190 protein-coding genes, 3 rRNA genes and 2 pseudogenes (2 of these 195 cut by a window edge) are annotated in these 230686 nt (G+C 46.9%); 111 read left to right on the top strand and 84 right to left on the bottom strand.

Annotation, left to right across the window (positions count from 1 at the left end):
- Together OX890_RS21065 and OX890_RS21060 are read left to right on the top strand one after the other, a co-directional pair.
- On the top strand, nucleotides 1–505 hold the 3' portion of the coding sequence (locus tag OX890_RS21065) for an HAD-IA family hydrolase (RefSeq protein ID WP_126492957.1). It extends 227 nt beyond the left edge of the window; only the last 505 of its 732 coding nucleotides appear in the window; its start codon lies off the left edge, out of view; its stop codon occupies nucleotides 503–505.
- A gap of 123 nt (nucleotides 506–628) precedes the next feature.
- The gene (locus OX890_RS21060) at nucleotides 629–1207 is read left to right on the top strand and encodes a HupE/UreJ family protein (RefSeq protein WP_107946349.1); all 579 of its coding nucleotides are present in this window, start codon (nucleotides 629–631) and stop codon (nucleotides 1205–1207) included.
- A gap of 17 nt (nucleotides 1208–1224) precedes the next feature.
- On the opposite strand, the gene OX890_RS21055 is transcribed toward OX890_RS21060, so the two are convergent.
- The 6 genes from OX890_RS21055 to prmA all read right to left on the bottom strand — a co-directional run bounded on the left by OX890_RS21055 (nucleotide 1225) and on the right by prmA (nucleotide 8579).
- A complete protein-coding gene (locus OX890_RS21055) occupies nucleotides 1225–1728 on the bottom strand; it encodes an AlbA family DNA-binding domain-containing protein (protein ID WP_006083417.1) in 504 nt (167 codons plus the stop codon).
- 133 nt (nucleotides 1729–1861) lie between these two features.
- A complete protein-coding gene (gene ric, locus OX890_RS21050; protein ID WP_107946350.1) occupies nucleotides 1862–2671 on the bottom strand; it encodes an iron-sulfur cluster repair di-iron protein in 810 nt (269 codons plus the stop codon).
- Nucleotides 2672–2898: 227 nt separating this feature from the next.
- The gene (locus tag OX890_RS21045; RefSeq protein ID WP_268649882.1) at nucleotides 2899–5889 is read right to left on the bottom strand and encodes a UvrD-helicase domain-containing protein; all 2991 of its coding nucleotides are present in this window, start codon (nucleotides 5887–5889) and stop codon (nucleotides 2899–2901) included.
- A gap of 343 nt (nucleotides 5890–6232) precedes the next feature.
- Complete coding sequence (gene fis, locus OX890_RS21040; RefSeq protein ID WP_006083371.1) at nucleotides 6233–6538, bottom strand: DNA-binding transcriptional regulator Fis; 306 nt, start codon at nucleotides 6536–6538, stop codon at nucleotides 6233–6235.
- Nucleotides 6539–6554: 16 nt separating this feature from the next.
- Nucleotides 6555–7523 carry a tRNA dihydrouridine synthase DusB gene (dusB, locus tag OX890_RS21035; RefSeq protein WP_106649201.1) on the bottom strand — a complete coding sequence of 323 codons (969 nt, stop codon included), beginning with the start codon at nucleotides 7521–7523 and terminating at the stop codon, nucleotides 6555–6557.
- Between the two features lie 174 nt (nucleotides 7524–7697).
- Nucleotides 7698–8579: a 50S ribosomal protein L11 methyltransferase gene (prmA, locus tag OX890_RS21030; RefSeq protein WP_106649202.1), complete on the bottom strand. Its 882-nt coding sequence runs from the start codon at nucleotides 8577–8579 to the stop codon at nucleotides 7698–7700.
- Nucleotides 8580–8964: 385 nt separating this feature from the next.
- Here prmA and OX890_RS21025 point away from each other — a divergent pair, with 385 nt between their 5' ends.
- The 4 genes from OX890_RS21025 (at nucleotide 8965) to OX890_RS21010 (ending at nucleotide 13377) form a co-directional block, all read left to right on the top strand.
- Complete coding sequence (locus OX890_RS21025) at nucleotides 8965–9687, top strand: fumarate reductase cytochrome b subunit (RefSeq protein ID WP_220591303.1); 723 nt, start codon at nucleotides 8965–8967, stop codon at nucleotides 9685–9687.
- Between the two features lie 172 nt (nucleotides 9688–9859).
- Nucleotides 9860–10531, top strand: a complete 672-nt coding sequence (locus OX890_RS21020) for a fumarate reductase cytochrome b subunit (protein WP_268649881.1) — start codon at nucleotides 9860–9862, stop codon at nucleotides 10529–10531.
- A gap of 108 nt (nucleotides 10532–10639) precedes the next feature.
- Nucleotides 10640–12646: a fumarate reductase flavoprotein subunit gene (locus OX890_RS21015; protein ID WP_259579549.1), complete on the top strand. Its 2007-nt coding sequence runs from the start codon at nucleotides 10640–10642 to the stop codon at nucleotides 12644–12646.
- Nucleotides 12646–13377, top strand: a complete 732-nt coding sequence (locus OX890_RS21010; protein ID WP_126492949.1) for a fumarate reductase iron-sulfur subunit — start codon at nucleotides 12646–12648, stop codon at nucleotides 13375–13377. Before OX890_RS21015 ends, OX890_RS21010 begins: the two co-directional genes overlap by 1 nt.
- 49 nt (nucleotides 13378–13426) lie before the next feature.
- Here the strand turns inward: OX890_RS21010 and OX890_RS21005 are convergent, their stop codons facing one another.
- Complete coding sequence (locus OX890_RS21005) at nucleotides 13427–13711, bottom strand: putative quinol monooxygenase (RefSeq protein ID WP_006084381.1); 285 nt, start codon at nucleotides 13709–13711, stop codon at nucleotides 13427–13429.
- The gene (locus OX890_RS21000; protein WP_071940680.1) at nucleotides 13708–14730 is read right to left on the bottom strand and encodes a zinc-binding alcohol dehydrogenase family protein; all 1023 of its coding nucleotides are present in this window, start codon (nucleotides 14728–14730) and stop codon (nucleotides 13708–13710) included. Before OX890_RS21000 ends, OX890_RS21005 begins: the two co-directional genes overlap by 4 nt.
- Before the next feature lie 134 nt (nucleotides 14731–14864).
- On the opposite strand from OX890_RS21000, the gene OX890_RS20995 reads away from it, so the two are divergent.
- Nucleotides 14865–15791: a LysR family transcriptional regulator gene (locus OX890_RS20995; RefSeq protein ID WP_011848013.1), complete on the top strand. Its 927-nt coding sequence runs from the start codon at nucleotides 14865–14867 to the stop codon at nucleotides 15789–15791.
- Nucleotides 15792–15844: 53 nt separating this feature from the next.
- Here OX890_RS20995 and rho read toward each other — a convergent pair whose 3' ends face one another.
- Complete coding sequence (rho, locus tag OX890_RS20990; protein WP_006083361.1) at nucleotides 15845–17110, bottom strand: transcription termination factor Rho; 1266 nt, start codon at nucleotides 17108–17110, stop codon at nucleotides 15845–15847.
- Nucleotides 17111–17319: 209 nt separating this feature from the next.
- Nucleotides 17320–17646 carry a thioredoxin TrxA gene (trxA, locus tag OX890_RS20985; RefSeq protein ID WP_006083360.1) on the bottom strand — a complete coding sequence of 109 codons (327 nt, stop codon included), beginning with the start codon at nucleotides 17644–17646 and terminating at the stop codon, nucleotides 17320–17322.
- A gap of 152 nt (nucleotides 17647–17798) precedes the next feature.
- Here trxA and rhlB point away from each other — a divergent pair, with 152 nt between their 5' ends.
- Nucleotides 17799–19115, top strand: coding sequence for an ATP-dependent RNA helicase RhlB (gene rhlB / locus OX890_RS20980; protein ID WP_006084377.1), 1317 nt, complete (start codon nucleotides 17799–17801; stop codon nucleotides 19113–19115).
- Entirely contained in the window at nucleotides 19116–20042 is a 927-nt protein-coding gene (locus tag OX890_RS20975; protein ID WP_011848012.1) for a Ppx/GppA phosphatase family protein, read from the top strand. It begins immediately after the preceding gene.
- A 64-nt stretch (nucleotides 20043–20106) separates the two neighbouring features.
- On the opposite strand, the gene OX890_RS20970 is transcribed toward OX890_RS20975, so the two are convergent.
- The 10 genes from OX890_RS20970 to nadC form a co-directional block, all read right to left on the bottom strand.
- The gene (locus OX890_RS20970; RefSeq protein WP_006084374.1) at nucleotides 20107–20643 is read right to left on the bottom strand and encodes a thioredoxin family protein; all 537 of its coding nucleotides are present in this window, start codon (nucleotides 20641–20643) and stop codon (nucleotides 20107–20109) included.
- Between the two features lie 230 nt (nucleotides 20644–20873).
- Nucleotides 20874–21266, bottom strand: a complete 393-nt coding sequence (mutT, locus tag OX890_RS20965; RefSeq protein ID WP_071940677.1) for an 8-oxo-dGTP diphosphatase MutT — start codon at nucleotides 21264–21266, stop codon at nucleotides 20874–20876.
- A 76-nt stretch (nucleotides 21267–21342) separates the two neighbouring features.
- Nucleotides 21343–21552 (bottom strand): DNA gyrase inhibitor YacG, encoded by a 210-nt coding sequence (yacG, locus tag OX890_RS20960; protein ID WP_011848010.1) that lies wholly within the window; start codon nucleotides 21550–21552, stop codon nucleotides 21343–21345.
- A 73-nt stretch (nucleotides 21553–21625) separates the two neighbouring features.
- Nucleotides 21626–22360 (bottom strand): cell division protein ZapD, encoded by a 735-nt coding sequence (zapD, locus tag OX890_RS20955; protein ID WP_268649880.1) that lies wholly within the window; start codon nucleotides 22358–22360, stop codon nucleotides 21626–21628.
- Nucleotides 22353–22970, bottom strand: coding sequence for a dephospho-CoA kinase (gene coaE, locus OX890_RS20950; RefSeq protein WP_012588715.1), 618 nt, complete (start codon nucleotides 22968–22970; stop codon nucleotides 22353–22355). The genes zapD and coaE overlap by 8 nt, the downstream gene beginning before the upstream one ends.
- 39 nt (nucleotides 22971–23009) lie before the next feature.
- Entirely contained in the window at nucleotides 23010–23936 is a 927-nt protein-coding gene (locus OX890_RS20945) for a prepilin peptidase (RefSeq protein WP_268649879.1), read from the bottom strand.
- A 41-nt stretch (nucleotides 23937–23977) separates the two neighbouring features.
- Nucleotides 23978–25249: a type II secretion system F family protein gene (locus OX890_RS20940; protein ID WP_268649878.1), complete on the bottom strand. Its 1272-nt coding sequence runs from the start codon at nucleotides 25247–25249 to the stop codon at nucleotides 23978–23980.
- Nucleotides 25250–25383: 134 nt separating this feature from the next.
- A complete protein-coding gene (pilB, locus tag OX890_RS20935) occupies nucleotides 25384–27096 on the bottom strand; it encodes a type IV-A pilus assembly ATPase PilB (RefSeq protein WP_268649877.1) in 1713 nt (570 codons plus the stop codon).
- A gap of 86 nt (nucleotides 27097–27182) precedes the next feature.
- Nucleotides 27183–27569 (bottom strand): prepilin-type N-terminal cleavage/methylation domain-containing protein, encoded by a 387-nt coding sequence (locus OX890_RS20930; RefSeq protein ID WP_268649876.1) that lies wholly within the window; start codon nucleotides 27567–27569, stop codon nucleotides 27183–27185.
- A gap of 725 nt (nucleotides 27570–28294) precedes the next feature.
- Nucleotides 28295–29176 (bottom strand): carboxylating nicotinate-nucleotide diphosphorylase, encoded by an 882-nt coding sequence (gene nadC, locus OX890_RS20925; RefSeq protein ID WP_268649875.1) that lies wholly within the window; start codon nucleotides 29174–29176, stop codon nucleotides 28295–28297.
- A 271-nt stretch (nucleotides 29177–29447) separates the two neighbouring features.
- Here nadC and ampD point away from each other — a divergent pair, with 271 nt between their 5' ends.
- The 9 genes from ampD to OX890_RS20880 all read left to right on the top strand — a co-directional run bounded on the left by ampD (nucleotide 29448) and on the right by OX890_RS20880 (nucleotide 47631).
- Complete coding sequence (ampD, locus tag OX890_RS20920) at nucleotides 29448–30011, top strand: 1,6-anhydro-N-acetylmuramyl-L-alanine amidase AmpD (RefSeq protein WP_268649874.1); 564 nt, start codon at nucleotides 29448–29450, stop codon at nucleotides 30009–30011.
- Nucleotides 30012–30080: 69 nt separating this feature from the next.
- Complete coding sequence (ampE, locus tag OX890_RS20915) at nucleotides 30081–30932, top strand: beta-lactamase regulator AmpE (protein WP_006083346.1); 852 nt, start codon at nucleotides 30081–30083, stop codon at nucleotides 30930–30932.
- 239 nt (nucleotides 30933–31171) lie between these two features.
- Nucleotides 31172–31924 carry a pyruvate dehydrogenase complex transcriptional repressor PdhR gene (pdhR, locus tag OX890_RS20910; protein ID WP_006083345.1) on the top strand — a complete coding sequence of 251 codons (753 nt, stop codon included), beginning with the start codon at nucleotides 31172–31174 and terminating at the stop codon, nucleotides 31922–31924.
- 81 nt (nucleotides 31925–32005) lie between these two features.
- A complete protein-coding gene (gene aceE, locus OX890_RS20905; protein ID WP_006083344.1) occupies nucleotides 32006–34672 on the top strand; it encodes a pyruvate dehydrogenase (acetyl-transferring), homodimeric type in 2667 nt (888 codons plus the stop codon).
- Between the two features lie 12 nt (nucleotides 34673–34684).
- Entirely contained in the window at nucleotides 34685–36667 is a 1983-nt protein-coding gene (gene aceF / locus OX890_RS20900; protein WP_268649873.1) for a dihydrolipoyllysine-residue acetyltransferase, read from the top strand.
- 147 nt (nucleotides 36668–36814) lie between these two features.
- Nucleotides 36815–38242 carry a dihydrolipoyl dehydrogenase gene (lpdA, locus tag OX890_RS20895; protein WP_006084361.1) on the top strand — a complete coding sequence of 476 codons (1428 nt, stop codon included), beginning with the start codon at nucleotides 36815–36817 and terminating at the stop codon, nucleotides 38240–38242.
- 139 nt (nucleotides 38243–38381) lie between these two features.
- Nucleotides 38382–42854 carry an EAL domain-containing protein gene (locus OX890_RS20890; RefSeq protein ID WP_268649872.1) on the top strand — a complete coding sequence of 1491 codons (4473 nt, stop codon included), beginning with the start codon at nucleotides 38382–38384 and terminating at the stop codon, nucleotides 42852–42854.
- A gap of 298 nt (nucleotides 42855–43152) precedes the next feature.
- A complete protein-coding gene (locus tag OX890_RS20885) occupies nucleotides 43153–45369 on the top strand; it encodes a patatin-like phospholipase family protein (protein ID WP_268649870.1) in 2217 nt (738 codons plus the stop codon).
- A gap of 219 nt (nucleotides 45370–45588) precedes the next feature.
- Nucleotides 45589–47631 carry a M13 family metallopeptidase gene (locus OX890_RS20880; RefSeq protein ID WP_268649869.1) on the top strand — a complete coding sequence of 681 codons (2043 nt, stop codon included), beginning with the start codon at nucleotides 45589–45591 and terminating at the stop codon, nucleotides 47629–47631.
- Between the two features lie 79 nt (nucleotides 47632–47710).
- On the opposite strand, the gene OX890_RS20875 is transcribed toward OX890_RS20880, so the two are convergent.
- Nucleotides 47711–48064, bottom strand: coding sequence for a DUF2845 domain-containing protein (locus OX890_RS20875; protein ID WP_006084354.1), 354 nt, complete (start codon nucleotides 48062–48064; stop codon nucleotides 47711–47713).
- Nucleotides 48065–48179: 115 nt separating this feature from the next.
- Entirely contained in the window at nucleotides 48180–48839 is a 660-nt protein-coding gene (gene hxpB / locus OX890_RS20870) for a hexitol phosphatase HxpB (RefSeq protein WP_268649868.1), read from the bottom strand.
- A 434-nt stretch (nucleotides 48840–49273) separates the two neighbouring features.
- On the opposite strand from hxpB, the gene acnB reads away from it, so the two are divergent.
- The 4 genes from acnB (at nucleotide 49274) to rrf (ending at nucleotide 57933) form a co-directional block, all read left to right on the top strand.
- Nucleotides 49274–51871: a bifunctional aconitate hydratase 2/2-methylisocitrate dehydratase gene (gene acnB / locus OX890_RS20865; protein ID WP_006084352.1), complete on the top strand. Its 2598-nt coding sequence runs from the start codon at nucleotides 49274–49276 to the stop codon at nucleotides 51869–51871.
- Nucleotides 51872–52761: 890 nt separating this feature from the next.
- Nucleotides 52762–54306, top strand: a 16S ribosomal RNA gene (locus tag OX890_RS20860).
- A gap of 416 nt (nucleotides 54307–54722) precedes the next feature.
- Nucleotides 54723–57627: ribosomal RNA gene (locus tag OX890_RS20855) — 23S ribosomal RNA — on the top strand.
- Between the two features lie 190 nt (nucleotides 57628–57817).
- Nucleotides 57818–57933: ribosomal RNA gene (gene rrf / locus OX890_RS20850) — 5S ribosomal RNA — on the top strand.
- Together the 16S, 23S and 5S rRNA genes form the textbook arrangement of a ribosomal RNA operon.
- Before the next feature lie 183 nt (nucleotides 57934–58116).
- Here the strand turns inward: rrf and OX890_RS20845 are convergent.
- A protein-coding gene (locus tag OX890_RS20845) for an IS3-like element ISSba5 family transposase (RefSeq protein WP_086012240.1) occupies nucleotides 58117–59294 on the bottom strand; the annotation gives its coding sequence in 2 pieces (ribosomal slippage) (nucleotides 58117–59036 and nucleotides 59036–59294; 1179 coding nt in all).
- 75 nt (nucleotides 59295–59369) lie between these two features.
- Here OX890_RS20845 and OX890_RS20840 point away from each other — a divergent pair.
- Nucleotides 59370–60204, top strand: a pseudogene (locus tag OX890_RS20840) (IS630 family transposase); the annotation flags it as partial.
- A gap of 462 nt (nucleotides 60205–60666) precedes the next feature.
- On the opposite strand, the gene OX890_RS20835 reads toward OX890_RS20840, so the two are convergent.
- The gene (locus OX890_RS20835; RefSeq protein ID WP_006079903.1) at nucleotides 60667–61146 is read right to left on the bottom strand and encodes an Rsd/AlgQ family anti-sigma factor; all 480 of its coding nucleotides are present in this window, start codon (nucleotides 61144–61146) and stop codon (nucleotides 60667–60669) included.
- A 457-nt stretch (nucleotides 61147–61603) separates the two neighbouring features.
- Here OX890_RS20835 and hemE point away from each other — a divergent pair, with 457 nt between their 5' ends.
- From hemE to OX890_RS20820, 3 genes are all read left to right on the top strand, one after another.
- The gene (gene hemE, locus OX890_RS20830) at nucleotides 61604–62668 is read left to right on the top strand and encodes a uroporphyrinogen decarboxylase (protein WP_063884476.1); all 1065 of its coding nucleotides are present in this window, start codon (nucleotides 61604–61606) and stop codon (nucleotides 62666–62668) included.
- A 416-nt stretch (nucleotides 62669–63084) separates the two neighbouring features.
- A complete protein-coding gene (locus OX890_RS20825) occupies nucleotides 63085–65664 on the top strand; it encodes a putative bifunctional diguanylate cyclase/phosphodiesterase (protein WP_268649867.1) in 2580 nt (859 codons plus the stop codon).
- A 75-nt stretch (nucleotides 65665–65739) separates the two neighbouring features.
- Nucleotides 65740–66543, top strand: a complete 804-nt coding sequence (locus tag OX890_RS20820; protein WP_268649866.1) for an SDR family oxidoreductase — start codon at nucleotides 65740–65742, stop codon at nucleotides 66541–66543.
- A gap of 18 nt (nucleotides 66544–66561) precedes the next feature.
- Here the strand turns inward: OX890_RS20820 and OX890_RS20815 are convergent, their stop codons facing one another.
- From OX890_RS20815 to purH, 3 genes are all read right to left on the bottom strand, one after another.
- Nucleotides 66562–66789 (bottom strand): hypothetical protein, encoded by a 228-nt coding sequence (locus OX890_RS20815; RefSeq protein ID WP_006079908.1) that lies wholly within the window; start codon nucleotides 66787–66789, stop codon nucleotides 66562–66564.
- Between the two features lie 263 nt (nucleotides 66790–67052).
- Entirely contained in the window at nucleotides 67053–68351 is a 1299-nt protein-coding gene (purD, locus tag OX890_RS20810; protein WP_006084345.1) for a phosphoribosylamine--glycine ligase, read from the bottom strand.
- A gap of 131 nt (nucleotides 68352–68482) precedes the next feature.
- Nucleotides 68483–70081, bottom strand: a complete 1599-nt coding sequence (purH, locus tag OX890_RS20805; protein WP_012090362.1) for a bifunctional phosphoribosylaminoimidazolecarboxamide formyltransferase/IMP cyclohydrolase — start codon at nucleotides 70079–70081, stop codon at nucleotides 68483–68485.
- A gap of 352 nt (nucleotides 70082–70433) precedes the next feature.
- On the opposite strand from purH, the gene zntR reads away from it, so the two are divergent.
- Entirely contained in the window at nucleotides 70434–70964 is a 531-nt protein-coding gene (zntR, locus tag OX890_RS20800) for a Zn(2+)-responsive transcriptional regulator (protein ID WP_268649865.1), read from the top strand.
- A 2-nt stretch (nucleotides 70965–70966) separates the two neighbouring features.
- Nucleotides 70967–72484: an SO_0444 family Cu/Zn efflux transporter gene (locus OX890_RS20795; protein WP_268649864.1), complete on the top strand. Its 1518-nt coding sequence runs from the start codon at nucleotides 70967–70969 to the stop codon at nucleotides 72482–72484.
- Between the two features lie 114 nt (nucleotides 72485–72598).
- Here OX890_RS20795 and OX890_RS20790 read toward each other — a convergent pair whose 3' ends face one another.
- The 3 genes from OX890_RS20790 to OX890_RS20780 all read right to left on the bottom strand — a co-directional run bounded on the left by OX890_RS20790 (nucleotide 72599) and on the right by OX890_RS20780 (nucleotide 75978).
- Nucleotides 72599–73486 carry a prohibitin family protein gene (locus tag OX890_RS20790; RefSeq protein WP_006079914.1) on the bottom strand — a complete coding sequence of 296 codons (888 nt, stop codon included), beginning with the start codon at nucleotides 73484–73486 and terminating at the stop codon, nucleotides 72599–72601.
- Between the two features lie 290 nt (nucleotides 73487–73776).
- Nucleotides 73777–74478, bottom strand: coding sequence for a pseudouridine synthase (locus OX890_RS20785; protein ID WP_268649862.1), 702 nt, complete (start codon nucleotides 74476–74478; stop codon nucleotides 73777–73779).
- 333 nt (nucleotides 74479–74811) lie between these two features.
- On the bottom strand, nucleotides 74812–75978 hold the full coding sequence (locus tag OX890_RS20780; protein ID WP_268649860.1) for an MFS transporter: 1167 nt from the start codon (nucleotides 75976–75978) through the stop codon (nucleotides 74812–74814).
- Nucleotides 75979–76588: 610 nt separating this feature from the next.
- On the opposite strand from OX890_RS20780, the gene OX890_RS20775 reads away from it, so the two are divergent.
- Nucleotides 76589–77989, top strand: a complete 1401-nt coding sequence (locus tag OX890_RS20775) for a DASS family sodium-coupled anion symporter (protein ID WP_268649859.1) — start codon at nucleotides 76589–76591, stop codon at nucleotides 77987–77989.
- Nucleotides 77990–78070: 81 nt separating this feature from the next.
- Here OX890_RS20775 and trxC read toward each other — a convergent pair whose 3' ends face one another.
- Nucleotides 78071–78493: a thioredoxin TrxC gene (gene trxC / locus OX890_RS20770; RefSeq protein ID WP_268650635.1), complete on the bottom strand. Its 423-nt coding sequence runs from the start codon at nucleotides 78491–78493 to the stop codon at nucleotides 78071–78073.
- A 238-nt stretch (nucleotides 78494–78731) separates the two neighbouring features.
- Between trxC and OX890_RS20765 the strand changes: the two genes are divergently transcribed.
- Together OX890_RS20765 and OX890_RS20760 are read left to right on the top strand one after the other, a co-directional pair.
- The gene (locus OX890_RS20765) at nucleotides 78732–79067 is read left to right on the top strand and encodes an FKBP-type peptidyl-prolyl cis-trans isomerase (RefSeq protein ID WP_011845636.1); all 336 of its coding nucleotides are present in this window, start codon (nucleotides 78732–78734) and stop codon (nucleotides 79065–79067) included.
- Nucleotides 79068–79086: 19 nt separating this feature from the next.
- Nucleotides 79087–80064 (top strand): sensor domain-containing diguanylate cyclase, encoded by a 978-nt coding sequence (locus OX890_RS20760; protein ID WP_268649858.1) that lies wholly within the window; start codon nucleotides 79087–79089, stop codon nucleotides 80062–80064.
- A gap of 83 nt (nucleotides 80065–80147) precedes the next feature.
- Here the strand turns inward: OX890_RS20760 and OX890_RS20755 are convergent, their stop codons facing one another.
- The 4 genes from OX890_RS20755 to OX890_RS20740 all read right to left on the bottom strand — a co-directional run bounded on the left by OX890_RS20755 (nucleotide 80148) and on the right by OX890_RS20740 (nucleotide 85782).
- Entirely contained in the window at nucleotides 80148–80492 is a 345-nt protein-coding gene (locus OX890_RS20755; protein ID WP_268649857.1) for a cytochrome c3 family protein, read from the bottom strand.
- A gap of 69 nt (nucleotides 80493–80561) precedes the next feature.
- Nucleotides 80562–82229 carry an FAD-dependent oxidoreductase gene (locus tag OX890_RS20750; protein ID WP_268649856.1) on the bottom strand — a complete coding sequence of 556 codons (1668 nt, stop codon included), beginning with the start codon at nucleotides 82227–82229 and terminating at the stop codon, nucleotides 80562–80564.
- A gap of 435 nt (nucleotides 82230–82664) precedes the next feature.
- Nucleotides 82665–84401 carry a tannase/feruloyl esterase family alpha/beta hydrolase gene (locus OX890_RS20745; RefSeq protein WP_268649855.1) on the bottom strand — a complete coding sequence of 579 codons (1737 nt, stop codon included), beginning with the start codon at nucleotides 84399–84401 and terminating at the stop codon, nucleotides 82665–82667.
- Between the two features lie 142 nt (nucleotides 84402–84543).
- Nucleotides 84544–85782 (bottom strand): OprD family outer membrane porin, encoded by a 1239-nt coding sequence (locus OX890_RS20740; protein WP_220777103.1) that lies wholly within the window; start codon nucleotides 85780–85782, stop codon nucleotides 84544–84546.
- Between the two features lie 277 nt (nucleotides 85783–86059).
- On the opposite strand from OX890_RS20740, the gene OX890_RS20735 reads away from it, so the two are divergent.
- On the top strand, nucleotides 86060–86779 hold the full coding sequence (locus OX890_RS20735; RefSeq protein WP_107949449.1) for a FadR/GntR family transcriptional regulator: 720 nt from the start codon (nucleotides 86060–86062) through the stop codon (nucleotides 86777–86779).
- A 92-nt stretch (nucleotides 86780–86871) separates the two neighbouring features.
- On the opposite strand, the gene OX890_RS20730 is transcribed toward OX890_RS20735, so the two are convergent.
- The 5 genes from OX890_RS20730 to OX890_RS20710 all read right to left on the bottom strand — a co-directional run bounded on the left by OX890_RS20730 (nucleotide 86872) and on the right by OX890_RS20710 (nucleotide 92750).
- Nucleotides 86872–87276, bottom strand: coding sequence for a DUF1850 domain-containing protein (locus OX890_RS20730; RefSeq protein WP_268649854.1), 405 nt, complete (start codon nucleotides 87274–87276; stop codon nucleotides 86872–86874).
- 42 nt (nucleotides 87277–87318) lie between these two features.
- Complete coding sequence (locus OX890_RS20725) at nucleotides 87319–89352, bottom strand: TRAP transporter permease (protein WP_220777100.1); 2034 nt, start codon at nucleotides 89350–89352, stop codon at nucleotides 87319–87321.
- Nucleotides 89353–89555: 203 nt separating this feature from the next.
- On the bottom strand, nucleotides 89556–90512 hold the full coding sequence (locus OX890_RS20720) for a TAXI family TRAP transporter solute-binding subunit (protein ID WP_006079923.1): 957 nt from the start codon (nucleotides 90510–90512) through the stop codon (nucleotides 89556–89558).
- 279 nt (nucleotides 90513–90791) lie between these two features.
- Nucleotides 90792–90914 carry a hypothetical protein gene (locus tag OX890_RS20715; protein WP_006079924.1) on the bottom strand — a complete coding sequence of 41 codons (123 nt, stop codon included), beginning with the start codon at nucleotides 90912–90914 and terminating at the stop codon, nucleotides 90792–90794.
- A 327-nt stretch (nucleotides 90915–91241) separates the two neighbouring features.
- Complete coding sequence (locus OX890_RS20710) at nucleotides 91242–92750, bottom strand: helicase HerA-like domain-containing protein (protein WP_268649853.1); 1509 nt, start codon at nucleotides 92748–92750, stop codon at nucleotides 91242–91244.
- 238 nt (nucleotides 92751–92988) lie between these two features.
- Between OX890_RS20710 and OX890_RS20705 the strand changes: the two genes are divergently transcribed.
- From OX890_RS20705 to OX890_RS20690, 4 genes are all read left to right on the top strand, one after another.
- Entirely contained in the window at nucleotides 92989–93219 is a 231-nt protein-coding gene (locus tag OX890_RS20705) for a hypothetical protein (protein ID WP_006084328.1), read from the top strand.
- Between the two features lie 20 nt (nucleotides 93220–93239).
- Nucleotides 93240–93665, top strand: a complete 426-nt coding sequence (locus tag OX890_RS20700) for a hypothetical protein (protein WP_006084327.1) — start codon at nucleotides 93240–93242, stop codon at nucleotides 93663–93665.
- A gap of 141 nt (nucleotides 93666–93806) precedes the next feature.
- The gene (gene ypfJ / locus OX890_RS20695) at nucleotides 93807–94685 is read left to right on the top strand and encodes a KPN_02809 family neutral zinc metallopeptidase (protein WP_268649852.1); all 879 of its coding nucleotides are present in this window, start codon (nucleotides 93807–93809) and stop codon (nucleotides 94683–94685) included.
- A gap of 51 nt (nucleotides 94686–94736) precedes the next feature.
- On the top strand, nucleotides 94737–95183 hold the full coding sequence (locus tag OX890_RS20690; protein ID WP_268649851.1) for an NUDIX hydrolase: 447 nt from the start codon (nucleotides 94737–94739) through the stop codon (nucleotides 95181–95183).
- 25 nt (nucleotides 95184–95208) lie between these two features.
- Here OX890_RS20690 and OX890_RS20685 read toward each other — a convergent pair whose 3' ends face one another.
- Both OX890_RS20685 and OX890_RS20680 read right to left on the bottom strand, forming a co-directional pair.
- Nucleotides 95209–96408, bottom strand: coding sequence for a class I SAM-dependent methyltransferase (locus OX890_RS20685; RefSeq protein WP_268649850.1), 1200 nt, complete (start codon nucleotides 96406–96408; stop codon nucleotides 95209–95211).
- 219 nt (nucleotides 96409–96627) lie between these two features.
- Nucleotides 96628–98628, bottom strand: a complete 2001-nt coding sequence (locus OX890_RS20680; RefSeq protein WP_268649849.1) for a hypothetical protein — start codon at nucleotides 98626–98628, stop codon at nucleotides 96628–96630.
- A 443-nt stretch (nucleotides 98629–99071) separates the two neighbouring features.
- On the opposite strand from OX890_RS20680, the gene OX890_RS20675 reads away from it, so the two are divergent.
- The 3 genes from OX890_RS20675 (at nucleotide 99072) to ubiA (ending at nucleotide 103814) form a co-directional block, all read left to right on the top strand.
- Entirely contained in the window at nucleotides 99072–100085 is a 1014-nt protein-coding gene (locus OX890_RS20675) for an IS110 family transposase (protein WP_107946627.1), read from the top strand.
- Nucleotides 100086–100646: 561 nt separating this feature from the next.
- The gene (uvrD, locus tag OX890_RS20670) at nucleotides 100647–102815 is read left to right on the top strand and encodes a DNA helicase II (protein ID WP_268649848.1); all 2169 of its coding nucleotides are present in this window, start codon (nucleotides 100647–100649) and stop codon (nucleotides 102813–102815) included.
- 138 nt (nucleotides 102816–102953) lie between these two features.
- Entirely contained in the window at nucleotides 102954–103814 is an 861-nt protein-coding gene (gene ubiA / locus OX890_RS20665; RefSeq protein ID WP_268649847.1) for a 4-hydroxybenzoate octaprenyltransferase, read from the top strand.
- On the opposite strand, the gene torT is transcribed toward ubiA, so the two are convergent.
- Nucleotides 103811–104893, bottom strand: a complete 1083-nt coding sequence (gene torT / locus OX890_RS20660; RefSeq protein WP_268649846.1) for a TMAO reductase system periplasmic protein TorT — start codon at nucleotides 104891–104893, stop codon at nucleotides 103811–103813. The two genes, ubiA and torT, sit on opposite strands and share 4 nt — an antisense overlap.
- Nucleotides 104894–105226: 333 nt before the next feature.
- Here torT and OX890_RS20655 point away from each other — a divergent pair, with 333 nt between their 5' ends.
- The 5 genes from OX890_RS20655 to OX890_RS20635 all read left to right on the top strand — a co-directional run bounded on the left by OX890_RS20655 (nucleotide 105227) and on the right by OX890_RS20635 (nucleotide 110457).
- The gene (locus OX890_RS20655; protein WP_268649845.1) at nucleotides 105227–105622 is read left to right on the top strand and encodes a VOC family protein; all 396 of its coding nucleotides are present in this window, start codon (nucleotides 105227–105229) and stop codon (nucleotides 105620–105622) included.
- 34 nt (nucleotides 105623–105656) lie between these two features.
- Nucleotides 105657–106706, top strand: a complete 1050-nt coding sequence (locus OX890_RS20650; protein WP_268649844.1) for an NAD(P)H-dependent flavin oxidoreductase — start codon at nucleotides 105657–105659, stop codon at nucleotides 106704–106706.
- 132 nt (nucleotides 106707–106838) lie between these two features.
- On the top strand, nucleotides 106839–108041 hold the full coding sequence (locus OX890_RS20645) for a hypothetical protein (RefSeq protein ID WP_115333777.1): 1203 nt from the start codon (nucleotides 106839–106841) through the stop codon (nucleotides 108039–108041).
- A gap of 330 nt (nucleotides 108042–108371) precedes the next feature.
- A complete protein-coding gene (locus OX890_RS20640; RefSeq protein WP_268649843.1) occupies nucleotides 108372–109289 on the top strand; it encodes a TlpA family protein disulfide reductase in 918 nt (305 codons plus the stop codon).
- Between the two features lie 85 nt (nucleotides 109290–109374).
- Nucleotides 109375–110457, top strand: coding sequence for an AI-2E family transporter (locus OX890_RS20635; protein WP_268650634.1), 1083 nt, complete (start codon nucleotides 109375–109377; stop codon nucleotides 110455–110457).
- A 3-nt stretch (nucleotides 110458–110460) separates the two neighbouring features.
- On the opposite strand, the gene OX890_RS20630 is transcribed toward OX890_RS20635, so the two are convergent.
- The 5 genes from OX890_RS20630 to OX890_RS20610 form a co-directional block, all read right to left on the bottom strand.
- A complete protein-coding gene (locus OX890_RS20630; RefSeq protein ID WP_115333779.1) occupies nucleotides 110461–110757 on the bottom strand; it encodes a helix-hairpin-helix domain-containing protein in 297 nt (98 codons plus the stop codon).
- A gap of 123 nt (nucleotides 110758–110880) precedes the next feature.
- Nucleotides 110881–111459 (bottom strand): nucleoside triphosphate pyrophosphohydrolase family protein, encoded by a 579-nt coding sequence (locus OX890_RS20625; RefSeq protein WP_268649842.1) that lies wholly within the window; start codon nucleotides 111457–111459, stop codon nucleotides 110881–110883.
- Nucleotides 111460–111653: 194 nt separating this feature from the next.
- The gene (locus tag OX890_RS20620) at nucleotides 111654–112238 is read right to left on the bottom strand and encodes a TlpA family protein disulfide reductase (protein WP_012090334.1); all 585 of its coding nucleotides are present in this window, start codon (nucleotides 112236–112238) and stop codon (nucleotides 111654–111656) included.
- A 35-nt stretch (nucleotides 112239–112273) separates the two neighbouring features.
- The gene (locus tag OX890_RS20615; RefSeq protein ID WP_268649841.1) at nucleotides 112274–112687 is read right to left on the bottom strand and encodes a cytochrome c-type biogenesis protein; all 414 of its coding nucleotides are present in this window, start codon (nucleotides 112685–112687) and stop codon (nucleotides 112274–112276) included.
- A complete protein-coding gene (locus tag OX890_RS20610) occupies nucleotides 112687–114759 on the bottom strand; it encodes a heme lyase CcmF/NrfE family subunit (RefSeq protein ID WP_268649840.1) in 2073 nt (690 codons plus the stop codon). Before OX890_RS20610 ends, OX890_RS20615 begins: the two co-directional genes overlap by 1 nt.
- A 510-nt stretch (nucleotides 114760–115269) precedes the next feature.
- Between OX890_RS20610 and sirA the strand changes: the two genes are divergently transcribed.
- The 12 genes from sirA (at nucleotide 115270) to OX890_RS20550 (ending at nucleotide 128932) form a co-directional block, all read left to right on the top strand.
- Complete coding sequence (gene sirA / locus OX890_RS20605; RefSeq protein ID WP_012090331.1) at nucleotides 115270–117399, top strand: dissimilatory sulfite reductase SirA; 2130 nt, start codon at nucleotides 115270–115272, stop codon at nucleotides 117397–117399.
- A 58-nt stretch (nucleotides 117400–117457) separates the two neighbouring features.
- On the top strand, nucleotides 117458–117901 hold the full coding sequence (locus OX890_RS20600) for a rhodanese-like domain-containing protein (RefSeq protein WP_012090330.1): 444 nt from the start codon (nucleotides 117458–117460) through the stop codon (nucleotides 117899–117901).
- Between the two features lie 93 nt (nucleotides 117902–117994).
- Nucleotides 117995–118774 carry an FKBP-type peptidyl-prolyl cis-trans isomerase gene (locus OX890_RS20595; RefSeq protein ID WP_012090329.1) on the top strand — a complete coding sequence of 260 codons (780 nt, stop codon included), beginning with the start codon at nucleotides 117995–117997 and terminating at the stop codon, nucleotides 118772–118774.
- 77 nt (nucleotides 118775–118851) lie between these two features.
- Entirely contained in the window at nucleotides 118852–119526 is a 675-nt protein-coding gene (locus tag OX890_RS20590; protein ID WP_268649839.1) for a tetratricopeptide repeat protein, read from the top strand.
- 86 nt (nucleotides 119527–119612) lie between these two features.
- Nucleotides 119613–120320, top strand: a complete 708-nt coding sequence (locus OX890_RS20585) for a 4Fe-4S dicluster domain-containing protein (RefSeq protein WP_012090327.1) — start codon at nucleotides 119613–119615, stop codon at nucleotides 120318–120320.
- Nucleotides 120321–120322: 2 nt separating this feature from the next.
- Entirely contained in the window at nucleotides 120323–121270 is a 948-nt protein-coding gene (gene nrfD, locus OX890_RS20580; RefSeq protein ID WP_268649838.1) for an NrfD/PsrC family molybdoenzyme membrane anchor subunit, read from the top strand.
- A gap of 116 nt (nucleotides 121271–121386) precedes the next feature.
- Nucleotides 121387–121878, top strand: a complete 492-nt coding sequence (locus OX890_RS20575) for a nitrous oxide reductase accessory protein NosL (protein ID WP_012090325.1) — start codon at nucleotides 121387–121389, stop codon at nucleotides 121876–121878.
- Between the two features lie 10 nt (nucleotides 121879–121888).
- Entirely contained in the window at nucleotides 121889–123175 is a 1287-nt protein-coding gene (gene nosD, locus OX890_RS20570; protein ID WP_063883671.1) for a nitrous oxide reductase family maturation protein NosD, read from the top strand.
- Complete coding sequence (locus OX890_RS20565; protein ID WP_012090323.1) at nucleotides 123172–124209, top strand: ABC transporter ATP-binding protein; 1038 nt, start codon at nucleotides 123172–123174, stop codon at nucleotides 124207–124209. Before nosD ends, OX890_RS20565 begins: the two co-directional genes overlap by 4 nt.
- Nucleotides 124206–125081: an ABC transporter permease gene (locus tag OX890_RS20560; RefSeq protein ID WP_261271767.1), complete on the top strand. Its 876-nt coding sequence runs from the start codon at nucleotides 124206–124208 to the stop codon at nucleotides 125079–125081. Before OX890_RS20565 ends, OX890_RS20560 begins: the two co-directional genes overlap by 4 nt.
- A 219-nt stretch (nucleotides 125082–125300) precedes the next feature.
- On the top strand, nucleotides 125301–126584 hold the full coding sequence (locus tag OX890_RS20555) for a winged helix-turn-helix domain-containing protein (RefSeq protein WP_268649837.1): 1284 nt from the start codon (nucleotides 125301–125303) through the stop codon (nucleotides 126582–126584).
- Nucleotides 126585–126817: 233 nt separating this feature from the next.
- Nucleotides 126818–128932 (top strand): M13 family metallopeptidase, encoded by a 2115-nt coding sequence (locus tag OX890_RS20550; RefSeq protein ID WP_268649836.1) that lies wholly within the window; start codon nucleotides 126818–126820, stop codon nucleotides 128930–128932.
- Between the two features lie 51 nt (nucleotides 128933–128983).
- Here OX890_RS20550 and OX890_RS20545 read toward each other — a convergent pair whose 3' ends face one another.
- On the bottom strand, nucleotides 128984–131377 hold the full coding sequence (locus OX890_RS20545; RefSeq protein WP_268649835.1) for a fatty acid cis/trans isomerase: 2394 nt from the start codon (nucleotides 131375–131377) through the stop codon (nucleotides 128984–128986).
- A 262-nt stretch (nucleotides 131378–131639) separates the two neighbouring features.
- Here OX890_RS20545 and OX890_RS20540 point away from each other — a divergent pair, with 262 nt between their 5' ends.
- The 5 genes from OX890_RS20540 to OX890_RS20520 all read left to right on the top strand — a co-directional run bounded on the left by OX890_RS20540 (nucleotide 131640) and on the right by OX890_RS20520 (nucleotide 137319).
- Entirely contained in the window at nucleotides 131640–132269 is a 630-nt protein-coding gene (locus OX890_RS20540) for a flavin reductase family protein (protein ID WP_006079942.1), read from the top strand.
- Between the two features lie 716 nt (nucleotides 132270–132985).
- Nucleotides 132986–133579, top strand: a complete 594-nt coding sequence (locus OX890_RS20535; protein WP_268649834.1) for a hypothetical protein — start codon at nucleotides 132986–132988, stop codon at nucleotides 133577–133579.
- 27 nt (nucleotides 133580–133606) lie between these two features.
- A complete protein-coding gene (locus OX890_RS20530) occupies nucleotides 133607–134509 on the top strand; it encodes an FRG domain-containing protein (protein WP_268649833.1) in 903 nt (300 codons plus the stop codon).
- Nucleotides 134510–134731: 222 nt separating this feature from the next.
- The gene (locus OX890_RS20525; RefSeq protein WP_115333859.1) at nucleotides 134732–135748 is read left to right on the top strand and encodes an IS110-like element ISSba19 family transposase; all 1017 of its coding nucleotides are present in this window, start codon (nucleotides 134732–134734) and stop codon (nucleotides 135746–135748) included.
- Between the two features lie 1040 nt (nucleotides 135749–136788).
- Nucleotides 136789–137319: a hypothetical protein gene (locus tag OX890_RS20520; RefSeq protein ID WP_259563874.1), complete on the top strand. Its 531-nt coding sequence runs from the start codon at nucleotides 136789–136791 to the stop codon at nucleotides 137317–137319.
- A 160-nt stretch (nucleotides 137320–137479) separates the two neighbouring features.
- On the opposite strand, the gene fre is transcribed toward OX890_RS20520, so the two are convergent.
- Both fre and ubiD read right to left on the bottom strand, forming a co-directional pair.
- Nucleotides 137480–138190 carry an NAD(P)H-flavin reductase gene (fre, locus tag OX890_RS20515; RefSeq protein ID WP_107403489.1) on the bottom strand — a complete coding sequence of 237 codons (711 nt, stop codon included), beginning with the start codon at nucleotides 138188–138190 and terminating at the stop codon, nucleotides 137480–137482.
- 114 nt (nucleotides 138191–138304) lie between these two features.
- Complete coding sequence (gene ubiD / locus OX890_RS20510; RefSeq protein WP_268649832.1) at nucleotides 138305–139786, bottom strand: 4-hydroxy-3-polyprenylbenzoate decarboxylase; 1482 nt, start codon at nucleotides 139784–139786, stop codon at nucleotides 138305–138307.
- A 159-nt stretch (nucleotides 139787–139945) separates the two neighbouring features.
- Between ubiD and OX890_RS20505 the strand changes: the two genes are divergently transcribed.
- Nucleotides 139946–140767: a hypothetical protein gene (locus tag OX890_RS20505; RefSeq protein ID WP_268649831.1), complete on the top strand. Its 822-nt coding sequence runs from the start codon at nucleotides 139946–139948 to the stop codon at nucleotides 140765–140767.
- Between the two features lie 130 nt (nucleotides 140768–140897).
- Nucleotides 140898–142133 (top strand): MFS transporter, encoded by a 1236-nt coding sequence (locus OX890_RS20500; protein WP_226058295.1) that lies wholly within the window; start codon nucleotides 140898–140900, stop codon nucleotides 142131–142133.
- An 88-nt stretch (nucleotides 142134–142221) separates the two neighbouring features.
- Here OX890_RS20500 and OX890_RS20495 read toward each other — a convergent pair whose 3' ends face one another.
- From OX890_RS20495 to arfB, 4 genes are all read right to left on the bottom strand, one after another.
- Entirely contained in the window at nucleotides 142222–142899 is a 678-nt protein-coding gene (locus OX890_RS20495; RefSeq protein WP_107950347.1) for an SDR family NAD(P)-dependent oxidoreductase, read from the bottom strand.
- Between the two features lie 81 nt (nucleotides 142900–142980).
- Nucleotides 142981–143430, bottom strand: a complete 450-nt coding sequence (gene accB, locus OX890_RS20490; protein ID WP_006084275.1) for an acetyl-CoA carboxylase biotin carboxyl carrier protein — start codon at nucleotides 143428–143430, stop codon at nucleotides 142981–142983.
- 35 nt (nucleotides 143431–143465) lie between these two features.
- Complete coding sequence (gene aroQ / locus OX890_RS20485; RefSeq protein WP_259528009.1) at nucleotides 143466–143906, bottom strand: type II 3-dehydroquinate dehydratase; 441 nt, start codon at nucleotides 143904–143906, stop codon at nucleotides 143466–143468.
- A 249-nt stretch (nucleotides 143907–144155) separates the two neighbouring features.
- Nucleotides 144156–144587: an alternative ribosome rescue aminoacyl-tRNA hydrolase ArfB gene (gene arfB, locus OX890_RS20480; RefSeq protein WP_259565544.1), complete on the bottom strand. Its 432-nt coding sequence runs from the start codon at nucleotides 144585–144587 to the stop codon at nucleotides 144156–144158.
- A gap of 136 nt (nucleotides 144588–144723) precedes the next feature.
- On the opposite strand from arfB, the gene OX890_RS20475 reads away from it, so the two are divergent.
- The 7 genes from OX890_RS20475 (at nucleotide 144724) to OX890_RS20445 (ending at nucleotide 152808) form a co-directional block, all read left to right on the top strand.
- Nucleotides 144724–145089 carry an STAS/SEC14 domain-containing protein gene (locus OX890_RS20475; protein ID WP_011845671.1) on the top strand — a complete coding sequence of 122 codons (366 nt, stop codon included), beginning with the start codon at nucleotides 144724–144726 and terminating at the stop codon, nucleotides 145087–145089.
- Between the two features lie 36 nt (nucleotides 145090–145125).
- Entirely contained in the window at nucleotides 145126–145335 is a 210-nt protein-coding gene (locus tag OX890_RS20470) for a DUF3012 domain-containing protein (protein ID WP_006079957.1), read from the top strand.
- A 181-nt stretch (nucleotides 145336–145516) separates the two neighbouring features.
- Nucleotides 145517–145969, top strand: coding sequence for a hypothetical protein (locus OX890_RS20465; RefSeq protein ID WP_107949392.1), 453 nt, complete (start codon nucleotides 145517–145519; stop codon nucleotides 145967–145969).
- Between the two features lie 371 nt (nucleotides 145970–146340).
- Nucleotides 146341–147798 carry a TolC family protein gene (locus tag OX890_RS20460; protein ID WP_268649830.1) on the top strand — a complete coding sequence of 486 codons (1458 nt, stop codon included), beginning with the start codon at nucleotides 146341–146343 and terminating at the stop codon, nucleotides 147796–147798.
- A gap of 10 nt (nucleotides 147799–147808) precedes the next feature.
- Complete coding sequence (locus OX890_RS20455; RefSeq protein ID WP_268649828.1) at nucleotides 147809–149131, top strand: efflux RND transporter periplasmic adaptor subunit; 1323 nt, start codon at nucleotides 147809–147811, stop codon at nucleotides 149129–149131.
- A 30-nt stretch (nucleotides 149132–149161) separates the two neighbouring features.
- On the top strand, nucleotides 149162–152365 hold the full coding sequence (locus tag OX890_RS20450; protein WP_268649827.1) for an efflux RND transporter permease subunit: 3204 nt from the start codon (nucleotides 149162–149164) through the stop codon (nucleotides 152363–152365).
- A gap of 119 nt (nucleotides 152366–152484) precedes the next feature.
- Nucleotides 152485–152808 carry an antibiotic biosynthesis monooxygenase family protein gene (locus OX890_RS20445; RefSeq protein WP_006084266.1) on the top strand — a complete coding sequence of 108 codons (324 nt, stop codon included), beginning with the start codon at nucleotides 152485–152487 and terminating at the stop codon, nucleotides 152806–152808.
- A gap of 92 nt (nucleotides 152809–152900) precedes the next feature.
- Here OX890_RS20445 and mscL read toward each other — a convergent pair whose 3' ends face one another.
- A complete protein-coding gene (gene mscL / locus OX890_RS20440) occupies nucleotides 152901–153311 on the bottom strand; it encodes a large-conductance mechanosensitive channel protein MscL (RefSeq protein WP_006084265.1) in 411 nt (136 codons plus the stop codon).
- 217 nt (nucleotides 153312–153528) lie between these two features.
- Nucleotides 153529–154473 (bottom strand): LysR family transcriptional regulator, encoded by a 945-nt coding sequence (locus OX890_RS20435; protein WP_006084264.1) that lies wholly within the window; start codon nucleotides 154471–154473, stop codon nucleotides 153529–153531.
- A gap of 94 nt (nucleotides 154474–154567) precedes the next feature.
- On the opposite strand from OX890_RS20435, the gene OX890_RS20430 reads away from it, so the two are divergent.
- The 7 genes and pseudogenes from OX890_RS20430 (at nucleotide 154568) to OX890_RS20400 (ending at nucleotide 161477) form a co-directional block, all read left to right on the top strand.
- Nucleotides 154568–155626: an HlyD family secretion protein gene (locus tag OX890_RS20430; protein WP_107403513.1), complete on the top strand. Its 1059-nt coding sequence runs from the start codon at nucleotides 154568–154570 to the stop codon at nucleotides 155624–155626.
- Between the two features lies 1 nt (nucleotide 155627).
- Complete coding sequence (locus OX890_RS20425) at nucleotides 155628–157256, top strand: DHA2 family efflux MFS transporter permease subunit (protein ID WP_226058285.1); 1629 nt, start codon at nucleotides 155628–155630, stop codon at nucleotides 157254–157256.
- 163 nt (nucleotides 157257–157419) lie between these two features.
- Entirely contained in the window at nucleotides 157420–157875 is a 456-nt protein-coding gene (locus OX890_RS20420) for a GNAT family N-acetyltransferase (protein WP_268650633.1), read from the top strand.
- Between the two features lie 99 nt (nucleotides 157876–157974).
- Complete coding sequence (locus OX890_RS20415; protein ID WP_226058284.1) at nucleotides 157975–158301, top strand: putative quinol monooxygenase; 327 nt, start codon at nucleotides 157975–157977, stop codon at nucleotides 158299–158301.
- A 516-nt stretch (nucleotides 158302–158817) separates the two neighbouring features.
- Nucleotides 158818–159249: pseudogene (locus OX890_RS20410) on the top strand (radical SAM protein); the annotation flags it as partial.
- A gap of 433 nt (nucleotides 159250–159682) precedes the next feature.
- Nucleotides 159683–160378, top strand: a complete 696-nt coding sequence (locus OX890_RS20405) for a cysteine hydrolase family protein (protein WP_259482827.1) — start codon at nucleotides 159683–159685, stop codon at nucleotides 160376–160378.
- A gap of 91 nt (nucleotides 160379–160469) precedes the next feature.
- The gene (locus OX890_RS20400) at nucleotides 160470–161477 is read left to right on the top strand and encodes a GlxA family transcriptional regulator (RefSeq protein WP_259563865.1); all 1008 of its coding nucleotides are present in this window, start codon (nucleotides 160470–160472) and stop codon (nucleotides 161475–161477) included.
- A 246-nt stretch (nucleotides 161478–161723) separates the two neighbouring features.
- Here the strand turns inward: OX890_RS20400 and OX890_RS20395 are convergent, their stop codons facing one another.
- Entirely contained in the window at nucleotides 161724–162590 is an 867-nt protein-coding gene (locus OX890_RS20395; protein WP_268649826.1) for a LysR family transcriptional regulator, read from the bottom strand.
- Nucleotides 162591–162689: 99 nt separating this feature from the next.
- Here OX890_RS20395 and OX890_RS20390 point away from each other — a divergent pair, with 99 nt between their 5' ends.
- The 9 genes from OX890_RS20390 (at nucleotide 162690) to OX890_RS20350 (ending at nucleotide 172186) form a co-directional block, all read left to right on the top strand.
- The gene (locus tag OX890_RS20390; protein WP_259585392.1) at nucleotides 162690–163301 is read left to right on the top strand and encodes a LysE family translocator; all 612 of its coding nucleotides are present in this window, start codon (nucleotides 162690–162692) and stop codon (nucleotides 163299–163301) included.
- 501 nt (nucleotides 163302–163802) lie between these two features.
- Complete coding sequence (locus OX890_RS20385) at nucleotides 163803–164147, top strand: metalloregulator ArsR/SmtB family transcription factor (RefSeq protein ID WP_259585394.1); 345 nt, start codon at nucleotides 163803–163805, stop codon at nucleotides 164145–164147.
- 169 nt (nucleotides 164148–164316) lie between these two features.
- Complete coding sequence (locus OX890_RS20380) at nucleotides 164317–165312, top strand: permease (RefSeq protein WP_268649825.1); 996 nt, start codon at nucleotides 164317–164319, stop codon at nucleotides 165310–165312.
- Between the two features lie 9 nt (nucleotides 165313–165321).
- Nucleotides 165322–165558 carry a thioredoxin family protein gene (locus tag OX890_RS20375; RefSeq protein ID WP_006079976.1) on the top strand — a complete coding sequence of 79 codons (237 nt, stop codon included), beginning with the start codon at nucleotides 165322–165324 and terminating at the stop codon, nucleotides 165556–165558.
- A 214-nt stretch (nucleotides 165559–165772) separates the two neighbouring features.
- Nucleotides 165773–166786, top strand: coding sequence for an ArsJ-associated glyceraldehyde-3-phosphate dehydrogenase (locus OX890_RS20370; RefSeq protein WP_006079977.1), 1014 nt, complete (start codon nucleotides 165773–165775; stop codon nucleotides 166784–166786).
- A gap of 10 nt (nucleotides 166787–166796) precedes the next feature.
- The gene (arsJ, locus tag OX890_RS20365) at nucleotides 166797–168065 is read left to right on the top strand and encodes an organoarsenical effux MFS transporter ArsJ (protein WP_268649824.1); all 1269 of its coding nucleotides are present in this window, start codon (nucleotides 166797–166799) and stop codon (nucleotides 168063–168065) included.
- A 6-nt stretch (nucleotides 168066–168071) separates the two neighbouring features.
- A complete protein-coding gene (locus OX890_RS20360; RefSeq protein ID WP_268649823.1) occupies nucleotides 168072–168959 on the top strand; it encodes a DUF2927 domain-containing protein in 888 nt (295 codons plus the stop codon).
- A gap of 117 nt (nucleotides 168960–169076) precedes the next feature.
- The gene (locus OX890_RS20355; RefSeq protein ID WP_268649822.1) at nucleotides 169077–170519 is read left to right on the top strand and encodes an MBL fold metallo-hydrolase RNA specificity domain-containing protein; all 1443 of its coding nucleotides are present in this window, start codon (nucleotides 169077–169079) and stop codon (nucleotides 170517–170519) included.
- 290 nt (nucleotides 170520–170809) lie between these two features.
- Nucleotides 170810–172186 (top strand): alanine/glycine:cation symporter family protein, encoded by a 1377-nt coding sequence (locus tag OX890_RS20350; RefSeq protein WP_006079981.1) that lies wholly within the window; start codon nucleotides 170810–170812, stop codon nucleotides 172184–172186.
- A gap of 87 nt (nucleotides 172187–172273) precedes the next feature.
- On the opposite strand, the gene OX890_RS20345 is transcribed toward OX890_RS20350, so the two are convergent.
- Nucleotides 172274–173629, bottom strand: a complete 1356-nt coding sequence (locus OX890_RS20345) for a flavohemoglobin expression-modulating QEGLA motif protein (protein ID WP_006084248.1) — start codon at nucleotides 173627–173629, stop codon at nucleotides 172274–172276.
- Between the two features lie 278 nt (nucleotides 173630–173907).
- Here OX890_RS20345 and OX890_RS20340 point away from each other — a divergent pair, with 278 nt between their 5' ends.
- On the top strand, nucleotides 173908–174870 hold the full coding sequence (locus OX890_RS20340; protein ID WP_268649821.1) for a PDC sensor domain-containing protein: 963 nt from the start codon (nucleotides 173908–173910) through the stop codon (nucleotides 174868–174870).
- 182 nt (nucleotides 174871–175052) lie between these two features.
- On the opposite strand, the gene OX890_RS20335 is transcribed toward OX890_RS20340, so the two are convergent.
- Nucleotides 175053–175229, bottom strand: coding sequence for a PA3496 family putative envelope integrity protein (locus OX890_RS20335; protein WP_006079984.1), 177 nt, complete (start codon nucleotides 175227–175229; stop codon nucleotides 175053–175055).
- A gap of 324 nt (nucleotides 175230–175553) precedes the next feature.
- On the opposite strand from OX890_RS20335, the gene OX890_RS20330 reads away from it, so the two are divergent.
- From OX890_RS20330 to rimK, 4 genes are all read left to right on the top strand, one after another.
- Complete coding sequence (locus OX890_RS20330) at nucleotides 175554–177707, top strand: CHASE domain-containing sensor histidine kinase (protein WP_126492814.1); 2154 nt, start codon at nucleotides 175554–175556, stop codon at nucleotides 177705–177707.
- Nucleotides 177704–178138 carry a response regulator gene (locus OX890_RS20325; protein ID WP_006079986.1) on the top strand — a complete coding sequence of 145 codons (435 nt, stop codon included), beginning with the start codon at nucleotides 177704–177706 and terminating at the stop codon, nucleotides 178136–178138. The genes OX890_RS20330 and OX890_RS20325 overlap by 4 nt, the downstream gene beginning before the upstream one ends.
- Before the next feature lie 9 nt (nucleotides 178139–178147).
- Nucleotides 178148–179881 carry a putative bifunctional diguanylate cyclase/phosphodiesterase gene (locus OX890_RS20320; protein ID WP_268649820.1) on the top strand — a complete coding sequence of 578 codons (1734 nt, stop codon included), beginning with the start codon at nucleotides 178148–178150 and terminating at the stop codon, nucleotides 179879–179881.
- A 161-nt stretch (nucleotides 179882–180042) separates the two neighbouring features.
- The gene (rimK, locus tag OX890_RS20315; RefSeq protein WP_006079988.1) at nucleotides 180043–180948 is read left to right on the top strand and encodes a 30S ribosomal protein S6--L-glutamate ligase; all 906 of its coding nucleotides are present in this window, start codon (nucleotides 180043–180045) and stop codon (nucleotides 180946–180948) included.
- A gap of 86 nt (nucleotides 180949–181034) precedes the next feature.
- Here the strand turns inward: rimK and OX890_RS20310 are convergent, their stop codons facing one another.
- From OX890_RS20310 to OX890_RS20295, 4 genes are all read right to left on the bottom strand, one after another.
- Nucleotides 181035–181727: a TorF family putative porin gene (locus tag OX890_RS20310; protein ID WP_006079989.1), complete on the bottom strand. Its 693-nt coding sequence runs from the start codon at nucleotides 181725–181727 to the stop codon at nucleotides 181035–181037.
- 290 nt (nucleotides 181728–182017) lie between these two features.
- Nucleotides 182018–182290 carry an HU family DNA-binding protein gene (locus OX890_RS20305; protein ID WP_006079990.1) on the bottom strand — a complete coding sequence of 91 codons (273 nt, stop codon included), beginning with the start codon at nucleotides 182288–182290 and terminating at the stop codon, nucleotides 182018–182020.
- A 159-nt stretch (nucleotides 182291–182449) separates the two neighbouring features.
- Nucleotides 182450–183247, bottom strand: a complete 798-nt coding sequence (locus OX890_RS20300) for a response regulator (RefSeq protein ID WP_126492811.1) — start codon at nucleotides 183245–183247, stop codon at nucleotides 182450–182452.
- An 83-nt stretch (nucleotides 183248–183330) separates the two neighbouring features.
- Nucleotides 183331–183711 carry a hypothetical protein gene (locus tag OX890_RS20295; RefSeq protein ID WP_126492810.1) on the bottom strand — a complete coding sequence of 127 codons (381 nt, stop codon included), beginning with the start codon at nucleotides 183709–183711 and terminating at the stop codon, nucleotides 183331–183333.
- Nucleotides 183712–183838: 127 nt separating this feature from the next.
- On the opposite strand from OX890_RS20295, the gene OX890_RS20290 reads away from it, so the two are divergent.
- Nucleotides 183839–184348, top strand: coding sequence for a DUF4240 domain-containing protein (locus OX890_RS20290; RefSeq protein WP_006079993.1), 510 nt, complete (start codon nucleotides 183839–183841; stop codon nucleotides 184346–184348).
- A gap of 13 nt (nucleotides 184349–184361) precedes the next feature.
- On the opposite strand, the gene OX890_RS20285 is transcribed toward OX890_RS20290, so the two are convergent.
- Entirely contained in the window at nucleotides 184362–184676 is a 315-nt protein-coding gene (locus OX890_RS20285; RefSeq protein WP_126492809.1) for a hypothetical protein, read from the bottom strand.
- 135 nt (nucleotides 184677–184811) lie between these two features.
- Nucleotides 184812–185120 (bottom strand): hypothetical protein, encoded by a 309-nt coding sequence (locus tag OX890_RS20280; RefSeq protein WP_012090285.1) that lies wholly within the window; start codon nucleotides 185118–185120, stop codon nucleotides 184812–184814.
- A 277-nt stretch (nucleotides 185121–185397) separates the two neighbouring features.
- Between OX890_RS20280 and OX890_RS20275 the strand changes: the two genes are divergently transcribed.
- On the top strand, nucleotides 185398–185922 hold the full coding sequence (locus OX890_RS20275; RefSeq protein ID WP_012090284.1) for a DUF3016 domain-containing protein: 525 nt from the start codon (nucleotides 185398–185400) through the stop codon (nucleotides 185920–185922).
- Between the two features lie 45 nt (nucleotides 185923–185967).
- Here the strand turns inward: OX890_RS20275 and OX890_RS20270 are convergent, their stop codons facing one another.
- Nucleotides 185968–187725 carry a GGDEF domain-containing protein gene (locus OX890_RS20270; RefSeq protein ID WP_107403547.1) on the bottom strand — a complete coding sequence of 586 codons (1758 nt, stop codon included), beginning with the start codon at nucleotides 187723–187725 and terminating at the stop codon, nucleotides 185968–185970.
- 160 nt (nucleotides 187726–187885) lie between these two features.
- Entirely contained in the window at nucleotides 187886–188194 is a 309-nt protein-coding gene (locus tag OX890_RS20265; RefSeq protein ID WP_006079998.1) for a hypothetical protein, read from the bottom strand.
- 48 nt (nucleotides 188195–188242) lie between these two features.
- On the opposite strand from OX890_RS20265, the gene OX890_RS20260 reads away from it, so the two are divergent.
- Nucleotides 188243–189145 carry a TraB/GumN family protein gene (locus OX890_RS20260; RefSeq protein WP_126492808.1) on the top strand — a complete coding sequence of 301 codons (903 nt, stop codon included), beginning with the start codon at nucleotides 188243–188245 and terminating at the stop codon, nucleotides 189143–189145.
- 34 nt (nucleotides 189146–189179) lie between these two features.
- Here the strand turns inward: OX890_RS20260 and OX890_RS20255 are convergent, their stop codons facing one another.
- Nucleotides 189180–189953, bottom strand: a complete 774-nt coding sequence (locus tag OX890_RS20255; protein WP_126492807.1) for a methyltransferase domain-containing protein — start codon at nucleotides 189951–189953, stop codon at nucleotides 189180–189182.
- Nucleotides 189954–190368: 415 nt separating this feature from the next.
- Here OX890_RS20255 and OX890_RS20250 point away from each other — a divergent pair, with 415 nt between their 5' ends.
- Nucleotides 190369–191199 carry a MaoC/PaaZ C-terminal domain-containing protein gene (locus tag OX890_RS20250; protein WP_011845701.1) on the top strand — a complete coding sequence of 277 codons (831 nt, stop codon included), beginning with the start codon at nucleotides 190369–190371 and terminating at the stop codon, nucleotides 191197–191199.
- A gap of 80 nt (nucleotides 191200–191279) precedes the next feature.
- Here OX890_RS20250 and OX890_RS20245 read toward each other — a convergent pair whose 3' ends face one another.
- Complete coding sequence (locus tag OX890_RS20245; RefSeq protein WP_268649819.1) at nucleotides 191280–192170, bottom strand: aldo/keto reductase; 891 nt, start codon at nucleotides 192168–192170, stop codon at nucleotides 191280–191282.
- A 204-nt stretch (nucleotides 192171–192374) separates the two neighbouring features.
- Here OX890_RS20245 and OX890_RS20240 point away from each other — a divergent pair, with 204 nt between their 5' ends.
- Nucleotides 192375–194147 (top strand): formate--tetrahydrofolate ligase, encoded by a 1773-nt coding sequence (locus OX890_RS20240; protein ID WP_268649818.1) that lies wholly within the window; start codon nucleotides 192375–192377, stop codon nucleotides 194145–194147.
- 151 nt (nucleotides 194148–194298) lie between these two features.
- Here OX890_RS20240 and OX890_RS20235 read toward each other — a convergent pair whose 3' ends face one another.
- Entirely contained in the window at nucleotides 194299–195948 is a 1650-nt protein-coding gene (locus OX890_RS20235; protein WP_126492804.1) for a mechanosensitive ion channel domain-containing protein, read from the bottom strand.
- Nucleotides 195949–196193: 245 nt separating this feature from the next.
- On the opposite strand from OX890_RS20235, the gene OX890_RS20230 reads away from it, so the two are divergent.
- On the top strand, nucleotides 196194–196523 hold the full coding sequence (locus OX890_RS20230; RefSeq protein WP_006084232.1) for a hypothetical protein: 330 nt from the start codon (nucleotides 196194–196196) through the stop codon (nucleotides 196521–196523).
- 120 nt (nucleotides 196524–196643) lie between these two features.
- Here OX890_RS20230 and OX890_RS20225 read toward each other — a convergent pair whose 3' ends face one another.
- Nucleotides 196644–196769: a hypothetical protein gene (locus OX890_RS20225; RefSeq protein WP_086010635.1), complete on the bottom strand. Its 126-nt coding sequence runs from the start codon at nucleotides 196767–196769 to the stop codon at nucleotides 196644–196646.
- Nucleotides 196770–197059: 290 nt separating this feature from the next.
- Between OX890_RS20225 and OX890_RS20220 the strand changes: the two genes are divergently transcribed.
- The 6 genes from OX890_RS20220 (at nucleotide 197060) to rraB (ending at nucleotide 201667) form a co-directional block, all read left to right on the top strand.
- The gene (locus OX890_RS20220) at nucleotides 197060–197350 is read left to right on the top strand and encodes a hypothetical protein (protein WP_006084230.1); all 291 of its coding nucleotides are present in this window, start codon (nucleotides 197060–197062) and stop codon (nucleotides 197348–197350) included.
- A gap of 82 nt (nucleotides 197351–197432) precedes the next feature.
- Nucleotides 197433–198617 (top strand): membrane protein, encoded by a 1185-nt coding sequence (locus OX890_RS20215; protein WP_006084229.1) that lies wholly within the window; start codon nucleotides 197433–197435, stop codon nucleotides 198615–198617.
- Nucleotides 198601–199509 (top strand): metal ABC transporter solute-binding protein, Zn/Mn family, encoded by a 909-nt coding sequence (locus OX890_RS20210; protein ID WP_172599620.1) that lies wholly within the window; start codon nucleotides 198601–198603, stop codon nucleotides 199507–199509. The genes OX890_RS20215 and OX890_RS20210 overlap by 17 nt, the downstream gene beginning before the upstream one ends.
- A 4-nt stretch (nucleotides 199510–199513) precedes the next feature.
- Nucleotides 199514–200314, top strand: a complete 801-nt coding sequence (locus OX890_RS20205; RefSeq protein WP_006084227.1) for a metal ABC transporter permease — start codon at nucleotides 199514–199516, stop codon at nucleotides 200312–200314.
- A 161-nt stretch (nucleotides 200315–200475) separates the two neighbouring features.
- The gene (locus OX890_RS20200) at nucleotides 200476–201219 is read left to right on the top strand and encodes a 1-acylglycerol-3-phosphate O-acyltransferase (RefSeq protein WP_006080014.1); all 744 of its coding nucleotides are present in this window, start codon (nucleotides 200476–200478) and stop codon (nucleotides 201217–201219) included.
- A gap of 40 nt (nucleotides 201220–201259) precedes the next feature.
- Entirely contained in the window at nucleotides 201260–201667 is a 408-nt protein-coding gene (gene rraB, locus OX890_RS20195) for a ribonuclease E inhibitor RraB (RefSeq protein WP_107949328.1), read from the top strand.
- A gap of 79 nt (nucleotides 201668–201746) precedes the next feature.
- Here the strand turns inward: rraB and OX890_RS20190 are convergent, their stop codons facing one another.
- Together OX890_RS20190 and OX890_RS20185 are read right to left on the bottom strand one after the other, a co-directional pair.
- Entirely contained in the window at nucleotides 201747–202733 is a 987-nt protein-coding gene (locus OX890_RS20190; protein ID WP_006080017.1) for a sensor domain-containing diguanylate cyclase, read from the bottom strand.
- An 18-nt stretch (nucleotides 202734–202751) separates the two neighbouring features.
- Nucleotides 202752–203747 carry a response regulator gene (locus OX890_RS20185; RefSeq protein WP_006080020.1) on the bottom strand — a complete coding sequence of 332 codons (996 nt, stop codon included), beginning with the start codon at nucleotides 203745–203747 and terminating at the stop codon, nucleotides 202752–202754.
- Nucleotides 203748–204289: 542 nt separating this feature from the next.
- On the opposite strand from OX890_RS20185, the gene OX890_RS20180 reads away from it, so the two are divergent.
- Nucleotides 204290–205096: a crotonase/enoyl-CoA hydratase family protein gene (locus OX890_RS20180; RefSeq protein ID WP_126492803.1), complete on the top strand. Its 807-nt coding sequence runs from the start codon at nucleotides 204290–204292 to the stop codon at nucleotides 205094–205096.
- A 35-nt stretch (nucleotides 205097–205131) separates the two neighbouring features.
- Here OX890_RS20180 and OX890_RS20175 read toward each other — a convergent pair whose 3' ends face one another.
- Nucleotides 205132–206028: a DUF3530 family protein gene (locus OX890_RS20175; protein WP_126493539.1), complete on the bottom strand. Its 897-nt coding sequence runs from the start codon at nucleotides 206026–206028 to the stop codon at nucleotides 205132–205134.
- Nucleotides 206029–206285: 257 nt separating this feature from the next.
- Entirely contained in the window at nucleotides 206286–209192 is a 2907-nt protein-coding gene (rapA, locus tag OX890_RS20170; RefSeq protein WP_268649817.1) for an RNA polymerase-associated protein RapA, read from the bottom strand.
- Between the two features lie 406 nt (nucleotides 209193–209598).
- On the opposite strand from rapA, the gene OX890_RS20165 reads away from it, so the two are divergent.
- From OX890_RS20165 to OX890_RS20155, 3 genes are all read left to right on the top strand, one after another.
- Nucleotides 209599–210993: a PhoH family protein gene (locus tag OX890_RS20165; protein WP_006080025.1), complete on the top strand. Its 1395-nt coding sequence runs from the start codon at nucleotides 209599–209601 to the stop codon at nucleotides 210991–210993.
- A gap of 215 nt (nucleotides 210994–211208) precedes the next feature.
- Nucleotides 211209–214925 carry a response regulator gene (locus OX890_RS20160; RefSeq protein ID WP_107403579.1) on the top strand — a complete coding sequence of 1239 codons (3717 nt, stop codon included), beginning with the start codon at nucleotides 211209–211211 and terminating at the stop codon, nucleotides 214923–214925.
- Between the two features lie 137 nt (nucleotides 214926–215062).
- Nucleotides 215063–217471, top strand: a complete 2409-nt coding sequence (locus OX890_RS20155) for a zinc-dependent metalloprotease (RefSeq protein WP_268649816.1) — start codon at nucleotides 215063–215065, stop codon at nucleotides 217469–217471.
- Nucleotides 217472–217491: 20 nt separating this feature from the next.
- Here the strand turns inward: OX890_RS20155 and OX890_RS20150 are convergent, their stop codons facing one another.
- Entirely contained in the window at nucleotides 217492–219300 is a 1809-nt protein-coding gene (locus OX890_RS20150; RefSeq protein ID WP_268649815.1) for a protein kinase domain-containing protein, read from the bottom strand.
- Nucleotides 219301–219549: 249 nt separating this feature from the next.
- Here OX890_RS20150 and OX890_RS20145 point away from each other — a divergent pair, with 249 nt between their 5' ends.
- Both OX890_RS20145 and OX890_RS20140 read left to right on the top strand, forming a co-directional pair.
- Nucleotides 219550–219891 (top strand): hypothetical protein, encoded by a 342-nt coding sequence (locus tag OX890_RS20145; protein ID WP_006080029.1) that lies wholly within the window; start codon nucleotides 219550–219552, stop codon nucleotides 219889–219891.
- 102 nt (nucleotides 219892–219993) lie between these two features.
- The gene (locus OX890_RS20140; RefSeq protein ID WP_126492800.1) at nucleotides 219994–220650 is read left to right on the top strand and encodes a thiopurine S-methyltransferase; all 657 of its coding nucleotides are present in this window, start codon (nucleotides 219994–219996) and stop codon (nucleotides 220648–220650) included.
- Between the two features lie 269 nt (nucleotides 220651–220919).
- On the opposite strand, the gene OX890_RS20135 is transcribed toward OX890_RS20140, so the two are convergent.
- Nucleotides 220920–221111 (bottom strand): bacterioferritin-associated ferredoxin, encoded by a 192-nt coding sequence (locus OX890_RS20135; RefSeq protein WP_006080031.1) that lies wholly within the window; start codon nucleotides 221109–221111, stop codon nucleotides 220920–220922.
- 261 nt (nucleotides 221112–221372) lie between these two features.
- Between OX890_RS20135 and OX890_RS20130 the strand changes: the two genes are divergently transcribed.
- On the top strand, nucleotides 221373–222947 hold the full coding sequence (locus OX890_RS20130; RefSeq protein WP_126492799.1) for a methyl-accepting chemotaxis protein: 1575 nt from the start codon (nucleotides 221373–221375) through the stop codon (nucleotides 222945–222947).
- A 124-nt stretch (nucleotides 222948–223071) separates the two neighbouring features.
- Here the strand turns inward: OX890_RS20130 and OX890_RS20125 are convergent, their stop codons facing one another.
- Nucleotides 223072–224007: a D-2-hydroxyacid dehydrogenase gene (locus tag OX890_RS20125; RefSeq protein WP_126492798.1), complete on the bottom strand. Its 936-nt coding sequence runs from the start codon at nucleotides 224005–224007 to the stop codon at nucleotides 223072–223074.
- A 94-nt stretch (nucleotides 224008–224101) separates the two neighbouring features.
- Between OX890_RS20125 and OX890_RS20120 the strand changes: the two genes are divergently transcribed.
- Complete coding sequence (locus OX890_RS20120; RefSeq protein ID WP_172599619.1) at nucleotides 224102–224434, top strand: DUF3392 domain-containing protein; 333 nt, start codon at nucleotides 224102–224104, stop codon at nucleotides 224432–224434.
- 20 nt (nucleotides 224435–224454) lie between these two features.
- Here OX890_RS20120 and OX890_RS20115 read toward each other — a convergent pair whose 3' ends face one another.
- The 5 genes from OX890_RS20115 to rsgA all read right to left on the bottom strand — a co-directional run.
- On the bottom strand, nucleotides 224455–225177 hold the full coding sequence (locus OX890_RS20115; RefSeq protein WP_126492796.1) for a glycerophosphodiester phosphodiesterase: 723 nt from the start codon (nucleotides 225175–225177) through the stop codon (nucleotides 224455–224457).
- A gap of 14 nt (nucleotides 225178–225191) precedes the next feature.
- A complete protein-coding gene (locus OX890_RS20110; protein WP_037392785.1) occupies nucleotides 225192–228395 on the bottom strand; it encodes a mechanosensitive ion channel domain-containing protein in 3204 nt (1067 codons plus the stop codon).
- Nucleotides 228396–228463: 68 nt separating this feature from the next.
- Nucleotides 228464–229345, bottom strand: a complete 882-nt coding sequence (locus OX890_RS20105) for a DMT family transporter (RefSeq protein WP_126492795.1) — start codon at nucleotides 229343–229345, stop codon at nucleotides 228464–228466.
- A 6-nt stretch (nucleotides 229346–229351) separates the two neighbouring features.
- The gene (asd, locus tag OX890_RS20100) at nucleotides 229352–230230 is read right to left on the bottom strand and encodes an archaetidylserine decarboxylase (protein WP_011845719.1); all 879 of its coding nucleotides are present in this window, start codon (nucleotides 230228–230230) and stop codon (nucleotides 229352–229354) included.
- Nucleotides 230231–230292: 62 nt separating this feature from the next.
- Nucleotides 230293–230686, bottom strand: the 3' end of a protein-coding gene (gene rsgA, locus OX890_RS20095) for a small ribosomal subunit biogenesis GTPase RsgA (protein WP_006080042.1). 671 nt of this gene lie beyond the right edge of the window; only the last 394 of its 1065 coding nucleotides appear in the window; the start codon falls outside the window, past its right edge; it ends in the stop codon at nucleotides 230293–230295.

The following is a 230686-nucleotide window of genomic DNA, read 5'->3' as shown; positions in this document are numbered from 1 at the left end:
TTTGGCAACGCTTCGCCAAGGGCTAATACAGCTAGGGTATTCGGCCGTTGAAGCCGAACGCGGCGCTGAGCAAGGATTAGCGTGTTTTTATTTTTATCGCAGCCATTTTCAAGTATCTGACGAAGTGCTCCTGTTACTCAAACGCTTATCGCAACATTTTAGATTAATCGGCATCACCAATGGCAATGTGGATGCCGAGCGAATTGGTTTAGGCGATGCCTTCGAGTTTGTGTTGCATCCAGGCAATGGCGTGCATATGAAACCCGCCAAAGACATGTTCGAATTGGCCTGCTCGCGATTAAATATTGCACCGCAGCATTTACTGCATGTTGGCGACAGTATGAATGCCGACGTTCGTGGTGCGCGGTTGGCTGGGTGCCAGTCTGTGTGGTTGAATCCGAGTTTTGGCCGAGTCGATTCCTTACCTATTGCGGCCTTGTTACCCCATTTAGAAATTAATGCTCTCGATGCGTTAATCAAAGTGCTGGCTATCGACGTAAACTAACTCTGTGGGCAGCGTTGAATCTGCCTCTTTGCTAATCCAGAGTGATTGAGATCAAGGTTTGTTCCCAAAATTTGCACTAGAGTGAAGCCTAATATTACTGAAGTCACTGACTAAGGCTGTGTTATGGCGCGTATCGGGTTGTTATTACTGCTCACTTTATGTTGGATAGCGCCGGTATCGGCCCATGAGATCCATTCGGGTGGCGGTTTCATGTCAGGTTTTAATCATCCGGTTTTGGGATTTGATCACTTGCTCGCTATGTTGAGTGTGGGCATGTTGAGCACCCAGCTCGGTGGCCGCGCGATTTGGACAGTGCCCCTCGCTTTTGTTGTCTTTATGTTAGTGGGCGGGATTTTAGGTTTATACGCCATTGCCGTTCCCTTCGTTGAAATCGGCATCGCCCTCTCGGTATTGTTACTCGGTCTTGCCATCGCTTTTGATCGTCAAATTCCACAGTTATTCGCCATGGCATTTGTTGGCGTATTTGCGATTTTCCACGGGCATGCCCACGGCGCCGAAATGCCAGCATTGGCAAGCCCGGTTTTGTATGCCCTAGGATTTTTATTTGGCACTGCGGTCATCCATTTAGGCGGCGTAATGATAGGCCTTGGAATGCAGCGGATGACAGGACAACGTAACCTAATGCGTGTCACGGGCGCAGCGATTGCTGCCATGGGCGGTTATTTGTTAGCTGGATTTTGACGTAATAACATGTCGGATTAACGCGCCTTGAGCTGCTTCATGCAAAGATGGGCGCGGCGTAACAGTAGATTGACCTGCCGACGGCTCGCATGCATGTCGGCATCTCCCACCCTAAAATAACTCCCAGTGTAAGGATCGCCGCCGACATAGATAGGTTTGAGCTGCTCTGGCGCCAGCGGTACACGGATGCGAATCAGCTTTTTATTCATAATTTCAATAATCTGCACATCTGAAATCGCCAAAATATTATGGCTAGTACGGCTAGGATTATCGAGTATCTCCCAAAACTCTTGTAAAACAGGAAGCGGATTGGGAATGCCTTGAATGCTGAAATGGCCACGTTCTTCGCGTACGCCTAGGATGATCTCGCCACCCAAGGTGTTAGCAAAGGAGCTATAAGTAGCCCAAATATCTTCGGGTAATTGACCTTGGCCGTCGCGGCCACCGGCGAGTTTAAACTCTACTTGTGCCGATTCGTGTAAATCGGCAATATCATCGAGTGCAAATGATTGAAATGTCATGGCAGCTTATCCGTCAGCGACACATGACTTGTTGTAGCACGTCAACAATTGAAAGGCCAGACCTAGGTCCAGCCTTAAAATTCTGCAGATGATCCGAAATTTAAGGGACATCACAGCAGCAACATTTAATCGATTATTGAGCGAGACCTAATGCCTTAGGAAATAGAATATTGTTTTCTAAGTGAATATGCTGATGTAAATCAGCCTCAAATTCCGCTAGCGTGGCATAACACACACGCCACGTAGTGCAAGCATGTTCCGGTGGCGTGAAGTCGTTCGTGAGCTCGTGTAATTTTTGCAAGATCAAACCGACTTCTTCATGTTCGTGCTGCATCGCATTGATGGGATTACCAATATGGCCAAAGCAAGTTTCAATGTGCTCTGCTTGACTTAAACCGCGTATCGCCGGAAACAGTATTTTCTCTTCTTTCATTAAATGCGGCATCAGGTCTTCTACTAAAGCACGTACCCAACCCGCAAAGGGAACTATTTCGGCATAGTGCTCACCGTGGGCGCGGACCATCTTCTCGGAGTATTCGACCAATAACGGTGCTTTTTCGCGCACGTATTGATGGTGCGTTGATTCTATATATTCAATAAGTAGATCTAAGGGTAATTGATTCAATTCATCTTCTTTGCTGCCAGTCAGTGTTACCGCATTCAGCGCAGCAACCACTTTTGCGGGATCTATTTCTGCACGCTCGCAGGCGATCGACAGCGGTTTACCGCCGCCACAACAGAAATCGATACCAAATTGGCTGAACACATGGGCGCGGCGAAAATCTTCGGCAACTAACTCACCGACTTTTCTTTCCAGCCAGTGGTTATCCTGAGCGCTCTCACTAAGCGGAAAACCTTGACCAAGTTGTGCATCATGGCGAGGTTGAGAATCCACTCCATGACCAGTGGCTTGTGCATCTTTTGGGGTAGAAGTAGCAGACATGAATAGCTCCAAAGCAGCAATAAATTTACATTCATATTATTTGCAGCTTTAATGCGTAGCAACTAAACCCGACTAAAATACTCAGGATTTGCTGATGATGTCACAGTTAACTGAATAAAATATCTCTTAAGGAGTAGGTGGCCGCCTTAGCTTGGAGTTGCAAATTGGCTCTCGTAACCTTGAAATACAGATTGACGAAAATGCCAAAGTGTTTCGCTTTTTATCACTTAATTTGGTAGCGATAACTTGGCCTTGTTTAGTGTATTCGTACAACTGGGTAGGTTTTGCCCGCGGTAATTGCGACAGGCCCAAAAGGGGCCGAATTGACCATCCTTCAACAGCATATCGCCGCCGCAGAGGTTACAAAGCGGTGATATATGTCCACAAGCCTCATTTAGGCACACCTTAAAGCCTGCAAAATGGTTACGCGTCATTGGGCTAGCGCAGAGTTTGCAGCCTTGCTCCTTGTGATCGCACAAGGGAAAGTGTGAGCAAGAATAAAACGATTTAAAATTTCCCGTTCTAGGCTTAAGCGTTCCCGTGCTGCAACGCACGCATTTTACTTCTTTAAATAACCTTTGTACTAAAGAGGTGCTGAACTCATCTTGTTCAATTGGGTAGTTTTTTGTAAGCAGTTCAGTGACGAAAGGACTCACATCTGTCATATCGGCAATCACATAGGCGCGGTGTTTTGCCCGCGTTAATGCGACATAAAATAGTCGGCGTTCTTCTGCAAATTCAAACGCTTCCGTTTTTGGTAAAAATGCATCTAGTATCGGAGGAGTGACTTTCATTGAAGGGAAGCCATGCATTCCCGTCTTCATCCCCATGATCACCACATAATCGGCCTCTTTCCCTTTCGAAGCATGAAAAGATTGGCACTCAATCTTCATGTTGGGGTACTTAGTTTTAAGTTGGTTAACTTGGGTTTTATCGGGTAACTGAAACCAGAAACGTGCCAGCAAATAGACGTTCGGTAAGCTGCTAAGTTTGTCACTTCCGGCGTTTATCCTTGCATTTATCGCCGTTAATGCTTGTTTCAATGCATTTGGGCTTGGCTCATCTTTACTGGGCGGTTCGTTTTCTCCGCGGCGTAATATTGAAACCGCGGGGGAGGCGACCTGAGTGAGGGAGCGAATATCCTTGCTCAATTGCGTGGGATTCTGGGTAACAAACTGAGTGGCGACTTGCCCAATACTACTGTTAAACCTAAAAGTCAGATCTAAGTCGCTTTGGGCTGTTGGGCCAAAATAGTGAGTAAAATGCGTAGTTAAACTCACATCTGCGCCGCTAAAGCGATAAATCGCCTGCCAGTCATCCCCGACACAAAATAAAGACGCCTGCGCTTTAGAATGGAGCGCACAGGAATCCCTCAAGGCACGCACTAAGCGGGCACGTGGTTCTGAAATATCTTGGAACTCATCCACCATAATGAAACGCCACGGGCTAATAAATTGCCCGCGTTGTAGATACGTCAGCGCTTTGCCAATCATGTCCTCAAAATCAATGTCGCCATTTATTGCTAAATGTTGCTCATAGCGCGTGATTATGGGCTCAAGCAGTTCGAATGCCTTACGGGTCTGCTGAGCATCGGCGGCGCGGGCAAATACCCCCTCAAGGCCATGTTCATCAAGGCAAGCTGCTTTATACAGCCCAATCAGCTGACTAAACATTTTTGCCAATTCAGTCACGCGGCCTAGTTCATGCAGGGTGGCGAGTATGGCTTCATCGGGTAAAGGGGCGTATTGCACTTTAAAGACCTGTAAAGCTTGCTCAAGCTTACCGACTAACGACCCGTTTTTATGTTGGTAATAAAATAGTTCAACACACTTAGTACCATGTTGTTTATGTAGTTGGCGTTTCCATGCCATCGATTCCAAGTACTTTTGGTTGTCGATATAAGGGGCGGTATGCTGGTGTTCATCAATACCATAGTATTCAAGATAAACTTGGTATTCAGGCAGATAGAAATCGGGTTGATACTGACGAAAATCAATACTGCGCACATCATGCTCATACTTAGTTTCATAAACATATTCGATGCCATTGCTAAATAGCCAGTTGGCAATGTAGAGCTCACCAAAGCTTTTGACTCGCTCACCTTTAAGGGTGCGAATATCGTTATCATTCAAGTATTGAAAATACTCGCCTTCCACATCGAACTCGAACGGGCTTTTTTCAACATAATAGAAACGGCTGAAGTACTCGAAAAGTTGTTTACGGTAAGCCTCATCTTCAATCAAAGTCTCAAGGGTGTTGTGCACCCACAGCGCTTTGGCTTTGTCATCCTCTGCCCAAGGGGACAAACTGGGTTTAGCGCGCTCAACATCGGCGATAATTTTTAAGCCTAAACTGTGGAAAGTACTCGCCTTGATATCCTCAGTGCCAAGCTTGTTTTTAATCCGCTCATCCATCTCGTCAGCCGCTTGACGGCCATAGGCTAACAGCAGTATTTCATCGGGTTTTGCTTGACCACTCTTAAGCAAATATCCTGCTCGCCCGACCATCACACTGGTCTTGCCCGTGCCTGCACCTGCCAATAGCAAGTTATTATTATCATCGATAATACAAGCTCGGCGCTGTTTTTCGGTTAAGGGGTTAGATTCTACCTGCTCAAAATAGTCGGCAAATTTAACAAGCTGAGACTGAACGTAATCTTCGCGCAACTGCTTTACATCGGCGCGGGTCCAGTGGTGGATTTGCTTAAGCCTCGCTAACACAGAGCGTAAATGTGTCGCTAATGGCAGGTTTTCACACCAAGGGAACCAACGCTGATATTCGCGCGCGACTCTGGCTTGTATCATTTCTAAACGTGATTCACGTAAATAAGTGTGTGCCAGTATTTTATCGACTTTCGCCACTAACTCAGCAATGCGCGCCCCATTAGCATTCGCCCAAAGCAGTGCGATTTCGTTGCCAAATTGATGCTGCGCAAAATAGCTTAGAAACGGCAGTTGATAGGCTTTACCAGATACAGTGAAACTGAGCAAGTATCCGAGCGGACTCAAGGTAAAAACCGGCGGGGAGTCGAGCTGCTGCCAAGTAAAATGTTCGTCAGCGGCAACTTCATTAGCGCTGCGAGAGTGAGCAAAAAAGCCGCCTTTAGTGCGATTAATGCTAATACCACTGGCGCTGAGTTTTACCGCATCAGCTTTGCCAATAAAGAAATGGCCAAACCAACTGTGCTTGATATCTTGTTCAGAGTGAGTCAATGACAATGTAAAACCTACGGCTAAAAAGTTTTAGAATTAACAGGCTGATTTTTAAATGCATTATAACTTAAAACCTGATAGCTCGTGTCAAGGTTGTGCTATGGGTCGGTATGGATTGTCTATTGATTTTGGTCACCAGACGCAGCCAAGCTCATAGTGTTGGTGAATGATGTCTTAGTTGGCGTGTGAGGCGTGGCAAACCAAGCATGATGGTGACTGTGTAACTATGTGTATAAGAAGGACGCACATTAGAAAGGCGTACATTAGAAAACCGTGTATCAGAAAGCAAAAAAGCCTGAATCTCTTCAGGCTTTTTCTTTTCTCAATACAACAGCTTAATCCTTGCGGATTAGTTCATGCCGTATTTTTTCAATTTTTTACGCAGAGTACCACGGTTGATACCTAGCATGTTTGCTGCGCGGGTTTGGTTGCCACGAGTGTGTTGCATGATGATGTCAAGCAGAGGCGCTTCAACTTCGCTTAGCACCATTTCATAAACTTCTTGTGCTTCCTGACCGTCCAACTGTGCGAAGAAGTTAGTTACGGCACGCTTTACTGCGTCACGTAATAACTGGGGCTTGATAGTGCCGTTTGCGGTTTCGATTTTGCCAACGGTAAGCTGGTGAACTTCTGTGTTAGTTGTCTGATCAAACATTCTATTCTGCTCTTTATTAATTCTGTACTAATTCATCAAAATAACATTCCACGAGGGAATACTGTTCTGCAGCGGTTTCCAGCCGATTAAAGTCAGCCCTAAATTGGCGCTGAGCTTCTTGGTCTAGGTACCATCCCATATGTTTTCTGGCGAAGCGGATACCCTTGTATTCACCATACAAATCATACAGTTTGGTGAGGTGTTCCAGCATCACTTGACGCTGTTCGGCAACCTCAATGGGCGCTAGCTTATTACCCGTTTCCAAGTAGTGCTGGATTTCTCTGAAAATCCAAGGCCGTCCTTGAGCACCCCGTCCTATCATCAAGGCATCGGCACCGGTGTATTCCAGCACAAAGCGGGCTTTCTCCGGACTGTCGATATCCCCATTAGCGACGACAGGAATCGAGACATTCTGTTTGATTGCTTTGATCGTGTCGTACTCAGCGTCGCCTCTGTACATACATTGTCTCGTGCGGCCGTGAACGGCGAGCGAGGCGATGCCACAATCCTCTGCAATCTGGGCGATTTGAACACCATTCTTGTGTTCTGGCTCCCAGCCGGTGCGAATCTTTAACGTGACAGGCACATTCACTGCGGCGACCACGGCTTGTAAAATCTCTTTTACCAGCGGCGGGTTTTGCATCAGCGCTGAGCCAGCCAGCTTTTTATTCACTTTTTTCGCGGGGCAACCCATATTGATATCAATGATGTGAGCGCCTTGTTCAACATTGAACAACGCGGCTTGCGCCATTAAATCAGGATCGGCTCCTGCAATTTGCACTGAGCGGATGCCTTCCTCGCCAGAATGCGTCATGCGCTGGCGGCTTTTATCTGTATCCCAAACCTCAGGATTGGATGAAAGCATCTCGGAAACCGCTAGGGCTGCGCCATAACGAAGACAAAGATTACGGAAAGCTTGATCGGTGACACCTGCCATTGGTGCCACGATCAGCTGATTGTTCAGTTGATAGGGTCCAATCTGCATTTTATGTTTCACCTTAGCTCTTCAAAGGGGCGCTATAGTAGCCCTTTTTGTTGGCCGTGAAAAGGTCAATAAATGACCTAGAGGTAATTTTTTTTCTTGACTTTTAATCGGCGAGAAGTCAGAGGCTAAATAGTTGGAAGCCAGCGGTGGCGCATGTTGCGCCACCCTTTAGCGCTATTTACGCTTGCCTGTCAAGCGGCTCCAATCTTCTTTGTGAGCCGCTGCGTCCATATCGAACCATTGGCTATAAAAGTCAGAGATTTCTTGGGCTTGTTCTTTGAGGAGACCGGAAAGGGCAAGTTTGCCACCGGTTTTTACGCGTTCTGCGATCAAAGGCGCTAATTCACGCAGTGGGCCGGCAAGAATGTTGGCGACCAGTACGTCGGCTTTGAGATCGGCGGGTTGATCTTCTGGTAAGTACAAGGCTAGCTTGTCGGCGACATCATTGCGCTCGGCATTAGCACGTGAAGCGTCGATGGCTTGATAGTCGATATCGATACCTGTGACGTTTTTCGCGCCCAGTTTCAGTGCGGCTACGGCTAAGATGCCAGAGCCACAGCCAAAATCAATTACTTCTTCATTGCTTAAATCTAAGCTGTCTAACCATTCTAAACACAGTGCAGTCGTAGGGTGAGTGCCTGTGCCGAAGGCAAGACCGGGATCGAGGATCACATTGACTGCAGTTGGATCGGGGATCTCGCGCCAGCTTGGGCAGATCCACAGACGCGTGCCGAATTGGATGGGGTGGAAGTTATCCATCCATTCGCGTACCCAGTCTTTATCTTCAATTTGTTCGACTTTATGGCTGAAGTGCTCACCGAGAAAAGGCAAGGTTTTCAGCATGGCGATGGTCGGTGTCAGATCGGTTTCTGCATCGAATAAGGCAACGACAACGGTATCGCGCCACAGTGGGGTTTCGCCCAGTTTAGGTTCAAAAATAGGGGTGTCTTTACCGTCTTCAAAGGTGATAGAGACTGAGCCTTCTTCCATGAGCAAGTCGCTGATGGTTTCAGCGTCATCGCTATTGGTGTTGATTCGGAGTTGGATCCAAGGCATGGGGGCATCCTGTGGCTGAGTGTGCAAACGCTAAGGGTTCAAAATATCGCGCTATTGTAAACCATGGCTTAAGGTTCTGCGACTGACTATCGTGGCATAGCGTTTTTGTCTGCGTAGACAAGGTGTTAGCGAACGCGCATTGATTGGTATTAAAAAACGAATTGTCAGTTTTATTATTTGACATAACACTATGAAAAGTATTGGTTAATTGGTTTTACCTTTGTTTGGTTTTGATACGTTTTTTGTGATCATCTTCTAAGAGTTTAACTCCGTCAGGTGAGTTGGCTCACGCTTTAAATCTGTGATGCTGAAGCCGGATCTGCGTTACTGCTATGGTGTAGTTTGCCAAGAGGTGCCAACGACAAACGACATAGGTGAATCCAAGATGACAAGCATAACTCGAGTTCACAATAGGGTGAGTACATCGCAAGGTCATCCTTGGTCAGCAAAGGCTGATAGGCTACAGAGTGCGACTGGGATTATGCTCGGCGGCTTTTTATTGCTGCATATGCATTTTGAGTCGAGCATTTTGCTGGGTAAAGAGGCTTTTTACCATGTAGTGCAGTTGCTTGAAGGTGGCATGTTCAGCAGCACAGGACATGGTTTCCCTATAGTTACTAAAGTGTTTTCGGTGTTTATGTTATTGGTGGTGATAGTGCATGCGGCGGTGGCACTGCGGCGTTTTCCTGCGCAGCTCGGGCAATGGCGCGCCCTGCGCTTGCACATGGGTAGCATCAACCACAAGGATACCCATGCGTGGTTTTGGCAACTGATCACCGGCTTTATCTTATTTTTCCTCGTCCCAGTTCACCTCTTCACTATGATTTTGAATCCTGAAATTGGCCCGCATTTATCGGCTGAGCGGGTGTATCACGATAATGCTTGGTTGCTGTATGTGCTGTTGCTGCCTGCTGTGGTTGTGCACGCCATGATTGGCCTGTATCGCGTCGCGGTAAAGTGGGGCATAACCACCAAACGCTCAGGCCTGCGAAAATTCGCCAAGGTGCTGATTATTTACTTGCTATGCCTTGGTACTGCGAGCCTAGTTTCATATCTATTTATCGGCAGTGAGCTGGGTATTCCTGTACAGCCTTTCGTGCCTGAGTAGGTTTTGAGCCGGCAGCAGGATTTTGTTTCACTGCTATTATTTAAGCATTAGGTTAATTATTCAGCACTCAATTGATCTGGCTCACGTTTTCGTGTGGATATGTGAGCGATATTAATTTGCACTAAGACTTAATGAGATTGGCTCGATAAGGTCAACGGTATGAGGCGAGAGGGTGGCGATCAAACTAACTATTAAAAAATGGAGTGCTTGGCTGGATTTAAGTCAGAGCTTGTCTGGCGTCATCCTCGCGGTTTTTCTGTGGACCCACTTAGTCTTAGTGTCATCGATTTTACTGGGTAGCGATGCCATGAATTGGGTAGCGCGCACTATGGAGCTGAGCTTTCTTTCTGATGATGGCCACGGTTATCCCTGGGTGGTGACGGGTATTGCAATGGGTATCGCGGTTCTTGCGTTAGTGCATGTGTTAGTTGCGCTGCAAAAGTTACCCATGAGTTTGCGCCAGCAAAGGGCATTGCGGCAGCAAATGCAAGTGATCAACCACAGTGATACGCGTCTATGGCGTTGGCAAGCTATTACCGGTGTAGTGATTTTACTGCTGTTGCCAGTACATCTGTGGCTTATTGGCTCGGCTCCCGAAACCATCGGCCCCCAAGGGAGCGCCGACCGTATTTGGAACCAAGGGGTGTGGATGGTTTATCTGCCTTTGTTGCTTACTGTGGAGTTACATGCGGCGATTGGTATTTACCGTGTGGCTTTGAAATGGGGCGCGGCGCGGGATCTCAATAGCCGCAGTCGATTACGTAAGATCAAAACCATAGTGAGCGTGCTATTTATCACAGTAGGCATAGCTTCACTGCTGGCATTTTTACCCCATGCGAGTTAATTCCACCGGCAATTAATGAATAAGTCAATCAATGAATAAGTTAATCGTGAATAGAATGTCGAACATCGCAAACTACATAAGAATAAATGACCCGATTAAGGAGCAGGCGTGAAACTGATTTATACCGATTCATTAGTGGTAGGTGCCGGACTTGCTGGCTTAAGGGTCGCCATCGCGTCAAAAGAGCGTGGACTCGATACCTTAGTTCTGTCACTCATTCCTGCAAAACGTTCCCACTCTGCAGCTGCCCAAGGCGGCATGCAGGCGAGCTTAGGCAATGCAGTAAAGGGTATGGGCGATGATGAAGACGTGCATTTTCAAGATACGGTAAAAGGTTCCGATTGGGGCTGCGATCAAGATGTCGCGCGGATGTTTGCTCACTGTGCACCTAAGGCGGTGCGTGAATTGGCTACGTGGGGCGTACCTTGGTCGAGGGTGAGTGCTGGCCCAAGAGATGTGATCGTTAACGCGCAAAAAGTGACGCTGCATGAGGCGCAGGAAGCCCATGGACTGATTAACGCCCGTGACTTTGGCGGCACAAAAAAATGGCGCACTTGCTACACGGCCGATGGTACGGGTCATTCGCTGTTATACGCTATGGATAACAAAGCGATTTCTATGGATATTCCCGTCCATGAACGTATCGAAGCGTTGGCACTGATTCACGATGGTAAACGTTGCCATGGGGTGATCGCCCGCTGTTTGATAACCGGTGAACTCAGGGCCTATGTGGCTAAGTCCACCACTATTGCCACTGGCGGATATGGCCGCATTTATGAAGTGTCGACCAATGCGATCATCTGCGAAGGTATTGGTCAAGCACTCGCGTTAGAAACGGGCGTGGCAAGGCTTGGCAATATGGAAGCGGTACAATTCCATCCCACTGCTATCGTTCCCGTGGGTATTTTAACCACGGAAGGTTGCCGTGGTGATGGCGGCTTATTGCGCGATAAAGACGGTTACCGCTTTATGCCAGACTATGAGCCCGATAAAAAAGAGTTGGCATCGCGGGATGTGGTATCGCGCCGCATGACAGAACACATACGGAAAGGGAAGGGCGTTGATAGCCCCTATGGGCCGCATCTGTGGCTGGATATCACTCTGTTAGGTCGCAAACATATCGAAACCAACCTGCGTGAAGTGCAGGAAATTTGTGAAAACTTCCTCGGTATCGATCCCGCAAAAGATTGGATCCCGGTACGGCCAACGCAGCATTATTCCATGGGCGGCATTCGAACCAATGCCACGGGTGAAAGCCCGCAGCTCAAAGGCTTGTTTAGCGTCGGCGAAGCGGCGTGTTGGGACATGCATGGTTTTAACCGTTTAGGCGGTAATTCGCTGGCCGAGACCGTGGTTGGCGGCATGATTATTGGTAAATATGTCGCCGATTTTTGTGAGAACAATAGCCTAGAGATAGACACTCAGCTTGCTGAACGGTTTATGCAGCAAGTGCAGAGTGAAATAGATTTGCTGATCGAAGGTGATGGCCACGAGAGCGCCTTTGCCCTCAAACGTGAAATGCAGCGCATCATGATGGATTATGTGGGGATTTTCCGTAATGGCCCCGAGCTTGATAAGGCTGTTGCCGAGCTTAAAGTGTTGCTGGAACGTTCGCGTAAACTCGGACTTAAGTGTAAAAAGCGTCACGCCAATCCTGAGCTGGTCGAAGCCCTGCGGGTCAAGCGTATGCTAAAAGTGGCGCTGACTGTGGCCTGCGGCGCAGCGGCACGAACAGAGAGCCGTGGTGCCCATGCTCGAGAAGATTATCCACAGCGCAATGATCGCGATTGGCTAAATCGTACCTTAGCCAGTTGGCCGGATCCCGATGCGCTCGAACCTGTGCTTAATTACGAAGCGCTGGATGTAATGAAGATGGAACTCCCGCCGGGTTATCGTGGTTATGGCATCAACAACGCCATAGTGCATCCCGATACCGAAAAGCGTGAGCAGCAGATTGTCGAAATTTTAGCTGAGCTAGGTGACGATGCTGACCGTTATCAACGCCAGCGGGCGCTTATGCCCTTTGAATTACCCGAAAGCTTACAACCCAATAATGAACGTTTGAGTGATACCTTAAAAAGCCCGTCCGCCAATGCGTTAGGAGAAAAATCATAATGAGCCAAGGTCGTCAGTTAACCTTTAATATCTTTCGTTATGATCCGCAGGAGCCAAACGATAAGCCCAAAATGGTGCGATATCAGCTCACTGAAACGCCGGGTATGACGGTCTTTATCGCCCTTAATAAACTTAGGGAAGAACAAGATACCTCGATGCAGTTCGACTTTGTTTGTCGTGCGGGCATTTGTGGCAGTTGCGCTATGGTGATTAACGGTTTCCCGACGTTAGCGTGTCGTACCTTAACCGCCAAATATCCTAAGGGCGAAGTCACCTTAATGCCGCTGCCAGGCTTTGAGTTGATTGGCGACCTATCAGTCAATACCGGTAAGTTTATGCGGGAATTGGCCGAACGCTTAAAGCTGTGGTTACACCCTAAGGCCAATGACATCAGCGTGCATCGCCTCGAAGATCCAATGGATCCAGACGAAGCTGCGCGCCTGTATGAGCTAGAGCGCTGCGTTGAGTGCGGCGTGTGTGTTTCAGCTTGTGCGACCAAACAAATGCGTGAAACCTTTGTCGGCGCCGTAGGTATGATGAAAATTGCCCGTTTCGAGATGGATAGCCGTGACGCTCGTACTGCCGAGGATTTTTACCATGTGATTGGTAATCAGGATGGGGTGTTTGGTTGTATGACTTTACTCGGCTGCCAAGACAACTGTCCTAAGGATTTGCCACACATGCAGCAAATCGCCTATTTACGCCGCAAGATGGCCATGACTTTGATTTAATTCATTATGAAAAATGAAAAGCGCCAACTCGCTTGGCGCTTTTTATTGATTAACAGGCGTAGCTTTTATGGATGTCAGCTCGACTGATTAAGTCTGCCGTTTGGGCGACAAATGCTTGGAAATGCGCACTCGCCATATGCTCATCCAATGCCGCTTGGGATTGCCAAATTTCGTACATCCAGAAGATATTTTCATCATCCAATGAGTGGTGCAGTTTGTATTCGATGCAGCCAGCCTCGGTATGCGTGTCGGTCACGAGTTGCTTGAGTATCTTAAATAGCGCGTCGCTTTGGCCTTGATTCGCTATGATTTGGGCAAATACCGTTATTTTCATTGGTTAAAACCTTCCAAAACAATTTTACCTATGGCTTTGCCTGACTCAATCTGAGTGTGGGCCTTGATTAAGTTCTGCGCATTAATTGTGCCGTAGTGCTCGCCGAACGTACTCTGTAACTCACCTGTATCGATAAGTGCGCTTAAGCGATTGAGTAAGTGATGTTGGGCTATCATATCTTCGGTTTGATACAGGCTGCGGGTAAACATCAGCTCCCAATGCAGTGACAGGCTCTTACGCTTGAGTTTCATCACATCTAATGGCCCCTTAGGATCATCGATTAACGCCAGTTTCCCTTGTGGCTTAAGCACTTGTACGATCTCATCGAAGTGTTGATCGGTTTGGGTCAAGCTAATCACATGGGTCACATCAGCAATGCCAATATTGGCAAGTTCGCCCGAGAGTGATTGAGTGTGGTCTATGACCGCATCGGCGCCGAGTTTTTGCACCCAAGCGGTGGATTCTGGGCGAGAGGCCGTGCCTATCACCTCTGCCCCTGTGAGTTTTACCGCCAGCTGAGTGATGATAGAGCCAACGCCACCTGCCGCGCCGATAATTAAAATACGGGCGTCAGTTGCCGAACCATCTTGGGGCAAACCTAAGCGGTCGAATAGAACCTCCCATGCTGTAATTCCGGTTAAGGGTAATGCCGCCGCTTGGGCATAAGTTAAACTCTTAGGTTTATGGCCGACAATTCGCTCATCAACCAATTGATATTCGGCATAACTGCCGCTGCGGCTAATGTCGCCCGCGTACCACACTTCATCACCGACGTTGAAAAGACTGACGTTTTCGCCAACTGCTTTGACGACGCCGACGGCATCCCAGCCGATGATCTTATATTCGCCCGCAGGTGCAGAGCTGGATGCGCGGATTTTAGTGTCGACCGGATTGACGGAAATGGCTTTAACTTCCACCAAGAGGTCAAAACCTGTCGCCGTCGGTTCGGCTAACGTGATGTCTTCTAATGCATTGGGTGCTGTGATTGCACCTGCAGTTTGGTAACCAATGGCTTTCATGTCTATTCCTCTGGGTGTACTGGCTGGAGTCTACTTGTTTGAGTGTACTTGTATCGTGTGGCCATTGTGTGGAATATTAGCCAAGAGATAAACAGGGTAAAGTTTGTAATTTTTTCAAAGGATTTTTGATAATCATGTTGATTAATGATTTAGCTTTGTTCGTGCGGGTCGCCGATTGTGGCAATATTTCTGCCGCTGCGGCCGAGATGGATATCTCCGCCGCTTCTGCCAGTGCTGCAATAAAACGGCTTGAGAAACAGCTCGATACTAGCTTATTTATCCGCACGACACGCAGCTTACGTTTGACTGTGCAAGGTGAACGTTATCTTATTCATTGCCGACGTGCGCTAAGCGATTTAGCGCTTGGCGAACAGGCTATCGCCAGTGATAAAGGTAAAATATCCGGCACCTTAAGCCTGTCGGTTTCTTCAGACTTTGGCCGTAATCTGTTTGTGCCTTGGCTCGACGAGTTCTTGCTCGATTTCCCACAATTGCAAGTGCGCTTGCATCTTGGCGATAATATCAGCAGCTTTTATCACGATAAAATTGATGTCGCGGTGCGTTACGGCAAACCGCAGGACTCAAACCAAGTGGCATTTCCGCTCTGCAGTGTTGATCGTGTCTTGTGCGCCTCACCTGAATATCTGGCCGAGTTTGGTGTGCCAGATTCATTAGAACAGCTGATAGAGCATAATTGCTTGTTTTATAAGTTAGATGAGCGAACCCACGATCAATGGCAATTTAGGCGCGACGGCCAAGAATATAAAGTGCGTGTCACGGGCAACCGTAGTGCTAACGATGCGGAAATAGCTCGTCGCTGGGCTGTGGCAGGTAAAGGATTGGTATTTAAGTCGAGTCTAGATCTGGCCGATGACTTAATTTCAGGGCGGTTAGTACGATTGTTGCCTGAGTATCAAGGTGAGCCAGTCGATTTGTACTTAGTGTGCCCAGGACGCGAGCATGTGACGCCTGTTGTCTTGTTGCTGCGGGAAATGCTGCGGCAGCGCACACAGGCTTTGAGTAAAAGCTTAGGTCAAATACTGGCAGTAAAAAAATCTTAGGATTTAAGAAACAAAAAAGCCGCATGATGCGGCTTTTTAGCGACTCGCGAAGATTAAGACTTAGCGCGTTTCATGGCGGTAAAGAATTCTTCGTTAGTCTTGGTCATAGCCAATTTGTCGATTAAGAATTCCATTGCGCTGACTTCATCCATAGGATTTAAAATCTTACGCAGGATCCACATTTTTTGCAGTTCTTCTTGAGTCGTGAGTTTTTCTTCACGACGCGTACCACTACGGTTGAAGTCAATGGCTGGGAACACACGCTTTTCAGCCGCTTTACGTGACAGATGCAGCTCTTGGTTACCTGTACCTTTAAATTCTTCGTAGATCACTTCGTCCATCTTAGAACCTGTATCAACCAAAGCAGTGGCGATAATGGTCAAGCTGCCGCCGTGTTCGATGTTACGTGCCGCACCGAAGAAGCGTTTTGGACGGTGCAGGGCGTTCGCATCCACACCACCGGTTAACACTTTGCCCGATGACGGGATAACAGTGTTATAGGCACGGGCTAGACGAGTAATAGAATCGAGTAGAATAACCACGTCTTTCTTGTGCTCAACCAAGCGTTTGGCTTTTTCAATCACCATTTCGGCAACTTGAACGTGACGGCTGGCTGGCTCATCGAAGGTTGATGCGATAACTTCGCCTTTAACGAGGCGTTGCATCTCAGTTACTTCTTCTGGGCGTTCGTCGATCAGCAATACCATCAACACCACTTCTGGGTTGTTGTAACTGATGCTCTGAGCAATACCTTGAAGTAATAGCGTTTTACCGGCTTTTGGTGGTGCAACGATCAAACCACGTTGACCTTTACCAATCGGTGAGCATAAATCCAGAATACGTGCGGTAATATCTTCAGTTGAGCCGTTGCCACGCTCCATACGCATACGTTCTTCTGCATGGAGTGGGGTTAAGTTTTCAAAGAGGATTTTATTACGGGAGTTTTCTGGTTTATCGAAGTTAACTTCGTTTACTTTCAATAGGGCAAAATAACGCTCGCCTTCTTTCGGTGGGCGAATTTTACCAAAAATGGTATCACCCGTTCGCATGTTAAAGCGGCGAATTTGGCTTGGTGAGACATAGATGTCATCTGGACCAGCTAAATAAGAACCGTCTGAGCTGCGTAAGAAGCCGAAACCGTCTTGGAGTATTTCTAATACCCCACCACCGAAAATGTCTTCTCCACTTTTTGCGTGGGCTTTAAGGATTGAGAAAATAATGTCCTGCTTGCGAGCGCGGGCCATATTTTCGAGCTTCATATTTTCAGCTAGCGAGACTAGGTCAGAAATCGGCGTGTCTTTTAATTCAGTTAAGTTCATTTTGGGGGTCTTGTGTTACGCGACAAAGCTTACCGCGATCAATCAGTAAGGATGTAATTCAGGATAGTGATTGACGAGCGAGAAGAGGTTATTAGAAAGAATCTGGTTATTAAAGTAGCACTAACAAAGCGGGGCGTCCAGAAATTTAGGGAAATTCCGGCACAATTAATTTATAGCTTGTGCCGGAGGTCACTCATTACCACATCAAATTAGATTTGCGCGTCGATAAACTCTTTTAATTGCGTTTTTGATAGTGCGCCAACTTTAGTTGCGGCTAATTCGCCGTTCTTGAATAACAGTAAAGTTGGGATGCCACGAACGCCATATTTCGCTGGAGAAACATTGTTTTGGTCAACGTTTAATTTAGCGATAGTCACGCGGCCTGCATATTCTTCAGACACATCGTCTAAAATTGGAGCGATCATTTTACAAGGACCACACCACTCGGCCCAGAAGTCTACCAATACTGGCAAATCAGACTTTAATACGTCGTTTTCGAAGCTGTCGTCACTCAGGTATATAATTTTATCGCTCATGATGTTCTCCAGTTTGGGTGCCATTGCTGGTTTGTTAATGGCTTACCATGTATATTGGGGCTGAAAAATAGCTTTTCAAGTTACCTTTTTACAATGTGGCTATTTCAAACGATCGAGTATCTTATTGCAACCTCAACAGGTAAGCTTGCGCTATGAGCGAAACACATCTATCTACCCAAAGGTTTGCCGACCTACCTCTACATCCTGAGGTTAAACAGGCCCTTGCCGAAAATGGCTTCGAATTTTGTACGCCGATCCAGGCGTTATCACTGCCTGTATTACTTCAATCAAAAGATATCGCTGGTCAAGCACAAACGGGCACTGGCAAGACAATGGCCTTTTTGGTCGCCACTTTTAATCACTTATTATCGACTCCCGTACCTGAAGGTCGACTGATTAATCAGCCCCGCGCCATCATTATGGCTCCGACTCGCGAACTGGCGATTCAGATTGCTAAAGATGCGATTTTACTCGCTAAACACACTCACTTAAAGGTGGGTATTGTTTATGGCGGCGAAAGTTACGATGTACAGCGCAAAGTATTAGATCAAGGTGTTGATATCTTGATTGGTACTACGGGTCGAATTATTGACTACGTTCGCCAAGGCATTATCGGTCTGAACTCGATTCAGGCTGTGGTATTAGATGAAGCCGATCGTATGTTCGATCTTGGTTTTATCAAAGATATCCGCTTCTTGTTTAGACGTATGCCTGAGGCAAATCAACGTCTTAATATGCTATTTTCGGCAACCTTGTCGATGAAAGTGCAAGAGCTGGCTTACGATCATATGAACGAGCCAGTTAAAGTCGAAATCGCCCCTGAAGAAAAAACCTCCAAAAACATCAAAGAAGAAATCTTCTATCCTTCGCAAGAAGAGAAGATGCGTTTGCTGTTGACCTTGATTGAAGAAGATTGGCCAGAAAAAGCCATCGTTTTCTCTAACACTAAGCACAGTTGTGAAACGCTTTGGTCTTGGCTTGAAGGTGACGGACATCGCGTGGGTTTGTTAACGGGTGATGTGCCACAGAAAAAACGTATTCGTATTCTTGAGCAGTTTACCAGTGGCCAATTAGATATATTGGTTGCTACCGATGTGGCGGCTCGCGGTTTACATATTTCTGACGTTTCACACGTGTATAACTATGATTTACCTGATGATTGCGAAGACTATGTACACCGAATCGGTCGTACGGGTCGTGCGGGTAATAAGGGCATGTCGATAAGCTTTGCCTGTGAAGAGTACGCGTTGAACTTGCCAGCAATCGAAAGCTATATTAATCATTCGATTCCAGTGAGTAATTACGACAGTGAAGCTTTATTGGCCGATATTCCAACGCCAGCGAAGATCCACCGTAAACATCCGAGCGGCACTCGAAACTTGCGTGATCGTTCTGGGGCAAGTCGTCCAGGTGCGCAACGCAGTGGTGCTCGCCCTCCTCGTCATGATAGGACACGTAGACATTCGTAAATGCCAACACCCGCTTATGCCGCTATAACATTAGGCTCAAACAGTTTTAATATGCTGATCGCCAAAACTCGTGGTGGTCAGCCGCATATTATTGCGAAATATAAACGCAAGGTGAGGCTCGCCGAAGGTATAGGCGACGATGGTAACTTAAGCCATGACGTGATGCAGCGCGGCCTCGACTGTTTGAGTATGTTTGCCCAAATGTTGGTGCAACATAAGATTGAAGCAAATCATGTCGCTGTGATTGCTACCGCAACCCTTCGCAGTATCAGCAATGCCGATGAGTTTAATCGGCGTGCATTGCCACTCCTTGGTCATCCAATTGAAATCATCTCAGGCATGCGTGAAGCTGAGCTTATCTATCAAGGTATGGTGGCAACCACCTGTGGTCAAGGGCGCCGTTTAGTGATAGATATCGGCGGGGCGAGCACTGAGTTTATTATCGGTGATGGGCATCAAGTGTTGTTCAAAACCAGTTTGCCCTTTGGTAGCGTGACTTATAATCGCCAATTTTTTAGTAGCTTGCCGCTGCAACAGTTAGATTTCGATGATGCCAAGCAGCAAGTGCTAACCGCATTAGCTGAGCATAGACAAACACTGCGCGATCTAGGCTGGCATTGTGTTGTTGGCGCCTCTGGTGCGGTGCAATCTGTGGTTGAAGTCCTGCTTCACCGTGGCTTATCTGAAACGATAACGCTCGATGTGCTCACTCAGCTGAAGGCTGAAATTCTCGCACAAGAAGACATTGGCTTAACGGGGATCGCTGGGCTTTGTAGCGAGCGGGCACCGACTTTTGCAGCGGGTGTCGCTATTTTATTGGCTTTGTTTGAGTTGCTGGGGATAGAGCATTTAGCCTTATCTGGCGGTGCATTACGTGAAGGTGTTTTAGTGATGCTCGCGCAGCGAATTATTGACGAAGCGAGCTAAGCTTTGTCTGAATGGATAAAAACCAAAGGCCGCTATGCGGCCTTTATTGTTTGTACTGCGTCACTTATTTCAATAAATCGGCGAGATCTTTTTCTAAGGAAACGGTTGGGCGCTCTACGATACGGCCAACTTCTTTACCTTGCTGCAGCACAATAAAGGTTGGAATACGGGTAAAGTCGTATTTGGCAGCTAAGCCCTCGGGATCTTTCTTCGTCCGGTCGACACCAATATAGGTCACTTTGATATTGGGATTGGCGACTTCTTCCATGATACGGATAAAGCGCGGTGTTTCACGGTGACAATCTGGACACCAAGTACCAATGATCACAATAATTTCAGTTGGTTCGGTGACGCTTTTAAGTGGAGTGATTGCCGCAGTGTCAACCTGGTAGCTTTTATACCCTTCGGCAAACTCATTGAGATCTGTGACTAAATGTTGTGCTTCGACTATGCCAGTTAAAATCACTTCTTGTTTCTCCTCGCTGCAGGTCGCAATTAAGCCCTGTTGTTGTTCTTCAAATCCACAGCCACCATTGGCTAGTACCTGACAACTAAAAAATAAGGCAGTAGTGGCTAGGAATGCCTTAACGTTATTGTGCATGATGCGCCCTTAAAATCGAAGAGAAAGAATGAAGCTTGATTCAAACATTATTCTTGATGCGATTAAAGCGGATCATTGATTTGCTGCAAGCTAGATCACGCATTGCTAATATCTATAAGCTTAACGATCACAGGATTGCATGGTTTGCGGAGTTAAGACATTGAAATAGTTCATCCCCGAATTGCGATTCGGGGATAGAGCGCGTTGATATAATGAGGTAAATGGCTCGATTACTGAGCGAGAATTTTTTCTAGAATAGGCTTGTTAGCTTCGGGGAAGTCGTAATTAATTAAATCGGCTTTAGTGACCCAAGCGATAAGCTGACCTTCGAGGCCTTGAGCTGTGCCGTTAAACTCTGCGACTGAATGGATATCGAGTAGTACTTGTTTATCGGGATAATCGAAACTCAGCGCCATAAATGGCTGACTATCGGTGACATCGAGTGCAACTTCCTCTTTGAGTTCACGGATCAGTGCTTGAGTGACCGTTTCGCCCGCCTCAACTTTGCCGCCAGGAAATTCCCATTTCCCACCTTGATGTAAATGATCTGGGCGTTTTGCTAATAGAATTTCACCGGCCGAGTTAGTAATAATGCCTACGGCAACATGGATGCGTTTAGTCATAATATTTATCTATTGAGTAGAGAGTTGGGCAAATTAATCGCTGTGATGGCGTAAGCTGAGCAGCTAGCGCTTCGCATTATTCTTTAAAAAAGTCGCCTTCATCGAGATCGAATTCATCAAATGCTTCGGGATCAAATTCGGCCTTCACTGGGATGACATGCTTTTCTGACGCCCAATCGCCGAGGTCGATGAGCTTACAGCGCTCGCTGCAAAAAGGTTTAAATGCAGATTGTGGAACCCACTCGACAGGGGCTTTGCAGATAGGGCATTTAACGGTCAATGGCATAATTGTTCTCTTGGTTAACGGCGATACAGCTGCCGCCAATACTAATGTCTTTCAGGCCATTAGTGTAAAGGCTTCATGCACAGGTAGCCAGTAAGAAATCAATCGAACGGTCGGAGTGGCGTTGTTGCTCAAACTGCACAAAATGGATGGCAAAACGGTTTTTATGGCCGCTAATCGTAGGATAACAACCGTGGGAGGCATCGACTTTGACTCGCACCAAAGCAAGTGCTTGAGCACTATCACCCTGATAAAAGCCAGCATGAGCAACGGCATTGTCGTAATGGGCTGTACTGCGGGTAAGTTGGAGCAATAGGGTGATGGGGGTGAGCAAAGGTTCGAAGTGTGCTATCCAAGTGCGGTAGTCTTGTTGTTTTTCTTCCCAAGGTTTAGCTAGCCAATAATGCAGTTGCGGCAGATCGAAGTTACAGCAGGCGCCCGGCATGCCAAAGCGTTGTCGTAGCGCGGAAATAAATCTGTCTTGTTTTAGTTGGCTGCCGAAGCGTTCTGGTTTTTGCAACGATTCGCGGGCTTGGGTGAGGGCGTTTATATAAAGGTCGATTTGCTGGTGGTCGACGTGATCTAATTCTTGCCATTTGCTGAGTTGCAGCAAGTGCCGTTCAATGTCTTTTAATACTTCATTACGATAATCACAGCGTTCGGACAATTCACAGAGGGAAAACAGCGGATAAAAACATCTATGTTGGTGGTCATGACTTAGGTTACTTTGCAGCTGTTTATCGAGGTATTCGAGCCGCAAGTAGCTGCGAATTTTCTCGTTTAGGGGCTGTTCGTAAACTAATTCAGTCATGGGCGTTATCAGTACCAGAAAGTTGTAAATATCGCTGGTGCAATGCTAGCACCTCTCGTTTTAAGGTTGATATCTCTCCTTGATTATCAATAATGTCGTCGGCTCTGGCGAGTTTTTCGCTGCGACTACATTGGCTACTAATGATGTTATTAACTTGAGATGCATCAACATTGTCACGTTTTACGGTGCGATTTATTTGCAACTCAGGTGAAATATCCACCACTAAAGTCCGATTGACTAACCTATCTAACCCGTTCTCAAATAGCAAGGGCACGACCATAATTACATAGGCAGAGGTCGCTTTTTCTACCTGCGCTAGCATTTCTTGGCGGATCATGGGGTGTAATAGTTGGTTTAGCCATTCGCGCTCTTCAGGATGGCTAAATATCCGCTGCCGCAACTTGGCGCGATCGAGTTCACCCTCTGGTGTTAATATCTCAGCACCAAAATGAGTTACGATCGCTTCCAGTCCTTTTGAACCCGGAGCGACAACTTCGCGGGCAACGATATCTGCGTCGACTAAGGCAACCCCTTCGGCGGCGAACAAATTGGCAACAGTCGTTTTACCGCTGCCGATGCCGCCAGTAAGGCCAACGACAAACTTTGACATAACATACTCCGGATAGCTCTGTGCTTAATTTTCTTGCTCTTACAGTGTCGATAGGTACCAATCGACAATCTGCTGTCCAAATAGCAAGGCTATCCAGCCAGCGGCAGCAATATAAGGGCCAAATGGGATTGGATTCCCTTGTTTCAGGCGTTTACTAACAATCATAGTAATGCCAACGACTGCGCCAACGAGGGACGAAAGTAAAATCACCAGCGGCAGCATTTGCCAGCCAAGCCAAGCACCGAACACGGCGAGTAATTTAAAGTCGCCATAACCCATGCCTTCCTTGCCGGTGAGGATTTTAAACAACCAGAAAATGGACCATAGACTCAAATAGCCTGCCGCCGCGCCGATAATGGCATCGGTTGGGCTCGCAAAGGTATGATTTAGGTTGATTATCAAGCCTAGCCAAAGCAATGGTAGCGTCATTTGGTCGGGGAGCAACATCTCATCAAGATCGATACCCGTCAGTGCTACAAGCACAAAGGTGAGTATGCTCGCAAAAACAAACTGCCAGCTTGGACCAAAATGCCAAGCTAAAGTCGCGATAAGTAGCCCTGTGATGAATTCAATTATTGGGTAGCGGGCGGAAATGGGTGCGTGACAGGCGGCGCATTTTCCCTTGAGCATTAACCAGCCTAATAGGGGTAAATTATGCCAAGGCTTAATCGCCGTTTTACATTTAGGGCAGGCTGAGCCCGGTACGATAAGATTATATTTTTCGGGGAAGCTATCTATAGGTTTATTGAGTTGGTCTATCCCTATTTTTTTGACTATGTCTTCGTGGTATTCCTGCAAATACTGATTGCATTCTTGCTGCCACTCCCGTTTCATCATCACAGGAAATCTGTGGATCACCACGTTTAAAAAACTACCAATGGTAGCGGCAAAAATAAAGCTTAAAGCAATAAAGAGCCAAGGACTCTGGTTTAGAGACTGGCCCAAAATGGAGATGAATTCTGACATTTAATGTTCTTATATCTATGTGTAAATATGAGGTGTGATAACTAGCCGCCTACAATATTACCCATTTGGAAAATAGGTAGATACATAGCAACGATTAACCCGCCGACGACAGTACCGATTACGACCATCATAATCGGTTCTATCAGGCTTGATAAGCCATCAACCGCATCATCTACTTGCATTTCGTAAATGGTTGAGACTTTATTGAGCATGTTATCTAGTGAGCCGGATTCTTCGCCTATCATCACCATTTGCACTAACATGTCGGGGAAAAGCCCTGTCGTCTGCATTGCCACATTCATCTGCATCCCCGCCATGACTTCTTGACGAATTTTTAAAATGGCTTTGCGGTATACCGCATTACCCGATGCGCCTGCGGCGGATTCTAGACCATCAATCAACGGTACACCCGCGGCGAAGGTAGTAGCTAAAGTCCGGGCGAATCGAGCCATGGCTCCTTTGTGTAAAATCGGCCCAATAGCTGGGATTTTAAGTACAGCTTCATCAACTCTATCACGTAAAATTTGGGAGTTTCTGTGGGCTCGAACGAACAAAAATACTCCGCCTACAATGGCAGCTAAAAAGATATACCAAGAGGATTGTAAACCGCGGGAAATGTGAAGCACTAATTGGGTAAAGGCGGGCAGTTCAGCACCAAAGCCTTTGAAGATGTCTTCAAACTGTGGGACGACAAAGAGTAATAATAAGGTTGTTACTAATATCGCGACGATGACAACAGCGGCTGGATAGAACATAGCCTTCTTAATTTTTGATTTGAGTGCTTCCGTTTTTTCTCTGTAGGTAGCAACGCGATCAAAAACCAAATCGAGTGAACCTGAGTGTTCACCTGCTGCAACTAGGTCAACATATAGCTCATCGAAGTAGCGTCTATGGGGACGCATTGCATCAGATAAAGGAATGCCAGATTGAATTTCGCTGAGGATATTTCCTAATAGTTCCCTCATCTTAGCTTTTTCGTGACCACGGCCGAGTAGCTCAATAGTGGTCACTAAAGGTACGCCCGCCGCTAGCATAGTCGCAACTTGGCGGGTCATCATGGCAATATCCATAGGGGTGATTTTCGGATCACCTAACTTAAATAGCGCAGAGGACTGCTTACGAACGCTCTTAGGGTTAACTCCTTGGGATTTTAACTGACTACGGATTTCGGCGGCAGTTGCGCCTCTGAGTTCACCTGCAGTCTTCTTACCGTCGCGATTTAGGCCTTTCCATTCAAAGGTATAAATTTTTAGTTGGCTCTTTTGCTCGGCTTTCTTGCCGCGAGACTTTCTTACTGTCGTTGCCGTAGCCATAAATTATTCCTGTAAAATAATCCGTTTTTCAATAGCCAATTAGTAGAAAGCTGCATCTACGAAATTATGCGAGCTTTAAAATTGAAGTTTGCACTGCACTATATTTTTTAAAGTTTAGATGAGAAATGCTAGGATTAGCCAAAACTTGTGACGCGATTGACTTCTGCAATGCTAGTGACACCGTGAATCACTTTCAATAACCCGGATTGTCGTAAATCTCGCATTCCTTGCGCTTTAGCTTGGGAGGCTATTTGCAATGAGTTACCACCCTCCATGATAGTGCGGGCAATTTCATCGGACATTTTCATTACTTCATAAATGCCAACCCGTCCTTTGTAGCCCGCAGAGCAGTGCTCGCAGCCAATAGGTTTAAAGGTGGTAAAGCCTTGAGTAATTTGTGCTTGGGCAAAGCCTAGGCGCAGTAATTCATGTTCTGGTATCACTTCAGCCTGTTTACATTCTGGGCAGAGGCGACGGGCTAAGCGTTGGGCAATAATCAGATTCACAGAGCTGGCTATGTTGTAGCCTGGAACACCCATATTGATTAAACGGGTTAAGGTTTCGGCTGCCGAGTTAGTATGCAAGGTTGATAAGACTAAGTGACCCGTTTGCGCCGCTTTTATAGCAATTTCGGCGGTTTCAAGATCGCGGATTTCCCCGACCATAACCACATCGGGGTCTTGGCGTAGAAATGAACGTAAAGCGGACGCGAAGGTTAACCCTGCTTTTAAATTAATATGAACCTGATTCACGCCCTCAAGGTTAATCTCAACCGGATCTTCAGCGGTGGAAATATTACGCTCTTCGGTATTGAGAATATTTAACCCAGTGTAAAGGGAGACGGTCTTACCTGAACCGGTTGGACCCGTCACTAAAATCATCCCTTGGGGTTTTGCCAGCATCTCAAGGTAGAGTTTTTCTTGGTCGGGCTCGTAGCCGAGTTTTTCGATGCCTAGTTGTGCTGAGGACGAGTCCAAAATCCGCATTACAATCTTTTCACCCCACAGGGTCGGCAGAGTGCTAACCCGAAAGTCGATAGATTTAGTGCGGGAAAGCTTCATCTTAATTCGACCATCTTGTGGCACGCGCCGTTCGGCGATATCGAGTTTTGACATCACTTTTAAGCGTGCAGAAAGACGACCAGCCAGACTAATCGGCGGTTCAGAGACTTCGTGCAGAATACCATCTATACGGAAACGTATACGGTAGCGTTTCTCATAGGGCTCAAAATGTAAATCCGATGCACCCTTGCGGATGGCATCGGTTAAAATTTTATTGATATAAATAACGATGGGTGCATCGTCGCTACTCTCGCCAGTAGGCTCTTCATTACGTCTATCTGTGTCGGTAATTTCTATCGCTGCCAGCGCTGCTTCATCCATGCCGCCTAAATCGAGACCGCTGATATCTTCTTCGAGGATTTTCTCCAGCGCTTTTGCAAGCTTATCTTCCTCTACTAGAATCGCTTCGGCATGCAGGCCTGCACTAAATTGGAAATCTTCGAGGGCGGCAATATTGGTTGGGTCGGATGTGCCTATATAGAGGCGATTCCCCCGTTTAAATAGCGGTAAGCAGCGGTGCTTCTCAATCAGCTTTTTATTCAGAAATTCTTCAGGAATGGAAGCAATATCAAATTCATTAAGATCGAGTAGTGGGGTGCCGTATTCTTCATAGCACAGTTCAGCAATAGCACGTGCTGAAACAAGTTTACTTTGAACTAAAGTACTGACTAACGCTTGCTTATTTTGACGGGATTTTGTGATGGCGTTAGCCATTTGCTCTTCATTTAGCAGACCTTTACGGATAAATAGGGTGGATAAACCTAGATGAAGACCTGAAGTGGGCATTTAAAAAAATTCCAAAACTATTCTGGAGCCTAATTAAAAAATAAAAGGAGTTAGCAATTACTAACTCCTTTTATAACTGAGTTAGCTTATGGTGCTGGTGTTACTGCTGAGCAACTTACTGTTGAAAAGTTACAGTTTACTGTTCCAGCGCTATCTTTTGCTGTAAACACGACTGCTGTAGCAGTATCTAAGCCCGCTAGTGTCGTCGGTAGAGCTGCTGGAGCTTCAGTACATGCTGAAAAAGCGTAAGGTGGTACAGTCGTACCAGCTATCAGTGAAGCTGCTCTTGCTTTAGTGTGCGCGGAGGCTTCACCTAAACATGAATTAAGCTTACCTTTTGTTACATACTCTTTATAAGCAGGCAGTGCGATAGCTGCCAAAATGCCGATAATGGCAACGACGATCATTAGTTCGATCAGAGTAAAACCCTGAGCTTTTTTATTTAATGCTTTGTTTAAATTCATGGCCTTCATTTTTCTCTCCAGCTAACTATTTAGTGACTTACTGTGGTTGAATAGAGTGTTTAACCTAAACGCTGTTTTACCCTATAAATTGTGTTATCTCGACAAACTTTATTACTCATTCATGTTAATAAAATCACTTTTATGATCTATGTAACATTAACAGTACACCGATGATCTTGAATGACCCATGTGTAATGACTCATGCTGATTTATTCCAACATTGCTAAGTTATTACAAAAGTGAGCACTTGTTTGAATAAATCCTTTCGGTAACCGCACCTTAGGCTAATGTCCCTCAAAATGTGCTCCTCAAAAACGCAAATTAGAGTTTTTTGACAGACATTCCAGTGCTGACCTTAGGTGAGGTTGACCAAACGGCCATCTCGCCTTTGTAAAAGTTAGTACAAAGTTAAGATAAAGGAAACAAAAATTAAGTATAAAGTACTAATAAAGTATCGTTTTTGTATAAGAAGCAGGTTTGGTGGTATGTTGGGTTATAACAATTTTTTGACATTGGTAGTTTAGCTGGCACCTAAACTGACCTAGTCAAATTGCTGGCATGCTAGCGTGATGAGTCTGGGGGCTTGATGGTGATGATGCGGATGTATAGTGACAAGCATAACTTAGGGGCTAGCCTAGTGGAACTCAGAAGAAATGTATCGCTTTATAATAGGTGAAAGTGAAACGTTCTGAGGTGCTTTCAGCGAACGTTTCACCCTCTAGTGAGCGAGTGCTTTAAGCTTTCAATCTAAGCGACAAGTCTAGGGCGCGCATATGCTTAGTGAGTGCGCCAACTGAGATATAGTCGACACCGGTTTTAGCGAATTCGGCTAAGGTGTCTAAGGTGACATTGCCGGAGACTTCAAGCTTAGCGCCGGCGCCTTTCGCTTTATATTGATTGTTCATTTCAACCGCTTCGACCATTTTAGTGATATCGAAGTTATCTAACATGATGATATCTGTGCCAGAGTCGAGTGCTAAGGCGAGTTCTTCGAGTGATTCCACTTCGACTTCAACGGGTTTGTTCGGGTACAAGCTGCGGGCGGTATCTACGGCTTGGCGAATGCCACCACAGGCCATAATGTGGTTTTCTTTAATCAAAAATGCATCATATAAGCCAATGCGATGGTTTTTGCCGCCGCCGCAGGTGACGGCATATTTTTGTGCCGTGCGCAGACCTGGAATGGTTTTGCGAGTATCTAATAGGCGAGTGTGCGTGCCCACCAGTTTATCGACATAATGCTTAGTTAAGGTCGCAACGCCAGACAGGGTTTGGATAAAATTCATTGCCGTGCGTTCGCCAGTGAGAATAGCGCGCGCTGGTCCCGAGAGTTCACACAGTAACTGGTTGGGTAATACTAGATCGCCATCATCCACATGCCAATGCAGTGCGACTTCCCCACCGAGTTGATTAAAAACCTGCTCTGCCCATGCTTTACCGCAAAAAACGCCTTCTTCACGGGTGATTAAAGTGGCTTCAGCGTACTTATCGGCGGGGATCAACATGGCAGTGATATCGCCATAGGCTATGGCTTTAGTGTGTTCGTTGATTTCGATGCCGCCTAAGTCTTCACTAAGGGCGGATTTTACTGATTGGCGAATATCGTTTTCTAACATGAGCGGGGTCCTTGCATTCTTTAATTACTGACGACCTACTTGCATCTTAGGTTAAGATTACCACGGCCTTAGGTCTCACGGAACAGCTTGGAAGATTGTGCTGCAGAGACTCAGCCTCTGGCTTATTTGAGTTGGGAGTGAATGGCTTGCTCCATGATCTCAATATTAAAAGATTATGAAGTCAGTCAGTTCTGTGTGCTGGGTTTCTTCTTTGCTTGGCTGAATACTGTTAGAGTAACTCAGTTTATGTGGCATAGAGGATAAGCTCATAATGCGGTTTGAATTGGGTTGGTGTGAGGGTGCAAGGCGTTGTGAGTCACCACATTTTAATCAACGTCCCTTGGGTGAAGTGAGTTTGTTGGTGATCCACAATATTAGCCTGCCAGCAGGTTGCTTTGGATTACCTTATATTGATCAATTATTTCAAGGGTGCTTAGATACCAATGCCGATGCCAGTTTTGCACAGCTGCAGGGCTTGGAAGTATCGGCGCACTTTTTGATCCGCCGCAATGGCGAGCGTGTGCAGTACGTAAGTTGTAACGATAGGGCTTGGCATGCAGGGGTGTCTTGTTATGGCGAGAGAGAGAATTGTAATGATTTCTCCATTGGTATTGAGCTGGAAGGCACAGATACTGAGCCTTACACGCCTGAGCAATATCAGTCACTGACAGCGTTGACGCAAGCACTGTTGGCTGAGTATCCATCGCTGAGTACCGAACGAATTGTGGGTCATTGTGATATTGCGCCAATGCGCAAAACAGACCCTGGGCAAAGTTTTGATTGGGAAAGATATTTAGGGAAGCTAAAGGAATATACTCAGGCGTTGCGCTCTTAGGTTTTTGGATTTTAGACGTATTTCACACAAACCTAGACTATTTATGGACAAATTATAGAGGTACAGCCCATGGCATTATTTTCACTCTTGGTCGCCATTTTAGTGGAGCGACTTAAATTTCTTCCTTCATCATGGCAATTTGATCGTTTACTGCAATCCTACCAAACGACGTTTTTTGGTGATAAAGCCTCACTGACGAGCGTTATGATGGCGCTGGCGTTAGTGCTGCCAGCCTTGTTGGTGTATGTATTGTCTTGGTTAGTGGCGGGGATGTTTTGGGGCTTATTAAGTTTAGCGCTATGGATTGTCGTAGCGGTGGTTTGTTTTAACCATCAGAAACAGCGTGATATTTTCAAGAAATATATGCAAGCGGCTTGTCGTTCTGACGTCCAAGCTTGTTACCATTATGCCGCTGAGCTCGATTGTAGCGAGTGTTTGGATGCGGTATCCGAGAAAGACCTTGGCGCCAAAGTGGGTCAAAGTGTCGCTTGGATTAACTATCGTTATTACGGCGCCGTTGCTTTGTTCTTCATTTTTCTGGGGCCAGTCGGTGCTGTGTTGTATTGCACTGTACGTTTTTATGCCGAAGAAAATGCCCGTAAATCCCTTGAGCTGCCATTAGTCAACGAAGTGATTAGCGTGTTGGATTGGTTACCTAGCCGCATCTTTGCCTTTGGTTATGCGTTAAGTGGCCAATTTAGCGAAGGGTTAGCTGCGTGGCGCCATCATGGTTTGACCATAAATACCAGTGCTCGCACTGTCGTTGTTGAGACGGCATTAGCAGCGCAACCTTTACCTGAGGTCGCAAGTGCACCTATATGTGTACAGTCAACCTTAGCATTATTAGTACTGAGTAAGCGCAACTTTACACTTATCGTCGCGGTACTATCACTGCTGACCATTTTTGGATTGGTGAGTTAAGCAATATCAGCGTCACAGCGATAGCTGAATTTGGCAGTCTGAGCTGAGATAGCTCAGCACTGTCAAATGGTCTGACCCCATAGACATTTTTTTCCGCTATGCTCTCTCTTCGTGAGTGCTTTCGATCGAGATCGCTTTTAAGGAGTGATCTTCAATCTGGACATCAAAACGCTGATTTGATAAAGTGCGCTCACTCAAAAAAATTGGTAAGACCAATTTACAACGGAGCTGAGCGCCTGATGGCCTATAGTAAAATTAATCAGCCAAAAATTTCTGATGTGATTATGGCTCAATTAGAGCAGATGATCTTAGAGGGCAGTTTGCAGCCCGGTCAGAAGTTACCGCCTGAACGCGAACTGGCGATCCAGTTTGAAGTGTCTCGACCTTCTTTGCGTGAAGCTATCCAAAAGCTTGAGGCAAAAGGACTGTTAATGCGCCGCCAAGGCGGTGGTACTTATGTCAAAGAGCAACTCTGGCAGAGTCTTGCCGATCCTATCGTTGAACTTATGAATTCTGATCCAGAGAGTCAATACGACTTGCTGGAGTTCCGTCATGCTACCGAAGGTATGATGGCTTATTTTGCGGCGCTGCGTGGTACTGACGCCGATATGCAAAATATCAAACGTATGATCCTCGAGGTGGAAGCCGCCACCGATATCGAAAAACAAGCCGCCGCCATTGTGCGCTTTTATCGTGCCGTTGCCGAAGCGTCACATAACGTGGCTATGTTACACCTCGTTCTCAGTTTAACCCCTGTGCTGCATCAAAATGTGGCGCAAAACTTGGAGCTTTTAAGCCGCCGCGAAGAAGCTTCTACTATGGCTAACGATCACAGACGGGCCTTGCTCGCTGCCATCGTTCGTCGTGATCCCGAAGCCGCCAGAGAAGCCTCGAATGAACACTTAAGTTACATCGAAGAGGTGATGTTATCTGTGCGGGAAGAAGATAGCCGGTTGCAGCGAAGCTTGCGCCGTTTAAAGAGTGGCGCTTAAGTTCTGTAGTTTAGCTGCCTGCTAAATCGGAATATGCCGCAAACACCATTCATTATCATGTATATAGAGAAGGACAGTGTCATGTCTGAAGATATGCTACAAGACGTAGATCCATTAGAGACTCAGGAATGGGTTGATGCCCTGCAAGCCGTGTTGGAACAGGAAGGCCCAGAGCGCGCGCATTTTTTACTAGAGAAGCTGATCGATAAAGCGCGTCGTAATGGCACTCACTTGCCTTACAATGCCACAACGGCTTACTTGAACACTATCCCAGCGGGTCAAGAGCCTCACATGCCTGGCAACCAAGAGATGGAACGTCGCATTCGCGCCATCATCCGTTGGAACGCTTTGGCTATGGTTCTGCGTGGTTCTAAGAAAGATTTAGAGTTGGGCGGCCATATCTCAAGTTTCGCTTCAAGCGCGACTATCTATGACGTATGTTTTAACCACTTCTTCCGTGCACCGAATGAGAAAGACGGTGGCGATCTCGTGTATTTCCAAGGCCATATCGCCCCTGGTATTTATGCGCGTTCATTCCTAGAAGGTCGTTTAAGCGAAGAGCAACTGGCTAACTTCCGTCAAGAAGTGGATGGCAAGGGTCTGTCTTCATACCCACATCCAAAACTGATGCCGGATTACTGGCAATTCCCAACGGTTTCTATGGGCTTAGGTCCAATCCAAGCCATCTATCAAGCCCGTTTCCTGAAATATCTGACTGACCGCGGTCTGAAAGATTGTTCAGCACAAACTGTTTACTGTTTCTTAGGTGACGGTGAGTGTGACGAGCCAGAAGCCTTAGGTGCGATCGGTTTAGCAGCCCGTGAAGAATTAGATAACTTAGTCTTCATTGTTAACTGTAACTTACAGCGTCTTGACGGCCCTGTACGTGGTAACGGTAAGATCATCCAAGAACTTGAAGGCGAATTCCGCGGCGCAGGCTGGGAAGTCGTGAAAGTGATTTGGGGTCGTTACTGGGATCCATTATTGGCCCGTGACACCAGTGGTAAACTGCTGCAGTTAATGGAAGAAACCGTTGACGGTGAATACCAAAACTGTAAAGCCAAAGGTGGCGCTTATACACGCGAACACTTCTTTGGTAAGTATCCTGAAACGGCCGAAATGGTTGCGAACATGTCAGATGATGACATTTGGCGCTTAAACCGTGGCGGTCATGATCCAGTTAAAGTTTACGCTGCACTAGAACATGCACAAAAAACCAAAGGCCGTCCAACAGTTATCCTAGCGAAAACCGTTAAAGGTTACGGCTTAGGTGATGCGGGTGAAGGTAAAAACATCGCTCACAACGTGAAGAAGATGGGCGTTGAGTCTATCCGTTACTTCCGCGATCGTTTCAATATCCCGATCCCTGATGACCAGTTAGAAGATCTGCCTTTCTATCATCCAGGTCCAGATTCTGAAGAAGTGAAGTACATGATGAGCCGTCGTGAAGCGCTGCATGGTAGCGTGCCACAACGTCGTCAAAAGTTCACTGAAGAGATGGAAGTGCCGTCACTGAAGATTTTCGATTCGATTTTACAGGGCTCAAACGGCCGTGAAATTTCATCGACTATGGCGTTCGTTCGCGTGCTGACAGCATTGCTGAAAGACAAGAAAATTGGCAAAAACATTGTGCCAATTATTCCTGACGAAGCCCGTACTTTCGGTATGGAAGGTCTGTTCCGTCAAGTGGGTATTTATGCTCACGAAGGCCAAAAATACGTACCGCAAGACTCTGACCAAGTGGCTTACTATCGTGAAGATAAAACCGGTCAAGTATTGCAAGAAGGGATTAACGAACTCGGTGCTATGTCTTCATGGGTATCGGCAGCGACGAGCTACTCAGTCAACGATACACCTATGATCCCGTTCTATATCTACTACTCAATGTTCGGTTTCCAACGTATTGGTGACATGGCTTGGGCTGCGGGTGACATGCGTGCTCGTGGTTTCTTAGTCGGTGGTACTTCAGGTCGTACAACGCTTAACGGCGAAGGTTTACAGCATCAAGATGGTCACAGCCACGTTTTGGCGAACACTATCCCTAACTGTATTTCTTACGATCCAACCTACGGCTACGAAATTGCCGTTGTGGTACAAGATGGTATCCGTCGTATGTATGGCGAGAATCAAGAAGATATCTTCTACTACTTGACCACAATGAACGAAAACTATGAGCAACCAGCCATGCCAGAAGGCGCGGAAGTGGGCATAGTGAAAGGTATCTATAAGTTAGAAACGGTTGCGGGCTCAGGTAAAGGCAAAGTTCAGTTAATGAGCTGTGGCACTATCCTTGAACAAACCCGTAAAGCGGCGCAAGCACTGGCAAAAGACTTCGGTATTACTGCCGACGTATTTAGCGTAACTAGCTTCAACGAATTGACTCGCGATGGTCAAGCCGCTGAACGTTGGAACATGCTGCACCCAACCGAAACGCCAAAACAAGCCTATATCAGCCAAGTGATTTCAAGTGATGCACCTGCAATCGTCGCGACTGACTATATGAAGATTTACGGCGAACAGTTACGTGCTTATATTCCTACCGATTACAAAGTGTTAGGTACTGACGGTTTCGGTCGTTCAGACAGCCGCGAGAATCTACGTCACCACTTCGAAGTGGACGCTAAGTTCATCGTTATTGCGGCACTGAAATCACTGGTTGATCGCAAAGAGCTGCCTGTCGATGTGTTAGCAAAAGCCATTAAAGAATATGGTATCGACGCTGACAAGATCAATCCACAGTACGCGTAAGAGGCAATAAAAATGGCTGAATTAAAAGAAGTTTTTGTTCCTGATATCGGCGGCGATGAAGTGCAAGTGATCGAAATTTGTGTGGCTGTGGGTGATACCCTAGCGGCAGAAGAATCGATTCTTACCGTCGAAAGCGACAAGGCGACTATGGATATTCCAGCGCCTTTCGCCGGTGTTTTAGCCGAATTGAAAGTGGCTGTGGGCGATAAAGTATCTGAAGGTACTTTGATTGCTATGATGCAAGCGGCGGGCGCGGCAGCTGCCGCTCCGGCTCCAGTTGCAGCACCCGCTCAGGCGGCACCGGCATCTGCACCAGTTCAAGCGGCTCCAGCCCCTGCGGCGGGCGCAACCAAAGTGGTTGAAGTGACTGTACCTGATATCGGTGGCGACACTGATGTGTCGGTTATCGAAGTCCTGGTTGCTGTTGGTGACAAGATTGAAGTTGATAGCGGTTTAATTACCCTAGAAACAGACAAAGCGACCATGGACGTACCATCACCTTTCGCGGGTGTGGTTAAAGACGTTAAAGTCGCAGTTGGCGATAAAGTGTCGCAAGGCTCTTTAGTCATCATGCTTGAAGTGGGCGGCGCTGCACCTGCAGCCGAGCCAACTGTTGCTGCTCAAGCGGCTCCTGCCGCTACGGTAGCGCCAGTGGCCGCAGCACCTGTTGCACCTGCGGCAAGCGTGGTTGCGGTAAAAGAAATTCAAGTGCCGGATATTGGCGATGCCAGCAATGTCGATGTGATCGAAGTGCTCGTGTCTGTCGGTGATGAAATTACTGCAGACCAAGGTTTGATTACCCTTGAAACTGACAAAGCCACCATGGAAGTGCCTGCGCCATTCGCCGGTAAACTGCTGTCTTTGACTGTTAAAGTGGGTGACAAGGTTTCTCAAGGTAGCGTTATTGCGACGATTGAAACTGTGACTGCAGGTGCAGCTCCTGCACCTGTTGCTCAAGCGGCAGCTCCTGCTCCAGTGAGCGCGGCGCCCGTTGCAGCCCCAACACCTGCAAGCCGTCCTCCAGTACCACACCACCCTAGCGCAGGTACCCCTGTGTCTACCGGTGCGGTACATGCGTCTCCTGCGGTACGTCGTTTAGCCCGTGAATTTGGTGTCGACTTGACTCAAGTTGCTGGTACTGGCCGTAAAGGTCGCATTATGAAAGAAGACGTTCAGGCGTATGTGAAATACGAACTGTCTCGTCCGAAAGCGACTGCGGCAACCTCTGTTGGTTCAGGTAACGGCGGCGGTCTGCAAGTGATTGCAGCACCTAAAGTTGATTTCAGTAAGTTTGGTGAAGTGGAAGAGATTCCATTAAGCCGTATCCAGAAGATTTCTGGCCCTAACTTACACCGCAACTGGGTAACTATTCCGCACGTGACTCAGTTCGATGAAGCTGATATCACTGAAATGGAAGAGTTCCGTAAGCAGCAAAACGATGTAGCGGCGAAGAAGAAAGCCGATTACAAGATCACGCCTTTAGTGTTTATGCTAAAAGCTGTGGCTAAAACGTTGCAACAGTTCCCAGTGTTCAACTCAAGCTTAAGTAGCGATGGCGAATCACTGATCCAGAAGAAGTATTTCCACATCGGTGTGGCGGTTGATACGCCAAACGGTTTGGTTGTGCCAGTCGTGCGTGACGTGGATAAGAAAGGCATTATCGAGTTATCTCGTGAACTGGCTGATATCTCTATCCGTGCCCGTGATGGCAAGCTGAAATCTGCTGACATGCAAGGTAGCTGTTTTACCATTTCAAGTTTAGGTGGCATTGGCGGTACAGCGTTTACGCCTATCGTTAACTACCCAGACGTGGCGATTTTAGGTGTGTCTAAATCTGAAATTAAGCCTAAGTGGAATGGTAAAGAGTTCGAACCTAAATTGATGTTGCCACTGTCGCTGTCATACGATCACCGTGTGATCGATGGTGCTATGGCTGCACGCTTTAGTGTGACGCTGTCAGGAATTCTGTCCGATATTCGTACTTTGGTTCTGTAAGCATATAAGGCTGCTCATCTTGAGCGGCCTTTTGTTTATTGTGATCAGTATCAAACACAGGTTAAAATGCGCCCACCTTACGCGCTGGCGCATTTTCGGTTGGCAGGATAGCTCCTCCAACGGATTGAATGAGAATTAGAGGAAAACATGAGTAACGAAATCAAAACTCAGGTAGTGGTATTAGGTGCAGGTCCTGCAGGTTATTCTGCGGCTTTCCGTGCAGCGGACTTAGGTCTAGAAACCATTATCGTTGAACGTTTTAGCACTTTAGGCGGCGTGTGTCTTAACGTGGGTTGTATCCCATCTAAAGCCCTATTACATGTTGCTAAAGTTATCGAAGAAGCCAAAGCCGTTGCTGCTCACGGTGTGGTTTTCGGCGAGCCAACTATCGATTTAGATAAGTTACGTGGCTTTAAAGAAAAAGTTATTGGCCAATTAACTGGCGGATTGGGCGGTATGTCCAAAATGCGTAAAGTTAACGTGGTTAACGGTTTTGGTAAATTCACTGGCCCTAACACGCTAGAAGTGACTGCTGAAGATGGCACTGTCAAAGTGGTTCAATTCGAGCAAGCGATCATTGCTGCGGGTTCTCGCCCAATCAAACTGCCATTCATTCCGCATGAAGATCCACGTATTTGGGATTCGACTGACGCATTAGAACTGAAAGAAGTTCCAGGCAAGTTGTTAGTAATGGGCGGCGGTATTATCGGCCTAGAAATGGGTACTGTGTACGCTTCTTTAGGCAGCGAGATCGACGTGGTTGAAATGTTCGACCAAGTGATCCCAGCGGCTGATAAAGACGTTGTTCGCGTATTCACTAAGCAAATCAAGAAGAAATTCAACCTGATCCTTGAAACTAAAGTCACAGCGGTAGAAGCCCGTGAAGACGGTATCTATGTTTCTATGGAAGGTAAGAGCGCACCAACTGAAGCAGTCCGTTACGATGCCGTATTGGTAGCAATTGGCCGTGCACCTAATGGCAAGTCGTTAGATGCTGAAAAAGCAGGTGTTAACGTTGATGAGCGTGGCTTTATCAAGGTTGATAAGCAACTGCGTACTAACGTACCGCACATCTATGCAATTGGTGACATCGTTGGTCAACCTATGTTGGCTCACAAAGGCGTGCACGAAGGCCACGTAGCGGCTGAAGTTATCGCTGGCATGAAACATTACTTCGATCCAAAAGTGATCCCATCAATTGCTTACACTGACCCAGAAGTCGCTTGGGTTGGTTTAACTGAGAAAGAAGCGAAAGAGCAAGGTATTGCTTACGAAACCGCAACTTTCCCATGGGCAGCAAGCGGCCGCGCTATCGCATCTGATGCGAGTGAAGGCATGACTAAACTGATTTTCGACAAAGACACTCATCGCGTAATCGGTGGTGCGATTGTTGGTGTTAACGGCGGCGAGCTGTTAGGCGAAATCGGTTTAGCGATTGAAATGGGTTGTGATGCTGAAGATTTAGCATTAACCATTCACGCTCACCCAACACTGCACGAATCAGTGGGCTTAGCGGCTGAAATGTACGAAGGTTCTATTACTGATTTGCCAAACCCAAAGGCAAAGAAAAAGTAATTTAGCTGTCGATTAAAAAAGCGCTCATTTGAGCGCTTTTTTATTGCCTGTATTTTTTTGTAACTTTTATGTAAACAAGCGGATGAATTGATAGGATTGAGCTGCTACAGTACAACTATGGTATGAAGTAAGCCGTCACATGCAAACAAAAATAATTAGAACAATTCTGACATGTTTCATCCTTTCATTGACTTGCGTCCACTCGGCTTGGGCGGGCGGTTTTGTGCAGCGAGTTTTTACTGATAGGGACGGTTTAGCGGTCACCAGTATCCGAGGCCTGGCCTTAGATGATTACGGTTTTGTATGGGCCGCGACTGAGCAGGGCTTGTATCGAGTCAGTAATTCTAAGGTGCGGCGTATCGATAAAATCGGCACAGAATCGCGACTTTCAGATGACTTTTTAACCTCAGTAGTAAACATTGACCGTGACAAGTTATTGGTTAGCACTAACGCCGCAATTTACCTCTACGATATTGTACAAAATCAATTTACCGCGTTTGGTTCTCCCTATTTATTCCCGCAGTTTCCCGGTGGTGCGCTGGTCTCGGCAGCCCGAAAGAATAGTAAAACATGGCGATTGTTAATTGATAATGGCCAGATTTATGAATTCTCCCCTTCAAAGTCCGAACTGCGCCTCATTACTCAGTTGCCAGTTAATCGCGATCTTCCTTGGCGCAAATTGCTGGTCATGCCTAACGGTCAAATGCTGGTCGCGGGAACCTTGCAATTAGAGTTGCTGGAGCAAAATGGCGAGCGAGTGTTCCAATACTTTTGGACCGAATCTATGGGCAGTATTCTCGATATGTTAGAGGATTCTCAGCATAGGATCTGGATTGCGACCGGACGCGGCGTTTATGAATTAGATCAAATTTCTAGGCAAATTATCCCCGTGCCAGAATTGCCCGATTGGAGCACAGTGATCATTGAGGATGCTAAAGGGGATCTGTGGTTTTCTAGTCGTATCGGCTTATTGAAATGGTCGCCCGAAACGCGGCAGATTGAAAACTATCAAAAAGAGTTGAAGGCTGAGGCCAACATGGAAACGCTGAAAGCCATGTTGTTTGATGATGCTGGCTTGATGTGGGTCGGAGGCTCAGGCGATGGATTGGCTTTATTGGCGTCACAGCCTGATTTCATCCTCGATACTTATACTGGCGATGAACCCTATCAACTGAGCGATGCCATGACTTGGTCAGTACATGCCAGTGATGAAGGGGTTTGGTTAGGTTCTTCCAGTTTAGATTTTATTGCAAAAGGCAGTAGCAAAGCGTTTAACGTGCCAATTGAGGGATTTAATCCCCATGAAAGTATTTACGATATCAGTGCGTTTGAGGGGCATTATTTACTGTTATCGACGACCAGCGGCCTCTTTGTTGTCGATAAAGACACTTTGCAAGGCAGTAGCTTTTCTAAATGGACTCACGGCAATGATGATTTTAAAAATAAGCTTATTTATAAAACCTATCGTGACCCCAAACTGAAAGGACGTGTTTGGATTGCGACGACAACAGGGCTGTATTTTTGGGAAATGGGACTGTACGAACCTCAGCCCTTTGATATTGATAAGTCATCGAACAAGTTTGACGGCCCTAAGCGCCCCGTGATCCGCACTATTTATCGCACCTCCGACGGTCGTTTGTGGGTGGGCGGTAAAAAAGTCTTTGGTTACATCGACAGCCAAAATGAGTTTCATGATCAGCGGCAGTTGTTTAATGCTTTTGCTGCACAACCCACGGTCAGTCACATTGAAGAAATGTCACCTGGGGTGATCTGGTTTGGCTCCTATGAAAAAGGTTTATTTGAATACCATCAGCAAACGGGATCGTTAATTTCATTGACCTCCGAGTGGCAATTAAATTGTAGTTCAGTGTTTTTTATTCAAAAAACGCCCAAGTCTAATCTTGTGGGCTGCTCGGATTCTTTGGTGCGACAGGATATCCAAACGGGCGAGATTGCCATGTTTAATCAACTCGATGGTTTAATTTCCGATGAGATGAACGAAGGCGCCTATTTTTACTCACCTAAAACAGGCTTTTACTTAGGCACGCCCGAGGGCGTGATGCGACTTGATGTCGATAGGCTGGCCAATCGCATTACCGATGACCATGTGATGCTTGAATCTGTCTCTGTGTACTATAACAACACGACCGAAGTGTCCCTGTTGCCGCGTAACCTGATGACCATAAAACCCGAAGCCAATATGGTCAGTTTTCAAATAACTAACTTAGATTATCTCGATGATTCGCCCATCCAATTTAAATACCGATTACGTTATCAAGATGAAGAGAGTAATTATGTGCTGCTTCAGGGGGAGTCGCAGATTAACCTCGCAGGTTTAGCTGCGGGTGGTTATGTTTTAGATATTTTGAGTCAGGTCAATGGAATATGGTCCGATAAACCTTTTACCTATCCCTTTTATGTTGAGCAGCATTGGTGGTTATCCCAAGGTTTTAAAGGCATTTTACTGCTGTTATTTTCTATTATTGCCTTAAGTCTTGCTTGGTATCGGCAACGCCAGATCAATACCTTTAAGCAGATGAATCTGGCATTAACTGAGAGTGATGACAGGCTAAGGCAATCTTTGCGCGGTAGTGACTCGGATCTCTGGGAATGGCATAAAAATACTCAAGCATTTCATCTTGATAATCGCGGTGCCGTTCTCGGTACCCATGCCAATGAGATTGTTGTGAGCTTAGCAGAGTTGCCTGTGCATCCACAGGATAGGGAAAAAGCGCTCGCTCAGTGGGATAGTATGATATCGGGGGAGATAGATAGATTCGAAGCCGAATATCGTTATCAGCGCAAGGACGGTAATTGGGGCTGGTTAAGGGTAAGAGGGCGGCCCGTTGCCCGTAATAAGCACTCCAATGAGATTGAGCGGGTCGCAGGGATTTATAGTGATATTACCGTGCAACGCCAGTTAGAAGATGAAGTGAATTTACTGGCAAAAGCGTTTGGTAACACATCTGAAGGTGTACTGATTTTAGATGTCGAAGGTAGTATTCGCGTGGCGAATTACGCGGCACAGCAAATTATCGGCATCGATTCTGCTGACTTAGTAGGCCAATCCTTTACCCAATTTGTACAGATGAATGACGGTTTGGCATCGGAAATTAAGCAACTCCTCAGTGATAGCCAGTCTTGGACGGGCGAGCGTGAGTTAATTAACGCCAGTCAGCAACCTTGTCCTGTGTGGCTAAACGTATCTGTGATGCAAAGTGCCAACGGGAAAGTGACCCATTATGTGGTGGTATTCTCGGATATTACCGAACGTAAACAAACCGAAGCCGATTTACGCCGCCTAGCCAATTACGATGTACTTACGGGATTGCCAAACCGCTCCTTATTTTCTAGTCGCCTATTACAGTCGATTCAGGCCGCGCAGCAAACGGGCGAGAAATTGGCGCTATTGTTCTTGGATCTCGATAGATTTAAGCATGTTAATGACTCCTATGGTCATAGCATGGGCGATGCCTTACTGGTCGAAGCCTCAAGCCGACTACAATCCTGTATTGCTAGCGAGCATATGCTCTGCCGCTTTGGCGGCGATGAATTTGTTATTTTACTCAGAAATGCCAACAGCATTGATGAGATAAACCACATTGCCGAGCGGCTGCTGGAACAAATTGTGGCGCCTTTTAAGTTATATGGCCGTGAGTTTTATATTTCGACCAGTATTGGCATCAGTATTTGGCCCGATGATGCGGTTCAGCCTGAAGCCTTTATCAAGAATGCCGATCTCGCTATGTACCACGCCAAAGAAGAAGGGCGGGGGAATTTCCAATATTATTCCTCTGAGCGTAATGCCCAAGCCCTCTATCATTTACGGCTTGAGGCCGATTTACGTAAAGCGATAGAGCGGCAAGAGTTCGAGCTTTATTACCAGCCGCAGATTGATATTTTACGTAACGATAAGCTCATTGGAATGGAAGCATTAATTCGCTGGAAACATCCGTTGGACGGCTTTATTCGTCCCGATATTTTCATCAAAGTCGCCGAGGCCTGCGGTTTAATTGTCGATATTGACCGCTGGGTATTAAGGCAGGCCTGTGTGCAGGGAGCCCATTGGGCGAAACGTTATGGCGCTACCTTTAAGTTGTCGGTTAATATTTCGGCGGTGCATTTCAGGCAGCCCGATTTTATTGAAGACATACAAAGAATTCTGCATGAAACCCAAATGCCGACAGCGTCTTTAGGCTTAGAAATCACTGAAGGCGTATTGATGAAAGAGCTGCACGTCGCTAAAGATCATCTCTCGCGATTGAAATCCTTGGGGATTGAAGTTGCCATTGATGACTTTGGGACAGGCTATTCTTCTCTGGCTTATTTACGCCATTTTGAGGTGAACACCTTAAAAATCGATCGCTCCTTCTTGATTGATATCGCCACCAATAAGGCCGATCAGGCGATTGTGAGCAGTATTATTGAATTAGCCCGTAACCTTAAATTAAATGTGGTTGCCGAAGGGATTGAGACGGTTGAGCAGTTAGAGCAAGTATTTAGCCGCGGCTGTTATATTATTCAAGGGTATTATTTTGCTAAGCCTATGTGCGTGGCTGATTTTGAACGCTATTTAGAAACAGATAACAGAATCGTTGCTATTGAGCATTAAGCTAGACCATATAACCTATTATCGGCTCGTTTATGTTTGATCATGCGTCCTTGATATTTGTGCTGATTATTGGCGGTAATCAGCAAGATATAAACTTACGGCCTGAGATTTAAATGACAAAATATTCAGCCACGATTGATATTTTGTTTCGTCATTTATTCAATTAAACTGCATCTGTTTGTGTAAATAGTACACAGCCTTATCACTAGTCGGTCCAGATAAAATATGACTGACGGTTAAATCGATAAGTTTGGTAATATAACTCGGATTTTTATCCCATAAAAAAAGTAACCTCACCATGATGCGTCAACTACTCGCTTCTATTATTTTGTGTTTGTGCATGACTCCGTCGATGGCGGCAGAGCGCCTTAAAATTGGTGTCGTACTCAGTGGCGGCGGCGCTAAAGGCGCTGCCCATGTGGGGGTGCTCAAAATATTAGAAGAACATAACATCCCGGTCGATTACATCGCGGGCACCAGTATCGGTGCCTATGTCGCAGGCATGTACTCCTTGGGTTACAGCGCCAGCGAAGTCGAAGCGATCATGATGGGTGTTGATTGGGACAGTGGCTACTCGGATACTATCCCGCGTAATATTTTGAGTTATAGGGATAAACAGTTACGCGATCGCTACAACATTCCGCTGAACATTGGTTATAACGAAGGCCAAGTGAGGGCGCCAAGTGGGTTGCTGCGTGGTCAGACTATGTCGCAACTTCTGCGTCAGTCTACCGATCTAGTACAGCAATTTGGTAATTTCGATGATTTAGCCATTCCCTACCGTGCAGTGGCGACCGATTTAGAAACCAGCTTACCTGTGGTGATCAGTCACGGCAGTATGGTCAAAGCCATGCAAGCCTCTGCGACAGTTCCCGGTGCGCTGCAGCCGGCTCAAATTGACGGTAAGTTATTGGTCGATGGCGGTATTGCCAACAATATGCCTGTCGATGTCGTTAAGGCCATGGGCGCCGATATTATTATTGCCGTCGATATTGGTTCACCTCTGGTCAAAAAAGATAAATTAGACAGCACTATTGCCGTGCTCGATCAGCTCTCCAACTTTTTGACCAATGCCAGCACCGAAAAACAAAAACTGCTGCTGACTGATAAGGATGTGTTGATCCGTCCCGCGATCGACGCCTTGAGCACTACAGATTTCACTATCATGCCCTTGGCATTAACCCTCGGCAAAGAAGCCGCTAATGGACAGCTTGATAAGCTGAGCAGCATGAGCGTGAGCCCTGAGGAATATGCCGCCTATGTCGAGGCCAAAAAAGCCAAAGGTAAGTTGTTAATGGCGGATGTGCGTCATTCTGTTAATGAAATTGTCTTCGATAACCAATCTAAGGTGAGTCTGAATCTCTTAACGGAAACTTTGAACATTAAACCTGGCCAAGCTGTGTCTAAGGACGAGCTGAATGAGGCGTTAAAGCGTATTTATTCCCTCAATAAGTTTGAGCGTGTCGATGCTGAGTTTGTCGAGGGTGAAGACGGCCGTGTACTGACTGTGACCACTAAAGCTAAGTCTTGGGGGCCAAATTATTTCCAACTGGGCTTTAACTGGGAGGATGATTTTAACTCTGAATCTGCCATCAGTTTTGACATGGCCTATACCATGACGGATTTGACCTTCAATGGCGGCGAGTGGCGCAATGAAATCAAACTCGGTATGGAAAAGTTGTTTGCGACTGAGTTCTATCAGCCATTAGACAGAGACCAACAATTCTTTAGCCGCGCCCGTTATCAATACGATACCCGTAATTGGGACTTATACGATAACAACAATCGTCTGCTCACATTTGACAAGAAAACCCACACCATAGAACTGGGTATCGGCTACAACTATACATCACAGGGCATGATTGAGCTGGGTTTAGTGGCGGAGAAGGGCGCGATAATTAATGATGCCTGGCTGTTACGGGACTTGGATTTTAGCTCCTATGGAGCTTACTTTAGATTCGGCTACGACAGCTTAGACAGTATTAGTTTCCCGACATCGGGTAATCGCGTGACCTTAAACGTCTATGTACGCAATGAAGATTTCGATGACATTATCGACGATAACCAAAACCAATACAGTGTGCAGATAGGGGCCGACTGGAAGGGCGCCTTGAGTGTCGGCAATCATGCTTTTGTGGGTAAGGCATCGATTTCAACCAACGATAATGATGGGATGAATACGCTGCATCTATCTGAGCTGGGTGGATTTTTAAATCTATCTGGCTACCATAAAGACTCACTGACAGGGGCGCATAAAGTCTTTGGCGCCTTTGTTTATCAATATGATCTCGGGCGTGATGCGCTCGGAATGACAGATTATCCTTTGTATCTAGGTTGGAGTTTGGAAGCGGGGAATGTCTGGGATGAGCGCTCTGAAGTCACTCTCACTGATTTGATTTATGCATCGAGTCTCTACATTGGTACTGATACTTCCATGGGACCTGCGGCAATCGGCTTTGGGATCACAGATCTTGGCGATAAGTCCTTCTATTTATTTGTGGGTAAAAACTTCTAGCGAGTGATGCATGTGAAGATCTTAAGGGCATGACTGAGGTTGTGCCCTTATTTTTTGTGCGATGAAAATCCTAAACGGTCTTGATGGCATAGTGCCTGAATCGGTTCGCGCGTCGCTAAAGTGTCATATCCTTTTACAAAATCTTGCTACTGTGGGGCGTGCCAAGATGCTAAGGTTTTGCGGGAAAAATAATAACTCTTAAGGAAGCTGGGGAAAACAATGAAGAAGATAAGCACACTGGCACTGGGTATCGCCCTGAGTTTAGGTTTAGCCGCTTGTAGTACTGAGCCTAAAACTGAAGTCGCCGCGGTTTCTGGCATTGAATTGCAAAACTTTGATGCCTCAGTTCGCCATCAAGACGATTTCTATTACAGCGTTAACGGTAAATGGTTGGCGAATACGCCTATTCCTGCCGACAAGTCTAACTACGGCGCATTTTCAGTGCTGTACGATCAAAGCCAAGATGCATTGAAAAAGATCATCGACGAAGCGGCCGCTAAAAAGAATCCAGCGGCAGGCTCGAATGAGCAAAAAATTGGTGATTTCAACGCCAGTTTTATGAATACCGATTTACTTGAAACCTTAGGTGTTACACCATTAAACCCTTTGCTGGCCGATATTGCTGCCGCCAAAACACACGCTGATTTACCAGCCGTTATGGGTAAATTGCTGACGACCGGCTCTGGTATTCCCTTTGGTTTTTACGTCAATAACGACGCCAAAAACTCAACTCAGTACGCCGTGTATCTAAGCCAGTCGGGCCTTACGTTGCCGGACCGTGATTATTACCTGAAAGATGATCCTAAGTTTGCAGCTAATCGCCAAGCCATGGCTAAGTATGTGACAGACATACTGACCGAAGCGGGTTACAAGGATGCTAAACGCGCGGCTAAAAACGTTGCCGATATTGAAATGATGATCGCCAAAAGTCAGTGGAGCCGAGTGGAATCTCGCGACGCCAATAAGGCTTACAACAAGTTAGATCGCGCTGAACTGCAAAAGTTAACGGGTCAATTTGATTTCAATGCCTTCGCGTCCAGCGCAGGTTTAGGCGACAAAGTCACTGACATCATAGTGCGCCAGCCCTCTTACTTCGAAAAACTTGGTGCAGGTTTCGAGACCTTTCCGGTATCGGCTTGGCAGGACTATCTCGCGTTCCATCTAGTAGATAGCTACGCCGAGTTACTGAGCAAAAACTTTGTTGATTTGAACTTCGCCTTTAAGAGCAAAACCTTAATGGGTATCGAAGAGCAACAACCACGCTGGAAAAAAGCGGTTGATGGCGCCGACCAAGTGATTGGTGAGTTAGTGGGCGAAGAGTACGTTAAGCAATACTTCAAGCCAGAAGCTAAAGCGCGTATGGAAACTATGATCAAAAACTTGATCATAGGTTTCGAGGTCAGCATCAATGAACTTGAGTGGATGACGCCAGAAACCAAAGTCGCCGCCCAAGAAAAACTGGCTAAGTTTACCTATAAAATCGGTTATCCAGATAAGTGGAAAGATTACTCAGGTTTAGATATCAAGGCTGACGAGTTAGTCGGTAACTACATGCGTTACGCACAGTTTGAATATCAAGACATGATCAACAAGCTTGGCAAGCCAATCGATCGTACCGAATGGGGCATGACACCACAAACGGTAAACGCTTATTATAGCCCAGTGAAAAACGAAATCGTATTCCCTGCTGCGATTCTGCAACCGCCATTCTTCAATATGGATGCCGATGATGCGGTGAACTACGGTGGTATCGGAGCTGTGATCGGCCATGAAATCAGCCATGGTTTTGATGACCAAGGCGCTAAGTACGATGGCGACGGTAACCTGCGTGACTGGTGGTCAGATAAAGACCGCGAAGAGTTCCAAAAACGCGGTAAACAACTGTCAGCGCAATACTCAGGTTATGAAGCACTGCCCGGCAAGTTTGTTAACGGTGATTTGACCTTAGGGGAAAACATCGGCGACTTAGGGGGTTTAACCGTAGCGGCACGCTCGTATCTAATGAGCCTTAATGGCAAACCCGCGCCAGTGCTTGATGGATTAACGGGCGAGCAACGCTTCTTTGTGGGTTGGTCGCAAGTATGGCGTCGTAACTACCGTGATGAAGAGCTGAGCCGTCGCTTGCTGACAGATCCGCATTCACCGAGTCACTACCGCGCTATGGGGACGCCGCGTAACGTGGAAGCCTTCTATAAAGCCTTCGAGATGAAAGAAGGCGATAAAATGTATTTAACACCAGATGAACGTGTAAAGATTTGGTAATACATTCAGTTGATTGAAACAAGAAAGCCAGACAATGTCTGGCTTTTTTATTGACGACAATAATCTAGGATGCTGCTGATTAATGTCCGTAACCTAAGGATTCGATTTTAGTGACTTTATTGTCCGTGGCATAAAGCCGGCGCATTAAGCGTGTCGGTCCAAAGTCATAGGTCCATTCTTGATACTCAGTCGGCAACTTGCTGGGATCGATCACTCGGTCGCCGTCTGAGTTGAGATAAGTCGCTGGTAAACTAAATTCGCGAATATCACTGGGCGAACCGCACTTCTCCAGCACAGTCGTTAAGGTATCGCCAGTGTTGACCACTTGTTGCTTGCAGTGCATAGCACCACCCGCATTAGCGGACAAGCTGACGGACATGAGTATTAAGCCCATGGGTAATAATACGGGTGATAATAAAGACAGGTACTTCATTGGCTCCACTCTCGTACATACATCATTCTGCTATTCCTCCACACTGCAAAGACTCATTATCCATATAGCTAAAACTAAGCTTATCCGCCCTGCAGCGGCTAGACGTGTTATGGCGTTATTGAGCTAAGAGTGTCGGCAAGGCCAATAAGTTCTCAGCCTGATGGTGGGCGATAACCCACTTAGCTTCGCCTCTTTGCTCTGGTGCGGGGATCGCAAGCGTTTGCATATTGGCCGCTCGGGCGGCAATTAAGCCGTTAAAGGAATCTTCGATCGCAAGACAATAGCGGGGATCGACATCTAACGCCTTAGCGCAATTCAAATATACTTCAGGGTGGGGTTTACCGTAGGTGAGACCTTCAGCCGATTGCACCGCCATAAATTTATCGCTGAGTCCTAACTTAGAGAGCACCGCCTCGATAATAGTGTAAAACGAGGAGGTGGCTAAGCCGATTTTAAGACCCAGTGCTTGGCAGTGATCAATCGCTTCGTGAACGCCCAGCATAGCTTCGCCGCTAATCAGAATTTCACTCGCGACCTTATCAACAATCGCTTGGCTGATCTTGGCATTGTCGTAGTGAGGCCAAGGAGCCTTGTGGTACCAATAATCGACGCACTGATCGATACGTAAACCTGTGGTTTGTTGAATCGTTTCTATGGTCACGGGCACGCCAAGTGCGGATAACACTTCATACTCGACCTGCTGCCATAGGGGTTCTGAATCGATTAAAACGCCATCCATATCAAAAATAACGGCTTGAATGCTAAGGGATGTCATTGGTACTCCGATGGACTGGGGAAATAACTGAGATATGCAGTAAATTAAGCCTGAGTGTAAGTTCTCGCACTGCATCTTAAAAGCCAAAATGCCGCAAGATGAGAAAAATTTACACATATTTTATCTAGGGCGCTGAAAATTGCCTGTTCGATTTAAAATTAATGAAACATTGTTAACTATTTGTAGTTTATGGTTTTTTGTCTGTTTTCAAACTATTGTCTAATTTCACTTGTTTTAATATTCCCGTAAGTTGGCATTCGCCGCCGGATTTAGTCCTTATTTCGCTTTTTGCCGAGTGTGACCTGATTCATACTTTTGCAAAGCTGTAGTATACTGCAGGCCGGAAATACGGGTCGATCATGTCGGACTGTCAGCTTCAATTAAGAAGACGTGCAGTTTCGTTGTTAGAGCGCCAAACAAAGAGGAATGTTGCCGTGCTAGAAGCATATCGTAAACACGTCGCAGAACGTGCTGCAGAGGGCGTAGTCCCTAAGCCATTAGATGCACATCAAGTGGCTGAACTGGTTAAGTTAGTTCAAAACCCACCCGCAGGTGAAGAGGCTTTCGTTCTCGACCTGCTTGAAAATCGAATTCCCCCAGGTGTTGATGAAGCCGCTTATGTTAAGGCTGCTTTCTTAGATGCGGTTGCCAAAGGCACTGAAAAATCACCTATTTTGTCTGCTGAGCGTGCTACTGAGTTATTAGGCACTATGCAAGGCGGCTACAACATCGAACCTCTGATCGCGCAGCTGGATAACCCAGCGTTAGCACCTTTAGCCGTTAAAGCCTTATCTCACACTCTGCTGATGTTTGATTCTTTCCACGATGTGGTTGAGAAGATGGAAGCAGGCAATGAGTTTGCTAAGCAAGTGGTTGAAGCGTGGGCGAATGCAGATTGGTACTTAAACCGTCCAAAACTGGCCGACAAAGTCACTCTGACAGTATTTAAAGTCTCTGGTGAAACCAACACCGATGACTTGTCACCAGCACCCGATGCTTGGTCACGTCCAGATATTCCATTACACGCGTTAGCTATGCTGAAAAACGCCCGTGATGGTATCGAGCCTGACGTTGCTGGCGCCGTTGGCCCAGTGAAAAAAATCGAAGCGTTAAAAGCGCAAGGTTTCCCACTAGTCTATGTGGGCGATGTTGTGGGTACGGGTTCATCACGTAAATCAGCGACTAACTCAGTACTGTGGTTTATGGGCGATGACATTCCATTTGTACCCAACAAGCGCGCTGGCGGTTTCTGCCTTGGCGGTAAAATTGCACCGATTTTCTTCAACACTATGGAAGATGCGGGCGCACTGCCAATCGAGCTTGACGTAAACAAAATGGAAATGGGCGATGTGATTGACATCTACCCATACGCCGGTGTGGTTAAGCGTCACGACAGCGACGAAGTGATTTCAGAATTCAGCTTAAAAACTGAAGTGCTGTTAGACGAAGTTCGTGCTGGTGGTCGTATTCCACTGATCATCGGTCGTGGTTTAACTGACAAAGCCCGTGAAGTATTAGGTTTAGGCGTATCTGACGTATTCGTGCGTTCACAAGACGTGGCTGATACGGGTAAAGGTTATACGCTTGCACAGAAAATGGTTGGTAAAGCATGCGGCGTAGCTGGCGTGCGTCCTGGCCAATACTGCGAACCTAAGATGACCTCTGTTGGTTCACAAGATACTACAGGTCCTATGACCCGTGACGAGCTGAAAGATTTAGCTTGCTTAGGTTTCAGTGCTGATTTGACTATGCAGTCATTCTGTCACACTGCGGCTTATCCAAAGCCTGTTGATGTGAACACACATCATACTCTGCCTGACTTCATTATGAATCGCGGCGGTGTATCACTGCGTCCTGGCGATGGTGTTATCCACTCATGGTTAAACCGTATGCTGCTGCCAGATACCGTTGGTACGGGTGGTGACTCACATACGCGTTTCCCAATCGGTATTTCATTCCCAGCAGGTTCTGGCTTAGTGGCGTTTGCTGCGGCGACTGGCGTTATGCCGCTCGACATGCCTGAATCAGTATTAGTGCGCTTCAAGGGCAAAATGCAACCCGGCATCACACTGCGTGATCTGGTACATGCTATCCCATTAAAAGCCATTGAACTGGGCATGCTGACCGTTGAGAAGAAAGGTAAAGTCAATATCTTCTCTGGTCGCGTACTGGAAATCGAAGGTCTTGAAACCTTGAAAGTTGAACAAGCTTTCGAACTGTCTGATGCTTCAGCTGAGCGCTCTGCTGCCGGTTGTACTATCAAGTTAGACAAAGAACCTATCATCGAATACCTGAACTCAAACATCATCATGCTGAAGTGGATGATCGCTGAAGGTTACGGCGATCGTCGTACGATTGAACGTCGTATCAAAGGCATGGAAGAGTGGTTAGCGAATCCTGAACTGATGAGCGCCGATAAAGATGCTGAGTACGCAGCAGTGATCGAAATCGATTTAAACGACATCAAAGAGCCAATCCTGTGTGCGCCGAACGATCCTGATGATGCAGTTCTACTGTCATCTGTTGCGCAAACTAAGATTGACGAAGTGTTCGTCGGTTCTTGTATGACCAACATTGGTCACTTCCGCGCAACCGGTAAGATGTTAGATAAGTTTGCTAAAACCCTGCCAACTCGTCTGTGGATTGCACCACCGACTAAGATGGACAGAGATCAGCTGACTGAAGAAGGCTACTACGCGATTTTCGGTCGTGTAGGCGCGCGCATCGAGATCCCAGGCTGTTCACTGTGTATGGGTAACCAAGCACGTGTAGCTGAAGGTGCAACTGTCGTATCGACTTCTACCCGTAACTTCCCTAACCGTTTAGGTACAGGCGCTAACGTTTACTTAGCCTCTGCTGAACTGGCTGCGGTTGCTGCACTGTTAGGTCGTCTGCCGTCACCTGAAGAATATCAAGAATACGCAAAAGAGTTAGACGCCACTGCGGCTGACACTTACCGTTACTTGAACTTCGACCAAATCGAGTCTTATACACAAAAGGCATCGGAAGTGATCTTCCAAACTACTGTGTAATCGATTGCCGTTAAGGTAGCTTGATGTACAAAAGCCAGCGCAAGCTGGCTTTTTTGTAGGTCAGTTTCTCCTCCACATATATATGTACAAATAACCCCTTTAAATAGTGATGTCTCGGCTCTCCCATATAACAGGCTCGGTTTTCATAAATGGCTAACATTGTTATTAGGCAATTAACTAAGGCGTGATCCTAATAAGTATCAGGCTTCACCTCGCTTAATCTTCCTTTTGAAAGACTAAATTCTTCTACTTACATACTTATCTACAAATCATCTAATGGCTTTTTGAGAAGGATAATGTCGAGCAAAGGCATTATCTTGACTGAATTGTGGATAACTTTGGGGGTAAGTGGTGGGTATGATGTGATTAGCTTGAAGGATATGAATTAACTGCAAATTTCCTTAAAATAGGGGTTGCACACTTTCTCAATCTCCCTATAATGCGCATCCACTGACACGGCAGACAGCGAAAGCAAGCTGGCGAGTTAGATTGAATTGAATGGCTTACTCTCTGTTGAGAATGGCACTTAATTCAATCGCAGCAAGAAGTTGAAAAAACTCCTTGACGCGAAACGGGAAATGCGTAGAATACGCAGCCCTAGCCAACTGGAAGCGTTCGGCGCTCAGTGTGGTACTCACGTCCTCTTACGGATATTGAGTTGCTCTTTAACAAGATAAAACAAGAAATCTGTGTGGACACTCACAGGTGTTGAGTTAATCGAAACTGCTTAACCTTCGGGTTGGCAGTCAAAAATTTAAATCAATGTAACAATGAGTGTTCATAGCAATATGTACAGTTTGTTTTAGCCCTTCTTTTATAAGGAGTGCGAAAAACAAAAAAATCAGAATTCATTGAGCCGCTGAAGTCGCAAGACCGAAGCAACAAAACTTTAATTGAAGAGTTTGATCATGGCTCAGATTGAACGCTGGCGGCAGGCCTAACACATGCAAGTCGAGCGGCAGCGGGAAGATAGCTTGCTATCTTTGCCGGCGAGCGGCGGACGGGTGAGTAATGCCTAGGGATCTGCCCAGTCGAGGGGGATAACAGTTGGAAACGACTGCTAATACCGCATACGCCCTACGGGGGAAAGGAGGGGACCTTCGGGCCTTCCGCGATTGGATGAACCTAGGTGGGATTAGCTAGTTGGTGAGGTAATGGCTCACCAAGGCGACGATCCCTAGCTGTTCTGAGAGGATGATCAGCCACACTGGGACTGAGACACGGCCCAGACTCCTACGGGAGGCAGCAGTGGGGAATATTGCACAATGGGGGAAACCCTGATGCAGCCATGCCGCGTGTGTGAAGAAGGCCTTCGGGTTGTAAAGCACTTTCAGTAGGGAGGAAAGGTAGCAGCTTAATACGCTGTTGCTGTGACGTTACCTACAGAAGAAGGACCGGCTAACTCCGTGCCAGCAGCCGCGGTAATACGGAGGGTCCGAGCGTTAATCGGAATTACTGGGCGTAAAGCGTGCGCAGGCGGTTTGTTAAGCGAGATGTGAAAGCCCCGGGCTCAACCTGGGAATTGCATTTCGAACTGGCGAACTAGAGTCTTGTAGAGGGGGGTAGAATTCCAGGTGTAGCGGTGAAATGCGTAGAGATCTGGAGGAATACCGGTGGCGAAGGCGGCCCCCTGGACAAAGACTGACGCTCAGGCACGAAAGCGTGGGGAGCAAACAGGATTAGATACCCTGGTAGTCCACGCCGTAAACGATGTCTACTCGGAGTTTGGTGTCTTGAACACTGGGCTCTCAAGCTAACGCATTAAGTAGACCGCCTGGGGAGTACGGCCGCAAGGTTAAAACTCAAATGAATTGACGGGGGCCCGCACAAGCGGTGGAGCATGTGGTTTAATTCGATGCAACGCGAAGAACCTTACCTACTCTTGACATCCACGGAATTCGCTAGAGATAGCTTAGTGCCTTCGGGAACCGTGAGACAGGTGCTGCATGGCTGTCGTCAGCTCGTGTTGTGAAATGTTGGGTTAAGTCCCGCAACGAGCGCAACCCCTATCCTTATTTGCCAGCACGTAATGGTGGGAACTCTAGGGAGACTGCCGGTGATAAACCGGAGGAAGGTGGGGACGACGTCAAGTCATCATGGCCCTTACGAGTAGGGCTACACACGTGCTACAATGGCGAGTACAGAGGGTTGCAAAGCCGCGAGGTGGAGCTAATCTCACAAAGCTCGTCGTAGTCCGGATTGGAGTCTGCAACTCGACTCCATGAAGTCGGAATCGCTAGTAATCGTGGATCAGAATGCCACGGTGAATACGTTCCCGGGCCTTGTACACACCGCCCGTCACACCATGGGAGTGGGCTGCAAAAGAAGTGGGTAGCTTAACCTTCGGGGGGGCGCTCACCACTTTGTGGTTCATGACTGGGGTGAAGTCGTAACAAGGTAGCCCTAGGGGAACCTGGGGCTGGATCACCTCCTTACCTATACGACTAACTTAATGTTTGGTCGAAAAATGCTCCTGCATTTTCGACATTCGGTACATCCGTGTACCTTTTGAGTGTTCACACAGATTGCTTGTTTATCTTCTCTTAGGAGAAGTCAGAGCTGAATGCGCCGCGAGCCGGTACGCATTGTTCTTTAACAATTTGGAAAGCTGATAGTATTTAACGTGATGATGTCTGTCGTCATGTTACTTACAAACCGATGTAAACGTGGAAACGTTTGCATCATGAGTTCTCAAACACTTTATTAAGTGTCTTGAATATTCAAAAGTAAATTATTCTTAGTTGAATAGTTTACGTCTAAGGCGCGTCCACTTCTTTGGTCAGAAGTGAGACAAGTAAAACCAAGCTGGTCGCAATACGACTCAGATGAGTGAAACTCATTTGGGTTGTATGGTTAAGCGACTAAGCGTATACGGTGGATGCCTTGGCAGTCAGAGGCGATGAAGGACGTAGTAACTTGCGAAAAGCGTTGGCGAGCTAGTAACAAGCATTTGAGCTAACGATGTCCGAATGGGGGAACCCAGCAGCATAAGCTGTTATCGCAACATGAATACATAGTGTTGCGAGGCGAACCCGGGGAACTGAAACATCTAAGTACCCGGAGGAAAAGAAATCAACCGAGATTCCCCTAGTAGCGGCGAGCGAACGGGGATTAGCCCTTAAGTCAGTGGGGTGTTAGTGGAATGTGTTGGAAAGCACAGCGGCACAGGGTGATAGCCCCGTACATGAAAACTAACCATTGATGAAAACGAGTAAGGCGGGACACGTGACATCCTGTTTGAATATGGGGGGACCATCCTCCAAGGCTAAATACTCCTGACTGACCGATAGTGAACCAGTACCGTGAGGGAAAGGCGAAAAGAACCCCTGTGAGGGGAGTGAAATAGAACCTGAAACCGTATACGTACAAGCAGTGGGAGCGGTTCTTGAGACCGTGACTGCGTACCTTTTGTATAATGGGTCAGCGACTTACATTTTGTAGCGAGGTTAAGCGAATAGCGGAGCCGTAGGGAAACCGAGTGTTAACTGCGCGTTTAGTTGCAAGGTGTAGACCCGAAACCCGGTGATCTAGCCATGGGCAGGTTGAAGGTTGAGTAACATCAACTGGAGGACCGAACCGACTAATGTTGAAAAATTAGCGGATGACTTGTGGCTGGGGGTGAAAGGCCAATCAAACCGGGAGATATCTGGTTCTCCTCGAAAGCTATTTAGGTAGCGCCTCGAGCGAATACCATTGGGGGTAGAGCACTGTTAAGGCTAGGGGGTCATCCCGACTTACCAACCCTTTGCAAACTCCGAATACCAATGAGTACTACTCGGGAGACAGACGGCGGGTGCTAACGTCCGTCGTCAAAAGGGAAACAACCCAGACCGTCAGCTAAGGTCCCAAAGTACTAGCTAAGTGGGAAACGATGTGGGAAGGCTTAGACAGCTAGGATGTTGGCTTAGAAGCAGCCATCATTTAAAGAAAGCGTAATAGCTCACTAGTCGAGTCGGCCTGCGCGGAAGATGTAACGGGGCTAAGCTAGTCACCGAAGCTACGGGTGCATTTCATTAGAGATGCGCGGTAGAGGAGCGTTCTGTAAGCCGTTGAAGGTGAAGGGGTAACCCACGCTGGAGGTATCAGAAGTGCGAATGCTGACATGAGTAACGATAAAGGGGGTGAAAAACCCCCTCGCCGAAAGACCAAGGGTTCCTGTCCAACGTTAATCGGGGCAGGGTGAGTCGACCCCTAAGGTGAGGCCGAAAGGCGTAATCGATGGGAAACAGATTAATATTTCTGTACTTCCGCTAACTGCGATGGAGAGACGGAGAAGGCTAGGCTAGCGCGGCGTTGGTAGTCCGCGTTTAAGGTGGTAGGTTGATTTCTTAGGCAAATCCGGGGAATCGCACTTTAGTGTGCAGACTGAGAGCTGATGACGAGGTCCTAAGGGACTGAAGTAGTTGATGCCATGCTTCCAGGAAAATCTTCTAAGCTTCAGGTTAGTGGGAATCGTACCCCAAACCGACACAGGTGGTCGGGTAGAGAATACCAAGGCGCTTGAGAGAACTCGGCTGAAGGAACTAGGCAAAATGGTACCGTAACTTCGGGAGAAGGTACGCTCTTGTTGGTGATGAGACTTGCTCTCTAAGCTGACGGGAGTCGCAGATACCAGGTGGCTGCAACTGTTTATCAAAAACACAGCACTGTGCAAACTCGCAAGAGGAAGTATACGGTGTGACGCCTGCCCGGTGCCGGAAGGTTAATTGATTGGGTTATCGCAAGAGAAGCTCATGATCGAAGCCCCGGTAAACGGCGGCCGTAACTATAACGGTCCTAAGGTAGCGAAATTCCTTGTCGGGTAAGTTCCGACCTGCACGAATGGCGTAATGATGGCCACGCTGTCTCCAGCCGAGACTCAGTGAAGTTGAAATTGCGGTGAAGATGCCGTATACCCGCGGCTAGACGGAAAGACCCCGTGAACCTTTACTATAGCTTGGCACTGAACATTGAACCTACATGTGTAGGATAGGTGGGAGACTTTGAAGTTGTGACGCTAGTCATGATGGAGTCGTCCTTGAAATACCACCCTTGTAGTTTTGATGTTCTAACCTAGGTCCCTTATCGGGATTAGGGACAGTGCCTGGTGGGTAGTTTGACTGGGGCGGTCTCCTCCCAAAGAGTAACGGAGGAGCACGAAGGTTGGCTAAGTACGGTCGGACATCGTACGGTTAGTGCAATGGCATAAGCCAGCTTAACTGCGAGACATACACGTCGAGCAGGTACGAAAGTAGGTCATAGTGATCCGGTGGTTCTGAATGGAAGGGCCATCGCTCAACGGATAAAAGGTACTCCGGGGATAACAGGCTGATACCGCCCAAGAGTTCATATCGACGGCGGTGTTTGGCACCTCGATGTCGGCTCATCACATCCTGGGGCTGAAGTCGGTCCCAAGGGTATGGCTGTTCGCCATTTAAAGTGGTACGCGAGCTGGGTTCAGAACGTCGTGAGACAGTTCGGTCCCTATCTGCCGTGGGCGTTGGATGATTGAAGGGAGCTGCTCCTAGTACGAGAGGACCGGAGTGGACGAACCGCTGGTGTTCGGGTTGTCATGCCAATGGCATTGCCCGGTAGCTACGTTCGGAATCGATAACCGCTGAAAGCATCTAAGCGGGAAGCGAGCCCTAAGATGAGTCATCCCTAGGAATTTAATTCCTCTAAAGAGCCGTTCGAGACTAGGACGTTGATAGGCATGGTGTGTAAGCGTTGTGAGGCGTTGAGCTAACATGTACTAATGACTCGAGAGGCTTAACCATACAACCCAGATGGGTTTTACTGAAAATGTTCCAGACATTTTCTAGCACTTCCTCCATCCATGGAGGTCGTACGAAAAGCCTTAGACAGAATATCGACACTTGATGAAGTGCGAACTCAAACAAAGCAAATCAGCTTTCCGAATTATTATTAGCGTGAGCCAGAGATGGACACGGTAATAAACAGAATTTGCTTGGTGACAATAGCCTTGTGGAACCACCTGATCCCATCCCGAACTCAGAAGTGAAACGCAAACGCGCCGATGGTAGTGTGGGGTCTCCCCATGTGAGAGTAGGTCATCGCCAAGCGCCTAATTATCTCGTAGAGATGTAACGAAGCCAGCTGAATAAGCTGGCTTTTTTGCGTCTGCAATTTGTAAAATTCAGCCTGTACTCCATCTCGTACCGCGATCGCAAGCATGCTCAAGGTCAGTAGAACCAGTGTCAATCTATGGATATCCACCTATTTAGCTCAAGGTTTGAGTGTAGTGGTCAAGTAAAATTGGCCACGGTTTTAGAGTCATTCCAATATAAACGTTCTGACTCATTTGGCGTTAACCCACCATTATATTGATGGGGTCTGGTCTCACTGTAATATCCAGTGATGTAATTTGTGATCTCTTTATCTGCTTCTGTAAAATTCCCATAACCACTGGCGGGTATCCACTCAGATTTCAAACTTCTAAAGAAACGCTCCATTGGTGCGTTATCCCAACAATTCCCGCGGCGACTCATACTTTGCTCAATCTGAAGACGCCATATTAATTGTCTGAATTTCAAGCTTGTGTAATGTGAACCTTGATCGCTGTGATAAATCACATTCTCAGGTTTCCCCCTTAACTCAAATGCCATTTTCAAGGCTTTACAGGTCAGCTCGCTGTCAGGTGATAATGACAAAGCCCACCCAACAGGTTTACGGGAAAACAGGTCTAGAACAACCGCTAAATATGCCCAACGATTACCGACCCAAACATACGTCACATCGCCACACCACACTTGATCTGGTTGAGTTACGGCAAACTGTCGATTAAGCGTATTCGGGATCGCTACATGCTCTTGTGCAGCTTTCCTATAAGAATGTTTAGGCTGCTGACAGCTCAATAACCCAAGCTTTTTCATTAGATTACGGGCTCGATAACGACTGAGACAGATCCCTTTGTTAGTCACTAATTGCGCTATCGTTCGAGCACCGGCAGAGCCATGACTAATACGATGCGCGGCCTTCACTTCACTGCATAAAATTGTAAAATCAGCATCGATATGTTCTTTTCTTTTTAGCCAATATTTATAGCTACTTCGATGCACTTTGAATGCATTACAAATTGTGAGAATAGAGTGGCTCTGCTTGAGTGCGCTGATCAGCGTAAATTGTTCATCGAGTCTGACATCAAGAGAGCGGTAGCCTTTTTTAGGATTAGATTATGCTCCTCAAGACGCGCTATTTGTTTCTTCAGTTCACGGATTTCAATTTGTTCTGGGGTAATCGGAGATGCTTTTGGTGTGCCACCCTGGCGTTCTAGTTTTAACTGTCTCACCCATTTATCCATAGTGGACTTACCTACGTTCATCGCCTTTGCAGCTTCGATGATGCTATGGTTTTTATCGAGGACTAATTGGGCTGCTTCAAGTTTGAATTCAGCACTAAATGTTTTTCTGGTTGTCGATCTCATGTGTTCACCTAAGGTCATCTATGAGGCAATAATATCACCTCTATTTAGGTGGCCAAAATTAGTGTGCCACTACAGAGTGGTCTAGACGATACGCCCAATCCGGGTCTTCCTGCGACATTATCCACAGAACAACAAGCTAAGCTCAAAATGTTCGTGCAGCACCAAAGCCTATCTGAACAAGGTGGTAGGTTGATGGTCAAGGATGTCGGCCATGTTATCCAGACTGAATTTGGCGTGACGTTCAAGCAAGCGAATATCTACCGTTTGCTACATCAACTCGGCTTTTCATGGATTACCACTCGCTCTCGCCACACCAAACAATCTGAAGCCGTATAAGAGGCTTTTAAAAAACTTCCTGATGGCAACGATCCTTAACACGCCTGGGCATGTTAAGGATCGCATTGGTGTTTGGTTTCAAGATGAAGCCCGATTTGGCCAACAGAATACAATCACCCGTATTTGGGTGAAGAAAGGCACTCGTCCACGGGCAGTCAAACAGTAACAATTTGAATCTGCGTATTTATATGGTGCAGTGTGTCCGGCAACAGGGGCGACACAAGCGATTATTGCTCCTCATGCCAATCGCGAATATATGTACGAGCATTTAAAGCTGATCTCAACCGCAACACCATTCGGACGCCACGCACTGGTCATCATGGACGGCGCAGGCTGGCATCAACAGGATTTGACCGATGACTTTGATAATCTCACCCTCCTCAAGTTGCCTCCTTATTCACCGGAGTTGAATCCAATAGAGCATGTATGGCAATGGCTGCGTCAAAATGTGTTAGCCAATCGTTGTTTTAGTGGCTATGGCGACATTGTCGAGCTGTGTTCTCGCGCATGGAATATCTTCATTGAGAAGAAAGTAAGAGTGAAAGAATTGTGTACTAGACAATGGGCAATCTGAATAATTAATGTAGTTGCTATAAGTCTTCGATAAACATGTTTTATACACACGTTGTCATGATGTGCTCCATATCGGCATAACTGGAATATTTACTGAAAGGGATTTTGTTCGGTCAGGTATAAGAACGGTGACGAGTTATTGAGATCTTGTGCTTAGGGGGCATAGCGCCGCGGATGCTCATTGTATCTTTCTGTATTACCAGCTTATGTAGCTAATTACAGAGCTGCCTTAGCCATCTACTCACTAGGTGGTGTCACGCTTAACAGAGGCATATAGCGTACTCATGTGATCATTAGCTGACATATAGGTATTCTATGTTTAATTATTTGAGCAAGCATTTCACCGCTGACAGATTGTGAGTCATCAATCGTGAGTTTGTGTGGGTATTTTACGGCTGTTATAAGTATTGGCGACAAGATAAGCGCACAGGATACAACAAAGTGCGCTTGAATTGATTGAGGCTTACTGGGTGTGTTCTGAATGCTTACGGTGGAGTACTTCGAGTAGTTCATCTTCGAGCTCGAAGCGAGTTTCCATGTTATGGGCAAGCTCAGATAAATCTTTATCGAGTTGATATAAAACGAGATCGTCTTGGGTTTCCGCATATTTATCGTTGAAGTCTAATGCCGCATTCGTGGTTGGAGTGATCTTTGGCAATACTTGTTGCGCGAGCGTTTTGCTCGATTCGCCATACTCACTACAGGCATTAACGACTCTGTCATAGACTTCAAAATGGCCTTCAGACACATAGTCGACTAATAAGTCACAGAAAGATTTAACGTGTTCGAACGAGGGCAGCGATTTTTCTGATTTACCGTAAGGCGGAAGTCCGGCAATTTGGCAGTAATGCACTAACAGTTTTCGACGGTTTTTTAGCCATTGATCAATAAGCTTATTTGAACCGCCCCATTTCTGTTCTGCTTTTTCGAGTTCTCTCAGCATGATGCATTCCATTTAAGTGCCAGCACATAACTCTAATGTAGGGACAAGTCGCTAATCGATCAACTCTTTTCATGCGAATTTGCGTGAATGACGAAATGGACAAACCAGCTGTTTTGCATCAAAAAATGCAAATAAAAAGCCCAACGATAGAAACCTATCGTTGGGCGAGTAAAGTTTATAGCAGGCTCGATGCGACGAGCTTCTTGATTGTTCTTGCTAGCGCAGACTTTTTATACCAAAGGCTGGGAACCGGCGCAACTTTTTTCTGTCTGAGTGTGACTTCGTTACGAATAAATGAGCAGTATGTTATCTGGATAACATTTTCCGGTTTATGTGGTCAAATCGACGCCAGCGATGGGGAATAGCTCACATAAATTAGCACATAAAGGTTACATTATTCGCGTAAATGCTAAACTACCGACCCAGCGGATCTCAATAAGACTAGGAACCAAGCCCAATGGCAGAATTAAAGAATGATCGTTATTTACGCGCCCTACTAAAAGAGCCAGTCGATGTGACCCCTGTGTGGATGATGCGTCAAGCTGGCCGTTATCTTCCTGAATATAAAGCCACGCGCGCACAAGCGGGTGACTTTATGTCTTTGTGTAAAAACCACGAGCTTGCCTGTGAAGTCACGCTGCAACCTTTACGCCGATATGATCTTGATGCGGCGATTTTGTTTTCCGATATTTTAACTGTGCCTGATGCTATGGGTTTAGGTTTGTATTTTGAGGCGGGTGAAGGCCCACGTTTCGAGCGCCCTACAGACACTATCGATGCGATCAAAAAGCTCTCAATTCCAGATCCAGAAGATGAGCTGGGTTATGTGATGAAAGCCGTTAGCACTATTCGCCGTGAACTGAATGGCGCAGTGCCGTTAATTGGCTTTTCTGGTTCACCTTGGACCCTAGCGACTTATATGGTTGAAGGCGGCTCGAGCAAAACTTTCGAAAAAATTAAGAAGATGGCTTACGCTGAGCCAATGGCATTACACATGCTGTTAGATAAATTAGCCGATTCAGTGATCTTATACCTGAATGCTCAAGTGGCTAATGGTGCACAATCACTAATGATTTTTGACTCATGGGGCGGCGCGTTATCACACTCTGCTTACCGTGAGTTTTCTTTGCGTTATATGCAGAAGATTGTCGATGGTCTGACACGTTTTGCCGATGGCCGCAAAGTGCCAGTGACGCTGTTCACTAAAGGTGGTGGTTTGTGGTTAGAAGCGATGGCAGAAACTGGCTGTGATGCGTTAGGTTTGGATTGGACGGTAGACATTGCCGATGCCCGTCGCCGTGTAGGCCATAAAGTTGCATTGCAAGGCAACATGGACCCTTCAATGTTATATGCACCTATTCCACGTATTGAAGAAGAAGTGGGCCATATCCTAGCGGGTTATGGTGAGGGTACTGGTCATGTATTTAACTTAGGTCATGGCATCCATCAGCATGTCGATCCAGAGCATGCTGGCGCCTTTATCAAGGCGGTTCATGCGCAATCAAAGCAATACCATAAGTAATTTTTGGTTTGCGAAACAGGCCCGCTTGCGGGCCTGTTTTATTTCTGACATTTGGGTTTGAAAGCGTTGGAGCTTCTGGCGAAGGTATCTTTATGGATGAGCGTATGTGGTGGTTTCTATCGTCTGCGAGCTTAATGAGTCTTACATTTTGATAACAACTTGGGCACCCTGTATTCACATTCTGATTATGTGTGAATTATCTTGATAAAAAGTAAAATTCATAATCGTTTATTTTATAAATTTTATTTTTAAATCAAAGGTATAAAATTGATTTGATTGCATGAAAATGTCTACTTTAGCAACGACTAAAGCTAAGCGATGTTTAATACTATTCGCAAATGAGATATGTTGCATGGCGCAGTGAAGGATTATGCAAGGCCGTCAATCAATTTAGTCATAACAAGCCGTGGTAAGAGATGCACATTGGCAAGAAAATAATGGTATTTATTGCAGGCTTTTGTCTCCCTGCGGTGGTAATTGTCTCCTATTGTCTTGGGTGTTGGTACGACCATCGCGTCGAGCTATTGCGCCAAGACAGTGCTAACCGTGAGCTTGCTAATATCCAACAGCAGTTTCAAATTGATGTCGATCGCTTAACCTTTCTCACGAATATCTACGCTTTACCTTTGTCGCAGTTAGATGAAGAGCAACTTAAGAAACTAGAATCCTCGTGGCACGACAGTTCTATGTCGGCTAACATCAGTTGGTATATTTTACGCCAAGGCGAGCTGCACACTTTTTTCCCCAATGCACATCCTTTTGCCTCTGATAAGCTGCAGGAAATCGCCAGCGCTATCATCAATGCTAATAAACCCAGTGTGGCAGGCGCTTATTTGATTGGTGAGCAGACTTATGTCATCACCGCCGTGGCTTCTGCGCCTAATGAGTCTGTGCTGCTAGTGCGCCAGTTGACCAACAATGACTTACTAGAGTATGCGCAGGCCTTATTGGTGACTAAAGTGACTATGAGTCATTCTAACGCTGTCACGGCAAGTGTTGAGGGCGTTCATAGTGACACCATTGAAATACCCAGCCTGTTAAAAGAAAAACCTGTTTACCTGCAAGTGCAGTTCTCCGAGGGCCCGTTCCAAGAGGTTAAGTTTAAGCTCGATTGGGTATCGCTCGGATTTATTCTATTTGGCGTATTTATCGTTGGCCTTGGCTATATTTGGCTGCGCTCTGGTTTACTCAAACCCTTTAAAAACTTGATGCGGCAATTGGCGCTGGTCGATCCTATGTCCAGTGTCTATCAACCTGTCACCAGTGAGGGTAATGAGGAATTAGAAGTGCTTGCCAGCCGCGTTAATAGCTTGCTGGCCAGAATTTATCAGCAGAAAGAGCGCGCGAAAATCACCTTAGAATCTATTGCAGAGGCGGTGATTTTAACCGACGTCGATGCCAAAGTGATTTATATGAATCCGCGGGCCGAGTCGCTTCTGGATGTCGCCAGTTGTTATGCCCTAGATCAGAGCCTTGCGAGCCTGTTAAAGGCTGGCGATCAGTTGAATCAGGCGGTCTTCACTTGTATTCGTCTTGGCGAGTCATCACCACAGGTCGAGAAAATCAAGTTATTGACCGCTACACCGCGGATTATGGAACGTAGCATTAGTAATTTACGTAATCACGATAAAGTTATTGTCGGCACTGTCGTGGTATTGCGGGATATCACTCAAGAAGAGTTACTTAAGCGCCAACTCCAAAAAAGAGCCAATTTCGACAGCATTACTGGGCTGCTAAATCGTCAGGCGTTTGATGAACAGCTTCCTCAATTTGCCGCCTCAGCTAAAACCATCGCGGTTTGTTATCTCGATTTAGAGCAATTCAAGTTGATTAACGACAGCTGTGGCCATACTGCAGGCGATCGTATGCTCGCTATGGTGGCTAAGGCTATGCAGGCTTGTCTTGGGCCACAGGAGCTGTTGGCGCGCCTTGGTGGCGATGAGTTCGGTTTAGTGATTTGTAATCGCAGTGCTTTATCTGTGGCGCAATTACTCAAACAAATGATCGCACAAGTCTCGCTGCAAGTGCTGAATGACAAAAACTGTAACTATAAAGTCGGCCTCAGCATAGGTGTCGCCTTTGGTCGTGCGCCCTATATTGATGCCCAAGAATTATTGAAAGACGCGGACATTGCATGTATAGCCGCTAAAGCTAAGGGCGCCAATCAAATTCATTTTTACGATGATAAAGATAAAGAGCTCACTTACCAGAGAAATGCGCCTAAGTGGGCGGTACGTATCGCGCAGGCGATTGAAGAAAACGAGCTAATTCTGTATTACCAACCGATCCGTGGGTTAGGCAGTGGTCCGCAGCGACAACGCATGGAAATCCTGCTGCGAATTCAAGAACCCTGTGGCCGTATTTTGGCGCCTGCGCAGTTTATTGCCGCGGCTGAACGCTTTAAGCTGATGCCTGACATAGATAAAGAAGTGATCCGCAAAGCCTTTTTATGGTTATCTTTGCACCCGGTGCTTTGGCCTGATCACTGTATTTCGATCAACCTTTCGGGCAATAGTTTAGGCGCCGAAGGTATGGTGGAATATATCGCCCAGCAGCAGCATATTTTTGATATTCCAAGTCAATGTATTTGCTTTGAAATTACTGAAACCACCGCGATCCAAAATCGCAATCGTGGTATGGAAATGTTGAAGCAGTTACGTAAGCTCGGTTTCTCGTTTGCCTTGGATGATTTTGGCAGTGGTTTCGCCTCTTACGGCTATCTGCGTGAATTACCTGTCGATTATGTCAAAATCGATGGCTGTTTTATTAAGAATCTTGCCGTGAACGCCAAAGACTACGCCATCGTTAAATCGATTCAAGATGTATGTCGCGTCATGGGGATCGAGACCGTGGCCGAGTTTGTTGAAAATCAGGATATTATCGACAGATTATTGAGCATCGGCATTAACTACGCGCAAGGTTATGCAATAGGGCGCCCACAACCCTTAGCTAATTATCGTGAACAATATGAGATGAGGCTTGCACAACGCGCGTGAAGGATTGCGCTTTTAGCGTGATTATGCCAATTTAGCCAAAGGCATAATTAACATAGCAATAACAAAGGAATGACTATGGATGGACTCACTGGCAAGGTCGTGATCATCACGGGTGCCTCAGAAGGTATTGGTCGGGCACTCGCTGTGGCAATGGCGCGAATGGGCTGCCAGCTCGTGATCAGTGCGCGCAATGAAACACGTCTCTCCTCACTCGCCTTAGAAATCGCTAATTATGGTTTACCTCCCTTTGTATTCGCTGCCGATGTTTCTCGTGCTGAACAGTGCGAAGCCTTAATTGAAGCCACGGTCGCGCATTACGGACATCTCGATATTTTAATTAATAATGCCGGCATGACCATGTGGTCACGGTTCGATGAGCTTACTCAACTGTCTGTACTTGAAGACATTATGCGGGTGAATTATCTTGGGCCTGCGTATTTGACCCATGCCGCTTTACCCCATTTAAAGGCCAGTAAGGGCCAAGTGGTCGTTGTGGCCTCCGTCGCTGGATTAACAGGCGTACCCACTCGTAGCGGTTATGCTGCATCTAAACATGCCGTGATTGGCTTTTTCGATTCACTGCGGATTGAGCTCGCGGACGATAATGTGGCGGTGACGGTAATTTGCCCCGATTTTGTGGTGTCACAAATTCACAAACGCGCCCTTGATGGTGCGGGTAATCCTTTAGGCAAGTCACCGATGCAAGAAGCTAAGATACTGACGGCCGAGCAATGCGCCAATATGATGTTACCTGTGATTGCGACTCGAGGCCGACAACTTATCACTTCACTTCGCGGTCGTTTGGGGCGTTGGCTTAAGCTTATCGCGCCAGGTTTAATCGACAAAATTGCCCGCAGGGCAATCGCCTCCGGGCACTAGAATCTTTGCCACTACAAGCTATTTACCACTCTTATTGAGATGCTTAATGATTGACTGTTCAGCCTCGCTTTGCGTTGCTTTTTCTCCTTGTTTGTCGATAGTGGCAGTGGCCATATGACCTGTCATATCCTCTGCAATATGAAACCAATCTGGATGCCAGTAAAAACTCTTTCCTTCTAGCGTTCCCCAGTTATGCACACCTGATTTTTCGCCTTGATAAATAAGATCTTTTATCGAATAGCCCATATATTTACCTCATTAATTTCATGATTGTTAAAAATATAAGAAGTTAAATGGTGCACGTCATCTGAGCCTAGGTATGTGCTTTAGGTCACATTCTTATGGTAAAAATTAACCTTTATCGAGCTAGGCCTATTGGTCGACGATAGTTGTTATAGTAAGTAATCAATCGCTACAATCGCTAAGATAATAAGGATTACATTTCAATTCCGCAGAAATTCAGGCACAAAAAAACCGGCTTCTGGCCGGTTTTTTAACGCGCCTAGCAATTAGTCTTGCTGTTCACGTGCAATCGCGCGGTAGCCAATATCGGTACGGAAATACACATCATCCCAGTGGATTTCATCAACCAATTTATAGGCGGCTTTTTGCGCTTCGGTCACTGTGTTACCCAGTGCAGTGGCGCAGAGTACGCGACCGCCGTTGGTGACTACGTGGCCGTCTTTCATCTCAGTGCCCGCATGGAACACTTTGCCATTGTTATCACCAAGGCTGAGACCGTCAATCACATCAAACTTGCGATACTCATCTGGGTAACCGCCAGCGGCTAATACCACGCCCACGGCTGCGCGCTCGTCGTATTCTGCTGTCACTTTATCTAACTCGCCACGGGTGGCGGCTAAACACAGTTCCACTAAGTCTGACTTTAACCGCATCATGATTGGCTGAGTTTCTGGATCGCCGAAGCGGCAGTTGTACTCAAGCACTTTGGCGCTGCCATCGGGAGAAATCATCAAGCCAGCATATAAAAAGCCTGTGTAGACATTGCCTTCTGCCGCCATGCCATCAACCGTTGGGCGAATCACGTTTGCCACAGTCCAATCGTGTACCGCTTGAGTCACTACAGGAGCAGGCGAGTAAGCACCCATGCCGCCCGTGTTTGGACCATAGTCGCCGTTATCGCGGGCTTTATGATCTTGGCTGGTCGCCATTGGCAGAATGTTTTTGCCATCGACCATTACGATGAAGCTGGCTTCTTCGCCTTTAAGGAATTCTTCAATGACCACGCGTGAACCCGCATCGCCAAACTTGTTACCAGCGAGCATGTCATCAATCGCAGCATCGGCTTCAGCTTGGTCTTGGGCGATAATCACGCCTTTACCTGCGGCTAAACCGTCGGCTTTGATGACCACTGGATAACCTGTTGTGGCCGTTAATTCACGCACGAAGGCTTTAGCGTCGCTGATTTCAGTGCAGTTTTTGTAACCCGCAGTTGGAATATTGTGACGGGCTAAAAAGTCCTTAGTGAAGGCTTTTGAACCTTCGAGCTGAGCTGCCGCCTTAGTTGGGCCAAAAATCGGTAAACCTGCGGCGTTGAATGCATCAACTACGCCCATCACTAATGGCGCTTCTGGGCCGACTATAGTCAGTTCAATTTTGTTGGTTTTTGCAAAATCGAGCAGAGCAGGAATGTCAGTGGCGCTGATCGCCAGATTTTCAACATTAGGTTCTAGGGCTGTGCCCGCATTGCCTGGCGCAACATAGACAGTTTCAACTTGAGCCGATTGTGCAGCTTTCCACGCTAGGGCATGTTCGCGACCGCCGCCACCAATAACTAATACTTTCATGTTAAGTCATCCCTTAGAGTTTTATGTTCTGTGTAGGCACACTGTGGCACTAAACCAGAGTGCGGTAAAACAAAGAGTGGTAAAACAAAAAAGCAGCCAGTACTGATTGAGTGCTGGCTGCTTAGTGGCGATTAGTGACGGAAGTGGCGCATGCCCGTCATCACCATGGCCATGCCGTGCTCGTCTGCTGCGGCGATGATTTCTGCATCGCGCATTGAGCCACCGGGTTGGATGATGCAGCTAATGCCCGCAGCCGCTGCGGCATCGATACCGTCACGGAAGGGGAAGAAAGCATCGGATGCCATTACAGAGTTCACTACTTCTAAACCTTCGTCGGCGGCTTTGATGCCAGCGATTTTAGCGCTGTAAACGCGGCTCATTTGGCCTGCGCCGACACCGATAGTCATGCCGTCTTTGGCATAAACGATGGCGTTAGATTTAACGAATTTCGCCACTTTCCAGCAGAACATTAAGTCTTTCAGTTCGCTTGCAGTTGGTTGACGTTTAGAAACCACTTTGATGTCTTCTAAACCTACCATGCCTTGGTCGCGATCTTGTACTAACAAGCCGCCATTAACGCGTTTGTAGTCTAAGGTTTGGGTCTTAGTGTTCCACTGACCACATTCCAATAAACGCACGTTGGTCTTTTTCGCCACCACATCGCGTGCCGCTTGGCTGACGCTTGGGGCGATAATCACTTCAACGAATTGACGCTCAACGATAGCGCTCGCCGTCGCAGCATCTAACTCGCCGTTGAAGGCGATAATGCCACCGAAGGCTGATGTTGGATCAGTTTGATAAGCGCGGTTATAGGCATCGAGCAAGTCTTTACCTAAGGCCACACCACATGGGTTAGCGTGTTTAACGATAACGCAGGCGGGTTCCAAGAATTCTTTTACGCACTCAAGAGCGGCGTCGGTATCAGCAATGTTGTTGTAAGACAATGCTTTGCCTTGCAACTGAATTGCCGTCGCCACAGAGGCTTCATCAATTTTCGTGTCGACATAGAAAGCCGCCGCTTGATGGCTGTTTTCACCATAGCGTAAGTCTTGCTTCTTCACTAATTGCGTATTGAACGTGCGTGGGAACTTAGAGTCAGCAAAGCATTCGTCCGTGCTGTGTGCAGGAACCATAGTACCGAAGTAGTTGGCGATCATGCCATCGTAACCTGCGGTGTGCTCAAAGGCCGCAATCGCTAAGTCGAAACGCGTCGCATGGGTCGTGCTGCCATTGTTAGCCGTCATTTCTGCCAGTACGCGTGAGTAATCGGCGGCATTAACGACTATGGTGACGTCTTTGTGGTTTTTTGCCGCTGCGCGCACCATAGTTGGGCCGCCAATATCGATATTTTCGATAGCGTCTTCTAAGGTACAACCGGCTTTAGCCACAGTTTCAGCGAAAGGATAAAGGTTAACCGCAACCAGATCGATGGCATTGATATTGTTGTCGGCCATAACGCTTTCATCAAGACCGCGGCGCGCCAAAATGCCGCCGTGCACTTTAGGGTGCAGCGTCTTAACGCGACCGTCCATGATCTCAGGGTGTCCTGTGTAATCAGATACTTCGATAACAGGCACGCCGTTATCCGCTAACAGGCGAGCGGTGCCGCCAGTTGATAACAGCTCCACACCTTGGGCGTGAAGTGCTTTGGCGAACTCGAGAATTCCGGTTTTATCTGAAACGCTTAACAGCGCGCGACGAATGGGTCTGGCATTATTTGCAGCAGTCATTTGGGTACAGGGTCCAGTTATTTTAGTTTCAAGGATCTTTCGGAAAACAGAACAGCCTTAGCGCTGCACCGCTTTCCAAAAGTCCCTTGGTCCTATTTTTACTTTATTAGCTAACTTTTTATCCCTTCATCACGGCGCGCGTATTCTAACGTAAAACTGCATTTACGGGTGTTTTTTCTGCGTGATTTCACAATATTCATATCAGAACAAAGTGACGTGACTCGGCCGACTTTATGTAAAGTATGAATTACCCCTTGACCTTAGAGTAGGCTCCAAGGTTTATACTCGCATTATTGAGTTGTATGCTGGAAACTCCCCCTGAGTTGGGCGCGATTTCGCAAAGGATGAAGACATGTATCGTATTGGTGAACTGGCGGATTTGTGTGAGGTGAAAGCCGACACGTTGAGATTCTACGAGAAGCACGGTCTGCTCGCGCCGTCGAGCCGTACCGAGTCAGGCTATCGAGTGTATACCGAGGCCGATGCCGCGCGACTGCGTTTTATCTTACGGGCGAAGGCCGTGGGTTTTACCCTCAATGAAATCAGTGAATTGCTTTCAATCGAACTTGATAAATCTAATCGCGTCTGCGCCGATGTGAAGGGTATGGTCGATATTAAATTGGCCCAAGTGCAGGCCAAAATCGCCGAGCTGAATCATTTTCAAACCAGTTTACAAAGTCTGTCCGATGCCTGTTGTGGCGGGCCGCGCAGCGCCGAACATTGCTCGATTTTAGAGGCGTTGGAATCCAGTACTGAGCGGGTACGCGTTGAGCATCATTCTCACGATGGAAATCAGCACGAAACGCATCAGCACAAAGCACATCAAAATGAGTCGCACCAGCATACTCACAGCAAAACAATCCATGATGAGTCAGGGAATTAATTATGTTACTGAAGAATTTTATCGATCTGTTTTTAGACTCGGCGCCTTGGTTATTATTGGGCCTGATCCTGGCTGGGCTATTAAAAGTATTCGTACCAATGGTGTGGATGCAAAAGCAGCTCGGCGGTCACGGTTTTAAAACTGTGGTGAAGGCGGCGTTGCTCGGTGCACCTTTACCTTTGTGTTCTTGTGGCGTGATTCCTGCGGCGGTAGGGTTACGCCGTTCAGGAGCCTCTAAAGCGGCAACTACCTCCTTTTTAGTGTCGACGCCAGAAACAGGCGTCGATTCAATCGCCGTTTCCTACGTGTTACTCGGCCCCTTTATGGCGATCGTCAGACCGATTGCTGCGATTACCAGTGCGATTGTGGCTGGCTTACTCGTTGGCCGCGATGACGACGATGGCAAGCCTGCGGTTAAATCAGAGTCTAAGTCAGCTAGCGACGCACCCGTGGCGGCCTGCTGTGCGTCGAAATCGGCGACTCAGTCCCAAGCTATTAAAGCTGAACCGGTTAAAAGCTGTTGCTCATCAACTAAAGAGCCAACTTTAGCGCCTGTTAAAGCGGCTGCATCCTGCTGCAGCACTGAAAGTCATAGTGAGCAGAAGACTGAGCCTAAGAGTGCGATCAAAATGACGCCTGTGGCTGCAACGTCTAGCTTAATGACCACCGCGCCGAGCTTAATGACGGCTCATGGCGGCAGTGTTGCGAACGTCGGTGTGATAAAAGCTGAGAAAACAGCTTCATGCTGCGCTAGTAAAGCAGCTGAATCTGTCACCCCTGAGAAAATCCTTGTGGTAAAAAAGGGCGCCTGTTGCGGCACTTCAAACAAAGCCGAGTCTGAAACACATGATCACAGTGCCCATGCCCATGATTCTCAAACCCAAGCTGAAGCGGATAGCTGCTGCGCCTCGACCCAAGATATGGCGACTGAGTTAAAGTCGCAATCCGTATTAAGCCGTGTCGGTATTGGTCTTAAATATGCGGCAACGGATTTAGTGCGTGACACTACCTTGTGGCTGCTGGTGGGTTTATTCTTCGCAGCACTGGTACAAACCTATGTTCCCGCAGACTTTTTGGCGCAATGGGGCGACGGTATCTTAGCCATGTTAGTGATGGTGTTGGTCTCTGTGCCTATGTATATCTGCGCGACGGCATCGACACCGATTGCTGCCGGATTATTGCTGGCGGGTGTGTCACCGGGGGCCGTTTTAGTGTTTATGATGGCTGGCCCTGCGACTAATATCGCCACCTTAGGTGTGGTTGCTAAAGAGTTAGGTAAACGTGCGTTGTGGGGATACCTGGGCGGCGTGATTGGCGTGGCCTTAGTCGCGGGCATATTGGTCAATTATCTGGTGGATAGCTTTGGCTTTGTGGTGATGCCACAGATTGGTGAGCAGCACCAAATGTTACCTCAGTGGCTAGTGGCAACCTCTGGCATAGTGCTGGCGTTACTCATGGCAAAAGTAGTGTTTGAAAAAATTCCTCGAAGCTGGATCCGCCGCAACGATTGCTGTTCTTAATCGGCTCATATTCCGCTCAGTAATTATCGAGCGAATAACGAAAAATCCCAGTGTTAGGGCTAACACTGGGATTTTTATTGTCGATTTATGCTTTTGCTCGGGCTAAACCTAAGCTTAGTTGCCTTTTTTTACATCGATAAAGGGCAGGGTGCCTGTCGGCAGCATGGTCGTCGGTAGTTTGCCGTCCCACTTTTCCGCTTTGGTTAATTCAACTAAGTTTTGATTTTGTGCCAGCGCTTCGGCGCGGCTCTTAATCGCAGAGGCTTCTGCATCACCTTTGATACGAATACTTTCGGCTTCAGCCTTGGCGCGGGCCAATTGCGAGTCGGCCTGTGCTTGCGCTTGGGTGACGGCGATTTGCGCGCTGACGCGTTCTTTTTCTAGATTCTGCAGTTGAGTCTGCACTTCGACTTCGGCGCGCATTCTGTCTTCGACGGATTTTTCATAGGCGTTGGAAAAGTCGATATTCTCAATCTGCACTGAGTTGATTTCCACCGGACCTTTGATCGAGTTAGTGATCGCGCTGGTCACATCAATACCGAATTTGATCCGCTCTTGCACCACTGAAATCGCCGTGTATTTACCGAAGATGTTTTCAACCTGAGTCGGCACTTGCCTGTCGAGCAGGCGCGTGACCATGGCATCGATACTTTTGAAGTTAGCATACACTTCTTCGACGCGGTCTGGCGGTACGCTAAACGTCACCGATGCGTTAAGTGTCGCGGGTTGTTGATCGCGGCTATAGGCTTGCAGCGAGGTATAACTGGTGGTGTGCGTTTGGGTTGAAATCTTCACCACAGTGTCTATCAGTGGGATTTTAAACCCGAGCCCAGGTTCTGCAGTTCCGATAACTTTACCGTTACGCAGCAGTACGCCACGTTCACCTTGGTCAACCGTATACCAACTGCCAAATAAAGAAATAAAGAGGATTAACAGAATAACGATGGGAATAATCTTGCTGAGGCCGATTGAGCTCGGTAGATTGAGTTCATTTTTAATCATTTAGCTTCCTTTGCTGGTAACAGTATCGATAAAGCGTGAGTCAGGATTGGTGCTCGATTAGCCTTCAAAAAGGCGGCTAAGTGAGCTGTGTTTTAAAAAGCAATGTAACTGAATGGTGAAGTGGTGGCAACAATTCGATAACTAGGTATGTGGCAAGATCTGTGATGTATTCGCAGCGCCTTAGTGATGGAATTCAGTAACCAGCTCAAGGCTGTTTGTAGGTATGACATAGTAGGAATGATTGAATGAACAACACTGAAATGATCGCTGGAAATTTTTTTTATAACAGCTTAGGCAGTGAAGGAGGCTATCTCGGCTAAGGTTAACTCGCGCCATTCTCCGACGTCCACATCTAAGGTAACTGCACCAATTTGTGCCCTGTGCAGGGCAATCACTTTATTGCCCACGGCGGCGAACATCCTTTTGACTTGATGAAACTTGCCTTCAGTGAGTGTCAGTAGCACGGTTTTGTCATCCACTTGCTGCAGTGTTGCCGGTAGAGTGAGGGCGGTTTCGCCCTGTAATTGCAGCCCTGCGGCAAACGTTGCGGCTATGGCTGCAGTTGCTTCGCTCTCGAGTGGATCTCGCAGTTGGACACGATAGACTTTTTCGCACTGATATTGAGGCGAGATAATATTAAACGACCAGCGGCCATCGTCTGTGAGTAGCACTAAGCCCGTGGTATCGGCATCTAAGCGGCCAACGATGTGTAGGTCAAATGCACGCTCAATATCGAGCAGATGAAACAGCGAAGGGTAGGCGCCATCTACATTCGAACACAAGGTATCGGCGGGTTTGTGCAACATGAAATAGCGGGATGGACGTGGCACTAGCGGCTTTTCATTCAGGCAGACGGCATTATTTTCATGCACTTGCATCGCGCAGTCTGTCGCGATAGCGCCATTGATTGTGACTGAGCCGCTAAGAATGGCGACACTTACGGCATCACGATCAAGATCTGTGCTTTTACAGAGGAATTTATCGAGGCGCATAGTGAAAGATCTCAGGCTGAGCAGTGAGCACGGGTGTTCGAGTAAGCAGCATTATCGCGACTTAGGAAGGATAAGCAACTGCTCTGTATAAATGTTAAAACTAAGCGTGTTGATTTTATTATATTTTCTAGCTTAATGACCTTTGATAATCATCTTGCAGCTCTATTTGTGTTGATTTTAGCGCAGGTGTTTCTATTTGAGCCACTCGATGAACATGCGGTTCATTAAGTGGCGGCTTATTGAGTGCCTGCCTATTAAGTGCCTGTCTATTAAGTCGCTTCCAATTAAGTAGCTGTCTATTAAGTAGCAGTGCAAGGTGTTTTATGGGGCCTGTTAAGGCGAAGAAAAACTGGGCTTAGTGTTAATAAGCAATTGAGCAAAAATGTAAATACTGCTCAGAATACAGCATATGCCTAAATAAATGAGTAAGCCGAACTCCGTTTGGCCAAAGCTGCTGGCAACTAATGGCCCTATCACTGACCCCACCGAATAGCTCAGCAGCATCACTTGCGCCACTGAAACCATTTGGCTAGCAGGCAAGTTGTCACAAGCCAGACTGATTGCAATCGGGTAAAGGGCAAAAGCGCTGGCGCCAAGTAATAGAAATCCAATAATCAGCGTCATACTTGAATGCTGACTGAGTAGCAATAATGCCGCGACGCCCAGTAGGCTAAAGCTCACTATCAAGCCACTTTTGTTAAATATAGGAGATAAATAACTGACTAAAGGCTGTACTAGCATGCCACCCACTATGATGAGGGCCATAAATTGTCCTGTTTGCTGATCAAGCCCCATATCCAGTGCCACATAAATGGGCAGTAAACCATAGATAGGGCCGAGCAATAATCCAGAGACTAAGCATCCCATAATGGCAGGCTGACTTAGGTTTTTTAGCGCAGACAATGACATTGACTGTTGTTCGCTTATCTGAGGTTGACCGCGTTTTACCAATAACGCAGGTAAACTTGCCGCGGCTAATAATCCCATAACCACTAGGTAAGGTAGATTGCCCTTTGTACCTAAATAATCTATGGCTAATTGTCCTATGGCAGTACCGCCATAAAGCGCTGTCATGTAAAGCCCAAGCCGCTTAGCGCGTTGCTTTTGGGTATCGGCCATTAATAGCCATGATTCAACCACCACAAAAATCCCTGCAACCGCAAATCCCGCGACGAGTCGAGAAGCTAACCAGACGCCACTTTTGGGGATTAATATCATAGCGACAACGCTGCAAAGTAGGATATTCAAAAAAAGGATAAAGGCTTTACTGTGACCGATACGGGAAACAATGGGAGCAATACAAGGCGCTCCGAGCAGCAAACCTAAATAAAAAATACTGGCAAGTAATGGGGCAAGTGAAGTGCTGAGTTCGAAAAAAGTGAGTGACAGTGGGATTAAGCTCATCAAGTAGCCAGATGCCAAAGCAAACAAACTTAACCCTGCGACGGGGACGAAAAGACTGGGCTTTTGAGCCGACTGAGTTAAGGCAATTTTTTCCACGGGCGGTTCCGAAAACAGACAAATATTATACGCTAGGCAGGGTTGCGGTCGCGACTTTAGGCTGGATCGCTGACAGGGTAAAGTGAGTTAGATTGACTGTGGTGGTGAATAATATTTGTGTTTATTATTCATGTAGATATTGGGTTTTCTATGTTGCTTTGTTGCAATAGGTTTGTGTTGAACGCGTGGTTTCACTGCATTGCTGTTTTAGTGCCCGTTCAACGAGAGCTATTTTCGATTTAGCGCCAAACACATTCAATTTAGTACCAAATTTGGAGGCTCATACCGAATCCTGCAAATAATAAGAAGGTATGATGAACTGGCTGTTTATCACCTTGGTAGAAAGCATAGCGTGATCTATATCGCAGTTTTAAACATTAATAAAATTACAGCATGGGTAAGGTTTTGTTCGATCTTTGCTCGTTTGAAAATTAAAAACAAAGGTGTCGATCAGAATTTGGTGATTATTGTCGCGGATCGGCTATTTCTGCGCGCTGCCTCAGCAATAAATGTTGTTGCTGGGTGATAAAATTACAAAATAAACCGCTTTGCCAAGTGTGATCTATGCCCTAAATTTGCGTCAAAATAAAATGGTATTAAGGTTGTAACCATGTCATCAACAGATCCAAGTACTGTTCCACCTCACAAAGCTCCCGTCAGCGAGGGGCTCGATAAAAAGAAAATGCTGATCCTAGCGGCGGATATTGTGCTGTTATTTGCACTCTATTACGGCTTACCCTTTGAACAAGGGGTGAATACGGGTCTGGCGATTCTGGTTTTCGCTGGCATTCTTTGGTTGACCGAAGCGATCCACATCAGTATCACTGCGATTCTCGTGCCTATACTCGCGGTATTCTTTGGGGTGTTTGAAACCAAGGAAGCAATGAGTAGCTTTGCTAATCCCATCATTTATTTATTCTTCGGTGGCTTCGTTCTGGCTGCGGCCTTGCACCATCAAAAGATTGATACCTTAATCGCACAAAAGCTGTTGTTAGCCTCTAAGGGCAAACTCAGTATCGCTTGCTTTATGCTGTTTGGGGTAACTGCGCTGCTTTCTATGTGGATCAGTAATACCGCCACCACGGCGATGATGTTGCCATTGGCACTCGGGATTTTGCAGCAACTAGACCGCGAAAAATATCACAGTACTTATGTGTTTTTACTGCTCGGGATTGCCTATTCGGCCAACATAGGCGGTATCGGTACTTTAGTGGGCAGTCCACCGAATGCGATTGCTGCGGCGCAAGTTGGCTTGAGTTTTAGTGACTGGCTCAAGTTTGGTATTCCGACCGTTATCCTCATGTTGCCGTTAATGTTGATTGCCTTGTATTGGTATTTTAAGCCGGATCTTTCTGCCAAGTTCGATGTGCAACTTGAAGCGCAGAAGCTGACGTTCCAAGGTAAATTCACCCTGTTTATCTTCCTCGCGACAGTATGTTGCTGGATTTTCAGTGTGCCATTAGCCAAGGCATTAGGTGGCATCACTCAGTTCGATACCATAGTAGCGTTAGGCGCGGTTGTTTTGCTCGCGGGCTTAGGCTTAGTCGGTTGGAAGAAGATTGAATCGACCACAGATTGGGGCGTACTAATACTGTTTGGCGGCGGTTTAACGCTAAGCGCAGTGCTGAAAACCACAGGTACTAGCGTGTTTTTAGCCCACTGGATGACAGATATTTTCGGCAGTACGCACATGTCGTTGTTCGTCTTTGCAGTGATTGCCTTTGTGGTGATGCTGACCGAGTTTGCCAGTAACACCGCCAGCGCCGCACTGTTAGTGCCTGTATTTGCTGCAATTGCCGAGGCGTTAGGCGTATCGCCTGTGATGTTATCTGTGCTGATTGGTATTGCCGCATCCTGCGCCTTTATGCTGCCAGTGGCGACGCCGCCCAATGCGATCGTTTATGGTTCTGGCCATATCAAGCAATCGGAAATGGTGCGAGTAGGTATGATCATCAACTTTATCAGCATGATAGTGCTAGGCATTATCGCCCATGTTTTTTGGGATATCTGATGTCAGTAGATTGAGACCCACGTAAAACAAAATACCCAGCTAGTCTGGGTATTTTTATGGGTGCGAAAAAGTTATCTGCGGTTAACTATGGCTTTTTAACCATTGATTTAAGGCTGACTGAGGTAAAGCGCCCGCTTGCTGTGCGAGTATTTTCCCTTGCTTGAAAATCATAAGAGTGGGAATCGAGCGAATATTAAATTGCGCCGCGAGGGCTTGCTGTTCTTCTGTGTTGATTTTACCGAAGCGAAATTGCGGCTCCCACGTCTTAGCCGCCGCGGAAAATACCGGGGCAAAACTTTTACAGGGGCCACACCAGCTGGCCCAAAAATCAACGACTAGGAGAAGCTCAGATTTATTAGCATGGTTGGCAAAGTTTGCGCTAGTGAGTTCAATCGGCGCAGCCGTAAATACATTGAGCTTACATTTACCGCAAGTGGGTTGCTGGTTTACACGCTCATCGGGAACGCGGTTTAACGTATCGCAATGGGGGCAGGCAATAATCATGGCAAAGCTCCAAAATAAAACGTCTATACGGCTAATATATTGGGCTAACGGACGGTTATTTAAAGGCTGAGTGATGATTATCTCGCCCATGGTGACCTTATTATCAAAGATAAAGCAGTGAACCGAGCCGCAGAAATGTGGCAATAGCGCCGACAAGCGTGGTCGTCGGTGATAAAATCCTGCACAAAGTTGAATATCGCGCAATTTATTAAGTACGAAAAGAAAAGAGAGTGAAGAAATGACTGAGTTAGAAGTAATCGATCTGCAAGTGGGCGAAGGAAAAGAAGCGGTAAAAGGCGCGCTGATCACCACCCAATACCGTGGTTTTTTGCAGGATGGCACCCAATTCGATTCATCCTATGATCGCGGTCAGGCGTTTCAATGTGTAATTGGCACTGGCCGTGTGATTAAAGGCTGGGACCAAGGCATTATGGGGATGAAAGTCGGTGGCAAACGTAAGTTGTTAGTGCCAGCTCATTTAGCCTATGGCGAGCGCCAAGTGGGCGCGCATATTAAACCCAATTCGGATTTGACCTTCGAAATTGAGCTATTAGAAGTGCTGACCCGAGACTAATTAAGGAAAAATATTTTTCGTGGCATCGGATACGGCAGCAGAACACATCAAACAGCTTCAGGCTGAAATTGCTCAACTCAAACGCGAAAACGCCCAGTTAACGGCGTTGAATCGTCGTGCCGAAGAAAAACTGTTTGCCGCCCTCGATGGCAATGGTTTGTGTCTGTGGGAACAGCATATTCCAAGCGGGAATTTAACCATATTCAATATGCGCTGGGGCGAAATGCTCGGTTTTAGTCCTGAAGAATTAGCCGCCCACGTTGATATCTGGAAAAGTAAATTACACCCAGAAGATAAAGAATGGGTGATCAAAGCCTTTGAAGATCATGTCAGTGGCAAGTCCGATTACTATCAGGCAGTACACAGAATGCTGCATAAAGATGGCAGCGTTACTTGGGTGTCTGACCGTGGGCGCATTGTTGAGCGTTTTGCCGATGGCACGCCGCTGCGGATGATGGGCAGTCATATCGATATCACCCAAGAAAAACGCTACGAACTTGATCTGGCACTGTTAGCGCACAGCGATCCCCTCACTAACTTAATGAATCGCCAAGCCATAGCCAAAGCGTTCGATGAGTGTTTGCAACCAGAGATGCGCGGTGCATTATTTTTTATCGATCTTGATGGTTTTAAAGCCTTAAATGACCGCCACGGCCATAAGTTTGGCGACCATTTGTTGATGCATGTGGCGCATACTCTGGTGTGTCATGCTGGTGAATTGGCGAAGATCGCAAGGTTAGGGGGAGATGAATTCGTGATCTTACTGCCGTCCTCCGAGACTGAATCTTTAGCTAAGCTTGCCCAGTCCTTACTCGATGTTTATCGGCAGGGCTTTGTGCTTGAAGGTTGTGACGTGGAGATAGGCCTGAGTATCGGTATCGATATTTTTAGCTCCGGTGATAGTTTTACCGAAAGCTGCGATCGCGCGGATGCCGCAATGTACCGAGTGAAACACCAAGGAAAGCATGGGTATTGCTTCTATCAGCCGTCCAAATAAAAAACCACCTCGCGGTGGTTTTTTGTCCTAAATAGCCATCCCAAATTATAGGAGCAGCTATTTAGCGTGTTTGATCCGCCGACTTATGGTGTCACTAGGTCAAATCGTGGATGACAGCTTATACATAAATTTTCAGATTTTTGGTGTACATGATGACATTTCGCACAGTCTGTCTCAGTCGCGAAGTGACGGTTGTTATGGGGGTTAACTGGCTTCACATCTGCTGTTTTGGCCGCTAACTTTTCTGTGTTATGACATTGCACACACTTAAGCATAGGTACAGCTTGACGATCTTCTTTGCCATGGCAACTGGCACATTTAATCCCTTTTGCTGCATGGGTTTGATCGAGTAGAACAGTGTCTTTTGCTAACGCGTTGCCAGCGAAAATACTCAAGACAAGAGAAAGCATAATTGTTAAGTTCTTCATTGTGTTATTCCATTGTTCATTTAACTGGATGCCCAAATATGAAGCCTCCATTTTTGATGACTTTGCGCGCTATAGTTTGGCGACGTATTTGCCGGCTAAGTAACCGAAGGTATAGCAACGGCCTAGAGACAAACCGAATACGGTCAATGGGTAGTCAACGCCACCATAGAAGCCCGCGCCAAGGTTGCCGATAATGAATAAACCCGGAATTTCCTTACCATCGGCATCGAGTACTTGGTGATTTTCGTTAACGAGAATACCGGAGCAGATAGTCGAAATACGCATGCGACGGTGAATGCCGTAGAATGGTGGCTTGAGTACTGGCACCATCTTGCTTCTCGGTTTTCCGAAGTCCTCATCCTTACCTTTTTTGCATAACTCGTTGTAACGGTTGACGTTAGCAACAAAGGTTTTTGGATCGCATTCCAGTTTTACCGCCAACTCTTCTAAGGTGTTAGCAGAATAGGTATTGATCAAAGAAGGGTAGACGCCCTTTTTCTCGCCTGGCTCTTCAGGCATGTAGACTTTTAGTTCTTCAGGAGAATAGAGGTGGCCAGGCCAATCTTTGGCTTGTGTCATATAGTCTGAATCAAATACTTGGGAGTAATGACCAGCGTTCTGCTCATCTTTCAAGTAGTTATTCATCAAAGACATCTCGACTTTTTCATTCACAAAGCGCTCACCTTTACGGTTTACGGCTAGGAATGGCATGTCGCACATTGAGGCTGGACCTGCATCGAAGTCATGGAGCATTTTTGTGTGGCCAACGGGCTCGATCACGCCACCCGCCCAATAGGCCATAGCAAAACCATCACCGGTGCGGTCCATCTGCTTACGTTCAAAGTTTTTCAGTTCAGGGATGAAGAAATCACACATGGCTTTGTTATTTTGGTAGTCACCGGAAGACAGGATGACCCCTTTCTTAGCCATATATTTGTGGTACTTACCATCACGAGTCTGGGCAATAACCCCAATCACTTTTCCTGACTCATCTTGGATTAACTGTTGTGCTGGCGTGTTAAAGAAGAATTTCACCCCGGCTTTTTCGGCTGTTTTAGCTAATGCACGAATGGCATCGCCAGTGGTGTAGGGTTTAGGACCGCAGAACGAGGTCACAAAATTTAGACGATCACCTTCATCAGCAATACCGCGAATACCATGTTGCGGTTTAGTTCCTTGGTCAACAATCTGACCGCCACCTTGCTTAACGCGGTCAATAACCCAATTTACAGCTTCACCGGAGTTGTAGGCCCATTGTCTTAGTAAACCTGGGTGTGAGCGGTGGGCGTTGTCCGCCATCAAACGGCTCACTAAGGATTCGATTGCCGATTTGTCGCTGTTTTTTAGATCAATACCTGAGCCTGTGTTGCCTTGGGATACGGGAATGGCTTGCTTTTGCAAACAAGCAACGCTTGCGCCGCTTTCTCTGGCGGAGAGAGCCGCAGGCACGCCCGATGCACCCGCACCGACAACAACAACATCAAAGGTTTGGGTTGTCGCAATATCTTTATCAGCAATAGGTTTTGGCTTAGGCAGAAAACCTAAGGTTGCGCCACCAATCTCACCATATTCAGTGCCAACTTGAATCGGTGCAGCGCTAGCAGAACCCATACCAAGACTTGCGAAGGCTAAGCCACTGCTGCCTACCGCGGCTCGCGTCAGGAAAGTTCTTCGAGATATACCATTTTGCAGGACGCTAGCAGTGTATTGATCAATTTCTTTCGATTCTTTACTCATTTAATACTCCTTTGGCCCTCATTGCTAAAGAGGTTCCCCTATAGCAACGACACTGGATCTATGTATAACCACATATGTTTGCTTGCTTTAAAAACGTAAAATGCAGTTGTGCGAAAGTGATTAAATTTCACCTCATTAACAACATACCTTTAAATGTATGACATATGACAGTAAATCAAAAGAGGTATTAATTACATCTTTGCAGTGCTTCACAAAATGCTGGCGTTTTGAGCGATGAATGTGATTATTCTTTTTAAAAACAATCTAATATAGGACTTATTGAATGAATAAGTTTGGCGGCGCGGGAAATATGAGCGTCTGATTTTATGCATGTTTAAGTAGTTAACAAATAGGGACTATTTATAAATAAACATGATTTTAGGTAGACCACCTCAACAATATTGAGGTGGCCTTTGGGCTTTAATACCCTAGGGATTATTTAGGTGATACACAGGTAAAATTGGCAGCATCTTCAACATTACCTATACCATTGTATTTTGCGAATTGCGGGTATGGACAGAGGACCCGAGTTCTGTTTTTTGACCAATCACTGGGTAATTCGGCATTTTCAGGGCGCACTGAAGCCGTGATATTTTGGGGTTCGACTCCTTTTTCAACCCAGTCAACCAATGCGCGGATCATGTTAAATTTATCTGTGGTAGGGCCGCTGCCACAATGATTCATCCCAGGGATAAGGAATAAGCGGGCGAAGGTTTCTGCGTGCCCAGCATTGGCCTCGGCTAATTCGTTATACCAGTTCACTGTATCATTGGCTGAAAATACGGGGTCAGATGTTCCATGGAACAACATCATCTTAGCGCCGCGATTTTTTATGGCCGAAAGATCCGTTGGCTGGGGTGGTGTCATAAAGTCTATACCCGATTCGGAGTAAATCGAATCCGTGGCATAGATCCGTTGGACATCCTCATCCATGCTAAATGATTGCACAAATTCCAAACTGGATTGTTCAGTTGCACCATTAAAGGGGGTTGGTGGCGAACTAAAAATAAAACCAACGGCACCGGGGTCTCGATTGAGCGCCATATTATATTCCCAAGAAGCCCAACCAGATGCGCCGATACCCGCATCGTATGGGAAGTCAGTGTAAATGGCTTCACCTGTTTTGCTGTTATGGGGGCCAGCCATAATATTGCCGAGTACCTGCTTTTGCTCTGCGGTTAAGCAGGTATTATCTCTGCCGTTTGTACAGGTTGGAACATCACGTTCAAGGTCAAATGACCTTTGGCAGGAATAGGTGTCGGCAATCATGCCATCGCTGATGCCGTCAAGGGCATCGCACTGCTCGAGGACTTTCTGAGAAACGAGGGAGAATTCTTCAGGTGTAATGGCGGTCTGTAGTGTGGCTAAAATATCAGGACCATCAAATTCAACGAGCTTTGAATATTCTTGAACACCATACATTTGCGCTACTGCAGCTTTGGGTAGGTTAAATCCGGGGTTGCCTACCAGAAAGCCATCGTACATATCGGCAAAACGACTGGCCGCGACCATAGTGTGTCTACCACCGTTAGAGCAACCGGCAAAGTATGACCTATCAGGTTGTTTACCATATACTTTTTCTATTAAACCTTTCGCCATTGGCGTTAACTCGGCCACAGCATTGTAACCATAGTCAAGCCTTGCTTGAGGATCTAAACCAAAGAAAGGGGTTGGCGCTGGATGCCCCATATCAGAACTTATGACGGCGAACCCTTCATTGAGGGCGGCAGAATCTGGGCCAGCGGAAAACACTATTCGGCCTACAGCCTTAGTGACTGAACCATCGAGACCGCCGTTGGCTTGATAATAAAATCGACCATTCCAGTTAGTGGGCAAACGCATTTCAAAACCAATCGCATAGCGAGTCTCTCCCGCAATGCCAGTTCCCATCCTCTCATTCATATAGCCTGTCACTAAACAATGTTCCGGTGCTCGGTAACTTTCAGTGGCGTTATATTGAACATTTCCTGCCGCAATAATCTGTGAATTCGTTATCACAGTATTTTTGAAAGTATATTGTGAAGCAATTTCGCTACATAGATTCAATGTGGCGGGTGTTGCCTGAGCTAACTGTGGTAATGGGGTTTCGGCGTTATCGTTATTTCCACAACCGCTAAATAAAAAACATGACATAGCAACGGCTGGAATAAGTAAGTAATTCTTTGTTTCCATTATAATCTCAATCCTTAAGTCAAAGTGTTTACCGCAACTTTTACTTGGGTATCGGTGATTTTGCGGTACAAAAATTGGGTGTATCGAACAAGGCTGATACACCCGTATAAGGTTTGGTGCAGGGGAGTTGAAACGGATGAAACTATTTACCTAAGACAAATTTATAAGTGACATATAAACGTAGATCGTTAAAGTCTTCACCTTGATCAACGTCTACTAGAGCATAACGAGCTCTAAGTCCTAGACCTGACAGGGCGCCATCGAACTTATAAGTAATTGAAAAGTTAGTCTCGTTAAAGTCTTTTGCTGTACCTGTTGGAACATCATATTGACCGTAAAAGGCATAGGCTTCTAGCCCACTCACACCAATTTTTTCAAAGTCATAAGCGACTTTTAAAGCGTTAACTTCTTCATCTGCTCTTGCTGATTGGTACACTTGCTGAATGACCACTTTTTCATCTCCCCACGGGGTGAGAACTGTGTCATCTCCGGTTTTGGCATACATATAAGTGATATCTGCCCCAGCAAATTTGGCGCCTAGGTGGAAACCATATTGATAGGTATCGAGCTGGCCACCTGTTTCATCCCCTGTTGCTTGCTGAGTTAAATAGGAAGGTGTTAGGTACAGATTAGTTGCACCAACATCAGTGGATAACTTCACTTTGGCATAGGTTTGGTTGAAGACATCTTCCATGCGGTAGTGCCACAGATTGACTTCAGTTTTGACCGTTTCAAAGGGTAATAGATACTTTGCTCCTAGGGCATAAACAGGATTATCCGCTACATCGGCGATAACGCCCGCTCTTGCTAGCTCGCTTTGTACCGCGTCTTTTACTGATACGAAACTGTTATCGGACCACCCCATAGAATCGGTAATATACAGGGCAGAAAGCGTAAGATTATCAATGCTCTTGTTTTCTGCTGAGAAACCGCGGAACGTCCGTGGGATCGCGCGAATATCATGGGGATTCATCATAGGGGTACGCAGTTCTTGCGCGCCTAATTTGAATTGAGTATCCCACCAATTGCCTTGGACAAAATACTCTTGTAAGCGGTTAACGTTATCATGATTGCCGTTGGCATCACGGGCAACCAGACCATATACATCATCTGAGTCGTTGGTCCAAATCGGATTAGCAGAAGCGAAACTAGTACCAAAACTAATACCGTTTACCTTTGCAGTGTTGTAATAAAAGAGTCCACCGAATGAAGTATCGTGTTTGGTATTCGTAGAGTCGTCAAAATCACGAGTAAAATCGAATAAACGTAATTCACCTTTTAGAGTGCCTTGGCTAAACATTTGATTAATGCTGGTATCGGCAATGGCTGGAATTGCTAGCACAGATAACACGAGCAAAGACAAATAAGATTTTTTCATCATCATCTTCCTTATTTTTGTTTGTCCCGATCGGAATGGTCCGAGCGAGTTAAAAGGTTATCGCTAACCTTCTTAGGTGAAATGTATGACGTATAACCTTTGCTCGCAACGGAGTAAGAGTGAATATGAGAAACGAGTTACGAAATTCGTACAGATGTTACATTGATCAACAAAGATGAAGATTTTTTAATCACTAATGTAGGAAATGCGGGAGTACTTTTGCCGAATTATCTGAGTGTTATGGTAGAATGGCGCCACTGAGTCTATCCGAGATTATAAATTGCATATCTTCAAGCCTATTAAGCAGATAAAAGCTTCGAGTGAAGTTGGCCAGCAATTGAAAAATGCTATTTTAGGAGGCGACTATAAGGCGGGTGATAAGTTGCCCTCCGAGCGTGAATTAATCGAGCTATTTCAAGTTAGTCGTACTGTGGTTCGGGAGGCGATTAAGAGTCTCGAAGCGGGTGGGTTAGTTGAAATTCGCCAAGGGGCGACTGGTGGTGCATTTGTTAAGCATTTGACCTTTGAACGTTTAAGTGATGCCTGCCATGATTTATTTATGATGGGTAAGCTTTCGCTCCCTGAGTTGTGTGAGGCTCGAATGTTGATTGAGCCACAAGTAGCAAGAATGGCTGCTAAAAATTGCACTCCGGCGCTAGCTAAGGCTCTACAGGAGGCCAATAGCCATGAAAATGATACCTCTGAATATCCGGATACTGTCATTTTACGATCTCAGGTACATTATCTATTGGCTGAAATGTCGGGTAATCGTTTTTTAGAAGCGATCGTAAAATCCTTATTGGTTTTATTGAGCAATCAAACGACTAAGTTCCAGCCACCGACCGATGAAATTCACCCTTTAGGGTTGCATGATGTCATTGTCGAAGCGGTTATCGCAAAAGATGAGGCGAAAGCCGAGGCCGAAATGTTGGCACATCTGCAAGATTTTAATCTACGCCTAGCTGAAATTGAGCGTAAGTATATGCTTAAACACGCTTAAGTGAGTGCTTGCAAGCCCATTCACCTCTCTAAGTAAGAACGTAAACTATAAAATACCCGTCTAAATTGACGGGTATTTTTTTATCGCAATTTCTAAGGTGGGGAGTCACAACACCAAAGCTCAACTGCTGCATCTTGCTTGTTCGGCGCGCCAATCCAATGGCTCATCCTTTGGCATTGCACCTTGCCAGAAGCCTGCGCAAAACAAAGTTCAAAATCTCCCGCCTCGGGTGTACGGCCTAAACGTAATTTAGGCAGAGTGGGTAGCTTAGGCCGATAATGCCAGCTGCCATTTTTAAGATAGGCATCATCTGGGATTTCCATGCCTGCCCCCGTGCCTTTTACTCTCGCTTCGACCAGCACTAAGCCTTGAGGCGTGACGTGATAGTCTTCCTCCCAGCGGATTTTCTCTATGCTGTGGTTCCATGCCAAGGTGAAGTGCTCTGTGGGCACTTGCGCCCACAGGGTACCTGCTAGGCCTAAACATAGGCCTAGCATAGCTTTACCTTAGACTTATCAACGAGTGACAATCTCAAGGGGTTATCCTTGCTCTGCTAGATGTTTGAGTTTGCGCGCGCGCCAACTGTGCTGCACGATAAACAACAGCGCGAGTCCAAAGCCGATTTCATCACTCAATGGCGTCGCAAGGATCAAACTTGCCCCCGCGAGGAAGCCGATAACGCGTTCCCACCAGTAGAGTTTTTGTAATAGATATCCGGTAAAGATCACGCCCCAAATACCAATACCGACCGTTGCCTTCAGCACCACAAAGCCCGTCGCTAATAAGCTATCACCTTGGAGCATCAAGGCTGGATCGTAAACCGCCATAAAGGGGATCACAAAACCGGCAATGGCAATACGAATCGCCCAGAGACTGATCTTAAGTCCGGATTCCTTCGCAATCGGCGCTGCGGCAAAGCAGGCCAAGGCAACGGGCGGGGTGAGATCGGCCATGATGCCGAAATAGAACACAAACATGTGCGACACAATCAAGGGCACGCCTAAGTCAAGCAATGCGGGCGCGGCTATTGAGCTGGTAATAATGTAGTTAGGAATCGTCGGGATCCCCATACCGAGCACTAGGCAAGTGATCATAGTCAACACGAGTGACAAGAACAGGTTATCTTGGCCAACGGCGAGAATGTAGCTTGCGAAGGTTGAGGCAATCCCTGTGAGTGACACTATGCCGATAATCACGCCCACTAAGGCGCAGGCAATCCCCACAGGCACAGCATGACGCGCGCCTTCAACCAGTGCGTGTAAGCAAATTGTGAGGGTCTCTTTGCCGCCCTTAATAAACCAACAAATGGCGACTAGCAGGGCGATAACCCCAAACACGACTCCAATCCCGAGTTGGAAGAAGCCCGCGCATAACACCCCAAGGGCAATCCAAAAGGCAATCCGCATCGCCATTGATGACAACCGCAGGACGATGGCCGAGCCTAAGATCACTATCGAGGTGAGGGCTAACCCTACCATGCCAGAGAACAGCGGCGTTCTGCCCGAAAACAGCAAGTAGACCAAAATAAACAAGGGGATAAGGAGATACCAGCGTTCTTTAATCGCCGCCCAAGGATCGGGACATTGATCTTTTGGCAGGCCACAAAGATTGGCGCGTTTGGCCTCTAAGTGCACCATCCAAAATACTGAGCAAAAATAAAGTAGTGCGGGGATCAATGCCGCTTTAGCTATCTCGATAAAGGGCACGTTAATGGTTTCGGCCATGATAAAGGCCACGGCGCCCATGATCGGTGGCATGATCTGACTGCCCATACTCGAGGTCGCTTCTACGCCACCGGCGAAGGCAGAGCGATAGCCAAATCGCTTCATCAATGGAATGGTAAATTGCCCTGTGGTGACGACGTTCGCCACCCCTGATCCCGTAATCGTTCCCATCAGCGCCGATGATACTACAGCGACTTTAGCAGGGCCGCCGAGCTTGTGGCCGAATAATCCCATGGCAAAGTCGGTAAATAAACGGATCATCCCGGCTTGTTCTAGAAAGGAACCGAAAAGAATAAACAGGAAAATATACGTCGCCGACACATAGGTTGGTGTGCCGTACAAGCCTTCGGTGCCGAAGGCTAATTGGTTGATAATTTGATCGAAGCCATAGCCGCGGTGCATCAAATCGCCGGGTAGGTATTGACCCAATAAGCCATAGGCCAAAAAAATGCCACAGATAATCGGTAGTGCCCAGCCCATGACTCGGCGCGCCGCTTCAAATACCAATACGATCAAAGTGATACCTATCACCATGTCCGCATCGGTCAGCTCGCCAGAACGTTGAATTAAGTCGGCTTCGAAATACCACTGATAAGCCGCCGTTGCCATGCCTGCTAAACCGAGTAGCCAAGCGAGCGGTTGCCAAGGTTGTGATTTACCTCTGGCGGGATAACTCAAAAACACCACGAGCAGCAAAAAGCCAATATGGGTTGCACGCAGTACTTGCGTCGACACGGGATGAAAAGCGGCAGTGATGATTTGAAAAATAGAAAAAATTAAGGCGGTATAGAACAGCGCCTTGGGCCAATCGCCAGTATTAGCGCTGAGACCTTGTTGGGGATCACTCATATTATGCCTCACAGCATTAGACTACAGAGGGCGATATATATACCCAAGCTACCTCAATATACGAGTTTCAGATCCGCTTCAATTCAAGGCGCATCAATGATTGAATTCTACCGTTTGAGGCTGTTTGGATATAAAAAGATGCCGTTATTCAACGGCATCTCGATCGCTTAGTTTGGAATAGGGTGCACAGATATCACCAAAACTTAGAGTGCGCCTACTTCTTTGTAATAACGTTCTGCACCTGGGTGAAGCGGTATCGGCAGATTTTTCGTCGCTTTCTCTAAGCTAATAGATTTAGCGGCTGAGTGCGCGTTACCGAGACGGTCTAAGTGCTCGAACATGATCTTAGTCATTTGATAGGCTAAATCGTCCGACACGCCGCTTTGCGTCACTAGCAGGTTTTGAATGGCAACGGTTGAAACATCAGTGGTTTGGCCTTCATAGGTCGATGCTGGGATCACGCCGTGTTGATAGGCAGGGTTGTTAATCTTAGCGATCACATCCTCTGGAATTTCAACAAAGTTGATCGCCATAGTCGCGGCTAAGTCGCGGATGGCTGCCATACCGAGACCAGAAGATTGCAAGGTCGCGTCTAACTGACGATTTTTGATGAGTTCAACGGATTCTGCATAAGGTAAAAATTCGACCTTACCCATGTCTTCGTAGCTTAAACCGGCCGCCTTAAAAATTGATCTGGCATTGAGTTCGGTACCCGATTTAGGTGCGCCGACAGAGATACGTTTCCCTTTTAAATCGGCCAAGGTTTTAATGCCAGACTCTTTATTGGCAACTATTTGAATGTAGTTAGGGTAAGCAGAGGCGAGCACACGGATTTTATCCAGTGGCGTTTTAAAGCCCGCATCAATATCACCTTGGTAAGCGGCTGCGACTGAGTCACCTAGCGCGAGCGCTAATTCGCCACGACCCGCTTGCAGTAGATTGAGGTTTTCTACCGAGGCTTTCGTCGCTTGAACTGAGGTTTTAGAACCTTCGATTCCAGTGCCATAGAGTTGCGATAGGGCTACACCAATAGGGTAATACACGCCACTGGTACCGCCAGTGAGAATATTGATAAAAGCGGGAGCTGCAGCCATCGCGGCAGCGCTGAGAGTTAATGTTACTGCAGCGCCGACGGCAACAAAACGTTTTTTGATTTTCATGATGAAATATCCTTATTTTTTATATTGTTATGTAGGGTCTTTTGAGCTGGATATGCTTGAGTTAGCCTAATATAACTACATAAAACCTGAAAAAGGTCAATTAGGCTATAGTCGATAGCTGCTACTTTTGCATCATAAAACGAAGATTTGAGGCGGTTTTGCGGCGGCGCTATCGTGGGGCTTAACGAGGTCGGTTTAAGGAAAAACTGACAATAAAAGGGCTAACCTGAGTTAACCCTATTTGTGTTATTTGAGGATGAACCTTTGAATAACAAGACACTATTTAGTGTTATCTAAGAAACCTTTAGTGGCATTTTTCGCGTGTTTTGCTGCTTTCTTTTCTTTAGCAGACAACAGCGGTTGTTTCTTCGATTCTTTACGGTTTTTTTGCTCTTTACTCATATAAAACTCCATGTACTCTTTGGTTATTCATCAGGCTAATCATGCAAGCCGTACTTAATTGAACCTGTTCCATGATGTCCTGATTGAAGCGAAATTTTTATCTCGAATTACAACATTTTAAAATTACAAATATTTAAAATCATTGATAATTATCTGTGAATTGATTTGCCTCAATGAGCGATTACAGCAAAATAATCTTATCACCGAATTCCGTACCATGATCCATCGATCACTTAGAATAATTAACGCTAATGCTAGCGTTAACCTGTATAAAAAATATGCGATCTATCACACAGCTTTCGAATATGTGATCTAATTATGGATTGCCTAGCGTCGGCTCGATTTACCTAACATCCCGCCTAATATGCCGCGCAAAATTTGTTTGCCTAATTGGCTGCCGACAGTGCGTGCCGCTTGCTTGGACAAGGTCTCAGCTAAACCTTGGCGGCGTTTATTACCAAAAATAAGTTCACTGAACCAACCTTGTTCTTCGGCTTTTTGACCCGTTTGGCCATCATTTGCTGCATCACTTGCTGTGGATGTGGGGTTGCTGGTGGCAGCGCCACTACGTCTTTGGTTAAGGCGTTCGTAGGCCGATTCACGGTTGATGGCATGATCGTATTTACCACCAATCGGGCTTTGGGCACGGACTTGTTGTAACTCCTCATTCGTGGCGGGTCCCATGCGGCAACGCGGCGGTGCGATGAGTGCGCGCTCGACCATAGTCGGCACGCCCTTGTCGGCCAGCATAGACACTAAAGCCTCGCCTACGCCGAGCTGGGAAATAACCTCACTGACAACCAGTTTGGGGTTAGGCACAAAGGTTTCGGCGGCGGTTTTGACCGCCTTTTGATCCCTTGGCGTGTAAGCTCGCAGGGCATGTTGAATGCGATTACCCAATTGTCCGAGAATTTCACTCGGCACATCATCAGGAAATTGCGAGCAAAAATAAACGCCTACGCCTTTTGAGCGAATAAGGCGCATGATCTGTTCGACGCGTTTTAATAAACTCGGTGGACAACCTTCAAAGAGTAAATGTGCTTCATCGATAAAGAACACGAGTTTAGGTTTTTCGGGATCGCCGACTTCGGGCAAATTCTCAAATAATTCTGACAGTAGCCAGAGTAAAAAACTTGAATATAAACGTGGCGTTAAAATCAGCTTATTCGCCGCTAACAAATTGATGATGCCGCGCCCCTGTAAATTGGTGCGCATAAGATCGTCAAGCTGCAACGCGGGTTCGCCAAAAAAGTCTTTGCCGCCATCGCGCTCAAGTCCTAGCACTGAGCGCTGAATCGCCGCGAGGGATTGGGCGCTGATCAAACCATATTTGGTGGAGACTTCTTTGCGCTCCTCAGCAACCAAAGCCAGCATGGCGCGCAGATCATCTAAGTCGAGCAATAATAACCCTTGGTCGTCCGCCAGTTGAAACACTATGTCTAAGATGCCACTTTGGGTGTCATTTAATTCTAAAATTCGACTGAGTAAGGTTGGGCCCATTTCGCTGATGGTGGTACGCAGTGGATGGCCTTGAACGCCCGCTAAATCCCATAACACCACAGGGTTAGCCTCGTTGTGATAATCCTCTATGCCAATTTGCGCCGCCCTTTGTAACAGCTTTTCACTTGGGGTGCCCGCCATCGCTAGGCCTGAGATATCACCTTTAACATCCGTGATGAAAACCGGCACGCCTTGGCGCGAAAAACCTTCGGCTAGGCTCATCAGCGACACGGTTTTGCCTGTCCCAGTGGCGCCGGCAATTAATCCATGACGATTAGCATACTTAAGATTTAAGTGAACCTGTTGATCACCTTTCCCAATCAATAGAGTATTCAAGGGCATTCCTTATGTTAACTTTAGCGCCTGCACATGGATTGCAGAGCCTTATTTAAGCCACTGTAGTGCGTCGTATATGGGTATAAAAATTCACCATTGAGTGTTGGCCTTAGCGTAATTTATGTCAACATAGGGCGCGAATAAGCTTGAGATAACTGAGCCTGCGCATGGGATTGGCAATATGCTCCTTGTTGATGGTGAAGATGTGTTATTTTTGTGATCCGCTGAGGCGTGCTTGATGATGAAAACTCCGTTGATTATGCTGGTCTTGTGCTCTACTTTGTTGATGTCTGGCTGCGCCGAATTAGCATGTTCTGCCAGAACTGATGTCGATCCCTATGAGCCCATGCGAGATAAACAGCGCTGTGTTGCCGAGGCGGATAAAAATCTCGACGAGTACCAAAAGGCAAAAGCAGCGGAAGAAAAACAACGGCTGAAAACGGCCATAGAGCAAGCCACTCAAAAATAGTTAATTTAGAAAGGATATCTATGAAAGGTGCGGGCGGAACACAGGGCGGGACAGGACAATTTTTTATGGGTCTGGCCATGATGTGTGGCGGATTTTATTTATTGTTCAATGCAATACAAGTGAGCTCTAGCTTTGGGCTGGGCTATGGTTTATATCGAGTGAATGCCTTTGGGCAAGGCATGTCGATTACCACAGGCATGGTGATGCTACCGTTTATTATCGGCATTGTGATGGTGTTTTTTGACGCTAAGAGTAAGTTAGCTTGGCTGCTGAGTTTAGGTTCGCTAACGGCCTTGATTGTGGGGGTTATTAGCTCGATTCAATTCCACTTTAAATCTATGTCGGCCTTTGAACTTATCGTGATCCTCGTTTTGGCTTTTGGTGGTTTAGGATTGTTTTTACGCTCACTGAAAGATGCGCCCACAAGCGATACACAAGCGAAATAACCACTAGACACTTAATCACTAGACTCTTAACCACTAGGCGCTAGAGTGCAAATACGAAATAGAGCTGTGCATCTAAGCGGCTCAAATAGCGATGTAACGAACGGTTTAACGAAAGTTTTAACTACTGAGTGAAGGAATGCGATGCGCTGGCGTGACACTGACAGAAGCTCCAATATCGAAGACAGACGCGGCCAGCAAATGGCATCGGCGGGCGTGCCGAGTGCTTTGTTACTCAGGTTCTTGCCCTTTTTGCTGAGAACCAAAATTGGCCGTGTGGTGTTGCTCATCGGCGGCATTTATTTCGCTTTTCAGTATTTTACTGGTGGCCTGTCACTTGACCCCAGCACTCAAGCTAATCTTAGCCAATCCCAATCTAGCGCAACGACCGCGGTACAGGATGAAAATGCCCAGTTTGTGGCGGCCATTCTAGGCACCACAGAAACCGTATGGGGCCAGTTACTAAAAGGGCAATATCGAGAGCCTAAGTTAGTGCTTTATCGCAACATGACCTCCACTGGCTGCGGTATGGGACAGGCGCAGTCTGGGCCTTTCTATTGCCCCGCCGATAGCAAAGTATATATCGACCTTAGCTTTCTCGATGAACTTAAAACCTTAGGCGCGCCCGGCGATTTTGCCTTTGCCTATGTGATTGCCCACGAGGTAGGCCACCATGTGCAAAATCTACTGGGCACTAGCACTAAGGTGCGTCAAGCACAGCAATCTGGCAGTAAAGTGCAGGCGAATCAATTGAGTGTCGCACTTGAATTGCAGGCTGATTGCTACGCAGGGATTTGGGGGCATTATGTCAATCAACAACTTAATTTACTTGAAGCGGGTGATTTAGCGGAAGGTATTGCCGCCGCCAGTGCTGTGGGTGACGATCGCTTGCAACAGATGGCGGGTCGCGCCGTACAGTCCGATGCTTTTACCCATGGCAGTTCGGCGCAGCGGGTGAAATGGTTTAAGACAGGGTTTGATTCGGGTAATCTCGCCAGTTGTAATACCTTTGCGGCGAAGTGATTTAGTCTTATATCTCAAATACGTACCGAACAGAAATGTAAGGATAACTGAGTGGCCTTTAACGATACCTTTAGATTGAGCAGCCACGCGGTTATCACGAATGCGCAGGGGCAAGTGCTGTTGCTTAAGGCCAATTACGGTAACTTTGCTTGGGGCTTGCCCGGCGGCGCACTCGAGCCTGGTGAGACGATTCACGAGGCCTTAGTACGAGAATGCCAAGAGGAATTAGGCTTAAGTGTGCAGGTTAACTATTTGAGCGGCGTGTATTATCACAGCGCCTATCAATCCCAAGCCTTTATCTTTCGTTGTGAACTGGTGTTGCCTGATGGGCCTGAGGTGGCAAAAGATGGGGCAGACGACGAGCCACTGCCGATCCACTTAAGCCACGAACATTCAGAGTTTGCCTTCCTCGATATCGACACCCTTAGCGCGGTTCAGCAGCAAAGAATTAAAGATTGCCTCAATTTCAACGGAGTTGTCATGAGTGCAAAGTTCTAATGCTTTACCAGCAAACCGCCGGCCGTTAATCGGCTTGGGTTTGCGCGAGTAAGGTTTCTAAGCAATGTTCCTTGATCCCGTAATAGGCTTTGATGTCAGCAATTTGCGCGAGGATTGCGGCGCTGTCTTTCTGATTATTTTGTGGCTTTTTGACGGCCAAAATCATCTTATTTTTATTGGTATGTTCTAGGCTGATAAATTCAAACACCTTAGTCGCATAACCGTTGGCTTCCAAAAATAGCGCGCGTAGTGAATCCGTCACCATTTCAGCCTGTTGGCCCATGTGCACCCCATATTGCAGCATAGGTTTGAACAACTCTGGGCTGTGCATCTGCGGGCGAATCTGTTTATGGCAGCAAGGCGAACACATGATGATGTCGGCATTGGCGCGGATACCATAATGAATCGCATAGTCAGTGGCGATATCGCAGGCGTGCAGCGCAATCATCACATCGGTTTGCTTAGGCGCATGGGTTCTCACATCGCCGCAGACAAACGACAAGCCTTGGTGATCCAGCGTAGCCGCCGTTTCATTACATAAATCGGCTAAGGCTTGGCGTAATTCCACCCCAGTAACCTGCGCATCATTGTGTAGGCTGTGGCGCAGGTAATCATGGATTGCAAAGGTGAGATAGCCTTTGCCTGAGCCAAAATCGACCACATTGATCGGTTGGTCATTCTTGTGGGGTGAAGCTTCGAGTGCTTGGCTGAAAACCTCAATAAATTTATTGATTTGTTTCCATTTGCGCGACATCGCAGGGATAAGATTATGTTGGCTGTCCGTCACACCTAGTTTGGTCAGGAAGGGCCGTTCGATATCCACAAAACGTTTTTTCTCACGGTCATGTTCTAACGGCGCAGCTACGGTTTGTTTAACGTTATGTGTGCTGATTTGGACTTTGCCTTTTTTGCTGATCTCAAGCTGAACTTCTGCCTGCGCCGTGGCTAAGTGGGCGCTCTTAAAATCGCTACCGAGTAACAGTTTTATGCTGGCTAACCCTTCGTCATAACTCAGGTTTTTTGTGATGTGATTCGTCTGATGCTGATACACAAACGATAGCACAGGTTCATTCTGCAAACTGATCGGTCGAATCGTAATGCGCTGCAGGCTTTTATCTGCCCCTCGGTACTTACTCAACAATAGTTTGATCAGACTATTCTTCGCCAAGCTGTCAGCCAAAAGCTGGTAAAAATCATCAAAAGAATTAAGCGCTGAATGGGACATTATTGTTTCCGAAAAAGTAACCAAGAAAAACAGGGTGAGTATTCTAACCGCGATCCGCCGCTACCTAAAGTTATTCTCACCGAGAAGGGGGTTGGGGCAGACCTCCGCTGCTGATCTATCTGTTGGAGGTCGTAGTGATTAAGCGCTGTCATTCCAGTGACACGCTCTATTAATAATACAGTGACTTGTTAGTCTCAGCACATAACTGCTTTTTCGTCATCACTCTAAATTTAATTTTTTAAATAAGACTGAATTTCTTTTTTTCGCATCACGTAATAGTTTATCAAATGAGATAACTTCAATTACGGTATTGAGATTATCATTGTAGAAAATATAGCCTTGATTATCTAGAAGGGGTTTATAATTTCTCATCTCAAGAATGTCACGTATTGAAGAAGTTAAATCGCAAATTACATAACAATATATTGGTATCCTCTTATTCAAGTGGATTTCTCGCCCCCGCTCATCCATAATCTGATCTGGCTTTCTTAGTTTAAGCACATATCCAGTAACCTGATCAATAGGATTGTCCGAACCGTTATAGTTATCACGCATTGGACGTTTAAACTCGACAATGATAGCCGTAGATGTCTCTCGCTTATCATCACCGTATACAACAGGATTATTAAAAACTAATAAGTCAGGACGTTCTTTAGAGTCAATATCAGTTACAGATTTGAATGATTTATCTGATGCAAGATGTTTATGGTAAGCCATACGTTCATCAATCAACCAAAGGTTATGTTCTTGCACATCATCGCTGGTAGAGCGAATTGCCATAATAATGTCATGAACAGTATCTTCTAGTGCATACTTGTCACCATCTTGTAACTCTAAGCTGAACTCTAAAGCATCGATCACAGCTTTTCTATGGACGATATATTTAGCAAGGTTTGATTTTCCAATCTCGTTTAGATCTTCGGTGTACTTTTGCAAAGACTCTTTATAAGCAGGGTAATCTTTAACTTTACTATGCTTTAATTCGTCTTTCAGTCGTTGGGCTTCTTGCTTTAATTCAAGCTCATAGTTTCGATTAAGCTTGTGTAGCTCAATGTCAAGTTTCTCGTCAGACAAATCAAAAGGGATTGTATTTAACCATAGTGGACGGTTCTTAATAATGTGTCGATACTCATAACCAGCGTGATTAACATATCGTTCAATCATCTCTTTATGCTTTGCATACATTGGTTCTAGGAATGGTTCAAATACTGTTCTCCCATAAAGCATTAACTCTATAATAATCGTGTTGATTGCAGGTGAATCCGCATCTTCATCACATAGGTCAACTTTTTCAGCAATTCTAAATCCCGTTCGTTCTTGGTTAACATATTGATCAAGATAAGAAGAAGTAACATAAATTGAGTAATTAAATTTTAAACCATTAATATCTTCAAAAATAGGAGGTACATTTTCTTCGTATTCTTTTAGTGTATAACCTCTTACAGAGCGAGAATCTGCACAGAGGAAAACTTTGTGATTTTTCTGTTTAGTGATCTTATAGTTTTTGAAAAAATGGGCTTTAAATTGGTTAGAGCCAATTGAAAACTCTTTTTGTTCAATTTCATGTGAATAGGTCGTTTCAAAAACAACTAGTAGATCAATGCTTTCACCACAATCACCTAGTAATTTGAATGATTTTATTTTGCCTTCTAGGAAGTAGATAAGGCTGTGCTCTATGATTTCTGAGGCTATATTATCAAGGTTTTTAGGTAATCTGGTGCGATAGGGATCTTGAATTTCTTTAAGAGAAACTTTAGTTCTTACTCTCTCTGATTGTTCAGCGCTTATTAATTTTTCACTTTCAAAATCAACATCATCAACGGAGAAGCCAAAGGTTAGTTTTTTCTTTTCTTGATTATCGAGATAGACACTTTCGACCTCTACAGTTTCAAAAGCTTTAAGCCATGTGAAGCGACCAACTCCCTTACAACCTAAACTAGATTTGTAGGTAGATTCAGCCGTCTTAAATGATTGATAATTATCATGGTTAAATCCTTCACCATAATCAACAATTTCAAAAGATTCTATCTGTTGAAATTTACGGTCATCTTCGTTCAAAACTTCCTGAGTCGTTTGACGAAAAGCTGTAATGGTTAGTTCAGCTTTATCACCTTTTCTAGTTGCTTGAATTGAGTTAACAATAGCCTCAAATAAAGGAACAAGACGATCACTAGGTGATAATTTGAGATTTTGAACTTTACCTTTAACATCTATTTGCACTGTAGTCCCTTATCCAATACATTTTGGCAGAGTTTAGGAGTTGATAATACAATAAAACTGCTATTTCCACATTGAGTCAAACTAATTTAATGCGAATTAAATGCTTCTTTATAATCTGTTTCAATTTTCTACATTGAGAAAATAAAGATAACGTAAGTCAATTGAGCTTAAAATGTAACCCTTTTAATTAGATCTTTTTTTGTCTTCCTCTGAGTAAATTTAACGAGCCACCCATTGTTAAATTTACAGAGTGCATGCTTGTAAGAAGGGGTTCAGATTACTGTAGGGGTTGGCAAGATTAAGCACTGTCATGGAAGTGACCGTTGACGGCATGGATGCCGTCGTCGAGCCTATAGGGATGATGAGATGGACACCTCTTGTAAAGTAGGCGTCATTAACGCCATATTGAATCTGCAAGCTCAATATCAACAAAGGTGTCCACTATGAAAATTACTCTAATTGGTATCGATTTGGCAAAAAATGTTCTCCAGGTTTGTGGTGTTAATCAAGCAGGGAAAGCGGTATTTAATCGCACAATTAAACGCACCCAACTATTAAAAACGCTTGTGCAATATCCCGAGGCTGTCATTGCTATGGAAGCCTGTAGTGGCTCAAATTATTGGGGCAGAGAACTTATCTCTCAGGGTTTTGAGGTCAGATTAATTCCACCACAACATGTGAAACCATTCGTGAAAGGGAATAAAAATGACCGCAATGATGCTTTTGCTATATGTGAAGCGGCTCAACGTCCTAACATCATTTTTGTTAAACCAAGATCTTTAGAGCAGGTCGATGTGATCATTAGCCATCGGATCCGAGAGCGCCGTATTAGGGTCAGAACGGCATTAACTAATCAGATCCGTGGTTTATTAAGTGAATATGGCATCGTTATCCCTAAAGGTCGTGATCCACTTAACCTAGCACTTCCTGAGTTACTCGAAGATGCAAGTAACTCGCTTACCACTATCGCTCGTCGTTACATTAGGGAATTGCTCGATGAGCTTTATGCCATAAATGCTTCGATTAAGTCATTAGAAAAAGATATTCGGATACAAGCAAGAAATCATCCAGATACCAAACGGTTAACCGCAATACGAGGTGTCGCTGAGATTATTGCCACAGCAGCGGTATCCTTTGCTGGTGATGGCTCCAGTTATCAAAATGGTCGACATTTTTCTGCAAATTTAGGGCTCGTTCCAAAAGAGTTTTCAAGTGGTGGAAAACAGAAATTAGGTGGCATAACCAAGCGTGGTAACAGCTATCTAAGGCGTCAGTTAATTCAAGGTGCATGGTCTGTCATACGCTACGCAACAAACAACGATGATAGGCTGTCTGTATGGGCGAGAAATATCATTGAACGAAGAGGCAAGCAAAAAGCAGCTGTGGCAGTTGCAAATAAACTGGCGAGGATAATTTGGGCGATGCTCTACTATAAAACAGAGTACAGAGCCTGTTAACTAAATGAAGCAATAACATACCCTAAAAAACCGAACACAATTAATGAAGTAACAGGTAATACCGGCCTTTGCAAATGCTGAGAGAGTATAAGGAGTTATAACTCCGAAGGGACGATAAGCAGCAAAGGCGCGGTTCTCATTAAGGCCAGAGAACAAAGATTCTCACAAACAGGTCGGATATACGTACGCAGTATTACTTTCTGTTACTCATAAAGTGGTTGATCTGTTCGAGGTGTCCATATATATATTTACGGCGAGTCACTGGAATGACAGTGCTTAATCGCTGAAACAGAATGATGAACACTCTTTCTATGAGCAATTAATACAGCCTTGCATTTGTTCAATTCCTACTCTAAAAACAAAGATCTGTTACCGAAAAGCTGGATTCCCGCCCACAAGTATTGCGGGAATGACAGTGCTTAATCAATGTCGTCATTACAATACAAGCGCAAAGCAAGATGCGGCAACATATCACTCACCTTATGGCTCTCGTCTTGTGGATCAAACGCGCAGGCGGGTTTTCTTCTGTTATAATGCCCCCTCGATTTTTTGGAGGCGAGAATGGACGTATCTTCTTTACTAGACGGCCTGAATGATAAGCAGCGCGAGGCTGTCGCGGCACCGCAATCTAGCATGTTAGTGTTGGCGGGCGCGGGCAGTGGTAAAACTCGGGTGTTGACCCACCGCATTGCGTGGCTGATGCAGGTTGAACAGCAGAGTCCTTACTCGATTCTCGCGGTGACATTTACCAATAAAGCTGCGGCTGAGATGCGCGAGCGAGTTGAAAAAGTCGCTGGCACTAATATGGGCCGCATGTGGATTGGCACTTTCCACGGCTTGGCGCATCGCTTGTTGCGCACTCACTTCCAAGATGCGGGTTTACCGCAAAGCTTCCAAATCCTCGATTCTGACGATCAAGTGCGTTTGATCAAACGTATTCTTAAAAGCTTGAATTTGGATGAGAAACAATATCCTCCACGTCAAGCTCAGGGTTATATCAATGGTAACAAAGACCAAGGATTACGCCCTAAACATATCGATGCGGGCGGTTTTCCGCTTGAGCAAAATCTGCTAAAAATCTATCAGGTTTACCAAGAGTCCTGTGACCGCGCAGGTTTAGTCGATTTTGCCGAAATCCTGTTACGTGCCCATGAGTTATGGCTCAATAAGCCGCACTTGTTGGCCCATTATCAAGACAGATTCAAGCATATTTTGGTGGACGAGTTCCAAGATACCAACGCGATCCAATATGCGTGGATCCGTGTGCTCGCCGGTCAAACTGCCAATGTGATGATAGTCGGTGATGACGACCAATCGATTTACGGCTGGCGCGGCGCTCAGGTTGAAAACTTACATCGATTCTTAAAAGATTTCCCGACGGCGACCACGATTCGCCTCGAGCAAAACTATCGCTCTAAGGGTAATATTCTTAAAGCTTCCAACGCCTTAATTGCCAATAACCCAGAGCGTATGGGTAAAGAGTTGTGGACGGATGAAGCCGATGGCGATCCAATTTCGCTCTATTGCGCCTTTAATGAAATGGACGAGGCGCGTTTTATTGTCGGTCGGATTAATGATTGGCACGAAAAGGGCGGCAACCTCAGTGATTGTGCGATTTTATATCGTTCTAACGCTCAGTCGCGGGTATTGGAAGAAGCCTTATTACACAAAGGCTTAGCTTATCGTATCTACGGCGGTTTACGCTTCTTCGAACGCCAAGAAATTAAAGATGCCATGGGTTACCTGCGTCTGATTAATAACAAAGACGACGATGCGGCGTTTGAGCGTGTGGTTAACACGCCGCCCCGTGGCATTGGCGATCGCACTTTGGATATTTTGCGCTCCACGGCGCGCCAGCATGAGTTAACCCTGTGGCAGGCGAGTGTGCGTTTGCTCGACGAGAAAGTGCTCGCGGGCCGCGCAGCAAATTCTGTGCGTGGTTTCATGGACTTAATCATGACCATGCGTGAAGACACCCAAGATATGGTGCTGTATCGCATGGCCGATACTGTGATCCAAGCTTCGGGTCTTAAGGCCATGTATGAAGCCGAAAAGGGCGAAAAAGCCCACGCTAGAATCGAAAACTTAGAAGAATTAGTCACAGCGGCGCGTACCTTCGAAATGCCAGAAGAGCTGGAGGACATGGGCGAACTTAACGGTTTCCTCTCCCACGCGGCGCTCGAAGCAGGCGAAGGCCAAGCCGATGCCTTTACCGACGCGGTGCAGCTAATGACGCTGCATTCTGCCAAAGGCCTAGAGTTCACTATGGTGTTCATGGCGGGCGTAGAAGAAGGGATCTTCCCGAGTAAAATGGCACTCGAAGAGGGCGATAGACTCGATGAAGAACGCCGCCTCTGCTATGTGGGCATGACCCGCGCGATGGAAAAACTTTACATTACCTATGCGGAATCGCGCCGTATTTATGGCCGCGAAGATTACGCCCGGCCATCGCGTTTTATCAAAGAGATCCCGCCGCAATATGTGGATGAAATCCGCCTCAAGGCGCAGGTTTCAACCCCAATGGCGAATAATCGTTTTAGTACCCAAAAGTCGGCTGCCACAAACGATACCGGTTTTAACGTCGGCCAACGAGTCAATCACCCTAAATTTGGTGAAGGCAAGGTGACCAACTTTGAGGGCAGCGGTGCCCAAGGGCGCGTGCAAGTCAGCTTTACTGACTTTGGCAGCAAGTGGTTAGTAGTGGCTTACGCTCGTTTAGAAGCGCTGTGATGACTGACATCATCGCGATAAATGTCAGCTTTTTGTGACACGCTTTTAGGGGATGAATTCGCATCGGGAGAAGCATGGGTATATGATGCTAAGCCTGAAAACGAGTGGAAACTTTAGGGTATTGGGAGTACCTAGTTAATGAATTTAAAGCAAAAGTGGGATGTGTATTCCCGTCTTACTCGAATCGACCGCCCAATCGGTACGCTATTATTGCTGTGGCCATGTTTGATGGCGCTAATGTTAGCTGCGGGTGGCATGCCGGATCTTAAGATCTTGGTTATCTTCATTATTGGCGTAGTGATCATGCGTGCCTGTGGCTGCATTATTAACGACTATGCCGATCGCGATCTCGATTCTTTTGTTGAACGCACTCGATCACGCCCGCTAGCCAGTGGCGAAATCAGCACCAAAGAAGCGCTGATACTGTTCGTCATTTTAGGTTTATCCGCTTTTGGTTTAGTCTTATTACTCAATGGATTAGTCGTTAAACTATCCGTTGTTGGCATTATCCTCACGATTATTTACCCCTTCACTAAACGTATCACCAACATGCCGCAGATGTTTTTAGGCATAGTGTGGAGTTGGTCTATCCCTATGGCTTACGCCGCACAAACGGGTGAAGTGCCGATGGAGGCTTGGTGGTTATTTGCCGCCAATTGGTGTTGGACTGTCGCCTACGACACTATGTATGCCATGGTCGATAGGGATGATGATCTAAAAGTGGGTATTAAATCTACTGCGATTTTGTTTGGTAAATATGATCGCCAAATCATAGGCTTATTTCAGCTTGCCGCCTTGGCTTGTTTTATCGCCGCAGGTTGGAGCGCCGATCGTGGTTTGCTCTATGGTTTAGGTATACTGACTTTTGTCGGTTTTAGTACTTACCAACAAATGCTGATCTTTGATCGTGAACGAGCCCCTTGTTTTAAAGCTTTCCTCAATAATAACTGGGCAGGACTGGCCTTATTTGTTGGGTTGGGTGCGGACTATTTGATCTAACGAGCATCGTTTAAGCTGGGGAGATCCTGATGGATCATCCATTGATTTTCCGGCGCTAATATTTGTTCTAAATCGATTTGGTGGATGTTGTCTTGGGAGATGACCTTGATAACAGGGCTCACTCTGTGGGGATAGGGCGCACCTTCGAGTGCGCGCACCGCCAGATCGATAGCAATTCGAGCCTGCAATACCGGTGAGTCACTGACTGTCGCGAGTAGCTGCTTTTTCTGCACTAATTCTATAGTTTGCGCATTAGAGTAAAATGCGATGACTTTGCCGGTTTGATTCCGGCGTCCATCTAAAAAGCGCGCCGCGAATGTGGCCGCCACCGCATTGGCAATTACATAATCTACGCTTTGTTTTGCAAGTACTTTTCGCACCAAATCCGCTTGAACAAATAACTCAGTCGTACCGTAACCGCCTTCAATAACCTCGAACGCTTGTTTGCCCGCCGCTTGCCTAAATCCTTGTTCCGCCGCCATCACCCAAGATGCACCCTTAGGCCCAGGAAACCACGCCACCTTAAGCTTAGGTGACTCCTGATTGATAGCTTCTCGCTGCTGCGCCGCAATATATTCTGTCGCCGCAACGGACATATCTTCAAAGCTGACTAAGGAGCGACTCGTGAGTTTGTCGGTCGCGATACCATTGACTAAATCGATAACCGGAATGCCCGCAGCGCTGAGCTGTTCAATGTCCGCAATCAGTCCGTCAGCGGTATTGGCAGCAATAATATAAGCTTGAGCCTTGAGTGCATAACAATCATGGAGTTGCTGTCTTTGCTGCTCAATCTTGTCATATCCACCAGCATCATAAATGCCGAGCGTTACGCCTTGGCGCTCGGCTTCTTGTGATAATCCAAAGGCGACGCCCCACCAATATTGATCTTTACCGTGGGGAAGTAAGGCGCAGATCCGCCATGCTTTATTGGCCTTAGTGAGTGGCGTGTAGAGGGTCTTTTGACCGTCGGCAATGACATCGGCGGGATACCAAGCTGCCTGCACTGCAAAGACGAAACTACTGAGGATTAAGAGGAGGCAAATCCTGAGGGAACGGGCGAAGAATGCAGTCAAGTGCATAGGCTCATGATGTTAAGTGAACAGTGAACTAAGCATAGAACAAGGATCCGTAGTTGCTTAATCATAGTTAAATAAAGCTAATTTATTGTTTAATAACAAGCATAAAGCAGTACTGTTATGGTTTGGTCGCAAAGATACAACATGACTTAAACGCCGTGGGGCAACGCATCCGCAGGCTTTACGCTTTGACTCGTTCACTGAATGTTTAAGTTTACATTTCACGTTGAAGGCTTAATGGCCACTGCTGGTTTTCGCCATAGTGCTTAGTCTATAGTCATTGGCTAATAGTGGTTTTTTATGATCAATTTCATGCTTAGGTAACAAGGAGTCGTTATGTTTATTCCGCCAGGATTTGCACGGGTTAGCCCGTATATGATTATCAACAATGCCGATAGTTTAGTGGCCTTTATGCAAAAAGCCTTTGATGCTAAAGCGCTACATATTTCCTATCGGCTAGATGGCAAAATAGCCAATGCGCAGATGCAAATCGGCGACTGCCTATTTATGTTAAGCGAGGCGAGTGAAGCGTTTCCGACAATGCCAGCATCCTACTATTTATATGTGGAAGATGCCGATAAATCGGTGGCTCAGGCGCTTGCAGCTACAGGCGAGTTAATCATGGCAGTGGCGGATAAACCCTATGGCGATCGCCAAGGTGGAGTGAGGGATCCCGTGGGTAATTTGTGGTGGATCTCCCAGCGTTTAGCCGCAGGGCCATATCAGGATTGATCGTCAAGTGATAACCAGTCAAAGGAGGTGATGTATGCCGTGCCAGTTAACTCGATTATTTGGAATCGAATTGCCAATTATTCAAGCGCCTATGGCGGGTGTTCAGGGCAGTGCCTTAACGATAGCCGTGTCGCAAGCCGGTGCGTTGGGATCTTTGCCCTGCGCCATGTTATCCCTTGAAGCATTAGATGCCGCGTTGACACAGATCCGCGCCCAAACGACTAAGCCCATCAATGTAAACTTCTTTTGTCATCACGAGCCCGAACCGCAAGCGGCGAAACAAGCTGCATGGCTCAAGCAACTCGCGCCTTATTTTGCTGAGCTGGGTATCCATCCTGATACCCACGCTGCGGGAGCACAACGCGCGCCCTACACGAGTGCTCAGGCTGAAGTATTAGCCAAATTCAAACCTGAGGTTGTGAGTTTTCACTTTGGTTTACCCAATGAAGACTTGTTGCTGGAGATAAAATCTTGGGGATCTAAGATCATCTCGACGGCGACAACAGTAGAAGAGGCGCTCTGGTTAGAAGCGCATGGCGTAGATGCTATTATTGCGCAGGGCTTAGAAGCTGGCGGCCATAGAGGACATTTCTTATCCGATGATTTGACTGAGCAGCTCGGCACTTTTAGTTTATTGCCGCAAATTATTGCCGCCGTTGATGTGCCCGTTATCGCTGCTGGTGGCATAGTCGATGCCAAAACCGTGCGCGCCGCCATGGCGATGGGTGCTTCAGCGGTGCAAGTGGGGACGGCCTATTTACTTTGCCCTGAATGCACGACCAGTGAGATCCATCGCGCCGCACTGCAAAGCGAGGCGGCGCAGCATACGGCTCTGACTAACTTATTCTCTGGTCGCCCCGCACGCGGCATAGTGAATCGTTTTATGGTTGAACTTGGACCTATCAATAACGCAGTACCGGATTTTCCGCTCGCCTCCAGTGCCGTCGCAGGATTGCGAAGCGCCGCCGAGCAACAAGGGTTCGGCGATTTTAGCCCACTTTGGTGCGGCCAAAATGCAACCGGCTGTCAGGCTATTCCCGCCGCAGAGCTAACAAGACAATTGGCGTTAGGTTTGATGGTCTAATGATCAGTTTGAACGTTTTTAAGCCAGCATTGTATTCATGGTTTTATCCATCATGTTATTGATAAGCCAAGCTACTTTTTTGGGTTTTTACTATCGCATAGGCTTGGCTAGATCAACTGACAAGGATGTTAAATGCTAAAAATTCGACTAAGACGCCCAGCTAAATATCGAATTTATTTTCTCATTTTGATGATTATTGTGTATTGGCTTGGGTTTAATTTACTGCCAGAACAGTTAACGCAAACAAGTGAGCAGTTGTCTTTGGCTGTCGTCAGTGCACTATATTTTGTGTTGTTACCTCTGCTTTATTGGTATTGGATTATCAAAATTGGTGCGCAAAAAAGCTGGAAAATATTAGTCATTCTCAGTTTGAGCAGCCTCATGGCTCGCCTCAGCTACCCTCCTCAAATTGCAGAGTATTTCGAGTTTATCGCTTGGCTGCGTTTCCCTATTATCACGGTATTACTGCTCATCGAATTGTACTTGATGGTGAGCATTATTAAGGGATTGTGGCAGGCGAGGAAGGCTTCAGGCGATCCAAGATTAGCGATCATTGCTCAATATGCTGCCACTGTGGAGCAAGAGCTGGGTAATGGGGCAAATGAACTTAGAACGCTTAATATTGAGGGCGCATCAAACACTGATTTGCCAAAGAATCAAATGCCTGACGATAAGAAGCTGACCTTAGGTTTAATACTCGCTACCGAACCCGCGAGTTGGTATTACGCTATCCCTTATTTTTCCCGTCGCCACCCAGCATCGATCACACCGCTTAAGTTACTGAGTGCCCAACCTTGGCATGCTTTAGTCATCATAATGTGTTTAATCGTGGCCTCCACACTGAGTTACATACTACTCGATTATGTGAGTCATATTGTTGCCGTATTCGTTTCTGGTTTGATCTTATATTCAGTGGTATTAATCGCAGCCAATTACCGAATCAGTCGTTATTACTCCCTGTATCAAAGGGAAGGTAAGCTCATTATCAATAATGGTATCTGGGGTTTTATGGCGATTGATTTAACCCAGATAAGTGAACTGAAATTTGGGGCATTTGTGACTCACGTGCAACCACAGCAAGTGGGCGGCATTCCTATTGGTACTTCATTTGGTAATTCTGTCGACACATCTGTGGCAATCGCTGCACCAGAAATCTTGACGATAGGACGGGGTGATGTCGCGAATGTGCAGCTGATTTTTAAGCATCCCCAAACTTATTATGGCGGAATGGGACAATTGCCTGAGTCGTTAAGTATGGTCAACCTCGTTGTAGATGATCCTCAAGTATTCGCTGATGCGTTTGGCCATATCCACAACTTGCAGAAAGCATCGTAGACTGGATTCATCATGATGGGATTGTATTTCAAGATTTTGATTTGTTTAGATATTAGATGATGCTATTCACTTGAATATTTGAATTGATCACTTTGGATATCAAATAATGTCATGAGTAAAGGCCGCGATAATTTGGGCATTGATATGCTCACCAAGGCTTACATTTTACATGGCTAAATTAGCGGCTTGTTAGTTTATACTCACTGTTTAAAGGTTGGTTGCTGGGTAGACTGTCGCTCCCTTTGATTATGTATTTTCTGTGTTAATGGCTGCAAATCACTGGCCCCATAGTCGTGGATGCAAGTGGTCTATCAATTTAAGGAAAACACTATGTTGTTACGTCAAATCATTGTTATGTGCCTTGCCGTCGTGAGTTTTGCTACGTTTGCGGGCGACAAAGCCTATCAAGATATTGCACTTAAAACCTATCCCGATCAGCAGCAAGTGACCTTAGGCAGCGTTGCGGGTGACAAGCCGATATATCTAAAGTTTTGGGCAACTTGGTGTCAGCCCTGTATGGAACAAATGCCGCATTTTGAAGCCCTGCAGAAGAAGTATCAGGACAAGATTAATATCGTCGCAGTGAACATCAATATTAATGAAGAGCAGCCTAAGATCGCTGACGTTATCGCGCGCTTCGGGCTCACTATGCCCGTGTGGTTGGATAATGAAGGTGAGTTGGGTGTGGCTTTAGGCTTGGTCGGTACGCCCTATAGTGTATTGATCAATCGTGCGGGTGATGTGGTTTACACTAGCCATGAGTCAGACGCTAATTTAGATAAATTTATTGATATGTTGGCGAATGGCCAAGAGTTGACGGCGCAGGCAACAGAGGCGCCCAGTGCCGAGCAAACGGCTAAGTTACTCAAGCCTTGGGAACAAGGTGAGCATTTACTCTTTTTCACTGCAACTTGGTGTGATTGGTACTTGGCTGAGAGCCGTCCAGAAATGTCGAAAGAGTGTATTGCCGTCCAAAAAGGCTTAAATAATCTCGCGCAAAAAGTGCCGAATAAAGCGTGGCACGGTGTGGTCAATCACCTGTGGACAGACGATAAAGCGCTCGAAGATTTTAAGCAGCTTTATCAGACTAAAATTGATTTTAGTATCGATGAGTTAGGCGTGTTATTTAATCATTTTAAAATCCGTAATATCCCGACGTTACTGTGGGTTAAGGACGGGAAAATCGTTCAGCGCATTACCGATTTTAGCCAGCCAGAGCAACTCGTTAAGCAGCTTTCGGCTCAATAAGCTCATTCCAACTGTTAGGCTTTTGATAGAATGCCGAGTGTTTTCCATCTTATCGTTGGATTGTATTGTGGGGAGTGTTAGCACTATGACGCCGATTTTCAGTAATGCCGCGATTGGTCGTAGTTTGTTGATTTTGATCTTATGCGCTGGTGTATTCTTTTTTATCGACTTTTTAGTGCCTGCCTTAGCCGCCTTGATTGTGTGTTTTTCGAGTTGGCCTCTTTATCAAAAACTATTGGCAAAATGCGGTGGCCGCTCGGCGTTGGCGGCAACCATTGCCCTATGTTGTATTGTGCTCGGGCTGATTATCCCGCTGGTGTTTGTATTTTCCTATGCGTTACAAGAGATAAGAACTTGGGTTGATTGGTTGGTGTTTACTAACCAACATGGTTCGCCCGTGCCCTTGTGGATCAAAGACTTACCTTGGGTGGGTGAGTGGTTAACCCTGCAATGGCAGCAATTTATCGGTGAACCCCACGAGCTAGGCAAAATTATCAGTGCCATCAGTGGTCAGAATCTGAGTGGCATTTCTCGCTGGGTGCTGCAATTAGGCTGGAACACGCTAGGCCTGCTATTGACCTTACTGTTTATGTTGATCACTTTGTTTTTCCTCTATAAAGATGGCGAGCAAGTGGCCAAACAGTTAGATATTGTCGGCGAGCGAGTATTGCCCGCCCGCTGGCATAGCTTCTCCCGTGTTGTGCCTGCGACGGTCAGTTCGACGGTGATCGGCATGACGCTCATCGCGATTGGTGAGGGCATAGTGCTGGGGATTGCCTATTGGATTGCGGGTGTGCCATCGGCCGTGGCTTTTGGGGTGTTAACCGCCTTTATGGCCTTGGTTCCCGGCGGCGCGCCAACCATGTTTACCTTGATTTCACTCTATCTTGTCGGCACTGGCGATATGACGGCGGGCGTCGGCTTGTTCCTTTGGGGCAGCATAGAGCTGTTTATTGTCGATAAAACCTTAAGGCCTAATCTTGTCGGTGGGCCGATTAAATTGCCTTTCTTACCGACTTTTTTCGGTTTGATCGGCGGCGTGAAAACCATGGGTTTTGTCGGTTTGTTTGTCGGCCCAGTATTGATGGCCTTGCTGGTGGCGATTTGGCGGGAATGGTTAAGGGAAGAACCTGAAATAATACAAAGTGATAAACAGGCGGGAAGCTAAAAGCTAAGGTTTAGTCTGCCCTAAGGTATTTTTGCGCTCATCGGTGTAAAACCACCAAGGTTTAGCATCTTCGCCCGCCATAAAACGGGTGATGGAGATAAATACATCTATCATGCACGGGTCGTGTGTTTTTCCGGTCAAACGATTGAGTGCTTGATATAGGTCGTAGGGATTTTGCCCCAGCAGTTGCTCAGGTTTATCTAGACCGAGCAAACGTAAATCCGCCGCACAGGCTTTGCCAATATTCGGCAAATCAGTTAATTGCTTCACCTCAGCACGCACTACTTTCGCAGGATTCATACGGATTGCCTCGTTAAAACACACGCTGAAAAGTCATTACTGCTGGATAATCGCTTAGGCGAGATAATTGCCTTGGCGAAATAAGAGCCTGTAAATAACAGGCTCTAAACAAAGCTATAAAATCTAGGCTTTAACCAGCTTAGTCAGATCTGCTGGGCGGTAGTATACCGATTTTAGTACCTTACCTTGGCGAACCACTTTACCTGCCATTTCCACATCTTTAGCGCATTTGGCTATGATGAAATCACCTTGCTGACTACCGACAATTTCAACACCTTGTTTGGCATAGAAGGCAATGGTCTCGGCCAGTTCTTGCTCGTTACGGCACACTTTACTCATATTGCTCGAGTGGACTTCATCCCAGCAGCTAATAAAGTCGATTTCACGGTTTTGAGCCACGCAAAGCAACAAGTCAATCAGGTAACTGATTTCGAGTCTGTCGGTCATGGCTTGTGCGCCTAAATGTACTAAACGCCCCATTAACACGTACACAGAATCCACAATGGCATCGGCCTGCTCGATACGGCTATCGGCTTCGGCAAGTTCAGTTAACTCTTCAATAATCAAGGAAGTATGTAAGGTGTCGGCCTTATCATCCAATGAGCTGGCATCGTTGACGGCTAGGTCGAAGGTGCTACGAAACTCACTAATATCACGGTACAAGTGGTCATAAATAGGTTGAGTTAAGCGGGTGAGTTTCATCTGGATAGCCTTGGGATCAATAAACAATAAGTAGTTGGCGGCAATTTTAAAGAAATGCGCCGTAGAATACAAAGTTCAGGTATTTGCTCTTAAGTGTAAAAAATACCCGCTGCAAATTCGGGTGCAGCGGGTTTCGGCAAATGTAGGGTGGGCTACCGAACGGAGATGTAAACTGGCTTTTTAGTACAAAATGATTACTGGCCGTATTTTGTGATTAATTTATCAAGATAAGGGATGACGTCTTTATCGCCCCAATCGAGATATCCGCGTACGAAACCAACAAGATTACCTTTAGCATCAAAAAAATACGTCGCAGGAACGACGTTTGCAGGAATGATCTGTTCTATGTTTTGTGTTGGATCGAACCAAGTTTGGTAGTCGCTAAAATTATGTTGAGTGAGGAAAGGTCGCACATCCTTAGGTTCCTCATCGATGGAGATTGGGACTATGGCGATATTTTTCCCTTGATATTCTTGTTTAAGATGTTGAAGCTCTGGGATTTCACGCAGGCAGGGGGCGCACCAAGTTGCCCAAAGATTAACGAGAACCAGTTTACCTTGATGTTGTTTTAGGGTTTGAGTTTTTCCCGCTTCATCAATGAAAGGCACATCCGGTACGCCGCGTGCGTGCTGCATTTCAACGAAGCCTGTCATTACCCTAGGTTTAGGAATCGCTTCGCCAGTGTCGTAAAGCTTATTCTGTAATGAATGGGCTTGGACTGAGTTGTTTAACAGGACAAAACTGCATAGCAGAATGAGTCGCATAGAGCATAGTTTCATGGTGAATCCTTAATTTGAGATAGGGAACTCAGTGCTCAGCGCTTAATGAGTCCAAGGCAAATACCTACACCGACTAATAGCAAGAGTAGCGGGCCAAACCAAAGTGCGACCGTAGAGCCTTTCAGTTCGGGTTGATAACGAATTTTTTCACCATAGCGCTGTACCATAAAAAAAATGATTTCATCTTGGCTATCTCCTTGTTCTAACATGGAAAAAATTTGAGCTTTAAGCTCATGTGCGATAGGGGCTTGTGATTCAAACAAGCTTAGATTTGTTGCCATAGGACAGCGAAGCAGTTTACTGATATCCATAGCTTGTTGTTGATGAGCAGTGTTAGAGACAGGTTGCTCTTGCGCCATAGCGAGGAATGCAGTCCCGCCTAGAAACAGCGTGGTAAAAAGCAACCAGATAAAAGCACTGAGGTAAGGTGAGCGAAATAATGGATTCATTAGGCAAGCATTTCCCTTTGCAATGAATGGGATGAGTTAGGTAAGGCTGCTGGTTTCGGGTAATAACTCAGGCTGCGAGTAGGCCAAGCGGCGACAGTTCCACCTAACATCATTAGCAGTGCCCCAAGCCAGATCCAACTGGCAAGGGGTTTATAGCTGATGCGGATCAGGTATTCGTTATCACTAAGTTGCAATCCCATCGAGACATAAATATCCCGCCATAGGCCGTGATCAATACCAGCATGGGACATTTCCATGGCATTGCTTTTGAAGGTTTGTCGTTGTGGGGTGATATAACCTAGTACCAGCTCATCTTGGGCTGCATCACGGATACTGATATTGGCTTGAATCGCAGTAAAACTCTTGGTCTCGATATTCTCGGTACTTTCATAAACTAAGACATAACCCGCTAACGGCTTACCTTGGCCTGGGCCCATTCTTAGCAGGGCTTCTTGTTCAAAGAAAGAGACGGCCGTCGCACCTATTATAGTTACAGCCACGCCTAAATGAGCAAGCAGCATGGCCATGAGGCGTCGTTTAGGGAGAGGCTTAGCTGTATTTATATTTTCTTTAACAGGCTGTTTATTTTGGTGATTTTTATTTTTTAATCCTAATGCTGCTATCAATGTTAATAATAAGCAAACGAGTAACCAAAGCGCTGCTGCAGTGCCAAGTAACAGAAATAAATTGTTGCCAGTTGCTGCTTGTAAGCTTATCCACAGAGCTGCAGTTAAGATCAGTGCACCGGGTATGATCAAAGGCTTAACTTGAGCTTTGGATGCTTTTTGCCAACCAGCTAAAGGGGCGACGCCCATCAAGAGTACGAGTAAGAATGTCAGAGGCACAAAGATCGCATTAAAATAAGGGGCACCGACAGAGAGTGTACCTAAACCAAGTAATTCATAGAGCAAGGGATAGAAGGTACCGAGTAGAACGGAAAATGCCGCTACGACTAATATTACAATACCGAGTAGCAACAGCGTTTCTTTACTGAAAATGCTATGCCGAACTGAGTGTCTGAAGTTATTGGCTTTAAGTGCAAAGGTGAGCAGAGCTGCGCTAACAAAAAGTATTAATAAACAGAGGATTGACATACCACGGGTAGGATCAGCGGCAAAGGCATGCACCGATTGCACTATGCCGGAACGTACCAAAAAACTGCCCAGCAAACTGAGTGAGAAAGCTAATAGGCACAGCAGCAATGTTGTGATTTGAAAGCCATTAGTGCGTTTCGTCAGAACAATGGAATGGACTAATGCTGTAGCGACAAGCCAAGGGATAAATGAGGCGTTTTCTACAGGGTCCCAAAACCACCATCCGCCCCAGCCCAGTTCGTTATAGGCCCACCAAGAACCAAAGGCATTGCCACCTGTAAGGAAAATCCACGCCAGTAACACCCAAGGGCGAAGGTAATCGAGGTGGCGAGCAGGTAATTTGCCCCCAATGAGTGATGCCAGTGCTGCGGCAAAGCAAACAGTTAGCCCGACATAACCTAAAAACAGCATTGGTGGATGCAGTATTAAGCCAATGTCCTGCAATATGGGGTTAAGGTCGCGTCCTTCGACTGGAATGTTTGGGAGTAAGCGGGCAAAGGGATTGGAGGTAAAGAGTAAAAACAAATTAAAGCCGAGGATCACTAAGGCCAAAATAGCGAGAACTCTGCCAAAGTAAGCCCTATCAGCCTGTAAACTGGCACTATCGAGATTAACCTTATTCGTTGCTTGACGCCAATTGATCACCGCACCCCACAGGGCAATGGCGAACACCCAAAATAACATTGAGCCTTCGTGGCTGCCCCACACCGCCGCGATTTTATAACCGAGGGCGAGCTGACTATTAGAATGATTGGCAACATAGGCGACTGAAAAGTTATCGGTAATAAAGCTAAAAATTAAGCTAAATAATGCTGCCAGTAAGGTAAAAAAGAGAGCGTAGAATAATTTATTGCCAAAGCTGATTAGGTAAAAGTTATTCCGGTAGCTACCGATTAAATGATGACTAGCCGACAATAATGCCAACACAGTACTCATGATCAGCAATATGTGCCCTAGCTCTGGAATCATATTTGTCATAGATATTTCCTGCATAGCATTGGTTGTCGAATCGCATTAATTCTGGAATTAATAATGGGTTAACTTTTTTAGCGGTTAATCGCTACTAACTTATTTATTTTTATTGTTGCCTGGCTAAATTGGATATTGAGTCTTTAACCATTTAACGATTGACTCGCAGGGTAGCTGAGTTTTTGTGGAAGGAATGTGATCTGTCTCGGCATTAAAATGGTCATTTATGACTTTGTTTATTTTTGAAAAATCAAAGCCATTTTTAGATTTTTTTAGAGTTCAAAAAACATCTTTTAGATCTAATTAACTACTGTTTTTCATTGTTTAAGGTGTTGATTTGTTATGAATTAATTATTTTGGCTCCTCTTGATTTCTGAATTAAAATTTAATGTGCTCTAGCGCAGATTTTTTGTTTTTCCACTCCGTCATCATGCAGCCACTGGTCAATTGTTTATGTCGTTCAGTGAACAGTTAGGTTCAGTGGAGAATATAAAACTAATGATAAATTAGGAGTGAATGATGAAGCGATGGAAAATCAAAACAGCCTTAGGCGTGCTGTTTTGTTTAGGTTCTGCCGTAAGCGCTACCACAATCGCCTCCGATGCTAAATCGGATGGTAAAGTGGTCCCTGGAGTGGGTAATAAACAGCAATCCCACTATACTCAAGATATTTTGGCTAATCCCAATTTAAATGACAATTTAATGGAGAAATCCCGTGGTGTTAAAACACTGCAGGATTATATTGTTCAAGAGCAAGAATTATTTGATTTTTTATTTGAAAATCACCCCGTTTTTAAATATGACGCGGAAGGTCGATTAAAGGGCACTTATAAAGTCAGTGACCGCGGTGAAGAATATTTACACGGTGGTGACAGTGTTGCTTACAGTAAACACAGTAAAGAAGTGAACTCAACTGATGGCACCGCTGTACGTTATAGTGCCTATAACGATGGTCAACGTCCAAAAGCACTGCAATATCGTTTAGGGGCAAAATCGATTTTAGATTTCCCTAACAAGTTTGTTGGCCCCGAAAAATGCGGTGAGTGTCATGGTCCGCAATACGAAAAATGGAGACGTTCACGTCACTCTAAGACGATTCGCTTCCCTGGCGAACATCCAGAAGTCGATAACGACCTGAAAAAAACCATGTATACCACCAAAGATACCTCGATTCTGCCATCGGGTATTACGCCAGACGCTATCTATGCAACTGTGGGGACGCCACGTACCAAATATGGTTTTATCGACGCCTATCTGGTGCGCGGTACTTACCACGTGAAAGACGGTCTGCTGAAAGATGGCACTGGTACTATGGTCGCCGGTGGTAACCAATTCTCCCGCGGTTGGGCTGAGTGGTTAACCCCTGAAATGGCTGCAAAAATTAACAAAGCTATCCCAAGTTTCCCTGTCAAAATGGAAGATTTTGGTACCAGCGGTTCACACCAATGGGGCATGAGCTCATACGGTGCTAAGTACGAGAAGGAATTCCTATTCCAACCAGCTAGCTCCTATTGCGAAATGTGCCACAGCTTTAAGTTTGACTTCCAAACTAAAGATGAATTCTTCGCTGCCTTAGGTAACCCAAAAGAGCTGCAAAAACACACGATTTCTAAAGGGATTACCTGTGAAGAGTGTCATGGCGCAGGCGGCCACTTAGACGGCGGTATTGGTGGCGGTATGCCATCTAACTGTGAACGTTGTCACCAACGCTTCAATTTTGTTGAAGAGCTAGCTGAAACGCCACAGGGTAAAGAGAAACTGGAATATGCCTTCAACGTGAAGATGAAATCTTCTTGCCCATCTTGCGGTACTGAAGGTTCGCAAATGTTTGCCTCTGCACACTATGACAAAGGCATGCGTTGTTCAACCTGTCACGATCCACACGAAGTGACTGATGGTGATTGGAAATCTGGTACTACCAAGCCAAAAATCATCAAAGAGTGTACTGACTGTCATACGGCTCAAGCCGAGATCGCCAAGAACACCAACACCCACAGCAACCAAACTTGCCAAAGCTGTCACATGCCAAACATGGGAAGCTGTGAAAACTTCACTGCGATCCAATTCCCAGATATGGCGGGCTTCGACAACGTGCGTAAGTCACACATGTGGAAGATTGATGTCGACCCACTGCGTAAGACCCTCAACCCACCTGAAGGTAAGTCGCGCGATGCGACGACTAAGGGCTGGACTGTGGCGAAAGATGAAAACGGCTACAACTACCTCGACTTGATGTGGACCTGCGCCCGTACTTCAGCTTCAGACCACGATGTGACCGAAAACAAAGGTTGTCATAGCCAGTTCCAATCTGAACTTGAAGTGGGTCTGCACTTTGAAGACCAGATGGAAATCTATGGCGAAGTTCAAAAGTGGCAAAAACCAGTTAAAGAAACTTTTGCCCTAGTAGAACAAGCCCTTGCCCGTATCGACAAGCTGTTAGAAGTCACCAAGCTGTCGGTTGAAGACAAGACGCAAGTGTTGATGTTGACCGACAAAGCCCAAGATGTTGTTCGCCTGATTAAGGCTGACGGTTCATGGGGTGCGCACGGCCCAAGTTACTCACTGAAACGTCTTGATGCTGCCTTAACCTATGTGACTCAAGCCCAAGCCATTATCGATGGTAAAGGTCTGAGCGCACAGAAAATGTAGTTCGACTCGAGTCTAACTTGTCCCCGACACACCCGTGCCGGGGAATATACGAGGCCAAATGATGAATAACGTGATCCGACAAAGCCTTATCGGCGGCTTAATGGCTCTGAGCTTAGGGGGCATTAGCCTACCCGCCATCGCAGGGGGAGGTTCTGATATCTCTGAAGCGCCCTATAACGAAATTCAGTTAAATCCTATTTCCATGCGGGAAGCTGAAACCTTAGTCGGCAAGCAAGAGGTTTATTTTTTCGACGTAAACACGCTGGAAATCTGGGCGGAAGGTTTTGTCCCCGGAGCGGTTTTTTTCAATGTTCAAAATTGGAGAGAGTTACTTCCAAAGAATAAAGATGCGGTGATGGTGTTCTATTGCGCTAATCGCCTTTGTACCGCTAGCAATATGGCCGCTCGGGAGACCATGAAGCTAGGTTACACCGGAGTTCGCCATATGGCCGATGGTATTTTCGGTTGGCGTATGTCCGGAAGAGCAACAGAAAAACCATAGTAATCAAATAAATATTTTAATCGGTTATGGGTAATGCCCATACGTTTTCGGCTAACGCACTAAGCCCAAGGGCTAAATAGAAGAGAATATAAAATGAAAACATCTATGCCAACGTCTTTTATCCCAAAAACCATCACAGTGGCGACCTGCGCCGCACTGTTTGTATCTATGGCGAGCTTTGCCGCCCCAAGCCTTAAAACCGATGCAGAAAAAGCGTCTTACAGTATCGGTGCATCCGTTGGTAACTACATTTCTGGCCAGGTTTATAACCAAGTAGAACTGGGCGCAGAAGTGAATGTGGACTTAGTTGTTCAAGGTTTTGTGGACGCGCTGAAAAAACAACAGCAATTAACCGATGAAGAAGTACTGACATACCTCAATCAACGCGCCGAAGAATTAAATCAAGTGAGAAAAGCCAACGCTGAAAAATTAGCTGCTGAAAATATCAAAGCGGGTGAAGCCTTTCTTGCTGAAAACAAAAAGAAGTCTGGCGTCAAAGTGACTGATTCTGGTCTGCAATATGAAGTGCTGGTTACGGGCGAAGGCAAAAAGCCTAATCCAGAAGATGTGGTGACCGTTGAATACGTCGGCAAGCTTATCGATGGTACTGAATTTGAAAACACCGTTGGCCGCAAAGACCCTACGCGTTTTGCCTTAATGACAGTGATCCCCGGTTGGGAAGAGGGCTTAAAACTGATGCCTATGGGCTCTAAATACCGCTTTGTCATCCCCGCAAACTTAGCCTATGGCAATGAATTTGTGGGTGAAATTCCACCGCAATCTACCTTGATCTTTGAAATCGAACTGAAAAATATCGAAAAGCCAAGTGAGAAAAAAGAAGCCCGCATGATGGGCATGATGCCTGCTCACTAAGAGCAAACATCGGGGACTGAGCGTTTAGTTTTGTTCGCTCAGTCATAAGCTTGGAGCGGCAAACAAAGAGGTTAGGTATGGCAAGTTTAGGGTTCACCATCGCACTCCTATTAAGCGGATTTGTTGCTTGGATTTTTTGGCAACACGCACGCTTAAACCAACTGCAAACCGTGGCGAGCTTGCCTCTAGCCTCCCATGGGTTGCCAGTGCTGTGCAGTGGTGTATTGCTTGTCATGACGCTCGCCATCTACAGCCAAACGGGGCGTTATCAGGATTGGGATAAGGGCATAGTCAATGAGCATATTGACTACTTAGTCGCTGCCGACATCACCAAAGCCCAGCGTCTCGTGGATGAACAACCACAAAACCCGTTGGCATTACAGGCGCTTGCCCAGGCTTACAGCGCGGGTGGTTTATATAGCGATGCGGTGCAGACCTTAGACAAGTTGCTTGCGCTAGTGGGTGAGGACGCCGAGGTGCTCGGCGCTAAGGCCAATGCCCTGTATTACCGCGATGCGCGCCAAATGACGCCGCAAACCCAAGCGCTGATTGCACAGATCTTGGCGTTTGCGCCCTTTGAGCCACAAACCCGCATGTTACAGGCCACCGATGCGTATCTGCATGGGCGTTACCAAGAGGCGATAGACCATTGGCAGGCACTACTGTCACAGCCAACGGCAGAGATTAATCGTGAGGCCATTTTAAATGCCATTGGCAAGGCCCAAAGCAAATTGAATGAAAGTGGATATTAATCAAGTCGCTAGCCATTTTCAGGCATGTAGGAACGATAACGATATAAATAAAAACGTCGGTATAAAACCGATAGATGGAGGATGTTGTGAGTGAAAATATAGAGAGACGGAGGTTCCTTAAAAGCGCTGGCATGTGCTCTTTGATGTTAACGCCTTTAGCCGGGTGTTCGGTCAAAGAAGATGCTGACAGCGCCCATAAGCCCCATTACGTCATGGTCTTTGACCAAAATAAATGTGTCGGTTGTGGTGATTGTAAAACCGCCTGTAACCAAGCAAACAACTTACCCGCGGGTGTTTCTCGGGTGATCCTTGAGCAGCAAAGTGGTCGTGTTGAAGGTCAAGCCTGCCCTCACTGCGGCAAGATGGTTTGTGACTGTGAACGTAAGTTTGTGCGGGTTTCCTGTCAGCAGTGCAAAAACGCCCCCTGTGTCACAGTTTGTCCAACGGGCGCGGCGCACCGCGACGCGAAAACGGGCATAGTGACTATGGATGCAAGTAAATGCGCGGGCTGCAAATATTGTATCGGCGCATGTCCCTACAATGCGCGTTTGATCAACGACAACACTGATGTGGCTGATAACTGTGACTTCTGCTTGCACAGCAAGCTGTCTAAGGGCGAGCTACCCGCATGCGTACAGAGCTGTAAGTACGACGCGCTGATCTTTGGCGATGCCAATGATCCTCAGTCCTATGTCAGTAAGTTATTGGCGGTAAAAGACTCTGTGCGGATTAAGCCACAGTTTGGTACTGAGCCGAGCTTACGTTACATACCAATCGTCAAACTGGGAGTGTAAATATGGATACCAGTATGGAATTTACCTTAGGACTCTCCCAAGGCGTTGCTTGGCCTTGGCCGATTGCAGTGTATTTGTTTTTCGCGGGGATTTCGGGCGGGGCGTTAACCATTGCGCTGGCGCTGCGTTTTTACCTAGGACAGGTTGAAAATACCGCCTTCTTAAAAGCCGCGACCTTGCTGTCCTTTGTCACCATTAGCTTAGGGATGTTATGTCTGGTACTCGACTTGACTAACCCCTTATTCTTCTGGCGAATTTTGGTGTTTTATAACTTAAATTCTGTGATGTCGATTGGTGTTATTGCGCTGTCGGTGTATATCCCGTTAGTGGCAGTGGTAGCACTTTTAGCCCTCGAAAAAGAGCTGATGGCCATCCCACAATTGAAGTTTTTAGTGCCAATTATTGCCAAGTTAAAAGGCTTTAGACGCCCAATGGAAGCGCTCGCGTTAGTGCTGGCGTTATCTGTATGTGCTTACACGGGCTTCTTGATTTCTGCGCTGATCCGCTTCCCGCTGATCAACACCTCGGTACTCCCAGCACTGTTTATTGCCTCGGGGCTTTCTGCGGGTGGCGCTTCAGCCAAAATGCTGGCGGTGTGGTTATTTAAAGAACCCCTGCACAGCGGCGAAATGAAGATCCTGCACGGCGCCGAATGGCCCATTATGTTCGCCGAAGCCATGTTTATTTTCATGATCGCCACCGCGCTATTAACGGGTAATGCCGGTGGTCAATTTGCTTTTGCCGCTTTCCATGAAGGTGTGTGGGCGAGTGTATTCTGGATTGGTGTTGTGGGTATCGGCTTTGGTGCGCCACTGCTACTGAACTTTGCGACGGGTAAACATTTTAGCCATTCGGCCAAAGCGTTTTATATGTCGGGAATGTCTGCGGTGGTGGGTATGATGTGTCTACGACTCTTCGTCCTGTTAGCGGGTCAAAACTACGCGATTTAACTATGTACTAAGGCCTCGGCCTTTGATGAACCATTTTTTATCAACCCTCGTCGCAAGAGGTCTGTCCCTGCAAGGTGCCTTGGCGAGGCGTTGATATTTTTCAAAGGATTAACAGCATGAAAAAGATCTTTGGGTTGTTACTACTCGCTCCTTTGTTATTAGGCTGCAATAAGAGTGAAGCGACCGATCACCAACATAAAGCCGAGATGATCCACGAGCACGATCGTTGTCATCTGTGCGGTATGGTGATCACTAAATATCCTGGACCAAAGGGGCAAGTACATCTTAAGGCCGAGAAGATGGTACCTAAGTTTTGCTCTAGCCGCGATATGTTTAACTTTGCCTTACAGCCTGAAAATAAAAGACAAATTGCTTACATGATGGTGCATGACGCCGCGATAACCGATTGGGAACAGCCTGATGATGGCGCCTTTATCGATGCCGCCAGCGCATTTTATGTTTACGGCACCAGTAAAAAGGCCGTGATGGGGCCAGCAGTCGCACCTTTTAGCACTAAAGCCGCCGCCGAAGCCTTTGCAAAGGAATACGGTGGACGCGTATTAACCTTTAACGATATCACCCTCGAATTGCTCGCTGGCGATAAGTAGGCGATTGCTCATGCTGCGTTTATTGCTTATCTGTTGGCTCTGCACCTTATCCTTTATCGGGGTAGCGCAGGAGCTAAGGGTTAAAGATACCGTCTCTTTAACCCAAGCATTAGCGCAGGCGCAGGATGGTGACACGCTCGTACTTGATACCGCCGTGTTTGAAGGCAATTTTAATGTTACCCGTTCCATTCATATCAAGGGCGAAGCGGGCGCGGCCCTCGATGCCCTGCGCCAAGGTAGCGCCCTCACCATTACTGCACCCAAGGTGATTGTTGAAGGGCTTAATATCCGCCATTGGGGACGGGATCTTTATTACCATGATGCGGGGATCCTGCTATTACCGGGGGCAGACGAGGTGCTTATCAAGGGCAATCGTCTTGTCGGGGATGGCTTTGGGATTTATGGCGAGCAACTTGCTGCGCCGCGCATCATTGAAAACAATATCAGCGGTAATGGCGCCATTTATGTGTTGGATCGGGGTGACGGTGTCTTTCTCAAGCATGTGAGTGCGCCCCAAGTGCAAGATAACCATTTTATTTTTGTCCGCGATGGCGTGTATCTCGAGTCGGTGACGGACAGCCAAATTCACCATAATCAATTCGCTAAGTTGCAATACGCCATCCATTACATGTACACCCGAGGCGATGAAGCCGCGCACAATCAAGCTATCAACGTCGATGGCGGTTATGCCCTGATGAGCTCAAAGCAAATCTACCTGCACCATAATCACGTTAGCCAAGCGCGGGACTTTGGTATTCTGCTCAATATCACCAACGAGTCCCATATTCAGGCCAATACCGCCACAGACGTTAAGCATCCCCAAGGTTCGGTGGAGCTGGGTAACGAAGGCAAAGGCATTTTTATTTACGCTGCTCAAAATAACCGTATTCAAGATAACGAGTTTAGTCATAGCGATACTGGGATCAGTATGGCCATGGGCGGAGAGGAAAACCGTCTTTGGCATAATCGAATCATTGCGAATCAAAACCAAGTGAAATATGTCGGCGACACACAGTTAGAGTGGAGTTATCAAGGACAAGGCAATTATTGGTCAGAATACCAAGGCTGGGATCTGGATCTAGATGGGATAGGTGATTTGGCCCATAGGCCCAATGACAGCTTAGACAAACTATTTTGGCTTTATCCTGAGGCAAAACTGTTAATGGAAAGTCCAGTTGTTTTACTGCTGCGTTGGGTTGAACGCCAATTTCAGCCCCGAATGACGACGGGAATTAGCGATAGTTTTCCCTTAATGCAATCGGTCTCGCCCGCACTTATTGATGGAGGTACGCAATGAATCAGACTTTCACATTCTCGACGAATAAGCCTGTGGCCAGTGCTGATATTGCCGTTAAAGCGATAAATGTCAGTAAATTTTATAACAACTTTAAGGCATTGGAGGACGTGAATTTTGAGGTTCTAAAGGGCCAAGTTGTTGCTCTCCTTGGTCATAATGGAGCAGGTAAGTCTACGTTACTTAAGCTTATTTTAGGATTGCTAACTCCTACACGTGGCCAGATCCAAGTTCAAGGGCACAATGTGGGATCTATGAATGTCAGGTTGAGTTTATCTTTAGGTTATTTACCTGAAAATGTGAGCTTTTATGACAACATGACCGCTCTCGAATTACTCGGCTATTTCGCTAAACTTAAAGGCGTCGCTCTTGCAAAAGTACATGAATTACTTGCCGAATTTGGTTTAGAAGCCGCTAAAGATAAACGTCTGAGTACATTTTCCAAGGGAATGCGGCAGCGTCTTGGGCTCGCTCAGGCAATATTGGCTGATCCTCAGATATTGTTACTTGATGAGCCGACTGTCGGTCTAGATCCCTTAGCATCGGCTTTTTTGTATCAAAAAATAGCCCAACTTAAGGCGAAAGGCTGCGCGATTATCATCAGTACCCATGAGTTAGGATTAGTTCAAGATCAAATGGATCGGGCTTTGATTTTAGGCCGAGGACGAATGTTAGCTTCGGGAACTTTAACCGCCCTTAGATCTGCAACTCGGTTGCCAAACCAGTTTTTTTTGCATTCTTTGTCTCACACTCAAAGGCTAGAGGTGCTCGCAGATCCTATTTTAGCCAGCTGTGTTGAGATGAGTTCGCCGCAGGGATTAAAACTGACTGTACCGCAGGGGCAAAAGTCAGGTGTTTTACATCATCTATTGCAAAAAGTGCCGGCAGGGGATTTTTCTGTTGAGCCTCCGAGTTTGCAGTCTGTGTTTCATCACTATATGGAAACCGTTTGTCATTCTCTGCCCCAGATTGTATCTGCAGATACCACTCAAGTAACAGATATGGCTCAAGGCGTTAAGTGGGAGGCCGCCGTATGAGTCAATCAGAGGTTTTGCAGTGTGGTCATTTAAGTGCTCTAAATATAGTGAGTACCATAGCTGCCAAGGAGTTTAAGGACAATTTGCGCAATCGATGGCTATGGATGATGGCGGGTGTATTGTTGCTGCTCTCCCTTAGTGTGAGTTTTATGGGGAGCGTAATATCGGGCAGCTTAGTAGTATTTGAGCCTGCGCAGATCCTTTCTGGGCTTGTGACTTTATCGGTATTTATGCTGCCATTAGGCGCGATTTTGTTGAGCTATGACAGCTTTGTCGGTGAGAAAGAATCTGGCACCTTATTGTTATTACTGACCTATCCATTGGAGCGTTGGCATCTTGTCTGCGGCAAGTTTTTGGGCCATGCGTGCGTAATGACTATCGCCTGTATCTTAGGTTTTGGTGTGACAGGATTATTACTGCTACTCGTTGGCGATGCTCAGGCTCAACTCGCGATAATTATCGGATTTACCCATTTGATAATAAGCAGTATTTTGTTGTCATTAGTGTTTGTTCTATTGGGCTATTGGGTTAGCCTGTGTGTGCGAGAAAAAGCCAAGGCACTGGGAACGTTACTTATTTTATGGTTTGTGCTTGTGCTGGTTTATGACCTTATTTTGCTCAGTGTTTTGGTTGGAATGAGTGAAATGCTTAATCGCAATCTATTTAATCTACTCATTTTACTGAATCCTACCGACTTGTTCCGTGCCTTAAATTTGCTTGCCGCACCTTCGGATACACTAGCTGCTAAAAGTAGCCTTTCCTTAATCGCGCAAACGGGATTGGGATTACCCATGATGTATGGTTTGTTAGGCGGCTGGATTATTGTTCTATTATTGGGGTGCTCTTGGGTCTTCAAACGTCAAGAAATTTAGTTTAGCAAATCCTGTATTAGTCTAATTTTGTGCTTATTAAACAATAACTAAACTGAGCATGCAGTCACAGTATTTTATGTTGTTAAAAAGTAAAATAAACCATCTTAGATAGGTGGCTGCAAGTCACAGTGCTTTTGGGAAAACATGGTCCCAATCTGCTTGCCCGCCGTTAGCGCAATTATACCTTATCTATTTTTGCTGAGTTTTCGGGCGTTTAACATGCATAAAATCACTTCATATTTATTTTTAGATGAACAGGCTAAAAAACTAGTTGATCAAGTGCATGGCACATCCATAGACCTGACTTTTTCTGAAGCGGCTATATTGGTACGCTTGTTATCTTCCCCCAACGCCATATTGACGAAAGAAGCCTTGTTGCAGGTGGGTTGGCCAGACCGCGTCGTGGCACCGACTTCACTAACACAGTGCATCAGCACCCTAAGAAAAAAACTCGAGCCTTATACTGAAGTACAGCTCAAAACCGTGGCGCGCCGCGGTTATCAATTGCATATCGCTGAGCAATCCCATGTAAAGATGTTGGCTATAAACGATGCAGATGCAATCCGTGATGCTTTAGTTGGGGTATCGGCTTGGACCAAATTTGCAGGTATTGCTTTCTTGGGCCTGATCTTGGCGATCTTCTGGTATATGAGTGATCACCATGCAGTGGTTAAACAAGTGGCTAAGTGGCATGCAGATAAATACATCAGCCTCAATATCGGTGGGACTCTGGGAACGGCGCAAACTTTCTATATTGGCGATGAGGAGCATTTACATCCCTCTTGGTGGCAAAAACATTTGGCGCCAGAGGGAAATCATATCAGCAGTATTAAGCATTTCAGTGCTTTTGCAGCCACGGATGGTAAAAACTATTCCATGGCAATTTGTCCAGAGCTAGATGCAGAGGCTTGTAATGGTCGCGGTATGATTAATATCACCGCAATAGATGCGAAACCTGCAGGCTTAAATATGACGGAATTTATTCCGCTGAGTCAAAAGATGGAGCAGCGGATTCGTTATAACCGCATTGTTCTCCCTGCGGATGACAAGGGTAAGGGGGAGTTAGTTGAGCATAATTACCATGCGGATATCTATTTTCCTGTCGCGGGTGAACTCTTAGTTCGGAACGATCTCAGCATGTCTCTGATGTATGAAGGGGAGAATCGGGGAAATTTCTATTCAACCTCTTGTATAACAGATCAAGATTGCTTAACGACACCGATTAAGTACACGATCCGCGGTGAGTTTGAACAGTACCAAACTGAGATTAATGATCTTAAAGTCGATGTTTTCTACGTTAAAGTGTTACAAAAAGAGCTGACAAAACCGGATGAAGTGAGCAATTCTGCCATGCAGTTTTATCGTGAAATTCGTAAGCATGATATCCGCGATGAAGAATTATTCTATTATCGTGTTTATCAAAATGAGCATACGGCGGTATGGATTATTCCTCAAATGGGACAAGTGCTTGCATGGACTCAGTACAATCAGCTCAAGTTATAGTAACCTTAAACCACACTTGATTAAGCCGACATAAAGTCGGCTTTTTTGTGTCTGCAATGAGGGGATTTTTGATGGCATTAAGTGATTGGTTGAGACGCTGCGGCTCAAAATGTTTGCATTAACTTTTTATCATAAAAAGTGGCTTTGTTTTACTTCTTCATTCAGTGCCAGTTACACTGCAAAACCTAATCATCACAAGATAAATACAATAATAAAAGAAAGAGGAGTCATTCATGTCGGACCGTCTAATTCCCGTGCTGTTACTGTCTACTTCAGTACTGACGGGGCTCACTGCTTGCAGTGATAACACCACAGAAAACACAGTTAAAACCAGCGAAAGCGCACCTAAAAGCCAAGACGTTGCCGCTCAAATGCCGGTAGGTATTAATGTCGCGGCTATGTCGCCAACGGTAAAACCGGGGGATGATTTTTATACCTACGCCAATGGCGAATGGATGAAAACGACGATGATCCCTGCCGATCGCTCCAGCACTGGCGCTTTCCTCGTTGCTTTTGAAGCGACCGAAAAGCATAAAACCAGTTTGATTGCCGAACTGGTGAAAGCGCAGCATGCTGCGGGTAGCGACGAAGCGCGTATCGCCGATTTTTACAAGGCTTACACAGATACTGCCGCCATTGATGCCGCTGGAATGAAACCTGCCGAGGCGGATATCGCCCGTTATGAGGCCATTGCGAGCAAGCAAGATTTATCCGCAGTATTAGGTGAAAACCTGCGCGCCGATGTTGACCCTCTCAACGCGACCGATTTCCATACCGAAAACCTGTTTGGGATCTTCGTAACTCAAGGTTTAGCCACGCCGGGCGAAGTTTTGCCTTACTTTTTGCAGGGCGGTTTAGGCTTACCTGAGCGCGAATATTACCTGTCTGCCGATCCTAAAATGGCCGAGATTCGCACTGCTTACCGTGCTTACATTGAAACCTTGCTCAAAGATGCGGGCGTGAGCGATGCCGCTGCCCGTGCCGATCGTATTTTTGCCCTTGAGAGCAAGATCGCTGCCGCCCACGCTAGCCGTGAAGATAGTGAAGATTTCGCTAAATCTTCGGGCGTGTGGAGCCGTGCTGACTTTGATGCTAAAGCACCGGGCATCGATTGGACTGCCTTCCTCGCGGCGGCACAATTGGGCAATCAGCCAAGATTTGCAGCCTACCATGCGACGGCGATTACGGGACTTTCTGCGCTGGTGGCCTCTGAGCCTTTAGAAGCTTGGAAAGATTGGCTCGTGTTCCACCAGATCAACAGTCATGCCGATGTGTTGCCATCGGCTATCGACAACGCTTCGTTTGCCTTTAATGGCACTAAGCTTTCTGGCACGCCAGAACAACGCGGCCGCGATAAACGTGCTTTAGCTGCACTCGATCAATACCTTGGTGATGCCGTAGGCCATGCCTATGCCGAGCAATATTTCCCTGCTTCGGCCAAGGCTGAAGTCAGCACTATGGTAGATAACATAGTGGCCGCTTTTGGTCAGCGAGTGGAAAAACTCGATTGGATGGACCCTTCCACTAAGAAAGAAGCCCTAGCAAAAGTGGCGACTATGGCTGTGGGCGTGGGTTATCCCGACAAATGGCGCAACTACGACAGCTATGCTGTGACGGCGACTAATGCTTACGCGAATGCCATCAATGGGGAAAAAGTAGAGTACAGCCATCAGCTGGCCAAGATTGGCAAACCAATGGATAAAGGCGAGTGGTGGATGACACCGCAAGTGGTGAATGCGGTGAACTTGCCCGTGCAAAATGCGCTTAACTTCCCTGCGGGTATTTTACAGCCACCATTCTTCGATGCTAAGGCCGATGCGGCTTACAACTATGGTGCGATTGGTGCTGTGATTGGCCATGAAATCAGCCATAGCTTTGATAACAATGGTGCGGCATTTGACTCGACTGGTGCTATGCGTAACTGGTGGACGCCGGCTGACTTTGCGCAGTTTGCTAAGCAAGGCGATGCGTTAGCAGGGCAGTTTGATACCTATGCACCTTTCCCTGATTTGCACGTCAATGGCAAGCTGACCTTAGGTGAAAACATTGCCGACGTGGCGGGTTTAGCCGCGGCACTCGATGCGTACCATGCCTCGCTTAACGGTAAAGAAGCCCCTGTGATTGAAGGCTTTACGGGCGATCAACGCTTCTTTATCGGCTTTGCGCAAACTTGGGCCACTAAGATGCGTGATGAAGCGCTGCGGGCTCGCGTCGCCACCGATGGCCATGCACCCGGCATGTACCGCGCGCTGACAGTGCGTAACTTAGACGCTTGGTACACAGCGTTCGATGTTAAACCTGGCGACAAGCTGTATTTAGCGCCAGAAGATCGCGTTAAGATCTGGTAAGTTTACTGGCTTGATTTCAAAGTAAGGGGAACGCTAGCGTTCCCCTTTTTATTAACGATTTTGCAGGCGGTTGTAATCCAGCCAACCGCTTTCTATCGGGTGATTGTCGAAAAATATCTGATTGAGTTTGTCACTAAAGGCCCAAAAGGTGGGATCGCTACGGCGTACAGCCGCAATATCGAGCAGTGCCTCATAGTCTTTCTCGGTTTGCATTTGCTCTACCGCCGCCACGATTTTAGGTAAATCTTGTTCTTTCACCAGCCAGAAGGCTTCTGGGTAACTGCCCAATAAACCATGCACTAAGGTGACATCATCCTTTGCGGGTTCGCGGTTACTGGCCTCATTAAACAGGCTCGAAATATTACGATGGGCACTATTGCGAACTAAGGTAAAGACCTCGGCTTTACCCGCTTTTTCGGGCTCGACCATGATCATGGTTAGTTCAGGTAACAGGGTCGCTTGGGTGCCTTTTAATCGACCTAATGCCTGCAACAGCGCCTTGCTGTTGGCTTGCAAGTTGCTGTTTTCTATTTGATATCTATTTGGCTGAACCTTAGCGACTTTCTGCCCGAGCTTTTGATACAACTCGCCCTTGAGGTCATCGCTATAGTAGAGCACGCCCGTGGGCTGATTAAAGGTGTTGATATCCCCCGCGATAAACGCCGTGAGCTGAGTGCCAGCCCCTTGATACCAATCACTAAACTGTTTGCGCCTTTCCTCCTGGGGTAACAGGGTCAGGAAATTTGATTCCCCCTCCATGCGTAAAAAATCCATGTATAAGCGAGTTAAAAGCTGATGGCCGTAGTTACCATACACATCGAATCCCGCGACCAGTAAATAGTGAATACGCTCCAGTAAGGCGTAATCGATAATCCAAGCGGTTTTGGGCGGCTCACCGACTAAACCTTTGACCACAGTGGCATTATCGAAGTGGCGAAACACTGTCAGGCTAGCATTATCATTGTTGTCGTCGCCATCCCAGATCCCGTCTATGGTGAGGTGTTGGCCGTTTTTAAACTTCTCGTTTAAGAACTGATTACGCGCTCGCATATACTTGCCTTGCTTGGCGGCATATTTCACCCAAGTTACGGCGAGTGCAGTGCTTTCTTCCTCCGCTGGCATTCGTAGGTTTTCAATCTGGGAATGGTAGAAGGTCCTAAAATCCGTGTCGTCCATATAATCTGGGGTAACAAAGTACACCCAGAATCTGTCGTTAATCACATTGAGCGCCACTTGACCACGGCACACAGGGCCTTTGATAAAGCCCATAATGGTGTCTTGGGCGCGGTTCAGCATAAAGCGATAGCGCGCACCGGCAGGAATTTGAATAAAGGCTTCGAAGGGATTGGCCGCAATGCTCGGCTGGTAGCTCGGCAGCTGAGTCACTGAGTAATCCGCATCGATAAACCATTGCTGCCAGTCGTGCAGCAAGCCAGTATTTAAGGCATAGGAGATATGAGTTTTATCGACTATGGTCGCTCGATAAGGTCGAAAACGGTAATAGAAACGTTCCACCTTAGGATCGTCGAAGGGACGACGGGAGGCGATAATATCCAGCGCTTGCCCCGGCGGCGTCCTCGAACGGACTAACTCGAAAAATAGAGGCTGGGCGTTCGGCTGATTTAAAGATTCAAAATATAAATGGAAGGCAAACAAATGCTCGTAGATGTAGCGTGCGCTTAATTGGCTTTTTAAACTGTCGCCGTTTAAAAATTGCTCCCAATGGGTGATTTCCGTTATAAATTCAGGGGCTAGCGATGGCGCGAATGGCAATGGCGCACCTTGTTCGAGCCAGTGCATCAACACTTGATGTTCATTCGCATTCAGCGCTGGCAAGCCATAGGGCATACCGGCAAACGGTTGGCTTTGCTCGTATTTGTCCATTTCCTCTAGGCTGGCACATTGCTGAACTCTGTCGAGACTGAAATCAAAACGCTTATCTAAAATCTTGTCTTCGGGCAGGGGATGCATTTGCTTAAGCATGAGCATTCTGGCCAATACCGAGGCTTGGGTATTGGCTTCTGGGGTTTGATTGCGCTCGTTTAACATGGGGTAAAACCCGCGTTGACGCCAAGCTTCTGGGGTAAAGGCATCTACAAATAAGCGATTGGGCGTGGCGGCGACTAAACGTGTGCCTTGATAGACTTTTTCCTTACTCGCTCCGCGTTCTATGCCTTCGCTTGAGGTCATTTTGAGCTGGCAGGGAGCATCGTAGCATGCATGGCACACCACGCAGCGGCTATTGAGGATCGGTTCAACTTCTTTGTGCACAAATTCGGCCTGTTGAACAAATTGGTTGTTAAGCTGTGCATTCTCGACGCGCTTTTGCGGTGAGCTAGTGCCAAACAGAGCATTGAAATCGATTTGCGCTACACTGGCACAGCCCGTAGCCAACAGCACTGTGGCCAATAACAACCTTTTCCATATTCTTTTTATCGCGTCCATTCACGACTCCTTTATTTGCCACCTAGCAGAGTTAGCCATTTAGCCCACTGATCAGCATCACTTTAGCAGAAGAGTATGTTGGATCTAAAATTTGCAGCCTGATTTTATCCTAGCTCTCGCTTAATTTATGCCGCAGAGTTTTGGCGACGGCCGCGGAACTTAGGTAAGATAGCGACCATAAAAGTGTGCCAGTGATGGCTGTGTGAATCGCTCAAGTCACGGTTGTGGCAATAACAATGTGGCAATAACAAAAGGATCAAGTATGACCGCTGATAACCGCTATTTTTACGAACCGAGCAAAGGCCATGGTCTTGCACACGATCCTTTAAATGCAATTGTGGGTCCTCGACCGATCGGCTGGATCTCATCACGCAATGCCGAGGGGCAGCGTAATCTCGCCCCTTATAGCTTTTTTAATTGTTTCAATTACAAACCGCCCATCATCGGCTTTGCCAGCACAGGTTGGAAAGACAGTGTCGCCAATATCGTCGAAACAGGGGAGTTTGTGTGGAACCTCACCACTCGCAGCCTTGCCGAGAAAATGAATCAAACCTCCGCCATGTTGCCACGCGGTCAAGATGAGTTTAGCTTTGCCGGACTCACGGCTAAAGCAGGCACGATTGTTAAGGCCGATTTAGTGGCTGAAAGCCCAGTGAATTTTGAATGTAAGTTGTCCCAATGTATTCAACTCACCGCCGCCAATGGCGACAAGATTGATACTTGGTTAGTGTTAGGAGAAGTGGTGGCCGTGCATATCGCCAAGCATTTACTCAATGCCGAGGGGATTTATCAAACCGCACTTGCTGAGCCCGTATTACGTGCCGGCGGCCCATCGGCTTATTATGGGATCTCCGAAGATCTGCGTTTCGATCTACATAGACCACAAGTGTAAGCGGCTGCTCAGGCGCCGCAGGGCTTTGGGTGTTCAAACTTCGTTTGAGTTTTTGACTTATGAGTTTTGGTCTCTCATGGCAGAGCAATTCATGACTTAAGCTTTTTTTAAAAGAAAAATCAAAGTCGTGGGGCTTCACCCCACACCCGACCAAGAGGGGATCAACAGCAATTCCCTCTTGGATCTCCCTTGCCGAACAACGTCCATGTCTAACTGCCAGTTCGTCATCCCTTGCTCACGTTCGAAACGCTGCTACGCAGCACTCACCCTAGCGAAGTTACATGCATTAGTTACCAGTCTCATACTCCAATAAAAATCGCCTAAAGGCTCAGATGGCACATCCCTGTCCCCCCGAGCCTGCGCCATCATCCATGATGTCGCCACGGCATTTTTATCTGCGTATTTCGACAACTTCGCAGTGGGAGGTGAACTCCTGCTATTTCGGGGTTAGCTATTAATCTCAAAACAGTACAGCTGGTCCAAAAACTTCTGCTAGTTCAATTTTTATATCTAGTCTTAATGCTCGATTGGTTACGAACAATACTCAAAATAAAATAAGCAGATATCATTCATATGCTCACTTTCTACCTAAAATGATTTTTGCTATTGTGTAAATTAAAATTTAAATCAGTGGGTTATTCGTAATTTTATCAAGTGGTCGGGGGTGAGTTTATGCGCATTCGCATGATACAAATGTTAGGCATTAAGGGGAGTAAATGACTGCATATACCCTTCACGCTTGTGACAACGCTTCAAATATGTGTGGCTCCTCCGACCGCCTGTTTCAGGAGGTAACAGACATTCCTATTTGTTCCGTATGTGGTTATAAGACCGATCTCTACTTTGTTAATCCATCATTTTGCGTCAAAAGAAGGGTATACGACTTATCTTCAACCTATGACGGTTACTATGTGGCATCACTGAAGTTCAAGGAGGCATGTCAACGGCTACAACTGAAGGGATTTGAATTTATTGCCCTTCCATCAGACCCTGAATTCTTTGTTGTAAAGCCAACATCGCTAACATCGTTTGACTCTGTAGCAAGGAAAACAAGATTTGAATCCTTTTGTGTCGAGTGTGGTTTCCATAAGGCCGTCGCAGGTGCAACGCCCGCATTTCTCTTGAAGGAACCAGAATCTGACCTATCGGCTACTGATGTTGTTTTCGGCTCTGGTAATAGCCGTAGTCGAATGCTCATCGTGACAGAGAGCGCAAAGATGTTGCTCATTGCAGAGAAGTTAACAGGACTCGAATTCGAGGCAATCACGTATAATTTGTTCAAGCCGACGCCAAAAAACGGCGTGGCTTAGTTCAAACGTTATAACGTAGGAGGAAATATGAGGTATCCAGCATTTGAGGAAATTAATTACGAGACTGCAAATGAGCTTTGGGAAGCTTTAAGCCCAACTAAGTCTTTCTTCAAAGAACCTTATAAACTTATATATCGTGGGCAAGCTGATGCTGAGTGGGGTTTGATTCCATCGTTGTTACGAAATAAAACGTCAAATCCACTTTTGAAGTTTATGGGACGACCAAGTAGGGCTGACGAGCTAGTGTTTACTGAGGTTCGTTTGCTCGAGGAGTTTGCAAGTTATTGTGACAATGTTGGTATTCGCATCCCTAATGATTCTATGAAGTTCCGTACAGATGTCTTGAATTCTCAAGTTCAGTACAAATACTATATTCGACCTGAACTCTGGCCGAATCCAGAACTTGTTGAATTAATGGCCTTAGCACAGCACCATGGAGTGCCTACTCGGTTACTTGATTGGACGAGGCAGCCATATGTGGCTGTATATTTTGCAGTTTCTAGTGCTATGGCTAACCACAAAAACTGGAACCTTGACACTAAACTTACTATTTGGGTTTTAAATACAGAGCTAGTTAACTTATACAAAAATGTAAATATTGTTCAAGTGCCAGGTAGTACGTCACATCATGTATCAGCTCAGTCTGGCCTATTTACAGTTCATCCGCATTCTGGCTATCGAAACGAGGAATTTGAAGTCGAAGGCCTTGAGCATGGGTTTTCTTCATTGCCAAACTCACCATTATTAAAGTTGACACTTTCTGTCGACGAAGCTCTTAATTTGTATTACCTCTGTTTAAAAGCAGGAATTAACGGTGCAACAATCTACCCTAGTGCTGATGGTGCAGGTAAAGCAGTACAGGATTCAATAAACTCATGGACAATCGATAAGATGGATAAGAACAGAAAAGAAGTGGGCACTCAGCATTAATTGCGCGGTCAGTAATGGTAGGACAGGCAAAACTCTTTTGGGATAAACAGCCGACACCGAGATTACAGTAGTTCACCTCCCCCTGCGAAGTTGCTGAAGAGTGTTGAAGAAATCGCGTGAGCTTGGCATGGATAATGGAATGGACCCATCCACTTTTAATCGGCCTCACAGTGGGCCACGATGTAGTCGCTAAAACTCATCAGAAAGAGGACGGGTCCACTTATGAAGATTACTACAATTGGTTTAGATATCGCAAAGTCTGTTTTTCATGCTGTTGGTGTCGATAAAGCAGGCAAGTTAATCAAAAAGAAAATGCTTAGACGCAAGGACTTACTTTCCTTTCTTGCTCAAATTGAGCCGTGTCTGATTGTGATGGAAGCCTGTGGTGGAGCAAATTACTGGGCCAGAGAATTTGAGCTGTTGGGCCATAACGTCAAGCTAATCGCACCTCAATTTGTGGTGCCTTTTCGGCAAGGTAATAAAAATGACTACAACGATGCGCTAGCCATCGCTGAAGCTGCGCAGCGACCCAACATGCGGTTTGTAAAACCCAAAAGCGTTGAGCAGCAAGATGTGCAACTGCTCCACCGCATGCGCGAACGATTAACTAAACAATCAACCGCCTTAATCAATCAAGTCAGAGGGATGTTAGCGGAATACGGCATTGTGATAACCAAAAGTAAATCGGCTTTTAAAGTACAGTTTCCAGATATTTTAGCGGATGAAACCAATGCGCTGACTACCAAAGGTCGGGCCATTTTTTATCAGTTATATGAAGAGTTTAGTGATATAGAAAAACGGCTTAAGGGTTGTGACGTTCAAGTGCTCACTGAAACTAAAAACAATGTGATTTGCCAGCGTTTAGAAACTATCCCAGGTATTGGTCCAGTCACCGCTACCGCCTTTTATGCCGCCGCAGGTGATGGTAAAGATTTCAGTAATGGTAGACACTTTTCAGCTTGGTGTGGCTTGGTTCCCAAGCAACACAGCAGTGGAGGTAAAGATAACCTCCTTGGAATAAGCAAGCGGGGAAATGCTTACTTACGTACCCTGTTCATCCACGGCGCCAGAGCTGTGTTACAGCACAGTTGTCATAAACAGGATAAATTTAGTTGCTGGGCAATCCAGTTAGCAGAACGCCGAGGTTTTAACCGAGCCTGTGTAGCCGTCGCCAATAAACTCGCGAGAATGGCATGGGTTATCGCGGCGCATGACGAAGAATATCGACTTCCAGTATAGTGCTGAATAGATTCAATAAACGTTAATAATTAACCAACCAGCAAGTTGCTAAGACACTTGAATTGATGATGAGACAGTCAGACTGATCTACTGAAAACCTTAGCTCGGCATAGGCTCATAATGAAGCCGCAAGGATGATAAGGACAGTAGAAGCAGATATCCATCAGGGCCAGAGGCATACCTCAATAACAGGCCGAATATATGGGTGCAATGAACTCTTCTCAAAATCGCTATCGAATGTCTTGCAAACCGGATGGGTCCATATATGCCAAGCTAGCTTTCGGATTCTTTATTTAATTAATCGGGATGTACCATCGGAAGCGTTAGAAAAAAGATAGGACAGGCAAACCTCTTTTGGGATAAACAGCCGACACCGAGATTACAGTTGTTCACCTCCCCCTGCGAAGTTGCTGAAGGGCGTTGAAGAAAATAGCGTGACGCAGACAGGACGTCTGCGTAGCTTTCGGGGGGAAGGGACGCCCCATCGGAAGCGTTAGCCATTTTCGAGTAAGCACGAAGCCAGTCACTAATGCATGTAACTTCGCTAGGGGCGTCTTGGAGCATCCAAGGAGGATAGGACGAGCAGTCCTCCTTGGTCGGGTGTGGGGTGAAGCCCCACGACTTTGACTTTGATTTAAAATAACAAACGAAGTTTGGATATGTAGATTTTCTTGGCCGTAAGGCCGCATTCAAAGTGAAATACGGCGAAAACTGGGGTTTATTATTTGCAGCCCAACTGGCAAACGTTAGCCAGTTGGGCTAACAAATTATCGCGTTATTTGATCAATGCGATCGCATCACCGTAATGTGCCGTCCATTACACCAATCACTCTCGAGATATAGTGAAATCATCTCAATCATTATGATTTATTGGTTGCGTGTTTGTTAAGTTATTGACTAATGACATTCTCATTGATAATTTACCCTACTTAAAAAATCATTGGTAATAATAGGTTACCTAAGTAGTACTTTGTGATGAGCTTAACTCGCTTAATACAATGTGCGGTATGGATAGACAATAACTTAATGGATTAAACGCAATGAAAAAAATGATCTTATGTACCCTTGTTTTAAGTCTTGTTGCTTGTAAGAGTACAGATGTAAGAAACATCGCCGATTCTGTGTCTGATATCGCAGGCATCGCTAGCACAGGTACTTCAGGCGGCACTTCCGGTAGTAGTTCCATCCCCACTTACGAACATCAGACTCAGCAATACTCGAATAGCTCCGAACCATTCTATATTACTGAGAATACTAAGATGTCTCCGGAACGCGGTGCGATCCGCTCTATTACTCAGGAGAAAAATCCTAAGGGTATGACTATGGTTAGGGTGTTGGCATACCATCAAGACAGTGGCGCGGCGATGGAAAGTACTAATTACCTTTATGCGTTAGACGGTAATGGTTGGTTAAGTGATAAGCCAATGACGATGCACCGCCCAGAAACCATGATTATCAATAGCGGTGTCTATTATCTGAAGGCTCAGAGTGACACTGGAAAATTCTACACCTCAGGCATGATAACCTTGGCTAGAGGCGTCACCAATGTGGTGTCGATTGAGCTTCAATAGGTAATTTTATCCTAAAAGGATAATGATTGACGTCATCACGAAGATGCCGTAAGTGTCATTTTCTTATTGAAAGTAAAAACAAAACCCCAGTAAAAACTGGGGTTTATTATTTAAGCCTATGCGGGCAAACGTTAGCCAGCCAAGCATACAAATTATCGCGTTATTTGATAAACGCGAACGCATCACCGTAGAGATGCGCTTCCTCTACACCAATCTCACGGAAGATCTCCCGTGCTGCACCCACCATGTCGAAACGGCCGGCGATGTAGATGTCGTAACCATTTAAGCTGACAAAATCTTGCTTGATTTGCGCTAACAGATTGGCGGTTTTACCTTGCCAATTAGCTGGGGCTTCTTCGATCACTGGGACGAAGTTCAACCAAGGGTGAGCGTCGTGCCACTCGCGGGCGATGGCTTCAAAATACATGGCATCTTGGGTGCGACAACCCCAATACAGGGTGGTTTTAACCTGTTGGCCAATGGCGATTTGGTGCTCGACGATACTCTTAATGTAAGAGAAACCAGTGCCGCCGGCGATTAAGAGGCGAGGGCGTTGGCTTTCGTGGCGCAGGTGGGCTTCGCCGCCTGGGGCTTCGATATCGATAGTGCTGCCATCAATGGCGCAGGCTTTCAGGCGCTCGACCACTTGCATTGGGTAGCTTTCACTGACAGCGGCGCCAATGTGTAATTCGATCAGCTCGGCGTTTGGCGCTGACGCGATAGAGAAGGGACGTTTATCTTTTTCACCCATGACAACACATAAGTATTGCCCCGCTTGGAAATCGAAGGCGGTTTCTGGCCTTAACAATACTTGATATACGGCATCGTTAAATGGGCTAACTTTCTCTATCTTACAACGTATGGTTTTCATCAAACTTCCTTTGCACCTTTCTTCAACAGTATGTGTCTAGGTGTCGCTTTAGCGGCCTGTTATTGGCCTATTCTCTTGGCTTAAGCCGATATTTGAGTAACGGCTTAAGCTGAATTATAGGGTTGGGCTGTCGTCTATGCCTAACTCATCCCAGATTGAGTCGATCTTTTGTTTTACTTTTGGATCCATCACGATTGGCGTGCCCCATTCGCGGTTGGTTTCGCCTTCCCACTTATTAGTGGCGTCGAGTCCCATTTTTGAGCCTAAGCCCGCGACGGGTGAGGCAAAATCGAGGTAGTCGATCGGGGTGTTTTCGATCATCACAGTATCGCGTTTAGGGTCCATACGGGTGGTGATCGCCCAGATCACATCCTGCCAGTCACGGCAGTTCACATCTTCATCGACGATGACAATAAACTTGGTGTACATAAATTGGCGTAGGAAAGACCAAGCGCCCATCATCACCCGTTTGGCGTGTCCCGGATATTGTTTACGAATAGAGATCACTGCCATGCGGTACGAACAACCCTCAGGCGGCAGATAAAAATCAACGATCTCAGGATATTGCTTACGCAAAATCGGTACAAACACTTCGTTTAATGCAACTCCAAGCATGGCGGGCTCATCCGGTGGACGGCCAGTGTAAGTGCTGTGGTAGATGGCATCTTTACGGTGAGTGATGTGGGTAACGGTAAATACTGGAAACTTATCGGTTTCGTTATAGTAACCCGTATGATCGCCGTAGGGGCCTTCTTCCGCCAGTTCCTCAGGATCGATATAACCTTCGAGGATGATTTCACTGGTGGCGGGCACTTCTAAGTCGCAGCTTAATGCCTTGCAGACTTCGGTACGTTCACCGCGCAGTAAACCGGCAAAAGCGTATTCGCTCATGGAATCGGGGACTGGGGTGACGGCACCTAAAATGGTCACAGGATCGGCGCCGAGTGCGACCACAACCGGATAACGCTCACCGGGGAATTGTTGTTTAAAATCAGCAAAATCTAACGCGCCGCCACGGTGGGATAACCAGCGCATGATCAGCTTGTTTTTACCCAGTAACTGTTGGCGATAAATGCCTAAATTCTGACGACTCTTGCGCGGGCCTTTGGTGATGGTTAAGCCCCATGTCACCAGTGGTGCGACATCGCCCGGCCAGCAATGCTGAATAGGTAATTGGGTCAAATCGACTTCATCGCCGGTTTTGATCACTTGTTGGCAAGGGGGATTGCGCACTGTCTTTGGCGGCATATTCAAGGCTTGCTTGAACATAGGGATCTTAGCTATCGCGTCTTTAAAACCACGAGGTGGCTCGGGTTCTTTTAAAAAGGCTAACAGTTCACCCACTTCGCGCAACGCTAAGGGATCGTCTTTACCGAGCGCCATGGCCACACGTTTTGGTGTACCGAACAGGTTTACCAACACGGGCATGTGATGATCTTTGGGATTTTCAAATAATAGCGCAGGGCCCTTAGCGCGTAATACGCGATCGGCGATCTCTGTCATTTCTAAATGAGGATCAACTGGGTAGCTAATGCGTTTGAGTTCGCCATTGGCTTCCAGATGACCAATAAAGCTGCGTAAATCCTTAAAACTCATGTGGAAATAGCCTCTGCAATGAAAATCCGTGTGGCGCGCACTATAGCATTTTTCTGTTTTAGGGTTAACCAATTCAGTGATCTTCAAGCTTAGGAAGCGTAAAATGGACGCCAGTAAGTCACGATTGATCTCGCTTACGCCCTTTATTTAGAGGTTTATATGAATATCCCAGTAACGTTTAATCAAGGAAAGTGTGTTCAAAGTCAATCACATGGCGTGCATAAGCGGCCGCTAAAGTGCTTGATTTTGTCGCTGGCTGTGGGGATATCGCTCTTGGGCGCGCTGAGTGTGTCGACTGCGGCGGTTGCCGGAAATCGCGATCATTCGGAGCAAGGCGAGCGCCAAGGTCATCGTGATAGCCACAGCCGTGGAGAAAGTCATTACAACAATCGTCATGACAACCATTACGACAACCGCCATGTGCGCAACGATAATCGCCACTATCGTCCCTACTACCGACCTTATTACCCTTGGGGTTTAGGACTGGGTTTAGGGCTCGCTACGGGTTGGGGTTCTGGCTGGAATGTCGGTTACGGTGTGAACAGCCAATGGAACAATGATTGGGGCTGGAATACTTCGCGTGACGTTTATGCTCGAAATTACTGGAACTCGCCCTATTCGGGCATAGGCCTGTCGATTCCTATGCGCTACGACGATGAACCAGTGGCTATTTCTGCGCCTGTACGGGTCACAACCAGCATGCAATATTCTGCAAGTGAAGGCCGAATGGTGTCGAGCATGCCTGCAAATATGCCTGCAAATCTGGCCGGACAAACGAACGGGCAACTGGTGTCGCAAGCTAGTAACGTCACAGGCAAAACAGTTGCGACTCCCCGTCCACGGGCAGCGCACAGTGTGTCTAGCTTGCCGAGCAATGCTAGGGTTGTGCAGCAGGATGGTCGTACACTTTACGAGTGGCAAGGCACGCTTTATGCCTTCGACTGGAACAGTCAAACTTATCAAGAACAGTTAGTCAGATAGATTTACATTAGGTAAATGACTGAGAAATTGGAGCCCCTTAGTGGGCTCCAATTTATTTATCATCTTTTATTATCTTTTTATTATTTATTTATTAGCTAGTTGTCGTTTTATAGCTTAGCGGAGAAAACGTTTGAAAACCGTTCAACATCAGGTTCAAAATCCATCTGTCCAAAATCAGCATAAGGGCGCCAGTACATTATGGGTGTTGCTCGCCTTAGCGCTCGGGACGTTTGCCTTAGGCACCACAGAATTTGCTTCCATGACTTTAGTGCCCTATATCGCCAGCGATTTAGGCGTTGATGTCGCCCACGTGAGTTATGCCATTAGCGCCTATGCGCTGGGGGTTGTGGTCGGCTCCCCCATTATCATGGTGCTAGCGGTTAGGGTCAGGCGGCGAACACTCTTGATTGCTTTAGCCGCGTTAATGGCGGTGGCCAATGGCTTAAGTGCGTTAGCGCCATCATTGAATTGGCTAATCTTTTTCCGTTTTCTCAGTGGCTTGCCCCACGGTGCCTATTTTGGTGTGGCTATGTTGCTCGCGGCCTCTTTAGTACCGCCAGAAATGAAGGCCCGCGCCGTATCGCGGGTGATTATTGGCCTTACGTTGGCGACGATTATCGGTGTGCCATTTGCCACTTGGATGGGGCAAACCGTGGGCTGGCGCTCGGGCATTGGCATAGTGGCGATTTTGGCAACGATTACCGCTGTGATGGTGTATTTTTTAGCGCCTGATCAGGCCGTGGCCGCTGATGCGAGTCCAAGAAAAGAGCTACAAACCCTGAAGAATCGTGAAGTCTGGTTGACGCTTGGCATCGCGGCGATTGGCTTTGGCGGTATCTTTTGCGTGTATACCTATCTCGCTGAAACCTTAATCCAAGTGACGCAAGTCGAGCCGTTTAAGATCCCGATCATGATGGCGGTATTTGGTATTGGCGCAACATTGGGCACGCTAGTGTGTGGCTGGGCGGCGGATAAGTCGGCCTTAGCGGCTGCGTTTTGGTCGTTAGTGTTAAGCACTGTGGTATTAGCGATTTACCCGAGTTTGACCGGACATTATTGGGCGCTGATGCCCGTAGTATTCTTTGTCGGTTGTGGCTTGGGACTTGCCACCATAGTGCAAGCAAGATTGATGGATGTGGCGCCCGATGGGCAGGCCATGACAGGTGCGTTAGTGCAATGTGCCTTTAATCTTGCCAATGCGATTGGTCCTTGGGTGGGCAGTTTAGTGATCCTGTCTGGACAAGGGATTGCCGCGACAGGTTATGCGGCGTCTTTGTTGTCATTAGGAGGACTTGTGATGTGGTGGCTGACCCACAGGGAGAGTCGCCGCGCGGTAAGCTTAAACACAGCCAACTGCGCTGACTAGCAAGCGGATAACTCAGGTTCGAGGTGCTGCTATCCTGCGTCTCGAACCTGTTTTGTGCGCAATCCGCCAACCTCAGTTTCGGCTAGAGCTAGGTTCTTTGTATGGTGATATCGGCGATATAACCGTGCTGGGTGGCGATTAATGCTTGCTTGAGCATGCCAGCCGCTTCATCGGCGGACATAAAGCTGGTGGTATCTAATGCTTTACCGCTACTTGGCCAAAAGCCTGTATCCATACCGCCGGGATACACGGCAATCAACTTCATTGGGCTTTGTTTAAGCTCTAATCGCACCGACTCGATAAATCCCCGCACCGCCCATTTTGCCGCGCAGTAAGTGGATTCTCCCGCCTTGGCGGCAAGCGCTGCGGTGGACATGACCACAACCACAGTGACCGCTTGATCTTTATAGCGTTTGACTAATTCCCGCACTAACAAAATCGTCGAGGTGACATTGTTATTGAGCAGGCTGTGGATATCGCTCGCCCCTTGGGTTTCAATCGCCCCAAAGTAGCCGCTGCCCGCACAGTGGATCACGGTTTTAGGGGCTTGCGTCAGGCCATCGAACAGGGCTTCGAGACTCGATTCACTGGCGAGATCGGCGGTGATCGCGGCGATAGGCTTGTTGGAGAAGGGCGTTAATGCATTGGCGACGGTTTGTAGACGCTCGGCATTGCGGCCTGTGAGTGTAAGCGGTTCATTTTCTTTGGCGTAGAGTGATGCTAGCGCCGCGCCTAAACCACTGCTGGCGCCGGTAATTAATATCATAGTGACCTCGGTTAATGCTGCCTTTGCTTGAAAACCGCAGCTTAAACTCAAGTGCGCTTCAATTCATGATAAGGCGAGCGGTTAGATTAAGGTAAATAGCGGCTGATCGAATGCCACTTCATCGCCGTCTTTGGCCCAAATAGCGCTGACCACGCCATCGCGCTCGGCTTGGATGGGATTCATCATTCTCATCGCTTCGATAATGCAGACAACTTCACCTTGGCTTACCTTTTGGCCGACTTTAACCAGCGGCACATCATCGAGTTCTGCCGCCGCGTAGAAAGTGCCAACCATAGGTGAGACTTGCACAAAACCTTCCACACTTGGCGAAACGGCAGTTTGCTTTGCCTGTGTATTTAAAGGTGCCACGCGTGCTGTAGGTAGCGTTTGCGATGACTGCACATTGGCTGGCATAGGGCTGTAGCGAGTGATGCGAATCGACTCTTCACCTTCGGTGATCGCCAGTTCTGCTATGTCAGATTCTTGTACTAACTCAATAAGTTTTTTAATTTTACGAAGATCCATTGCCATTTATCTGCCCTTGCGAAGCACGCTATTGAATGGGATTACTGTGGCTGGTTGAGCCGCTTAATGGCCGCTGCCAGTGCAAACTCATAACCTTGTGAACCGAAACCGCAAATCACGCCTATCGCCTTATCGGAAAAATAGGAATGGTGACGGAAGGCTTCACGGGCGTGCACATTGGATAAATGCACTTCAAAGAACGGAATTGCGACGCCAAGCAAGGCATCACGCAGCGCAACGCTAGTATGGGTAAAGGCGGCGGGGTTGATAATAATCATCTGCGCATCGGTCGCATGAATCGCGTTGATCAACTCAAACTCGGCGTTGGACTGAATATGCTCAAGCTCAACTTTCGCCAACTTTGCCTGCTGATTTAACTCCGCCACTATGTCGGCCAAGGTTTGATGACCATAAACGCTAGGCTCGCGGCGACCTAAGAGGTTGAGATTGGGGCCATTGACGAGCAAAATTTTGTGACTCATTGCGCTTTCCTTTACGACATGCCTTGGGATTAAAGCTGGGAGGCATTTTTTAGTTTTGTTGATAGGTCACTAACTTAACCTGTTCAAATCGATTTTGCATTATCCGTTAGTCGATTGTGTGCGAGCTGATCATGTACGAGCCGACTATGCTATTGAAATCCTGGGCCATTGAAATCCAGCGCCATTGTTGGCCAGTTTCAACTGCGGCCTAACTTCTATCTAAGCTAGTAGCGCGACTAATTATTAAAGCTAATAGTCAGTTTTCTGCTGACGCATGGCCTTAGTGGCACCTTTTTGTTTCTTGGTCTCTAATCGCCGCGTTTGGCTGCCTTTAGTGGCGCGGGTGGGGATGCGTTTTTTCTGCACTTCACCGACACTGGCAACCAAAGCGATAAATTGCTCCAACGCCGTTTGGCGGTTGGCATCTTGGCTGCGACTCGCTTGGCATTTGATGATGATTTTGCCGCTTTTAGTGATGCGGTGATCCGCCTTGTTGAGTAAGCGTTCTTGGTAGAACTCGGGTAATGATGAGCTTTTAATATCGAAAATCAGCTGCGCCGCGGTGGACACTTTATTTAAGTGCTGGCCGCCTGCGCCACTCGAACGGATAAATTGCCACTCGATTTCATTTTCCTGAAGTTCCACACGGTTTGAGATTTTTATCATGGCAAACTTAGGCATTTTTCAGCATGGATTGAGAAGCTATCAATAATCACTTATGGCTTTTCAATAGATTTGTTATCATCGGGCGCATTCTTTGCCACTGCATTGGCCAAGGCCATTGCTTGCAAAAGTGTTCTCGATTCGGAGTGCCTCTATGTTATGCCAAATCCCCGATATTGCTAAGGGTGTTATCAGTCTTTTTGCCAGTGGCCGACTATCCTCCACCGATTATCGGACCCGTTTACAGCCAGCGATTAAGAGTTATCGTAAGGATTGGGGCCAAGTTTGCCTGTATATTGAGGCGGACGTGTTACTCGAGGGCTGGGAATTTGAGTCACTCACCGGTAGTGGTGAAGTCCAATTACCTAATTTTGAAGCCTTAGTATTTGTAGGCGGCCCTGATTGGGTTGGAAATGCTGTGCGCTTACTTGGGCCTTTTATGCAGGGCGAAGTGGCATGGTTTCCCCTAGAACAGAAAACCAAAGCGATTGCTTGGATCACTAAGCGTTCGAATATCTAATGGTCTTATGTAGACCGTATTTACAAGGAATGAAGTATGTCTTTATTTAAATCGCGCGCTTTTTCTAAGCAAAATGTTTCAAAAATCAGTGCTATTGCGTTGGTGCTGGCGTTTACCGCTGGGCTGAGTGCCTGCGCGCCAGAAGTCGGTAGCGATGCTTGGTGCAAGCAGATGAAAGATAAGCCGTCTGGCGATTGGACTGCTAATGAAGCCGCCGATTACGCTAAACACTGCGTGTTTAAATAAGTGTTGCGTGTTTAAATAAGCACTGAGTATTTAAGTCAGCGTTAGCCTTTAGAGATCACAGCTTGAAAGACTTTGCTTGCGAGCTGTGAACTTATGTTTATCATACGGGTCAGATGTTCCGTTATCCGTTATTTGCTATAGGTGATATTTGAATTCTACCGCTAAGCCATTTTTTACTCGAATGGTGACCTTACTGATAGCCATTATCGTGCTGCAATTTGCTGGCGCGAATTTGGGTGCGCATCAGTTACATGCGGGCAATGGCGCGGAAGAAGCCGATAATCATCCCCATCTGCAATTTAGCGCCCAAGTGACCACTTTGGCCCAATGTGTCGATTGCGTTTGCCCAAGCGAGCAAGCCCTTGGCTTTGCCGATATTGGTGCAAGTATTGATGTGCTAGGCAATAACGCGGGTGAAAATCATGCCAGTGAATTGCATTCCCACTTAGTGAAAACCACTGAATTACAAGATTTTGACCTGTGCCTCGATTGCCAATGCCATGGCGGCCATGTGGCACTGTTATCTCCTGGGCTATGCCAGCCTGTGCAAGCGTTAGAAAGCGTCTTTCTCGCTGCTAATTTATCCTATTTTCAGCCCGATAATTTACCTAAGTACCGTCCTCCAATAGCTTAATCCCCCAATATCCAGCTTATTCCTCGGTCTAAGGATCTTGATTCATCTTCTTGGATCTCAATCTATTTCGCCGCGCGATAAGCCATTTATATTCATCCCCCAAATGCGATTTAACTGATGCTCAGCAGCGTGAGTTGTTGTGCCAGCCATCGGCCTTTTAGCCATGCGATGTGTTGGTTATGCATAGCTTAAGTTACGCATAGTGTTAGCTATGTATTGCTTGGCGGGATGATTCGATCGGCGCTTATTTGCCATGCCTAGAACGATGTGATTGCTTTGCATTGAGTTATTTCAAATGAAGCTCAAATCTAGCAGTCTCACATTGGGCGCAAAAGTCAGCCGATCCACATTCGATATTGTTAGGATTTGCGATGAACAAAACGACTCTCGCCCGTACCTTGGCTTGCCTGTTTCGATCGGGCTTGCTGAGCTGCGGATTAGTATTGGCCGCCGGATTGCTAGCCTTTGCCCTCGCGGCAGAAAATGACACTCTTGATGTCTTCCTTGAAACCAATGCGCTTGAAACCAAAGCTCCTGAAGCCGAGGTATTTAAAGCTCAATCACTGGGCTTACCCGCTAAAGAAACCGACGCGCCATATGTCGCCTTTGGCCAATGGTTGCCCGCGTTACTCACACAGTTCAATCAGTTACCTGAAGTGCAAGCCCAGCTTACACGGCAGCAACAAGCAGAGCTTGCCATTCAGGCGGCGGATCGCGCCGTGTATAACCCTGAGCTTGGGCTTAACTATCAAAATGCCGACACAGATTCCTACAGTTTAGGTCTGAGTCAAACCCTTGATTGGGGTGATAAGCGCGGCGTGGCGACAAAACGTGCCGAGCTTGAAGCCCAAATCCTGTTCGCTGACATAGGTTTAGAGCGTAACCAAATGTTGGCCGAACGCTTACTGGCGTTGGCAGAACAGGCGCAAAGTCGTAAGGCGCTGACCTTTGCTGAGCAGCAACTCAGGTTTACTAAGGCGCAGCTCGGTATTGCCAAGCAGCGGTTGGCGGCAGGAGATTTGTCTAACGTCGAGCTGCAATTGATGCAACTCGAGTTAGCAACCAATACCGCCGATTATGCCTTAGCCGAGCAGGCAGCTTTAGTGGCTGACGGCAAAGTGATTGAGTTGCTTGGGGATAATAATCTTGCCTTTAGTGAGTTCATCAAGGAGATCCATGTCTTCGCGACTCAGGCTAAGCAAGCGCCAGCGCCCGAGTTGGGCACCTCTAAATCAGCCTTGCCAGCACTGGCGAGCGCTTACCAACAAGTTTTGTTGGCGCGAGTCAATGCCATGCAAGTTAAGGCCGATAAGTCAGCGGACCCGAGCATTAGCCTAGGCGCTGAAAAGGAGGGCTCGGACAATAAGCTTGGGGTTGGCGTGTCGATTCCTCTACAAGTTCGCAATAACTACAGTGAGTTACAAGCCGTGGCTGATAAGGGCATCGCGATCGCGGAGCAAGGCTATCTTGCCCGTGAGCGAGTACTTACCGCCAAGCAGAAACACGTCCTCTACGCGTTACCGCGTTTACTTGAGCGTTACCAAGACTGGCGCGAGTTAGTACAAGTGTCCGGTGCCAAAGCCGCTAAATCCTTAAGCCAACAATGGCAGGCGGGCGATGTGAGTACCAGCGAGTACTTGCAGAGTCGCCGTCAGCTGGCCGCCAGTTATTTGGTGGGCTTGAACCTAGAAACGGCCATTTATCAGAGCTGGTTAACGTGGATGGGCGAAAGCGGTCAGCTTATGCCCTTTTTGAATGGTACGGCTGAACAGATCAGCCAAGCACCTTCACACATGCCAAATGCCGCCGCGCGCACAGTAAACCAATGAGGTAACCCAAATGAATTCACATAATCACTTTAACGCTATCGAGTCTTATCCAGTTGTACTGTCAGAAACTGCTGCGTCTGACATCATTGCGTCTCAAATCACGGCACCTGAAATCATTGCGCCTCAAATCACAGTACCTGCAAAGCGGCAGTTCACGCTGTCGACACTCGCCCTCGCATTATGTGTGCTCGGCTCTGCTGCGCTTTTCACCGCCCAACCTTCATGGGCAGGGGACGATCACGGTTCAGCTACTCAAACTGAGCAAGCGGATGAACACGGTGCACAGGCGCTTAAGTTGACCCAAGTGCAGCAAGCATTGGCGGGCATTGGCTTGTTACCCCTGTCGAGCGATAGCTTGAATATCGCCAATTTGAATCTGGATATTAGGGCGACGGCGACCTTAGTGGTGGATCGCGATAGAACCGCCACCCTTGCACCGCAGCTCGATGTGCGCGTGTTGGCGCGCCACGTGGTGCCGGGGCAAGAAGTCAAAAAAGGTGAGCCTTTACTTACCTTGGGCGGCTCAGCCGTTGCGCAGGCACAGGCGGATTACATCAATGCCGCCGCAGAATGGAGCCGAGTCAAACGCATGAGCGAAGGCGCCGTGAGTGTCAGCCGCCGTATGCAGGCGCAGGTGGATGCCGAACTTAAACGCGCAATTTTAGAGGCGATTAAGATGACGCCAACACAAATTCGCGCTCTGGAATCGACGCCCGAAGCCATCGGTAGTTATCAACTTTTAGCGCCGATTGACGGACGAGTGCAGCAAGATATCGCCATGTTAGGCCAAGTATTTAGTGCGGGCACGCCGTTAATGCAGCTGACCGACGAGTCTTATTTATGGGTTGAGGCGCAGTTAACGCCCACCCAAACCGCGCATATCACTGTCGGCAGTGCGGCCTTAGTGCAAGTGGGGGATAAAACGCTGGCGGGCAAGATCATAGGCCGTTCCCATGAACTCGATAGCGTGACTCGCACCGAGCAAGTGCTGGTGAGTATGCCCAATCCTGATCATGTGCTGCATGCGGGGCAATTTGCCGAACTCTACTTTGCCAATACTGTCGCCAACTCTGCTGATAAGGCTGGTGGAATCGTGCTGCCCGATGCGGCGCTCACCCGCAGCGGCGATGGCGACTGGCAGATTTTTATTCAAGATGAAGATGGCTTCGAGTCCATTGAGGTAGAAGTGGTGCAGCGTCAGCGCGGCTTGAGTTTAGTGCGCGGCGCTGAGCTTGAAAAAGCCCAGCAGGCACAGCTCAAGGTGGTGGTGGCTGGCGCATTTTTCTTGGCGTCCGAGCAGGCGAAAGCAGGCTTTGATATCCATAACCATTAATGTCGCCACTGAACGCTTGAGGAATTTTCTATGTTGCAAAAAGTGATCGAAGCCGCGATTAAAAATCGGCTGTTAGTGGTGTTGGCCTTGCTCGCCATGATAGTGGCAAGCGTGGTCATGCTGCCTAAATTGAATCTCGATGCCTTTCCCGATGTGACTAACGTACAAGTGACCATCAATACTGCGGCCGAAGGGTTAGCCGCAGAAGAGGTGGAAAAACTCATCAGTTATCCGGTGGAATCGGCCATGTACGCCTTGCCGGCGGTGACAGAGGTACGTTCCTTGTCGCGCACCGGCTTGTCGATTGTGACTGTGGTATTTGCCGAAGGGACGGATATTTACTTCGCCCGTCAGCAAGTGTTTGAACAGTTGCAAGCGGCGCGGGAGATGATCCCAAGCGGCGTCGGTGTGCCGGAAATCGGCCCGAATACTTCGGGATTAGGACAGATTTATCAGTACATTCTGCGCGCCGAACCTAACTCAGGTATCGATGCCGCCGAGCTGCGCAGCTTGAATGATTACCTTGTGAAACTCATCATGATGCCCGTTGGCGGCGTGACTGAAGTCTTGTCTTTTGGTGGCGATGTGCGCCAATACCAAGTGCAGGTAGACCCGAATAAATTGCGTGCCTATGGCTTATCGATGGCGCAAGTCACCGAGGCATTAGAGAGCAATAACCGCAACGCTGGCGGTTGGTTTATGGACCAAGGCCAAGAGCAACTTGTGGTGCGCGGCTACGGCATGTTGCCCGCAGGAGAACAAGGCTTAGCGGCGATCGCGCAAATCCCGCTTACGGAGGATAAAGGCACACCCGTGCGGGTAGGCGATATCGCTCAGGTGGATTTCGGCAGTGAAATCCGTGTCGGCGCTGTGACTATGACTCGCCGCGATGAGGCTGGCAAAGTACAAAACCTCGGCGAAGTGGTGGCGGGGGTCGTGCTTAAACGCATGGGCGCTAACACTAAGGCGACGATTGAGGATATTGGTGCGCGGGTGAGTCTTATCGAGCAGGCCTTGCCCGATGGCGTGTCTTTTGAAGTGTTTTACGATCAAGCCGAACTGGTCGATAAGGCCGTGACCACAGTGCGCGATGCGTTGTTAATGGCCTTTGTGTTTATCGTGGTGATCTTGGCGCTGTTCCTCGTCAATATCCGCGCAACCTTGCTGGTGCTCTTGTCTATTCCTGTGTCTATCGGGCTCGCGCTCATGGTGATGTCCTACTATGGATTGTCGGCAAACCTGATGTCGCTGGGTGGTTTAGCCGTGGCGATTGGTATGTTAGTCGATGGTTCTGTGGTGATGGTGGAGAACATTTTCAAACACTTAACTCAGCCGGATCGTCGACATTTGCTGGAGGCGAGAACGCGCGCCGATGGTGAGGCAGACCCATATCATAGCGATGAGGACGGTGGTCAGCAGGCCAATATGGCTGTGCGCATCATGCTCGCGGCCAAAGAGGTGTGTAGCCCAATCTTCTTTGCGACGGCGATTATCATAGTGGTATTTGCGCCACTGTTTGCCCTCGAAGGCGTTGAAGGCAAGTTGTTCCAGCCGATGGCGGTCAGTATCATTCTGGCAATGATATCAGCGCTGCTGGTGGCCTTGATTGCCGTGCCAGCCCTTGCTGTGTATCTGTTCAAGCGGGGTGTGGTACTCAAACAAAGCGTGGTCTTAGCGCCGCTGGATGCCGCTTATCGCAAGCTACTGACGGCAACACTTGCTAGGCCAAAGGTAGTGATGCTCAGTGCCTTATTGATGTTTGCTTTCAGTTTATTGTTACTGCCAAGGCTAGGCACTGAATTTGTGCCCGAGTTGGAGGAAGGCACGATTAACCTCAGGGTCACTCTGGCGCCAACCGCGAGTTTGGGCACGTCTTTGGCGGTCGCGCCCAAGCTTGAAGCTATCTTGCTGGAGTTTCCCGAGGTGGAATATGCCCTGAGCCGCATTGGTGCGCCTGAGCTTGGCGGCGATCCTGAGCCTGTGAGTAATATCGAGGTTTATATTGGGCTTAAGCCAATATCTGAATGGCAATCAGCAAGTTCGCGCTTAGAGCTGCAACGCCTGATGGAGGAAAAGCTCAGTGTGTTCCCTGGACTCTTGCTGACTTTCTCGCAGCCGATCGCAACTCGGGTAGATGAATTACTCTCGGGGGTAAAAGCCCAGTTAGCGATCAAAATTTTCGGCCCAGATTTAGCCGTGTTATCGGAGAGAGGCCAAGCGCTCACCGATCTTGTCGCGAAAATCCCCGGTGCCGTCGATGTGTCATTAGAGCAAGTGAGTGGAGAAGCGCAATTGGTTGTGCGGCCAAAGCGCGAGTTATTGGCGCGCTACGGCATTAGTGTCGATCAAGTGATGAGCCTTGTCAGCCAAGGTATTGGCGGCGCGAGTGCAGGTCAAGTAATTGATGGCAACGCCAGATACGACATCAATGTGCGTCTCGCGGCCGAGTTTCGCACTAGTCCGGATGCGATTAAGGACTTATTACTCAGCGGCACGAATGGCGCCACTGTGCGCTTAGGCGAAGTCGCCAGCGTCGAAGTGGAAATGGCGCCGCCGAATATTCGCCGTGACGATGTGCAGCGCCGAGTGGTGGTGCAGGCCAACGTGGCGGGGCGTGATATGGGCTCTGTGGTGAAAGACATTTATGCTTTAGTGCCACAGGCGGATTTACCCGCAGGATATACAGTGATCATTGGCGGCCAGTATGAGAATCAGCAGCGGGCGCAGCAAAAGTTGATGCTGGTGGTGCCGATTTCTATCGCCTTGATTGCCTTGTTGTTGTACTTCTCCTTTGGTTCATTCAAGCAAGTGTTGCTCATCATGGCGAACGTGCCCTTAGCCTTGATTGGCGGCATAGTGGCCCTGTATGTCAGTGGCACTTATTTATCTGTACCTAGCTCTATTGGCTTTATCACGCTATTTGGGGTTGCGGTGCTCAACGGCGTGGTGCTGGTGGATTCGATTAATCAGCGCAGGCAAAGCGGCGAAGCACTCTATGATTGTGTTTATGAGGGCACGGTTGGGCGTTTGCGACCCGTATTGATGACGGCACTGACCTCGGCCTTAGGCTTGATCCCGATTTTATTATCATCGGGGGTTGGCAGTGAGATCCAAAAGCCGCTGGCAGTGGTGATTATCGGTGGCTTGTTTAGCTCCACTGCGCTGACCTTGCTAGTGTTGCCGACCTTGTATCGCTGGCTGTATCGCGGCGATAAGCAACAGATACTCGAATAGCTTTAAATGGCGTTTTGTGGCGCGGCTCAATGTTAAAGCCTAAAAATCAGCGAGCTATAGCGTTCGATATAGTCTAGGCTTAGCACTTGGATTAAGGATTAATATCTCCGGAGTACATTATGATCGCGGTAATTTTTGAAGTCATCCCGACAAAGGAAGGGAAGGAAGAGTATCTGCATGTGGCAGCCGAGATGCGCCAGTATTTAGAAGGGCGCAAGGGACTGATCTCGATCGAACGTTTTCAGAGCTTAACCGACGATGGCAAAGTATTGAGCCTGTCGTTTTGGGAAGACCAAGCATCTATCACCCAATGGCGTAATCAGATGGCCCACAGTATTGCTGAACAAACGGGCATAGTGCCGTGTTTGTTTAACTCTTACCGCATCCGTGTGGCTGAAGTGGTGCAAGATTACAGTGAAACTGTGCACATTGAAGCTGAGTAATCGCTTATCTGCTTGATGTGAAACATCGCCGATATAAAAACAAAACCCATCGAGTTCGATGGGTTTTTTATGATCTGCGCTTTAGATTAGGCTTATTTTTCTTGCTGAGCTTTCAGTAGATCGCGGATCTCAGACAGCAGTTCTTGATCTTTAGTCGGTGCAGCGGGTGCTTTAGGCGCGACTTCTTCTTTGCGCTTTAAGCGATTGATTGCTTTGACGCCCATAAAAATAGCGAAGGCGATAATCGTAAAATCGATAATGGTTTGAATGAATTTACCATAAGCAATCACCACAGAAGGCGCATCGCCTTGAGCAGCCTGCAGCACTATGCTCAAATCACTAAAATTCACTCCGCCTAAAATGATACCAATCGGTGGCATTATGATATCGGCCACGAAGGACGAGACTATCTTGCCGAATGCGGCACCTATGATGATACCAACGGCCATGTCGATCACATTGCCACGGGACGCAAAAGCCTTGAACTCTTTAATTAAGCTCATTAGGTTTCCTCCAAAATTGAGATTAAATGTTAAATTTTATTATGCAAACTGTATCAGGAAAACCTAAGGTCTTTTGCTGCCTGTTACCTTGCCAAGCTTATAGAGGCTTAAGGATTAAGGCAATTATGACATAGCGGATTTATCCCCATGGCAGCGATCTAAGCTTTACAAAGTTATAGTTGTTACTGTTTTGATCGTTTTATTTGTTCGATTTTGTTTATTCGCCCTGATCGGCTTGGCCGATAAAATCGGGCACTTCCAATACTTGCGATCCCCAACGTTTAAATAATGCGGAATAGATGAACTCGATAAAGACACGGTATTTTCGAGGTAAGTAGGCCCGCTGTGGATAACTGAGCACGACCTTAGTTTGGACCATAGGATAGTCATCAAGCAGCGGGATTAAGTAGCCTTTTTCTAATGCCACTTGGGCAATGATGGAGGGCACTGCTGTGATCCCAAGCCCTGCAATGGCGGCCTCGCGAGCCAGAGTGACATTGTTTACTGTCAGTTGAGTCATTGGCTCGGCGACAATCCAAGTTTTGCCATCGAATAACTTCCATGCTCCTTCAATATGCGCCGACTGTAAGCGGATCGCTTTATGTTTGGCTAAATCCTGTGGCACTTTTGGGGTGCCGTGCTCGGCCAAATAAGCAGGGCTTGCCATTAACGATTTATGGGCGTTGACTAAGGCATAGCTTTGCAAGCGAGTGTCGCCCGAATCGGCAATTTGAAATAACAGATCGATACCTTCTTCTATGACATCGACCTTACGATTGGTCAGTTCAGCCTCTATGGTGATATCGGGGTAAAGCGTTAAAAACTGGGCGAAAATCGGCCCTAAAAACAATTGGCCTAATTCAATCGGGCAGACAATTTTTAGATTGCCTTTGATCAATTGCTGTTGGGCGCTGAGCTGATTTTCGGCGCTCTGCAGATCGGTGAGGATCTTATTGATCCTATTGTAATAACTCGATCCTGCCTCGGTGAGTTTTAGGGCTCTGGTGGTGCGAAATAACAGTTGTGTGCCAGTATCGGCTTCGAGTTCGGCTATCTTGCGACTGACGGTTGCCTTAGTGATCCCAAGGGCTTTGGCGGCGCCAGTAAAGCTGCCTTGTTCGACCACTTGAGCGAAAATTTGCACGCGATTGAGATCCATCATTGTTACACCTGTGAAACAGTGGGTTGATTTTTTACTGGCTAATAAACTTGGTGAGACAGTAGTACACTAGATATCACTAATCAAGGAGTCATTCATGTCCAAAAGTAAACTCATTATCGCCGTTCCACTGTTACTCGCTGCGGTTGCGGGAGGCGGTTATTACTGGTGGACACAGGTACGTTTTATTGAAACCACTGATAACGCTTATGTTGAGGCCGATATTTCCCATATCAGCGTTAAAGTGCCCGGTTACGTCGTGTTAAGCGATGTGACCGATAACCAGCATGTGCAAAAGGGTGAGCTATTAGCTCAGCTCGAAGATAACCAATTTAGCGCCAAAGTGAGCCAAGCCGAAGCCTCACTGGCAAGTTCGAAGGCGGACTTGCAAACCTTAGCCGCTAAGGTTGAGTTACAACGGGCGTTAATCACCCAAGCCAGTGCCGGTGTTGTGGCGGCTGAGTCAGATAAAATACGTGCACAGCAACAATTGAGCCGCTCGAAAAAGCTTAAAGTCAGTAATTACAGCTCTCAAGATGATGTCGATCAACTGCAAGCGGGATTCGATTCTGCCGCCGCCCGCCTCGATGAAGCCAAAGCCGTGTTAGTGGCAAAGCAACGCGAGTTAGCGGTTTTTAATGCCCAATTAGATCAGGCAGGTTCTGTGGTAGAACAGGCCGATGCGACCTTAGAATTGGCGAAAATTCAATTAAATGATACCCGTGTGACCGCACCTTTTTCTGGGGTGATTGGTAAACGTGGCGCTATGGTGGGGCAGTACGTGCAACCCGGCCAAGCACTCTACAGTTTGGTTCCGGATGGGGCAGTGTGGATCACGGCGAACTTTAAAGAGACCCAGATCCAACACATGCAACCAGGACAGTCGGTGCAGGTCAGTCTCGATGCGTTTCCCGACAAAACCTTTATAGGTGTTATCGATAGTCTGTCACCGGCGTCCGGAGCCAAATTCAGTTTACTGCCGGCGGAAAATGCTACAGGTAACTTCACTAAAATCGTCCAACGTATTCCCGTACGTATTCGCTTAGATTTGTCTGAGGAAGAAGCACACATGCTACCGGGCTTAAGTGCGGTTGTGAAAGTGGATACAGCGTCGGGTCCTGCAATATCTGCAATCGCTGCAAATACAGGTCGTTAGTATGAGCGCAACCGGCTCTATCACTGCGTCTGCCGATATGGAGGCGCAGGGCATCAGTGTCCCCAACAAGCCTACTGATTATGAGCGTGGCAGTCGCCGCTCATGGATCGCGGTATTTGGTGGGTTGATCGGCGCCTTTATGGCGATCCTCGATATTCAAATCACCAATGCATCGATGAAGGAGATTCAAGGCAGTCTTGGGGCTACGCTCGAAGAAGGCAGTTGGATTTCGACCGCGTATCTGGTGGCTGAAATGATCGCGATCCCGCTCTCTGGCTGGCTCAGTACAGGATTGTCGGTCAGGCGTTATTTGTTATGGACCACGGCTGCTTTTATCTTTGCTTCTGTGCTTTGTTCTATGGCGTGGAACTTAGAGGCCATGATCGCCTTTCGGGCACTACAGGGTTTCTTTGGTGGTGCGCTAATTCCGCTGGCCTTTAGGCTTATTCTTGAGTTTTTACCCGATAACAAACGTGCCGTCGGCATGGCGTTATTTGGCGTGACAGCCACATTTGCGCCTTCAATCGGCCCGACCTTAGGCGGTTGGTTGACTGAGCAATTTAGCTGGCATTATCTGTTTTATATCAACGTGCCACCGGGCTTGTTGGTGATGGCGATGTTGGCTTACGGTTTAGAAAAGCAGTCGGTCGTTTGGGATAAGCTGAAGAATGTCGATCTGGCGGGCATAGTCACTATGGCGCTGGGCATGGGTTGCCTTGAAGTGGTGCTTGAAGAAGGTAACCGCAAGGACTGGTTTGGCTCGGAGCTCATTCGTAATCTGGCCATTATTGCCGTAGTCAATCTGGTGTTGTTTGTTTGGATCCAGTTAAGGCGTAAAGAACCGTTAGTGAATTTGCGCCTGCTCGGTAAGCGTGATTTTGTGCTCTCCACCGTGGCGTATTTTTTACTGGGGATGGCACTATTCGGCGCTATCTATTTGATCCCGCTTTATCTATCGCAAGTCCATGATTACACACCGTTAGAGATTGGTGGCGTGATTATGTGGATGGGATTTCCGCAGCTATTGGTATTGCCCTTAGTGCCGAAATTGATGGAGCGCTTCGATAGTCGATATCTCGCCGCCTTTGGTTTTTTAATGTTCGCCATTAGCTATTACATGAATAGCCAGATGACCGCAGATTATGCTGGACCGCAGATGATCGCCTCGCAAGTGGTGCGTGCCTTAGGTCAGCCTTTTATTCTGGTACCTATTGGTATGCTTGCGACCATGCATTTGAAACCCCATGAAAATGCTTCGGCGTCGACGGTATTAAACGTAATGCGTAACTTAGGCGGCGCCTTTGGTATTGCGCTGGTCGCGACCCTATCAGACACGCTGGCGCGCGGGCATTTGGCCCATATTAAGGAATCCTTACCCGCAGTGAGCACGCAGGCACAGGACTATTTAGCCCAAAGTGCAAGCATGTTACAGGCGGGTGGTTCAGATCCCTATACCGCCGCCGCGCAGGCGAAAGCTTTGTTGGGCAAAACCATGAGTCAGCAAGCCTATATTCAGGCCTATAACGATGTGTTTTACATCATGGGCGCTCTGCTACTCATTGCTGTGTTCGCCGTGCTGCTGATCCGAAAACCGACTGGGCCTGTGGCCCACGATGCCATGGTCGAGTAATAACGTTTTTCGTTATCCTGTTGTCGCCATAGATTTCCCCAGATCTATTGGTTTACGCAACAGCTTTGCGCCTTAGTCCTCGCGGATTAAGGCGCTTTTTTATGGTCTTTATGCTGTGGTAGACTCAAAGCTCTTTTTCGATGATTTACAGAGGGATAATCGTTTGCAGTGGCAAAATCTTACATTTAATCAATTAAATGCCAATACCCTATACGACATATTGAAGTTAAGAGTCGATGTGTTTGTGGTCGAGCAGGCCTGCGCTTATCCTGAGCTTGATGATAAGGATAGGCACCCAGAAACCCAGCATTTAATTGGCTTATCGCCAGGCGGAGAACTGCTTGCCTACGCGCGTATTTTACCGCCGGGGTTGAGTTATCCTGAGGCGAGTATCGGCCGCGTGGTGGTATCGCCAGCGGGACGGGGCAAAGGGCTAGCCATGCCTTTAATGCAGCACGCCATCGAATCGGCATTGACGACTTGGCCCGATGCAGGGATCCAAATTGGCGCCCAAGATTACCTTAAAGCCTTTTATCAAAAGCTTGGCTTTGTCGCCTGCTCTGAGATGTATTTAGAAGATGGTATTCCCCATTTAGATATGCGCTACCATTCAGCATAAGCGGCTATCAATATGAGTTATCTACATCAATTATCAACATAAGCGATCAACAAAAGCTAGGCACATAAGCATTAAACATTAAGCCAATAAGGAACCGAGATGTCGACTTCAACGGACTATAGAATCAATCAACAACAAATTGCCTGTGTGGCGAGTTTTCTGGCTAAAGAGGGCAAAACCGAAGCGTTGATCGCGGCGCTCGCGAGCCTTATTCCTGACACGCGCCGCGAAGCGGGTTGTATTCGTTACGAGCTCAATGTGAGTCGTGATGAACCACGCCGCGTGACGTTTGTAGAGAAGTTTGTCGATATTGCCGCCTTCGATGAGCACTGTGCTAAAGACGCCATTCAACATTATTTCCACCAAGTGATGCCCGAATTGGTTGAGTCGTTTCATGTGGAAACCTATCACCAAATCATTGTTTAAGTGTTTTACCGTCATATCGCTTAATAAAGCTATATCGTCAGCAGAAGGTATTAATTTACATTGGCTTTGCAGTTTATAGCATTGTATCAGGAGATTTTATTGGTTAGCTTACTTCTTTGCACTGCAATAACAAATTGTTAAATAATAATTAACTCACGGATGTATACAATGCTGAAAAAATGGACAGTGACACTTATCCCCCTTGCGCTTCTCGGTTTAAGTGGTTGTGCATCGACAAATGATGCTGACTCTAACTCGACCGTGGTAAACACTTCCGAAAAGAAGGTTGCCAAGGATTGTAACAAAGTCACATCTATCGGTTCCAACATAGGACGTTGCAAGAAATAATATCTCGCACCTTTAGTCTATAAGCATGCTCTGCTCGAGCTGCGCACATAGCTAGCCTGTTACATATAACTGGATAAGTTACTTCTAAGCGTCTTGTCTGATATCAGCTGACGCTTATTTACTCCTAAAATGCCCGATGAGCCCCATCGGGCATTTTTTATTTTAAGGTCAAATACGGCGGCACTGCTTAAAATCCGTGCGGCGGGGATGAAGTCATCTGTGATGATCCTTAATGGTTTAGGCGGTGTCGCGCTATCCCATCAACATGCGGTTAATTCGGCCAATTTAATGAATGCCGCCCAGCCGGATTATCTCTCTACTTTAGTGGTGACTTTACCCTTAGGCACAGAGCGAATGGACGCGGTATTTGGCGGTCAATTTCAGTTGCCTGATCAAATGGGCTTGTTTCAAGAAATGCATACCTTAGTGGAGCATTTGGAATTAGAACAGACGATATTTAGATCCGACCATGCCTCTAATTACCTCGTGCTCAAGGGTGTATTAGGTAAGGACAAGGCGAAATTGCTGGCACAGGTTGCACTCGCCATCAATGCACCGCGCAGCATTCCCCTAAGACAAGAATGGCAGCGCGGACTGTGATGGTATGATTTTGCAGGGGTTAGCATAGTTGGTAGCCCCTGCGGTGTTAACTGAGTGAACGCCCCTTGCTTGTAACTGCCCCAGAGCCGACATTGCTGCCACACAGTCAATCACTCACTTTCAAAGCAGAACCAAGCTGATATTGCAAATAGGCTGTGATGCCGCATCGTTGAGGTCGACGTTGAATGCTATAGCACTGTTCTTTCCTTTCCTTTCCTTTCTAAGTTATAGCACTGTGCTGCGCATCTAAATCCGCGAAAAATATCACCTTGGTCGTCTGGTTGATGGCCTAAGTTGTTCGATGCGGCCACTTTGGCCCAAAAGTACTGTTTTTCGTCACAAAGCCGCCTATTCGTATCGTTAAGCGCTCTGCATAATGCCCGCATCACTTGGCAATACGGCCCGTGACACAGAATATGCAAGGATATTTACGATGAAAAAAGTAGCAATATGCAGTGCTCTGGCACTTTCGATGGCGAGTGCAACGGCCAGCGCAGAGACAAGCAATAAAGTATCAGCACCGACAATCCGCACCATGACTCAGGCGCAAGCGCCAACGGAACTGAATGCGAACACGACAGCTGTGTTGGTGATTGATTTTCAAAACGAATATTTCACTGGCAGCATGCCGATCCCGAACGGCAAGCAAGCGTTGGGCAAAGCCAAGCAAGTGGTTAAATTTGCGCACCAGAATACGATGCCAGTTTATTTTGTGCGTCATTTAGGACCAGCTGCTGGGCCACTATTTGCGGAAGGCAGCGTTAACGCTGAGTTTCATCAGGATCTACAACCGCTAGATATTGATTTTGTTATCAATAAGGCGACGCCGAGTTCGTTTGTGGGAACTAATCTTGATCAACAACTGAAAGAGAAGGGCATCAAAACACTGGTGATTACTGGGCTGATGACGCACATGTGCGTATCGAGCACGGCGCGTGATGCTGTGCCTATGGGTTATGATGTGATCATTGCAGAAGACGCCACCGCCACTCGCGATCTGGCAACTTGGGACGGATCTATCGTAGATCACGCCACGCTGCAACGTGCTGCAATCGCAGGTGTTGCCGATGTTTTTGCTGAGATTAAAACTACTCAAGCGGTGCTCAACATGCCAGTGGTGCGACTGTAACGGCCAACAAGCGCAAGATACCCGTTAGTACATAAATGAGTATTAGCTGGTATCTTTGAGTGAGCGACATTAAGGATAGTTTGAGCCGACGATGATAAATACGATGAACCAGAGTGAGATAGAAACAGCTTCAAAAGTGACCATAGCCATAGTGGTCTTTGATGGGATCATTCCATTTCATCTGTCAGTTCCCTATGAAGTCTTTGAAAAAGTGCTCAAGGCCGATGGCACGCCCGCCTGCGAAATGACTATATGCGCCGCCACACCTGGAATACTCAAAACCAGTGCTGGCTTTTCGATGATAGTAGAAAAAGGGCTGGATGAATTAAGCTCAAAAGACATCATCATAGTGCCGAGTTGGGATGATCCTGCACACGAGCCAGAATCCTGCATTATTAATGCCTTGCAGCAAGCGCACGCCAATGGATCGCGCATCATAGGCCTGTGCATGGGCGCTTTTGTTGTGGCTGCTGCAGGATTACTCGACGGACGTTCCGCCACCACCCATTGGCGCTGGGCACAATGTTTCCGTAATCTGCACACGAATGTATTTGTCGATGAGAAGGTGCTGTATATCGATAATGGTGATGTGGTGACTTCTGCGGGCACTGCCGCGAGTATTGATTGCTGCTTGTATATCGTTCGGCAAATGTGGGGATCTGAAACGGCTAACGCAGTCGCTCGCCATCTCGTTGTGCCACCGCACCGCCAAGGTGGTCAGGCTCAATACATAGATATTCCCGTTCCAGCCGTTAATCAGCGCGAGCCTTTATCCGCCATCATGGATTGGGCGATAGCAAATATTGGGTCGCCGCTGACGGTTGACACTATGGCTGAGAAAGCCTGCATCAGTCGCCGCCATTTTACTCGGCGTTTTCAGCAAGCCACTGGTACCAGTTTTTCACTCTGGTTGGTTAATCAACGGCTTATTATGGTTAAACGATATTTAGAAACGACAGATCACTCCATCGACCGCATCGCCGAACAAGCCGGTTTCGCCTCCACCACCTCACTTCGGCGCCATTTTCGTCAACAGTTTGATATTTCCCCATCGAATTACCGATTTGTGTTTAGGGGGAAGAGTAAGGCTAGCGAATGAAAGTTGTTTCATCATTAAAATCAGCACTGACTTTGATGTGATGACTTATCAAGGTTTAGGTGAGTCACTAACCCCCCGCTGTTTTAACAGACTGAACTTATCTCAGCTTGAGATTTCCTCTAAAACTTAACTGACGCATAGAGATGGTCTGTCTGCTCGCTGGATAAAAAATCAGTTATTAAGGTGATGTGAGATTTGAACGGCTTGGGATATTTCTAAGTTAGCGTTCCATACCTAAAATCTGAACTAAGGAGTTTCTGGTTGGCATAAAGACATGGTTTTTTCTAACCACGTTAAGAACTCTAATTCATTGCTTCCCAGTCTTTCTGTATGACTGAGCAGTACGTACTTATGTCCGGATTGAGTAAATCCAAATGGAGCGACCAGTCTCCCACTTTTCAAGTCATCTACTATAAGAGGATATGATCCAATCGCAGCCCCTAAACCGTCAACTGCTGCCTGTAAGCAGAAATAGAAATGCTCAAAGGATTTGGACTTGTTCGTATAAAAGGTATGTGTTGAGCGTGATGACCAATCTGACCATGCAGAAGGTCTCGTTTCACTATGAAGAAGAACAATATCACCTAAGTTGTTCTGAGATTTTCTCCAATATTCAGGGGAAAAAACAGGACCAACCCACTCATTGACTAAGTTGTGCGCTGTATATTCAGGGCTAATATCGAAGTCATCGCGCCGAATGGCTAAAGATAATCCTGTTTCATCTAAATCTACAGGTCCTCCAGCGGTTGATAGCCGAACATCAATACCCGTAAGCCGAAAAAAACTGGCCAGTCGAGGCATCAGCCAGCGCATCGTTAATGTTGGTTCACAGGAAACTTCAAGATGTTTGTTACTTTCCCTTGTTAACTTCTTAATTCCATTATCTAAAGCATTAAAAGCAATGTCAGTGTACTGCTTGAGCAATTCACCTTCCTGCGTTAGACACATTCCTCTGCCTTGCTTGTAAAACAGCATCTGCGATAGATGACTCTCCAGCAATTTAATTTGCTTACTTACTGCTCCGTGAGTGATATGAAGTTTCTCTGCTGCTTTACTGTAATTCGATGACTCTGCCGTAACATGAAATACATAGAATGCTTTTAAATGTCTCATCTGTGATTTTTTCTCACATTTAGGATGCCTTTTTTTCGATTATAACTCATCAATAAATCTATACAATTACCTCAAAATTATGAAAAGTGAGGAGATTAAATGGAGTTATTAAGTTTTGCAGTGTTTGGGCTTTTAATCGTGGTAAGTCCTGGAGCTGACTTTGTTTTGGTATTTAAAAATAGTGCAATCTATGGCAGAAAAGCAGGCGTTTTAACGGCTCTTGGGATAGGGATAGGTGTTTGTGTACATATTACCTATTCTGTTATTGGGATCAGTCATTTAGTTTCTCAAAATGCGGTTTTATTTAGCATAGTGAAGTATGTTGGTGCAGCGTATTTAATTTATCTTGGTGTGACAGGATTAGTCAGTTCTAAGTTAAATCTAGACTATGAAAAAACAAACGTTCAACCCACACAAACTAGAAAGTATATATTTCAAGGTTTTTTATGTAATACATTGAATCCTAAGACGATGATTTTCTTTATTAGCGTCTTCAGCCAACTCATTTCATCTGATAATGAAAGCATGTCTTTCGCCATTACCTATGGTTTTTACATTGCTTTTTTACATGCAGCTTGGTTTTGTATAGTCGCTTACCTAGTGACATCGAAACACGCGAGTAACATGCTTAAAAAGTTTGGTCATAGAATCAATCAGGCGTGCGGTTTTGGTCTCATTGCTTTTGGCGCGATACTGTCAACCAATGCCTAAACGACACCTTTCACACCTTAAGGAAATATGTTGTAAATTCAGTGGAACCTACACTCACTAAATAATGAATTTATCTCACTTTAGGACAATTACTTTTTAGCTAAATGGACTGCTAAAGGATTAGTTAGGATTGGCATTGTTTCACCAGTGACCTTTTAAAACAGGGATGTTTGAACTGAGCCATCATGGATACTTCTTATAAAAGAAACGGATGGCGAGTTACTGGGAAACAATGACAATGAATGTCGCACAACTGACGATAAAGTTATCTTGCTAGAGCAATAACTGTTGGCTGAACAAGAAGTAAAAACTGCAACTCCATCGGATAGCGTTCAATAGTCTTTTCGATAATATTTTCATTGAGTTGTATCAATTCTGATTTCAAATAATCAATCCTTCCTGTCAATGTATCTCACATTTCTTTAAAAAATAACGCAACACATACGTTTTTTCATATATATTATTTACCATATATACTCGAATCAACTTTGGGAGCAATCGATGCAACCTGTCGCATTTTTTAAGGCACTTGCCGATGAGACTCGGCTTAAATGCCTACTGCTAATCCAGCGTGAAGGTGAACTATGTGTGTGTGAGCTGATGGCGGCGCTGTCGGAGAGTCAGCCTAAGGTATCGCGCCACTTAGCCCAGTTGAAAAAGGCTGGATTGTTGGTCGATAGGCGCCAAGGTCAATGGGTGTTTTATCGGATCAATGCTGAGATCGCGCCTTGGTGCCAGCAGGTACTTGGCCAAACCTGTGATGATAACGGCATCTTTTTGCAGGATAACGTGCGTAATCTTTGTCAGATGGGCGGTCGACCCGATCGTGTTATGGCCTGTTGCTAAGCGACTGCTGTTAAGCATTAGTGACAGGGGGGCAGTGATAAGCGGTGCTCTGTCATTTCGTGCTGAGTCTAAGTGAGTAGAGTCTTAGTCAATTGTGAGTTTAGGGTCGAGCAGACTCGCGCGATTCTAGCGATATTTAAGTAAGTAAACCGTCAGTGTAGGGATCAATATGTTCCAAATATTTACTGATTTTGCGACTTGGCTAGTGTACGGCGTTTTTGGCCTAGAGGCGGGTTCGGCCTTGGGCGGAGCTGTGCATTTTTTTGTTGAAGATGTCAGTAAAATTTTCGTATTGCTGGTGGTGATGATTTATTTCATCGCCTTGCTGCGGGCTTCCTTAGATGTTGAGCGAGTTCGAGATTATTTAGCGGGTGAGAATAAGGGAGTAGGTTACTTGCTGGGGTCGATTTTTGGCGCCATTACGCCTTTTTGTTCTTGCTCGAGTATCCCTGTCTTTTTAGGTTTTACCTCGGCCGGGATCCCCCTTGGGATCACTATGGCCTTTTTGATCACTTCACCTTTGATCAATGAAGTCGCCGTCCTGCTGCTCATGAGTTTACTCGGCTGGAAATTTACCTTGCTATATGTGGCTGTGGGCATGACAGTGGGTATGCTCGGCGGACTATTGTTAGATGCGATTAAGGCCGAGCGTTGGTTGCAGTCCTTCGCCGCCGAAGCCCTCGTTCGTGGACGCCAGATGGCGGTATCGAATGAGGTTTCTACCACTGAGCGGGTCTTATCTTTATCTGAACGTCATGAATTTGCTAAAGCTGAGGCGCTTGAGATTTTTGGCCGCGTCTGGAAATGGGTCATTATCGGCGTGGGTCTTGGCGCTGCCTTGCACGGTTTTGTGCCTGAAGGTTGGGTTGAAACCCATTTAGGCCAAGGCCAATGGTGGTCTGTGCCTGCGGCCGTATTAGTCGGCATTCCCCTGTATTCCAATGCGACTGGCATTATTCCTGTGATGGAAAGTTTACTGGCGAACGGCCTGCCTATTGGCACTACGCTGGCGTTTTGTATGAGCACAGTGGCTGCCAGTTTCCCCGAATTTATTTTACTGAAACAAGTGATGCAGTGGCGCCTTTTGGCGGTGCTGTTGGTTGTGCTATTGACGGCATTTACGTTAGTAGGTTGGATTTTTAATTTTGCAGCACCGTATCTTTAAGGAAATAACATGAAACAAGTCAAAGTATTAGGTAGTGGTTGCGCTAAATGTAGTAAAACCGCCGAGATGATTGCGGACATATCAGAAGAAATGGGCGTGGATGCGATTGTGAAAAAGGACACAGATCCTCAAACCCTGTTGAAATTTAAAGTGATGAAGACCCCTGCGGTCGTGATCGATGGTGAGCTCATACACAGCGGCTCAGTACCGACTCGTGACGAAATTGAAGGATGGTTAAGGGACTAAGTTGTAGTCAGCTTTAGTCAATCAAGGCTGCTCGTTCGCCAAGCACATTAGTTAAGAAACATAAGCGAATAAATACACGCCATTGTCATACTCAGTCTCACACTCAGTCTTTGGCAATGGCGGTGTTATCGCCTAAGTAAACTGTTAGTAGCGTTAAGAAAAATATAAAAATTAAAGACATAAAAATTTAAAATCAACATATTGGAATATCATCATGGCAATCAAAATCGGCATTAATGGCTTTGGGCGTATGGGGCGTTTAGCACTGCGCGCGGCATGGGACTGGGATGAGGTGGAGTTTGTGCAGATCAACGATCCCGCAGGTGATGCGCATACATTGGCACATTTACTCGAGTTTGATTCTGTCCATGGTCGCTGGCGTTATCCCGTGACGGCGAATGCCGATGAGATCCAGATCCAAGATAAAATCATTCGCACCACGCGCAATAAAGTCATCGCCGATACCGATTGGTCCGGTTGCGATGTGGTGATTGAAGCCTCCGGCGTGATGAAAACCAAAGCATTACTGCAAGCTTATTTAGATCAAGGTGTTAAGCGGGTGGTTGTCACCGCTCCCGTGAAAGAAGAAGGCGTGCTAAACGTAGTGATCGGGGTTAATCATCAGTTATACGATCCTGCCATTCATCCTATTGTGACCGCCGCATCTTGCACTACTAACTGCCTTGCGCCTGTGGTGAAAGTGATCCACGAGCAGATCGGCATCAAGCACGGATCTATGACCACGATCCACGATATTACTAACACTCAAACTATTCTCGATGCACCGCATAAGGATTTACGCCGTGCCCGCGCCTGTGGTTTGAGTTTAATCCCAACCACCACGGGCAGCGCGACTGCGATTACCCATATTTTCCCTGAGCTTAAGGGCAAGCTTAATGGCCACGCCGTGCGGGTGCCACTGGCTAATGCTTCTCTGACCGATTGTGTGTTCGAGCTTGAACGCGCCGTTACCGAAGCAGAAGTGAATGCGCTACTTAAAACCGCCGCCGAAGGTGAGCTTAAGGGCATTTTAGGTTATGAAGAGCGGCCGCTGGTGTCGGTGGATTACAAGACAGATCCGCGCTCAAGCATCATAGATGCGCTCTCGACCATGGTGATTAATGGCACTCAACTTAAACTCTATGTGTGGTACGACAATGAATGGGGCTACGCCAATCGCACCGCTGAGCTTGCCCGTTTAGTCGGCCAGCTTGATTTGCCGCGCTAGGAGAGCTCAATTGTTTGCCGCCAAGCCATTTGAACAACTTATGCAATTGCCTGCTGCCGTGCGGCAATATTTGTTGATCACCTTCAATTATTGGAGTTTTACCTTAACCGACGGCGCACTGCGGATGTTAGTGGTGCTGCATTTTCACGATCTGGGCTACAGTCCGCTTGCGATCGCTATGCTGTTTTTGTTCTACGAGATTTTTGGCGTAGTGACCAATCTGATTGGCGGCTGGCTAGGGGCGCGTTTAGGGTTAAATCGCACTATGAACTTGGGCCTTGGCATGCAAGTGTTTGCCTTAGCCATGTTGTTAGTGCCGGCGGCGAACTTACCTTTGTGGCTTGCAGGCGTTCCTTGGGTGATGGCGGCGCAGGCTTTATCTGGGATCGCCAAAGATCTCAATAAGATGAGTGCCAAAAGCGCGATAAAACTGCTGGTGCCAAAAGGCGAGCAGGGCAAACTTTACCAGTGGGTTGCCTTATTAACGGGGTCTAAAAATGCCCTCAAGGGCGCAGGATTTTTCCTCGGCGGCGCCTTGCTTGCATTGCTTGGATTTGAGCTGGCAATCGCCACTATGGCTATCTTGCTCGGACTCGTCTGGTTACTCAGTCTAGTGATGCTGAAAAAGGATTTAGGTAAAGCCAAGAATAAGCCCAAATTTACTGAGATTTTCTCTAAGAGTCGCAGCGTGAATATTCTCTCTGCGGCGCGATTATTCCTGTTTGCCGCCAGAGATGTGTGGTTTGTGGTGGCGCTGCCCGTGTATCTGGCTAGCCAATTAGGCTGGGATCATTGGGCTGTGGGCGGCTTTTTAGCTTTGTGGGTTATCGGTTACGGCATAGTGCAAACCTTAGCACCTAAGATCACGGGCAATCGCCAAGCCCAAAGTCAGTTAACTGATACAGCCCCCGATGGTCGCAGCGCGTTAATTTGGGCCAGTATGTTGGCCTTTGTGCCAGCGCTGATTGCCTGCGCGATACAGTTTAGTTTTTATCCCGAGGCCAGTTTGTTGTTGGGTCTCATGTTATTTGGTGCCCTGTTTGCGGTGAACTCATCGCTGCACAGTTACTTGATTGTGAGTTACGCCAGTGAAGATGCGGTGTCGCTGGATGTGGGTTTCTATTACATGGCCAATGCTATGGGGCGTTTAGTCGGCACTGTGCTGTCTGGCTTAGTGTATCAAGCCTATGGTTTAGCAGCCTGTTTGTGGATTTCGACCGCTTTTATCGGCATCACTGCTATGATTTCGATTAAGTTACCTCGGCAAGTTGCGGAATAAGTGCCAATGCAAAAGCGCTTCAAGGCATCAACATACTACTTCAACAGGTTAATGTTACCTGTGCGTCTGCGGCGTTTTGGGCGCAGCCTATGTATGAGTTTAGGCTTGTGCTTAAGCTTGTTAGCCTTACCTCTTTACGCCGCTCAAACGCAGCCCGTGTTAATTCCGACATTAACACCCGTAGCGGATTGGAAAAACTTAACTTACATCACCCAAGCCTTTAGTGAAATCGCCCTTAAAAATGAGTATGACGTGGCGAAACACAAGGTGCGTAAGTGGCGCATTCCGGTACGAGTGTTTGTCGAACATCAAGTGGGCGACAGGGCGCTGCACACCCAATTAGTGCAGATGCACTTAGCGCACTTAGCCGAGATTACGGGTCACGATATTCAGCTGGTGGATACGCTCTTGGATGCGAATCTGCACTTAGTGTTTACCCGTCAATCCCAATGGGAGAGTGAAGTTACCCGCTTAATGGGGCCAAGTTCGGCGAAAAATGTCCATGGTTCAGTGTGTATGGCCAAGTTTGCTCTTAATGCTAAGAGTGAAATTGAACGCGCATGGGTGATTATTCCCGTCGATCAGGCGCAAATGCACGGTAAGTTAGTGGCTTGCGTAGTTGAGGAAATTACTCAAGTGCTTGGGCTACCCAATGATTCTGAAAAAGTATTCCCCTCTATCTTTAACGATAAAACCCCGCAGGACTTACTCACTGGGCTCGATTTCATTCTGCTTAAATTGCTCTATAGCCCGAATATTCGCGCTGGTATGACGGCCGCAGAGGTCAAAGCGCCATTGCAGATATTGCTCGAACAATGGCAGCTTGATGACACCCTAATCAATGCCGATAAAACCGTGCGCCAAGGTCAGTTATACCCTTTATTAGGTTATTGATGCTTGAGTGTTACTGCGAAAGTTGACATTGCTCGCATGCGATCAATTAATCCTTTTTCTTTGAGGAATAAGGGCATAGTCTAGCTTTATACAAGGTAAAAACGTTGGAGGGACACCATGCGAATGACACTGCAGTTTTTAGGAGCGACAGAGGAGGTGACCGGCTCATGCCATTTACTCTCGGTCGATCATGAACACTTATTACTCGATTGTGGTTTGATCCAAGGTGGTAAAGCGGATGAACTGCGTAATCATGATCCCTTCGCCTTCGACCCTGAGTCTATTTCCGCTGTTGTGCTTAGCCATGCCCATATCGACCATTCAGGGCGTTTACCACTCTTAGTCAAAGCGGGTTTTGATGGGCCAATCTACACCCATAAAGCCACGGCAGAACTGTGCGCCATCATGCTCAAAGATGCGGCCATGCTGCAGACCCGCGACACCGAAAGGGTCAATAAAAAGCGCGCTAAACATGATCTTGAACCCCTAGAGCCACTGTTCACCGTTGAATATGCCGAACAGGCCATCACCCAATTTGTGCCGCTGGAATACGGCCAAGTCACTCGGGTTATTCCCCATGTGGATATTTGCCTCTCAGATGCGGGGCATATTTTAGGTTCTGCTTTGGTTGAATTGTGGTTAGGCGAGGGTAAGTCCCAGAAAAAAGTCGTCTTCAGTGGCGATCTTGGCCGTGCGGGTATGCCGATTTTACGCAATCCGACCTTAGTGGATACGGCGGATATAGTGTTAATGGAAAGCACCTACGGCAACCGTTTCCACCGCAGTTGGACTGAAACCTTAGCCGAGTTGAAAGACATTTTTGCTAAGACAGTCAACGAGAGCCAAGGCAATATCTTGCTGCCAGCTTTCTCGGTTGGACGGGCGCAGGAATTATTATATCTCTTTCATTTATATGCTAAAGAATGGGATCTCGGCCGCTGGAAAATCTGTCTAGATAGCCCCATGGCAATTGAGGCGACTCGCGTTTACGTTAATAATTATCCGCTGATGGATGAAGATTTTAAACGTTTTACCCGCCAACATCCTGGGCAGCATCCGCTGTTGTCGAATGTCGAATTTATCCAGACGACCGAAGAGTCGATGGCGCTGAATGAAGTGCATAAGGGATTGATCATTATCGCGGGGAGCGGCATGTGTAACGGTGGGCGTATTCGTAGCCACTTAGAGCACAATCTATGGCGACCTGAATGCGATGTGATTATCTGTGGTTATCAAGCACTCGGCACTCCGGGGCGTGCTTTGGTTGACGGGGTTGAGGAGCTAACTATCCACGGTAACAGCATTAAAGTCGCGGCAAGGTTACACACAGTGGGCGGGCTTTCTGCCCATGCGGATCAAGCTGAGTTATTGCGTTGGTATCGCCACTTTGAAGGCCAACCGCCGCTGATTCTAGTTCACGGCGAACCCGAGGCGCAGCATGGATTGGTCGATGTGGTTAACCAAGATCCTAAGACTAAACCTCAAGCCACCGCGATTGCGACCCATGGCGACAGGTTAGATTTAACCGCGCTGCCACAGTTAGTGTGGAAACCCGCTTAAGTTAAGTATCCTACTTAGCGGCATACTGCTCGAGAGACTCCCTGCATCATCAATGCGGGGAGTTTTTATTTGTGTTGTAAATCAATATCTCACCGCTCGGCAACGACTCTGCGTGCCAATCCATTTCAAATAAATTCGCAGATGATTTAGATTTCCAATTGTTAACTATTCGTTGTAATCTGAGGTGCAACTGTTAGATTGGCTCCTTGATATGTCGTGTTCGTTAGGCCAAGTCCTAATCCGACGGCGCCAGTCAAACTATAACAATAACAAGCAATCACGAGGTTTGAATGGAAGCGATTACGGAGTTTGTTGGCCTGATTAATGGCTTTGTCTGGGGCACACCTATGTTGGTGATGATCTTAGGCGTTGGTTTGTTTCTTTCCCTCGGGCTGAGATTAATGCCCATTCTGAAGTTAGGCACAGGCTTTAAGTTACTCTGGTCTGGCCGTATTCCTGACAAAGATAAAAATGTGAAAGGGGATGTGAGTCCGTTTAATGCGCTGATGACCTCCCTTTCAGCCACTATTGGCACGGGTAATATCGCGGGCGTGGCGACGGCGATTTTTGTCGGTGGCCCAGGCGCGTTATTCTGGATGTGGTGCACCGCATTAGTGGGCATGGCGACTAAGTATTCTGAGGCCGTGCTGGCGGTTAAATTTCGCGAAGTAGACGATCAGGGCAACCATGTCGGTGGCCCTATGTATTACATTAAAAATGGTCTCGGTAAAAAGTGGGCTTGGTTGGGTACTCTATTTGCGATTTTTGGCTCACTTGCTGGCTTTGGTATTGGCAACACGGTACAAGCCAACTCAGTCGCCGCGGCATTAAGCAGTAACTTCGGCGTTCCAGCTTGGGTGTCTGGCGTGGTGATGATGCTGCTGGTCGGCGCGGTATTGATGGGTGGCATTAAGCGTATCGCTGAAGTCGCCGGTAAGTTAGTGCCGTTTATGACGATTTTCTATATCACTGCTGGCCTTGGTGTGTTGGTAGTGCATATTCAAGACGTACCAGCGGCGTTCGCCCTAATTATTCACAGCGCTTTTAATCCAGTGGCAGCCCAAGGTGGTTTTGCAGGTGCAGCTGTGTGGGCGGCGATTCGTTTTGGTGTTGCGCGCGGCGTATTCTCCAACGAAGCGGGTTTAGGTAGTGCGCCGATAGCCCATGCTGCGGCGCAAACTAATAATCCCGTAGCGCAGGGGCTAGTGGCTATGCTCGGCACCTTTATCGATACTATCGTGGTTTGTTCGATTACAGGTTTGGCGATTGTGGTTTCTGGTTCTTGGACCTCGGGTGAAAATGGCGCCGCGCTGACGTCATACGCTTTCTCCCATGCCTTGCCTCTGGGTAATTATATCGTGGCTATCGCCTTGTCTATCTTTGCCTTCACCACCATTATTGGCTGGAGTTTCTACAGCGAAAAATGTGTGCAGTATCTCTTTGGTATTAAAGCGGTAAAACCTTTTAGGTTGCTATGGACCATAGCCGTGCCACTAGGCGCCGTTAGCTCGTTAGATTTTATTTGGTTATTGGCTGATACCTTAAACGCCATGATGGCCATTCCCAACTTAATCGCCTTGGCACTGTTAAGCCCTGTGGTCTTTGGTTTAACGCGGGAATACTTCATTAAAAAGCGTGCCGATGAAGCAGCAAAGGCCCAATCTTAATCTGATGAATAAAGTTGAGTCACGTTAGAATAAAAAAAGCTCACCTAGTAGTGAGCTTTTTTCATTTAAATCAATAATATTTACGTATTAATCCGTGTTGTTATCGAACTCAGTATCGTCGAGTAACTCAAAGGTTGGTTCGACGTTTGGTAAGTCTTTAAACAGGCGAGTGAAGTGACGTTGTACGCCTTTCAAATCGATTCCCGCGAGACCTGAAGCAAAACCAAACCAAGCGTAAAGACCGCTAAAGTTATCGAACATGGGCGGTAAATATTTCGGTGTCGTCAGTATGCCCTCTTGGCAGGCCTGGTATAACACAGGGATATCTTCGATCGCCAATTTACCGAGGAACAACATAGGGATAAGTTCGGGAAGGCCTGAGGTGATGGCGCTGCGGATAAAGTTAATGTTTTCCACATAGCCGCGCACATAGGAAATATCCTTAGTGAAGAAGCTGCCGCCTTCTACCATGCCCCCACGGAAAACCCTTTGGGTGACGCGATAACTGTCGGTCGCGCTCAGGTTTAATCCTCTGAAATAATTAAATACTTCAATAAAGTCGGCGCCATTTTCCGCCATGTCGACCGCGGCGACACGGTCGCTAATACGCCGAGCTCGTCCCGGATTTGAACTTAGGGTCAGCATTTCCAGTAAAACAGCTAAACCCTCTTGAGTCGCGGCTACCCGCGGCGAACCGACACTGAGCCAAGTGGCGTGGGGTTGGGCTCGACCATTTAGCGTTGTGCCGACATGCACCCAACCTTCGTGAACCTCGTATACATTGAGATCCGACTCGCTGAACATGGCTTTGCTATTGAGCTTAACGGTATCGCCACCTACAGCGGCATCGGAGACGATACCGTCACTGAGGCGCACGCGCATGTCATCGCTATGGAAGTATTTCTCTAAGCGTTGACTGAGCACGTGAACCGCTTCGGGGGCGCTAATAATCTTAGGATGATGTTTATTCATGTGTCTCGCTGCCGGCAGCGAGAAGATATAACTGAGTTTATCGCCTAACTGTCGCAGCGTATGACGATCGCCGTGCAATCTGTGACTCGCGCTGCCGTATAATTCTTGGCTAAGTTTACCAAAGGTCGGCGTGCCTCTGTTTTCGAGCATATCGACCACAAGGCGATATTGATCGACGTTAGCCACCAATATCTTGCCGAGTTTATCCCGTTTACCTAAACGTCTATGGATATCCTGTTTTAGGGAGGCGAGTTCTGCGTGGGTTTTGACGGGGTCAAAAGGTAAGGCAATGTTTTGATAGAACTCTTGCTTGATAGCCGGAAGTACAGTGCCCTTATTCGAGAGAAAGCGCTCCTCCATTTCCCGCGGCCATTTGATGGCATCTAAGATTTTTATTGGCGTTTGGATGCGAATTAATTCATCGGAAAAACGGCGTAGATCTTGTTGATATTGGGCTAACGACTCAGACATTCCCGTATATCCTGCAGGTAATTTCAGCGAGAGAGATGTGGCTAATCATAGCCTTAAACCTCATTTATTCATATTGATTCGCTGGCTAGCCGAGGAAATATACCGATTACATAAATTAACTGTTATCGGTTTTGTGAATCATTTTGGTGCACCTGTGACTATTTTGGCACTGTGTTTATGAGCCATAAATTAGTAACTATTTGTTTAATAGTATTTTATTGATATGGCATTAAAGCTGCTTTGTTCTGGACTTAGAAATCGGTTGATTGGAGCGAAACATGGCAGCGATGAGTTATTTGAGTGTGATCGAGCGGTATCACGAATACGAGGCCACAGTACATGAACTGATGGAATCGATTTTAACTGGGATTGCCGATGCCGAGTTATTTAAGCAACCTAAGGTCGATGTCAAAGCGATGAAAGGAATCGCGAAGAGCTATCCCTTTGTTGAACTGATGTATTTACTCGATAGCCAAGGCTTGCAGATAAGCCAAAATATCGCCGTGGTAGATCATCAGATCGAGTTAATTCCGTTAGGTGGCAATCGCGATCGCAGCCAAAGACCCTATTTTATTAATCGTGATGAGTCCGATGGCGTGAACATTACGCGTCCCTATTTATCAAATGCCAGTGGCAATTTGTGCCTTTCTGCCTCCCTAGCTATTTATCAACAGGAGCAAAAACTGGGTTATTTAGTGGTTGATGTGGACTTGACCCGTTTGATTGAATTTATGATGGGCGACAGTGCACGGCGGCGCGTAACACCTGCATTTAAAGCGGTTTATGGCGTGATTGTTGCCGGGTTGTTTGTGCTGGTCACTGTATTGCTCTGGACCGCATTGCGGGACATTTACGGGCTTTTTACGGTCGAGCGAATTGGCCAAGATCCGCTGCAACCTTTTGGGATCATTATTTTTATGACGCTGGCTTTAGCGATTTTCGATCTCGGGAAAACCATTCTCGAAGAAGAAGTCCTAATGCATAAGGATATCTTTCGCCACAGCTCAACGCGGCGAACCATTACGCGGTTTGTTTCTACCATCCTCATTGCCATTTCCATTGAGGCCTTATTGACTATGTTCAAGGCGTCACTCGGTGAGAAACAATATATTGAACCCGCGATCTGGATGATGTTAGCCGTTGTCGGTTTACTCGTAGGATTAGGTGCTTACGTTTATTTAGGCGCTAAGGCCGAATGGTTGCTGATTAAAACTCAAGCCTATAAAAGCGCTAAAAAATAACAAGGATGATGTAGCTTTGAAGGTGGTGATTAAGAGGGCTAAACAAAGTCACACCCAGCACTGAGGGCTGGGTGAGATATTAGGTCTGAGTGGACACTCACTGTGTGAGTTCTAGATAAACACTCTGCGATTTAACGCAGCATCACCCTAATTTTGCCCACTAGATAGTGAGATCAAATAGACTAGAAAAAATCGTCATCTCCTAATGCACGCTTTAACTCCGCCCGTTCGAGGTAGTCTTCTAAACGCTTTTTGACTTCACGTCTATGTTGCATTGCCTCAGCGGCTTTGCTGTTTCTCGGTGTGGTCATTGCCTCAAGTTCAGTATCGTTGGGCACGACTTCAGTAATATGAGCCATAACGAATTCCTCTTGTTGTTCCTAACGACTTTCTAACTAAAAAGAGTATGGTAGAAAAGCAAATAATTTTGTTAGTCAGGGTAAAATTTTCTTCCCGTGAGCTGGATAATTGTGCCCGCTGCGGTTTAGCGTCAAGCCAAGACTGGGATTGCCTATTTGATTAATTTAGTTCTTGCTTATTTTGTGATTGAGAGCACAACATCGTCATCGATATATTCGGGTTAATTCCTAGTTAAATAGTAGGATAAACTTGAATTTAGGCGTAATTACAACAACACTTGTAACATTGTTTATTGCTGTTCGTTTGCTAGGGAATTGGCTCATATGGACAAGGATGAGTTTTCTAAATCGCATAGCCCATCAAATAATATCTACTTTAGCGTGCTGAGTTCTAGCTGGCTGATGATTGTCGCTGCTTTACTTTTTATGGGCATTTCTTGGTATGTGCTGGAGCAATATCTTAGAGATAGGGGTGAAGAGCGTTTCGAGAACAGTGTTCAAGAGTTAACCGAAGCGGTGAATCGCAGAATGCTTGCCTACGAGCAAGTCTTACGCGGTGGTGTCGGCTTGTTATTGTCCTCCAATAGTGTGACCCGCAAGGAATGGCAAACCTATGTTGTCAATGCGCATTTATCCGAGTATTACCCAGGGTTTCAAGGCTTTGGCTATGCTCAGTTACTTAAACCTGACACATTAGATACCCACGTCCAACAAGTTCAGGCCGAAGGCTTTAAAGACTATAAAGTGTACCCAGAAGGAGTACGTGATCAGTATTGCGTGATCTTGTATTTAGAGCCTTTTGATTGGCGTAATCAAAGAGCCTTTGGCTATGACATGTGCTCCGAGTCTAATCGTCGCAAAGCCATAGAACACGCCATTACCACTGGTCAGCCGACTGTTTCTGGCAAGGTCGCCTTAGTGCAAGATACACCCGAAGATGCTAAAGCGGGTTTTTTGATGTATTTGCCAATTTATCAAGGGATTGTGGCAACTGAGGCTGAACGGAAACAGCAGGCGATTGGACTCGTGTATGCGGCGTTTAGAATGGACGACCTCATGCAAGGAATTATGGGAGATCGATTCTCAGGTTTGAAGCTCGCCATTTATGAAAACCCACAGGCAAGTGCCGACAGTTTAATGTTCACTAGCAGTAAAGTACTTCCAAATCAAAAAGATGTGTTTTATCAGTCACAGACCGACCTGATTGGCGGTAAGCAGTGGCGCTTAGACATTTCATCACAATCGCGTTTTATCTCAAGATCGGAAGAGACCCAAGGTATCTGGCTGCAATTTATCGGTTGTGCATTCATTTTGGCGCTGTTTTATTCTGTGCTAATCATGGCGCGTAATCGATATAAAGAGTCATTACTTACCTCTGAGCTAATCGCGAATGAAAAACGCTTTAGACTCGTCATTGAAGCCTCCCCAAGCGCACTATTTATGGTCGATAAGGCTGGGGTTATTACGTTAGTGAACACCCATGCCGAACGCTTATTTGGTTATGCCAGAGACGAGTTACTCGGCCGCTCTATCAATATGTTATTACCAGACGCGCTGAGGGATGCGCATCAGCAGCACATGAATAATTACTTAGTGCAGCCGATTGCGAAAAATATGTCGATGCGGGATGACTTATTTGGCTGTTGTAAAGATGGCAGTCGACTCGCGATAGAGGTGGGGCTGACGCCTATTCATTTCAGTAATGGAATTTTCATTCTCGCGACGATTAACAATGTGTCTGAACGTAAGCGCATTGAAGTCCAGCGTGCAGAACACATGCAAGAGCTTGAGCGGATTAATCAAGAACTCGACCGCTTTGCCTATATCGCCTCCCATGATTTGAAATCCCCACTACGGGGTATCGAGCAGTTAACTTCTTGGTTAGCAGAGGATTTATCCGATAACACCAATGAAAACGTGCAGAAATATCTCGGGCTGATCCAAAGTCGTATTCATCGCATGGTGTTATTGCTCGATGGGCTATTGATGTTTTCCCGCATTGGCCGTGTCGATACTGAAACCACCGAGGTCAACAGTCGGCAACTGGCTGAAGACATGTTTGCGCTCGTCGCGCCGCCACAGGGGTTTGAATTAGTTCTAAAAGGGGAGTTTCCAAATTTCCATACTGTACGCGCACTGTTGGAATTGGTGATACGAAATTTAATCAGCAATGCCATTAAACACCATGACTTAGGCACAGGTGTGATCACTGTCTTATGTGAGGCCGCGGATAAACATTATCTATTCAGTGTGATAGACGATGGCCCTGGTATCTCAAGTGCCTATCAGAATAAAGTCTTCGAAATGTTTCAAACACTTAAACCTAGGGATGAAGTAGAGGGCAGTGGTTTAGGGTTATCACTTGTGAAGAAAACAGTTGAAAGTTTAGGTGGGAATATTCAACTCAAATCGCAGGGCAGAGGCTGTTGTTTTTACTTTACTTGGCCTAAGCAAATAGTGAAAAAGGAGCTTCTATGAGAGCAGCAGATCAATATCAACAGGTCACTATTTTATTAGTTGATGACGATGATGTGGATTACATGGCCGTGCAGCGGGCGATGAGACAACTTAGGTTACTCAATCCCTTAGTGCGAGCGCGGGATGGCATTGAGGCACTAGCAATTCTCACCAGCTTAGACACGATTAAAGGCCCGTATCTTATTTTGCTCGACCTTAATATGCCAAGAATGAATGGCTTTGAGTTTCTTGAGCGGATACGTTCAGATCCTTCACTTTCATCATCTGTCGTTTTTATGCTCACGACGTCGAGTACCGATGAAGATAGAATGAAAGCCTATAGCCATCATGTGGCTGGTTACATGGTTAAAACTGACATAAAAGACGGTTTTAACAATATTTTTAACATGCTTGAAGGTTACTGGCGAATAGTCGAGCTCCCATCCGCATAAGGTGAGTATATGGATTTACTACTGATCGATGATGATGAAGTCGATAGAACGGCAATTATCCGAGCACTTAGGCAGTCGAAGTTGACGTTTAATGTGATCGAAGCCAATTGTGCATTTGATGGTTTGAATCTTGCCTTAGAACGTCATTTCGACGGCATTCTATTGGATTATTTATTGCCCGATGCCAATGGGTTAGAAGTGTTGATTAAGCTCAATGCCATGACGCAAGATCAGACAGTGGTCGTGATGCTGAGTCGCTATGAAGATGAAAAACTGGCCCAGCGCTGCATTGAATTAGGTGCGCAGGATTTTCTGCTTAAGGATGAGGTTAACTCGCGGATCTTAACCCGCGCGATTCGCTACGCGAAACAAAGATCTTCAATGGCATTGGCGTTACGTAATAGCCATCAAAAATTAAAAGAGCTGGCCGAACACGACTCGCTCACTAAGTTGGTTAATCGCTATGGTTTTGAACTGTGTCTTAATCGAGCGATCGCAAGGGCGAAACGCTGTCACGATTATTTGGCGGTCATCTTACTGGATCTCGATGATTTCAAAGCGATTAACGACACCTTAGGCCACCAAACGGGTGATATGCTGTTAATCAAAGTGGCGGCTCGATTAAGTGAAGTGCTGCGAGATGGTGACATTATTGCCCGTTTAGGCGGTGACGAATTTGTCGTACTGGTGACAGATAACGATTATAAATATTTCCCCATGATAGTGGCCAATCGACTGCTCAAAGTCTTTGAGGATGAATTTTGTCTCGGTGATAACGATGTGCTTATCGGTGCCAGTATCGGTGTGGCTTTTTATAATGAAGCGGCTTCGAACAGTTCTGAGCTGATGAAATGTGCCGATATCGCCATGTATCGTGCTAAAAAGATGGGCCGAAACCAGATCCAGTTTTATTCCGAAGCCTTAGATAAAGAGGTGCGCTACCGTAATCATATCGAGTCAAGTTTACGTATGGCCTTAAAAAGAAATGAGTTTAAGGTTCACTATCAAGCACAGGTTAATGCGAAAACCCATCAGCTGGTGGGGATGGAAGCCCTTATCCGATGGCAGCACCCAGTGGATGGTATTATCGCTCCAGATCAATTTTTGCCCATAGCCGAAGAAATTGGATTAATGGATGACATTGATGATTGGGTGCTTGAACAAGCCTGCACCCAGGCACAGGTTTGGTTAACCCAATTACAGCCCCTAGGCCAAGAATTCACTATCGCGGTTAACCTCTCTGCATCTCAAATCGGAAATGAGAACCTGTTTGATAAAATCGTGCATACACTGACGAAGACAGGCCTGCCAGCTGGAGCATTAGAGCTTGAAATTACAGAAAATTGCCTTATTGAAGATCCCCATGAACATGCCAAAGTGCTCGATAGAATCGCCGGATTAGGGGTGCGTTTTGCCCTCGATGACTTCGGGACGGGTTTTTCGTCATTAGAACACATCAAACTGTTTCCGATCAGCGTGCTAAAAATCGATAAAAGCTTTGTCGCTTCCTACGATAAGGATGAAAAAGACACCCGATTGCTCGCCGCTTTACTCAACTTTGCCTATGGGTTTAATGTTATTTCTGTGGCGGAGGGTGTTGAAACGTTTGAGCAAGCAGAGTTTTGTACTGCTCGCCATTGCACTGTTTTACAAGGGTATTTATTCTCGCGCCCCTTAGATGCCGCGGCGTTTGAGGCCAAGTATATTCTGCCACTACTAACCCAAACTCAGCTCCCAGTGTGAGAGGTCTCGAACTATTTCAATAGCATAGTGATTTCGTCTGGTGAGGAATATTTTCTTGCTTTACACTGAGCAATAGACAAATATCAGCCCCTTTTTCTGTCGCTGTGCTTTTATTGCCGCAGAACGGTTTATTCACTCATGCTTAAGTTGGTCACTCAGCAATGAAAATAGGTATTTTATCCCAATTCCCCCAGTTGTATTCGACACAACGTTTAGTGGAGGCTTGTCAAAGCCGCGGACATGAAGCGGTTGTGATCAATACACTGAACTGCTACATGAATATTAATTCCATTAAGCCTAGCATTCATTACGAAGGCACTGAATTAGTTGGCTTTGATGCCATCATTCCGCGTATTCATGCCAGCGTGACTTTCTATGGTTGTGCCGTTGTACGTCAGTTCGAAATGATGGGCGTGTATGCGGCGAATGATTCAATCTCTATTGCGCGTTCTCGGGACAAATTGCGGGCGCTGCAATTGCTCTCCCGTAAAGGGATTGGCATGCCAGTGACAGGCTTTGCCAATAAGCCGAATGATATCCCCGATCTCATCAATATGGTGGGTGGCGCTCCGTTAGTCATTAAGTTACTCGAAGGTACTCAAGGGATTGGCGTGGTATTAGCCGAGACGAAAACGGCTGCTGAGAGCGTGATAGAAGCATTCTTGGGGCTGAAAGCGAATATCTTAGTGCAGGAATACATTAAAGAATCCAATGGCAGTGATATTCGTTGTTTTGTTGTCGGTGACAAGGTCATCGCCTCTATGAAGCGCCAAGGACCTGAGGGTGATTTTCGCTCCAATCTGCATTTGGGTGGCTGTGGTGAGGTGGTTAAAATCACTGCAGTGGAACGTAAAATGGCGATTGCGGCGGTGAAAGCGATGGGATTGGTGGTCGCTGGGGTGGATATTTTACGCTCTAACCGTGGCCCTTTGATCCTTGAGGTTAATTCGGCGCCAGGCATTGAAGGGATTGAACAAACCACTGGGATTTCGGTGACTGAGCCCATTGTTGAATATATCGAGAAAATGGTCGCTGCCCGTAAAACCAACAGACCCATCATTGCCTAATGGTTGATTGTGCTAAAACAACGCCACCGTTTAAGGTGGCGTTTTTTATGCTTAGGGCTTAGATGTTAGGCCCTAAATGTTAGACCTTAGAGATCAAAGCTGTAGGAATAGCCGAGTACCAGTTTGGCATCATCATCGGTGAGGTCGGTATCAGAAACCATAAATGACACTGTGCCCATGCTGGTATCTGCGCTGAGTGTGACGTTATAGTCGGCGTAGTTATCTTCGCCAAACCAAGATTGCACAACATCACCGCTTGAGTAGCCATAGTGTACTGATAAGCTGAGTTTTTCAGTGAGAGGCACAGAGACAGTCGCGGCAAGATAGCTAAGATCTTTATTATCTAACGGATCGGCGGCGACATCGTCACCGGCATTGATGACATGGGAGTAACCCAGTTCAAGCCACTTCCAAGTCACTGCAGCATGGAGTTCACCAAAATCAATGCTGCCAGGAGCGTCTGGATAGGCGTAGTAGAGGTAGCCAAAGTCGTAGCTGATGTCTTCGGTAATACTGCCGCCATAACCCGCGTAGAGATCCAGCTCGTAGCTCGTATCGTCACCAAAATCTACATTCGATGCCCAAGTGCCAGCATAGAAGCCAGAATCATGGCTGTAGTCAATTCCACCTTGGATTGCGACTGCATCGTTAGTTTGGGTCGCGCCGCGCCATAGGTAATTAGAGGTACCACCAATGTTGCCTGATACGGCTGCAAAGGCATTGCCAGCCAGTAACATTCCCGTCGATAAGGCCAAAACGCTGTACAGTGATTTCTTCATGCTCATCCCCTCGATTGACTTATTTATCGATTCACCAGTGGCACACTTAAGTAAGCAGTGGTCATTAGTGCATCTTGGTTTTTTTCTAAGAAGGGATTTGCTAATCACATGCCACTATTACAATTCTATGTAAAACAAGATATTAGAATATCAAGTGTTAATAAAATGTTTTTATTTGCCAGTTTATGGGGCAGAGGCGCACTCTTGTTGTGCAAAAAACATTCAGCGTTTCACTGGGATAGGGCAAAAAAAACGCCTCACAATGGAGGCGTTGTTTTGAATTTTCTAGCTTAGTTTACGCTGTCGCGTAGGGTTTTACCCGCTTTAAACTTAGGCACAGTCGCTTCAGCGATTTGAATTTCTTTACCCGTTTGTGGGTTACGGCCGGTGCGAGCTGCACGAGTTGCAGTTTCAAACGAACCGAAGCCTACGATGGAGATTTTGTCACCATTTTTCATTGATTCGGTAATGGCTGCTTCAAAAGACTTCAATGCGCGTGCGGCTTCTACTTTCGTTAGATCGGCATTTTCTGCAATTTTGGCGATAAGTTCAGTTTTGTTCATTTTTATTGTCTCTTCTTTCCGTAGATTTATTTGAAATAAGCGTGCCTAACATGCCATAAGGTTTAGCGCTTGGAAAGCCTTTTGCGTCTAAGGTGCCGAAGGATGTTCGGTAAAGCGCAGAATATTTGCTCAGTTCGTGACTTAAGTTTTATTCTGATTTTATTCTTCTAACAGTTGATAGAGTAATTTTTTAACCAATTTGGGTTCAAAGGGCTTGTCGCATAAGGCATTCACCCCCGCTTGGGACACATTGCTGAGGTGGGTATCGTTGGCTTCGGAAGATACCATTAAGATGGGAATGTGCGATTGCTGGCTTTCGCTGCGAATATATTGAGTCAGCGCAAGACCATCTACGCTGGGCATATTGTAGTCAGTGATGACTAAGTCGAACATATTGTTTTTCATCAACGCTATGGCCTGTGCACCATCTTCGGCCTCGGTAATCAGTTTCATCCCTAAGTTACCGATAGTGCGTTTAATGACATTTCTTGCCATACGGCTATCATCGACCACTAATACGCGCACATCTTGCACATCGAAGTTACTGAGGTCGAGTTCATCGTGGCTGAGCAGATCGATAGTGGCATTTAAGGCTGTGGCTAAATGGTCGGCACTGAAGGGCTTAGGCAGGATAGCGACCACACCCGATTGGCGGAATATCTCAAGTTGCTCACGGCGACACTCACTCGAGACCAGCATAAATTGAATATCTTTGCAGTCCGCGTTAGCCCTTAGGTAACCCAAAAGATCAATGGCGGTGCCATCATCAAAATGCATGGCGCTGGCGATAAGATCGGGTTTGTGGCGAGCAATAATATCTTTAGCCGCTTCGATATTTTCTGCGGTTTGAATGCTGAGAATACCTTCTTGTTGCAAGCGCTGAATAATTATTCGACGCTGGATATCTGAAGGTTCTACCAAAAGAATGGATAGTTCACTGGGCGATAAATGGCTCATAGTCTACTTCAAGTTAAGATTCGCAAGTATTTTATTGGGTCGCTAAACTACGCTATTAGTAACAGCTTAGCAACAAATGTCCATTACTGCGTTTGACGGGTCAAATAATGACTCGTGACCTTAGAAAATGCGATCCAATATTGCAGGAGTAAAATGATAATAATGCTTATCGTCAGCGGCAACATAGGAATATTGTGGCCAGAAACAATCACTTTTACATCTTCAGGGGTTATACGATAGGCAATAATCGCTGTAATGCCTAGGGCGGAAAATCCTAAGGTTTGCATGCCGATATAAATCTTCAATACTAAGCTCGACCACGGCGTGCGCATCATTATGCCAACGAGCACGGGGAGTACGCCCAGGGTAAATACATCAAAGGATTGCGTTGTCACAGCCCGTAAAAGTGCGGCAATGCTGAAGAGGCAATATAAAGAGATCAGTAGCATAAGACGTTTAGGCATAGATGTATGTGTAGACAGGTAGCGAAGAAGATGAGCAAGTGTAGGAAATGCCCTAATCCGAGTCCAGCATAACCTTAATATCGTGTAGAATATGCCTTTTTGTGAAAGGCTCTAATAGGTGAAGTTTATGACAGAAGTTGAGTTTTGGGGTTTAGTCACGCGAACGGAAGCGGCGCAATCACAGGAGTCTTTGACTCAAGCACTGAAGCAGAAACTCGCCGAACTGAGTAATGAAGAGTTAAAAGCCTTCGATAAAATCTTTGGTCAGCAGATGCGCCGGAGCTATTTGTGGTCGGTGTGGGGTGCGGCTTACATTATTACTGGCTGTGATTCTGAATATGCTTTTGCCGAATTTAGGTGTTTTTTGATTTCACTCGGCAAAGAAATCTACGATGGTGTAGTCAATCAGCCTGACACTTTAGCGCGTTTAGCCGCTTGGCCTGAGCGAGATGCCTATGCTTATCCCTTTGTGGATGAATACGATCTTATTGCTGGGCAATTATACGAAGATAGAACCGGTGATGAGCTGCCCTTTATGCCATCGGGCAAGGCGACGCCCGTGGGGAAAAAATTTAGCACTAAGCCCAAGGATTTAAAGCAACAATACCCTGAGCTCAGCGCTCGTTTTCCATTTTAATCTTGGCAATCGCTTATGAGCGTAAGCAGGCATTGGTTGTGACATCGAAGGTCATGCCGTATTTAGGGCAGATGTCATTCATAAACTCATGTTCTTGCAGGGTTAATTGCTGAGTAAAATCTTGCTTAAGCTGCTCAGTCATTTGGGTTTCAGCCGCATGTTGCGCCTGAGCCAATTTGCTAAAATGAGCGTTAACCGCCTGTTGTTGGCTGATGGTCAATGGCGCCGCATGGCTTGAAAGACTTATGCAAGTTCCGATCGTTAGCAGAGCCAGTAAAGCGAATTTATGAGAGTAAAAATTTGATAAGTTTGCTGTTTTTAGGTTCATAGGTAAGCTCCAAATTAAAAATTACGTTTAACACGTCAGTTCTAAATCGTGCATCCTTAGACGGTAAAGAAAACGAGTTGTGCTGTGAGGGGCTTAGCTTATTGTATAAATATTGAACCTATGCTGAACGGTTAGTTAGCGCTCATTTTTCATTTCTTTGCATTGAAAGCCTTGCTTGCGTGTATCGAACTGGCACATAGAACCACATTCCCAAGGTACATCGTCGTAAAAGGCCGATTGTTCGCGAGCAAAATCGCGGCAGGTCTCATAGCTGTCAAAGTTATCGGTTTTTTTATACTTTCCAGAGTCATAGCCATGGTTATAGATAAAGGCAGACCAAGTTTTAGGGCCGGTATTTTTATCACTCGGGGAGATAAACCAAATCGCACTAACCACGCAGGTAAACAGGATAAGAATGAACACAGGTACAACGGGGAATTTCATTTTTATTAAGTGAGCCATGTAAACAATAGCGGAAGGATAACGTTTTTTTTGTGGTTATGCGCGTAAAATGTTCACAAATTGATAACTATGCACTTACTTAGTACAGTCTCGATACAAAAAGATACGTGTCAATTGTGGTTATCAGATAAAATTTACGTATTTATACAAAAGCTTACACAGCATTAGCTGTACTTATATCAGTTTTGCGTTAAGCTCTAGTTCAGGTTAGATTTTGTACTGTGGTTCTCAGAAAGTTATCTAGGCCTTGGAGGCAAACATGAAAATTCAGTCCCTTTTACTCGCAGGTGTATTAAGTTGCAGTGCGGCTTGGGCGGCCGATGAAGCGCCAGTGAATCCCGTCACCGAAGATGGGGTGGTTAAAATTGTTTGGCAAAGTCCTAAGGATTTTCGCGATATCAAATCATCGGGGGAAATCCAATCCCGCTATGAGAAGCGCTTATTTGAGACCTTAACAGAAAACATCAATAAAGAAGCAGCGAAGATTTTAAAGCCGAATCAAAAGCTTGAAATGACGATCACCGATGTTGATCTGGCGGGGGATATGCGCCCAACCTTTGGTGCGACCGCCAATGATTTACGCATTATTAAAGACATTTATCCACCGCGTATAACTTTTTCCTATCAAGTTTTAGAAAACGATAAAGTGATTATTGCGGGTGATGAAAAACTGACGGATATGGGTTTCATGGGGGGGATACAGTCTCTAAGTGACAAACCTTTTATGTACGAAACCAAAATGTTGACTGATTGGTTAAAGAAGACGATTGCCCCACAACTTTAATCGTCAATCCTTCAATTGTTAAATCGGTCACTTAAGACTTAAGACTCAAGCACTGAGCGCTTGAGTCTCGATAGTAAGGTGATTTTCTAACAGGTAAAATCCGTTATTCGCGGATTTTGCCTGTTTTTTTGCCCGGGCACTTAAGGTCGACAGGCTATGTTCATTGGCGTTAAAGGTCAGTGCTGGTGGCAAGATACCCACGCACAGGCTGATCAATTGATGGTAGCAGGCTTCGCCTTGTCTATCGTCGGCGAGCATCTCTTGCGCTTGCCAATGCTCGGCGCTGTAAAACAAATGCTTATGGGTTTCAAAGTCCGCTAGAATTCGCTGACAACGGCTGATCATATGTTCACAGGTGCTGATAATCACAAAGTCATCGCCGCCGACATGGCCGACAAAGCAATTGTCACTTTTATATTTCAGTAACAGATTCGTCACTTCACAAATCACTTCATCACCGCGACAAAAGCCATAAATATCGTTATAGGGCTTAAAGTTACATAAATCAAAATAGGCTAGATAAAAGTGTTTCTTTTGGATTTTAAGGCGTTTTAATTCCTCCTGAATGGGCACATTGCCTGGCAAGTCTGTCAGAGGATTTGCATGGCGGGCCATCTTAATTCTGTGCTCTGTGATCCTTTGCAGCAAATCCTTAGTGTGGCCTATGCCGAGCAGTTTGCCACGGCGAAGTATGATGAACTGCTGAGCGACTGTATTGGCCGTCTCTGAGGTCAGCAATTGGCTCACAGTAGATAAGGGTTCGTTGGCTTCAATTTGGATGACCTGCGGGTCCATCACTTCACTTACGGCATGATTCTCATGCAAGGCTCGGCCATAGGGCGTACTGAAAAGTTCGAGTAAGGTCGCGCGGCTGATAATCCCTAGCGGTAACTGATTATCGACCACAACCACTGCCTGCAGTGCGGGTTGCGAGCTAAAGGTGTCACTTAAAAATTTGAGTTTGAGTGTGGGCGCCACTGTAATGGCGTTCGTGCACAGGCTTTCGGCGGATTCGCTGTATCTAGGTTGAATCTGAGTATTGTTTGGCACTAAGGTCGCTTTCATCGCGCGGCAGGGGAGCACTTCTGGACGACCTAACAAATAGCCTTGGCAATAGACGATACCCAGTTGTTTGAGTACGGCTAATTCCTCTTGCGTTTCAATCCCTTCTGCTATCACTTTGCAGGTTAAGCTTTGGCATAACTCCACAATTGAGCGGACAAACTCTTGTTTGACGGGGGTCGAATCAATTTCATGGATAAAGTGGCGGTCGATTTTGACATAGTCGGGCGACAATTCTGACCAAAGTCTTAGGCCTGAATAACCCGCACCTAAGTCATCGATGGCCGTTAAAAAACCTTGGCTGCGATAATGATTCAAGCAAGATTTGAGTAAGTCGATATCATCGGCGGGATATTGCTCTGACAGTTCAATCACCACCTGCGATGGCGCTATGCCGAGTTGTTGCAACAGCTGTAAGGTCATGCCCTTGGGGTGCGCGGGATCTAATAATGCCTTGGGTGAGATATTGATAAACAGCTTGCCTTGGAACTGACGCAGCTTAAATTGCTCGAGTGAAATGCGCCGACAAAGGGTTTCTAACTCGCTTAACTTGCCTTCATGCTCTGCTGTCTGAAATAGCGGCACTGGGGAGTATAACGGGCTGTGTTCAGGGCCGCGGCTCAAGGCTTCAAAACCGTGGATTTTATGTTCTAATATATTGAAAATTGGCTGAAATAAGGGATTAATTGCCGATTTAGAAATTATTTTATCGAGCTCTTTAGCCAGATCTAAACTTGTCATTACGTCAGCCCTTTCGTCTATGTGAGCGGAGTCTATGACTTAGAAATGACAAAATGATGACAATTTTGAGGGAGCTTAGCGCCAGCTATGCGGGGGTTTTGAGTGGATAGCTGATAAAAAGAGCTGAAGGCTACAGGCGAGTTTCAGCTCTTCATCTTGGTTAGCTTTGTGTCTTAAAGGCCTGCAGTGTTTGCAGTAAAGCGCCGAGCTGGCGCACATAGGTTTCGAGTTCTTTAGGATCGAGCGCTTCATATTCTTCCATACGAGTTAAGTCATCGACCAACTCTTGTACATAGGGCAAAAAACGATTACTCGAAGCGATAAAACCTTGTTCTGCCGTGAATATGCTGGTGAAGTTTCCATGGCCAGCTTTCTTTAGCTCATCTAACTTAGCGTCGGCGTCTATGGCTTGGCGATAGGCGATTTGAAGATTTTCTTTCAGTTGCTCTATAACCTTGGTATGTGGCATAACAGCGTCTCATTGCAAAATTTGCAGGAATTATAAGGGGCAAAGGATATGGCAACAAGCCAATGGCGATTAATTGCATCAATCTGTTTTCTGGCGTTGACGGGTTGGAGCACCAAAGCGGTGAGTGCCGAAACCGATAAGCCGCCATTTTATCAAGTGCAATGGCAAGGAAAGAGCGCGTATCTACTGGGTTCGATTCATATTGGACGTGCCGATTTTTATCCTTTACCCACCCAAATTGAAACCGCGCTGGGCAAAGCGAAGGGCTTAGTCGTGGAAGTCGATATGAATAAAGCCGATAGCAATGCCTTGCTGCGCCAATACGGCCGCGCCGATAAAACCAAAGGTTTAGATTGGCAGAGCCGAGATAAACAAACGGTGGAGAGCATGACGCCCTATTGCGCTGCCACGGCCAATGTTTGTCAGTCGATTCAATCCTTCGCGCCTTGGCTGCAAGCCACGCAAGTTAACTTAATACGTTATAACAACTTAGGTTACAGCACGGATTATGGCGTTGATATGCAGTTGATGGCCCGTCATGCGGCTTTACCAGTGTATCAGTTAGAAACCGCCGAGTCGCAATTTCAGTTATTAGCGTCGTTTGATAGCCAAGCGCAGTGGTCTATGGTGCGTGAGGCAATTAGTACGTCGGATGCAGACCTTTTGTCGTTAATTGCGGCTTGGCGCTCAGGTAATGAAGCTGAGCTTGATAGCATAATGCAGGAGCAAATGGGCGGCGAGGACGACACTGAGATGCTAGAGAAAATTCTCTGGCGGCGAAACCATGTGATGGCTGACGGCATTATAAAATTAATGGGCTCGACTGAAATAACTGCACCATTATTTGTGGTGGTTGGTGCGGGTCATGTGGTGGGCGATAAAAGTGTGGTGCAACTGCTAGAGCAAGCAGGCGCCAAAGTGAGCGCCTGCTGGAAACAGACTTGCGAGTAATCGTTTAGGACACAGGGTTTATAACGACGCGCATTTAAACTGCGGGGCTTTGCCCTAAAAAGTGCACATATCGGCCGAGGGAAATATAGGGCTCACGTTGTGAATAATTGAGCTCCATTTGCAGCAGTTTTTGATAATCGAAATCCACTGGCTGACTCTTTTTCAAATAGTCGTGGATCACCCGCACGCCGGACTGGCTGATAAGTGACATCTGCCACTCGTTAAACCACTCTTTAACCTCTTGAATATAAAGTGGATGTGTGGGGGTTAACCGCACTTTTTTCTTCACTTTTAAATCCGCGGCGACGTAATCGAAATTACCCGACACTAAGGCATGAAAACGCATGGCCTCTTTGTTGTAAAACATCAAAGAGAATATTCCCGCGGGTTTAAGCATAGTGAGTAGGCCCGCCATCGTGGGTTTAGCATCCGTTAACCATTCGACGACGGCATGGCACAATATGATATCGAAATAGCCATGGTGCTCGACCGATAGTGCTTGAATAGGCGCATGGATAAGCTGGATAGCTAATGGTTCAGGCGAAGCATCTATCTGTTCTTGCGCTTGCGCCAACATCTCCGCTGAAATATCGCACAGCACCACTTCGTGGCCGAGGCGGGCTAATTTTTGGCTAAAGTAACCAAAACCACCGCCTGCATCTAATACCCTGAGTTTTCTATCCCCCAGTTTTGCTAGCGCAGGTGCGAGGTCGCGCCACAGTACGGCGGCACGAATGTCGCCTTTAGGCGTACCATAAATATTTTTCGCAAATTTTTGCGCGAGCTTGTCAAAATTCTTATCTTGCACGTGATAACTAGGTTAAAGAGAGTGGAACGATAGTGTGGCACAGACGTAAATTTTTCGCACTCAGGAGATGTTATTGCCGAATCGAGATGGACAGATTTACATCGTGATATTTTAATCTATTGATTTTATTGGTAGTAATTATTCCTACTAAACTTAGGGATACACAGAACTCTGTCCTCTGGGTTATAATCACGCCGTTTTCGACAAACCTGACTCTATAGCTATCCATTCGGTGAGTCAGCATCAGCCCTTATTAAGACGCAGCGCTGCCTGTTTTACACTCGTTATCAACTTGATTGAGCAGACGTTACTCGTCTGTGCGGGGTAATTTATGGCAATGCATTTATGTGCCAAGGGATAGTTAATTAAAAGGTACTCAGACTTGAATAATGCATATTGTGTTGAATTGAACGCGATGCCGTCGCTGTTTTCTCTTTATCGCAAGATCTTCTTTGGCCGTAAGCCGGGTTGGGATCAGCAACCGCTGCCCCATATTAAGGTGACCGCGCCACATGTGACTGTGTCTGAAACTAAAGTAAGCCAATACGCGCAGGTGTGTGGTTTTCAATTTGACGGTAAAGTGCTGCCGCCAACCTATCTCTATGTGATGGCATTTCGCCTCCATGCGGTGATTTTTACCCACGATGGCATCACTTTCCCGCTGCTTGGGATGATCCACCTTAAGAACCGCATTCAAGTGTATCGCCCAGTGACGGTTGACGAGACTTTCTCCCTCGAATGCGCATTGACCACAAGCCGTGAGACTGATTCCGGCTTAGAGTTTGAATTTGTGTCTAAGGCGTTTGTGGGTGAAGAACTCGTTTGGGAATCGCTATCCACCTATTTATATCGTATCGATGTTGCTGGACGCCGGGTTCGTCCACCTAAAGCCATTGATATGGCGTGGGAAACGCCGCAAAGCTGGCGCTTGAGTGAAGATTTAGGCCGTCGTTATGCTAAGGCGTCTGGTGACTATAACCTGATCCACTTGCATCCTGTGCTCTCAAAGCGTTTTGGTTTTGATCGCGTGCTCGCCCATGGTATGTGGTCTAAGGCCCGTTGTTTGGCTGAGTTGATGCCAAGTATCGGCGATCGTCCATTTACTGTGGATGTGACCTTCAAACTGCCACTGTTGATGCCTGCCGATGTCGGGTTTGGCTATGAGCAGAACACCGATAATATGGTATTTGAATTACGTGACAGCAAAGGCCGTCGCCCGCATTTAAGTGGCGATGTGCAGTTTTAAGTCGCACTCAATAATGCATACAACAACGGCGCCTTCTGGCGCCGTTGTTGTTTATGGTTGTTGCGTTTGGGAGGTAAAAATTAAGGTACGCTGTGACCCATAGATGCCTGCCAAATACTGAACCATTGCTGGCGATCGAGCTGGATCTCATTGGAGGCAACGGCACTCTTGATCCGCTCGATATTGCCACTGCCGATAAGTGGCACGGGTCGGCTTGGTAGCATACGAACCCAGGCATAAATCACTTGGCTAATATCTTGAGTTCCCACTTGCTCGGCGATGAGCTTGAGGGTTTGATGCAAGCGAACCGCCTGTGGATTTGTGGTTTCAAAAATCTTTCCACCCGCTAAGCACGACCAAGCCATAGGCCGAATACGACGTTGCTGGCACAAATCGAGCGTACCGTCGTGAAGGGGGCACATCGCCAGTGGCGAGAGCTCCACTTGATTGGTGACTAAAGGGGCATCTAAGCGCGATTGCAACAAGAAGAACTGTGCATTGGTGAAGTTCGATACGCCAAAATGCTGCACTTTACCTGCTTGCTTGAGGATCTTAAATGCCTCGGCGACCGCATCAGCGTCCATCAAGGGATCGGGTCTGTGGATCAGCAGCAGATCTAAATAATCGGTATTGAGCTGTTTAAGGGAATGCTCGACGCTGGCAATAATATGCTCACTGGAGGTGTCGTAGTGATTGACGTAGCGCTCAGGGCGGCAGGCAAACGCGGGTTTAATGCCGCATTTACTGACAATTTGCATCTGTTGGCGCAGCGCTGGCTTTAAGGCTAATGCCTCGCCAAACAAGGTTTCGCATTGATATTGGCCATAAATATCAGCGTGATCCATAGTGGTCACGCCTAATTCTAGGTATTGCTCAATCAGGCTAAGGCGCTGCATGGGCGTCATGTCCCAGCTTTCCATTCGCCAGAAACCGGCAACAAATTCAGAAAAAGTAAAATGGGACTCGCTCATGCTGTTCCTCTTTGGGACTGTGTGCTTTTGATTTATAGGGTGCAGGGCAAAATATTTGATGCAGATTAAGGAATCGCTCATTAACCCTTTCGATGGCTATATATCTTAAAGCCAATCACCTAATATCCGCCCTATTCAATGAGTGTTGTGCTTAGCAACCCCTCATACTAAACCAAAGCGTATCTGAAAGGGAGAAATCGACGCATGCTGACAGATATGGATATTTCGAGTCGCGCAAGCCTTAAAAACATCACCGAAATTGGCGCCGACTTAGGCCTGTTACCCGAAGAGATGATGCTATTTGGTCACACTAAAGCCAAGGTGGAGCTCAGTGTGTTGCAGCGTTTAGCGGGGCAACGCAAAGGTAAATTGATTATCGTCACCGCAGTTACGCCTACTCCCCACGGCGAAGGTAAAACGGTGACGAGCATTGGCTTAACACAATCGTTAAATGCCATAGGCCAAAAGGCCTGTGCTTGTATTCGCCAGCCTAGCATGGGACCTGTGTTTGGGGTGAAAGGCGGTGCTGCGGGTGGCGGTTATGCGCAAGTGGTGCCCATGCAGGAGATGAACTTACATCTCACGGGTGATATTCATGCCGTCAGCAGTGCCCACAATTTAGGGGCCGCGGCGATTGCGGCGCGGCTATTCCACGAGACGCGCTTAGGTAAAACAGAATTTGAAGCGCAATCTGAACAAGCGTTTTTGGCTATCGATCCTAACGAGATCCGCTGGCACCGAGTGGTCGATCATAATGATCGCTGCCTTAGACAAATTCATGTGGGCTTAGGTGATAATAACGGCCCAGAGTACGAATCCAGTTTTGATATTACCGCTGCCTCTGAGTTGATGGCGATTTTAGCCTTAAGTCATGATTTGGCGGATATGCGGTCGCGGATCGGTCGTCTAGTGTTAGCCTTAAATACCCAAGGGCAAGTGATTACCGCCGAAGACTTAGGTGTCGCTGGGGCGATGACGGCCATCATGGCCGATGCGATAAAACCGACGTTAATGCAGACCTTAAATGGCTCGCCTTGTCTGATCCACTCAGGACCCTTTGCCAATATTGCCCACGGTAACTCGTCAATTATTGCCGATGATATCGCCCTCAGGCTGGCGGACTTTGTGGTGACTGAAGGCGGTTTCGGCTCGGATATGGGCTTTGAAAAGTTCTGTAATATCAAGGTGCGTCAATCGGGTCAGGCGCCAGCCGCCGCTGTGTTGGTGACGACTTTAAAAGCGCTGAAGGCCAATAGTGGCTTGGCAACTGAGGTGGATAGCAATGTATCAAATATCCATGTGCCAAACATCAGTGCGACAAACATCAGTGCGACAAATATCAATGCCCCAGATCAGGCTCGACTCGAAGCGGGCTTTGCAAATTTAAACTGGCATATCAACAATGTGGCGCGTTATGGCATTCCTGTGGTGGTTGCGATTAACCGTTTCGCCACTGATTCCGATGCTGAGTTGCAATGGCTAATGGAAGCCGTCAATGCGAGCGCTGCATTTGGCTGTGAAATCAGCGATGCCTTCAGCCAAGGGGAAGCGGGCGCTATCGCCTTAGCGCAAACTGTGGTTCGCGCCGCTGAAACTAAGAGTCAGTTCAAGTTGTTATATCCAGATGAAGCCTCATTGGAGGCTAAGTTATCCACCTTAGCCGAAGTGGGTTATGGCGCTAAAGGCGTGAGTCTGTCTATCGAGGCGAAACAACAGGCGCAGCAACTGACCGCGCTTGGCTATGGACATTTGCCTTTGTGTATGGCCAAAACGCCGTTATCCATTAGTCACGATCCTAGCTTAAAGGGCGTTCCTAAGGATTTTGTGGTGCCAGTGCGAGAGTTAGTGTTACATGCGGGGGCGGGATTTATAACTGCCTTAGTGGGTAATGTGATGACTATGCCAGGACTTGGGCTTAAACCGGGATACTTGAAAATCGATATTGATGCCAAAGGTGAGATAGTCGGTTTAGGCTAACGTTTAGATTCAAAACTAACATTTCAATGAAAACTCACGCTTAGATGCAAAAGCGCTGCAGAGATAAAAAAGGGCGAGCTTGCTGCTACGCCCTTTGACTCTGGTTTAACGTGCTTATACTGGTTTAACGCTTTAGCTGGTTTTAGAAAGGTTACTTCGTGGTTTGATAGATATGCACATCGCGCTGCGGGAACGGAATGCTGATCCCTTCGGTGTCGAAACGCATTTTCACTTCACGGGTAATGTCCCAATACACTTCCCAATAATCTTCCGGTTTCGCCCAAGGGCGCACGATAAAGTCGACCGAAGATTCTCCCAGCAGATGCAGCTTAATCGTCGGCGCTGGCAGTGCTTGTACCTTTGGATGCGCCTCGACGATGGATTTGAGAATCGCTTCAGCATGTTCGATATTGTCGCTGTAACCAATACCAAATGTCATATCCACCCGACGTTGGTGCTCGGCCGTAATGTTGTTAATGGTGTCGCCCCAAATCTTATTATTAGGAATAATAAGACGTTGGTTATCCATGGTTTTAATCGTGGTTGAGACCAGACTCATGTGGCTCACTCGACCCGTGACGCCAGCAGCGTTGATCAAATCACCCACATCGTAGGGACGATAAATTAAGATCATCATGCCAGAGGCAAAATTCGACAGGGTATCTTGCAGGGCAAAACCAATAATCACACCCGCGATACCAAAGCCTGCGAGTAGCGGCCCAAGTTCGATCCCAAGCTGGGACAGGGCGACCAACAGTCCTATGGTAAAGACGGCTTTGCCTGATAGCGAGGTGAAGAAGTCTTGTAATAACTTGCTCAAATTCAACTTGGAATTGCTAACGGTATTCTTCACTATCTGTTTGGCTAACTTGCCGGCTAGACCCGCGATAATTAAGATCAAGCAGAATACAAACAACTTAAACACGACGGTAGGGCCATGATTTATCGCTTGTTCCTGCGCCGTGTTCAGCCACTGCTCGACTAAGCTTGAGGCCACATCAAAGCTCAATACGTCCTGAGTAATATCGCCTGACACACTAAACAAGGTCTTTTTCAGCGCGGCGGTATCTTGGCCTAAAGCATCGAGTAAGTTGATGTCGATATTTAAGCTTTGGCTATTTTGGGCCAAGCGTTCCTTTAGCATCATCACGTGGCTGGTTTGCGCCGACGTGACATCTTTACCGGCATTGGTTGCGGTATCGACCGCAGCTTGCAGTTGCTGCTGAGTGTAAGTCACTAAACTTTCTAGCATATCTGCACGCGCAATCAAAATTTGCAGCAGGGACTTTTGTGCTTCGCTAACATCTTGGCCAACCTGTTCGAGCCAATTGAGTGTCTCGAGTTGCTGTTTGTAATAGGTGTCTTTGTCTAATTCGCGCTTAGAGATATCGAGCAGAATCGCATCATCTGTACCCGAGCCTAGTTGCTGCTCCAATTTATCAATGTTGTCATCGATATAGGTATCAATCTGTTGGATGTAGTTAAGTTGCCCTTGGATCAATGGCTGCAGAAAAGCACTGTCGATCGGCGTTGCTTCGAGCAAATCTTTAATCTTATTACGTAACTGTAAGGTTTTGTTTTGAATGCGATATTCGACAATCGTTTTCAACTCACCTTTGGCATGTTTCAGCTTATGGATATCGGTATCGATAGCTTGTTGCAACATAGCCAGTTCGGCTTTGACCGCCACAGCTGTGGTTGATGTACTTTCGGTTGCCGCGACAGGTTCGGCTTGCGCTGGGGATGAGAGACTTAATAATGGGATAAACAGGGCAAACACTAGAGCGAGGTAGCGATGCATAGGTGTGATCTTAAATAGAAATATGTCTGAGTATGATAGTGGCTGCCGGATTGACTGTAAAACGTCGTTGAGTGAAATTTGCTTCGGATCTAAGGTTTTTTGCCGCAGGGGTTTACTTGGTTTGCTTTAGGGCTCTTGGTTTTATCCGCAATTTCGACAAGATTAGCCTTTTATCAGCATTTGCAGGCCGCACTCTGGCAGGGATCTGGTAAACTTGCGCATCGCTATTTAGGAATCGTGTTTTCATGTTGTGTTCCCATTGTAATCAGTACATCAAGGTCAGTGACATCACCCAACAAAGAGGCAAAGGCTTCGACGCCCAAGTGCGTTGTCCTCACTGCACCGCTTGGTTAGGCCGTAGCCCAACATTGGCTAAGCTTAAGTTATTAGGCTTTTATTTGAGTGTGTTTACAGCGGGATACAGTTATTTCGATGCCTCAGTGCGGCACTTTGCGATCCCTGTGATGATTTTTTCGCTGATGTTGTTGTTCGTGAGTCACTTTATGGACCAAGTGATCACCATTGAAGCGCCGGAACCCGTCGATGATAGTGACCAAAGACAGAAGTACCGATAACAAAACAATAAGACAATCTGCTGAGGCATAAATGATTCGAGCGCCTATAGTGGGCGCTCAAGGTATAGCGAAAAAGGAGTTTACCCAGGCGAATTACCGCCACAGAGTGTGACTCCAGGTTTACTGAACGACTTGTTCTTGGGCCGCTAAGGAATGCTCAACGTAATAAATTCCACCAAATATCACCACGCTGAAAATCACTATCCCTAAGATAAGCCCTAAGTTTTCACGAAAAAATGCTAGCATGAGAGTTGCCTTTTGGTGGTTAAAAACGGACGCCATATCGAGCTCAATTTCGCCGTTGTGCTCGCTGACATAAAAACTAAATACACTATAGTTACACTCACTTAAGCTAATCTTAAATGTACTCTTTTACCAGCACTCCCGTAAGGTTTCGCCGTTATGTACGAGGCAAGTTGCTGCTAAGATTACCCTGCTCAAATATCTTGTAACCTTTTGCAAAGTAATTACCTTATTGCAACTTGCTATGGCCCTGACATAGACTTATGCAACTTTTTAACTATGGGGACGACTGAGTGAGACTTAAACGTCACATTAGACGCACGATTTCGATATGGCTTTCGGCCATCTTGATATTGCTGTCTTTTGCCGCCTCAGCCCATAGTGTGACCCATCTTGACGATGGGGCTAAGACCCACTGTACCCTGTGCTTCCATCAGCACCAGCTTAACAAGATTCTATTGACCCAACCGCTGACGTTCAATTTAGGCGTGCAGCATTTCGATGTGGTCGAATTTGTTTTACCCCCCTCCATTTCTGAACACGTCAGTGTTTATCGCAGTCGTGCGCCACCTGCCACTCTCTAAATCAACTCAAACATTTTAACTTATTGTATTTCTTGATGACTTTATATTAGTCGTCGAGTGCTAGTTGTATTTTGGAGATATCATGACTGTTTTAAATACCCGAATTTCTTTGGTGGCTTTGGCGTGTGCGTTTGTTTCGCCTAGCCTATTGGCTGAAGATTCGAGCCTCACGAACCCAGCGATCAGTGCCGTATTAAATGGTTACTATCAAACGGGTGAGCGTCCATTAGCCGAGAGCCCAGATGGCTTTGGTTTAGGTGAGACCGAGTTGGCCCTGAGCGCCAATATCGATGATATGTTTTACGGTAAAGTCACAGCTGTGGTTGAGATGCATGACGGTGACACTGAGCTGAATCTTGAAGAAGCCTTCATTCAAACCATGGCGATGCCTGCGGGCTTTTCTATCCGCGGCGGTCGTTTCCTATCGGACATTGGTTACCTCAATAACCAACATTTACACACAGATTCTTTCACCGACCGTCCTGTGGTTTACCGTGCATTTTTAGGCGGCCATTATTTTGATGATGGTATACGTTTCAACTACGTAGCACCAACTGACTTGTATTGGACTATGGGCGTTGAAGCCTTTAAGGGCGACAGTTTACGTGCCGCCGATGAGCATGGTGAGCGTGAGTTTAAGAAGGTCGGCGTTTATACCTTGTACTCAAAAATCGGTGGCGACATCGGCGATAACAGCTCATGGCAAGCGGGTTTAAGTTACCTGCGTAACGAGAATGGCCAAGTGACCGCCCATGAAGAAGGCGAACATGAAGATGAGCATGACCATGGTGATGAGCACGCAGGTCATAGCCACGCCGCATCTTACACAGGTAAAAACACCTATGGTGCTGATTTTGTTTATAAGTGGGCGCCTAACGGTAACTACAAATATCAAAATCTTACCGTGAGCGGCGAGTATTATCGGGTGAGCGACTTTACCCCTGTCGATCTGCATCCTGAGGATGCGCCAAGCCAAGATTACCACCAAGGTTGGTATCTGAGCAGTGTGTACCAATTCACGCCGAGCTGGTCAGCGGGTGTGCGCTATGGTGAAGCGGATACGCAAGAGCTCCATGGCGATCATTTCCATGGGCAGAAGTTGAAAGAATCTGAGGTGAGTTTGGCTTGGCATTCTAGCCACTTCTCGACGGTTCGTTTCCAGTATACCAATCAAAAGGGTACTAACTTCGACGGAATTGAAGACGATAACATCTTCACTATTCAATACATTATGTCTCTGGGGGCTCACGGTGCGCATCAATTCTAATTTAGCTAAATTGGCCGCAGTGGCCTTATCTATCACTTATACCGGTTTGGCCCACGCCGAACTGAACGTGTTTGCCTGTGAACCTGAATATGCAGCATTAGCGAAGGAGCTGGCTCCTACGGCGAGCATCTATTCGGCAACGACAGCATTACAGGACCCGCATCAAGTGCAGGCACGTCCGAGCTTGATCGCCAAAATGCGTCAGGCGGATCTTGTGGTCTGCGCCGGTGCCGATCTTGAGGTGGGTTGGTTGCCTATGCTGCAAATGAAGTCGGCAAACGCAAAAGTGCGCTCGACCGATCAAGGCTTATTTTTCGCGGCCGATCAAATCGAGACCTTAGATAAGCTGGCCAATGTCGATCGCAGCATGGGTGATGTGCATGCCAAAGGCAATCCACATATCCATTTTGACCCGACGCGGCTGTTAAAAGTCGCCACGGCGCTGAGTGCTAAGTTGACTCAATTAGATCCTGCTGGCGCGGCCGATTATCAAAAGTCACTGGCAGATTTTACTACTCGCTGGCAAGCAGCAGTCCCGCGTTGGGAAGAGCAAGCTAAGGGATTACAAGGTAAAAAAGTGATCGCTTACCACTCAAGCTTCAGATACTTATTCAACTGGATTGGTATCGAGCAAGTGGCAGATTTAGAGCCTAAACCGGGTTTAGCTCCGACTAGCGGCCACTTAGCGAGTCTGCTGACGCGTGCTGAGCAAGGGGATATTCTGGCGGTGGTCGTGGCCTCTTATCAGGACGAGCGCGGTGCAAAATGGCTGGGTGAAAAAGCGAACTTGCCCGTGGTGATGTTACCTATGTCTGTGGGTGGCAACGATAAGAGCCAAGATTTATTTAGCCTTTATGACAGCGTGATTTCCCTCTTAAATGGAGTGAAATAAACCTATGTTTGATCTTGAACTGATGTCGATTCTGTTGCCCGCATTGGCAGCGGGGATCTTAGTATTGTCGACGCATATTGTACTTGGAAGACAAGTACTTAAGCGTGGCATCATCTTTATCGATTTAGCTATAGCGCAAGTTGCCGCCTTAGGCGCGATTGTCGCTCACATGGACCACAGATTAGAAGACATGCCGTTTGCTAATGTGTGGATGCCAGCGCTGTTTGCCCTCGCGGGCGCAGGGTTTATCGCTTGGTTATCTAAGCGGATGGCGGGTGAGTTGGAGGCAATGATCGGCTGCTTTTATGTGTTGTCTGCGGTAGCGGCTATGTTGCTGCTGGCGAACGACCCACACGGCGCCGAGCTGTTAAAGCAATTGATGTCAGGTCAGATCCTGTGGGTGAGTTGGTCACAACTGATTTTGCCGGCAGTGGTGTATTCACTGGTGCTATTGGCGATATTCCTGCGTCCCCAGATGTTGGATGGTGCTGGGTTCTATCTGCTATTTGCGCTGGTCATTACCTTGTCGGTTGAATTAGTGGGCGTTTATCTGGTGTTCAGTACCTTGATATTGCCCGCTTTAGCACTGAACAAGTACCGCGGTAAAGGTCGGTTATTTTACGCTTACCTCGTCGGTTTGTTGGGCTATGTTTTAGGATTAGTCCTGTCGGCGACGTTAGATCTGCCCAGCGGTGCGGCGATTGTCGCGACTTTGGCCGTGAGCGCCTTAGTCATCCGTTTTGTGTTAGCTAAAGTTGCGCCTCAGGCAACGGGATCTGAAATCCTGCCAAAGCACCACGCTTAGATAAATATTGATATAAAAGCCCATCTATACACTGGATTTTCAGTATATCGATGGGCTTTTTTGCTTGCTTGTTAGCAAGTCAGCTTACAGATGTAAACAATATATTGAGTCCCAAAGCCATGGTGGATATACTGTCGCCACTTTTATAGTCGGAGTAAATCGTGCTTTTAATCGTCAGATCAATGCTGTTGGCGGTGTCATTGTTGCTTGCCTTTATTTTTGGTGGCTTAGTGTGTTTATTAAGACCTCGGCACCGCGACAATGTACATATGTTCGCCAAGATCTTCTCATCGGTAGCTCCGATCCTTGGGATCAAAGTGATTGTACGTCGACATAAAGATGTGCAGGATGGCCCCTATATTTTCCTCGCAAATCATCAGAATAACTTCGATCTTTTCACTCACACGACTGCGGTACCTAAAGGGACTGTGAGTTTGGGTAAGAAGAGTTTGGCGTGGATGCCATTATTCGGTCAAATCTATTGGTTGTCAGGGAATATTCTGATCGACCGCAAAAACCGTCATAGTGCCTTTGATACTATGGCGAAAACCGTGGAAAAAATTAAACAGAAGAATTTGTCTGTGTGGATTTTCCCTGAAGGTACACGTTCACGTGGTCGCGGTTTGTTACCTTTTAAAGCGGGCGCTTTCCATACTGCGATTGCGGCGGGAGTGCCTGTTGTGCCGGTATTGGCCTCGTGCCAAAGCCACATTAAGCTCAATCGCTGGAATAACGGTGTAGTCATTATCGATATGATGGCCCCTGTGGCGACAGCAGGCTTAGATAAAGCCGATGTGAAAAACTTTTCTGCGCAAATCCATGCCAGCATGTCGGCGAGATTTGCTGAGATAAATCAAGAGGCGGCAGCACTTATGGGTAAAACTCTCGCGAGTGATGACGTATAATGCCAATTTGAGCCAGATTTACCTTAACGGAGACAAATCCATGTCTATTGAAAGTCAGTTAAAAGCCCAACTTGCAGAGAATCGTGACATAGTGCAAGCCCTGCTTGACGATGGCTCAGAGCCTGATGCGGAATATATTATTGAGCATCACTTTTCATCGACCAATTTCGATCGTCTCGAAAAAGCCGCAGTAGATGCCTTTAAATTAGGTTTTGAGGTAAACGACGCTGAAGAAATGGAACTGGAAGATGGTTCAATTATTTTCTGTTTCGATGCTGTCGCGCACCACAAACTAGAAGTTGAATTACTGGATAAAGCCGCAGAACAACTGCTGCAATTAGCGGTAAAACAGAAAGTGGAATATGACGGTTGGGGCACCTATTTCGTCGGTGATGAAATGGATGACGAAGAAGATGAAGACGACGAAGATGATGGTTTCCCTCATTAATTCGTACGTGAATATCTAATCTGTACCGTTTTAAATAAAAATGCCCATCTATGATGGGCATTTTTATTGGTTTGATATGTTAGTCTTGGGTCGTTTTGTTCACACTGGTACTGGTATGCAAAACGCTGCAATTACGGCCTTTTTGCTTGGCTTCGTACAGCGCTTTATCGGAGCAAGAAATCCAGCTTGAGCTGCTGGTGATGTGGGAACCAATTTCGCACACACCTAAACTCACAGTCACTGATATCTTCAGGCTTTCATACAGAATGACGGATGCGGCGATTTTTTCCCTGAGTCGCTCGGTGAAATACATGGCATCGGCGCCGCTGGTTTTGGGTAATACGACTGCAAATTCTTCGCCGCCATAACGTCCGGCGCAATCGGTCTCACGCAGGGATTGGCTGAGTAAGTGGGCGATATGCTGGATCACTTTATCACCCGCAACATGACCATAGCTGTCGTTGATATGTTTAAAGTTATCGATATCTATCATCACTAAACTTGCCATGCCTGAGTAGCGGGCATATATATCGTACTCATGGTCTAAACATTCTTGCCAATGGCGACGGTTATGCAGCTGAGTCAGACCATCGGTTTGGCTTAGACGCTCGAGTTGCTCGTTCGCGGCTTTAAGTTGTAACTTGTTGATGGCGATATCAGTCACATCATAAATAATCACGCTGATATGGGTCACTTGTCCTGTGAGCGATGCCAGTGGCAACAAGGTCACGTTTTGGTACATGTAGTCAGCACGGCCCGTGATCGGGCGGTAGTTTTTAAATTGGAAAACATACGGCCGTTGTTCCCAGCTGATAAAGGCACGGTTTTTAAGCATAAAAACCGATTCCATTTTCTGCTTTAACCAAGTGGCGGGCAGATCGGGGAAGCGGGTAAACAGGTTTTGACCTTTGATCGAATTAGGGGAAACACCGCTGTGATTCTCCATAAAACCGTTCCACAGCTGGATATTGTAATGGCGATCTAATACCACTAATCCCACCTCTATGGTTTGCACCATATCGATGAGCCAGTGTAGTTCGTTCATTGCGCTTTGGTCATTTGACATAGGATAAAATCCAACTGGTTAATCGAGTAAATAGCCGAGTTTATAGCTAAGTGTGGGGATAGAATCCTCGGTGAAGAGCAGTAACAAATCGCATTGAATATTATGATCTTCAATCCGATAGTTGATCTCCATAGCCAAAGTTCGCTGCCATTTCTCTGAATTATCATGGATCAGATCGTTAACCGTGCAGTGCCGTCCTAGCACGACAGGGTGAGCCTGACTAAATTTCATGTCGAGCTGTTCAGAAATGCCGTTAAGGAAGGCGCCGATCAGCACGTTTCCGGTATCGATCAGGACTTCTATCTCAGTATTTTTATCTTCAGGATTGGCTAATCCCATCAGCTTGGCCATGTCCTTAAAGCTGGAATCATGGAACAAGAGCAGGGCTTCACCCGCAATCCCTGCACCGATAAAACCTTGGCAAAGAGCCGATACGGTCGAGCTTTCTTCCGTGGCCTTGAGTGCCATGGTCAACTCACTCACCTCAAGCACGTTCACATTGGGGATGGGCAGTAACACGAATACATCGAGTAACTTAGCTAACAGATCGGCGGCGCGGCCCATGGCGACGTTGGCAATTTCTTGGCAAGCGTCACGCATGTCGACTTTGATCATCGGGACTTCGTCGGCGATATCTTTTTGCGTCAGGGTTAGGATGCCGTAATCTTGCAAAATGTTGCTGATGGCATCGGCGCTAACGGGTTTTTGAATAAAATCTAATGCGCCTAAGGCTTTGACTCGCTCGTGAGCTTTGATTTGAATGTCGCCAGAGACCACAATGATCAGCGCGGGGAGATCCTGCTGCTGCACGGTTTGCAGTACTTCATAACCGTCCATCACTGGCATGTTGAGATCGAGAAACACCACTTCGCCTTTTCCGGCTCGGATAGCATCAAGGCCTTCGGCACCATTGGTCGCATAAGTAATTTCCACATCCCACTCTTTTGGGAGCGTGCGGGCCATTTGCTTACGCGCCATGGCGGAATCGTCACAGATGAGTACAGATATTGACATGCTGACTAGTGATCCTTATTTGCCCATTAATTGAAGATAACACTTATTTTTCAGGTCCGACTGACGAATTGCGTTCTTCGGGCAAGTCTGATTTATATCTTCTAGATGTAACTTATAGATATTATTGATTAATTTCGTTTTTTCGCTGACATTAAAATTTGACTCATTATTGAATCATATGATGCAAAATCTTAAATCGAGCTGGCTAATTTTTAGCAAATAACAAGGATGTAGCGCATAAAAAAGGACGATTGAGTCCATTTGTTTGCGGCTTTATCCTTAGCGGCAAGTACAGTGCTACATAAGTGTCGATGTTGGCGGCGAGGTAACTTCATTGCCGAGTTCGATAAGACTATCTCATCGAAAGATACATTAGGATTACCGCACGTAGTGGCGACAGCCTAACATAAGTTGCCTTCAGTCCATGTTTGAATTGGCAATATTTTGACTCAAGTCAAAAAACAGGCTCATGTTATATCTTTTAGTTAATTATTCCAAACGTGTTAACATTTATTCTGGACTGACCAGTAACGGAATATTTCATGAGTGGCCAAAGTGTACAAGTCAAAATCGATGATGGCATCGCCTATGTGTTGCTTAATCGTCCTGAAAAAATGAATGCGATTAATTATTTAATGTTTAGTGAGCTCGACCGTGCGATTAAAAAGATCAAATCCAATCGTGGGGTGCGAGCGGTGATCGTCTCGGGTGCGGGTGGCAATTTTAGCTCAGGGCTCGATGTCAAAAGCGTGATGTCGGCACCCATGCAGGCGGTAAAATTACTGTTTAAGGGCTTACCGGGGAATGCGAACTTAGCCCAGCGGGTGTCATTAGGTTGGCAAAACTTGCCCGTGCCTGTGATTGCCGTACTTGAGGGTTGTTGCTACGGCGGCGGTATGCAAATCGCTTTGGGCGCAGATGTGCGCATTGCCAGCCATGACTGTAAGTTATCGATTATGGAAGCAAAATGGGGACTCGTGCCCGATATGGCTGGGTTGGTCGCGTTAAGGCAAATCATGCCTAAGGATCAAGCCATGCTGCTGAGCCTGACGGCCAAAGTGCTTGAGAGCAATGAAGCGCTGACCTTAGGACTCGTGACCCAAGTGAGCGAGACGCCGATGGAAGTGGCTCAACAATTGGCGCAGCAACTGATGCAAACCTCACCTGATGCAGCAGCGGCCATCAAACTCAGCATTAACCGCAGTTGGACGGCATCGGTGCGCAGCCTGCTTTGCCGTGAGTCTATAAGTCAGATTCGGTTATTGTTAGGCAAAAATTGCAAGATAGCGGCGGCGCGTCAGCTGAAAGATCCGCAGAAACCTTACCAAGATCGTCAGTCGGGCTGGTAATGCTATTTTGTCTGAATTAGCTTTTATCGCCGTTGTTACTGCGCGCCGCTCATACGGGCAGAAAAGCCTTTTATCGCATTTAAACAATTCTGCCATGCGCTCTCGTTATCTAAATTGAGCGCTAAGCTGGTTTGGCGGTAGTTAGGACTTTTTAAGGTCACGGCTAAAATCTTACGATTAGCGGCTGTTTCTAATGAGGCGGGATGACCGTCTGGCGATTGGATATCTAAAATCGGTAAGGTGAGTTTCGCCAGTTGCTCCGCGAGTGCTTGGTTGAGCTTTTCATCCTCGCGATAGGGATTGATGACGATCAGCACATCGGGATCGGCAATCTTCTTTTGGCTCAATAGGCTTATCAATAATCCTGCGCTTTGGTCGGCGGTGATCAAAATGCGTTTGCCCGCATAATCTGCGCCGACCGCATCTAATTGCGACATGCTTTGGACCAGAAAGTCTTCCTGCTCTTGCAGATGTTTGCTGTTATCTTCGGGCTTGATTTTAGGGCTAGGTTTATTTGACGGTGAGCTTAACTGCGCGGCGCCGGGCGAGGTGACTTCGGTGGCGGCGGTGGCAAAATTGGCCGCAGGCAGTTCAGTTGGCGGGGTTAAACTTAAGCTGGCCCAACCGGCAGGATTGATATTACGGCGTACAAACGCCATCAATCCCGGTGCATCTGCCGTGCCGTTAGTGGCGGGCAGAATGATCGCCGCACCGAGTTTCTTTTTTCCTTCCCATGGTCGCACCAACAAATCGTAGGGCTGATTGTCTATGGTAATTTGTTTGACTTCATTCTCAGGTAAATAGCGGTTATTTAATTTTTTGGCACTGACTTCTGCTGGCGTTGGCGTAGCTGTTGCTGGGTCTGCCGCGCGGGAAGAGATGGCTGTGAAACCAAGTAGGAGGCAAAAGAGAAGCGAAATAATGCGTGCCATAGAATTGATAACCACCTGTGTAGTCTCATTAATTCATCAGTGCTTGAGTATAACCTGAACAATTACCAAAAAGTGAACTTTCCTCGCCAAAGAGTCGCGCCTCATCATTTGGGATAATCACGTTAATTGGGAAGACGCTGCTGAACATCAAAAGCCGCTTATTATAGAAAACCACTTTGAATCGAAAGCCACAGGGCATAAAAAAGCCCAGCGCTTTGGCTGGGCTAATTGATGGAAACCTGTGGTTTAGCTCGGGACTATACGTGGCTAACGAGCACCATACGGATCGCATCGAGTTGTAACTGGCTGGCATCCAGATAAGTGTTTAACTCTTGCATCTGATTGCGCAGGTATTCCAATTCTTCCTCACGGATATTGGGGTTTACCGCCTTAAGTGACTCTAAACGACTCAGCTCTGTGCTCAGTTGCTGAGTCATTTTCTCTCTGGCTTGGGCGACCATTTCATCGACAACCACTTGAGCATATTCTTCACCCTTGGCAAATAACGGATGCAGAATTGGCTGAGATGCGGTGACTAACTTGCCGCCAATGTGACGATTCACCGCGCTCAATTGCTTATCGAAACTGGCGTAATCCACTTTAGCCGACAGGTCGTTACCATTTTTATCCAGCAACACGCGAATGGGTGTAGGCGGTAAATAACGGTACAACTGGCTCGACTTAGGCGCAGAAGCATCGGCCATGTAGATGAGTTCTAAGAATAAGGTGCCTGCAGGCAGGGCTTTATTTTTTAGAATTGCGACGCTGGTGGTGCCAGTTTCTGAACCTGTGATCAGATCTAGCCCCGTTTGCACCAGTGGATGCTCTTGGGTGATCAGCGCAATATCATCGCGAGATAACGCAGTATCACGGTCGAAGGTCACAGTCACGCCATCTTCTGGCAAGCCAGGGTAGGTTGGGAACATCATGTGTTCACTCGGGCGCAGAATGATCGAGTTTTCACCCTTATCTTCTTGATCGACACCGATAATATCCCACAGACGGATCACAGAACCAATCAAATGGGTATCACCATCATTCTGGGCGAGGCGCTGGACGATAGCCATTGCCTTCTCGCCGCCGTGTGAGTTGATTTCCAGCAGCTTGTCGCGGCCTTGCTCCATGGCGTGCTTGAGTTCTTTATAACGGCTCTGAGTGTGATTGAGCAGGTTTGTCAGCTCGTCGCTGTCATCAACCACAAGCACGTTTAACAGATCTTCGGCAAATTCACTGTAAAGCACGTGGCCACTCGGACAAGTCAGTTCGAAGGCATTTAGCCCTTGGTGATACCACTGCATCAAACGTTCTTGGGCGGTGTCTTCAAGGTACGGCAAGTGAATTTGGATATCATTTTTCTGGCCGATACGATCTAAACGACCGATGCGCTGTTCCAATAAATCTGGGTTTAGCGGCAGATCGAATAGTACTAAGTGACTGGCAAACTGGAAGTTACGGCCTTCAGAACCAATTTCAGAACAGATCAACGCCTGTGCGCCGCCTTCCTCTTGGGCAAAGTAAGCGCCGGCTTTATCGCGCTCGATAATCGACATGCCTTCGTGGAATACCGTCGCTTGAATCCCTTCGCGGGTGCGCAGGGCTTCTTCTAAGCTCAGGGCGGTTTCCGCTTGGCTGGCGATGATCAGCACTTTTTTGCTGCGGTGTGATTTTAAGAACTCAATTAACCAATCCACACGGGGATCGAACTTCCACCAACTGGCGCTGTTATCTTCAAATTCTTGATACAGTTTTTCAGGACTCAGGGCTTGCGCCGCTTTCGCCTCTAATGACTTGTGTCCGCCCATCATGCCGCTGACGCGTGCGGCAGTTTGATATTGATCTGGCATGGCGTGTGGGTAAGCGTTAAAGAAACGCTTTGGGAAGCCTTTTACTGAGGCGCGACTGTTGCGGTACAAGACGCGGCCAGTACCGTGACGGTCGAGTAATTCTTGCAGTAATTCGCTGCGAGCAGCTTGCTGTACTTCGGCATCAATACCCTCGGCTTGGATTAAACGAATACTTGGGCTGATGTCTTTCTCGCCCAGTAATTCGGTCAAGCTGTTGATAGCGGTATCGGGTAATTTAGCGTTGCCAGCCAAGGCTTCAGCGGCAATGGCGACGTCTTTATAGCTGTCTTCTTCGGCTAGGAAGGCATCGTAATCGTAGAAACGATCCGGATCGAGCAGGCGCAAACGGGCGAAGTGACTTTCATGGCCAAGTTGATCCGGCGTTGCGGTTAATAGTAAAACGCCTGGGATCACTTCGCTTAATGCTTCAACCACTTGATAGGCGCGGCTTGGCGCTTCTTCGGTCCATTCTAAGTGGTGAGCTTCGTCAACCACTAACAGATCCCAATCGGCATCTAGGGCTTGATCGAGACGTTTTTTCTTACGCAGTAATTCGAGTGAACAAATCACTAATTGTTCTGTGTAGAAAGGATTGTCGTGATCGGCATAGGCTTCCACGCAACGATCTTCATCAAATACTGAAAAACGCAGGTTAAAGCGGCGCAGCATTTCCACTAACCACTGATGGCGCAGAGTATCGGGCACGATAATCAGGATACGTTCGGCGCGGCCGGTCAGCAGTTGTTGGTGAATAATCAGACCCGCTTCAATGGTTTTACCTAAGCCCACTTCGTCGGCCAGCAGTACACGCGGTGCATAGCGACGACCGACTTCATGGGCAATCCACATTTGATGCGGAATAAGTCCAACGCGTGGACCTTGCAGACCAAGCAAATCCGATGAGGCCAGTTTGTGGCGCAACATTTGGCACTGATAACGCACACCAAAACGGTCGAGGCGATCGATTTGGCCGGCGAATAAACGGTCTTGGGGTTTATTGAAACGAATATTGTGGTTCAGCAGGGTTTCACGCAGGGTAACTTGCTCGCCTGTCTCACTGTGAATGCCGTGATAGATCACTATCCCGTCTTTCTCGGTCAACTCGCTGACCGCAAGGCTCCAGCCTTCATGGCTTTCAACCGAATCGCCGGGATTGTATATAACGCGTGTCAGAGGGGCTTCTGCTCGGGAGAACATGCGATTCTCACCCGTGGCAGGGAATAAAACAGTGACCATACGGCCTTCTACTTGAACCACAGTTCCTAAACCAAGCTCTGACTCGGTATCACTTATCCAACGTTGACCTAAGGCGAACGGCATCTTAAATTCTCATTTCTAGGCGGACTCTAACAAAGGGCGCGTATGTTATACCAATACTCGTGATATTTAAATCGCCCTCTCACCCGTTAGAGCCTAATTCCCAGAGTGCTAGATTACAAATTGTACAAGCGACAAAATTGTCGTGCCAGTACATGAAATTGTCACGCTAATGTCACATCCGCGGTTATACACTGCCTCGAGTCTGTATGGTAAACAATGGTTGCTGTATTGTTATCTCGTGAGTTTGGTGCCAATATCAACTTAAGGTTTAAGTGCGAGTAAAGTGCTATCAACTTGAACCTTATGATCATTCTTTGCCATATGCTTTGCCAGTAATAGGAGTTGGGTAACTTTTATTGAGACTCAAAAGTTTGTTTAAACTTTAATGAAGCACTCTGGAGGCGCCATGGAACAAGACGACAGAAAGTTGTTTGTACTGGATACCAATGTGTTACTACATGAACCTTTGGCGATCTATTCGTTTAAAGAGCACGATGTGGTCATTCCTATGACAGTGCTAGAAGAGTTGGACCAGATTAAAGATCGAAAGAGTGATGTGAGTCGGGATGCTAGAGTTGCCATCAGGGCATTGGAAGATACCCTAGGCGGTGAAACCACCCCAGAACAGATTATCAATGGTGTCCCTTTGCCCAGCCGAGAGGGTCATGCCGATGCGGTCGGTTCGCTCTCAATCTTCCCTGACCACCTTGTCGATTTTACCTTAGGCGCCCTGCCGGGAGATGGAAACGACAATCGCATTATTAACACCGCCCTACATCTGCAAAACCTGCATCAACCCCGTACCGTTGTTTTAGTCACCAAAGATATCAATATGCGCCTCAAAGCTAAGGGCGCGGGCATTCAATTAGTTGAAGATTATCGAACTGACCAGTTGATCGACGACATTCGCTTCCTCAGCAAAGGTTTTTACCAGTTCGAAGGTAATTTTTGGGAGCACTTGAACAAGGTCTCCACCGAGCGCCACGGTAGACACACAGTGCATGAAGTACCGCTCAAAGATCTTGAAAATGATAAGTTTTACATCAACCAATACCTTATCGACACTGAGTCTGATTTTTGCGGTCGCGTTACCGAGCGCACAGACACCCATCTGCACATTTTAGATCTTGGCCGTGAGCGAGTGAAAAACCTCGAAGCGTGGGGCGTTAAACCTAAAAACGTCTATCAAGGCATGGCGCTGCAAGCATTGCTCGATCCCGATATCGATCTGGTGATCTTAACTGGCCCCGCGGGTTGCGGTAAAACCTTGCTCGCCATGGCGGCGGCGTTGGAACTGGTGGTCGAACGTAATCGCTACGACAAAGTGATCGTCACCCGTAACACCCCAGAAATCGCCGAATCTATTGGCTTCTTACCTGGCACCGAAGAGGAGAAGATGATGCCGTGGCTGGCTGCCATTACTGATACGCTCGAAGTGCTGCACAAGAATGATGTTAATCCCACCGGCAGCATGAACTACATCATGGAGAAGGCTAACATTCAGTTTAAGTCGATTAACTTTATGCGTGGGCGTTCGATCCAAAACTCCATAGTGCTATTAGATGAATGCCAAAACCTCACTGCCTCGCAGATCAAAACTATGATCACCCGTATGGGCGAGGGCACAAAACTGATTTGTTGCGGTAACTTAGCGCAAATCGACTCTAACTACTTAACCGCAGTAACCTCAGGTTTAACCTACATTGTTGAACGTTTTAAAGACTTTGAAGGTAGCGCCAACGTGTATCTCAATGGCGTAGTGCGTTCACGCTTAGCGGAATACGCCGAAGAGCATCTCTAAAGAGTGTCGGTTTATTTTAGAGTAATCACCAAGGCCTCAGATATTGAGGCCTTAGTTTTATAGAGTAGTAGATTTTTAATCGACTTATCAGTGGTATGAGTAGCCTTTATCCAGCAATTATTTTATGTGATTGGTAGTTTCTTCCTGCTACTATATGGAGCTCATAGCTTTTGCCGCCGTTGGCTGAAATCAAGCGCTGCAATCAAGGGTAGTGGATGAAATCGAGTGAGCCGGATCTGCAACTAAAATCGCCGATCCAGAAGAACTACAACCGTGCCGTTTTTTATACGTACATTGGCGTTATCGTCATGTCTTTGTTGACCGCATGGATGTTTTTCGACCGCCAAAAAGCGCAGCAGATGGAACAGCGTGAAGAACAGGTTCAGCGCCATGTTCTGCAAATCGATTTGCTACTTGAGTCGAGTATTAGAGCGGTAAAAAGCTTACGCAACGTCGCCGTGGATCATTTGCGCTTAGGCGAACTCGTGCGTAAAGAACGTTTACCCCAATACGGTAAATTCAACGAAAGCGGCCAGTATTTTACCTTAGAACCTAGCTACGCCCAGAGCGGTGAGCCTTTTACCAACATGGGTAGGATCACTGGCGCAGGTTCCCTCGATGGCCGCAGTGACAAGTTCTATCAAGAGCTTGAGATGTTGTTCGAGCTGTCGCTGTCATTCCCCGTCGCCAAAGAAGCCGCCCCGAAAGCCTCGGCAATTTATTACCTGTCAAAACGTAGGATTATGTCCTACTTCCCTTGGTCGAATGACGATCAACGTTTTAGGGACGAATTACTCAACAAGAAACAGTTTCAATACGCCACCCCGGCAATGAACCCGCAGCGCAGTGTGTTTTGGAGCGAAGCCTATGTCGACTCCACGGGCAAAGGCTTGTTGACCACTTTAGGTGTGCCTGTTTATTTGGACGATGAGTTCATTGGCTCAATTAACTTAGACATGACGCTTGCCTCGTTAGCACGGCAAATTCGGGTCTACTTTAAGATGCCGGGCACAGTGATTTTACTCGACCAACAGAACAATATTTTATCCCACAGCGATTTTGATAGCTCAGACATCAATCGGGTTTATCACATCAGCCAACGTATTCCCTCTGAGCTGCATTCTTTGCCTGAGTCGGAATTGTTCGATGCCCACGACGGCATCATCCGCAACGGCTATTACATCCATTCGGTTGCCCTGCATAACGCACCTTGGCGTTTACTGTATTTGCAGGATGAAGACGACCTATTCCAAGACTCGTGGGAAAAACTGCAGCTAACCTTTATTTTAGTGGTTATCGCCCTGTCTGTGTTGGTGACCATAGTGCATTGGCAAACGCGCCGCTCTTTTGTGAGTCCAGCCTCGCGACTACTGTCGCACCTTGAGGGTTGCTCGCAAGAGCCGCGTAAGCCACCGGAGAAAATAACCCGCGGCTGGGAACCTTGGTTCTTGCTGGTGAGTCGGATTTTTGAGGAGAACAAGCAATATACCCACCATTTGGCAGAGCAGAATAAGCGGCTCGATAAGCTAGTGGCGCGGCGTACTGAACGCTTAAAAGACACCACAGAGCGGCGTGAGCGCGAATATGCGCTGTTACGATCTTTGCTTGACTCGATTCCCGAAGCCATTGTCTTTAAAGATAAAGAAGGCAACTATTTAGGTTGTAACAAAGCGGCTGAACGCATGCTTGGTTACACAGAGAGCGAGATGATAGGTTTATCATCTGAGGATCTGACCTCGCCAGAAATGGGCATTCGTATCCGCGCCGAAGACGAACAAGTCCTAAAAGATCGCACTCCGCTGCGCTACCAAGAAAAGGTTGAGCTTGCGGGTAAACCTGTGCTGCTCGATACCCTTAAACTGCCTTTCTATAATCGCCGCGGCGAACTGCAGGGCCTGATTGCCGTGTGGCGTGATGTGACGCGCGAATACGAATCCGCCGAACAATTGCGCCTGTCCGAAGAGCGTTATCACTTAGCTATGGATGCGGTGGAGGATGGCCTGTGGGATTGGTATTTAGACTCTGAACAGATCATTTGTAACCCAGCCTATTATTCTATGTTGGGTTACAAAACCAATGAGTTCCCCGCTCTTGTGTCGACGATTGATGAATTATCCCATCCCGACGATCGGATTCGTGTCGAGGAATACCGTGCTCAGTATCTCGCGGACCCTGTCGGCGCTTACGAAATCGAATTCCGTATGTTAGGTAAAAATGGCAGCTATCACTGGGTGTTATCCCGTGGCCGAGTGGTGGAGTTCACCGCCGAAGGCCAGCCTAAGCGTATGCTCGGTACCCATAAGGATATTACCCGCCATAAGAGTAACGAAGTGGCGCTTTTGGAAGCCAAGCAAGACGCCGAATTAGCTAACCTCTACAAGAGTGAATTCTTGGCCAACATGAGCCATGAGATCCGCACGCCGATGAACGCCATTATCGGTATGTTGCAGTTGGCGCAGCGCACCTCGTTAACGGCGCAGCAGAAAGATTACCTCGAAAAAGCCGGTTTCTCGGCGCAATCGCTGCTGAGGATCATCAACGATATTCTCGACTTCTCTAAAATTGAGGCGGGTAAGTTGGAGCTTGAACGGGTGCCATTCCCGCTGGATAAAGTGCTCGATCATGCCCTCGATCTCAATGCGCTCAAGGCACAGGAGCAGGGCGTTGAGTTACTCTTATATGCCCCTGTGACGGCGGGACTCATTCTTAAGGGGGATCCACTGCGTTTAGGCCAAGTGCTGATTAACCTGTTATCGAATGCGGTGAAATTTACCCAATCAGGCGAAATTGAGCTGGGCTGTGAAGATGTCGGCGAGCGCGATCATCGTATTACCTTGAAGTTCTGGGTGCGCGATACTGGTATCGGCATAGGTAAAGATCAGCAGGATAAGTTGTTTGATGCCTTCGCCCAAGCCGACGGTTCGACCACCCGCAAATACGGTGGCACTGGCTTAGGTTTATCGATCAGTAAGCATCTGGTGTCTATGATGGGCGGTAAGATGCAAGTGCAGAGTGAGCTTGGGGTCGGAAGTACCTTTAGCTTTACCATCAGTTTTGAGATTGCCGAAGCCGCTAAGATTGAGCCTTTGGTCGTACCGGAAAAACTCAATAGCCTACGCACCTTAGTCGTTGACGATAACCCGACTGCACTGCAAATTTATTCGACCTTGATGCGAGATTTCCACTTCGAAGTCGATACTGCCGCTAGCGGCGCCGAAGCACTTTATAAACTGTCGCGGGCACCAATCGATCTGCTTTTGCTCGACTGGATGATGCCAGAAATGGACGGCAGTGATGTGGTCAGCGCCATAGATACTATGGTCGCCGAAGGCCGCTTAGCAAAACGACCAGTGATTATCATGATGACGGCCTATGCAGCAGAGCCTTTGCAGCATGAAGTCGATAGTGCCAATGTGTTCGCCGTCCTGCAAAAACCCTTCAAGGCATCGAGCTTGTTCGATGAGATCATTGCCGCCTTTGCCGATGAGCCGAGATTGAATGTGGTTCAGCCTATGGTTGAAGTCCAAGTTGAAGACGGAGAACACACAGGTTTAGTGCTACTGGTGGAAGATAATTTTATCAATCAGCAAGTGGCGACTGAACTCCTTAAAAGTGCAGGCTATGAAGTGGTGCTGGCTGGCAATGGCCAAGTGGCGCTGGATACCATCGACTCGCGGCCGTTTGATGCCGTGTTAATGGATATTCAAATGCCAGTGATGGACGGGTTAACGGCCGCAAGGGCATTGCGTGAGCGTTTTAGTGCCGATGAACTGCCTATTATTGCCATGACTGCCCATGCCATGTCGGGCGATAGGGAAAAGAGTTTAGCGGCGGGGATGAATGCCCACATCACTAAACCCATAGTACTCAACGAATTATTTGAAACATTAAATCACTGGATCAAACATAAGAATCAGCATCAGAATCGTTAATTTATTTGCTCGGGGCCAGTGATGGCCTCGCATTATTTACTTTAAATCAATTGCTTGAGATAAGCAGTCATCAAAGATGCCAATGACTTAAACGATTTATAAGGTAAATAACGCAGCCAGCCGTATCAGGAGGAAAGATGAAACCCCAAAGTTTAGCCTTAGCCTTATCCATAGTGCTGTTAGGATTTCCCACAGTTACCGTCGCAGCAGCCGCGCCTAGCGCCAAGATCATTAAGCAAAGCCAAGAGGCGAAAGGGTTTCTTAATCTCTATTACGAGGATTCTCAGGGAGAGTTATACCTTGAGGTCAATCGCTTAAATCAGCCTTTTCTCTTGGTCACTAGTTTGCCGCAGGGCGTAGGTTCGAACGACATTGGTCTCGATCGCGGCCAACTGGGTCAGACCCGCATGGTGCAGTTTGAGCGCCAAGGCCCCTATATTTTACTCAAGCAACTCAATACCCAATATCGTGCTAATACCACTGACGCTGCCGAGCAAAGATCGGTTGCAGAAGCCTTTGCCGATTCTGTGTTATGGCAGGGTAAAGTGATTGATGGCAAGCCAGATCTGGTGGCGATCAACGATCTGGTGCTCAATGATTTACACGGCGTATCTTCCGTATTGCAACAAACAGAGCAGGGCAATTATCGGCTGGATCTGAGCCGTTCTGTCATCCTACCCAAAGGGATAAAATCCTTTGAGAAAAATGCCGATGTGGATGTGCAACTCACCTTTAAAGGCGATGTCGCAGGCGCACAGGTCGCACAGGTAACCCCCGACGGCACCTTAATGTCGGTGCGGATGCGTTATTCCTTTGTTGAGCTGCCTGATACTGATTACCAGCCGCGGGCTTATCATCCGATGAGCGGCTATTTGTCCGATGAGTATCAAGACTATGCGACGCCCTTTGACCAACCTTTAGTGCAGCGTTTTATCCTGCGCCACCGTTTACAGAAAGTGCATTCTGGCCCTGCGCCAAGCGAAGTCGTTAAACCTATTACTTATTATCTCGATCCCGGTGTGCCTGAGCCGATACGGTCTGCCTTGCTCGATGGCGCGCGCTGGTGGGAGACGGCTTTTACTCGCGCCGGATTTATCAACGGCTTTAAAGTTGAGTTATTGCCTGCAGATGCCGATCCGCAGGATATTCGCTACAACATGATCCAATGGGTGCACAGGGCGACGCGGGGTTGGTCCTATGGCGCTGCACTGACCGATCCTCGCACCGGTGAAATCATTAAGGGTCAAGTCACGCTCGGCAGCTTGCGTGTGCGGCAGGATTACTTGATTGCCAAAGGCTTAACCGCAGGCTGGCAGGATAGAGTGGCGGCCGAGAAAGCGGCGACAGCCTTGTCGCTGGCGCGTATTCGCCAACTGGCTGCCCATGAAGTTGGCCATACCTTAGGGCTTGATCATAACTTTGCCGCTTCGACCAATCAGGATGCCTCTGTGATGGATTATCCCCATCCGAAAATCCTGCTAAAGGGCAATGATATTGATATTTCAGCGCCTTACACTACAGGTGTTGGCCCTTGGGATGATTTTGCTATCGCCTATGGCTATAGCGAACAAGGCGATGCTCGCACCCAACAAGCGTTGCAAGTCGACTTACTGGCCGATGTGGCGAAACGTGGCTTACGTTATATCGGTGAGGCCGATTCTCGCCAAAAGGATGCGAGTCAGGCCTATGCCAGTTTGTGGGATAGTGGTGACGATCCGATCGAGCAACTAGGTAAGCTCGACAAAATTCGCACTAAGGCGATTGCGGGATTCTCCAGTGCAGCCTTGTTACCCAATGAGCCACTGGGCGAGCTAGCCGATGCCTTTACGCCAATTTATTTGCTGACGCGTTATCAAATCGATGCGGTTGCTAAGTTTATTGGCGGCACTGACTATAACTATCAATCTATCGGTGAAGGCAGCCGCTGGAGCTATATTGCGCCGCAGTTGCAGTTAACGGGTTTAGACGCACTGCTTAAAACCTTAGATGCGGCGAGTTTAACTGTGCCGCAAATCTTGCTCGACAGTTTAGTGCCAAAGGCGGGGAATTATCATGCTACGCGGGAATCCTTCGACTCAGGTTTAGGCGCAATTAACGATCCTCTTAGTATGGCTGAAGTATTTAGCCGTCATACCGTGAGCTTGCTATTGATGCCTAAACGTTTGAACCGTGTCAGCCAAGCATCCATGGCGGATAGCGAGCAGTTATCGGTGACGACATTACTGGATAAGTTATTCGCGGCGACCTTGTATCAAGAGGACAAGCTTGGGCTGGTCGAAGGCGTGTGGATGCGAGTGAACGCTGTGGTAATTGATGAAGTGCTGGCAACGCTGCACAATCCTCAAACCTCACCAGAGGTGAGGGCTGCGATCAACGATCGCGCTCAGTTTGTGATTAAGCAATTGAAAGCAAAGTCGAATCGAGCGAATGCAAGTCTTGCGGCCCATTATACTTGGTTGCAACAGGGTCTGGCTGCGGGCTTAACCGATGCTAAGGTTAAGCTGATCCCTAAGCCGTTAACCTTACCGCCGGGATCGCCGATTTAATCTTATGAACATAGGCGCCATTAGGCGCCTATTTCTTTTGGATTTTTCGGATAAAAGTGATTGGCTTTACGCTCTAGATGGGTAAAGCGGCGGGTGTTTTTGTAGGGCAGTTTCATAAAGCCCGACACGCCGTGGCCTTGGATTTTGCCGACATGATGCAAGATGCGATCGAGACTCGCACGAAACGCCGCTTGCTTACGTGGATTGAGCAGCTTCAAGTAACTGTGGATCTTTAAGTGATTCGGCAGTGCCTCAAAAATGATGCAGCCTGTGTGGTGAATTTGGTTGATGCGGGCTAATTCTTCCATGATCTCCACCGGCAATTCGAGGTTTTCGTCGGGATCTTTACCGTCTTCAAAGTAAGAGTGTAATCGTGACTTATCTTCTAAGGTGGGCACATCACCGACTTCAAAGGGTAATTGCAGATCGGCGCTGGCGACAAACGGCTCGCTTATATCTGTGCGCTCGATATGCAGCGTGTCTTTGGCGTTAAAGAAACAGGCCTTAAATACCCCAATACGTTTAATTCCCCGCGCCAGATCCACCATATTGTTGACCGCAATGATCAAGGCACTTTTTTGTTTTGCATCGTAAATCGCAAGATTGGAGTCGATAAACACGCCGGTTTCTTGCCAGTGGATCGCGAGACCGCCCACGATCGGATATTGCGCTAACCGACCCACGGCGGCGATAAAACCTTTTTCGGTATCGCCCATGCCTGCGAGGAAGTTGCGGTAATATTTTTCGAGCTGAATATCATCCATCTTGGCGATAGGATCTTGGGCGTTATGTTCCTTTAAAAAGGACTTACGCGAACTGTAACTGACGGTTTCAACGTCTTTGTCGCGGGATTGTACCCATACAGGAATTTCACCCTGTAACTCAGCTTTGGGCAGTTCTGGTAAATGCAGTCTGTGGCTGTGGCGCATACTTTTTAAAAAGTAATCGCCAGCAATGTTGCGCTGCTCAGGATCTGTGCTGAGCATGCCCTCTAAGGTACGGGCTAATTCCATTGGTAAGCCAATGCTGGTGGGCGAGATAACTTGTGCGCCGAAGCGGCTTGCTTGCCCTGAGGCTAGGGCATACAGAGTTGCAGCGACACCTTGCTCATCAAAGCGCGGGCTGGAGAGTGCCCCATTGAGTTGTTCTTCGCCGATAAAGTACACATCGCCCATACGTGCGTTGGTATGTTGTTGATCGCTCGACATTAACGCCATCACATTGTCTTCGACAGGCTTGTTATGTTCATCCCTCTGGGCAAACACCGCCGATCCCCAATCGATCAACGATAAGTGTTGCTGCTCAATGTCGTAAACCAGGTTCGAAGGTTTGATATCGCCGTGCACTAAGGGCTTGCCCGTGCGCAGGTAATACAAGATATCGGCGAGTTGGCGGGCGATGCTCATGACCATAGCTGTGGGCAGGGCACCCATGCGGCGGCAAAGTTGGTCGAGATCTTCGCCTTTTGCCCGCTCCATCACGAGTATGCCTTGCTTGCCGACTCGCTCAAATTTGATCGCGCCCGGCACATTGGGATGCTTGAGTAAGGACAGCATAAAGGCTTCTTCTTCGAGCCTATCTTGAATATGTTGCGGCAGATTAATCCGCGAGAACTTAAACACATGGGCATCGCCCGCTTGATTGATACCCGCAAACACGAAACCGTAGGCGCCTTTGCCGACCAATTCAATATCGGTATAACCTAACTTGCTCAGCTGCTGTTTACAGAGGCGGATCCACGCCTTGTGTTTACGGGCATCATTGGCTTTGAGCAAGTAAATGGATTGCTCTTCAGAAATATAAAAATGCTGCAGCTGAGGTGTTTGCAAATTGTGCTCCTTGTTTTGTCCATTTAACCAGTAAGCGGGGGCGATAATCAAATAGCGGCTGGCATTATTTTAGGATTCAGAGCGGCATTAGTGATCAGCGTCAGGCGCGGCTTACCTAACCGATCATTTCGTCACTGACTTTGACTTACATCAAGTTAAATCCTCGCGACTATAGGTAATCTTTGGGACATGAGATGGAATCAGTTTTTGTTAATTAACCCACAGACAAAGTGCAGCTAAGGAGGGCATATGCCCACCCAATATAAAGCCTTGTTGATCGAGCTATTGGAATATCCGCGTAAGCGAATTTTGCAGTCAATGGAAGTGACCCATTGCCCACATGCGGTATTTTTTAATGATAGCGACGAGCAATGTTTAACGTGTCATCAGGGCATGGAGTGTATCTGGATGAACCAGAACGACGAGCTGGTGGCCGTGAACGAAAAATCGATTGCCGAGTTGAAACAGCAGTTGTTGATCGCCGTGGATTTTGTTGACTCATCGTTAAGCCCGCACCATTTATCACGCCGTCAATGTCAGTGTGATAACTGTGTTTGGCTGCGTAAAGTGCAAGCCACGTTAGATCAGTAAGTGAGTCTTTACATTGCTGAGTTTGTCGAATGGCAGGCAGCTTTGCATCCGCTTTAAAATGTCATTAGAGTAAGGACAACTTTAGCGAATAGAGATAAACCCATGGAACCCGGTTTTTGGCATGAAAAGTGGCACCAGCAGCAAATAGGTTTTCATCAGCAAGACATCAATCCTTTCCTCGTTAAGTATTGGCAGAAGCTTGGATTACCCGCAGATACGCAGGTTTTTGTGCCCTTATGCGGCAAGTCGCTAGACATGTGTTTCTTGGCCGAACAAGGGCATCAGGTCATAGGTTGTGAGTTGAATGAATTGGCGGTGCAGCAATTTTTCAGCGATAACCAACTCGAGATGACGCAAACGACTGTGGGTGAGCATCAGCATTATCACACTGAGCAGATCAGTTTGTATCAAGGTGATATTTTCACTTTACCTAAGACTATCACTCAAGAAGTGACAGCATTTTATGATCGCGCCGCGTTGATCGCATGGCCAGAGAGCATGCGTGCACAATATGCCAAGCAGCTAGCGAGCTTGTTACCTAGCGGCAGTGTCGGCTTATTAGTGACCTTAGATTATCCGCAGGAAGCCTTAATTGGCCCACCTTTCGCCGTATCCCCAACTTGGGTTGAGCAGCATCTGAGTGATGACTTTGACATTGAAGTCTTAGCCTCCCAAGATGTGTTGGCCGACAATCCCCGCTTTATTAAAAAAGCCGTGCCTTGGCTTAATGAAGCCGCCTATTTGTTGAAACGTAAGTAGGGTTGAAACGTAAGTAGAATTGACTCGAAAGTGGATCTACAACCCCATTGAATGATCAGTAGTATTAGAGTTCAGTGGGGACTTGTCATTAAAACATCATATCTAAAGTCTAAACTGGCAAGATTATTTAAGACGAAGTGGCGGGCGGATATAAAGCTTTGTTTTCGCTGGAATTTTTTGATTGAGTTTGCTTGAGTCAGCGTGGTTTTAGCTTGTCGGAAGTGTGTTCGTTAGCGAGTTACCCATTACCACCCTATTCGCGATTCAATTTACGCGACTTCGTAATAATTAGGCTCACGCTCTAATTGATTCTGGATGATCTGTACCGCCATTCTTGCACACTTGCCACATTGATCGGCAACACCTAAGCGCTTTTTCACGTCAGCAAGCGAGCTATCGCCCTGGCTTACTGCATTTTTAATTTGCGTATCGGTGATCGCATGGCAAAGACAAACGTACATATATTAGTCTCCAAAGGAATTGCGCCAATTCTAAATGAAAACACTTATCAAATGCAATCATGATTTTTGAGTGATTTTCATACATTAACGTTTTTGTTACATGGCGCACGTTTTATCGTCTATGCTAGATGTGTTTTAGCATTACACTGCTAGGCAGTTTTAGAAGTAGGTTCAGGAATACAGAGTCAGGGTGATGATGCCTCACGGATGGATAACTCATGGATGAATAACGAAGAATTAATCAAAGATCCATAAGGTTTCATGAGAACTAATCTACCAGTTACACAGCGAGAATATGATTATCCAGCGGATTGGATTTTATTGTCGACCACGGATACTCAAAGTCATATTACCTATGCCAACCAATCCTTTTGTACCGTTGCCGGTTTTGAACTCGATGCCATGTTAGGCAAACCTCACAACATGGTGCGTCATCCAGATATGCCTCCCCATGCGTTTGAAGATATGTGGCGCTGCATCAAAAAAGGTGAGCCTTGGAAAGGGATAGTGAAAAATCGCTGTGCCAATGGCGATCACTATTGGGTTGATGCCTATGTCTCCCCGATTTCAGTTAATGGCAAAGTCGTCGAGTTTCAATCTGTGCGCACTAAACCCACCCGCGATCAGGTTAAACGTGCAGAAACAGCTTATGCAGAGTTGAACCAAAAGGGCAGTGTTAGTGCATTAAAACGTACTGTGAGCATGCCCGCCAAATTGCTATTACTAGCACTACTTGCCATGCTGCCGATGCTTTACCTTGCTCTGCAAATTGGTTTAATGGGCTTTATTGCCCTAGCGATAAGCATCCTAGTATTGCTGGTGGGCGGTAATCTGGTGCTGAGTCGTTATTACGCGATAGTGGCTAAGGCAAAGCATATCTACGATAACCCCTTGATGGCGCATATTTACAGTGGAAGCTCTGATGATCTTGGCGCGATTGATTTGGCGCTCCAAATGCAGACCTCTGAGCTTAAGTCGATTCTGGGGCGTGCATCGGATTCCTGTTATAACGTGTCTGAACAAGCCAAAATATCTGCCGCCAAGGGTAAACAAATCCAGAGTACCAGTCAGGCTCAATTGTCTGAAATAGAGCAAGTTGCTACGGCGATGCAGGAGATGACCGCCACATTAGGCGATATGTCTTCCAATTGTGCCGATGCCGCCAGTGCCACGCAAATGGCATCCGCTGAAACCATCAATGGCGATAAAACCGTGTCGAGCACCATTAGCTCGATTCAAGCGATGGCGGAGCAACTGCAACAAACGTCGAAGGTTATTACTGAGTTAGAAGCCCACAGTAAAGATATCGGCACTGTGCTAGATGTGATTCAGAGTATTGCGGGTCAGACTAATCTACTGGCATTAAATGCCGCGATTGAAGCGGCGCGTGCGGGTGAGCAAGGCCGTGGTTTTGCCGTTGTTGCTGACGAGGTTAGGGCATTGGCGCAACGTACCCACGATGCCACCAAGGAAATCCAAAGCATGATTAATCTGTTGCAGCAGGGGACCAATAAAGCTGTGGTCAGTATGCAGCAAGGCGTGGTTGCCGCGTCCCAATGTATTTCAACGGCGGATTTAGCAGGCACGGCATTACGTACGATTCGTGAAGCCATTTCGACCATTACCGATATGACGCACCATATTGCCAGCGCGGTTGAAGAACAATCAAGTGTGGCAAATGAGATGAATCGCAGCGTGGTGAATGTGTCGCAATTTACCCATTCTAGCCATCAACTTGGCAGTGAAATGGTCGACTTGAACGATGAAGTGACTCGCGAGATGGATTCACACTCGGTATTGGTTGATCAATTCTTAAAGCGCAGCTTTAGGGTGTAATCACCTAAAACTTAAGATAACAAAGGCAATAGTCTGACTATTGCCTTTGCTTTTTCTGATCCCTGACTCAATTTCAATTCTCTAACTTAATTTCTGCTCTTTGCATCAATTCCTGAGCGCTAACTCAATAGCCCTTACTAAAGTCGATTCGATTCTGCAGTGGCTCACCGCTAATGTAGCGGCGATAGTTTTGGCTAAAAATCTCGACGATTTGTGCGGGATGGCTTGGCGCAGAAATATGCGGCGTAATGATGGCATTTTCCCGCTCCCAAATGGGATGGCTATTGGGCAAAGGTTCTTGAGCAAAAACATCGAGAATCGCTTGTTGGGCAGGTTTAGCGATAAGCTGGATATTGAGCGCATCGAGATCGAGTGCATCACCGCGGCCGACGTTAAACAGCACTGCATCATCTTTTAGCCTGCCTAAGGTTTCAGCGTTGAGCAGGTTCTGGGTTGCCGGAGTGCTGGGCAGTAAATTGACCACCACATCGGCTTGCGTTAACGTCTGGGCTAAATTGGTCATCGCTTCAATAGCATCAAAACCTTCAACGGTATTACCACTACGATTGATCCCTGTGACATGCATGCCAAAGTGTTTTGCCGTCTGCGCTAGATGCTGGGCAATTGAGCCAGTACCGAGCAAGAGCAATTGCATACCCTGTAAACTTGTGTGACGTATGGGGGGGTGAACTTGCCACTGTTTTTGCTGTTGCTGCTGGCGATAAAAACCATGACCACGGATATGCGCGAGTAAGTAACTGAACACAAACTCACTCATCAACGGGCCGAAAATGCCTTTAATATTGGTAAGTTGATAGTCTTTTCTGCCCCTTTGGCTCATCAGGGCATCTATGCCAGCAAAGCTTGATTGTAACCATTGCAGATTTTTAGCATGGGGCAATAGGGGCGCGGCGAGTTTAGGTTCGGCTAACCAAATATCTGCATCAATTATGCCCGCTGGATCATCATCGAGTATCTCTAAATCAGGGAGTTCCTGCGCCTCAATCAAATCGCGGTACTGTTGATTTGCCTTCGTTAGCAAGAGTAACTTGTGCCCCATGGCGTCTCCCTTTATGCTTGGTTATTGTTATTTTTCAATGTGCTGTCGTGGCCACTTCGAGGGATTACGCAGCATCTTTTTAGGTTGAGTCATTATGGATCAGTTAGTCGCCCTTATTGCCCAGTTGGGTAACATGCTTCGCCCTTGGGCTTTTGATATTGCTACCGCTATGGTGGTGTGTCTTATTTTGGTTTTTTCAGCGGATGTCAATCGTCTCTTAAGGCGTCATTTGTTGGGGCATTCTTTTGTGCTGCGAACATTTGTTTTTATTATTGTGAATGCCTTTGGCTATGGCCTATTGATCGTGAAAGCCACGCCTTGGGTGGCAAGACACATAGTGGCTATGCCATCCCATTGGATGTTTCTGTTAATTGTGGCCATGTTTATTTTTATCGGTTATTGGGCTCAGCGAAATAGCCAAGCTTAATATCGATATCAAGGTTGTCGTTATTCAAAGTAACCAGAGTAATCGGCCGTGGCCACTTGAGCTAAGGCTTGCATGGCACGGTCGGGATAATTGCTGAACACACCATCGACGCCCATCTGCTTAAGTGCATGAATATCTTCGCTATGATCGACCGTATAAACATAAACCTTAGCGCCTCTGTTGTGGGCGTCATCCACTAAGGCTTGGCTGATAAAGCTGAGATCTAAGTGTAGCGAGTAAGCATTTAGCTCACTGACAACCGCGGCATTATCAAGTGGAATACTGGCCAGCAGCGGCGCGACTAAAGCCTCGGGCAAAGCTTGTTTAAGTTCGCGCAGATAGGGGTGATTAAAAGAAGAGATCAGTAACTGCTCCTGGGTAAACCCAAGCTGACTCAAGGCCTTTGGATATAAATCGATTAACGGCGTGACGGTATTAATGCCTTTTAATTCAATATTGACTATGCAGCGCCCCGCAATCAGCTCAAGTACTTGCCATAAGGTTGGTATGGGTTCGCCTTTCACATTGATGCTCGCCAGATAGTCCTTACTCACTAAATGGATCACGCCAGAGCCCGAGCTTTTATTATCAAGCCTTCGGTCATGAAACACGACTAACTCGCCTTCGACATTATGCACATCGAGCTCGACGGCCTGAGCCCCTAATTCTAACGCCTTAGCCATGGCGGCTAAGGTATTTTCGGCCTGATAACCGCTGGCGCCGCGGTGAGCAAAAATAAGCATGTTCTGCGATCCTATTAGCTTCTAATAATGCCTTGTTGCTCTCGACTTTGACCATTCTTAATATGGATTTCCATCTGCGGATAGGCGAGTTCGAGATTGTTTTCTTTGAGTTTTTTAGTCACTCGTTTATGTAAATCATGGCGCAGTGGCCAACGTGCCGACATATCTTTTGCATAGGCGCGCACTTCATAATCTTGGGTATGTTTACCAAAGCCGGCAAACCAGACTTCAGGTTCTGGGCTGGCGAGTGCATCTTCACATTCTTGCACCGCTTGGTACAACGTCGCTTCGACTTTGGCGGGGTCAGAATCCCGCGCCACCGACACATAAACAATGACCCGCGTAATAGGATCTGACAAAGACCAGTTGATCAGCTGCTCTGTGATAAAGGCTTTGTTCGGGATGATAATTTCCTTTCTATCCCAATCGATAATCGTTGTCGCCCGAATTTGAATTTTACTCACGGTTCCCGTTAAATCGCGAATCGTCACTGTGTCGCCAATCCGCACTGGCTTTTCAAATAAAATGATCAGACCCGAAATAAAGTTGGCGAAAATCTCTTGTAAACCAAAACCTAAACCGAGCGACAGTGCGGCAATCAGCCATTGCAACTTAGACCATTCCATCCCGAGATTAGAGAAGCCGATTAATAGTCCTAAGAACACCACCAGATAACGGCTGACGGTTGTGATCGCAAACCCTGTGCCGGGGGAGAGATCGAGCCTTTGCAGGATCATCAATTCAAGTAAGCCGGGGAGATTGGTAGCAATCATCAGCGAGAAACCGACCACTATCAGGCCAAACATCAAGGACTTCATGGTAATGGGCAACTGTTGTTCTAGACCATTGACGCTGGTATTGGTCGTCCACAGCGTAATGCCGTCGAGGAAAGAAAATAGCGCCGTGTGGGTTTGAGTCCATAGACCAATCAAGCTGGCTAAAAAGGCCAATAACAACAGCGAACGCACTAGGCCGAGGGATTGGCTCGAAATGGTTTCCAGATCGACCACGGGTTCTTCGTAGGTATCGAGTCCATCGGCGGAGAGATGATGGGTTTCACCTTTTTCCCGTTGGGCCAAGCGTTCGGCACGTTTTGCCTTGGCGCGATCGAAGGCGATACGCCGGCGTTCAATCAACATCCAGCGTTTGATCAACTGGTATAACAGTAAGAAACCGAGACCAAGTACGATCGACAATTGCAGCTGCAGCAGCATTTGGAAAGCGGTGAAGTAGTAACCTCTAAAGGCTAATCCGGCACTCAACAAAGGTACAGAAATCAACAAGGTCCAGAGGATCTTCTGAATGAGTTTTTTGTTTTTACCGTCTTTCTTGGCATCCGAGTTTTTACGGCTAAGAATTAAGATGTCTTTGTATAGCAAGAATAAAACGATACAGAAAACAATAAAGGCACCACGGCCTATGCTGTTGCGCACCAGTGAGGTGTCGAGCACTTCGGTAAAGCCCATCAAGCCCAATAATGGACTGGCGACCAGCACAAAGTGCCTGAGCCTTGATTGTCCGGCTTGGATGAGTTTCGAGGGGCGCTTGAAATGACCTACGAGTACGCCTTTGTCGAGCGTCAGAATAAAAATGAAGCGATATAAGAGGTAAACTAAACCGATTGCCAGTATGCCCATGCCCACTGCTTGCACAAAATTGCGATCGGATTGATAAAAAATCAGTCCCGCCATGATCACCGGGAAAGGTTTTATCAAGGCATAGCTGACACTGCAGGCGAGCGCCTTGAGGGTATAAATGAATTTATCTTGGGTCACATTGCCCACATAAGTGGTGTAATGATTAAGCAAGCGATTGAATTTAGGCGTGATTAAGTCCTGTACGACTAAACACAGTACCAGCAATATGATCCACCAAGACCAATAATCGTTTTGCTCTTCCCACGCTTTACCCAGCTCATCCCACTGCGCTTGCTGCACTAGCCAAACCGCGCTGCGTTCAAGGTCGGTTAACCATAACTTACTGATACTGGCAGCATTAGGCACCCAGAATAAATGCTCGTTTAGGGTGTTTTTAAGGGTGAGATGTTGCTGACTCAGTTGTTGATAGTTGACCTTCAACTTGCCTAATTCACTCAAGTATTGGTCATAGCTTTGCATCAGTTGAGAGATCAAACTTTGCTGCGAGTGCAGTAGCTTAATCTGCTGCTCATTGTATAAGCCGGGCTGTTCTAACTCTTGATCATTGAGGGCTTGTTGCTGCTCTAAATGGTATCTGTCTAAGCGCGCATCGGCGATCAGGGTTTGCAGCTTTTCGTGGTTTGGCGGCTTAGGCAGCGATTGCAACATTTGCAAAAAGCGCTCACCAAAGGCGGAGTTCATTTTGACCCAAGTGATCTGTTCTTGAATATTTGCCAACTGTTTGGCTTGGGATTGATATTGGGTTTCCGACTGCTCTTGTTGCTCGACCACATTGTTGATCTGCAAGGTTAAGGTTTGCAGTTTCTGGCCATAAATCTGGTTAGTGTCGGCAATGTTGCGCGTAATAGGATCGACGACTTTGCCCGTGTTGACTAAGTTTTTGGCTAAAGTGGCATCGGTTTGTTGCTGACGTTGTTTATTGATCGCCTTGTTGATGGTTTCAATCAAGGCTTCTTGCTGCACGAGTTGTTGTCGTACTAGCTGTAATTGTAATTGCGTCAGTTCAATGCGTTTTTGGCTGCTGGCGAGTTCAGCCTCATTGGTCGCAAGGCTTTGTTCAAAGAAGAGTCGTTGAGTTTGTTGTAACTCACCCGTTGGGGTATCAAGTGGGGCGAGTTCAGCCTTTTTGTTTTGGGCGACACTCTGCCTTGCGCTGGCGATCACTGTGGGTAAGTCGTTGTGGCGCTGTAATAAATCGTTTACTTGTCGGCCAAGGGTCGATTCGCTTTCTTTAAGCTCAGACAAACGAATATAGGCCATCGAAGCTTGCTGGCTGAGGTCTGTGCCTTTTTCCAGTGAGAGAGGTTTGTAGGCTTCTTTCAGTGCTTGGTTGGTGCGCTTCTTGTGTTGTTCAAAATCGATCTGCGCTTGTTGGAAACTGGTCGCACTGGCGGCGAGTTTCTCTATGTTAATTTTTAGGTCGTTAATTTGTTCATCAATGCTGAGATTTTGTTGCTGATCTTGCTTGTTCATGCCAAGACGTTTGTCCAACTGCAAAGGCGAATTGGCTAGGACGGAAAATGAGAAAAAAGCAATAACGAACAATAAAATACGTGGCATATGGGCTAAAGACATTTAGGGGCGAAAGACGCTCCATATTAGCCAAATTGCGTTGAGATTGGTATGTTTCAGGCGTTCTTTTTTCGCCGCTGTGACTGGTGCGATTGATGGGTTTCGAAGATGGCGGTCGCGACTATGATAGTGCCGCCGATTATGGTGTTGAGATTGAGCTCTTCACCCAAAATAATCAGCGCTAACATGGCGCCATAGAAGGGCTGTAAGCAAGAGACTAGCCCAACCGTTTTGGCGCTGAGTTGCCTCAGTGCGGAAGTGAATAGCGCATGGGGCGCGGCGGTAAAGGCAACGCCGAGTAAAATAATCAATCCCCACACATTGAGTGAGATGCTGTTCAGTTCCGTTTGGTGCCACGGCATTAGGAACACCACGGCGACCAAGGTTTGGTAGAACATGGCATGTGGGCCGCTGTACTGGGAAAAGTAGCGTTTGTGCAATAAGTTACGGGCGGTGAACAAGATGGCGGACACTATGCCGATGGCAATGCCCAGCGTAGTGTCGTTACCTAAATTGGCCTCAGGGATGAGTAATATCACCCCTATCAGCACTAACACGCCGCTGATCATATCGAGTAATTTTATTTTACTGCCTGTCAGCAACGGCTCGGCAATCACTGTCATCACCGGATAGGTGAAAAACGCAATCATGCCAATGGCGACCGACGAGAGCTGCATGGCGGCAAAATACGTGACCCAATGCAGGCTTACGATAACCCCAAGCCCGATGGCGACCAGATAATCTTGTTTGCTGGCCAGCGTTAGCCGTTTACGGCTGAGTTTGACCAGCAAACCTAATACAGTGGCGGCGACGATACAGCGTAGGAAGGTGATGTCGAGGGCACTGAGTGGGATTAATTTAGAAAACAACGCCGTGCCGCCAAATAGCAGCACAGCCAAATGTAATTCAATTAATCCCGAAGGTTTAGCAGAACTCAAGAAGGGTTAATCCGCTTGCTTAACATCTTTCAGGTTAGCGAATGCTTGTCCCATACGCGTAACAGCTTCGGCTTCGACACCTTCAGCAAAGGTCGCGATAGCATCTTTAGCAAACAACATCACTACAGTACTGCCTAACTTGAAGCGACCCATTTCTTCGCCCTTGTCTAAGGTGATGGCATCGGGGCCTTGGGTTGGATATTCCCAAGTGAAGACTTGCTTACCTGTCGGCGGCGTGACTGTGCCTGCCCAGACGGTTTCGATACTGGCAACAATCGTTGCACCAACCAATACCATGGCTAATGGACCTAATTCGGTTTCGAAAATCGCCACCACACGTTCGTTGCGGGCAAAGAGACCGGGTACGTTTCTCGCCGTTAACGGATTTACCGAAAACAGTTCGCCAGGTACGTAAGTCATTTTTGATAACGTGCCTTTAATCGGCATGTGGATACGGTGATAGTCTTTAGGCGCCAGATAAATAGTCGCAAAATCACCGCCTTCGAAGCGTTTAGCATCTTCAGCTTGATCGCCAAGCAAGGTTAACGATGAATAGTGGTGACCCTTAGCTTGGAAGATGCGGCCGTTTTTAATCGGGCCTAATTGGCTTACGGCGCCATCGACGGGATGCACCATGATATCGGCGTCCATATCTAACGGACGAATACCGGGTTTAAGGGCGCGGGTAAAAAAGGCATTAAAGCTTTTATAGGCTTCAGGCTCACTTTGCGCCGCTTCGCTCATATCAATTTTATATTGCTTGATAAACCACTTGATAGCGGCCGTGGTTAACGCGCCCGCTTCGGCTGCGGCGAGTTTACCCACTAAACGAGATAATAAGTGTTTCGGCAGCATGTACTGCAGCGCAATTTTGACTTTATCCAATTTTAATTCCTTTTCTTACTGCTCAATCTTTGCTGAGACTGTTGTTATTTATCAATAAGTCGTTATTCGTCAGTGGCCGCACGGAAATGGCGGGCATGACGTTGTTCATCTAAGCTGGCGATAATTTTATGGTAATTATGAAAGCGATCTGCGCTGATCTTGCCTTGGCTCAGGGCTTCTTGCAGTGCACAGCCGGGATCGTCACCGTGTTTACAATCACGGAACTTACACGCGCCAAGATACTCGCGAAACTCGATAAAGCACCAGCCTACACGTTGCGCAGGAAGATGCCAGAGGGCGAATTCGCGCACGCCTGGGGAGTCGATTAAATCGCCGCCACTAGGCAAGTGCAACAGTTTGGCTGTGGTGGTGGTGTGCTGACCTAAACCTGAGTTATCGGAAACATCACCAATCACCAGTTCTGCATCGGGTAATAGGGCATTGATGATCGATGAC

This window comes from Shewanella sp. DAU305 (genome assembly GCF_026802235.1).
Lineage (GTDB): Bacteria > Pseudomonadota > Gammaproteobacteria > Enterobacterales > Shewanellaceae > Shewanella > Shewanella baltica.
The sequence above is the reverse complement of the archived record's forward strand: the minus strand, read 5'-3'. Positions and strand labels throughout refer to the sequence as shown.

Coding starts and splice junctions, on each gene's coding strand:
- OX890_RS21060 (WP_107946349.1), top strand. CDS start 629: ATGGCGCGTATCGGGTTGTTATTACTGCTCACTTTATGTTGGATAGCG.
- OX890_RS21055 (WP_006083417.1), bottom strand. CDS start 1,728: ATGACATTTCAATCATTTGCACTCGATGATATTGCCGATTTACACGAA.
- ric (WP_107946350.1), bottom strand. CDS start 2,671: ATGTCTGCTACTTCTACCCCAAAAGATGCACAAGCCACTGGTCATGGA.
- fis (WP_006083371.1), bottom strand. CDS start 6,538: ATGTTTGATCAGACAACTAACACAGAAGTTCACCAGCTTACCGTTGGC.
- dusB (WP_106649201.1), bottom strand. CDS start 7,523: ATGCAGATTGGACCCTATCAACTGAACAATCAGCTGATCGTGGCACCA.
- prmA (WP_106649202.1), bottom strand. CDS start 8,579: ATGCCTTGGATCCAACTCCGAATCAACACCAATAGCGATGACGCTGAA.
- OX890_RS21025 (WP_220591303.1), top strand. CDS start 8,965: ATGACAAGCATAACTCGAGTTCACAATAGGGTGAGTACATCGCAAGGT.
- OX890_RS21010 (WP_126492949.1), top strand. CDS start 12,646: ATGAGCCAAGGTCGTCAGTTAACCTTTAATATCTTTCGTTATGATCCG.
- OX890_RS21005 (WP_006084381.1), bottom strand. CDS start 13,711: ATGAAAATAACGGTATTTGCCCAAATCATAGCGAATCAAGGCCAAAGC.
- OX890_RS21000 (WP_071940680.1), bottom strand. CDS start 14,730: ATGAAAGCCATTGGTTACCAAACTGCAGGTGCAATCACAGCACCCAAT.
- OX890_RS20995 (WP_011848013.1), top strand. CDS start 14,865: ATGTTGATTAATGATTTAGCTTTGTTCGTGCGGGTCGCCGATTGTGGC.
- rho (WP_006083361.1), bottom strand. CDS start 17,110: ATGAACTTAACTGAATTAAAAGACACGCCGATTTCTGACCTAGTCTCG.
- trxA (WP_006083360.1), bottom strand. CDS start 17,646: ATGAGCGATAAAATTATATACCTGAGTGACGACAGCTTCGAAAACGAC.
- rhlB (WP_006084377.1), top strand. CDS start 17,799: ATGAGCGAAACACATCTATCTACCCAAAGGTTTGCCGACCTACCTCTA.
- OX890_RS20975 (WP_011848012.1), top strand. CDS start 19,116: ATGCCAACACCCGCTTATGCCGCTATAACATTAGGCTCAAACAGTTTT.
- OX890_RS20970 (WP_006084374.1), bottom strand. CDS start 20,643: ATGCACAATAACGTTAAGGCATTCCTAGCCACTACTGCCTTATTTTTT.
- mutT (WP_071940677.1), bottom strand. CDS start 21,266: ATGACTAAACGCATCCATGTTGCCGTAGGCATTATTACTAACTCGGCC.
- yacG (WP_011848010.1), bottom strand. CDS start 21,552: ATGCCATTGACCGTTAAATGCCCTATCTGCAAAGCCCCTGTCGAGTGG.
- zapD (WP_268649880.1), bottom strand. CDS start 22,360: ATGACTGAATTAGTTTACGAACAGCCCCTAAACGAGAAAATTCGCAGC.
- coaE (WP_012588715.1), bottom strand. CDS start 22,970: ATGTCAAAGTTTGTCGTTGGCCTTACTGGCGGCATCGGCAGCGGTAAA.
- OX890_RS20945 (WP_268649879.1), bottom strand. CDS start 23,936: ATGTCAGAATTCATCTCCATTTTGGGCCAGTCTCTAAACCAGAGTCCT.
- OX890_RS20940 (WP_268649878.1), bottom strand. CDS start 25,249: ATGGCTACGGCAACGACAGTAAGAAAGTCTCGCGGCAAGAAAGCCGAG.
- pilB (WP_268649877.1), bottom strand. CDS start 27,096: ATGCCCACTTCAGGTCTTCATCTAGGTTTATCCACCCTATTTATCCGT.
- OX890_RS20930 (WP_268649876.1), bottom strand. CDS start 27,569: ATGAAGGCCATGAATTTAAACAAAGCATTAAATAAAAAAGCTCAGGGT.
- nadC (WP_268649875.1), bottom strand. CDS start 29,176: ATGTTAGAAAACGATATTCGCCAATCAGTAAAATCCGCCCTTAGTGAA.
- ampD (WP_268649874.1), top strand. CDS start 29,448: ATGCGGTTTGAATTGGGTTGGTGTGAGGGTGCAAGGCGTTGTGAGTCA.
- ampE (WP_006083346.1), top strand. CDS start 30,081: ATGGCATTATTTTCACTCTTGGTCGCCATTTTAGTGGAGCGACTTAAA.
- pdhR (WP_006083345.1), top strand. CDS start 31,172: ATGGCCTATAGTAAAATTAATCAGCCAAAAATTTCTGATGTGATTATG.
- aceE (WP_006083344.1), top strand. CDS start 32,006: ATGTCTGAAGATATGCTACAAGACGTAGATCCATTAGAGACTCAGGAA.
- aceF (WP_268649873.1), top strand. CDS start 34,685: ATGGCTGAATTAAAAGAAGTTTTTGTTCCTGATATCGGCGGCGATGAA.
- lpdA (WP_006084361.1), top strand. CDS start 36,815: ATGAGTAACGAAATCAAAACTCAGGTAGTGGTATTAGGTGCAGGTCCT.
- OX890_RS20890 (WP_268649872.1), top strand. CDS start 38,382: ATGCAAACAAAAATAATTAGAACAATTCTGACATGTTTCATCCTTTCA.
- OX890_RS20885 (WP_268649870.1), top strand. CDS start 43,153: ATGATGCGTCAACTACTCGCTTCTATTATTTTGTGTTTGTGCATGACT.
- OX890_RS20880 (WP_268649869.1), top strand. CDS start 45,589: ATGAAGAAGATAAGCACACTGGCACTGGGTATCGCCCTGAGTTTAGGT.
- OX890_RS20875 (WP_006084354.1), bottom strand. CDS start 48,064: ATGAAGTACCTGTCTTTATTATCACCCGTATTATTACCCATGGGCTTA.
- hxpB (WP_268649868.1), bottom strand. CDS start 48,839: ATGACATCCCTTAGCATTCAAGCCGTTATTTTTGATATGGATGGCGTT.
- OX890_RS20835 (WP_006079903.1), bottom strand. CDS start 61,146: ATGCTGAGAGAACTCGAAAAAGCAGAACAGAAATGGGGCGGTTCAAAT.
- hemE (WP_063884476.1), top strand. CDS start 61,604: ATGGCAGAATTAAAGAATGATCGTTATTTACGCGCCCTACTAAAAGAG.
- OX890_RS20825 (WP_268649867.1), top strand. CDS start 63,085: ATGCACATTGGCAAGAAAATAATGGTATTTATTGCAGGCTTTTGTCTC.
- OX890_RS20820 (WP_268649866.1), top strand. CDS start 65,740: ATGGATGGACTCACTGGCAAGGTCGTGATCATCACGGGTGCCTCAGAA.
- OX890_RS20815 (WP_006079908.1), bottom strand. CDS start 66,789: ATGGGCTATTCGATAAAAGATCTTATTTATCAAGGCGAAAAATCAGGT.
- purD (WP_006084345.1), bottom strand. CDS start 68,351: ATGAAAGTATTAGTTATTGGTGGCGGCGGTCGCGAACATGCCCTAGCG.
- purH (WP_012090362.1), bottom strand. CDS start 70,081: ATGACTGCTGCAAATAATGCCAGACCCATTCGTCGCGCGCTGTTAAGC.
- zntR (WP_268649865.1), top strand. CDS start 70,434: ATGTATCGTATTGGTGAACTGGCGGATTTGTGTGAGGTGAAAGCCGAC.
- OX890_RS20795 (WP_268649864.1), top strand. CDS start 70,967: ATGTTACTGAAGAATTTTATCGATCTGTTTTTAGACTCGGCGCCTTGG.
- OX890_RS20790 (WP_006079914.1), bottom strand. CDS start 73,486: ATGATTAAAAATGAACTCAATCTACCGAGCTCAATCGGCCTCAGCAAG.
- OX890_RS20785 (WP_268649862.1), bottom strand. CDS start 74,478: ATGCGCCTCGATAAATTCCTCTGTAAAAGCACAGATCTTGATCGTGAT.
- OX890_RS20775 (WP_268649859.1), top strand. CDS start 76,589: ATGTCATCAACAGATCCAAGTACTGTTCCACCTCACAAAGCTCCCGTC.
- trxC (WP_268650635.1), bottom strand. CDS start 78,493: ATGATTATTGCCTGCCCCCATTGCGATACGTTAAACCGCGTTCCCGAT.
- OX890_RS20765 (WP_011845636.1), top strand. CDS start 78,732: ATGACTGAGTTAGAAGTAATCGATCTGCAAGTGGGCGAAGGAAAAGAA.
- OX890_RS20755 (WP_268649857.1), bottom strand. CDS start 80,492: ATGAAGAACTTAACAATTATGCTTTCTCTTGTCTTGAGTATTTTCGCT.
- OX890_RS20750 (WP_268649856.1), bottom strand. CDS start 82,229: ATGAGTAAAGAATCGAAAGAAATTGATCAATACACTGCTAGCGTCCTG.
- OX890_RS20745 (WP_268649855.1), bottom strand. CDS start 84,401: ATGGAAACAAAGAATTACTTACTTATTCCAGCCGTTGCTATGTCATGT.
- OX890_RS20740 (WP_220777103.1), bottom strand. CDS start 85,782: ATGATGAAAAAATCTTATTTGTCTTTGCTCGTGTTATCTGTGCTAGCA.
- OX890_RS20730 (WP_268649854.1), bottom strand. CDS start 87,276: ATGCTAGGCCTATGTTTAGGCCTAGCAGGTACCCTGTGGGCGCAAGTG.
- OX890_RS20725 (WP_220777100.1), bottom strand. CDS start 89,352: ATGAGTGATCCCCAACAAGGTCTCAGCGCTAATACTGGCGATTGGCCC.
- OX890_RS20720 (WP_006079923.1), bottom strand. CDS start 90,512: ATGAAAATCAAAAAACGTTTTGTTGCCGTCGGCGCTGCAGTAACATTA.
- OX890_RS20715 (WP_006079924.1), bottom strand. CDS start 90,914: ATGAGTAAAGAGCAAAAAAACCGTAAAGAATCGAAGAAACAACCGCTG.
- OX890_RS20705 (WP_006084328.1), top strand. CDS start 92,989: ATGATGAAAACTCCGTTGATTATGCTGGTCTTGTGCTCTACTTTGTTG.
- OX890_RS20700 (WP_006084327.1), top strand. CDS start 93,240: ATGAAAGGTGCGGGCGGAACACAGGGCGGGACAGGACAATTTTTTATG.
- ypfJ (WP_268649852.1), top strand. CDS start 93,807: ATGCGCTGGCGTGACACTGACAGAAGCTCCAATATCGAAGACAGACGC.
- OX890_RS20685 (WP_268649850.1), bottom strand. CDS start 96,408: ATGTCCCATTCAGCGCTTAATTCTTTTGATGATTTTTACCAGCTTTTG.
- OX890_RS20675 (WP_107946627.1), top strand. CDS start 99,072: ATGAAAATTACTCTAATTGGTATCGATTTGGCAAAAAATGTTCTCCAG.
- uvrD (WP_268649848.1), top strand. CDS start 100,647: ATGGACGTATCTTCTTTACTAGACGGCCTGAATGATAAGCAGCGCGAG.
- ubiA (WP_268649847.1), top strand. CDS start 102,954: ATGAATTTAAAGCAAAAGTGGGATGTGTATTCCCGTCTTACTCGAATC.
- torT (WP_268649846.1), bottom strand. CDS start 104,893: ATGCACTTGACTGCATTCTTCGCCCGTTCCCTCAGGATTTGCCTCCTC.
- OX890_RS20655 (WP_268649845.1), top strand. CDS start 105,227: ATGTTTATTCCGCCAGGATTTGCACGGGTTAGCCCGTATATGATTATC.
- OX890_RS20650 (WP_268649844.1), top strand. CDS start 105,657: ATGCCGTGCCAGTTAACTCGATTATTTGGAATCGAATTGCCAATTATT.
- OX890_RS20645 (WP_115333777.1), top strand. CDS start 106,839: ATGCTAAAAATTCGACTAAGACGCCCAGCTAAATATCGAATTTATTTT.
- OX890_RS20640 (WP_268649843.1), top strand. CDS start 108,372: ATGTTGTTACGTCAAATCATTGTTATGTGCCTTGCCGTCGTGAGTTTT.
- OX890_RS20635 (WP_268650634.1), top strand. CDS start 109,375: ATGACGCCGATTTTCAGTAATGCCGCGATTGGTCGTAGTTTGTTGATT.
- OX890_RS20630 (WP_115333779.1), bottom strand. CDS start 110,757: ATGAATCCTGCGAAAGTAGTGCGTGCTGAGGTGAAGCAATTAACTGAT.
- OX890_RS20625 (WP_268649842.1), bottom strand. CDS start 111,459: ATGAAACTCACCCGCTTAACTCAACCTATTTATGACCACTTGTACCGT.
- OX890_RS20620 (WP_012090334.1), bottom strand. CDS start 112,238: ATGAAACTATGCTCTATGCGACTCATTCTGCTATGCAGTTTTGTCCTG.
- OX890_RS20615 (WP_268649841.1), bottom strand. CDS start 112,687: ATGAATCCATTATTTCGCTCACCTTACCTCAGTGCTTTTATCTGGTTG.
- OX890_RS20610 (WP_268649840.1), bottom strand. CDS start 114,759: ATGACAAATATGATTCCAGAGCTAGGGCACATATTGCTGATCATGAGT.
- sirA (WP_012090331.1), top strand. CDS start 115,270: ATGAAGCGATGGAAAATCAAAACAGCCTTAGGCGTGCTGTTTTGTTTA.
- OX890_RS20600 (WP_012090330.1), top strand. CDS start 117,458: ATGATGAATAACGTGATCCGACAAAGCCTTATCGGCGGCTTAATGGCT.
- OX890_RS20595 (WP_012090329.1), top strand. CDS start 117,995: ATGAAAACATCTATGCCAACGTCTTTTATCCCAAAAACCATCACAGTG.
- OX890_RS20590 (WP_268649839.1), top strand. CDS start 118,852: ATGGCAAGTTTAGGGTTCACCATCGCACTCCTATTAAGCGGATTTGTT.
- nrfD (WP_268649838.1), top strand. CDS start 120,323: ATGGATACCAGTATGGAATTTACCTTAGGACTCTCCCAAGGCGTTGCT.
- OX890_RS20575 (WP_012090325.1), top strand. CDS start 121,387: ATGAAAAAGATCTTTGGGTTGTTACTACTCGCTCCTTTGTTATTAGGC.
- nosD (WP_063883671.1), top strand. CDS start 121,889: ATGCTGCGTTTATTGCTTATCTGTTGGCTCTGCACCTTATCCTTTATC.
- OX890_RS20565 (WP_012090323.1), top strand. CDS start 123,172: ATGAATCAGACTTTCACATTCTCGACGAATAAGCCTGTGGCCAGTGCT.
- OX890_RS20560 (WP_261271767.1), top strand. CDS start 124,206: ATGAGTCAATCAGAGGTTTTGCAGTGTGGTCATTTAAGTGCTCTAAAT.
- OX890_RS20555 (WP_268649837.1), top strand. CDS start 125,301: ATGCATAAAATCACTTCATATTTATTTTTAGATGAACAGGCTAAAAAA.
- OX890_RS20550 (WP_268649836.1), top strand. CDS start 126,818: ATGTCGGACCGTCTAATTCCCGTGCTGTTACTGTCTACTTCAGTACTG.
- OX890_RS20545 (WP_268649835.1), bottom strand. CDS start 131,377: ATGGACGCGATAAAAAGAATATGGAAAAGGTTGTTATTGGCCACAGTG.
- OX890_RS20540 (WP_006079942.1), top strand. CDS start 131,640: ATGACCGCTGATAACCGCTATTTTTACGAACCGAGCAAAGGCCATGGT.
- OX890_RS20535 (WP_268649834.1), top strand. CDS start 132,986: ATGACTGCATATACCCTTCACGCTTGTGACAACGCTTCAAATATGTGT.
- OX890_RS20530 (WP_268649833.1), top strand. CDS start 133,607: ATGAGGTATCCAGCATTTGAGGAAATTAATTACGAGACTGCAAATGAG.
- OX890_RS20525 (WP_115333859.1), top strand. CDS start 134,732: ATGAAGATTACTACAATTGGTTTAGATATCGCAAAGTCTGTTTTTCAT.
- OX890_RS20520 (WP_259563874.1), top strand. CDS start 136,789: ATGAAAAAAATGATCTTATGTACCCTTGTTTTAAGTCTTGTTGCTTGT.
- fre (WP_107403489.1), bottom strand. CDS start 138,190: ATGAAAACCATACGTTGTAAGATAGAGAAAGTTAGCCCATTTAACGAT.
- ubiD (WP_268649832.1), bottom strand. CDS start 139,786: ATGAGTTTTAAGGATTTACGCAGCTTTATTGGTCATCTGGAAGCCAAT.
- OX890_RS20505 (WP_268649831.1), top strand. CDS start 139,946: ATGAATATCCCAGTAACGTTTAATCAAGGAAAGTGTGTTCAAAGTCAA.
- OX890_RS20495 (WP_107950347.1), bottom strand. CDS start 142,899: ATGATATTAATTACCGGCGCCAGCAGTGGTTTAGGCGCGGCGCTAGCA.
- accB (WP_006084275.1), bottom strand. CDS start 143,430: ATGGCAATGGATCTTCGTAAAATTAAAAAACTTATTGAGTTAGTACAA.
- aroQ (WP_259528009.1), bottom strand. CDS start 143,906: ATGAGTCACAAAATTTTGCTCGTCAATGGCCCCAATCTCAACCTCTTA.
- arfB (WP_259565544.1), bottom strand. CDS start 144,587: ATGCCTAAGTTTGCCATGATAAAAATCTCAAACCGTGTGGAACTTCAG.
- OX890_RS20475 (WP_011845671.1), top strand. CDS start 144,724: ATGTTATGCCAAATCCCCGATATTGCTAAGGGTGTTATCAGTCTTTTT.
- OX890_RS20470 (WP_006079957.1), top strand. CDS start 145,126: ATGTCTTTATTTAAATCGCGCGCTTTTTCTAAGCAAAATGTTTCAAAA.
- OX890_RS20465 (WP_107949392.1), top strand. CDS start 145,517: ATGGTGACCTTACTGATAGCCATTATCGTGCTGCAATTTGCTGGCGCG.
- OX890_RS20460 (WP_268649830.1), top strand. CDS start 146,341: ATGAACAAAACGACTCTCGCCCGTACCTTGGCTTGCCTGTTTCGATCG.
- OX890_RS20455 (WP_268649828.1), top strand. CDS start 147,809: ATGAATTCACATAATCACTTTAACGCTATCGAGTCTTATCCAGTTGTA.
- OX890_RS20450 (WP_268649827.1), top strand. CDS start 149,162: ATGTTGCAAAAAGTGATCGAAGCCGCGATTAAAAATCGGCTGTTAGTG.
- OX890_RS20445 (WP_006084266.1), top strand. CDS start 152,485: ATGATCGCGGTAATTTTTGAAGTCATCCCGACAAAGGAAGGGAAGGAA.
- mscL (WP_006084265.1), bottom strand. CDS start 153,311: ATGAGCTTAATTAAAGAGTTCAAGGCTTTTGCGTCCCGTGGCAATGTG.
- OX890_RS20435 (WP_006084264.1), bottom strand. CDS start 154,473: ATGATGGATCTCAATCGCGTGCAAATTTTCGCTCAAGTGGTCGAACAA.
- OX890_RS20430 (WP_107403513.1), top strand. CDS start 154,568: ATGTCCAAAAGTAAACTCATTATCGCCGTTCCACTGTTACTCGCTGCG.
- OX890_RS20425 (WP_226058285.1), top strand. CDS start 155,628: ATGAGCGCAACCGGCTCTATCACTGCGTCTGCCGATATGGAGGCGCAG.
- OX890_RS20415 (WP_226058284.1), top strand. CDS start 157,975: ATGTCGACTTCAACGGACTATAGAATCAATCAACAACAAATTGCCTGT.
- OX890_RS20405 (WP_259482827.1), top strand. CDS start 159,683: ATGAAAAAAGTAGCAATATGCAGTGCTCTGGCACTTTCGATGGCGAGT.
- OX890_RS20400 (WP_259563865.1), top strand. CDS start 160,470: ATGATAAATACGATGAACCAGAGTGAGATAGAAACAGCTTCAAAAGTG.
- OX890_RS20395 (WP_268649826.1), bottom strand. CDS start 162,590: ATGAGACATTTAAAAGCATTCTATGTATTTCATGTTACGGCAGAGTCA.
- OX890_RS20390 (WP_259585392.1), top strand. CDS start 162,690: ATGGAGTTATTAAGTTTTGCAGTGTTTGGGCTTTTAATCGTGGTAAGT.
- OX890_RS20385 (WP_259585394.1), top strand. CDS start 163,803: ATGCAACCTGTCGCATTTTTTAAGGCACTTGCCGATGAGACTCGGCTT.
- OX890_RS20380 (WP_268649825.1), top strand. CDS start 164,317: ATGTTCCAAATATTTACTGATTTTGCGACTTGGCTAGTGTACGGCGTT.
- OX890_RS20375 (WP_006079976.1), top strand. CDS start 165,322: ATGAAACAAGTCAAAGTATTAGGTAGTGGTTGCGCTAAATGTAGTAAA.
- OX890_RS20370 (WP_006079977.1), top strand. CDS start 165,773: ATGGCAATCAAAATCGGCATTAATGGCTTTGGGCGTATGGGGCGTTTA.
- OX890_RS20360 (WP_268649823.1), top strand. CDS start 168,072: ATGCAAAAGCGCTTCAAGGCATCAACATACTACTTCAACAGGTTAATG.
- OX890_RS20355 (WP_268649822.1), top strand. CDS start 169,077: ATGCGAATGACACTGCAGTTTTTAGGAGCGACAGAGGAGGTGACCGGC.
- OX890_RS20350 (WP_006079981.1), top strand. CDS start 170,810: ATGGAAGCGATTACGGAGTTTGTTGGCCTGATTAATGGCTTTGTCTGG.
- OX890_RS20345 (WP_006084248.1), bottom strand. CDS start 173,629: ATGTCTGAGTCGTTAGCCCAATATCAACAAGATCTACGCCGTTTTTCC.
- OX890_RS20340 (WP_268649821.1), top strand. CDS start 173,908: ATGGCAGCGATGAGTTATTTGAGTGTGATCGAGCGGTATCACGAATAC.
- OX890_RS20335 (WP_006079984.1), bottom strand. CDS start 175,229: ATGGCTCATATTACTGAAGTCGTGCCCAACGATACTGAACTTGAGGCA.
- OX890_RS20330 (WP_126492814.1), top strand. CDS start 175,554: ATGGACAAGGATGAGTTTTCTAAATCGCATAGCCCATCAAATAATATC.
- OX890_RS20325 (WP_006079986.1), top strand. CDS start 177,704: ATGAGAGCAGCAGATCAATATCAACAGGTCACTATTTTATTAGTTGAT.
- OX890_RS20320 (WP_268649820.1), top strand. CDS start 178,148: ATGGATTTACTACTGATCGATGATGATGAAGTCGATAGAACGGCAATT.
- rimK (WP_006079988.1), top strand. CDS start 180,043: ATGAAAATAGGTATTTTATCCCAATTCCCCCAGTTGTATTCGACACAA.
- OX890_RS20310 (WP_006079989.1), bottom strand. CDS start 181,727: ATGAAGAAATCACTGTACAGCGTTTTGGCCTTATCGACGGGAATGTTA.
- OX890_RS20305 (WP_006079990.1), bottom strand. CDS start 182,290: ATGAACAAAACTGAACTTATCGCCAAAATTGCAGAAAATGCCGATCTA.
- OX890_RS20300 (WP_126492811.1), bottom strand. CDS start 183,247: ATGAGCCATTTATCGCCCAGTGAACTATCCATTCTTTTGGTAGAACCT.
- OX890_RS20295 (WP_126492810.1), bottom strand. CDS start 183,711: ATGCCTAAACGTCTTATGCTACTGATCTCTTTATATTGCCTCTTCAGC.
- OX890_RS20290 (WP_006079993.1), top strand. CDS start 183,839: ATGACAGAAGTTGAGTTTTGGGGTTTAGTCACGCGAACGGAAGCGGCG.
- OX890_RS20285 (WP_126492809.1), bottom strand. CDS start 184,676: ATGAACCTAAAAACAGCAAACTTATCAAATTTTTACTCTCATAAATTC.
- OX890_RS20280 (WP_012090285.1), bottom strand. CDS start 185,120: ATGAAATTCCCCGTTGTACCTGTGTTCATTCTTATCCTGTTTACCTGC.
- OX890_RS20275 (WP_012090284.1), top strand. CDS start 185,398: ATGAAAATTCAGTCCCTTTTACTCGCAGGTGTATTAAGTTGCAGTGCG.
- OX890_RS20270 (WP_107403547.1), bottom strand. CDS start 187,725: ATGACAAGTTTAGATCTGGCTAAAGAGCTCGATAAAATAATTTCTAAA.
- OX890_RS20265 (WP_006079998.1), bottom strand. CDS start 188,194: ATGCCACATACCAAGGTTATAGAGCAACTGAAAGAAAATCTTCAAATC.
- OX890_RS20260 (WP_126492808.1), top strand. CDS start 188,243: ATGGCAACAAGCCAATGGCGATTAATTGCATCAATCTGTTTTCTGGCG.
- OX890_RS20250 (WP_011845701.1), top strand. CDS start 190,369: ATGCCGTCGCTGTTTTCTCTTTATCGCAAGATCTTCTTTGGCCGTAAG.
- OX890_RS20245 (WP_268649819.1), bottom strand. CDS start 192,170: ATGAGCGAGTCCCATTTTACTTTTTCTGAATTTGTTGCCGGTTTCTGG.
- OX890_RS20240 (WP_268649818.1), top strand. CDS start 192,375: ATGCTGACAGATATGGATATTTCGAGTCGCGCAAGCCTTAAAAACATC.
- OX890_RS20235 (WP_126492804.1), bottom strand. CDS start 195,948: ATGCATCGCTACCTCGCTCTAGTGTTTGCCCTGTTTATCCCATTATTA.
- OX890_RS20230 (WP_006084232.1), top strand. CDS start 196,194: ATGTTGTGTTCCCATTGTAATCAGTACATCAAGGTCAGTGACATCACC.
- OX890_RS20225 (WP_086010635.1), bottom strand. CDS start 196,769: ATGCTAGCATTTTTTCGTGAAAACTTAGGGCTTATCTTAGGGATAGTG.
- OX890_RS20215 (WP_006084229.1), top strand. CDS start 197,433: ATGACTGTTTTAAATACCCGAATTTCTTTGGTGGCTTTGGCGTGTGCG.
- OX890_RS20205 (WP_006084227.1), top strand. CDS start 199,514: ATGTTTGATCTTGAACTGATGTCGATTCTGTTGCCCGCATTGGCAGCG.
- rraB (WP_107949328.1), top strand. CDS start 201,260: ATGTCTATTGAAAGTCAGTTAAAAGCCCAACTTGCAGAGAATCGTGAC.
- OX890_RS20190 (WP_006080017.1), bottom strand. CDS start 202,733: ATGTCAAATGACCAAAGCGCAATGAACGAACTACACTGGCTCATCGAT.
- OX890_RS20185 (WP_006080020.1), bottom strand. CDS start 203,747: ATGTCAATATCTGTACTCATCTGTGACGATTCCGCCATGGCGCGTAAG.
- OX890_RS20180 (WP_126492803.1), top strand. CDS start 204,290: ATGAGTGGCCAAAGTGTACAAGTCAAAATCGATGATGGCATCGCCTAT.
- OX890_RS20175 (WP_126493539.1), bottom strand. CDS start 206,028: ATGGCACGCATTATTTCGCTTCTCTTTTGCCTCCTACTTGGTTTCACA.
- rapA (WP_268649817.1), bottom strand. CDS start 209,192: ATGCCGTTCGCCTTAGGTCAACGTTGGATAAGTGATACCGAGTCAGAG.
- OX890_RS20165 (WP_006080025.1), top strand. CDS start 209,599: ATGGAACAAGACGACAGAAAGTTGTTTGTACTGGATACCAATGTGTTA.
- OX890_RS20160 (WP_107403579.1), top strand. CDS start 211,209: ATGAAATCGAGTGAGCCGGATCTGCAACTAAAATCGCCGATCCAGAAG.
- OX890_RS20155 (WP_268649816.1), top strand. CDS start 215,063: ATGAAACCCCAAAGTTTAGCCTTAGCCTTATCCATAGTGCTGTTAGGA.
- OX890_RS20145 (WP_006080029.1), top strand. CDS start 219,550: ATGCCCACCCAATATAAAGCCTTGTTGATCGAGCTATTGGAATATCCG.
- OX890_RS20140 (WP_126492800.1), top strand. CDS start 219,994: ATGGAACCCGGTTTTTGGCATGAAAAGTGGCACCAGCAGCAAATAGGT.
- OX890_RS20135 (WP_006080031.1), bottom strand. CDS start 221,111: ATGTACGTTTGTCTTTGCCATGCGATCACCGATACGCAAATTAAAAAT.
- OX890_RS20130 (WP_126492799.1), top strand. CDS start 221,373: ATGAGAACTAATCTACCAGTTACACAGCGAGAATATGATTATCCAGCG.
- OX890_RS20125 (WP_126492798.1), bottom strand. CDS start 224,007: ATGGGGCACAAGTTACTCTTGCTAACGAAGGCAAATCAACAGTACCGC.
- OX890_RS20120 (WP_172599619.1), top strand. CDS start 224,102: ATGGATCAGTTAGTCGCCCTTATTGCCCAGTTGGGTAACATGCTTCGC.
- OX890_RS20115 (WP_126492796.1), bottom strand. CDS start 225,177: ATGCTTATTTTTGCTCACCGCGGCGCCAGCGGTTATCAGGCCGAAAAT.
- OX890_RS20110 (WP_037392785.1), bottom strand. CDS start 228,395: ATGCCACGTATTTTATTGTTCGTTATTGCTTTTTTCTCATTTTCCGTC.